Raw genomic sequence first — 225,311 nt, forward strand, 5'->3', positions numbered from 1 at the left:
GGCGCGGCCTCGATCGTGTCCGGCATCCAGTCGGCGGCGGGCTAGGGGGGCTTCGCGATGGATCAGCTCGTCCGCCATCCGGTCCACCGCGCGCTGACCCGCCCGCAGATGTTCGCGGGCGTGACCTACAATTATTTCATCATTAACGCCGCCGTCACGACGGAGGTGTTCCTGATCACCGGCAGCTGGCTGGCATTGCCAGCAGCGGCGCTGATGCACGGCATCGGCTATTTCGCCTGCCTGCGCGAGCCGCGCATCTTCGACCTGTGGCTCACCAAGGTGTCGAAATGCCCGCGGGTGAAGAATTTCAAGCGGTGGGGCTGCAACAGCTACGCCGCCTGACCCGAACCGGGGAAAGGCCCAGTAACGCGATGAGTATGCGCGCATGAGCAAGTGGATCGGCACCGCCGCCTGGCGCGGCAAGGAGGCTCGCGCCGGCGACCGGCTGCCCTATGCGCGGCTGGTCGACGAGAGCACCGTGCTGCTGCGCGACGGCTCCGTCATGACCGCGATCCAGGTGCCCGGCCTGCTGTTCGAGACCGAGGATACCGACGCGCTCAACGCCCATGCCGCGACGCGCGAGATCATGCTGCGCTCCACCCTCGATGCGCGTTTCGTGATGTACCACCATGTGATCCGTCGCCGGGTCGAGGTGGAGCTGGAGACCGAATTCGCAGATCCGCTGGCGCGCCATATCGACGCGCGGTGGAAGGAACGGCTGGGCTCGGGCGCGCTGTTCATCAACGATCAGTTCGTCACCCTCATCCGGCGCCCCGCGCGCGGCAAGGCCGGCTGGGTCGAAAAGGCGAGCAAGAAGCTCAACCGTCGCAAGCGCGATGATGTGGAAGTTGATCCCAAGGACCTGCGCAGCCTGAAAGCAGCCGCGACCGGCCTCGTCGCCGCGTTGCAGCCCTACGGTGCGGCGCTGCTGGCCGAATATACCGGCCCGGCGGGCAATACGAATTCGGAAATGCTGGAGTTGCTCTCTGCACTCTACAATGGCGAGATGCGCCCCGTGCGCCGCCCGGCCGAAGATACCGATATCGGCTACATGCTCCCCTATCGTCGGGTTTCCTTCGGGCTCGACGCGATGGAACTGCGCGGCTCGGGCGATCCCGACTTCGCCTCGATCCTCAGCCTCAAGGACTATCCCGACGCGACCAGCCCCGGCCTGATCGACGGGCTGCTGCGGCTACCCTACGAGATGGTCGTGTCCGAGAGCTACGCCCCGGCGGAGCGGACCACCGCCCGCGAGCGGATGGACCTGGCGCTACGCCGCCTGCGCTCTGCCGACGAGGAAGCGCAGGCCGAACGAAGCGACATGCTCGCCGCGCGAGATGCGCTGGGCAATGGCGCGGTCGGCTTCGGCGACCACCATCTGTCGGTGCTGGTGCGCGAGCGCACACTGCCGCGTCTCGACGATGCGACCGCCGCCTGCGCCGCTGCGCTGGCCGATACCGGCGCGATCGTGGTGCGCGAGGACGTGAACCTGGAACCTGCATTCTGGGCACAGTTCCCCGGCAACGAGAACTACATCGTACGCCGCGCGATGATCTCTTCCGCCAACATGGCGAGCTTCGGGTCCCTGCACGGTTTTGCGCTGGGGCAGGCGGACGGCAATCACTGGGGCGAGGCGGTGACTCTGCTAGAGACGACCAGCGCCACACCGTTCTTCTTCAATTTCCACCATGGCGATCTCGGCAATTTCTCCGTCATCGGGCCGTCCGGTTCGGGCAAGACGGTGGTGATGAACTTCCTCGCCGCGCAGGCGCAGAAGTTCTCGCCCCGCACCATTCTGTTCGACAAGGATCGCGGGGCGGAGCTGTTCGTGCGCGGCATCGGCGGGCGCTACGATCGTATCTATGCAGGCGAGCCCTCGGGCTTCAATCCGCTCAGCCTGCCCGACAGCGCCGCCAACCGCGCGTTCCTGCGCGACTGGCTGGGCGTATTGCTCAAGGCCGAGGGGCCGGAGGAACTGCAGACGATCAGCCACGCGGTCGATGCGACGTACGAGAACGCGCCGGAGCTGCGCCGCCTGCGGCATTTCCGCGAGCTGCTGTCAGGCACGCGGCGGCCCGAACCCGGCGATCTCGCCGATCGCCTCTCCGCCTGGATTCACGGCGGCGAGCATGCCTGGCTGTTCGACAATGGCGAGGACAAGCTCGACCTCGCCAACCGCACCCTCGGCTTCGACATGACCGCGCTGCTCGAGAACCCGAAGCTGCGCACACCGACCATGATGTATCTGTTCCACCGGATCGAAGAGCGGCTGGACGGGCAACCGACCATGATCCTGATCGACGAGGGCTGGAAAGCGCTCGACGACGAGGTGTTCGCCGCGCGGATTCGCGACTGGCTCAAGACCCTCCGGAAACGCAACGCGTTGGTTGGCTTCGCGACGCAGAGCGCACGCGACGCTTTGGAAAGCCGCATTTCCACCGCATTGGTGGAGCAAACAGCGACCATGGTTTTCATGCCCAACAGCCGCGCCCGGCCGGAAGACTACTGCGACGGCTTCGGTCTCACGAGCCACGAGCTGGCGCTGATCCGCAGCCTGCCCGCGCACAGCCGCTGCTTCCTGGTGCGCCAGCCCGACGCCAGCGTGGTCGTCCGGCTCGATCTGTCGAACGCGCCCGAAGTGCTGACAATGCTGTCGGGCCGCGAGAGCACCGTGCGTCGGCTCGACCTGCTGCGCGAGGCGGTGGGTGACGATCCCGCGGACTGGTTCCCCGCGCTTACCGGCCATGCCTGGCCGGGTGGAGCGAGCGAGAACGCCGAGGACGACATCGCGTTCAAGCAGGCCGCCGAATGAGCGCGGGTTGCGACATGGTGATGAGCCAGGCGGCGGGCGGCGTGGCCGCGGCGCTGCAGGCGGTGGACTGCGTCGCGGGCGAAGTGACGGGCGCGGCATTCGGGCGGCTGTTCGCCCCCGGCGGCGCTATGGCGACGGTGCTCACGATCCTGCTGACGCTCTACGTCGCCTTCTTCGCGGTCAACCTGCTGACCGGGCGCGGCTCGCTTGGCGTACGGTCGCTGACGCCGCGCATGATCACGCTCGGCCTCGTACTCACCTTCGCCACCAGCTGGGTCGCTTACCAGTCTGTGGTATGGAATCTCGCCATCGGCGCGCCGGACTGGCTCGCGTCGGTTCTGACCGGCGACAGCGGCTCGGCAACGCAGACCTTTGCGAGCAAGGTCGACGTGGTGTTCCAGGCGATCGAGCAGGCAAGCCAGGGCAAGGACGACATCTCGGCCTTTTCGCCCGCAGGCATGATGTGGCTCGGCGCAATGCTGTTCATGCTGGGCACGGTCGGCGTCCTGGTGACCGCGCGGATTGCGCTGGCGCTGCTGGTCGCGCTCGGTCCGATCTTCGTGGTGATGGCGCTGTTCAACGGGACGCGCGGTCTCTTCACCGGCTGGCTGAAAGGTGTCGTCATGCTGGCGCTGACCCCACTGTTCGCGGTGCTCGGCGGCAGCATCATGCTGGAAATGGCGGTGCCGGTCCTCTCCGCGCTGACGCAGAACCCTGGTGGCGAGATCCCGCAGCGCGCCGCGATGGCGTTCTTCATGATCGGTGCGGTGCATGTCGCGCTGATGATTATGGTGCTGAAGGTTACGGGTACGATGGTGTCCGGCTGGCGCGTTTTCGGCCTTGTCGCCGATGGGAACGAGAGCGGGGGCCGCTCGACCGCGCAATCCACCTCGTCTTCGCCCGCACGGGCCGCACCGCTCAGTACCGCGCAGGCTGCCGGAGCCGCGAACGCCACGCCGACGACGACGGCGTCACGCCGCACCGCAGTGGTGGCGGCCACCCCCAGCCACATTCCGGCGAACGACACGGGCGGTTCGGTGCGCGAGACGCGCGTGCTCGCCACCTCTTCAGGGGGCGGTCAGGTCAATCCCTTAAGCAAGGGGAATTCGCGCACCTCGGGGCTGGGGACCCGGTTCAAGCCGACCGCCACCCGATCCACGGAGAAAGTGAAATGATCCGCGCCGGTCTCCCAGCGCTGCTGCTGTTCGCCGCCCTTGCCACAACGCCCGCGCAGGCGCAGGATTCGCGCCTGATTGAGAAGTTCTACCAGCCCGACGAGGTCGTCACCATTCACGGCAAGACCAAGGTGCAGGCGACGATCGAATTCGGCGAGGACGAGGCGATCGAGAACGTCGCTGTGGGCGATTCCACCGCGTGGCAAGTGACGCCCAACAAGCGCGCGAACCTGCTGTTCGTGAAGCCGCTGCAGCCCACCGGCGCCACCAATATGACAGTGGTGACCGACAAGCGGACCTATTATTTCGACCTCGTCGCGAGTCCGCGCGCGAAGCCAGTGTATGCGCTGCGCTTCACCTATCCCGAACCACCCGCGCCGACGGCGGAGGAGCAGGCGCAGATGGCCGCTGCCGAACCGCAGCCGCAGGCGAGCGGCACCGAAATGGCCGCCGCGACCGATCCCTTCGCCGTGGTCGATCCGGCAAGCCTGAATTTCGAATGGCGCAAAACGGGCGAGAACAAGCTGATGCCGGCGCGGATTTACGACAATGGCGAGGCGGTCTTCATGACCTGGCCCGACGGGGTTACGGCTCCCGCCATCCAGGTGAAGGATCGCAAGGGCACCGAAGGGCCGGTAAACTACATCGTGCGCGACAACACGATCATCGTTGATGGTGTGCCGCCCGAAATCGTCCTGAGGCTGGGCGAGGACAGTGCGACGCTGACCTATGCCGGCCCACCGATCATCCGCAAATTGCCCGAGCAGGCGGCCCTTGGCCGCACGAACCGAGGGGAGTGACGACATGCGCCTAGCCATGAAGATGTCCGGCAAGGGAGCCGCCGCCAACGACGCCGCGCGCGACGAAGACCCGCGCGAGGGTGAGAGCGCGGAGATCATCGATCTCGCCAGCCGAAATTCCTTTCCGGCCGTCGCGCAGAAGAAAGGCAAGTCCGATGCCGCCGGTCTCGTCGCCGGGATCGCCATCGTCGCCGCGCTGGGCGCGGTCACGCTGTGGAGCATGAACAGCGCCCGTACCGGCGAACCGGCGAGCGTGGGCAATCCGGCGGTGCAGACACCGCAGCAGGCCGCCGTCGTGCCAGCGCCCGTCGTTGTGCCCAACGCAGCAGGCAATCCGGCGGTGGCCCCCGCGCCGATGCGCGTCGATCCGGCTCCGCAACCGGTCCTTTCGCGCGCGCCGGGCTATGCAGGCGTTCCCGCGGCCAATCCCTACGCATCCGAAACACTTGTCTTCGATGCCAGCGGCAGGGCCACGCCCCTGGCCGGTCCGGCGGCCGCCATTGCGGCCGGGGCAGCGGGCGATGCCTCCGCTGCCGGTGTCGGCGGCTCTGCCGGGGACTTCGCCGCGAAGATCGGCGGAGTCGGTGGCGGAACGGCGCAGGCGCAGCCGCTCGCCAACCCGACCACCACGGTGACGCAGGGCACCCTGATCCCGGCGATCCTGGAGACCGCTATCGACACCGACGTGCCCGGCTTCGTGCGGGCGGTCGTGAGCCAGGACGTGCGCAGCTTCGACGGTAAGAAGGTACTGATCCCGCGCTCCAGCCGCCTGATCGGGCAGTACCAGTCGGGCGTGCAGCAGGGGCAGAAGCGCGCCTATGTGATCTGGACCCGGCTGATCCGGCCCGATGGCGCCAGTGTCTCCATCGCCTCGCCCGCGGTCGGGTTCGACGGGACCACCGGTTTGCCCGGCAAGGTGGATTCGCATTTCTTCCAGCGCTTCGGGTCAGCCATGCTGCTGTCGGTCGTGGGCGGATTGTCGGCGATCGGTACCGGCGGCGCGTCGGTGATCGTGGGCGGCGGGGGACAGGCTGCCGCCGCCGCCGCCGTGCAGTCCGGCGATAAGATCGCGCCGACCATCCGCGTGCGCCAAGGCGAGCCGATCCGGGTCTTCACCGCGCGCGATCTCGATTTCGGTCCGGTTCAATAGGGTTGGCCGCCATCCCGGACCTTTATCGATGAGTGCCGATATCCATCCATTCGCGCCGGAACAGCCGAAAGAGGCTGAGCCGAGGGCGCAGACACACCCGATGACGGAACGCAGCGTCTATCTGGACGCCTATCTCGCGCCGTTCCGGCAATGGCTGGAACGTGACTCGATCACGGAGATCATGGTCAATCGCCCCGGCGAGGTATGGATCGAGGATTCAGCCGATCCGGGCATGCGGCGGATCGAGACGCCGGAAATCACCGATACGCTGGTACAGCGCCTGGCGGAGCAGGTCGCGCGGGTCAGCCACCAGGGGATCAATCGAGAGCATCCGCTGCTGGGCGCAACCCTGCCCGGCGGCGCGCGCGTGCAGTTCTGCGGCCCGCCCGCGAGCCGTCGCCATTGGGTCATGGCAATCCGCCGCCATCGTCGGCTCGACCTGCCGCTCGACGCTTACGATTCGGGGCCCCTGCGTTCGCCCGAGCCCCCGCCGATGCCCGATCCGCAAGAGCGGCCGATCGACTATCTGCGCGAGGCGATCCGCCAGCGGCGCACGATCCTGATCTCCGGGGGAACCAGCACCGGCAAAACGACCTTTCTGAATGCGATGCTCGGTGAAATTCCCAAGAGCCAGCGGGTCGTTCTGGTCGAGGACACGCCCGAACTGCGCCTGCCCGGCGAGAACGGCGTCGGCTTGGTGGCGGTGAAGGGTGAACTGGGCGAAGCCAAGGTCACCGCCAACGAATTGCTGCAAGCCGCGCTGCGCCTGCGCCCCGACCGCGTCGTGCTGGGCGAATTGCGCGGGGCGGAAAGCGTTTCCTTCCTGCGCGCGATCAACACCGGACACCCCGGCAGCTTCTCGACCATCCACGCCAACTCCTTGCGCGGCGCGCTGGAGCAACTCAGTCTCATGGTCATGCAGACCGGGATCGGGCTGACCCGCTCCGACACGATCGCCTATGCCTCCAGCGTTATCGACGTGCTGGTGCAGCTGGGGCGCGGGCCTGAGGGGCAGCGCGGGATCTCCGCAATCGCCGAGAGTCGCGACCTGGTATGACCACCGCACCGCGCGAGGATATCCCGGCCGAACAGGGCGAGGCCCCACAAAGCCCGGCAGAACGCTATTTCAACCGCGAATTGAGCTGGCTCGAATTCAACGACCGGGTGCTGGAGGAAGCGTGCAATGCCGACTTCCCCCTGCTCGAACGGCTCCGGTTCCTGTCCATTTCCGGTAGCAATCTCGACGAATTTCTGATGATCCGCGTCGCCGGCCTGATCGGCCAGGTGCAGCGCGGGATCGAGACTCCTTCCATCGACGGGCGCACGCCTGCGCGCCAGTTGAGCGAGGTGCTGGAGCGGGTCGATGTGCTGATCGACAAGCAGCAGGCGACCTGGCGCGCGCTGCGCGACATGCTTGCCGAGGCGGAAATCCACATCGCCGACGATGAGCGCGTCGATGCGGAAGCGCATCGCTGGTTGAAGGATTTCTTCCTGACGGAGGTCGTGTCGGTCATCACGCCGCAGGCGATCGATCCGGCGCACCCGTTTCCCTTCATCGCCAACGAAGGGTTGGGGCTGCTGTTCAATGTCCGCCGGGACGGCGAAGAGCTGGTGGAGATGGTGCTGGTCCCGAGCGCGCTGCCGCGCTTCGTTCGCGTGCCGGGGGACGAGGCACTCTACATCAGTATCGAGAGCCTGATCGTGCGGTTCGCTCATCAGCTGTTCCATGGGTTCGAAGTTTGCGGCCACGGCGCCTTCCGGGTGCTGCGCGACAGCGATATCGAGATCGAGGAAGAAGCGGAGGACCTGGTCCGCACATTCCGCAGCGCGATCCAGCGCCGCCGGCGCGGGCAGGTGATCCAGCTGGAGATCGACGAAAATTGCGACCCCGCCGCAGAGGCCCTGCTGCGCGAGAAGCTGCTGATCCCAGGCGCGACCACGGTCAAGACGGACACGCTGCTGGGCATTTCTGGGCTGGCAGAGATTGTCGCGGAAGACCGCCCCGACCTGAAGTTCGAACCGTTCCAGCCGCGCTATCCCGAGCGGGTGCGCGAGCATGACGGCGATCTGTTCGCCGCGATTCGTGAGAAGCCCTTCATCGTCCACCACCCCTACGAGAGCTTCGACGTGGTGGTCGATTTCGTCCGGCAGGCCGCGGTCGATCCGCAAGTGGTGGCGATCAAGCAGTCGCTCTATCGCGCAGGCAGCCAGTCGGCAGTGATCGAGGCGCTGGTGCAGGCGGCGGAGAACGGCAAGTCGGTGACGGCCGTGGTCGAGTTGAAGGCGCGCTTCGACGAGGAGCAGAACCTTATCTGGGCCAACAAGCTGGAGCGGGCCGGGGTGCAGGTGATCTACGGCTTCGTCGACTGGAAGACCCATGCCAAGCTGGCGATGGTGGTCCGGCGCGAGGATGGCGGCTTTCGCACCTATTGCCACATGGGCACGGGAAACTATCACCCGGTCACCGCCAAGATATACACCGACCTCAGCTATTTCACCGCCGACCCCCGCCTGGGACGGGACGCGGGGCGCGTATTCAATTTCGTGACCGGATACGTGCAACCAAACAAGACGGAGCTGCTCGCCGTCAGCCCGGTCAATCTGCGCGAACGGCTGTACGAGCTGATAGAGGGCGAGGCCGCGAACGGCCGCGCGGGCAAGCCCGCCGCAATCTGGGCCAAGATGAACCAGATCACCGATCGCGAAATGATCGACAAGCTTTATGAGGCCAGCCAGGCCGGGGTGCAGATCCAGCTCGTCGTGCGCGGCATTTGCGACTTGCGGCCCGGCGTGCCCGGCATGTCAGAGAACATCACGGTGAAGTCCATCATCGGCCGTTTTCTGGAGCATGGTCGTATCTACGCTTTCGCAAACGGGCACGCGATGCCCAGCAGCCGCGCTCTGGTCTTCACCTCCAGCGCCGATCTGATGACCCGCAATCTCGATCGCCGGGTCGAACATCTGGTGCCGATCGACAATCATACCGTGCACGATCAGGTGCTGGAGCAGGTGATGCTCGCCAACCTGCTCGATAATCGGCGCAGCTGGTTCCTGGATTCCGACGGCAGCTATACGCGGGCGGACCCGGGCGAACAGCCGTTCAACTGTCACGTCTATTTCATGAACAACCCTTCGCTGTCAGGCCGCGGGGGCGCGCTCGAATCCGATCGCGTGCCCCGGCTTGCCTTGCGCAAGGGGGCTGCCGGGTGAGACTGGGGCGAAGGGACGATCGCGAGGGGCTATTTTCGGGCAACAAGCCGCATCGTGCGATCATCGATATCGGGTCGAATACGGTCCGCCTGGTCGTGTATGGCGGTGCGCCCCGCGCTCCCGGCATCCTGCTGAACGAGAAGGTGCAGGCCCGGCTCGGCCGCGACATCGGCCGTGACGGTAAGCTCGCGAAGGACGCAATGCACCTCGCGCTCGATGGTCTCGCGCGCTACCGGCTGCTGCTGCACGACCTCGGCATCGAGCGGATCGACGTGGTTGCGACCGCGGCGGTCCGCGATGCCTCCAACGGTCCTGCTTTCCTGAAGAAGGTGCGCGCGCTCGGCTTCGCCCCCCGCCTTCTTTCGGGCGAGGACGAAGCCATCGCCAGCGCCTTCGGAGTTATCGGTGCCTTTCCAAGAGCGCACGGGCTCGTCGCGGATCTGGGCGGCGGGAGCCTGGAACTTGTGCCGGTTTCGGCGGAGGCTCCCGGCGATGCGGAAAGCCTGCCGATGGGCACCTTGCGCCTCCCCGAACTCGGCGGAGGGGACCGCGGCACGTTGAAGGGCACGCTCAAGAAGGCGCTGCGGCGCTCACAGGCGGCGATGCCGGACAACGGCAATCTCTACCTCGTCGGCGGAACCTGGCGCGCGATGGCGGTGTACGCGATGGAGCGGGCGGGGACTGTTCTGACCGATCCACATGGGCTGACGCTCACCGGCGAAGAAGCGCTGTCCCTGACCCGCAAGCTGGCGCGGTCCGCCCCTGCCCGCTTGCACGAGATGCCGCGCATCTCGACCATGCGTTCGCAGATGCTGCCGGATGCCGCGGTATTGCTGCAGGTGCTGGTGAAGCGGTTCCAGCCGCGCCGCCTGATCGTCTCCGCCTGGGGCCTGCGCGAGGGATTGCTCTATTCTCAGCTGGAGCCGCATGTGCAGGCGCGAGACCCCCTTATCTCGGGAGTGTCGAATTTCGCCATACAGCGCGGCGCGCCGCCCGCTCTGGCAACCAGGGTCGCGGGCTGGACGGTCGAGGCCGCTCCGCCGCTGAGGAAAGGAGACGAGCGGCTGCGGATGGCCGCGACCATGCTTTCGCTGGCGGCGATGCAGATAGAGCCGAACCTGCGCATCGCGCAGGGTATCGAATGGGCGTTGCAGAAACGCTGGCTGGCGATCGACGACGAAGGCCGCGCGATGCTGGCGGCCGCGATCTGCGGCAATGGCAACGCCCTCGATCTGCCTGCCGAGCTGAAGCGCCTGGCCCCGGCGGAAGCGCTGGAGGAAGCGCTCTGCTGGGGGCTCGCCACGCGGCTGTGCCGCCGCCTGGGCGCGCGCAGCATGCGATCGCTGGAGGCGAGCCGGCTGTCGGTAGAAGATGGCAAGCTGGTACTGCGGCTTGAGCGCGACCGCGCCGCGCTCTACGCCACGCCGACCGAGAAGGATCTGAACCTGCTGGCGGGTCGGCTGGACCTGAAGCCCGCGATGGAGGTGGTCGACCGACTGCCGGACTAGTCGGACGGCTGTGAGGGCGCCCGTTCCCTTTCCTTGCCGAAAGGTGAGAAATCGGTTTCGGTGTCGAACACGTCCACGCCCTCGCGACGTTTCAGCCACCCGATCACCAGATAGGTCACCGGCGTCAGCACGACTTCCCACATCGTTTTGAAGAACCATTGCGACAGGACGACCTGCCACAACTGCTCGATCGGCCATCCGGCGAGGCCGTAGAAAGCGAGCGGATAGAAGATCAGGCTGTCGAGCCCCTGGCCGACGATGGTCGAGCCGATCGTGCGGCTCCACAACGCGCGGCCCTTCGTCCACACCTTCATTCTGGCGAGCACGTAACTGTTGGCGAACTCGCCGATCCAGAACGCGGTCATCGACGCGAGCACGATGCGCCAGGAATTGCCGAACACGAACTCGTAGGCAGGCTGGCCCGGCCAGTCCTTCGCCGGGGGCAGGCTGACCACCACCCACGCCATGAATGCCATGAACACCAGCGCGGCGAACCCGGTCCAGATCACCCGCCGCGCGCGGGCGTAGCCATAGACCTCGGTCAGCACATCGCCGATGATGTAGCTGACGGGGAAGAACAGGATGCCCGCGCCGAACGACCACTGCATACCGCCCGGAAGAGTAAGATAAGAAGGTTTCGACGCGCCGATTATGTTGCTGAGCAGCAGGATGGTCACGAAAGCCGCCATCACGATGTCGTAATAGCGCCAGCGATGGCGGGCGGCGGCGTTCGTTGGTTCGGGCAGGGGTTCACTCATCGGCCAACCGATTATCGCGGTTTGTCGCCGTGGCAAAGCGCGCTAAGGCCGTGCCCGCGATGCGCCCTTAGCTCAGTTGGATAGAGCGCGGGTCTTCTAAACCTGAGGTCGCAGGTTCGAATCCTGCAGGGCGCGCCACCATCCTTTGCCATCGCACCCGTGAAATTCGCGCGCACCGTACCTAGCTTTAGTGCATGGCAAGCAACACCAAGACAGCAACCGTCTATCGCATGGTCATGCCCGACCATATCTGTCCCTACGGGCTCAAGACGCTCGATCTGCTCAAGCGCGAGGGATATTCGGTCGAAGACCACCATCTCGAAACGCGCGCGCAGACCGATGCGTTCAAGGAGAAGCATGGCGTGGAAACCACGCCGCAGACCTTCATCGGCGGCGAACGCATTGGCGGTTATGACGCGGTGCGCGAGTTCTTCGGCAAGGAATCGCTGTCGAGCAAGCAAGAAGGCACGACCTACCAGCCTGTCATCGCGATCTTCGCGGTCGCGGCGCTGTTGGGCCTCGGGCTGAGCTGGTACCTCTCTGGTCGCCTGCTCACCGTGCAGGCGGCGGAATGGTTCGTCAGCCTTTCGATGAGCTTCCTCGCGCTGCAAAAATTGCAGGACGTGCGCAGCTTCTCGCTGATGTTCCTCAATTACGATCTGCTGGCGCAACGCTGGGTGCGCTACGGCATGATCTATCCGTTCGGCGAAGCACTGGCAGGAGTCCTGATGACGGCGCACGCGCTGCCGATCATATCGGTGCCGGTATCGCTGTTTATCGGCACGATCGGCGCTGTGAGCGTTTTCAAGGCGGTCTATATCGACAAGCGCGAGCTCAAATGTGCCTGTGTCGGCGGCAATTCCAACGTGCCGCTGGGCTTCGTTTCGCTTACCGAGAACCTGTTCATGATTGGCATGGGTCTATGGATGGGCGGCAAGGCGCTTGGCCTCATCACGCTCTGAACGCGGTGAGTGAGATGCCCGTCAGACGGCGGGCATCCCCTCGATCAGCTTGTCGAGCGTGATTGGATATTCACGCACCCGCACACCGGTCGCATTGTAGATCGCATTGGCGATCGCCGCGCCTGGGCCGCAAATGCCCAGTTCGCCCACGCCCTTCGCCTTCAGAGGTGCAATCACCGGATCGAGCGTGTCGAGGAACACAACCTCCTGATGCGGAATGTCGGCATGAACCGGTACTTCGTAGCTGGCGAGGTCGTGATTGGCGAAGAAGCCGAAGCGGGTGTCGACCGCCAGCTCTTCCATCAGGGCACTACCAGCCGCCATCGTCATCGCGCCGATCACCTGGCTACGGGCCGATAGCGGGTTCAGAATGCGGCCGGCGTCGCACACCGCCAGCATGCGGCGGATATGCGTTTCGGCGGTATAGGCATCCACCGCGATCTCGCAGAAATGCGCGGCATAGGTGCCAATGTCGTACCCTTGCTTGAAGTCGCCGAACTCGATCACACCCTCGGCAGTGAGCTCGCCCGCGTCGGTGAGCTGCGCGGTCTGGTCGTCATGGATGATCGCACCGTTGGCAAAGGTCGCGGTATCGCCGTCCATGCCCAGCTTCTCGCCGATCTTGCGCCGCAATTCGACGCAGGCGGCGTAGACGCCGGCGGTGGACGAAGCGGCACCCCATTGCCCGCCCGACCCGGACGAGACGGGGTAGGCCGAATCGCCCAGCTCGACCGAGACCTTTTCCAGCGGCACGCCCATGCTTTCCGCCGCAGTTTGGGCAATGATGGTGTAGCTGCCGGTTCCGATGTCGGTCATGTCGGTTTCGACCGTGATCCGCCCGTCCTTTTCCAGCCGGACTCGCGCGCCCGACTTGTTGGTGGGCCCACCGCGATAGCCCGCGGCCATGCCGATGCCGGTGAAATACCGGCCATCGCGGGTCTGGCCCGGCTTCGGATTGCGTTTCGCCCAGCCGAAGCGTTCGGCGCCTTCCTTCATGCAGCGGACCAGATGGCGTTCGGAGAACTTCTTTTCCGGATCGCTGGGCAGACTGTGGGGTTCGTTCGCGATGCGGAATTCGATCGGGTCCATGCCGAGCTTTTCCGCCATTTCGTCCATCGCGACTTCCAGCGCGAGGTGGCCGACCGCCTCGCCCGGCGCTCGCATGGCGTTGCCTTCGGGCAGATCGTTCTTCGCGACGTAGGAGGCGGCGATGCGGTTCGCGCCCGCATACAGCTTCTTGGTCTGCTGCGTGCCGTCTTCGCCGCTGTCGCCGGTCACGTTGGCGGACCAGCACTCGTGGCCGATTGCGGTGATCTTCCCATCCTTCCCCGCACCGATCCGGACGCGCTGGATCGTCGCGGGGCGGTGGGTGGTGTTGTTCGCGATCAACGGGCGCTGCAAAGCGATCTTGACCGGTCGCTTCGCCGCCTTCGCGCCCAGAGCGGCCATAACTGCATCGGCGCGCACGAACAGCTTCCCACCGAACCCGCCGCCGATATAGGGCGAATCGAGCCGGATGTTCTCGGCCGGGATGCCGAGAATGCTGCCGAGCGCCTGCTTACCCCAGTTTATCATCTGGTTGGAGGTCCACAGCGTCAGCTTGTCGCCATCCCATGCGGCGATGGTCGCCATCGGCTCCATCATCGCGTGGCTTTCGTCGGGCGTTTCGTAGGTCGCGTCGATCTTCACCGCGGCATCGGCAAAGGCACCGTCGAAATCGCCCCGCTTGCTGTCGAGCTTCTCGCCGCTGAACCCGGTGCCGATCGCGCCCCCGTCTTTGATCTTCTCAAGGTCGTAGGCACCGTCGTCGGCACGATCGTACTGCGTGCGAATGAGGTGCGCCGCCGCGCGCGCCTGTTCGAAGGTTTCGGCGACGACGACGGCAATCGCCTGATGATAATGCGTGACCTCGCGCCCGCCGAACAGCGGGGCATAGTTGAAATCGCTCGTGCCGACGGGCTTGTGCTCGGTCGCCGCGACGATCGCGATCACGCCGGGCGCGGCGCGGGCTTCGTCCAGGTCCATCGATGCGATCCGGCCCTTTGCGATGCCCGATCCGATGACCCAGCCATAGGCCTGATCGGCCGCGACATCGTGCCGCTCGTAAGCATAGGGCGCGGTGCCGGTGGTCTTTAGCGGGCCGTCGATCCGGCGGGTCGGTTTGCCGACGATCTTTGCCTTATCGAAGAGGTTCTCGCCTGCGGGTGCGGTGAATTCCATGTCGTGGCTCCGGATCAGGCTTTGGCGTCCGCCAGCACACCGGCGAGGGTGCGCTGGGCGAGGGGGATCTTGAACTTGTTATCGGCGGTAGGCCGGGCATCGGCGAAGGCCCGATCGACCACTGCCTTCGCGCCTTGCGGCAGCAGCGCCTCGGCCTCTGCCACACGCCACGGCTTGGGTGCCATGCCACCGAAGGCGACGCGGCCCGTGCCATCCGGCTGGATCACCGCCGCGACCGATACCAGTGCAAAGGCATAGGACCGCCGATCGCGGACCTTGGCGTAGAAATGCTTGCCGCCGAGTGGTTTGGGCAACGTCACATGCGTGATGAACTCACCCGGTTCCAGCACGGTCTCGATATGCGGGGTGTCGCCCCACAGGCGGTGAAAATCGCCGGCGGGAATGGCGCGGGTGCTGCCATCGGGCTTCACCGTTTCGACGGTCGCGTCGAGCACGCGCATCGCTACGGCCATGTCGCCGGGATAGGTCGCGATGCAGGCGTCGGAGGTACCGATCACCCCCAGGCTGCGTGAGACGCCGCCGATCGCGGCACAACCGCTGCCCGGCTGGCGTTTGTTGCACGGCATGTTGGTGTCGTAGAAATAGGGGCAGCGCGTGCGTTGCAGCATGTTGCCGCCCGTCGTCGCCTTGTTGCGTAATTGTCCGCTGGCACCCGCCTGGATTGCGCGGGTCAGCACGGCATAGTCCGCGCGAACACGCGGATGGGCGGAGAGCGCGGTGTTGCTGACCAGCGCGCCGATGCGCAATCCGCCCCCCTCGGTATTCTCGATCCGATCGAGGCCGAGCCGTGTCACGTCGACCAGATGGGTCGGCGCTTCGATCTCCAGCTTCATCAGGTCGAGCAGATTGGTCCCGCCGGCGATGAACTTCGCGTTCTTCGTGCCCGCGACGGCTTTCGCTGCGTCGCCGGGCGTGGTCGCACGTTCGTAGGTAAAGCTGCGCATCTCAGGCCCCCGCCACTTCGGACATGGCGTCGGCGATGTTGGAGTAGGCACCGCAGCGGCAGATATTGCCACTCATCCGTTCGCGCATTTCCATGTTGGTCGGTCGCATGGTGCCGGTAAGGTCTTCGGTCACATGGCTGGGGATACCCTTGCGGATTTCCTCCAGCGTGGCGACGGCAGAGCAGATCTGGCCCGGCGTGCAATAGCCGCACTGGTATCCGTCATGCTTCACGAACGCCTCCTGCATCGGATGCAGGTCGTCGGGCGTTCCCAGACCCTCGATCGTGGTCAGTTCGTCGCCGTCGTGCATCACCGCGAGGCTGAGACAGGAATTGATCCGCTCTCCATTGACCATGATCGTGCAGGCCCCGCACTGGCCATGGTCGCAGCCCTTCTTGGTTCCGGTCAGTTTGAGGTGCTCGCGCAGCGTGTCGAGCAGGGTGGTGCGCGTGTCGAGCTCCAACTCGTGCCGCTGCCCGTTCACGGTGAGCGTGACGCTCTCCATAGCCGACCCTCCTTTTGCCGGAGCGCCGTCGCGGGCGACGAGGCGACTGGGGCGCAAGGCAGCGCCTGCCGTCGCGGCGGTGCCCGTGAGGAGCACCCCGCGGCGCGAAATGGAGAATCCGTGTTCTTCTTGCATCGGTCCTGATCCTGTCGGGCTGGAGCGTCGCATCCGCTCCCGGCGACGCAAATCTTATACGGGTTATGCCACGGACCGGTTCCGACCCGCAACCTATTGCCGCTTTGCCTGATCCAGAGGTTCGCTTGTAACCGGGTAGCCCGCATCGTCCGGGATGCAGATCGAGCGCCGACCGCCGACTTCCCCTACGAAGGGAATGATGGGGCGCACCGGGAAATCCAGCGCATGGTCGCGCGCTTCGCCGAAGGTCGTGAAGCCAGCGAGGCGCTCGAGATTGCGGCGGGTGGGGAAGATCACCCCGATTTCGCCGCGATCGGCCATCGCCAGCGCTTCGCGGGCACTGGTCCAGAACAGGTGCGTCGCCTCGTCTTCCGCTACGGCCAGATCGACCGCCCCGGTTCCGATATCGGCCAGGTAGAAGCGGGTATCGAAAATGCGCGTCAGGCCTTCGTTCTGCGGAAACCAGCGGGCGAACGGCACGATGGTGGCGAGGTCGAGTCGCCAACCGAATCGATCGATCACCGAACCGAAAGGCCGGTCGGCGGCCAGCATCGCGCGGGCTTCGCACGCGGTGGCGGCGTCGATATCGCCCGCCACACCGATAACGAGTCCCGTTTCCTCCAGCGTTTCGCGGATCGCGGCAATCCGGTGTGCCGCTTCGTCGGCGTCGTCCGAGGCGAGCCGGTCGGCCAGTTCACGGTCCGCTGGATCGACGCGTCCGCCGGGGAACACCGCCATCCCGCCCGCGAACGCTAGCTGGCGCGAGCGCACGGTCAGCAGAATCTGGGGATCGCCGCCTCCGTGCGCATGACGGAAGACCACAACGGTGGCGGCCGGGATACCCCGCGTTGTCTCATGTCGTTCATCCACGCCCCCTCTTTGTCTTGACAGGGCCGCATTGCCAAGCGGGGGCGACGCTGGGTGTCGGGAAATTTTACAGACCGCCATTGGGGCAGCGCGCGGTTAACCATCGGAACGTGCGCAAGCGAGGGGTTTGCGAAAACTGGCATGGCCCATGCGTAGTATGGGGCACTCGAAAGTCTTCGATACGAGGCGGGATCGAATAGTCTCCCGGTCCCGCCTCCCCGAAGCTCTCATCCTCCGCCACCATCCGATATCGCAAGAACGGTTTGCCATGCGCGCGGTCGGCGGGCATGCGGCACGAAGAATGGTCACCTTCTTCAATCACATACGCCCGCTTCATTTGCTTCCGGGCCTGTTGGCCGTCCTTCCGGCGCCCGTCTTCGCGCAAGCGACCGGGTCCGATGCGAACGGTGCGGGTGAAGAGAAGGATTCCGGACCAGTCATCGTCGTCACCGGGCGCGGGTTGCAGGATACGCCGGCCACGCCCGCATACGACACCCGAACCCTCGACCGCGAGCAGCTGGTTTCGGCACCTTCGGGCCGCATCGAGGACGTGCTGTCGAATATCGCGGGGTTTCAGCAATTCCGCCGTTCGGACAGCCGCGCCGCCAACCCTTCAGCGCAGGGGGCGACGTTGCGCGCATTGGGAGGGAACGCCACCAGCCGGGCGCTCGTGCTGCTCGACGGCGTACCGATGGCCGATCCGTTCTTCGGCTATATCCCTTTCAGCGCCATTGCGCCCGATCGATTGGCGCAGGTTCGGGTCACGCGGGGAGGCGGGTCCGGTCCCTTCGGAGCGGGCGCGCTGGCGGGCACGATCGAGCTGACCAGCGCCGATGCCGAAACACTCGGGTTGGTTGGTGCCCGGTCGCTGGTGGATCAGCGCGGCGAGACGGAGACCAGCGCGACGCTCGCACCGTCCCTGGGCGCGGGCTTCGGCGTTCTCAGCGCACGGTGGGACCGGGGGCAGGGCTTCTACACGACTCCCGTCGACCAGCGCGTGCCGGCCAGCGCCCGCGCGGGTTACGATTCCCGATCGCTTCAGCTTCGCGGCGTCGCTCCGATCGGGGACGCGATGGAGATGCAGGCGCGCATGCTGCTGTACGACGATCGCCGCACGCTGCGATTCGACGGGGCCGATAGCCGGAGCCGGGGACAGGATGCGAGCATCCGGCTGGTGGGCAGGGGCGATTGGGCATTCGACGTGCTCGGATATGTGCAGGCCCGCAATTTCTCCAATGTCGTCGTCAGTTCGACCCGCTTCGTTCCGGTCCTCTATCAGCGCAACACGCCCTCGACCGGGCTGGGCGGGAAGGCCGAACTGCGCCCTCCCGTGGGCGGCGGCCACGTCCTGCGCGTGGGCCTCGACTATCGCCGTTCCTCCGGCGAACTGTTCGAGGATGCCTTGAGCGCGGTGAGCGGGCAGGTGACCGCGCGCCGCAATGCCGGGGGGCGGAACACCGATCTCGGCCTGTTCGTCGAAGACGACTGGGTGCTCGGCGATCTGACCCTGACGGCAGGCGCGCGTGCCGACCGGACCGCTATCCGGGACGGCTTCTTTACCGAGCGCGACGGGTCGGGCGGGTCGACGGTCACGACACGTTACCCTGATCGGACCAGCTGGGCCGGGTCCTTTCGCGGTGGCGCGGTGCTGCGCGTGGCACCAGGCGTGCGCGTGCGCGGGGCGGCCTATACCGGGCTACGGCTCCCGACGCTCAACGAACTTTACCGCCCGTTCGTCGTCTTTCCGGTGGTGACGCAGGCGAACGCCGGGCTGCGCAACGAACGGTCGGTCGGTTACGAAGCCGGTATTGATCTGTCCCCCACCGCCTGGTTCGATGTGGCGCTGACCGCGTTCGACAACCGGGTGAAGGACGCCATCGCCAATGTCACCATCGGGCCGGATTTGCGCCAGCGTCGCAATATCGACGCCATCCGTGCGCGCGGGATAGAGGCGAGTTCGACGTTGCGCTACTGCTCGCTGCGCTTCGATGGTTCGCTCGCCTATACGGATGCGGTGGCGCGGGCTTCGGGGGTGGCGGCGGCGCTCGACGGCAATCGGCCAGCTCAGACCCCGAGATGGGCGGCCAGCGGTACGCTCAGCTGGCGGTCCGGCGACGATGTGACGGTGGCCGCAACCGTGCGCCATGTGGGCGCGCAGTTCGAGGACGATCTGGAAACCGATCTGCTGCCCGCCGCGACGACGCTGGACATGTATGCGCGCGCCGCACTTTCGCCGCGGATATCGCTGGTGCTGCGGGCGGAAAACCTGACCGATACCCGAATCTTCACCCGCAATCAGGGCGGATCGATCGACCTGGGCGTTCCGCGAACGGTCTGGGTGGGAATCAGCTTCGGACCGTGATCGCGGCTGCACTGTCGGGATAGTTTACACCTTGCGGGGCATGTCGTCCGCCGGGCCAAGTTTCAATTTGCGCGTCCCGGTTTCCCGCCTAAGGAGCGGCCGGTGATCTCATCGGGCTATCACGCACTTCGTTTCGGCTTCCTGTGTCTCGCCGCGTTCGCGGTGGCGATGGGCGCGGCGGTGCCGCGCGGATGGATGCCCATGCGCGGTGCCGATGGCAGTTTCGCGGTCACCATCTGCTCAGAAGGTCTGACGCCGACCGAGCAGGCCGTGTTCGCCAAACATGCACGCGCGATGATGGCAGCGGCGATGGGGCATGGGGGCCACGAGCCGACGAAGCCCGACAGCATGTCGAAGCACTGCCCCTATGGCGTTGCCGCGCACACCGCCACGTTCGCTCCCCAACCCGATATCGACGTTCCCACGCCTGCGCCTGAACAGGCAATTTTCGCGGCCTTGCCGCCGGTCTCCATCGGCCAAGGCCTCGCGGCCCCCCCTCCGCCGGCAACCGGACCACCCTCGCACACCTGATTTCCTTGTTCCGGCGTCCACGCTTCGTGCGGCGCCTATCGATGTTATCAATCAGGGTGTATCCATGCCGTTCAATTATATTTGCCGCGCGCCGCTGGGCGTGTCGGCCCTGCTTCTCGTATCCTTCCCCGCGCTCGCCGAAGACCCCGCCGAGACACCTGCCGACGAAAGCTCCGGCCCCACGATCGTGGTCACCGGCACGCTCGACAGTCGCGATCTGCAGTCGCTCGAAACCCCGGCGCTTGGCATCGCGATCGATGCCGACCAGATCCGGGCTATCAATGCGATCAACAGCGAGGACGTGATCCGTTACGCGCCCAACCTGATCGTCAGGAAGCGTTATGTCGGCGATGCCAACGCCACGCTTTCCTTCCGCAACATGCACACCACGCAGACCCCACGCGCGCTGGTGACGGTCGACGGGTTCCTCATCTCGGACTTCCTCGGCGCCGATTTCGATACCGCGCCCAAATGGGCCGTGCTCTCGCCGACCGACATCGCGCGGGCGGAGATCATCTACGGGCCGACCTCGGCGCGCTATTCGGGCAATTCGCTGGGCGGGGTGCTGCGGCTGGAGACCGCGCCGGTGCGCGAGAACGCGATCCGCCTGGGCGCGCAGGGGTTGTATCAGAACTACCGATATTACGACACCGACGAGGATCTGTTCGGTTACGCGCTGGATGGGCAGGCGGATGTCGCGCTGGGTTCGCGCGGGGGCGTCTCGGTCGCCTATCGCCACTTCGAGAATCAGGGTCAGCCGATGCAGTGGCGCACTGTCGCGCCCGGCACGCCCTATGCCGGCCAAGCGATCGTCGACGACGCGCTCGGCTTCCCGCTGCGCATCGCGGCGCAGGACAGCGTGGTCGACAGCGTCGAGGACCAGATCCGCGTACGCGGCAATTACGACCTCGGCGGGGGCTGGGAAGCGCGTGGCCTTGCCGCGCTGCTGCTCGATGCCGAAGACACCACCGATCCCCGGAGCTTTTTGCGGGACGGGGCAGGCAACCCGACATTTGTCGGCATAGCGGGCGTCACACGCGGGCAGACGCGCAGCGACGAATTGCTGACCGGTCTCGGACTGTCCGGCGAAGTTTCGGGTTGGAGTATCGATCTGACCGCCAGCCGGTTCGAATTGCTGAAGGATCGCGGTCGGCAGTCCGACGGGGTCGATGTCGTCACGGGGATCATTCCCGACAGCGGCATCGTCACCGACAAGGACGCGCATTGGACCAGCCTCGAAGCTTCGGCCGAGCGGAGCTTCGGCCCGCATCGGTTCGCGCTGGGCGCGTCCTATGCGGGCTATGCGGGCGAGAACCGTACCGGGGCAGTCACCGACTGGCGGGGGGGCGTTCCCGCGTCCATCCGCAATTCTTCGGGCGGCGAGACGCGTCTGATGGGTGTGTTCGCGCAGGATGCCATCGCTCTGACCCCTATGATCGAGGCGACGCTCGGCCTGCGCTACGAGAGCTGGCGCGCGAGCGACGGTTTCCTCAGCAATGGCGGCACCCGGGTCGATTACGCTTCCCGTTCGCACGATGCGCTGTCGCCCAAGATCGCGCTGACCTTCCGCCCGGACGATGCGACCGAGCTGGTGGCTTCGGCAGCGTGGGCGACACGTTTTCCCACCATCGGCGAGCTCTATCAGGCGAGCCTCATCAGCTATGGCCCGAACGTCGGCCAGATCGATCTCGACGGTTTCGATCCCGATTTGAAGCCGGAACGCGGGTTCGACTTGCAACTCACCGGATCGCGCCGGTTCGGCAATGTGAAGCTTACGCTCAGCGGGTTCCGGCAGGCGGTCGACGATACGCTGTTCGGGCAGACCATCCTGGTGCCGAGCCCGACCGATCCCGATGTACCGGTCAGCCAGTCGCTGATCACCAATATCGCAGAGGTCGAAACCTATGGGGTCGATTTCATTGTTGCGGCGGAGGACTTGTTCATTCCCGGTCTGTCCTTCGACGGCAACGTATCGTGGATCGATGCGAAGATCACCGACAACCCGCTCAATCCGACGCTGGAGGGCAATCGCTTCCCGCGCGTGCCCGAATGGCGGGCGAACGCTTCGCTGCGCTACGCCGTGTCGCCGATGCTCGATCTGGCGGCGAATGTCCGCCACCAGAGCACGCCGGAACGCAATCTGGAAAACAGCGCCAGCTCGCGCTGCGACACCTATTATTGCGTTTCGCCGTTCACCTTCGTCGATCTGAAATCGAGCATCCATTTCGGTCGCTTCGATCTCGATTTGGGTGTCGACAACCTGCTGGATGAGAAGGCCTTCGTCTTCCATCCCTATCCGGGCCGTACTTTCGTCGCGAGTCTGCGTTGGAAGGGAGGTTTCTGATGGCCCGCGCCACCGCCAACCCCGGCGCGACTGCGCCTAGGCACGAACGCTGGTATCGCACGGTGTGGCGGTGGCACTTCTATGCCGGGCTTTTCACCATTCCGTTCATCCTGTGGCTGTCGGTGACGGGCGGAATCTACCTGTTCAAGCCGCAGATCGAGGGCTGGATCGACCGGCCCTACGACAATCTGGCGGCGGCAGGTGCGCCTGCGGCTCCGTCCAAGCTTGTCGAACGCGCCGAGGCGGTCGTGCCGGGATCGGTCCTGCACCGGTTCGTCATGCGCGAAGGGCCGAACGATGCCCAGCGGATCGTGGTCGGCGTGGGCGCGGAGGAAACGCGGGTCTATCTCCATCCCGTTACCGGCGCGGTGCTGAAGACCGTGGGCGAAGAAGACCGGCTGATGCGCGTGATCTTCCGCCTCCATGGCGAACTGATGGCGGGACGCTGGGGCTCGACGCTGGTGGAGCTCGCCGCGAGCTGGGCGATCGTGATGCTGCTGACGGGCCTGTTCCTGTGGTGGCCGCGCGATCGAGCCGGGATGGGCGGCGTGCTCTACCCCCGGCTGCGGCGATCGGGCCGGGTGTTCTGGAAGGACCTGCATGCCGTCACCGGCGTCTGGGTTTCCCTGTTCGCGGTCCTGCTGATCCTTACCGGGCTTCCCTGGGCGAAGAACTGGGGCGATTACCTGGCACTGGTGCGAGAGACGACAGGGCAGGTCGACGGTCCTGTCGACTGGTCGCGCGGGTCCGATGCCGATGCGCGCGAGCGCGCGGCGCTCGATCGACAGAGCCGCACCGCACTGGGTCCCCATGCCGAACATATGGCGGCTGGCTCCGTCGCGATGGACGGGTCGCGAGCTGGTGAGCTGGATCGGGTGGTCGCAACCGCGTCACTTCTCGGCCTATCGGCCCCGGTCGAGATTACGCCGCCGAAGGCGGGATCGGAACGCTGGAAGGCGCAGTCGAACGTCGCCGACCGGCCCGAACGCGAGACGGTCGAAATCGACGGTCGGACCGGGGCAGTGGTCGGACGCCAGGATTTCTCCCGGCACCACTGGATAGATCGCCTGGTCGGATACGGCATCGCGGTTCACGAAGGTGCGCTGTTCGGCCTCGCCAATCAGCTTCTGGGCCTGCTGACGCTGGTCGCTCTCGTCACGCTGGCGATCTCGAGCATCGTCATGTGGTGGCGCCGGCGACCGCAAGGCCTGCTCGGTGCACCACCTGCGAAAGGCGCGATCCGACATAGCGCAGCTTTGGTCGCTGCGGTCATCGCGCTTGCCTTGCTGGTCCCCTTGTTCGGCCTGAGCCTCGCCCTGGTGACCCTTATCGAACGAACGATCCTGAGGAAGCGGCTTTCATTGCGGCGGATTCTCGGGCTGCGTTCGGCGTAGGAACACTCAGCGGATTGGAATGCCCTATGGCTGACCCCAAAACAAACCGCAAAGGCCCGCCGACCATCTCTTCTAAGTCATTGAAAAGATGGTGGGCGCGGCAAGGATTGAACTTGCGACCCCACCCGTGTGAAGGGTGTGCTCTACCACTGAGCTACGCGCCCGCCCGGGCTGGCCGATGGCCGTGCCGCTGGCGAAGGCGCGCCCATGCCAGCTTATCCAGCGCTGCGCAAGCGACAGCGCACTCAATCGAGCCGGGCGAGCACCTGCGCCAGCCAGCCGCCGGGAAGCGCCTGGCCGGAAGGCGCGGCCACGGGCTTGGGACAGGCGAGGCAATAGGCCTGCATGCCCGGGTATCCGATCAGCCGGATCGCCTCGTCCCGCGCCTGGAACAGGGCCGCTTCCTGGCGCTGGGCGGCCATGGCGAAAAGGTCCTGCCCGCGCGCCGCGGTATCGGACTCCTGGGTGAGCAGCAGCGTGCGCAGCAAGTTGTCATAGGGCGTTTCCGCGTCCCCCAGGAAGACCAGATGATAGTCGTTGCCCTGCGCGATGCCCGCCTTGCCCGCGACCCAGGCGGCGGCGTCGGGAAGACCGCCGAACTGATCGACCAGTCCGATCTGGCGGGCGGTTCCCCCGTCCCACACCCGCCCCTGCGCGATCTTGTCGACCGCCGCGGGTGCCATGGAGCGCGACTGCGCGACGCGGGTGAGAAAGTCGTTGTACCCGTTGTTGATCGTCGCCTGCAGCAGCCGTTCGACCTCCGGCGTGAGGCCACCGATCAAGTCGGGCTGACCGGATAGCGGCGTGGTGCGCACGCCGTCGGAATTGACGCCGTATTTCGCCGCCAGTCTCTCGAACGTCGGAAGCACCGCGAAGATACCGATCGAACCGGTGATGGTCTCCGGCTCGGCAAAGATGCGGTCGCTGGAGGTTGAAACCCAATAGCCCCCGCTGGCAGCCAGATTGGCCATGCTCACGGCCACTGGCGTGCCCTTGTCCCGATAACGCTGGATGGCGGCGCGGATTTCCTCGCTCGCGGTGACCGAGCCCCCTGGCGAATCGACGCGTACGATCAGCCCGGCGAGATCGTCGTCCAGCGCCTCGTCGAGCAGCCGCGCGATCCGTTCGCCACCCGCGCTGCCCGGCCCCGCATCGCCATCGACGATGGTGCCCGCGATGGTGATGACGCCGATCGCCTTGCCGGCGACAGGTGCGGGGTTGTCGGCCAGCCATGGCTCGTATTCGGTGTGGGCGAATGCGCCCGGCAGGGAGGAATAGGGATCTTCACCTACGAGTTGCGCCACGTGTTCGCCGAAGGCCACCCGATTGCCGATGCGATCCACCATGCCCGCCCGCATGGCGGCGGTGGCGAGATCGCCGCCGCTCGCTTCGACCAGGCTGACGGGATCCTGCGTTACTCGCGCCAGATCCAGCTTGGGCCGGGCCTTCTTCACGTTCGCCTGCCATTCCTCCCACAGCGCGCCGAGCAGGGCCTGCGCATTCTCGCGCGCCGGCTCCGACATGGAATCGCGGATGTAGGGTTCGACCGCGGACTTGTAGGTCCCGACCTTGAAGACATGGGCGTTGACCTCGAGGTTCTCCAGCAGCTGCCCGAAATACAGATTGCTGCCGCCCGGCCCCGCGATCACGGCACCACCCAGCGGATCGACCCACACCTCGCTGGCGTGGGCGGCCAGCATCATGCTGTCGTCGGTATAGGCCATGGCGTAGGTCAGCACCGGCTTCTTGGCGGCGCGCACCCGGTCGAGCGCGGCACCGACGTCCTGCATGTGGACCTGCCCGCCGCCGGTGAAGGTGGTGAGGTCGAGCACCACCGCTTTGATCCGCTCGTCGTCGGCGGCGGCGTCGATCGCGCCGACCAGCTCCTGCACGTCGAACTCGGTCGCCGGAACCGCACCGGACAACAGCGCGGCGAAGGGATCGATGCGCGATTTCTCTTCCACGATGTGGCCATCGAGATCGAGCAGGAGTGCGCCCGCTTGGACTTGTGCGGGGGAGGGGCGGGCGGTCAGGATGCCGTACAGCGCGAAGAAGAACAGGAGCATGAAGACGAGCACCAGCCCGTCCTTGATCCCCACCAGCAATTTCCAGACACTCTTGGCAAAAGCCATTTTCATTCCACCCCGAATTTCGATCCTTATCGAGGCATAACCGTCGCGCGCGGGCCATGCCAGCCGAATGTGCTTGAGCGCGGGGCACCCCGGTTCTAGACGCTCGGCCCTGATGGCAGGATCGGGCACTTCGCAATCGGGCGGGCGCTTCCCCATGGGGGGGCGAGCGTTCCCGCATACCAGCCTCACCGCGATCGCGCAGCTCGAACGGCACGAGATACTCTATCTGCTGGCCGAGGCCGAGCAGTGGGTGGAATTCAATCGCCAGCCCGACAAACATTCGGACACGCTGGCGGGCCTGACGATCATCAACGCCTTCTTCGAAAATTCCACGCGCACGCTGCTCAGCTTCGAGATCGCGGGCAAGCGGCTGGGTGCGGACGTGGTCAACATGCATGCCGCGCAGTCCAGCGTGAAGAAGGGCGAGACGCTGATCGACACCGCGATTACGCTGAACGCCATGCGCGCCGACGCGATCGTGATCCGCCACGGATCGAGCGGGGCGGTGGCGCTGATCGCGAGCAAGGTCGACTGCCCGGTGCTGAATGCGGGCGACGGACAGCACGAGCATCCGACACAGGCGCTGCTCGATGCGCTAGCCCTGCGCCACGCCCTGGCCGAGCGGGGGGAGGATGCGGAGGATTTCACCGGCCTGGTGGTGACGATCTGCGGCGACATCATGCACAGCCGGGTCGCCCGCTCCAACATCCTGTGCCTCCAGGCGCTCGGCGCCACCGTGCGCGTCTGCGCGCCGCCCGCGCTAATGCCTGCGGGTATCGAGGCGATGGGAGCGCAAGCCTTCCACGATTTCGACGCCGCCCTGCGAGGGGCCGATGTCGCCATGATGCTGCGCCTGCAGAACGAGCGGATGAGCGGGCAGTTCATCCCCTCGCCGCGCGAATACCACCATCTGTATGGCCTCACGCGCCAGCGGCTGCAACGCTGCGCGCCGGACGCGCTGGTGATGCATCCCGGCCCGATGAACCGCGGGGTGGAGATCGACAGCGACGTGGCCGACATGCTCGACCGTTCGATCATCACGCGACAGGTGGAGATGGGGGTCGCGACCCGCATGGCCTGCCTCGACGTGCTGACCAGGCGCGGGCGCGGAGTATCCGGCTGGGGAGACGGGATGGGCGAGGGCCAGTGGGTGTGAAGCAGACGCGCGCCCTGACCATTACCGGCGGTCGGCTGGTTACTACCGACGGGATCGAGGAAGCGAGCCTGCGGCTGGTCGAAGGGCGGATCGCGGCCATCGGTGCGCAGGTCGCAGAAGATGGCGACGAGATCGTGGAGGCACGCGGTCGGCTGGTCGCCCCGGCGCTGGTCGATCTGGGCGTGTTCGCGGTGGACAAGCCCGCGTTCCACTTCGGCGGGATCGCGCGCGCCGCGCTCATGCCCGACCAGTCGCCGCCGCTCGATCTGCCGGCACGGGTCAATTTCATCGCCAAGAGCGGGAAGCCCGATCTCTGGGTCCACCCGCTGGCCGCCGCGACGGTCGGGCTCGCCGGGACGGAACTGGCGGAGATCGCCCTGATGCGCGATGCCGGGGCGCGGGGGATCGCGACGGGCCGTGGCTGGATCGCGGATAGCGGCACCATGCTGCGCGTCCTGCGCTATGCCGCGATGCTCGACCTCGTCGTGGTGTCGCATGCGGAAGACGGCGCGCTGGCCGGGGATGCGGTGGCGACCGCGGGCGAGATGGCGACGCGGCTCGGCCTGCCGAGCGCGCCTGCCGAAGCCGAGGCGCTGGCGATCGCGCGCGATGTCGCTCTGGCGGAAATGGCGGGCGCGCGACTGCATCTGCGGCAGGTGACGACACGCGCCGGTCTCGATCTGGTGCGGGCGGCGAAGGCGCACGGCGTGGCCGTCACCGCCGGGGTCACGCCGGCGCATTTCATGCTGTCCGACCTCGCCACCGGCGATTTCCGCACCTTCGCCCGCCTCTCGCCGCCTTTGCGCATCGAAGCGGACCGACAGGCGGTGGTGGAGGCGATCGGCGACGGTACGATCGACGTCGTCTCCAGCGGGCACGATCCGCGCGGACCGGAGGACAAGCGCTTGCCCTTCGCCGATGCAGCGCCGGGCATGGCGGGGGCCGAGACCCTGCTCGCGCTGGTGCTGTCGCTGGTGCGCGACGGTGTAATCGACTTGCCCCGCGCATTCGCGCTGGTGGCGGACAATCCCGCGCGGCTGCTAGGCGTCGAGGCAGGACGGCTGGTCACGGGTTACGAGGCGGATATCGCGATCGTCGATCCAGAGAAGCCGTGGATCGTTTCGAGCGACCGGATGGAGGCGAGCGCAGGCAACACCCCGTTCGACGGCCAACCCGCGCAAGGGCGGGTCCTGACGCTCTATAAAGGTGGCGTGGAAGTCTGAGCCTCGGTTTGAGTAGCTCCTACGCGGCTCAGCGCATCGCCATCCGCACGCTTTCCGCGGTCGTACCGGGCAGGGGATTGGCGAACGTCCAGCGGATACATCCCTGACCCTTCTCGCTCATGCGGCCGCACAGGTCGCGCGCGTCGGCGGTTTGCAGGCCACCGGCATTGACGCGGTAATAATGCCTTCCGCGCACGGTCGCCTGGGTGATGACCATGCGACAATCGGATAGCTCGGGGTAGCGCTGCGTATAGATGTCCCAAGACCGGCGCGCGCCGGCTTCCGAGAAGAAACTGCCGAGCTGGATCAGGTTCGAGCCGTCGGCGCTCTTGCGCGCGATGGAGGAGGCCGGAAGCGTTTGCGGTGCAGCCGATGCGGCGGACGCGGATCGCGCCGGTGCGGCCGAGCGGGCGGAGCCGCGACTTGCAAGCAGGTTCTGCACCACCGGCTGGGAAACGAATTCGATCGCGGCGCTCGCCATTTGCATCGCCGGGACCAGCGGAGCAGGGGCCGAGCTGTCGGCGGGTTCAGACGGCGCGGCTCGCGCCACGACCGGGGTCGGCTGGACCGGGGGTAGCTCGCGGGTGAGAGCGGGTTCGGGCGCCGCGGTGCGAGCCTCCGTGGCAGCCGGAGCCGCACTCGCGGCGTGAGGGGGTGTCGCCATCTGCGGGGCTTCCACAGTGCTCTCGGTTACCGCGCTCGCCTGCGCTGCCGCCTCGGCGACAAGCTGCTCTGTGGAGGGGTTGTTCGATAGCCCCAGTTGCGGGGGCATACCGGGATCGGTGGCGATGGAGATGCCCAGCAGGTTCGCCACCTGGCGTGGGCCGCTCTGCTCGCTGATGGTCTGCGCCCATTCCAGGATCCGCGCATCGGCAGTCGCGGGATCGAGATCCTGCACCGCCATCAGGCGGGCGGCGCGCCAGTTCCCCTGCAGGGCGTAGGCGTAGGCGAGATTCTGGCGCAGCTTCGGCGAGTTCTGCCCCGAACGGATGGTGTCCGAGATAAGGCGAACCCCGCCATCAACGTCGCCCGCCAGCGCCAGCGCGAGGCCGAGATCGGCGGGCGCGAGATCGCTTCGCCAATCCTCCAGCACTGCCAGCGCGGACGCATTGTCGCCTGCGCCGATGGAGGAAAGGGCATAACCCAGCGCGGTCCGCGGTGCGGTGTCGCCCAGCTCAAGCGCATCGTCGAACGCGGTGCGGGCGGATGCGAACCGACCCGCTTCGAGATAGGCATTTGCCAAAATGGCGCGGTAGGATGCGTTGCGCGGCTCGCTCAGCACGGCGGCTTCGGCATGCGCCAGCGCAGCGTCGGTCCGCCCCTTTTCCAGCGCGACCTGCGCCTTTCCGGCGGCGACCTCGGCACGCGGCGCGCCGCGACCGGTGGTGCAGCCGCCCAGCGTGGTGCCCAGCAGGAGGCCGGTCGCGGCGAGCGCGGCGAAACGATGATGGCGGTTCATGAAATCTGTCCCCCTTGCGCCTGTCCGATGTTTCGGTGGCGCGAAAAAAGCGTCGGATCGGGTGTCGATACGGTCATGACGCGACCCGCCTGCCGAACTTCATTCTGGCCCGCGCGATGGCGTGTGGTCGTACGCCTCCGCCCGGAACCATGAAGACCGTGCGGCGAAATTTCGTTTCGATGCGATCCCCCAAAAAATCCCACAGCGCGGCGACTTCGGCGGCACTGTGTCCTCCCGGATCGGCCTCCATCACGGTGCGTCCGTCGATCATCGAGGATGCGAAATCGGAGCGGTGGTGCAGCGTGACCGGGGCGACGGTGCCGTACTGGCTCAGCGCCAGGGCGGTTTCGCCGTTGATCCGCGAATCGGGGGTCGCACCGTTCATCACGAACAGCAGCGGCAGATCGGCCCGCTCGCACAGCGCCACGGTCGAACCGGCGGCACGAATGTCGTGGGGGCTGGGACGCGTGGGGATGAGCACCAGATCGCTGACTGCAGCGATCGCCTCGGCCAACGGCTCGATCGCGGGAGGGGTATCGATCACCGCCAGCCTGTACCCCTGGCGGCGCAGCAATTCGATGTCGGCGACGAAGCGCGCCGCGCTGGTTTCCGCCATTGCGGGTTCTTCCGGCTCGCGCTCCTGCCACCATCCGGTCAGTGCGGCTTGCGGATCCAGATCGATCACGACGATGGGGCCCATGCCTGCCCGGTCGGCCTGCACGGCAAGGTGCCCGGCCAGGGTCGTCTTGCCCGAACCGCCCTTCTGCGATGCCACTGTCAATACGCGCACTGTCTGCGTATCCCCGGTTGGTGCCGTCCACCCGCGCCTGAACAGAACGGGTTTCGACAGGGGATCGCATGCCATGGCTAATTAATGATTAACTTGGGCGGCCCTGTTGCGGTAAAGACGAGTGGCGAGCGAAATCAGGAAAACCGCTCCCGTGAACTGGGCGCAAGCGAACGATGCTTTGCCAACTGGCCGTTTACTATGGTCCATTGCGGGCGGGCGGACGAGAATTCGATTGAAAGGGGCGCGAAAACTCATGCCGATAGCTAGAACCGCAAGCCTGATAGTGGCCGCATCGCTCCTCGCGATATCAGGCACGGCGCATGCCGATGTGAAGGCCGGGGTCGATGCGTGGGAGGCGGGGGATTACCCACGCGCGGTGGCCGAATGGCGCGAGCCCGCGGAGCGTGGCGACGCGGATGCCCAGTTCAATCTCGCTCAGGCGTACCGGCTCGGTCGCGGGGTCGAAAAGAACCTGCAGCAGGCGGAATCCTATTACGCGAAGGCCGCGGTGCAGGGACATCTGAAGGCGGCGGACAATCTGGGGCTGGTATTATTCCAGGATGGGCGGCGCGAGCAGGCGATGCCCTATATCGTCACCGCCGCGGACCGGGGCGATCCACGGGCGCAATACCTGCTGGGGATCGAGCACTTCAACGGCGACCTGGTGGAGCAGGACTGGACGCGGGCCTATGCGCTGCTCACGCTGGCCAATGCCGCGGGTTTGCCGCAGGCGCGCCGGGCGATCTCGCAGATGGACGGATACATTCCTCTGGAGCAGCGCCAGCAGGCCCAACTGCTCGCGCCGCGATTGAAGGCGGAAGCCGATGCGCAGCGCAGCGCGGCGTTCGCCTCCGCCGATCTGGACGGAGAGGAGGACGTTGGCGCGACTTTCGCCGATGCTGCCGAGGCGCGGGTGCCGGTCGCGCCCACCCAGAGCGCCCCCGTCGCTCCGACACCGCTGGTGCTGCCGCCGGTCGGTCCGGCCCCGGCCCCTCCCACCCCGGTCGCGGCGGCGCAGGCCGCCATCGCGGACGCCGCCCGCGTCACCGGAACGCAGAGCCCGGCCGAAGCAGCGCGGCCCGCCCCGGGGCGTAGTCCCGAGCGCGAACCCGTGGCGCCAGCCGGACCGGCAGCGGCAAGTGAGGGCCCCTGGAAAGTGCAGCTCGGTGCCTTTTCGGTCGGCGGCAATGCCGACAAGCTGTGGCGTCGTCTCGCGGGTCGGACAGAACTGGCAGGCCGGACCAAGCTGACGGAGCGCGAGGGCAGGCTGACGAAGCTGCTCGCGGCGGGATATCCCTCGCGCCAGGCGGCCGATCGCGCCTGCGCGGCGCTGAAGCGTGCGGGCGAGGCTTGTCTCGTCACCCGCTGATTGCCGCTTTTCCCCTCTCCGATCGCAGGCTAGGGCCCGCACGAGGGGAACCATCATGACCGAAGCGGGCGACGCCGCATCTTCGCACGGGGCCACCCCCGATCAGCCTGCCGTGCCGCTCCCCGCCGGACAGGGCGACCGGCTGGACAATCTCGATTTCATCCGCGGGATCGCGGTGATGGGGATCCTGTTCGCGAATATCATCAGTTTCGGCCAGCCGACGACCGCGCAATCCTTTCCGGACGCCTTCATGGTGCCGCATGGCCCGCTGTCGGACGTGCTGTGGGTGGTGCAGTTCGTGCTGATCGACGGGAAGGTGCGCGCCCTGTTCTCCATGCTGTTCGGTGCCGGGATGTGGCTGTTTCTGGAAAAGGCGTGGTCGCGTGGTCAGGATGCGGACCTGCAGGCGCGGCGGCTGTTCTGGCTGCTGGCGTTCGGCGTGCTGCATTTTTTCTTCATCTGGAAGGGGGACATCCTCCTCCTCTACGGGCTGTGCGGCTTCGTGCTGCTGCTGTTCCTGAACCTCACGGCGCGGGCGCAGATCGTCACCGCCCTCTCGATCTACGGCGTCGGGCAGGTGATCTACGCGTTGTCCACCGTCCCCGTGTGGTATGTCGTCAATTCGCCTGCGCAGGGCACGGCAGACACCTTGGAAACGCTGCGCGGGGCGGAGCTGGCGGCGGGACAGGACGCCATGCTGGAAGCGAACCTGATCCAGCATGGGCGCTGGGGCGAGCTGGTGGCCCACAACTTCGCGCAGCACGCCAGCGACCCGCTGCTCGGCTTCCTGATGGTCGGCTTCGAGACCGTGCCGCTGATGCTGATCGGAATGGCGCTGTACCGGATGGGCCTGTTCTCCGGCGCGTTCGACCGCCGCTGCCAGCTCGGCTGGGGCGGGGCAGGTATTGCGGTGGGCGCGGCTCTCAGTTTGGTCGCCGGGGTCTGGGCATGGCGCGAAGGATTCACCTTCTGGGGGACGCAGGTTGCCATGCTGGCGCTGTCGCACATTCCCCGGCTGATGATGGGGGTGGGGCTGCTGGCGGTGCTTGCGGTGGTCGGCGCGGGGCGCGACGGCTGGCTCGGGCAACGCATCCGGGCGGCGGGCCGTGCGGCCTTTTCCAACTATCTGGGCACCTCGATCGTGATGATGCTGGTGTTCCACGGCTGGGCGGGAGGGTTGTTCGGCGTGCTGTCGCGCCCGGCACTATACGGCGTGGCGTTTGCGACTTGCCTGCTCATGCTCGCCTGGTCGAAACCGTGGCTCGATCGCTTCCGTTTCGGGCCGCTCGAATGGGCGTGGCGGTGCCTGACCTATTGGTGCCGGTTTCCGATCCGGCGCTGAGCCTCAGGAATCCATCAGCCAGACGATGGAGGCGAAGAGGACGGTCAGGCCGAGGAACAACGGCCACGACCAGTAAAAGCTGTGCTGCTCGAAATAGATCTTGTGGATTGCGAGCTGCGCTCCGGTCGATCCGGACGAGCCGATGAATAGGGCGACCAGCCAGGTGACGAGGGCACCGGACATCGAACCCTTGATCACCGCGATAGCCATCGTGCGAACCTCCCCCCCGCGCCCCGCCTATCATTCCTTGAGAGGAGCGGGGCCGATGGACATCGCTAAACCGCTGCCGTTGAAATGCGGTTAATCGGGTCCGACCTGGTCCCGGCTCCGACGCGCCATCGCACGCAGGCGCAGGCGGTTGCGCCGTGCGGCGGTGCGCGCCTCCAGCGCGAAACAGCCCAGGCCCAATACAAGGAAGATCATCGTCACGATCCACGCGATGGCGATCAGCGTGCCGATCTGCGGCCGGATGAAGGCGGACACGAACAGCAGCGCGATCACGATGCTGATCACCAGCGCCGCCGCGGTGCTGAACATCAGGGCGGCCTGCGCATAGAGGCGTCGCTGTTCGAGCGAGGGCAGGTCTGCCACCATTTCGCCGGCGCGCCCGTCCGCCTCGCGCTCGCGGATCGTCTCGATCCGGTTGGCGACCCAGATCAGCCGGTTGGTCATCACGTTCATTACCGCCCCGATCCCGGCCAGCAGGAAGGCAGGGGCGAGGCTCAACTGAACGATCGCCTGCACCCGGACGGTGCTGCGCGTGCTTTCGAGCAGGTCGCTGGAAAGCGAATGCGCGGTCAGCAGCGCGAGATCGATCATGTCGACTGGAAGGGGTTTTTCGGGCTCTTAAGCACCACGCGCACCGGGACCGCGTCGAAGCCGAGTTCGCGCCTGATGCCGTTGACCAGATAGCGCTCGTAACTCTTGGGCAGCATGTCGAGCCGCGTCCCGAACACCACGAAGCGCGGCGGGCGGGTGCCGGCCTGGGTGATGTAGCGCAGCTTGATCCGCCTACCCTTGGGGGCAGGGGGCGGGTTCGCCGCCAGCGCATCCTCGAACCAGCGGTTGAGCGCCGATGTCGGCACGCGGCGGCTCCACGCCTCGCGGATCTCGAACGCCGCGCCCAGCATGGTGTCGAGCCCCTTGCCGGTCTTGGCGCTCACCGCGAACACGGGCAGGCCGCGCACCTGCGCCAGCCCTTCGTCGAGCGCGCCCTTGATCCCGTTGAACAGCCGGCTCGCATCCTCGGCGATGTCCCATTTGTTGATCGCGATCATCAGCGCGCGACCTTCCTCCAGCACCATGCTCGCGATCTTCAGGTCCTGATGCTCCAGCCCCTGCGTTGCGTCGAGCAGCAGCACCACGACCTCCGCGAAATCGACCGCGCGGCGGGCGTCGGCGACGCTCAGCCGTTCCAGCTTCTCCACCACGCGCGCCTTCTTGCGCATCCCCGCGGTGTCGATCAGCCGGATCTCGTGGCGCGAGCCGTCACGCGGGTCGAGCCAGTTCCACTCGACCGCGATCGAATCGCGGGTGATCCCCGCTTCGGGGCCGGTCAGCAGTCGATCCTCGCCCAGCAGGCGGTTGATCAGCGTGCTCTTGCCCGCATTGGGACGCCCGACGATCGCCAGTTTCAGCGGACCTTGCGGCGCCTCCTCGGTCTCCTCCGGCCCATCGCCAGCCTCTTCGTCGGCATCGGCCTGTTTCTCGCTATGCCCGATCAGCGGCCAGAGCCCGTCGAACAGATCGGCGATGCCATCGCCGTGCTCGGCGCTCACCGCCACGGGCTCACCGAAGCCGAGCGAGAAGGATTCGTAGAAGCCGGGATCGGCGGCGCGCCCCTCGACCTTGTTGGCGACCAGCACCACCGGCACGTCCTGCCCGCGCAGCCAGCGGGCGATTTCCTCGTCCAACGGCGTCAGCCCGGCGCGCGCATCGACCACGAACAGCGCCGCGTCCGCACCTTCCAGGCTGACTTCGGTCTGAGCGCGCATCCGGCCAGGCAGGCTGTTGGGATCCTCGTCCTCCCATCCCGCGGTATCGACGATCGTGAACTTAAGGCCCGCGATCTCGGCATCGCCGAAGCGGCGATCGCGCGTGACGCCCGGCTGATCGTCGACCAGCGCCAGCCGCTTGCCGACCAGCCGGTTGAACAGAGTCGACTTGCCGACATTGGGGCGACCGATGATGATCACCTGGGGGGATGGGTTGGCTGGCGTTGTCATGTCGGATGTACCGTTCGTGCTGCGCGCTGGCAGCGAAGGCCGGAGGCGGGCTGACGAGCGGCGTTAATTTCCCTCAACCACACGGTTTAGGTAAGTGTTAAGCATATTGGCGACATAGGTGGCAGCGCCATGAAGCCTCTCCTTATCGCACTGTTGCCGGTATTCGCAATGCTTCCCGCAACCCCGGCCCTGGCCGACGCCTTGGCCGATGGCGGCGAAGACAGCGAACTGGAATTGCCGGCCTATCTTCAATGCGTGCCCTACGCGCGAGAAGTGAGCGGCATCGCGATCTATGGTGACGCCTATACCTGGTGGGATCAGGCGGAGGGGCAGTATGCCCGCGGCCACGCGCCGCGCGTAGGCGCGGTGATGGCGTTTGCGCCTTACGGGAACATGACCCTGGGCCATGTCGCCGCGGTATCCAAGGTGATCGATTCGCGCACGGTGCTGCTTGATCATGCCAACTGGTCGCCGATCGACGGGCGACGCGGCCGCATCGAACGCGGGGTGAAGGCGGTGGACGTCTCGCCCGCCAACGATTGGAGCCAGGTGCGGGTATGGTACGCGCCGGTGGGCGGGTTGGGCACCACGGAATGGCCGGTGCGCGGCTTCATCTATGCGGATGGCGAGGCCGAGCGCCGGATGCGGGTCGAACCCGCGGTTCGGGTCGCCCGCGCTGCACCTGTCAGCGGCGCTCCATCGAAGCAGTTTCTGGGTGCCTTCGCCACGCCGACCTCTCCGCGCACGACCAGCCAAGCTCGTGCTCCCGAGAGGCGAAGTACTGCGAAACCCGCTGAAAGGGCACCCGTTCGCACAGCTGCACGCACTCCAGGCGGACTGGCGGTGCTGACGGCAAACTATGCTCCGGCGAAACCTGCCGCAGCTGCGGGAAAGCGGAGCGCTCCGCCGCGCGACCGCTATGCCGCAGTCATCGCGCAGTACGAGTAGGGGTTAATCGGCCTTCGCCACCGGGGCATCCTCGCCGAGGTCTTCGAACCACGCCTCTACCGGGCCGGTGAGTTTCAGCGTCAACGGGCGGCCCTTGCGGTCGACCGTCTTGCCCGCCTGCACGCGGACCCATCCACCGGAAATCGAATATTCCTCGATATCGCGCCGCTGCCGGCCCTTGAACCGGATGCCGACCCCGCGTTGCAGCGCGTCGCTGTCGAAATGCTCGCTGCGCGGATTGACCGACAGGTGATCGGGCGGGGTGTCGCTACCGGTGGTGGCGGCATCCTGTGCGCCGGTATCGAGATTTTGCTCTTCGCTCATGGGAGGGGCCGATAATCGGCCAGCCTGCGACTGGCAAGCGGGCACGGTATCGATCGCAGGCGATCAGTCGGGTGCTATCAATCGGGCGGAGGGGGCGTCTCGACCGGACCACGGTCCGGCTCGTCGATGTCGGGCGAAGGAGGATCGATCTCGTCCGGCTGACGGCCGGGCGCCTCCTGCGGCGTCGGCTCGATCGGGGTTTCCGGCGGGGCGCCGGGTTCGATCGTGTCGGGGGCGGGTTGGCCAGGTTGGGTTGCCATTCTCAAATCTCCTAATCGGGGGGCAGGGCATCGAGTTCGGGCTGGCTTTCGCCTTCGCCCTCGTGTCGTTCGCCTTCGCGCATCGCGGCTTCACGTTCCTTGTCGATTTCGGACTGCTCGCCAGGGCGATCGAACTTGGAATGGCCGTCGGCATCGCTGTCGCCATTATCGCGGGCCAGTTCCCGGGCGTCGACCGGCTTTGCGTCCGGGTCGATCGCGGGCGGGGTGGCGGGGGGCACCCGCGCGGTATCGTAGTCGTCTTTCGGTCTCGGCATGGCCGCATCCTTTCTCCCGCAATCAACGTCGCCCGGTCGGATGCTGTTCCGTGCGCTTGCCCTTTTGTCGCGTTCGGACTAGAGGCGCGCGTTCACCCGCAGGCGGCCCATCCCGCCTGCGCGGCTTCGTTCGGGTTGCGGGCGTGGCGGAACTGGTAGACGCGCTGGTTTTAGGTACCAGTATCGAAAGATGTGGGGGTTCGAGTCCCTTCGCCCGCACCAGTCCCGCCGCAGTGCGCAGTCCGTCGCCCACGTCGTTACAGAAAGCTTCGAAGAGCCACAGCATGCAGATCACCGAGACCACCAATGAGGGCCTCAAGCGCGCCTACACGGTTACCATCCCGGCCAAGGAGATCGACGAGAAGATCTCGTCCGAGGTGAAGAAGATCGCCCCGCAGGTCCGCATGCCCGGCTTCCGCCCGGGCAAGGTGCCGGCCAATCTGGTGCGCAAGATGCATGGTGAGCAGCTCCACGCGCAGGTGCTCAACGACACCATCCGCGACAGCGTGGACGAGGTGATCCGGAAGAACGAGCTGCGCCCCGCGATGCAGCCGCAGGTGGAACTGGGCGAAGGCTACGAGCAGGGCAAGGATGCGAAGGTCGACGTCAGCCTGGAAGTGCTGCCGAAGATCGACGCGCCGAGCGTCGACGGGCTGGAGCTGGAACGGCTGACGGTGCCGGTGGCCGACGATCAGATCGACGAGACGCTGGAGCGGATCGCGGGCCAGAACAAGAGCTATTCCGACGCGCCCAAGACGCGCAAGGCGAAGGATGGCGACCAGCTGATCGTCGATTTCGTTGGTAAGCTGGACGGCGAACCGTTCGACGGCGGCTCCGCACAGGATGCCCCGATCGTGCTGGGTTCCGGTACCTTCATCCCCGGCTTCGAAGAGCAGCTGACCGGGGTCAAGACGGGCGACGAGAAGACCATCACCGTCACCTTCCCCGAAGAGTACCAGGCCGAGCAGCTGGCGGGCAAAGAAGCCACTTTCGACGTCACCGTGAAGCAGGTGAAGGTCGAAGGCGAGACCAAGCTCGACGATGAATTCGCCAAGAATCTCGGCCTCGACAGCCTCGACAAGCTGAAGGAGCTGATCCGCGGCCAGCTGGAGCAGGAAACCGCCGGGCTCACCCGCACGCAGATGAAGCGCCAGCTGCTCGACACGCTGGCGGCGGGGCATGATTTCCCGGTGCCGCAGGGCATGGTCGACGCCGAGTTCGAGCAGATCTGGGCCCAGCTCCAGCAAGAGGCCTCGCAGGACGAGGATCCCGAAGGCGCGCTGAAGGAGATCGAGGCGGAGAAGGACGATTACCGCCAGATCGCCGAGCGTCGCGTGCGCCTCGGCCTGCTGCTGTCCGAGATCGGCCAGGCCAATGGGGTGGAAATCACCGGCCAGGAAATGAGCATGCTGATTCAGCAGGCGGCGCAGCAATATCGCGAGGAAGATCGCGAGCGCTTCATGCAGTACGTCCAGCAGGAGCCGATGGCCGCCGCCCAGCTGCGCGCGCCGCTGTATGAGGACAAGGTTGTCGACTTCCTGTTCGACAAGGCCGAGATCACCGACCGCGAAGTGACGCGCGAGGAGCTGGAAGCCGCGATCGAGGCGGAATCCGACGAACAGGCCAAGCCTGCGGCGAAGAAGAAGCCCGCCGCCAAGAAGAAGGCCCCGGCCAAGAAGACCGAAGCCAAGAAGGACGAGTCCGAGGCGGACGCTGCACCCGCGAAGAAGGCTCCCGCCAAGAAGGCCGCAGCCAAAAAGGCGGCGCCAGCGAAGTCCGACGACGAGCCCGCCGCCGAAAAGAAGGCTCCGGCCAAGAAAGCCCCGGCGAAGAAGCCCGCCGCGACGGCGGATGCGGACAAGCCTGAGGCGAAGAAGACCCCGGCCAAGAAAGCTCCGGCAAAGGCTGCGGCAACCAAGAAGCCTGCCGCTAAGAAGCCCGCTTCGACGAAGAAGTGATCGCCGCTCGGGCGCTGCGCGTCAGTCGCGCGGCGCCCACGGCTTCATCGAAGGCTGCGGTAGGTCGGCCGTGCGCGCGCGTTCATAGGCGGCGCCCGCCTTCAGCACATCGTGGTCGCGCCATTTCGCGCCCATGAAGCTCAACCCCACCGGCAGGCCTTCGACTGCGCCCATCGGCACGGTCAGGTGCGGGTAGCCCGCGATCGCGGCCAGCGATCCCGCGCCGATTCCGCCGGGATAATGATCGCCGTAGATCAGGTCGATCGGCCACGCCGCCCCGGTCGTCGGCGCGACAAGGAATCGCACCCCGTTTTCGCGCAGCAGCCGGTCGATGCCCTGCTCGCCTGCCAGATGCAGCGCGTTCTCGCGTGCGGCGCGGTAGGCAGCGCGATCCGTCGTGCTTTCCGCCTGCTCGAAGATATCCTGCCCGAACCAGCGCATTTCCGCCGTGGCATGGCCCTTGTTCCATGCGATCACATCGGCGAGCGAGCGGACCGGGATGTCGGCCGGCGATCCGGCGAGGTATGTGCCCAGGTCCTCGCGCAGTTCGTACAGCAGCACGGTGAACTCGTCCCGGTACATCTCGTCGCTGGGAGAATAGTCGATCTCGACCAGTTCGGCCCCGGCACGCCGCAGATCGGCCAGTGCGGCGTCGAACAGGGCGGTGACGGGGACGAAGTCGCCCGCCTGCTTGCGCAGTACGCCGATCCGCACGCCCCTTAGCGAAGCCGTCGCCAGGCCTTGCGTGAAATCCCGCAGATGGCTGTCCGCATCCTTCGTCGCCGGATCGGCCGGGTCGCTGCCCGCGATCGCGCCGAGGAGCAGCGCGGCATTCATTACGCTGTTCGCCATCGGCCCGGCGGTGTCCTGCGAATGGCTGATCGGTACGACATGGGTGCGGCTGACCATGCCCACGGTCGGCTTGAACCCGACCACGCCGTTCACGCTGGCGGGGCAGGTGATCGAACCGTCGGTCTCGGTCCCGATCGCCGCCCAGGCGAAGCCCGCCGCCACCGCTGCGCCGCTGCCCGAGGAGGAACCGCACGGATTGCGGTCGGTTGCGTGCGGGTTCCTGGTCTGCCCGCCGACCGCGCTCCACCCGCTGGTCGAATTGCTGGAGCGGATGTTCGCCCATTCGCTGAGATTGGTCTTGCCCAGGATCACGCCGCCCGCCCGGCGCAGATTGGCAATCAACGGCGCGTCGCGCCCGGTCATGTTGTTCGCCAGCGCCAAGCTGCCCGCGGTGGTGGGCCACTCCCGCGTTTCGATATTATCCTTCACCAGCACGGTCCGGCCTTGGAGCGGGCGCTCGGTATTGGCGACCGCCTGCCGCGCGGCACCGGGATCGTAGACGATCACGGCATTCAGCGTGGGTCCGGCATCGTCGAGCGTCCTGATCCGCTCGATCTGCGCCTGCGTATCGGATATCGCCGCAGGTGCCGGTTCCTGGATTACGATCGTTTCCTGCGCGCAAACCGCGCTGGCGGGGAGGGCGAGTGCGGCGAGCGCGAGGGCGTATCTGGTCATCGATGCCGATCATGCCCGCGCGCGGAGTGATTGCAAGGGGATGTCGCCCTTCACCCCCTTGAACATCGCGAACCCACGCGCGACATAGGGCCGGACTTCAGACGAGAGGGTTCAGACTTAACATGATCGATCTTTCCGCGCAGCTCGGCGAAACCTACGGCACGCAGGGCCAGTTCACCCGCGATCCGGTGACCGGCGCACTGGTGCCGGTGGTGGTCGAGCAGACCAGCCGGGGCGAGCGCAGCTTCGACATCTTCAGCCGCCTCCTGCGCGAACGAATCGTGTTCGTGACCAGCCAGGTGGAAGACGGGATGGCCTCGCTCATCACCGCGCAGCTGCTGTTCCTCGAAAGCGAAAATCCTTCCAAGCCGATCAGCATGTACATCAATTCGCCGGGCGGCGTGGTGACCGCCGGCATGGCGATCCACGACACGATGCAGTATATCAAGCCGCGCGTTTCGACCGTATGCTTGGGGCAGGCCGCCAGCATGGGCAGCTTCCTCCTCGCAGCGGGTGAGCCGGGCATGCGCATCGCGCTCCCCAATGCGCGCATCATGGTCCACCAGCCCAGCGGCGGCGCCCGCGGCATGGCCTCCGATATCGAGATCCAGGCGCGCGAAATCCTGCGCATCAAGAAGCGGATGAACGATCTCTACGTCAAGTATACCGGGCGCAGCCTGGACGAGATCGAGAAGGCGATGGACCGCGACACCTTCCTCGAAGCCGAGGAAGCGATGGAGTTCGGCATCGTCGACAAGGTGTTCGAGACCCGGCCGGAAAGCGAGACCACCGGCGAAGACAATGGGTCCGGCGGCGCCCCGGAATGATCCGCCACTTCGCGCCGCTTAAGCCCTTGGCAAGGCGGCGCGGTATAGGGCGGCAAGTGTTGTAAAACCGATCGAGCGCGATACACTCGGTCGAATCCCCTTGCATGGCCAGGCAAGGGGGAGGAAAATCAGGATATGACGAAATTGAGCGGAACCGATAGCAAGAGTACCCTGTACTGCAGCTTCTGCGGCAAATCCCAGCACGAGGTGCGCAAGCTGATCGCCGGCCCCACCGTGTTCATCTGCGATGAGTGCGTGGAGCTGTGCAACGATATCATCCGTGAAGAGACCAAGGCCGGGTTGAGCGGGCGCAAGGAAGGCGACGTGCCGTCGCCGTCCGAAATCTGCGCCACGCTGGCCGATTACGTGATCGGGCAGGACCGGGCGAAGCGTGTGCTGTCGGTTGCGGTGCACAACCACTACAAGCGGCTGAAACATGCGGGCAAGCAGGGCGACGTCGAACTGGCGAAGTCCAACATCCTGCTGGTCGGCCCGACCGGTTCGGGCAAGACCTTGCTGGCGCAGACGCTGGCGCGCACCTTCGACGTGCCCTTCACCATGGCCGACGCGACCACGCTGACCGAAGCCGGCTATGTGGGCGAGGATGTGGAGAACATCATCCTCAAGCTGCTGCAGGCGTCCGATTACAATGTCGAGAAGGCGCAGCACGGCATCGTCTATATCGACGAGATCGACAAGATCACGCGCAAGGCGGAAAATCCCTCCATCACGCGCGACGTTTCGGGCGAAGGCGTGCAGCAGGCGCTGCTCAAGCTGATGGAAGGCACCACCGCCAGCGTCCCGCCGCAGGGCGGGCGCAAGCATCCGCAGCAGGAATTCCTGCAGGTCGACACGACGAACATCCTGTTCATCTGCGGCGGTGCCTTCGCCGGGCTGGACAAGATCATCGGCGACCGGTTGCAGAAGCGTTCGATCGGCTTCGGCGCGCATGTCGCGGACCCGGACAAGCGCCGCATTGGCGAACTGCTGGAGAAGAGCGAGCCGGAGGATCTCCTCAAGTTCGGTCTGATTCCCGAATTCGTCGGCCGCCTGCCGGTGATCGCCACTCTGCACGACCTCGACGTCGATGCGCTGGTGACCATCCTGCAGGAACCGAAGAACGCACTGGTGAAGCAGTACGCCAAGCTGTTCGAGCTGGAAGATGTCGAGCTCACCTTCACCGACGATGCGCTGCGTGCGATTGCCGAGCGGGCGATCAAGCGCAAGACCGGCGCGCGGGGCCTGCGCTCGATCGTGGAGGGCATCCTGCTCGACACGATGTTCGACCTGCCCGATCTCGACGACGTTTCCGAAGTCGTGATCGACAAGGACGTAGTCGAAGGCCGCAAGGAGCCGATCCGCGTGGTCAGCAGCGAGAAGAAGGACGAGGCGGCGGCCTGACCTTAGCGTCAGCCGCCTCTCATCCCCAATTCCCCATCGCAATCCGTTCGCGCGCCAGACGGCGCCGTTCCCGAGCGCGTGCGTGCTATCCGGCGCGCGCGCCCTTTTTCATGACTTTACGATATCAGGAGTAATTCCATGGCCCAGACCAACGAACTCGCCGCCAAGCTGTTGCGCGATGCCGGACAGTTCTTCCGCCACGTGGGCGAGCAGAATCCCGAGCTGAAAGAGCAGATGGATAACAACGCGCAGGTCTACGACCAGGTTGCCGGAATGGTGGAAACCGATCCGACCGGGGATCTGCCGGTCGCGGACGAGGAAGGTCAGCAGCAGGTCAACTGACGGCTGCGACGATAGCGCATACGAGAAAGGGCCGTCCTCGCGGGCGGCCCTTTTTCTATTTCCCGTCAGGGAATTACGCGGTCAGCGTTGCTGCGAACCGCTGTCCTTACCGGGCTGCTTCGACTGGCTGGGCTGCTGGTTCTTGCCAGCCTGCTGCTCTGTCTGGCGGTCCCGGGCCTGCTTGTCGTTGGGCTGGGATTGCTGGTTCTTGTCCTTCTCGTTCATCGGACCACTCCAAAATCCCGCACGGGGTTATGCGGGAATATGAAACGGTTAGGTGCCGAATTCCGATCCCGCGCGTGGTCGCGGAATTCGGGCGACCGGGCGCGGATCAGCAACCGGTGGCGCAGGCGCGGTCGCACTCTATCTGCAGCGTGGTGTGGCCGATGCGGTGATGATGGGCGAGCTCGTCTGCCACGCGGCGCAGGAATTCGTCTCCCGGGTGGCCCTCTGGTATGACGAGATGCGCGGTCATCGCGGTCTCGGTGGTGCTCATGGGCCAGATATGCAGATCGTGTACCGCGACGACCCCGTCCTGCCCCTCCAGAAAGCTCTTCACGCCTTCCTGGTCCACCGCATCGGGCACGGCGTTCAAAGCCATGCTGACGCTTTCCTTCAACAGCCCCCAGGTTCCCCAGGCGATGACTGCGACGATCACGATGCTCGTGACCGGATCGATCCAGGCGAGCCCAGTCCACCAGATCGCCGCGCCTGCCAGCACCACGCCGGCCGACACGGCGGCGTCGGCGGCCATGTGGAGATAGGCACCGCGCACGTTCAGATCGCTTTTACGCCCGCGCATGAACAGGAGCGCGGTGACGGTGTTGATCACGATCCCGATGCCGGCGACCACCATCACCGTTCCCGCGGCGACCGGCTGCGGGTCGGAGAAGCGCTGGATCGCCTCGACCAGGATCATACCGATCGCGATCAGCAGCAGCATGGCGTTCGCCAGCGCGGCGAGGATGGTCGAGCTCTTGTAGCCATAGGTGTAGCGCTGGCTCGCCGGCTTCTTGGCCGCCACGCTCGCGCCCCATGCCAGAAGCAGGCTGAGCACGTCGGACAGATTGTGCCCGGCATCGGCGATCAGCGCCATCGAATCTGCGGCCAGACCGTAGAACGCCTCCACCGCGACGAAGGCGGTGTTCAGCCCGACCCCGATCGCGAAGGCGCGCCCGAAATCGGCAGGAGCATGGCTGTGCCCTGCGCCGTGATCATGCGAATGGGAGTGCCCTGCGCCCATCTGCGTCAGTCGTACACGCAGCGATCGAGCCCGTCACGCCGCACGGTGCCGATCCGGCGGGCGATGGTGCCGCCGTGACGCCGCAGCCAGCCGGAGGGGTTGGCGACCGCGCGCTTCTTGGGCAGCGGCAGGGCAGCGGCCATCCGCGCGGCCTCCAACGGGGTGAGCCGGGCGGCGGAATGGCGGAAGTAGCGCTGCGCACCCGCCTCCACGCCGTAAGTCCCGATCCCGGTCTCCGCGACGTTGAGGTAGACTTCCATGATCCGCCGCTTGCCCCAGATCTTCTCGATCAGGAAGGTGAACCAGGCTTCCAGACCTTTTCGGAAATAGCCGCCGTCCTGCCACAGGAAGACGTTCTTCGCAGTCTGCTGGCTGATGGTGGAGCCGCCGCGGATCCGCCCTCCTTGCGCGTTGCGCTGGATCGCGTTCTCGATTGCCTCGCGGTCGAAGCCGTCATGGCGGCAGAACTTGCTGTCCTCCGCCGCGATCACCGCGCGCACCATGTTCCGGTCGATATTGGAGAGTGGCTCCCAATCCTTGGTGATGCCGTTGTCGTCCATCAGCATCGTCGCGGTGACGGGCACCGGCACGAACTTGTAGAGCAGCACGAAGAGCAGGCTGAGCCCGAGAAACAGGCCGACCGCCCAGGCGAGGATTTTCAGCAGCCAGCGCATTGCGGTGGCTCTTAAAGCGTGCGGCGGGCCGATACAACAAGGGCCCCGCCGGTCTTGACCGGGAGGGCCCTCGTTTGCGTACTAATGCGCCCGGTCAGGCGGCGGTCGGCAGCAGCTTCTCGCTGGCGATGGTCTTCATCGCCTTCTGCACTTTCTCGAACGCGCGTACCTCGATCTGGCGGATACGTTCGCGGCTGACGTCGTAGACCTGACTCAGCTCTTCGAGCGTCTGCGGGTTCTCGGTCAGGCGCCGTTCGGTGAAGATATGTTTCTCACGGTCGTTCAGACTGTCCATCGCCTCGATCAGCATGCCGTGGCGCACCTGCGCTTCTTCCGCGTCAGCGACGGTTTCATCCTGCAGGGGGCGATCGTCGGTCAGCCAGTCCTGCCACTGGCCGCTGCCCTCTTCGTCGCTGCGCATGGAGACGTTCAGCGAGGAATCGCCCCCCATCAGCATGCGCCGGTTCATGTTGATCACTTCCTGCTCCGGCACGCCGAGATCGGTGGCGATCTTGGCTACGTCGTCCGGATGCAGGTCGGTATCCTCGTAGGCGTCGAGCTGCTTCTTCATCCGGCGCAGGTTGAAGAACAGCTTCTTCTGCGCGGCGGTGGTGCCCATCTTCACGAGGCTCCAGCTGCGCAGGATGAATTCCTGGATGCTGGCCTTGATCCACCACATGGCATAGGTGGCGAGGCGGAACCCGCGATCGGGCTCGAATTTCTTTACGCCCTGCATCAGGCCCACATTCCCTTCGGAGATGAGGTCGCTGACGGGCAGGCCGTAGCCGCGATAACCCATGGCGATCTTCGCCACGAGCCGCAGGTGGCTGGATACCAGCTGTGCTGCCGCGTCGGGATCCTCGTGCTCGGCATAACGCTTGGCGAGCATGTATTCCTGCTCCGCCGTCAGCACGGGATATTTCTTGATTTCGGACAGATAGCGGTTGAGGCTCTGTTCCCCGCCGAGTGCCGGAATGGCCACCGCTTTATTGCTACTCATGTCTTCCCTAACCTTTCTTGCGCCGACCCCGTCGAACGGACCCCTGCCGGGCATCCGATGGCGTTGGGCCGCGAACCTTCGATATAGGACGCGCGGCAAGATATTGCGAGTTTACTATTCCGATATTAACGAGCGGTCGTTTCGATCAGTTCCGCCATGTCGCGGGGCGGTTCGGCGCGAAAATCGACCCGTTCGCCGGTGGCCGGGTGGGTGAAGCCCAGCTCTGCTGCATGGAGGGCCTGTCGGTGGAAACCGAGGTCGGACAGCAGCGCTCGCAACGCCTTGGGATCGCGTCCATAGACTTGATCCCCTAATAGCGCATGGCCGATTGACGCACAGTGAACGCGCACCTGGTGCGTGCGTCCGGTTTCCAGGCGGCACTCGATCAGGCTGCAATGGTCGAGCCGGCGAAGCGTCCGATAATGGGTCACCGCGCGCTTTCCGCGCCGCGCATCGTCGGGCAGGACGGCCATCTTCTTGCGATCCCGGTCGCTGCGTCCGATCCGGCCCGCGATCGTCCCGGCGGGCGGGGCGGGATGCCCGGCGCACACCGCCAGATAGGCGCGGTCGATCGAATGGTCGGCGAACTGCTTCGCCAGCCCCTCGTGCGCGGCGTCGGTCTTCGCGACCACCAGCAGGCCGGACGTGTCCTTGTCGATCCGGTGCACGATGCCGGGCCGCGCGACGCCGTTGATGCCGGAAAGCTGCCCCGCGCAATGGTGGAGCAGGGCGTTCACCAGCGTGCCGTCGCGATTTCCCGCGGCGGGGTGGACGACCATCCCGGCGGGTTTGTTGACCACCACCAGATGCGCATCCTCGAACACGATGTCGAGCGCGATGTCCTGCGGCTGCGCGGCCAGCGGCGTGGGCTCGGGCAAGGCGATCGAGAACGGTGCGCCTGCCTTGCCCTTCGCCGAAGGATTGGTTGCGGCCACGCCATCGACGGTGACGGCACCCTCGGCCATCAGCGCCTTCACCCGCTCGCGCGACAGGTCCGATGCCTCGGCCAGCGCCTTGTCGAGGCGGGTGGCGGCGGCAAGCGCGCCGGTGATGGTGCGGGTGGTCATGGGGGTGCAGTAACAAAACAAAGTCCGCTCGTCCTGAGCTTGTCGAAGGACCGTCTTTCCTTCTAGCGAGACATATGCCGTTCTGGACCTACCTTCTCCATTGTCGCGGAGGTTCCTTCTACGCCGGGCACACCGACAACTTGGATCGGCGGGTCGCGGAACATCAAAGTGGCGCGTTTCTCGGTTTTACCCGCGATCGTCTGCCGGTCGAACTGGTTTGGTCGGGCGAGTTTCCGGATCGGCAACAAGCGTTCGAGTTCGAACGACGGATCAAGGGCTGGTCGCGGGCGAAGAAGCTGGCGCTGATCCGAGGCGACTGGGAGGGCATTTCGCGCTTGACCCGGAAAAAGGACGGTCCTTCGACAGGCTCAGGACGAGCGGGGTTTGGTTTGGGGATCGAAATCGAACAGAAAATCCTCGGCCACGCCCGGGACGCGCATCCGCACGAATGCTGCGGGTTGTTGCTCGGGCGCGGCGGGCGGATCGAGCAGATCCGGCCCGCTGCCAATGTCCATCGCGAACCGGCCACGCATTTCGAGATCGACCCGCAGGCGCTCCTCGACGCGCATCGCGCAGCGCGCGATGGCGGGCCGCAGGTGCTGGGCTATTACCATTCGCATCCCACCACGCTGCCCGAACCATCCGCCACCGACCGGGCACGCGCTGCAGGCGATGGATCGATCTGGGCGATCGTGGGGGAGGGGCGGGTGACTTGGTGGCGCGATGAAAAGGATGGCTTCGCTCCGCTTCCCTACGCGTTGCGAGACGGCTAGAGGCGGTCGGATGCACCGACGCACCGTCCTCTTTCCCCAACGATCCGTCGCGCCGGCGTTCGCGGGCGGATTTTCCGCTCTAGGACAGTGTTCCAAGTGTTCCATCCTGTAGGATTTCGCAGTTTCTAGATGACCCAGATCGATCCCATTGCCTTTGCCAGCCAGCTCTGCTCGCGCCTGTGCCACGACCTTCTCAGCCCCGTGGGCGCGCTGTCCAACGGGCTGGAGCTGATGGCGGACGAAACCGATCCGGCGATGCGCGAACGCTGTCTCGACCTGCTCGAACAGAGCGCGGCGACGAGCGCGGCCAAGCTCAAGTTCTTCCGCCTCGCCTTCGGCGCAGGCGGTGGTTTCGGCGACAAGGTCGATATCACCGAGCCGCGCGATGTCATTCAGACGCTGGCGCACGATGCCAAGCGGATCGAGCTCGCCTGGGCGTTGGAGGTCGACAGCCTGCCCAAGCCCGCCGCCAAGGTGCTGCTCAATTTTGCGCATATGGCGATCGAGGCGCTGGTGCGCGGCGGCACACTCGACATCGGGGCCGAACGCCGCGACGGCGCGCATGAAATCGTGGTTCGGGCGCAGGGCATGCGAATCGCGTTCGACGAAAGCGTGGGCGCCGCGCTCGACGGCGACATCGATCCCGCTGAGCTGACAGGCCGCACCGCGCCCGCCTACATGCTCCATCTGCTGGCGGAGAAGGCGGGCGGCGCGATCCAGTACCAGCGAAGCGAGACGATGCTGCTGCTCGGGGCGGAAATTCCGGAAGGGGAGGGCTGGATCGGCTGATGGCACAAAGCGATTTCGGCGAGGCGGGGAACGAGCTGCCACCCAGCGACGACGAGCTGGTCGATCGCACCGCCCGCTCGCCCAATTTCAACGAGCGTGCCCTGCCGATCTCCATGGTGGTGATCCACTATACCGAGATGCAGGACCAGGGCTTCGCGATCGAGCGGTTGTGCGACCCGGAGGCGAAGGTTTCCGCGCATTACCTGATCGGCGGAGGGGGCGAGGTCGTGCAGCTGGTGGCGGAGGACAAGCGCGCCTGGCATGCCGGCCAATCCTATTGGCGCGGGCATCGCGACGTCAATTCGGCCAGCATCGGGATCGAGCTGGACCATCCGGGCCACGCCTATGGCTATCGCGATTTCCACAAGGCGCAAATCGACGCGCTGATTCCTCTGCTGGCGCGGATCGTGAAGCAATACGACATCCCGCGCGCCAATGTCGTCGGCCATTCCGATGTCGCCCCGCAGCGCAAGATCGATCCTGGCGAGCTGTTTCCGTGGGAGCGGCTGGCCGAATACGATCTCTGCCTGCCGCGGCCGGAGAAGCTCGAACTGGGCGACCCGTTCAGCAATGACGGGGCGTTCTATCTCGCGCTCGAACGCTATGGCTACGACATTACCGACGGGCACAAGGCGGTCGAGGCGTTCCAGCGGCGCTGGCGGCCGGAGAAGATCGACGGCGAGATCGACGGGCAGGTGCGCGCGATCCTGTTCCAGCTGCTGCTCGACCGCGACCGGGGCGTAACGCGCTAGCCGGTCGCGGGAACCCGCTCACCCGCGGTAGAGTTGGCGAGGTGTGAAGGAGCCTGGAATGACCGAAGAAGCCGCTACCACCGACAAGACCCTGCTGATCGCCTCGAACAAGGTGGACGAGATGACCGTCCGTTCCCGCGATGGGGAGAAGATGGGGCATGTCCACAGCTACATGATCAACAAGCGGACCGGCACGGTGACGCATGCGGTGCTCAGCCTGGGTGGGTTCCTGGGCCTCAACAAGAGCTATTACCCGCTGCCGTTCGAACTGATGGGATACAACGCGGTGGACGACGTCTACGTGGTGACGGTGGATCGCCGGCTGCTGGAAGGCGGGCCGAGCTGGTCGAACAATGCGCCGACCTTCAACCAGGCCTATGCCGACCGCGTGGCGAGCTACTACGAAACCCGGCACGAGGCGGTCTCGGTCGACGATTGACCCAGGCGATTTGCCGCCCCCTCTTGGCGGGGGCGTGCGACTGGCCTATCTCGCACGGGCCAGGGGGCCGGGCAGCCGCGGGCGGAGCGATCCGTCCGAGGAAAGTCCGGGCTCCACGAAACGAGGGTGGCGGGTAACGCCCGCCGGCATCGGACCGTCGGTCCGGCGTCAGGGACAGTGCCACAGAGAGCAGACGGCTGGCCTTCGGGCCGGTCACGGTGAAAGGGTGCGGTAAGAGCGCACCGCGCGCGCCGGCAACGGCCGCGGCATGGCAAACCCCACCCGGAGCAAGGCCGCATAGGGGCCTCGCGCCTCGGCAAGAGGCAGGGGCGTTTCGCCCCGAGAGGCCCGGGTTGGCTGCTCGAGCCATGGAGCGATCCATGGCCCAGATGAATGGCTGCCCCCGCGGCGCCGGTCGGAAACGATACCGGTCGCGGGACAGAACCCGGCTTACAGGCCCCCTGGCACCTTCGACCGGATCGCCCGCGGGCTCAATTGAACGGCTTGCACAGCTCGTCCATGCGGTCGGAAAACAGATGGCTGCGCAGCATCGGGCGCGCTTCGGACCAGTCGGTCGCCGGATCGTCGCGCACCATACAGATCGCGCGCCACGCGATGGGCTGTTCCTTGATCTCCGATGCCACTGGCAGCCCCTCGATCAGCACCGGTCGCCCTTCGTAGGTGCCGCGCACGCGGCCGACGAAATTTCCTTCCGTCCCCTGCAGGTGGATCGTGCCGGACCCGGGATCGATGCTCACTTCGGTATCGACCGACACCGCGACGGCGAGCCAGATGGCGATCGCGACCGTGGCCGCTAGCGCCACCGTGCTGCCCAGTACCGCCCATTTCGCGCGGCGATCGCTGAGGGACTCCTCGGTGGCGTCTTCCATCCGCTATCTTCCCACGCTGGTATAGGTGAAGCCTTGCGCCGCCATCTCCTCGGGCCGGTAAATATTCCTCAGATCGACGAGCACCGGTGCATTCGCGAGTTGCTTCACTCGTCCAAGGTCGAGCGCCCGGAAAACGTTCCACTCGGTCACGATCACGACCACGTCGGCGCCGTCGATCGCGGCGTAGGGATCGTCCTTCATCTCGACCTGCGGCATAAGCGGTGCGGCCTGATCCATCCCCTCCGGATCGTAGGCGGCGACGTTCACTCCCGCATCGATCAGCGTCTGGGCGATCGCAATCGCCGGGCTGTCGCGCATGTCGTCCGTATTCGGCTTGAACGTAAGGCCGAGCAGGCACGCCCGCTTGCCCCGGGCATCTTCCTGCCCGCCCAGTGTTTCGAGTACCTTGCGGCCCATCGCGCGCTTGCGGCTCTCGTTGACCTTCGACACCGCCTCGACGATCCGCGTGGGGCTGTCGTAATCCTCCGCGGTCTTCAGCAGGGCGAGGGTATCCTTGGGAAAGCACGACCCGCCGTAGCCGGGGCCGGCGTGCAGGAACTTCGACCCGATGCGGTTGTCCATCCCGATGCCGCGCGCAACATCCTGGACATCCGCGCCCACCTTCTCGCACAGATCCGCCATCTCGTTGATGAAGGTGATCTTCGTCGCGAGGAAGGCGTTGGCGGCGTATTTGATGAGTTCAGACGACCGGCGGTTCACGAACAGAATGGGCGATTCGTTGAGGAACAGGGGGCGATAGACCTCGCGCATCACCTCGCGCCCGAAATCGTCTTCCGCCCCGATCACGATCCGGTCGGGCCGCTTGAAATCGCCGATGGCCGCGCCTTCACGTAGGAATTCGGGGTTCGACACGACCGCCACGCGGTGCCCGCGCTCGACAGCGCCGCTATCGGCCAGAATGCGTTCGACCGCATCGCCGGTGCCCACCGGAACGGTGGACTTTGTCACAACAACCGCATCGTTTGCGAGGTGTTCGCCCACCTCCTTCGCCACAGCATAGACGAAGGAGAGATCGGCGTGACCGTCGCCCCGGCGGCTGGGCGTGCCGACCGCGATGAAGATGGCCGCCGCGTCCTTGATCCCTTCGGCGAGGTCGGTGGTGAAGGTCAGGCGGCCCGCCTTCACATTGCTGTCGACCAGCGCATCCAGACCGGGTTCGTAGATCGGCATGATACCGTCGCGCAGGCGCGCGATCTTGTCCTCGTCGCGGTCGATGCAGACGACGTCGTGGCCGAAATCGGCGAAGCAGGCACCGGACACCAGTCCGACATATCCGGAGCCAACCAGAGCGATCTTCATATGGGCTTCAGTTCCTTAAGCCGATCGCGCCGCGACGGATCGCGATCTTTCCGTTGTGATCCACCGCCTGCAACGACCGTCGCTCTTCCCCTTCCAGGACAAGCGTGGTCAATACGCCGGTGCGATAAGCTCCCGTATCGATCCCGATCCGGTTGGGCTGCTCATCGATGGCCTCCTGCACGGTATGTCCATGGATTACAAGTTGGGGGTGGGGGTCTCGATGCGACAGGAACCGCTCGCGAATCCAGCGCAGATCGCTCGATTTCTGCTGGTCGACGGGGACGCCGGGGGCGATGCCCGCGTGGACGAATAGATAGTCGCCTGCGACGATGCAATCCTCGAACCCTTGCACGAATGCGCGATCGGCCTCGGGCACCGCGGCATGGAGCAAGTCCTGCAACCGATCCATCGGACCATCCGCGATATCGTCCATCGCAATCCCGTAGCTGCGCAGCGTCTGGACTCCGCCATGGCGCAGGAAGTGGCGCAGGATGGCCTGATCTTCGAAGGATTCGAGGAACATCTCCTCGTGATTGCCGGCGAGGATGCGCACGGCCCGCTGCTGTTGCCAGTCGCGGGCCCGCGCAATCACCCCGGCGCTGTCGGGGCCCCTGTCGATGAGGTCGCCCAACAGAACGACGGTGCTGTCCGCCTCGCCACCCTGCCGGTCGTCGTCGTCGATGGCCTCGATCATGCGATCGAACAGGTCGAGACGGCCGTGGATATCGCCAATCAGGTAATATCGCGAGCCGGGGGGCACCGCATGGCGCGGCTTGGGCGATGATGCCGAGAAGAGGGTGCGGAAAAGGCTGGCCATAAGATCGGTATCAAACTCGCGAAGGGCTTTAGCGGAATATGGACCCGGCTGGCCGAATTGCGCGGGCCCGAACGCGCGATTGATCGCCCCTGATGCCAAAATGCAACGATAGGACGCGGAAATTGCGCACCCCGCTTGTGCAGTGCAATATTCCGCTTCATATCACACCGCAATACGCAAGAGATCGTTCGGCACGGACCGGACGGCCAGCGAAATCCGCAGGTGGGACGAAGCAGCCACGAGAAGGAGACACTCCTCATGCTTACGTCCAAGCGCGGCCTTGCCGCTACTTCCGTCATCGCGATCCTAGCGATGTCCGCCACTCCCGCCTTTGCCGGAGAGGGCCGTGCCCCCGATTCGCAAAACGACGATGGCGCGACCGAAACACCGGCACCGGTCATCGATCTGACACTTGCCTCCGATGGCGGTGACGCCACCAAGCGCGACGCGCAAGACGTCGACCTGTCCCGGTCCAATGCAGTCGCCGGCGAATCGGGTCTGACGGTTTCGGGCAATGTCGCACTCGTCACCGACTACCGCTTCCGCGGCGTGTCGCTCTCGGCGGGCGAGCCGGCGGTCCAGGGCGGTATCGATGTGGTCCACTCGAGTGGCTTCTATGTCGGTGCCTGGGCCTCTTCGATCGAGGATTCCGCCGTGTACGGCACGATGGAGCTCGACCTCTACGGCGGCTGGAGCGGTGATATCAGCGATGGGATCACCCTCGATGCCGGCCTGCTGTACTATACCTATCCGGCGGACAGCAAAGGGGCCGCTGCAGGCGATTACTTCGAACCCTACGCATCGATCGGGACGACTCTCGGTCCGGTCGGTGCCACTGTCGGCATCGCCTATGCGTGGGATCAGGATTCCCTGGGCGATGACGACAATATCTATGTCTATACCGATCTCCAGACGGCGTTTCCCGGTACCCCGCTGACGCTGACGGGGCATGTCGGCTACACCGATGGTCCGCTCGCTCCGCCCTTTCTCGCCGGGACAGCGGACAAGACCGGATGGGACTGGTCGGTCGGCGCGAGCATGACGGTGCTGGGCGGACTGACCGCCGGGATCAGCTATACCGACGTGGGGGGCCCGTCGATCGACGACTTCACCAATGACGCCTTCATCGGCACGCTGTCCTACAGTTTCTGACCGTCGCTTGTGACGTTATCGCGAAGCCCGCCTCGGATTGTGAGGCGGGCTTCGTTGCGTTAGGGCGAGCGGCGATGACCAAATACCTTCACACCATGATCCGGGTCACCGACCCTGCCGCCACCATCGCCTTCTTCGAGATGATCGGGCTGCGCGAAGTGCGTCGCCGCGATGTCGAGCAGGGCCGGTTCACCCTCATCTTCCTCGCCGCGCCGGGGCAGGAGGGGGAGGCCGAACTGGAGCTGACCCACAACTGGCCGCCGGAAGACGGAAGCGCGCCCGAACAGTACGATGGCGGCCGCAATTTCGGCCATCTCGCCTATCGCGTGGACGACATCTACTGCACCTGCGAAAGGCTGATGAACGCGGGCCATGTGATCCACCGTCCGCCGCGCGACGGGCATATGGCGTTCGTCAAATCGCCCGATGGCATATCGGTGGAACTGCTGCAGGAAGGCAGTCTTCCGCCGCGTGAACCCTGGGCCAGTATGGAAAATTCCGGCACCTGGTAAGCTGCCCGAACGCAGCGGGACCGGACCGGCGCATGCCGGCCAGCCCCCTTATGGGCTGGATGGATAGGTCGCTTGGCCCGCGTCCTCTTCCGGATGGGCAGTGGTCATCCGCAGGACCACGTAACCGACTATCGCCGAGATCAGCGAGCCGCCCAGGATCCCGATCTTGGCCTCGTCTATCAGTTCCGTCTGACCGTCGAACGCCAGTTGCCCGATGAACAGCGACATGGTGAAGCCGATCCCGCACAGGATGGTGACGCCCCAGATTTCCGGCCAGCTCGCATTTTCCGGCTTTTTAGCGAACCCGACCTTGGTCGCTGCCACGATGATGCCGAAGATGCCGATCTGCTTGCCCAGGAACAGCCCCGCCGCGATCGCGATCGGCAGCGGGTCGACCAGCGCCCCCAACCCGAGCCCGGAGAAATCGACCCCGGCATTGGCGAAGCCGAAGACGGGAACCACCAGATAGGCGCTCCACGGGGCGAGGTTGTGTTCGAGCCGTTCCAGCATCGATTGTCCGTCGCCCGTGCGCAGGGGAACGGTCAGCGCGGCCATGACGCCTGCGATGGTGGCGTGAACGCCCGAGAAGAGCACCGCGGCCCACAGCAGAACTGCGAAGAGGAGGAACGGCCACATGCGCTTCACGCCGAACCGGTTCATCCCGATCATCACGCCGAAAATGGCCAGGCTGATCGCCAGCCACATCGGATCGATGCCCTTGTTGTAGAAGGCGGCGATCACCAGCACGGCACCGATATCGTCGACGATCGCGACGGTCAGCAGGAACAGGCGTAGCGAAGAAGGCACGCGGTTGCCCAAGAGGCCCAGCACCCCCATCGCAAAGGCGATGTCGGTCGCGGCAGGAATCGCCCAGCCGCGCACGAGATGCGCGCCCTCCGCCGTCACCACCGCGACGAAGATCAACGCCGGAACGATCATGCCGCAGGCGGCCGCCAAGACCGGGAGCCGCCGCTGCGCCGGGTCCGACAGCTGCCCGCTGACGACTTCCCGCTTCACCTCTAGTCCGACGACGAAGAAGAAGATCGCCATCAGCCCGTCGTTCACCCACAGGTGAAGCGTGTTGAGCTTAAAGACGCGGGGTGAGAACCAGTAGTCGTGAAACAGCGCGTGGTAGCTCTCCGACAGGGGCGAGTTCGCCACAGCCATGGCCGCCGCGGCGACCAGGATCAGCAGAATGCCTCCGGACGCGTCGCCGACGAACAGCGCGCGGACAGGTGCGAGAGCCCGAACGATGGGCTTGGGTATCGGATCAACCATTGCGGGCGGGAGCTTTCGGGGAATGTTTGCCAGGTTGCAAGGCCGCGAATGCTCCGATAGCTGTCTTTTCTAGGGGAAAATGCGGGGGCGCTTTCATGTCGGCAGGGTTCGATGCGGTGCACTGGCTGGTGCTCGTGCAGAACGAACTGCTGCTGTTTTCCGCGACATTCTTCGCCCTGGGGGCGCTCGACGAGGTGGCGGTCGATCTTCTCTGGCTATGGGGCAAGCTTACCGGGCGGATCAGAACCCACGGGATCGATCGCGAGGCGCTGCCGCGGACCCTGGCCGGGCGCGCGGCGGTGCTGATCCCCGCTTGGCGCGAGGAGAAGGTGATCGCCATCACCATCGGGCATCTGCTCAATGCCTGGCCGCAGGCCGAGTTAACGCTCTTCGTGGGCTGCTATCGCAACGACGATGCGACGATGGCGGCGGTGGCGGGGGCCGTCCGTTCCGATCCGCGTATCCGGCTGGTGGTGCACGAGGCCGATGGTCCGACGACCAAGGCGGATTGCCTCAACCGCCTCTATCGGGCGGTCAGTCTGGAAGAGGAGCGGCACGACTTCCGCTTCCGTCTCGTCATGCTGCAGGATGCGGAGGACATGGTCGATCCCGCTGCGCTGACGCTGGCCGATGCGGCGATCGATTACGCCGATTTCGTGCAATTCCCGGTGCTGCCGCAGCCACAGCCGAAATCGCGCTGGATCGGGGGGCACTATTGCGAGGAGTTCGCCGAGGCCCATGGCAAGGCCATGCCGGTTCGCGGGTTGATCGGGGCCGGCCTGCCGGCGGCGGGCGTGGGGTGCGTCTTTGCGCGCGACATGCTGGCGCGCATCGGTTCGCTCGATCCGGAGGGACGCCCGTTCCACCCCGACAGCCTGACCGAAGATTACGAGCTCGGTCTGCGCATAGCTGCTATGGGCGGGCGCTCCCGCTTCTTGCGCGCGCGCGACCGTTCGGGTCAGCTGATCGCGACGCGCGCCTGCTTTCCCGCCGATCTTTCCGCCGCGGTGCGCCAGAAATCACGCTGGATAAACGGGATCGGCCTGCATGGTTGGGACCGGGTGGGCTGGAGCGCCCGGCCGGTCGAGATATGGATGCGTTTGCGCGATCGCCGGGGGCTGTTCTCCGCCCTGTTGCTCACCATGGCCTACGCATTGCTGATCGTGGGCGCGCTGGATCTGCTCCTGGGCTTTCTCGGCTTGCTCCCGGATTTCGCCCTGCCGCCGGGCGTGTGGTGGCTGATTGCGCTCAACTTCGCGCATCTTTGCCTTCGGGCGACCACGCGGTTCGTCTTCACCACCCGCGAATACGGCTGGGCGGAGGGATTTCGCGCGGTGGCGCGGCTGCCCGTTTCCAACATCATCGCGATCATCGCGGCGCGGCGCGCGCTGGCGGCCTATCTAGGCGTTCTGCGGGGTCGCAAGGTGCACTGGGACAAGACCGACCACCCGGTTCACGCGGTTTCCCTGCAGGCGCGGGAGGCCGCTGGATGATAGGCGGCGTGCGGAACGTCCGGGGTGGCCCGCTGCTGGCGCTTGGCGGACTGGCATTGGCCTGGGCAGGTTTGCGAGCGATGACGTGGGCTTCGCCATTTCCGGTGTTCCCGACACTCGCTCTGCCGCGACCGTCCGCAGCGCAGGCGGCCGCGATTCCTATGAAGCCACTGCACGACAGGGGCGGGGTGGGGCGCGCTCCCACGACCGCCCTGCCGCTGGCCTTTCCGCCCCGGCTGGTCCCATCGACAGCGCCAGGTCCCACCCATCTTGCGGTTCGGTCATGGGTGAAGGAAGCGGGTGGTTCCGCTGGCACCGTCGGGGAGATATCCGGGATGGCGGCAACCGGCGGACCTGCCTTCGCCATCCGGCAGAGTCTCCCGGCGGGGAGAAGGATGGCCGCGGCCCCGGTTCCGATAATTCCCCTCAACCTCGCCGCAAGGAACGCCGCCGGGTCGCGCTGGAGCCTCGATAGCTGGCTATTCGTCCGCGAGCGCGCAGCCGAACTGACGAGCGCCGGAACCACGCCGGCGAATTACGGCGCAAGTCAGGCGGGGGCGGTCTTGCGCTATCGCTTGGCGCCCGGCTCGTCTCTCGATCCCGCCGCCTATGTGCGTGTCGCAAGAGCGCTAGGATCGACGCACGAGACCGAGGGCGCGGCTGGCCTCTCCGCCGTGCCGGTCGCATCGATCCCGATTCGCCTGCATGGGGAGGTCCGCCTGCGACACGATCGGGCGGGCTCGACCATCGCGCCGTCCGCTTTCCTCACCACCGAGCTGCCACCCGTGCCGTTGCCGGGGCGCTTCCGGTTGGAGAGCTACGGCCAGGCGGGATATGTGGGCGGGCGATATGCGACCGGCTTCGCGGACGGTCAGGCGCGGATCGACCGGGTGGTGGGCACCGTTGGCCCGCTCGAATTGCGGGCGGGTGCGGGCACCTGGGCCGGGGCGCAGAAGGGCGCGGCGCGGGTAGATATCGGACCCACCGCCAGCACCCGCATCGCCCTGGGTCCCGCAAGCGCGCGCCTCTCCGTCGATTACCGCATCCGGGTGGCGGGGAACGCCGCGCCCGGTTCCGGAGTAGCCGTCACGCTCAGCGCCGGTTTCTGAAGGCCGCGCAAAGCGGGGTTTAACCGCGCTTTGCAAGGTGACATGGAACCGCCCGGTCCGCTACGGCTGGGGCGCCCATGGATGTCTATCTCCCCATTGCCAACCTGTCGGTGAATGGCCTGGTCATCGTGGGCCTGGGATTCATCACCGGACTGCTGTCCGGCCTGTTCGGCGTCGGGGGCGGGTTCCTGACCACGCCCCTGCTGATCTTCTACGGCATTCCCCCGACCGTCGCCGCCGCTTCCGCGGCGACGCAGGTGACCGGCGCGAGCGTGTCGGGCGTGCTGGCGCACAACCGGCGCGGCGGGGTCGACTATCGCATGGGGGGCGTGCTGGTCGCCGGGGGCGTGCTGGGCGCCCTGTTCGGGGCGGTGCTGTTCCGCATCCTGCAGTCCCTGGGCCAGATCGATGTCGTCATCAACGTCCTCTACGTCGTCCTGCTGGGATCGATCGGCGGGCTGATGATGCGCGAGGCGGTCAATTCCATCCTCGAGCGCAATCGCGGGTCGAGCCGCCCGGCGGCGCGCCGCCGCCACCATCCGCTGGTCGCCGCGCTGCCCTATCGCTGGCGGTTCTATGCCTCCGGGCTCTATATCAGCCCGCTCGCCCCGCTGCTGCTGGGCTTCGGCGTCGGCATCCTCACCATGCTGATGGGCGTGGGCGGGGGCTTCATGCTGGTGCCCGCGATGCTCTACATCCTGGGGATGAGCGGCAACGTCGTGGTCGGCACATCGCTGTTCAATATCCTGTTCGTGACCATGGCGACGACCATGACCCATGCCCTGACGACCAAGGCGGTCGACCTGGTGCTGGCGGTGCTGCTGCTCGTCGGGTCCGTTCTGGGCGCTCAGGCTGGCACGCGTCTCGCGCTGAGGGTGAAGCCCGATGCGTTGCGCGTGGTGCTGGCGGCGATCGTCCTGCTCGTCGCCCTGCGCATGCTGTACGGGTTGGGCGTGCGGCCGGACGAGGTCTTCACGGTCACCGAGCTATGAAGCGGGTGCTGGCGCTGCTGGTGTGCCTCGTCGCGCTGACCGCCCAGCGCGATCCGACCCTGGTGCCGGAGGTGTCGCAGCACGAGGTCAATGTGCGGCAGGGCTTCGTCGGCACGGAGCTGCTGCTGTTCGGCGCGGTGCTGGCACCCGATGGCCGGGCCGATGCGAATTACGACATCATCGTGGTGCTGAAGGGCCCGACTCGCCCGATCCTGGTGCGCGAGAAGCGCCAGATCGGGGGCATGTGGATGAATGCCGAAAGCACCGCCTTCCGATCCGCGCCCAGCTTCTTCGCGGTCGCATCCTCGCGCCCGATCGACCGCATCGTGGACGATCGCACGGCGGCGATCTTCGAATTCGGCACCGGGTTCATACAGCTCTCCCCCTCCGGCGCGATCGATCCGGAGGAGCAGGACCGCTTTCGCGCCGGACTGGTCGATCTGCGCCAGCGCGAGGGGTTGTATATCGAGGACGACGAGGGCGTGAAGGTCAGCGAGGGCGTGCTGTACCAGGCCCGGATCGAGCTGCCGTCCAATGTGCAGACGGGCATCTACACCGCAGAAACCTTCGCCGTTTCCGATGGCCGGGTGCTCGCGTCCGCCACCGCTGAGGTCGAGGTGCGCAAGGTCGGGTTCGAACGGTTCGTGGAGCAGTTCGCGCTGCACCAGTCGTTGCTCTACGGCCTGCTCGCGATCTCGCTGTCGGTCGTGATGGGCTGGCTTGCCGGGCGCGCGTTCGGACGCAGCTGAGCGCGGGGCAACACGAAATTAACCAGCTTCGCGCTAGGCCGCCGATCCGTGATCCCATGACCAGCGGCAGGGCGACCCCGACGACATGACGCAGATGCAAAACAGCGATGCCTTCGTGGAGCGCCGCCCGGCACCGGCCCCCGATATGGACAATGCCGCGCGGGCGATCGGCACCGTGCTGGAAGTCTCGGGCGCGGGCGTGAAGCTGGCGCTCGACACCGCCCGGCTGCGCGAATGCACCGCCGATCCCGACCCCGCCATTGCACAGGCCGGGCAGGTCGGCAGCCAGGTGAAGGTGCGCGTCGGGGGCAAATGGCTGCTCGCCTCGATCCGCGATCAGCGGCGGGCGGGGGCCGATGGCAACGCCATCGCCTCGATGGCCGATTTCCTGGGCGAGGGGCAGGAGGAACGCGTCACGGGCCGGATGCACTCCTTCCGGCGCGGCGTGTCGCGCTTTCCCGTACCGGGCGATCGCATCTTCCCCACCACCACGGAGGATTTGCGCCAGGCCTATGCCAATACCGGCAGCACCTGTATCGAGATCGGAACGGTCTATCCCACGCGCGATACCCGGGCGGCGCTGTACATGGACGCCTTGCTGGGCAAGCATTTCGCGCTGCTCGGTTCCACCGGCACAGGCAAGTCGACCAGCCTCGCGCTGATCCTGCACCGCATCTGCGACAGCGCGCCCGAAGGGCATGTGGTGATGATCGACCCGCATGGCGAATATACCGCCGCCTTCCGCGATCGGGGGATGACGCTGGACGTCTCCAACCTGCAGATGCCGTACTGGATGATGAACTTCGCCGAACATTGCGAAGTCCTGCTGACCAGCCAGGGCCACGATCGGCAGGTGGATGCGGACATCCTTGCCAAATGTCTCCAGCGCGCGCGGGCGAAGAACAAGATCGCGCAGGAACTGGGCAAGGTGACCGTCGATTCGCCCACGCCCTACCTGCTGTCCGACCTCGCCGTGGCGCTCACCGACGAGATGGGGCAGCTGGACAAGGCGACCAACACCTCGCCCTACATGCGCATAAAGAACAAGCTGGAGGAGCTGCGGGCCGATCCGCGCTATCAGTTCATGTTCTCCGGCATGCTGGTCGCGGACACGCTGAGCGATTTCATCTGCCGCGTCTTCCGCCTTCCAGGCGGGGGCAAGCCGATCTCCATCATCGACGTCTCCGGCGTCCCGTCCGACATTACCGCCACGGTCGTGTCGGTACTCAGCCGCCTGGTGTTCGATTATGCGGTGTGGGGCCGCAAGGAGGGGACGCGCCCGATCCTGCTCGTGTGCGAAGAGGCGCACCGCTACATTCCAAGCGAGAAGAACGCGGATGGATCTTCGGTCGCCAACATCCTCAGCCGCATCGCGAAGGAGGGGCGCAAATACGGCATTTCTCTGGGTCTGGTGACGCAGCGCCCGTCGGACCTGGCGGAAGGAGTGCTGTCGCAATGCGGCACCATCATCTCGATGCGGCTAAACAACGACCGCGACCAGGCGTTCGTGAAGGCGGCGATGCCCGAGGGGTCGCGCGGCTTCCTTGATTCGATCTCCGCCCTCGCCAATCGCGAGGCGATCGTGTCGGGCGAAGGCGTCTCGATCCCGATGCGCCTGCGCTTCGACCCGCTGGACGAGGCGAAGCGGCCCGCGTCGGACGATCCCAGCTTCTCCACCATGTGGGCGAAGGGCGGGGGCGAACGCCAGTCGGTGGAGCGGATCGTGCAGCGCTGGCGCAACCACAAGGCCTAGGGGTTCGCGGCCGCGGCGGGTCAGGTCCCGCGCGTATCGCCGTAGAGGTGGATATGCAGCCGGTCGGACAGGCGAAAACCATGGCGCAGGCATAGCGGCGCCAGCCACGCCTCGCGCGCGCGCAGCGTCTCGCTGTCGGTCCCTTCCGCCATCAGGAAGACGTGGCCGGGGCGAAAGCGATAGCGTTCCTGCAATGCCAGCACTTCCTCGACGTCGGTCGGCTCGGCGATCACGAACTTGAAAAAGGCGCGCGGGTCGGCGGCATAGGCATCCAGCCGTTCGGGCAGCAGCGCGAGCTCGGCCGGATTGCCGCTATGCGCCAGCTTCGGGCTGACATTGAACTGGTCGATCCGCACGTCCAGCCGCGGCGGCGCGGCGACGGTGCCGTTGGTTTCGATCTCCACCGCGATGTCGGGCAGATGTTGCAGCATCTCCGCCAGCGCGCCCGCCTGCAACAAGGGCTCGCCGCCGGTGATCACGAGCCGATCCTGTCCCAGCGCGGCAATCCGGTCGGCCACTTCCCGCGCTTCCAGCTTCAGCTGGTTTGCGCCCCGGTCGAAGGTTTCGCCGCCGCGATGCGGGCGTGCATCGCCTTCGAAATGCCAGGTATAGGCGGTGTCGCACCACACGCAGGCGAGGTTGCAGCGCGACAGGCGCAGGAACGCGACGGGACGCCCCGCGCTCGGCCCCTCGCCCTGCAACGAGGCGAAGATTTCCGGCTCGTTCGCAGCCTGCGTGGCGAGGGTCAGCTGCATCCGGAATCCAACAGGATGGAACACATGGAACAGTGTCCTGAGCGCGAAAAAACCGCCGTTGTCGCCCGGTTTGCGACGGCGCGGGACAGGGACGGGCGGGAGACGGGTGGGCGAGTGTTGGTCACGCCCGCCCTATGCCACGCCGGGTGCGGGGTAGGAAAGCCGTTCGCCTAGCCCAGCCGCGCCAGTGCCGCCTCGATCCGCTCCGCCTCGGCGGCGTGATGGGCGCGATCGGCCCGCGCCTTCTCGACCGCCTCGGGCTTCGCCTTTTCCACGAAGGCCGCATTGCCGAGCCGCTTGTCGAGGCTGTCGCGCTCCTTTGCAGAAGCCGCCAGCGCCTTCTCCAGCCGCGCCTTTTCCGCGCCGATGTCGATCACGCCTTCCAGCGGGATCACGACCGCGTCGCCGCCCGCCGTTATCTGCATGGCGGGGCCGGCCGGGGCCTCGCCCACATGGACCGGCGTCAGCCGCGCCAGCCGCTCGACCGCCGCGCCGGCACGATCGAGCACGCCCGCCGCGACGGGGGAGGGATCGGCGATCCACGCTTCCAGTTTCGCGCCCGGCGCGATGCCGAGCTCGTTCTTCGCCGCCCGGACGGAGGTGGTAAGCGCGATGACCCAGTCGATCGCGGCGACCGCCTGCTCGCTCACCTGCGCTTGCGGTTCGGGCCACTTGGCGAGGATCAACTCGTAAGGCCGCTTGCCCCCCTGATGCTCGGCCTGCGCATGCCACAGCTCTTCGGTGACGAAGGGCATGAAGGGGTGCAGCATGACCAGGATCTGATCCAGCGCCCACCCGGCGACCGCGCGGGTTTCCTCCGCCGCGCTCGCATCGGCATCGCCCTGCAACACCGGCTTGATCAGCTCGAGATACCAGTCGCAGAACCGGTCCCACACGAAGTGGTAGATCGTGTTCGCCGCCGCGTCGAAGCGTAAGTCCGCCAGCGCCTCGTCCAGCGCGGCGACGGTCTGCGCGACCTCGCCGATGATCCATTGGTTGGCGGCCATGCGCGCGGGCGGGGCGGCGATGGTATCGCTCGCGCCGATGCCGTTGGCCTGGCAGAACCGGGTCGCGTTCCACAGCTTGGTCGCGAAATTGCGGTATCCCTCGACCCGCGCCTCGTCCATCTTGATGTCGCGGCCCTGGCTTTCCATCGCCGCCATGAAGAACCGCAGCGCATCCGCGCCGAAACGGTCGATCAGGCCGAGCGGATCGACCACATTGCCCTTCGATTTCGACATCTTGGACCCGTCCGCCGCGCGCACCAGCCCGTGGAGGTAAAGCCGCGGCCACGGCACCTCGCCGGTCAGGTGTATCCCCTGCATCAGCATCCGCGCGTCCCAGAAGAACAGGATGTCGAAGCCGGAGATCAGCAGGCTGTTGGGATAGTGCTTGTCGAACAGGTCGGTCTTGTCCGGCCAGCCGAGCGTGGCGAACGGCCACAGGGCGGAAGAGAACCAGGTGTCGAGGACGTCATTGTCACGGGAAAGCGCGACGCCATCGCCCGCGAGCTGCTGAGCCTCCTCCTCCGTTTCTGCGACGAAAACCTGCCCATCCTCGGCATACCACGCCGGAATCCGGTGCCCCCACCACAGCTGGCGCGAAACGCACCATGGCTGGATGTTCTCCATCCAGTTGAAGAAGGTCTTCTCCCAGGTCTTGGGCACGATCTCGACCCGGCCGTCGCGCACCGCCTCGATCGGGGCCTGCGCCAGCTTCTCGGCATCGACATACCATTGGTCGGTCAGCCACGGCTCGATCTCGACCCCGCCGCGATCGCCGAAGGGGGTGGGGATGGTGCGCGGCTCGGCGTCGTGTTCGATTTCTTCGCCGTTCTTGTCCTTCGTCACATGCGAGACGAGGTGGCCGCCTTCCTTCATCAGTTCGACGATGCGCGCGCGCGCGTCGAACCGTTCGACTCCGATCAGTTCGGCTGGGACTTTGCCGTCTGCGGTTTGGACTACCCGCGCATCGGCATCGAACATGTTGAGCATGTCGGCAGGTGCGATTCCGGCGCGCTTGCCCACCTCGAAGTCGTTGAAATCATGGCCCGGCGTGATCTTCACCGCGCCGCTGCCGAGTTCGGGATCGGCGTGTTCGTCGGCGACGATGGGAATCTCGCGCCCCGTGATCGGCAGCTTCACCTTCGCCCCGCGCGCCACGAGATCGCGGTAGCGCTCGTCGTCGGGATGCACCGCCACCGCCATGTCGGCGAGCATGGTTTCGGGCCGCGTGGTCGACACGCGGATCGAACCGCTGCCGTCCGCCAGCGGATATTCGAAGGTCCAGAAGCTGCCCTTCACGTCCTTGGTCTCGACCTCGAGGTCGGAGATCGCGGTCTTGAGCGCCGGGTCCCAGTTCACCAGCCGTTTGTCGCGATAGATCAGCCCGTCATTGTAGAGATCGACGAACACCCTGGTTACCGCATCGGAGAAATGCGGGTCCATGGTGAACTGCTCGCGGCTCCAGTCCATCGAGCAGCCCAGGCGACGCAGCTGCCTGGTGATGGTCCCACCCGATTCCTCTTTCCATTCCCACACCTTCGCGACGAAATCCTCGCGTGAATAGTTTGTGCGCTTGTCCTGCCGCTCCATCAGCTGGCGTTCGACCACCATCTGTGTGGCGATCCCGGCATGGTCGGTGCCGACCACCCACAGCGCATCCTTGCCACGCATCCGCTCGTACCGGATCACGATGTCCTGCAGCGTGTTGTCGAGCGCGTGGCCGATATGCAGGCTTCCCGTTACGTTGGGCGGCGGGTTCACGATGGTGAAGGCTTCGGCGTCGGGGCGGTCGGGCCGGAACAGGCCGTTCTCCTCCCAATGGGTGTACCAGCGCGCCTCGATGGAGGCGGGATCGAAGGTGGTGGGCAGCTTGGCGTCCATAGTGCCACGGCCTTTGCCAGCGAGGTTGCAGCTTGTGAAGCGCGGTGATTGGCCGCATATGGGGCGCGGCATGGCACAGGGTCCGCAATACAGCGTCGAGGAAGGGGAGGACGGCCGCAAGGTATTGCGCCTGTCGGGCCCCTATCTCGTCTCCAGCATCGGAGAGATCGACCAGGACCTCAGGGTCATGGACCAGTCGCTCGACCGGATCGACCTGTCCGATGTCAGCGAGATCGACACCGTTGGCGCGTGGCTCGCCTGCTACGTCGCGCGGCAAACCAATGCCGAGATCGTCGGCACCAGCGAACGCGCGGACCGGCTGATGAAGGCCGTGGGCAACAGCATCAACGAGGCCGATGTCGAGGCCGACCGTGCCAGATTGCTGGAACGCGTCCCGGCGGTGGTCGGCGACAAGATATTCGAGATGGGAAGCGGCATTCGCACCATCGTCGGCTTCCTCGGCCAGATCCTGATGGCCGTCGCGGCGATGGTCCGCCACCCAGGCCGCTTCCGCATGAAGGCCATGGTGAGCCAGCTGGAAAGCGTGGGCGTCAACGCACTGCCCATCATCGGGCTGATGAGTTTCCTCATCGGCATCGTCATCGCGCAGCAGGGCGCGGCGCAGCTGGCGCAGTTCGGGGCCGAGACGCTGACCGTGAACCTGGTCGGCCGAATCACCCTGCGCGAGCTCGGCGTACTGATGACCGCGATCATGGTGGCGGGCCGGTCCGGCTCCGCCTTCGCGGCGCAGCTCGGCACGATGAAGCTGACCGAAGAAATCGACGCGATGCGCACCATCGGTATCTCGCCGATAGAAGCGCTGGTGATCCCGCGCATCGCCGCCTGTACCTTCATGATGATCCTGCTCGGTTTCTATGCCTCGGTCATGTCGATCATCGGCGGCGCGGTGATCGCGGACGTGATGCTGGGCATCCCCTTCATCACCTTCCTGCAGCGCATTCAGGAGGTCGTGCCGACCTACGACGTGTGGGTGGGCCTGATAAAGGCACCGGTCTTCGGCCTGATCGTCGCGCTGACCGGCTGCTATCAGGGCATGCAGGTGGAAGGGAACTCGGAACAGGTCGGCCTGCGCACGACGAAGGCGGTGGTCCAGGCGATCTTCGCCGTGATCGTGCTCGATGCCTTCTTCGCGGTGTTCTTCAGCAAGGTGGGCTGGCAATGAGCGACGCGGTCGAACACGATTCCACCGAACCGGCGCTCGGTCGGCACGAGCGGTTTCGCGGAAAATATCCGATCGAGATCGAGGGGGTCACCAATGCCTTCGGCGATCAGGTCGTGCACGAGAACCTGTCGCTGAAGGTGAAGCGGGGCGAGATCCTGGGCGTGGTCGGCGGTTCGGGCACCGGCAAATCGGTGCTGATGCGATCGGTCATCGGCCTGCAGACGCCCGATTCCGGCGATATTCGCGTGTTCGGGCGATCGATCACCTCGGCCGAACCGGACGAGGCGCTGGGGGTGCGCAACCGCTGGGGCGTGCTGTTCCAGGGCGGCGCGCTGTTCTCCACCCTGACCGTGGGCGAGAATGTCGAGGTTCCGCTAAAGCAGTTCTATCCCGATATCGAGCCCGACGTCATGCGCGACATCGCCCGCTACAAGGTGGTGATGAGCGGCCTGCCGGAGGATGCGGCGGCGAAATATCCCAGCGAGCTGTCGGGCGGCATGAAGAAGCGCGCGGGGCTGGCACGGGCGCTGGCGCTCGATCCGGAACTGCTGTTCCTGGACGAGCCGACCGCCGGGCTCGACCCGATCGGTGCCGCCGCGTTCGACCGGCTGACGCGCGAGCTGAAGGAAACGCTGGGGCTGACCGTCTTCCTCATCACCCACGACCTCGATACGCTGTACGAAATCTGCGACCGGGTCGCGGTGCTGGCGGACAAGCAGGTGATCGCGGTCGGGACGATCCCCGAACTGCTCGAAACCGACCACCCGTGGATCGACGAATATTTCAACGGCCCGCGCGGCCGCGCTGCGCTGTCGAGCAAGGAACGAAGCACCGCGATGGACAATTCCTCCGCGAGAGGGGCATAGGAACGTCATGGAAACGAGAGCAAATCATGTCTGGGTGGGCGCGGTCTCGCTGCTGATCCTCGCCGGTCTGGCGCTCTTCGTCGTCTGGATCGCCCGGCTGGGGCAGGGCGACCAGAAGGATTACGACATCTTCTTCAAGCAGTCGGTGGAAGGCCTCGCCAAGGGATCGCAGGTTTCCTTCGCCGGCGTTCCGGTGGGGCAGGTGCGGGAAATCCGCCTGTGGGAAGCCGATCCCGAATTCGTGCGCGTGCGGATCGCGGTGAAGGACGAGGTCCCCGTACTGGTCGGCACCACTGCCACCATCCAGAGCTCCTTCACCGGCGTATCCACCATCCTGCTGGACGGCGCGCGCAAGGGTCGCCCGCCCATCACCTGCGAGACCACCGCCTGTCCGGAAGACGTTCCGGTCATCCCGCCCAAGGCCGGGGGCTTCGGCCAGATCCTGGCCAATGCGCCGCTGCTGCTGGAGCGGCTGGCCACGCTGACCGAGCGGCTCACCGTCCTGCTGTCGGACCGGAACCAGGCGTCGATCGCAGGGATACTGGCCAATACCGACAAGATGACCGAGAGCCTCGCTTCGGCCACGCCGCAGATCGAGGGAACGCTTGCGGAGCTGCAGGTAACCCTGCGCGAAGCCGGGGAAACGCTCGATTCGTTCCAGAAAGTGACCGAGAGCACCGACCGCCTGCTCAACCAGGAAGGCGCCTCGCTTGCCGCGCAGCTCAGGCAGACGCTCAATTCGGCGAGCACCGCGGCCAATTCGCTGCAGGCCACGCTGGACGAGACGACGCCCGCGGCGCGCAAGATCAACGAAGAGACGATCCCGGCCGCCACCGCCGCGATCAAGGACCTGCAGGCGACCAGCAAGGCGCTGCGTCAGGTGACCGAGCGGATCGAGAGCGACGGCGCGGGCAGCCTGATCGGCAGCGAGAAGCTGCCCGACTATAAGCCGAAGTGAGGGTGAGAATGACTGCCACGACCAAGTTTGCTCGCCTGGTGCCGACCGTCGGCCTCGCACTGGCGCTGTCTGCCTGCATCAGCTTCGGCAGCGAACCGCCGCCCTCCCTGCTGACGCTGACGCCCGAACGCACGCCGGTGGCGGGTACGGGGGCCAGAGGAACTGCCGGGGGCGCGATCGCGGTGTCCGGTTTCGATGCACCCAAGAGCATCGCCGTCACGCGGGTGCCGGTACAGATCGACGCCAGCAACATCGCCTATCTGGAGGACGCGCAGTGGGTCGATCGGCCCGCGCGCCTCTTCCAGACACTGCTCGCGGAAACGCTGCGCAACCGCTCCAGCCGGATCGTGACCGATGGCAGCGATCCCGATTTCGCCGCGGACACGCGGGTGCGCGGATCGTTGGTCTCGTTCGGCTACGATGCCCAGTCTTCTTCTGTGGTCGTACGGGTCGATGCCGTGCTGGAGGGGAAGGGGCGCGAGATCACCACCCGCCGGTTCGAGCAGACGGTGCCGGGCATTCCCGCCGAGGTGGGCCCGGTCGGCACGGCGCTGAACGAGGCGGCGAACGACGTTGCCCAGCAGATCGCCGACTGGGTCGGCTGATTGTTGCAGCGGGGTCGGGCGGGAACGCCGCCTAATGCCCCTGCGCCTCGGCGGCCCAGCGGATCGCGTTGGTGAGGAAGCGGCGATAATTGGGATCGTCGTAGGCTTGCGGCGTATGGCCCAGCGCGCTGTAGACCACGCGGCCCGGGGTACGCGGATTGGTCCAGATGACCGGATGCGCGCCCATCGCCAGCGCTTCGCCCGCGCGATAGCTGTCCTCGTCGATGCTGGCGATAATCTGCATCCCATCGTCCGCAGGGCTCGCGCTGAAAGAATACCATTCGTCCGCCAGCGTCCATGGGAAGGTCAGCCCGGCCAGCAGCGGGTCGTCCGGTCGGTCCGGCACGATGCGGGCGGGCTGGATGTGGTCGTCGCCACCGGGATGGCCAATGAATGTCGTGCCGATGATGGAGTGGACGTACCACGGTCCGGTATGGCTGTCGTCGCCCGCGGCATGAAGCGCCACGATGCCGCCGCCGCGTGCGAGAAAGCGTGAAAACGCGCCTTCCTGCTCCCGCGTCAGGAAATCGCCGCTCGCGCTGTTGAGCACCACCACCGCGAAACGGCTCAGCTGCTCGTCATTGAAGACGGCTGCGTTCTCGGTGGTGTAGCTCTGCCGGCCGATCTCCGTAGCGATACCGGCCAGCACTGCGTTCGAGTGGGGGATATGCTCGATATGCCGCCAGCCATTCGTCTTGGAAACGATCAGCACCGCGTCGTGAAGCCCCTCCGGGAGTTCGGGAGCGACCTCGTCGTAGGTCGGCTGCGGCAGATGGGGGTCGCTCGCGGCGGGTGCCCCCATAAGCAGCAAAAGTGCGGCGATGGTGTGCAGCACGTTCATTCTCCCCGGACCGCTTTTAGCCGCTCGTCCCGGCGCGGTTCCTAGCCATCATCGCGCGATCGGGCGGCGAGGGCAAACCGCGCCGCCATCGCGAAGCGGGCCGCCCGGTCGGCGCGGCGCGCCGCGGCCTCCGCGTCTTCGCCCCACAGCTCGATCTGCCAGTCCTCTTCCAGATTGGCGGCGTTCCACAGCGCCTCGATGTCGGCGTCCGGTTCCAGCGCGGCCAGCGCGATGGTGAGCGAGGCGGCGAGCGACGCCATTTGCAGCAGCGCCGCCTGGGTCAACGGATCGACGTTCTGCAGGCGAGCCCGCAGTGTCTCGATGGTCTCGCCCGGCTGCGGGCGATGCATAACGCCGCTAGCACGCGCCAAGCGAACGCCTTCGCGGGCTTCGAGGGCGGTCAGCAGCGGCTCCCACAGCTCCTGCTGACGACGGAAAAGCGGCTCGTCGGGATCGGCGCGGTAACACAGCGTATCGGTCTCCGCGAAGGCCAGCAGCTTGCCGACCGAGTCCTCCGCGCCCGTCGCGATCCGGTCGATGGCAAAATCGGCCATGTCGCGGTGGGGGAAGGCAGCGGCATCGACATCCTCGCCCTGCGCCCGCCATTCGTACGCGAGCGCTTCGGCCAGCGCCCGCGAGGGCACGATCTGCTCGCTCTTGCCCTGGGTCTTCAGCGGTCGCCCGTCGAGCGCGACCTGATAGCCGCCCGCGACCTCCTTGACCGTCACGTCCTTCCAGAAGCGCTTCACCGGTCGCTCCCGCGCCAATGACGGGCGAGCAGCAGAGGCCCGAAGAAGAAACCGACGGTTCCCGCGATGAACAACACGCCGCCCAGTGTGGCATCGCCTTCCACCGCGTGCGCAGTGATTGCGGCACCATAGACCGCGGCGACCACGCAGATCAGCCGCACCAGCTGGAGCAGCCAGTAGCGATTGGCGATGCGGGTTTCGTCAGCCATCGATCATCGTCCTCAGCTCGGCTGCGGTGTTCGCCACGCCCACCGCTCCGGCGGAGAGGAGCGTGTCCGGGGGATGATAGCCCCAGCCGACCCCGATCGATCGCACGCCCGCCGCAGCCGCCATTTCGATATCGTAGATCGTATCGCCGATCATCACGCTGTTCGCGCGCTCAGCCAGGCATTCGTCAAGGGCCGCGAGCAGCATCTCCGGCGCGGGCTTGGACGGATGAAAATCGGCCGCCTGCAGGCTGTCGAACAGGTCGGTGAGCCCGTGCGTCGCCACGCAGGCGCGCAGGCCCCGGTCGGACTTGCCGGTCGCAACCGCAAGCGCCCAGCCATCGGCCTTCAGCTCGCGGAGAAGATCGGCGATGCCGGGATAGAGCGGTTCCGAGACTTGCCCGGCTTCGCGGGCCGAACGGAACGCGGTCTTGTAGGCCTCCACCGCGTGCGCCCGCTGCTCGGCGGGCGCGTCGGGAACGAGGTGGCGCAGGGCCATCGGCAGGCTCAGCCCCACGATCTGGCGAATATCGTGCCGGTCGGGGGTGGGCAGACCCGCTTCGGCGAAGGCGGTCTCCATCGCCTCGCACACCGCGCCCTGGCCATCGACCAGCGTGCCGTCGCAATCGAACACGGCGAGGCGTACGCTCACGCGACGAGCGCCCGCATCAATTGCGCGAGCGCGGGCGAGCCATGGGCTGCGAGTTGCGCGGCGATGGTGTCGCGCTCTTCCGGCGACTTCTTCTGCGACAGCTTCACCGTGGGCCGCCATGCCTGCGCCTCCAGCTCGAAGCCGACGATGCCACGCCGCAGCCCGTCCCAGCGATCGGCCGGGGTCTCCTCCGCCCGCCAGGGCTCGCCCTCGATCCGGTTCTCGTGCCGCTCGATCAGCGTGTGGAGCAGCGCCTCGACCCCGTCTTCGTCCATGCGCCGCACGCGGCCTTCCAGCTCCAGCGCGAGATAGTCCCAGGTCGGCACCTGCGCGCGGTCGGCATACCAGCGCGGGCTGACATAGCTGTCCGGCCCGTTCACGACGATCAGCGCGGTCGCGCCGTCGAGATGGCGGGTCAGCGCATTGCCGCGCGCGAGATGGAACTGCACTGCTCCGTCACCGGTCGACAGCAGCGGGGTGTGCGCCACCCGCGGGCCATCGGGCGTGGTCAGGAACACCATGCCGAAGCCGACCTGGTCGATCAGGCTCTCAAATAGCGCGCGATCCTCGCTGCGAAAGAGCGGGTTCGGGTGCATCAGCCGCGCCCCTTAGGCGATCCTTTTGCGGGCGATCCCTTCGGGGGGCCCTTGCGCTTCGCCCCGGACGGCGACTTCTTCCCCAGCTTGCCGGTGGGGGCGGTCGCACCGCGATTGCGCCGCTCGCCACGCTTCGATTTGCGGACCTGCTTGAAATGCGCGCGCGCGGCCTGCTTCTTTTCGGCCTTGGTCCGTTCGGGGGCTTCGTCGCGCAGCGGCTCCGCCGCGCTCAGCGACAGGTCGAAGCCCATCTGCTCCATGCTCGCAGCGAAATGTTCGGGTAGATCGGCGGTTACGTCCAGCTGGCCGCCACCATCGAGCTTGGGCTGGCTGATGACGAGACGCCGCGCGTGGAGGTGCATCTTGCGGCTGATGGAGCCGGTCAGGAATGCGTCCTGCCCGCCATACTTGCCGTCGCCCACGATCGGGTGGCCGATCGCCGCCATATGCACGCGCAGCTGGTGGGTGCGCCCGGTCATCGGCTCCAGCTCGACCCACGCCGCGCGGTTGCCCGCGCGTTCCGCCACGCGGTAACGGGTGACGGCGCGCTGGCCCCCTTCCTCGTCTACATGCATTTTCTCGCCGCCGGTGCCCGGCTGCTTGGCCAGCGCGGCGTCGATGGTGCCCTCGTGCACATCGGGTACGCCCACGACCAGCGCCCAGTAGATCTTCTTCGCGCTGCGGCCCGAAAAGCGCTTGGAATAGCTCGCCGCGCTGCCCGGCGTGCGTGCGATCAGCAGCACGCCGCTGGTATCCTTGTCCAGCCGATGGACCAGCCGCGGGCGGGGCTCATCGTCGCTATGATAAGCGTCGAGCAGACCGTCGACGTGGCGGTGCGTCTTGGTGCCCCCCTGCGTCGCGAGACCCGGCGGCTTGTTGAGGACGATCGCGCTGTTGGTGCGCGCGATCACCATGCTCTCGGCCAGCTCGATTTCCTCGGGCGTCAGTTCACGACGGGTCGCCGGCTTCCGGCGCGTATCCTCACCGCCGGGTGGAATGCGCAGGACCTGGCCCGCGCTCAGCCGGTCGTCCACCTTGGCACGGCCGCCGTCGACGCGCAGCTGACCGGTGCGCGCCCAGCGGCTGACCGTACCGAAGCCTACCTGCGGCAGGTTGCGCTTGAACCACCGGTCGAGCCGGATACCGTCGTCGTCGGGCGCGACCGCGAACTGGCGGACTTCATCGGACATTGCGATCATCCTGAACTTGTCGAAGGGTCATGCCGTCAGCCGCATCGCGATGAGGCCGATATAGAGCCCGACGAGACCCGCCAGCAACGAAACCCCGGCATAGGTGAGGGCGAGCGAGGGCTGGCCGCGCTCAATCAGCAGCATCAGTTCCAGGCTGAAGCTGGAAAAGGTGGTGAAGCCGCCGAGCAGCCCGACGCCCACGAAGATGCGCCAGGTCTCGCCCTGCGCCGCACCGTGACGGGCGAGGAATCCGGCGAGCAGCCCCATGGCGAGGCTGCCGATGACGTTGGCCGCCAGCGTCGCCCATGGGAAGGCGGTTATGGTCTGCGGCCCCAGCCACCCGGTCATCGCCCGGCCGAGCTGATAGCGCAGCACCGCGCCGGTGCCGCCGCCAGCGAAGACCAGCGCGGTGGCGGTAAGGGGAGGGGTCGCAGCCATATATGGGCTCCATAGACTTGCCCGCCGCTGTGGCAAGCCTGCCACGGCGCGGCAGGAGTGGTACGGGACCTTGCTTCGAGACGCGCGAAGTCCTATAGGGACCGCGATGGCGCCCGTCCGGAACGGTTACGGGCGCATTTTCGTTGCATTTACAGACGGTGACCCGCCGCCTCCCGAATCGATCGGGCGAATCACGCGGGCTCTGACCGATCGAATTGAAAGGTAGTGAACTCTATGCAGATCGTCGTTCGCGATAACAATGTCGACCAGGCTCTCCGCGCGCTCAAGAAGAAGCTGCAGCGCGAGGGGGTGTATCGCGAGATGAAGCTGCGCCGCCACTACGAGAAGCCGAGCGAGAAGCGCGCCCGTGAAAAGGCCGCCGCCGTTCGCCGCGCCCGCAAGATGGAGCGCAAGCGGATGGAGCGCGACGGCGCGGTATAAACCACCTGCGTTCACACGCCCGGCTTGAAGATCGGGCCGAGACACGCCAAAGGGCGCGGGTGGGCACATCGCCTCCCGCGCCCTTCGCGTATCGAACGCGCGGCTCCAGATCGCAGGACTTCTATCGATGACCGAGATTACCCGTGTACCGCTCCGGCCGATCGCCAAGGGCTCGCTGGCCAAGCTGTGGATCGGCGTGATCCTCGCGCTGCTGGTCGCCGCGGGCGTCGCCTGGGCCGCGGTTCCGGGCGGGGTCAAGGTGACCGAGCTCGAGGCCGGCAACGGCACCAGCCCACAGATCGGCGATGTCGTGTTCATCGATTATGTCGGCAAGCTGCCCGACGGGAAAACCTTCGACCAGTCGCAGCCTTCGCCCTTCCCCCCGGGCATCCTGCCGCCGGGCACGCCGATGCTACTGGAGGATAGGCAGATGATCCCCGGCTTCGTGGAAGGGCTGCAACGCACCGAGAAGGGCGGCAAGTACCGGATCGAGATTCCTTCCGACCTCGCCTATGGCGACAGCCCGCCGCCCGGTGCCCCGATCCCGCCGAACAGCGATCTTGTCTTCGACGTTACCGTGAACGACTTCATGAGCCGCGAGGATGCGGAGCGTCGCGTCCAGATGCTGCAGCAGATGATGATGCAGCAGCAGGGTGGCGCGCCGGGGGCAGCGCAGGCACCCGATTCGGCACCGGCTGGCAATTAAGGATAGTGCAGACCAAGTTCCCGCCTGGGGAATTTGGAGCCTTTCCTTCGGGTTGCCGGCCGCTGTCTCAACGCGGGACGGGTGTATTCGGGGCGATTGTCAGCGACCAGGGGCCGAATTAATACTTTCTTCATGACCGGACATCGCAGGGGCGATGATCCGGGTGAAGGAGGGCCGACGGCCATGAAACGTCTGAGTGTTATTTCCGCCGCCGTTATCGGCGCATCGATGATGGCCGTGCCCGCCAGCGCGGCGCCGACCATCAATTTCGGTACGAAGCATTCCAGCGCGACGAGTGGCGCTCCGGGCAACACCCGTACCTTCACGGGCACGGATAACGGTCAGACGATCAACGTCACCGCTTCCGCCTGGTCGGTGTTCATGAACGTCGTCACCAGCGCCTATCTCGGCGATTATGCGAACGGTCTGGGCGTGACGAACTTCCTCGAAGGTCGCGGCGCCAACAACACGCACACGATCGACAATTCGTTCGGCAGCGACTTCATCCTGCTGACCTTCGACCAGCCGGTCTCGCTGCCCTACGCCTATCTGTCCGCCTATGGCGATACCGACGTGACCTTCGCGTCGCTATCCTCCGGCGATACGAAGGGCTGGAACGGTTCCTCGGTGTCCAAGATCAATTCGCTGATCACCTCCAGCGACAACAGCTATGGCGGCACCGGCAGCCGCTGGGCGGCGAACGAATCGGGCGGGACCTCCGCCAACTGGATCGTCGGCGCGCTGACCCCCCGCAATCAGGTGACCGACAGTTTCAAGCTGGGCGCGGTCGTGGCGCAGGGTGTCCCGGGCGTGCCCGAACCGGCGACTTGGATGATGCTGATCCTGGGCTTCGGCGCGATCGGTTTCGGCATGCGTCGCCAGCGCAGCCGGACGCCGCGCGTTTCGCGCACCGTCCGCTACGCCTGATTTCGGGCAATCTGTCCGAATTCCTGCGCAAGAAGAGCGCGCGTGCTTGATGCGCACGGACGGGGGCGCTAACCGGCGTCCCCATGTCCGTAGACAAGCAGACCGTGGCCAAGATCGCTTCGCTGGCGCGCATCCGGATGGATGACGCGGCGCTGGAGCGCATGGTGCCCGAACTCAACAACATTCTCGGCTGGGTCGAACAGCTGGGCGAGGTCGATGTGGCCGGTGTCGAGCCGATGACGGCCGTCATCCCGCGTGCGCAGCGGCTGCGCGACGACGTGGTCGATGCCGACCCGCTGACCGGCGGCGGCGTGCGTGACCAGGTGCTGGCCAACGCGCCCGTGGCCGAACACGGCTTCTTCGGCGTGCCGAAGGTCATCGAGTGACGATCCCATCCGTCATTCCCGCAGCGGCGGGAATCCAGCGTGGCGCATGCCGCGCTCCGTTTTATGGGAACCCCACCTGTGCGGGGGTGACGAGGTAAGCATGACCGACCTGACAGAACTGGGCGTGAAGGCGATCCGCGACGGTGTCGCGGCGGGCGATTTCACCGCGCGCGAGGTGGCCGAAGCCTTCAACGCGAATGTCGCTTCGGCGCAGGACGCGCTCAACGCCTTCATCGTCGCCACGCCGGAGCAGGCGCTGGAGGCCGCCGATGCGGTCGACGCCGCGCGCGCGGATGCCAAGCCGCTGGGCAAGATGGCGGGCGTGCCGATCGGGATGAAGGACCTGTTCGCGACCAAGGGCGTGCAGACCACCGCGGCCAGCCACATCCTCGAAGGGTTCGTGCCTCAATACGAAAGCACCGTGTCGCAGAACCTGTGGAACGCGGGCGCGGGCATGCTGGGCAAGCTCAATCTCGACCAGTTCGCGATGGGTAGCTCGAACGAAACAAGCTATTTCGGCAACGTCAATTCGCCATGGCGCAAGTCGGGCAGCAATGCCGCGCTTGCCCCCGGCGGCAGTTCGGGCGGGTCGTCCGCCGCGGTCGCCGCACGGCTCGCGCCTGCCGCGACCGGTACCGACACCGGCGGTTCGATCCGCCAGCCCGCCGCTTTCACCGGCATCACCGGGATCAAGCCGACCTATGGCCGCTGTTCGCGTTGGGGCGTGGTCGCCTTCGCCAGCAGCCTCGACCAGGCCGGGCCGATGGCGCGCGACGTCACCGATTGCGCGATCATGCTGGAAGCGATGGCGGGTTACGATCCGAAGGATTCGACCAGCCTCGACATGCCCGTACCCGAATGGGAAGCGGGGCTGAATGCTGATGTGAAGGGCAAGCGCGTCGGCATTCCGCGCGAATACCGCATGGACGGCACCGATCAGGCGATCCTCGACAGCTGGGAACGCGGCAAGGAATGGCTGCGCGATGCGGGTGCGGAGATCGTCGACGTCTCGCTACCGCATACGAAATACGCGCTGCCCGCCTATTACATCATCGCGCCTGCCGAAGCCTCGAGCAATCTCGCGCGCTATGACGGCGTGCGCTACGGCCTGCGCGATCTGCCCGAGGGGGCGGGGCTGCAGGACATGTACGCCGCGACCCGCGCCGACGGCTTCGGCGACGAGGTGAAGCGCCGCATCCTGATCGGCACTTATGTGCTGAGCGCGGGGTTCTACGATGCCTACTACACGCAGGCGCAGAAAGTCCGCGCGCTGGTGGCCCGCGATTTCGAACGTGCCTGGGCAGATTGCGACGTGATCCTCGCCCCGACCACGCCCACTGCCAGCTTCCCGCTGGGTGAAAACAGCGACGATCCGCTGGCGATGTATTTGAACGACGTGTTTGCCGTACCCGCGAGCCTTGCCGGGCTGCCCGCGATGAGCGTGCCCGCGATGCTGAACGATGACGGCCTGCCGTTGGGCCTCCAGATCGTCGGCAAGCCCTTCGACGAGCAGGGGGTGCTGAACGCCGGCCTTGCCATCGAACAACGCGCTGGCTTCACCGCGAAACCGGAACGCTGGTGGTAGCCATCCGCGCGGCCCCGGCCGGGGGCACGCCGGAAAGGTTCGTTGCGCTCGATTCTCTGCGCGGGATCGCGGCACTGTTCATCGTCTTCTACCACATGGGCGATTTCGGCTGGGTGTCGGGGTGGACGCCGTTCCGCTCGGGCTGGATGCTGGTCGATTTTTTCTTCGTACTGTCGGGCTTTGTCATCGCGATGAGCTATGGCGCGCGGCTTGCGCATGGCTATCCGCGCGGCAGCTTCCTTCTGATCCGCTTCGGCCGGGTCTTTCCACTGCATCTTGCGGTGGTTGCGGGTTTCACTCTGCTCGAATTCACCGTGTTCCGCCCGATCCTGCATGAGGCGCACCCTCCCATGGAGTGGGTCAGGGGCGCTTTCCTGCTGGATGCCTTCGCGGTCGGGGCCGGCAATTTCTACGCTCCGGTCAGCTGGGCCGTGGGGGTGGAGATGGTGCTGTATGCGCTCGCTGCGCTGCTGTTCGGGCGCGGCGCGGTCGCAATTGCCGTCGCCGCCATGCTTGCCGTTGCCGCCGCATGGGGGCTGTGGAACCATATCTCGGTGGTGGGCTTCGGCTCGCTGCTCCAGCGCGGGCTGTTCGATTTCGCCATCGGCCTGCTGACCTGGCGTATCCACCAGCAATTTGCGCGGAGGGAGATAAGTACGACCCTGCTGACGGTTCTGGAAATCGGGTTGATCGCGCTCCTCATCTGGCTGCTGTGGATCCCCGGCAAGGATGGGCGCTGGGTCCTGCTCGCCGCGCCGCTCTTCGCCGCCATGGTGCTCGTCTTTGCGCGCGATCGCGGGCATGTCGCGCGCCTTCTCCACGCCGCGCCCTTCGTCTGGCTGGGGAAGCTCAGCTTCGCGCTGTTCATGGTTCATCTGTTCTGGGTGATCCTGCCGAACCGCTTCGGGCCGTGGATATTCGATGCGCTCGGCCATGCGGACTGGATCGCGCCGGGGCTGAACAAATACGGCCTGCTCAGCATGGCACCTCCGCCCGCGCTCGCCACGGCGATCAGCCTCGCGCTACTGGCCGGTGCACTCGCCACCGCGTGGCTGGCGTGGCGCACGATCGAGGAGCCTGCGCGCCACTGGACGAAGCGGCTCCCGCCGCCTGCGAAGTGACGCTTCACACCCGCGCCCGTCGCTATTAGAGGCAAGTCCATGTCCAGCTATCGTATCCAGGGTGCCACCGGCGAATGGGAGGTCGTGATCGGCCTCGAGGTTCACGCGCAGGTCACCAGCAAAGCCAAGCTCTTCTCCGGTGCCTCCACCGCGTTCGGGGCCGAGCCCAATTCGCAGGTGTCGCTGGTCGACGCCGCGATGCCCGGCATGCTGCCGGTGCCGAACCGCGAGTGCATCCGGCAGGCGGTGCGCACCGGCATGGCGATCGAGGCGCAGATCAACGCGTGGAGCCGCTTCGACCGCAAGAACTACTTCTACGCCGATCTGCCGCAGGGCTACCAGATCAGTCAGCTCTACCATCCGATCGTGGGCGAGGGCCAGCTGACCATCGACGCGGACGAGAAGGCGGGCATCCCGGAGGACAAGGTCATCGGGATCGAGCGCATCCATGTCGAACAGGATGCGGGCAAGCTGATGCACGACCAGCATCCGACCATGTCCTATGTCGATCTGAACCGCAGCGGCGTCGCGCTGATGGAGATCGTCAGCCGTCCCGACATGCGCAGTCCGGCGGAGGCTGGGGCCTATGTCCGCAAGCTGCGCAGCATCCTGCGCTATGTCGGATCGTGCGACGGCAACATGGAGGAAGGCTCCATGCGCGCCGACGTGAATGTCAGCGTGCGCAAGCCGGGCGAGGAATTCGGCACGCGGACGGAGACGAAGAACGTCAACTCGGTGCGCTTCGTGATGCAGGTGGTGGAATACGAGGCGAACCGGCAGGTCGACGTGCTGGAAAACGGCGGGACCGTGGACCAGGAAACGCGCCTGTTCGATCCCGGCACCGGGACCACGCGCACCATGCGCAGCAAGGAAGACGCGCACGATTACCGCTACTTCCCCGATCCCGACCTGTTGCCGCTGGAGCTGGACGAGGATTTCCTCGCCGAGTGCCGGGCGTCGCTACCGGAGCTGCCTGATGCCAAGCGCGCGCGCTATACTGGCGAACTGGGCCTCACCGAATACAACGCGCGCGAGCTGACGGCCGAGGTCGAGACGTTCGAGCGGTTCGAGATGTTGCTGGCCGAAACGGCCACCGCGCTGGGCAAGCCGGAAGCCGCGGTCGCGACGCAGGTCGCCAACTGGTCGCTCTCGGTCGCGCCGGGCGTGGTGAAGTCGCTGGGGGACGAGGCGAACCCTGCCCACGCCAGCGCGCAGGCGCAGGCCGCGATCCTTAAGATGCAGGATGCGGGCGAAATTTCGGGCGGGCAGGCGAAGGAGATCTACGAGATCGTCCTCAAGACCGGCCGCCATCCGGAAGAAATCGCCGATGCCGAAGGGCTGAAACAGGTCAGCGACACTGGCGCGATCGAGGCGAAGATCGACGAGATCCTCGCCGCCAACGAAGACAAGGTTGCCGAATATCGCGGGGGCAAGGACAAGCTGTTCGGCTTCTTCGTCGGCCAGACGATGAAGGCGATGCAGGGCAAGGCGAACCCCGGCGTGGTCAACCAGTTGCTGAAGGCGAAACTGGGGTGATGCCCCGCGCTCTGCTGCGCGCGTTCCTTATCGTGTCCGGCAGCGCGGCCCTCATGGGCGAGCCGGTGTGTGCACAGGAACCCGCACCGCCAAAATCCGAAGATCCCCTCGGCGCGCACGTCCACACTGAAGACGCCGATCGCTTCGCCGAAATGTTCGCCCGGAGCAACGGCAAGCCAAATGCCGAGACGATCCAGCGGGATTATCTGGACCCCGGAACGCAGGCGGTTGCCATCTTCACGCCGAACAGGATTCAAAACGCGGCGCGCCTTGCCAAAGCAATCGCCGCCGATCCGGCCGCGTACCAAGTCGCGATCGACCGTTGCCTTCCGGTCGTCAAACAGTCTAGCGCCGAACTGCAGGCGATCTACCTCGGATTGCACGGCCTCTACCCCAATCGTCCGTTGCCAAGCGTATATGCGCTCTTCGGAGCGGGGAATTCCGGCGGAACCGCAGGTGACGGAGCGCAGGTGCTTGGACTCGAAGTGCTATGCGCGATAACCAAGGACGATGCCGACCTGCGCAATTGGCTTCGCCTGCTATTCGCGCATGAGACGGTGCATACCTGGCAGGACCAGAGCGAAGATGCCGCGCCCAACCCATTGCTGATGGCGGTTCTGCAGGAAGGGGCCGCGGATTACGTCGCTTCGCTGGTACTGGGTCGCGATCCCTCGCCCGAGCGAGCAGCATGGGCGCTCCCGCGCGAAACAGACCTGTGGCGGCAATTGCAGTCCGATCTGGCGGTATTCGATTCCGATGCGACCGAGGAAGAACGCCAGCGGGCGTCTTCTCGGTGGGTGGGCAATTACCAGAACGCCCCCGACGGGTGGCCTTACGAACTCGGCTACTGGATGGGGATGCGCATCTGGCAGCGTTACGTGGACCAGGCTGCCGACCGGCGCGCCGCTGTGGAAACGGTACTGAGCTGGTCCGATGCGCAGGCAATCCTGGACGCCGCCGGCGGGCCGAAGGGCTGACCGCCGCTACTGGAAAGCCCCGTGCCGCGGGCAATTGGCGTAAGGCTATCCTGCCAGCCGCTCTTCTACCATCCCGCGCACGTCCACCCGTGCCTTCAGCCGCGCGCCGAGCAGCGCGGTGCCGCTGATCTTGCGCTGGACGAACAGCGTCTCGATCGGGGGGATGTGCCAGATGGCGCGATCGGCGGCTATTTCCATGCCGAGGTCGCGAACGGTGCCGACGAAGGCGCGGTCGCCGAAATCGAATGGCCCCTCGCGGCTCATCTCGGTGACGATGATATCGATGATGCGGTCGAGCGGCTCGCGGTGGTGTTCCAGCACGCCCGGGCCGACGAAGCCTGCCTCCACCGCCGCCGCGCGGACCGCGTCGCGATCTTCGGCCAGCCCCGCCGCGAGCAGGCGGCGATAGACGGCGGCGACCTCCGGCTCCACATTGCGGGTCGCGCCGAAATCGAGCAGCACCAGTCGACCGGACTCGGGCTGGTAGCGAAAATTGGCGAAGTTCGGATCGGTCTGCATCACGCCGAATTCGAACAGTTCGCGCAGCACCAGGGCGATGATGCTGGCCGTCACCCGGTCGCGCTCCTCCTGTGGAGCGTCGATCAGCGCCTCGATCGGGCGGCCGGGCAGGTAATCCATCGCCAGCACGTTGGCGGTGGAGAAATCCGGCGCGATGGCGGGCACCACGTAGTCCTGCTGATCCGATAGAAGCGCGCGGTAGCGCATCATCTGCGCACCCTCGCGCTCGTAATCCGCCTCCTCGTGCAATTGCCGCTTGGCCTCCAGCAGCAATGGCGCGAGGTCGAGTTCCTTGGGCAAGAGGCCGGAAACACGCAGCAGGGTGGCCACATTGTCGACATCCGCATCGATGCTCTGGCGGACGCCGGGATATTGCACCTTGATCGCCAGCTCGCGTCCGTCCTGCGTCGTCGCGCGGTGAACCTGGCCGATCGAGGCGGCGGCGATCGGTGTCGCATCGAAGGCGGAGAAGCGGGTACGCCATCCTTCGCCCCATTCGCGGTTCAGCACGTCGCGCAACTGGCGTGGCGGCATACGGTGGGCCTGATCGCGCACGCGGGCCAAAATCTCGGCCAGCTCGGGCGGCAGCATGTCGCCCGCGTCCATGCTGATCATCTGGCCCATCTTCATCGCCGCGCCGCGCAGATGCGACAGCCGGTCGGCCATGCGCGCAGCATTGCCAGGGGTGAGGATCATGTCGCGCATGCGAGGGCGTTCGCCCCGTGCCAGCCGCCGCGCGCCTTCCGCAGCGATCCCGCCGGCGAGTCCGCCCGCCAGCCGCCCAAACACGCCGAGCCTGCTGGCGCGCCCGCTTGGTACTGCGCGCCCCCGCTCCCGCTCCCGCTTCCGGTCCTCGTCGCTCACTGCGCGCGCCTCATGCGATCCAAACGAAAGGGGCGCCGGAATCGCTCCCGACGCCCCTTCGTAAAATCATCGTACCGTAGATCAGTCCTTGCGCTCGCCCGTCAGCGGCATGTCGCCGAAGGCGCCGGCATTGACCTTGCCGGTCATCTGATCGCCGTTCACATCGGCAGTGCAGTCGAGCGTCATCGGCATGGGCACAGTCATGTCCATCTTCCAACGGAGCGTGTCGCCGTCGATGGTGCCGTCCTTCACGTCCATTGAGCCCATGCCGCCAGCCATGCTGCCGGTGAAGGTCTTGCCATCGTCGCCGGGTACGACGGTGAAAGTGCCCTTCTGGTCGCCCATCGGACTCGTGACGACGGTTTCATAGGTACCTGCAACGGACATTCGATAAACTCCTCTCTGGGACAAATTGAGATAAGCGTCGGCGGGGCGCGCCGCTACTTACATGGATGTCAACGGATGGCGGGGGCTTCGCGTTCCTCGATCGGCAGGCCGATCTTTTCGAGCTGCGGGCGCACCTTCTCGGCATCGCCAACCACCACGAAGACCAGATCGTTGCCGAGGAAGTCGGCCGCGGCCAGTTCATCGAGCTGCGAGGCCTGCAGACCCTGATACTTCGCTGCCAGCGTCTCGTAGTAATCGTCGGGACGATCGTATTCGACGATGTTGGCAATTCCACCCAGCACGTCGCGGCTCGTCTCGAACTGGCCGGGCAGTTCGCGCACGCTGCCGTTGACGAGCCGGGTCAGCTCCTCCGCTGTGACACCTTCGCCGCCTTCGGTGTAGGCGGTCAGGTCCTTGCGCAGTTCGACGATGGAATCGCCGGTACGATCCGCCTGGACCGGGGCGTAGATCATGAAGCTGGTGCGATCGATCGGGCTGCCGATCTGGCTACGCACGCCGTAGGACCACCCCTTCGTCTCGCGCAGGTTCATGTTGATCCGCGACAGGAAGCTGCCGCCGAACACCTCGTTGGCGGCGCGCAGCGCGACGAGATCGTCGGTCCCCTTGGCATTCAGGATGCGACCGGCGACGATCACCGATTGCGGCGATTGCGGGCGGTCGATCAGGATGATGCGCGAGATCTGTGGCGGTACGGGCACGTCGAAGTTCTTGGTCGGCGCGGCACCTGCCGGGGCCTTCCAGTCTCCGAAGCTCTTCTCCAGCGCAGCCTTCACCGCGGTGAGCGAGGTATCGCCGACCACGAACACCTTGGCCGCATCGGGGCGCAGCCATTTGTCATGGAACGCCGCGAGGTCTTCGCGGGTCAGGTTCTGCACCACCTCCAGGTCGCCGGTGCCGCTGGGCGCGACGCCGTAGGGGTGGTCGGTCCCGTAGAGCAGCGGCTGGAGCGCGCGGGCCGCGATCTGCCCAGGGTTGTTCAGTTCGTTCTTGATCCGCGTTTCCTGCTGCGTGCGCACGCGCTCCAGATCGGCCGGGCGGAAGGCGGGATGGCGGATATAGTCCGCGAGCAACGCCACCGACGGGTCGAGGTTGGGCGTCAGCGCGTCGAGCCCGAAATCGGTCGTGTCGAGATCGGCCGTGCCGTAGAGATTGACGCCCAGCCGCTCCTTCTCCGTGGCAAGCTCGCTGGCGGTCAGATCCTCGGTCCCTTCGTCCATCGCCTCCAGCATCAGCGACTGGATGCCGAGCTCGTCCTTCGGATCGGCGGCGTAGCCGGCATCGAAGGAAACGCGCATGGTGACCACGGGCACCGCGTCGCGATGCGCGAAATAGACCTGCATGCCGTTGGAAAGCGTCGTGCGCTCGATCTTCGGGAAGTCGAGCGGAGCGAGAGTACCTACAAGGGGCAACTGGCTGCGATCGGCCTCCGCCGTCGTGGCAGCCGCAGCGGCCATCGTACCCGGTGCCGCATAATAGGCGGGTGCCGGGCCGCCCTTGTCGTCCGCGGTGAAGGCCCAGGCCCCGGTGCCGCCGTTGAACGACCAGCCGCCGCGGTTCTCACCGCCCTCGGTCCGATCGCCCGGTTCGATGACGAGTGAGAAGGCGGGCCGCGACATCCACTTGGCGGTCACCTCGCGCACGCGCTCGGGCGTCATCGCCGCAGCGCGTTCCAGCGTGTCCTTGTAGGCGGCAGGATCGCCTTGATAGAGCAGCCCCTCGGCCAAGGTCGGTGCCTTGCCGGAGAACCCGCCGACCTGCTCCAGTCCGCGGATCTGGCCGGCGGCGTAAGTGGTGGTGGCGCGCTGCAACTCGTCTGCCGTCGGGCCTTCCTTCACGAACTTGGCGATTTCGGCATCCAGTGCAGCGCCAAGCTGTTCCTCGGTCACGCCGGGCTTGGCATCGGCGTAAATCACCAGCTGGCCTGCCTGGGCAAAAATCTCGGGGCTGGCGGAAACGCTCACCGCCAGTTCCTGGCCCCGGACGAGCGCATCGTCGAGCCGCGAACTGGCAAGGCCGCCAAGCACGCTTGCCCCCATCGAAAGCGGCAGGAATTCGGGATCGTTCAGGCCCGGAACCGCCCACATGCGATAGATGCGCGGGGTCGCGATGCGGTCCTTGATCGTCTTCGACTTGGGCGCATCCAGCGTCGGTACGGGCGCGTCCACCGGCGCTACCGCCGGGCCGGAAGGAATTGCGCCGAACCAGTGCGTCACCTTCTCCTTCGCGGTGGCGAGGTCGATGTCGCCGGCCAGCACCAGCACGGCGTTGTTCGGTGCGTAATGGTCGCGGAACCAGCTCTTCACATCGTCCAGCGTCGCACCGGACAGGTCCTCCATCGAACCGATGGTGGAGTGGTGGTAGGGGTGCCCGACCGGATAGAGGTTTTCCAGCTGCTCGTATTCGACGAGGCCGTAAGGCTGGTTGTCGCCCTGCCGCTTCTCGTTCTGGACAACGCCGATCTGGTTATCGAGCTTCTCCTGCGTGATCGCGCCAAGGAGATAGCCCATCCGGTCGCTTTCGAGGAACAGCGCGCGGTCGAGCGCGCCGGTCGGCACCGTCTCGAAATAATTGGTCCGGTCGAACCATGTGGTTCCGTTGAAGTCGGTCGCCCCGACCTGTTGCAGCGGTTCGAAGAAATCGCCCGGCGAATGTTCGGACCCGTTGAACATCAGGTGCTCGAACAGGTGGGCGAAACCGGTCTTGCCCTTCGGTTCGTTCTTGGAGCCGACCTTGTACCACACGGATACGCCCACGATCGGTGCCTTGCGATCCTCATGCACCAGCACGGTCAGGCCGTTCGCGAGCTTGAAGCTGTCGTAGGGGATCGACACTTCGTCGACGAGTTCGGACACCGGGGCGGGATCGCCGATGGTATCTTCGGCACTGGCGAGCGACGTGCCTGCGTCCGCGCGGCCCATCTGGCTTTCGTTCATGGTGGCGCACCCGGCCAGCGAAATCGCGAGCAGGCTGACGGCGGTGGTCTTCAACATCGGTGATTCTCCCCAAGGAATGCGTGCGTTATCCTACCGCGCGCTCGATACGACAAGACGCGAATGCGCGTTCGCAATCACATCGTCGCGCCAGAAATGGACCGGCTTCAGGCGGTGCTGGATGAACAGCGTCGCCTGGTCGGAATAGTGCGGGTTGTCGGGCCGGGTGGTCGCCGCGCCGTAGGGCTCGATCGAGCGCGAACTTACTCGCTGGCCGGGCAGCCATTCGACCCACTGGATGAAGCTGTCGCCGTGCTTCACGCTCAGCTTGCCGTCCGGATCGATGTCCCAGAGCGTGGATGCGCGCAGCGTATCCGACCCGCCGTCGAGCGGCAGGTCCACGGCATAGGGGCCGACCGGCTGGCGCAACCGCAGCAACTCGCTCATCGGCGGATCGAGCCGCCCGAACACGCGCATCAGGTGATCGGTGGAGCGTTTCAGCTCCTCGGCCGCATCGGGCCAGGGCACGTTGTTGTAGCTCGACGCCATGAAAGGCTTGATCATCAGCAGCGCCAGAGCGTCGGCGCGCCCGACATTGTCCTCGCTCCCGTCCCATTGCAGCATCAGCGCCTGGGCCGCCTGCATCTCGCGGGTGCGCGGACGCAGCGCGGCGACATCGGCCATCATGTGCGCGATGTAGCCCGCGGGCTCGTAGGCGGTGTCGTACTTGATCCGCGCCAGGTTCGCCCGGTCGAGCAGCGGGGCCTCGCTCATCAGCTTCCACGCGCGGCGCGCCCGGTTGGTGATCTTCAGTTCGACGCCCATTTCCGGCGGGACGGAGTCCGGGGAGAGGTCGCTGCCCGGACCGGCGGCGATGAAGGGCGTGTTGTTGGAATTGAACAGCCAGCCGCTGGCCGGGTCCTTGTACTGCGGCAGACTGTCGAAGGGTACGCTGCGCTGCCAGATCAGGCGGCTGTCGTCGCCGGGGAGGATGCCGCGCCAGTCGATCGGCTTGCCGTCGAGCGTGGCGGGCCGGTCGGGGATCGAGGCGTTGTAGATATAGGCGATGTTGCCGGCTTCGTCGCCATAGATGAAGTTCGTGCTGGGGATCGCCATGCGCGACAGGATGGTGCGCCACTCGTCGTAGGTCTTCGCCTTGTTCAGGCGGTAATAGGCGTCGAGCTGGCCCAGCTGCCCGATCCCGCCATAGCGGACGGCGAACGCGCCCTTGTCGTTCTTGATCACCGGCCCGTGGACCGAGCGCCAGATGTCCTTGCGAATGGGCAGGACCAGCGGGCCGAGCTTTACGGGCAGGGTGACCGTCTCGTGTTCCAGCGGCACCCATTTCCCGTCGAGGCGATAGCGGGTCCCACTGTCGTCCAGTACCAGCTGGTAGACATCGACCATGTCGGGTGTGTTGACCGTGTTGGTCCAGCCCAGATGTTCGTTATGGCCGAGGAAGGGGTAGGGCGAGCCAGGGAAGGTTGCCCCGGCATAATGCCAGCCTTCGCCGCTTTCGACGACCAGTTCGTACCACGCGACGCCGCCGCGCCATGGCTGGTGCGCGTTGGAGATGAGCGTGGTCGGGCCGCCCGCTTTGGCAGGCGCGACGGCAAAGGCGTTGGAGCCGGACATCGCCGCTTCCTCGCCCAGCGCAACGGGTGTGTTCACCCGGCTGGCGACGGGTTTGGCCGCTGCGGGTCGCTCATCCATGATCGGCGGCGCGTCGCCGATTGCTGGTTGGGGCGTCGCGCCGGGAATCTTGGGCCCGTGCTCGGGCGTCAGCGGTTCGCCGGACACGAGCGGACCGATCACACTGCCGAGCCCGAAGAACAGCGGCTGGCGCAGCGCGAAACCCGCCGCGATGTCTTTCCCGTTGACCGGGAACAGGTTGGCGAGCTTGATCTCGCCCGGATGCGCCTGCGCATAGTCGTTCAGACCGGCGGCATAGGCATCGAACAGCGCCCGCGTATCGGCGGGGACCTGCGGCCAATTGCGATCGGCCACGCCGCGCGCGTCGAGCAAATGGTAGAGGAAATCGACCTGCGCCCCGTCCTCGCCCGCGATCGCGCCATAGCGACCCCGGCTCATCGCCACCACGTCCTGCAGCGTGAAGAAGTCGTCCTGCGCATGGGCGACCGCAACGCCGTAGGCGACGTCGGCATCGGTCTTGCCATAGATATGCGGCACGCCGAACTCATCGCGCACGATCTCGGCGGTGTAGGCGCGGCCGGTTTGCGGGGCCTCTCCCTGCCCGGCGAAGAAGGGTTCCCACACCATCAGCCCGACGAGAACCACCAGGACCAGCGCGAGCACGCCCAGTCCGATCCGCCCCAGAGTTTTCATATGCAACCTCTCCTCCATCGCTGGCCTAGCCGGGCGGGCGATGCGGGTGAAGGGGAAAACCGGTCGAGCGGGCGAATCGGGAAAACTCCGGCTGCCGCCCTTCCGCCTGGGCGATCCCCTTCGCTACGCTGGGGCCATGGGTACGCGCATCACCATCGGACATGATTCGACCGCACAGGCGGTGACGTTCGACGTGGAGGAGCTCCTCGCGACCCGCCTGCTCGTCCAGGGCAATAGCGGTTCGGGCAAGTCGCATCTGCTGCGCCGCATACTGGAAGAAAGCGCCGGGCTGGTGCAGCAGGTGGTGATCGATCCGGAGGGCGATTTCGCCTCTCTTTCCGATGTGTTCGACCATGTGGTGATCGACGCTGCGGCCTATTCCCCGGCGGAGATCGAGGCGCTGGCGGGCCGCATCCGCGAACACCGCGCCTCCGTGGTGCTGGCGCTGGAGGGGCTGGAGGTGGAGCAGCAGATCCGCTGCGCCGCGCAGTTCCTGAACGCGCTGTTCGATGCGCCCCGCGCGCACTGGTATCCCGCACTGGTGGTGGTGGACGAGGCACAGATGTTCGCGCCCTCGCAGGGCGGGGAGATGGCGGAGGACACGCGCCGCATGACGCTGTCCGCCATGACCAACTTGATGTGCCGGGGGCGCAAGCGCGGTCTGGCCGGGGTCGTGGCGACCCAGCGGCTGGCAAAGTTGGCGAAGAATGTCGCGGCCGAAGCTTCCAACTTCCTGATGGGCCGGACCTTCCTCGACATCGACATGCAGCGCGCGGCCGACCTGCTGGGCATGGAGCGGCGGCAGGCGGAGCGGATCCGCGATCTCGAGCGCGGGCATTTCCTCGCGCTCGGCCCCGCGATCAGCCGCCGTCCGCAGGCGGTGAAGATCGGCCCGGTGAAGACCGGCAAGGCGCTCGCGGTCGAGGGGTTGATGCCGCTGCCCGAGGCGCCGCGCGCCGAGATGGAGAGCCTGCTGGTGAAGGACCTGGCAGAGGAAGTCGCCTCCGTGCCGCCACCCCCGCCGCCCGCTCCCCCGCCACCGCCGGTCGAGGAAATCGAGCGCGGGCTGGTCGAGCGAGAGGCCGCCGCGGCCCCTGCGCCGACCGAGGATGACGGGGAACGCGAGGCACGGGTCGATGCGATCCTGCGTGAAATCGCGAACGAGGAGGGCGCGACCTATCGCCCGGCGAGCCGCCAGTACCAGGGTTTCCTCACCCGCTGCCGTCAGGCGCGCATCCCCGGCGTGCCGATGGACATGGCCGCGTTCCAGCGCCGCTTCGCGCTCGCGAGCGTCAGGATGGGCAATCTCGACGACCATGTTCGCGCCCGCGTGCTGGAGCTGGGCGAGGGCGTGGACGACGATATCCTCGCCCCCTTTCTCACCATCGCCACCGCGAACGCGCTGGGTGCCCCCGCGCCGGACGACGACGAGCTGGCGCGGGTGTACGGCACCAGCTCGCCGGGCCGCATCCGCCGCCTGCTCGACCATCTCGAACGGCTCGGCCTGATCGTGGTGCGTGAGGAATATGGGGGCGGACGCACGCTGCTGGTGCCCGGCCTGGAAGGTGTGTCGGTGGAATAAAACACCCAGCGCTCTCGCACCCTTGCGGGAGACCCCTATATCACTACCGCCGAGCAAAAATCTCGGCGCCGATCTTGTGTTGCAAAACCGCAACACCATCTTGGCCCGGTAGTCGAAACAAGGGGACAGTCCACCCATGAATCTCGAAAAGTTCACCGACCGCGCGAAGGGTTTCCTCCAGGCCGCGCAGACCGTCGCCATCCGCATGAACCACCAGCGGATCACGCCCGCGCATATCCTGAAGGCGATGATCGAGGACCCGGAAGGCATGGCCTCCGGGCTCATCGCTCGCGCAGGCGGCAATCCGCGTGACGTCGAAAGCGGGGTCGATACCGCGCTGGGGAAGATTCCGGCCGTGAGTGGGGGCGGGGCGCAGCAGACGCCGGGCCTCGACAACGATAGCGTGCGCGTGCTCGACCAGGCGGAGCAGATCGCGACCAAGGCGGGTGACAGCTACGTCCCCGTTCAGCGCTTGTTGCAGGCGCTGGCGCTGGCGACCACGACCAATGCCGGACAGGCGCTGAAGGCCGCCGGGGTCGAGGTGAAGGCGCTGGAGAACGCGATTCAGGAGCTTGCGGGCGGCCGCAATGCCGACACCGCGAGCGCGGAAGAAGCCTATGACGCGATGAAGAAATACGCCCGCGACCTGACCGAGGCGGCGCGGGCGGGCAAGCTCGATCCGGTGATCGGCCGGGACGAGGAAATCCGCCGTACGGTGCAGATCCTCGCCCGCAGGACCAAGAACAACCCCGCCCTCATCGGCGAACCCGGCACCGGCAAGACCGCCATCGCCGAAGGGCTGGCGCTGCGCATCGCCAATGGAGACGTGCCCGACAGTCTCAAGGGCCGCACGCTGATGAGCCTCGACATGGGCGCGCTGATCGCGGGCGCGAAATATCGCGGCGAGTTCGAAGAGCGGTTGAAGGCCGTGCTCGACGAGGTGAAGGGCGCGGAAGGCCAGATCATCCTGTTCATCGACGAGATGCACACGCTGATCGGCGCGGGTGCTTCTGAAGGTTCGATGGACGCCTCCAACCTGCTGAAGCCCGCCCTTTCGCGCGGCGAGCTGCATTGCATCGGTGCGACAACGCTCGACGAATACCAGAAATATGTCGAGAAGGACCCGGCCCTGCAGCGGCGTTTCCAGGCCGTCTATATCGACGAACCCAGCGTCGAGGATACGATCAGTATCCTGCGCGGGATCAAGGACAAGTACGAGTTGCACCACGGCGTGCGCATCACCGATGGCGCGATCGTCGCGGCGGCGCAGCTCTCCAACCGCTACATCCAGAACCGCTTCCTCCCCGACAAGGCGATCGACCTGATGGACGAGGCTGCGTCGCGCATCCGCATGGAAGTGGAATCCAAGCCCGAGGAGATCGAGGCGCTCGACCGGCGGATCATCCAGCTCAAGATCGAGGAGCAGGCGCTGCAGAAGGAAAGCGACAGCGCCTCGAAAGATCGACTGGAGAACCTGCGCAAGGAACTGTCGGGGCTCGAGGAGCAATCGAGCGCGCTGACCGCCCGCTGGCAGGGCGAGCGCGACAAGATCAACGCCGAAAGCCGGTTGAAGGAAGAGCTCGACCAGGCGCGGATCGAGCTGGAACAGGCGCAACGCGCGGGCGACCTCGCCAAGGCGGGCGAGCTTTCCTACGGCAGGATCCCCGAGCTGGAAAAGAAGCTCGCCGAGGCGAGCGGCCAGACCGAGAACGCCCTGCTGCGCGAGGAAGTGACCGAGGACGACATCGCCGGCGTGGTCAGCCGCTGGACCGGCGTGCCGGTCGACCGGATGCTGGAGGGCGAGCGTGAGAAGCTCCTCCAGATGGAAGCGATCCTCGGCAAGCGGGTGATCGGGCAGGAGCAGGCGGTGGAGGCCGTTTCCAAGGCCGTGCGCCGTGCGCGCGCCGGTCTGCAGGATCCGAACCGGCCGCTCGGCAGCTTCCTGTTCCTCGGCCCCACCGGCGTCGGCAAGACCGAGCTGACCAAGGCCCTCGCCGGCTTCCTGTTCGACGACGACCAGGCGATGGTCCGCATCGACATGAGCGAGTTCATGGAGAAGCATGCGGTCGCCCGGCTGATCGGCGCACCTCCGGGCTATGTCGGTTACGAGGAAGGCGGCGTGCTGACCGAAGCGGTGCGGCGGCGGCCCTATCAGGTCGTGCTGTTTGACGAGGTCGAGAAGGCGCACACCGACGTCTTCAACGTGCTGCTGCAGGTGCTTGACGACGGGCGCCTGACCGACGGGCAGGGCAGGGTGGTCGATTTCTCCAACACGCTGATCATCCTGACCTCGAACCTCGGCAGTCAGTTCCTGTCCAATATGACCGACGAGCAATCGGTGGAGGATGTCGAGCCGCAGGTGATGGACGTCGTGCGCGGACATTTCCGCCCCGAGTTCCTGAACCGGCTGGACGAGATCCTCCTGTTCCATCGCTTGGCGCAGGAGCACATGGCCCCGATCGTGGATATCCAGGTCGCGCGGGTGCAGAAGCTGCTGGCGGATCGCAAGATCAAGCTCGACCTCACCGACGCGGCACGCCGCTGGCTGGGGCGGGTGGGCTACGACCCGGTCTACGGCGCACGGCCCCTGAAGCGCGCGGTGCAGCGCTATCTGCAGGACCCGCTCGCCGACAAACTCCTCCGCGGCGAAGTGCCCGACGGCAGCACAGTCAAGATCGACGAAGGCGACGGCGCGCTTGAGATGCGGGTGGGGTAGGGGAATAACTCTCGTATTCCGTACCCACACCAACAAAAAAGGGCCCCGGCATCCCGGGGCCCTTTTTCTAGAACCGAGGTAACTTCAATTAAAAGTTCGCGCGGAAGCCGGCGTAAAAGTACCGACCGATATTGTCGTAGATGCCTGAGCCAGCGCCCAGACCGGTAAGACCAAATGGCGGCTTCTCGTTAGTGAGATTGTCGACACCGACGTAGAAGTTGTAATCTTCCATCACGTCAAAATCGAGACGTAAGTCGTGGTAGGTACGGCTCGGATAGAAAACCTCCGCGGTATAATCAGGATTTAGCGGCGGAGCCTCGACGAGCGAGCCTGCCGTACATGGCGTATCGGTGCGCGGAATATAGGTAGTATCCCCCGTCGGGTCGAGGTCTAGGTTCGCCGCACAAAGCTGCGTACTCGACACGTAGTTTTCGGCGGAACCGATGTACATCTTGTCGATGAACCGCAGGCTGTAGGAAAGCGTGATCGGACCATGCTTGTACGAAGCATTGAAGTTCGCCGCCCATGTCGGGTCGCCCAATTCACCGCGAACTCGATTCGGCACCTCGGGGTTATCCGAGTCCAAATAATTGGTACGGTCCAGAACACGCGTCGCAATCGCTCGCAGGCTCAGACGATCCCCATTATCGAACGTCTTGCGATAGCTGAGGTCGAAATCGAGCCCCTCTGCGGTGAGTTTAGCAAAATTGATTGGCCCAATGAGCAACGCGGCATTGGGATCAAGTGAGCCACTAGATGTACGTGGAAAAACCGCGTCACAAAACGAGTTGTTGAGATCCGCCGCGTCGTAACAGTTATTAATAATCGATTGAGCTGCCACACTCGTAATAACGTTTTTCACCTTTATGTTATAGTAATCAACGGTAAACGACAAGCCTGGTGCGAAACGAGGCTGGAACACTCCGCCAATCGTATAGCTATCAGAAGTTTCTGCATTCAACTCGGGGTTTCCGCCCTGCAGTACCGGGCGGTTACCTTGCCTCATGTCGTCGAAACCATCCGGAACTCCGTCTGCCGCACAGTTGGCGGGGCGAGTAGCACTGCCCTGATCTATAAAATCGATATCACAAGGATCGTCGAAGAATAGGAAGTTCTGCGTCTGTGAGGCAAAAAGGTCGCTTAGAGTAGGCGAGCGAACGGCTCGCGAGTAGTTTGCCCGAAGCCGGATGTCGTCGATGGGGGCCCATACGAGGTTACCATTGTAAGCCCATACAGTCCCCGTACCGCCTGCACCTGAATTGTAGTCTGAAACACGTGCAGCACCAGACAGGGTCAGTTCCCGAGCGAAGGGCATATCAGCGAGTAGAGGAATCGAAAGTTCTCCGAAGCCTTCCAAAACCTCAAGCGCTGGCGGTTCGAACGCGCTAAACGCGTTAAAGAAAGTCGCGCCGCTAGCGGAAAGGGCGTCAGGACGCGAAAAAGCTGTTTCGCGCCGCCACTCTCCGCCCAAGACAACAGAAATGGGGCCGCCGGGGAGCTCGAAGAACGATCCACTATTCGTACTGATATAGCCGAGCACGTCATATTGCTCCGCACCATCATCCAAGGTCGCTGCAGTATTGATGTAGTCTAAGGCTCCACTACCGATTGCAGCGGTCGGTCCGAGAATGTTGATTGGAATACATGAAGCGTCGTTGTTGTTAGGGTCGGCATCTACATTGATGCGACAAGCGGGAGCGCCCGTTGACGGATCAATAACGGCATCGATTGCATTCTGTGCGTTCTGGTAAATTAGATTGTTCTGAGCATCCAGATGACTACGGAAGCGCCCGTATGTGAACGACAGGTCGTACCTAGTGCGAGAGTCGAGGTCGCCCTCGACCCCCACAACCGCACGATAGGTTTGACGTACGAGTTCGTCATTGCGCGTTCCAAAATCGGAATTATTCCGACTGATGAAGAAACCTTGGCTCGGTTGGGTAACACCGCCGAGACTTAGAAATGTCTGCTGTACCCGCCTGATCAGTTCTGCGTCCTCAGGGTTTAGATATGCATTATCGAAGCGGATGAAAGCAGTCGCGGTCTGGTTCGGCGTGGGACATTGGGTAGCCGCACCGCCGATCGACCCAAACGTTACTGCACAAGAGCCGTTGAAAAATGACGGGGTACCCTCACCGATCGCCTCGATTCGCGCGTACTTAAGCTCGGCATAAGGCCGGAAGGAGTCGCTAACATCGAAATGTGCCAGAAGGTTTACATTGTAGCGCTTGATATCCGGAATGAGTGTCCCGTCAGACAAAGCCGAACCGGTTCCCCCTACGGCATATCCATCCGGAAACGGACTGTTTGACTCGGCGTAGAGACGTCCGTTTGAATTGAAACGAAGCGCACCACCAAGCCCGTCTGTCCCGCATGCAAAAGGCTGAGTGGCAGGGTCCAAGCAATAAGTATAAACGGTACCGCCCTCAGACAGGTAGTCCAGACGGAGGTTGTCGAACAACTGTAGGTCGGGATCGCCGTCGGAGTTGCTCAGTACGTCACTATCGCTATCCACCTCTTCAAACGCTGTAAAGCCAATGCCCGCACCAGAAAGTTCTGGACGCTGAGAATTCAGAACCGAACTAATATTTGTAAATTCGGCTGAAAGCGCAATGTTGCCCCGACCATCGCCGAAGTTCTTGCCGGCGACGAGACCTAGAGAATAGCGGCCATTGTCGCCGCGTTCCGACATGCCCGCCTGGCCGTTCAATTCCAGACCTTCATAGTCGCGGCGCAGAACGAAGTTCACAACACCGGCGATAGCGTCTGATCCGTAAACCGCGGAGGAACCGCCGGTAACCACATCGACCCGTTCGAGCAGCTCGTAAGGAATGGTGTTCACATCGACCTGGAAGTCGCCGGCGCTCGCCGTGATATGACGCCGACCGTTGACAAGGGTCAGTGTGCGACTGGTGCCAAGTCCACGAAGGTCCAGAATATTGAGTCCGGTCGTACCGATGAACCGCTGTGAGTTCGAAGTGCTGAAGGTCGAGCGGAGCGAAGGCAGGTCGTTCAGCGCGTCGCCTAGGGAGATCGACCCGCTGTCGAGCAATTCTCCGGCTTCGACTGAAGTCACCGGGACAGGGGATTCGACACCGACAGGGCGCACGATGCGCGACCCGGTTACTACGATCACGTTCTCGCTCGGAGCGGTTGTGCCATCGGCGGATACCGCCTCTTCGTCGTCGCAAACGCCGTTGTTATTTACGTCCTCGCAGTCGGCGATAGTGGGCGAGTCCTGAGCGGCCGCGGGCGCAGCCAGACTAGCTACGGAAATAGCGAGCGCAGCGGCACCGGTATAGAATACGCCCTTTTGGCCGCGAACAGTCGTGATGCGAGAATTCATGTATTTAGTCCCCTGTCGGTTGCGTCCCGCCGAGGGGCAGCTGGCGTGATTAACACGCGCGGTTCCCCAAGGTCTCCTGACGAGGTATTCGCAGGTTGGCTGGATACGGCAAACCGAAAACTATCGCGCTCAAGCTCCTTTCACGGGCTTGTCGCAGAATTGCAACACATGCGTATCCCGAAGCCTAGCCTGTGAGCGGGTAGATGAACCATTAGGTTGAGCAAACAAAAAGGGCCCCGGTTGCCCGGGGCCCTAAATTTTTATCCCTTCGGTTCGATTAGAAGTCGAAGGAAAGGCCGAAGCGGAAATACCGAGGAGTCTGGTACACAGTCGGCTTGCCGTAATTCTCGGCGAGCGGAACCGCGACGGTCGTAGGCGTGGGCTGGCCGATCACCGTGTCCTCATCGCCGACCTCGTTATAGTCTACGGGGCTGTCGAAATTGAACACATTGAAGACATCGACCCGGATGCGCATGTCGCCACCGGTGTTAAGCGGAACTTTGTACTGGAGGTTAAGGTCGATCCGCTTCTCCCATGCACCGCGGAAGGCGCCTCCGCGACCAACAAGTACCGACGAATCAGCACTATCGGACGGCGAGTAGTCCGCATCGTGAGGGGCGAACCCGGCGCCACGATCACCGCAGTACCAAGTATCCGCACCACCATCCTCATACGGATCCTTGGCCCGACCGTCGGTGAAGGGGTAAATGCCCAAGCAACCGTACGGCCGACCCGAGCTGAACCGGGCGTTTGCACCGACCTGGAAATTATCGGTCAAGGAATACGCGCCATACAGCTTGAAAGAATGGCGGCGGTCATTGGGTAGGAACCCGTAAGCTCCGTCCATCCAGCCTGGCTCATCATAGTCCTGGGTCAGACCGACATCATCCTGACCATTGTCGGACTTCACGCCGCCTTCGTAGTTACCCTTCAGGCGCGACCATGTGTAGGAACCTGAAAGGAGCCATTTCCCGTCGAAATCACGATCGAACGAGAACTCCACCGCGTAATACTTACGCTTGGCAGCCGGTAGATCGAGGTATTCCGCCGGAATGGTAAGTTCGCCACCGGCAAATCCGCCCTGAGGAAGCACGTTGATGATCACGTCCTTGCCAGGGTTGAGCAGCACATAGCCGCCCGAACCGACGGAGAGATCCGCTTCACCACCGCAGGCGGCTGGATTGTCGCCGCAGAACTGACCCGTCGCATACTGGTTCAGGTCAGCATCCTCGAGCACGTTTTTCAGGTTCCGGTAGGTGGCATTGATGCCGAAGCGCCAATGATCACCAACCCGCGTTTCAGCGCCGATAATGAACTCGTCCATGTACTGCGGCTCGAGGTTCTGGGAAACCAGAGTGCTGGCATCCGAGAAGTTCGTGTCGGAAAACACGGTGGTCGAAACGGGCGGACCGACCGGTGTCGGGTTTTCGAACGTACCGGTGTAGTGATAGTACTCCTGGAAGTAGTTCTCCTGACCGGCAAGCCGCAAGTTGGTGTTGGCGGCTACCGGGAGGTAATACCGCCCATAGAAAGCCGACAGCCGCGTGCGGTTGTCCCCAAAAACGTCGAAATTCGCACCGAGGCGAGGGCCCCACTGGTTCTTGATGTCGACGAACTTCGCGTCTCCGCCATTGCCGTAGTTGACGAACCGATCGTTGCGAATGCCGAGAGACAGGTTGAGGCGATCGGTTACGTCCCAGTTATCCTGCAGATAGAACGCAGTGTTCTTGTTGGTGAACTCGCCTGCCGAAGTGTAGACGATACGACGGAGGTAAACTTCGTTCGGTGCAATCGGATTGCCCGAAGAAGCAAAGAGCGGCGCACCCGTCCGGTTGCGATAGAAATAGTTAATTTCGCCGCCGGAGTAAGCCGAAGTGTTGTCCGCCTTCAGGATTTCATGATCGACGCCAAAGCGAAAGTGATGTTCTCCGAGGAAGTTTGCGAAGATATCGATGTCAGCGCGGTACTGTTCGCGAGAGTCCGAACCGTTGTCGAGCAGAGAACCAATGCCCTGAATGAACCGGTTCACACCCTCCGTGGTAGCGCCCACGTCTACCGTATAAGGAACGGACGCATCGGTGCCGGTAAGGCGACGTTCGTAGTCCGACTTGCCGTACATCGCGGTGACAGTCATCCAGTCAGTGAAGTTACCAACGTACCGACCAACGAAGTTCTCTCCGCCCTTGTACTCGTACTGGCTCACAACACGCGAACCCGTATCCTGGTCGGTTTGCTCGGTCTGCGAGTCGTTAAAATAGGTGAACTCCAACCGATGCCCGTCGAACGGAAGGAAGTCGACCTTACCACCGTAGAAAGGCGTGTCGTATGAAAAGTCCGTCTCAACACCCGAAACAGCGACGCTTGAGGAGTTGTAGTAACGCGGGTTTACGAACGCAAAACCGAAGAGCCGATCCTTGATGATCGGGCCGGAAAGCCAGACGTTACCTTCCACCTGTTCGCGCGAACCCTGAGAGTTCAGCGTCGCATAGGTGTCAGGTGAATCTTCCCGAAGCCCGTTGGGTTCGTAATAGACGTTCATCCCGCCGTGCAACTCGTTGCTACCCGAGCGACTGACGGCGATCACGGCACCGCCGGTCGAACGACCGAACTCGGCCTGATAGCCCCCGGTTTTGATCTGTACCTGATCGTAGAATTCGAACGGAACCGTAGAGCCACCGACGAACGTCCGAAAATTCGTTACGTTCATGCCGTTGATATAATAGATGTTCTCGGCGACCGACGATCCACCGAGAGAGATCACACCGCCATTGCCGTTGAAAGCAGTATCACCCGGAATAACCTGAGGGGCAAGCAGCGCAACGCTTTCGAGCGTACGAGGGACGGGGATATCGCTCGCGATTTCCTGAACGTCGAACGTGCGCCCGGTTGCGGCCTGTGAAAAATCGAGAGAGCGCGCGCGTGTCCCGGTAACGACAATCTCTGCGCCGCCCGCCGTAGCTTCAGGCGTCAAGGTGACCGTATAAGACGAGCCACCCAAGGCAGCGGAGGCGGAAGTTACGCGAGTGGTGCCGAAGCCCGGAGCGGAAACAACGATGTCGTAACCGCCGAACGAAAGGCCGGTGAACGTAAAACCGCCTGCAGAGCCGGTGGTCGCAGTGCGGGAGAAACCGCGATCGGTGGACTGAACCGTAACAGTCGCGCCCGCAACTGGGCTGCCGGCGTCATCAACGACAGTACCACTAATTTGGCCAGCCGCGACGTCTTGGGCAGCCGCAGGTTCTGCAACCAGAAGCCCGCCCACGGCACCTGCCCCAAGAAGAGCGAGCGCCTGAAATGCGGTTCCCGCGGAAAGCTTCCGCTTACGCAGAATTCCGCTTCGAATTGGATGGGATGTCATATGGGTTCAATCCTCTTGAACATTATCCGAAGGAATCAGCCTCCCCCAAAGGGCTTTTTCGCAGCTGAATATGATGGCATTGCGCGAATTCGCAGGTGTGTTCAATCGCCTCCATCCCGATGCAGGCCTCCGCCGTCCAGGCTGTGACACATTTGCAACGTTTCCGTTGCCTTCCTGTGGCACCGTAAGTTGGGAAGGTTGGAACACCCGCCCCCCTCCCTTGACTCCGCCCCCCAACTCGCCCCACCGCCGGTGGCAAATAAAAACCCACCTTCAGGAGAGCCACATGTCCGCAGCCTATATCGTCGATGCGTTACGCACTGCCGGGGGGCGCCGCGGCGGTCGCCTTGCCGGGGTTCACGCGGTCGACCTTGCAGCGAATTCGCTGGATGCGCTGGTCGAACGGACCGGCGTCGATCCCGCGGCGATCGAGGACGTCATTATGGGCTGCGTCGGGCAGGCGGGCGAGCAGGGTATGCAGGTCGGGCGCAACGCCGTGCTCGCGGCGCGGCTGCTGCCGGAATCGACGCCCGCCGTGACGATCGATCGCCAGTGCGGATCGAGCCAGCAGGCGATCCAGTTCGCCGCACAGGCGGTGATGAGCGGCACGCAGGACGTGGTTGTCGCCGCCGGGATCGAGAGCATGAGCCGCGTTCCGATGGGCACGCCGGTAACGCTGGCGATGAAGGAGGGGCTGGGCAACTACAAGTCGCCGGGTCTCGAGGCCAAATATCCGGGCGTGATGTGGTCCCAGTTCGTCGGGGCGGAGATGGTCGCGAAGAAGCACGGCTTCGACAAGGACGACCTCGACCGCTTCGCGCTGGAAAGCCACAGGAAGGCGATCGCCGCGACCGAGGCGGGCCGTTTCGAGGCCGAGATCGTGCCGGTGGAGATCGAGACGCCCGATGGCGCGGAGATGCACACCGTGGATGAGGGCATCCGCTTCGACGCAACGCTGGAAAGCATCGCTTCGGTCAAAAAGCTGTCGGAAGAAGGCGTGATCACCGCCGCCAGCGCCAGCCAGATCTGCGATGGTTCCAGCGCGGCGCTGATCGTGTCCGAACAGGCGTTGAAGGATTACGGCCTCACCCCGATGGCGCGGATCGTCAACCTGACGGTCACCGCGGGCGACCCCGTCATCATGCTGGAAGAGCCGCTGTTCGCGACCGACAAGGCGTTGCAGCGCGCGGGGCTGACCATCGACGACATCGACCTTTACGAGGTCAACGAGGCGTTCGCGCCGGTGCCGCTCGCCTGGCTGAAGCATGTCGGGGGCGATCCGGACAAGCTCAATGTCAATGGCGGCGCGATCGCACTCGGCCACCCGCTGGGTGCGTCGGGCACGAAGCTGATGTCGACCCTGTTGCACGCGATGAAGGCGCGCGGGGCCAAGCGCGGCCTGCAGACGATGTGCGAGGGCGGCGGCGTCGCCAACGTCACGATCGTCGAGGCGATGTAGGTCACGGCTCGAAGATAAATTCCCCTGGTGTTGAGTCTGTCTAGGCACTGTACTCGCTTTGCGCGCAGTGCTTGAGCAAGGGACAGCCCTTGGACAGGCTCAGGGCGAGCGGTTCTGAGAAACACAGGAGAGATCAATGGAAGTCAGCAGCAATACCCCCGCCATCGTGACCGGTGGCGCCTCCGGTTTGGGCGCGGCCACCGCGCGCGCGATCGCGGCGAAGGGCGCGAAGGTCGCCCTGTTCGACATGAACGAGGAGAAGGGCAACGCTCTCGCCGAGGAGCTGGGCGGCGTGTTCTGCAAGGTCAACGTGACCAGTGAGGAGGAGGTCGACGCCGCCTTCGCGAAGGCGCGCGAGGCCCATGGGCAGGAGCGCATCCTGGTCAATTGCGCCGGCATCGGCAACGCAATGAAGACCGCGAGCCGCGACAAGGAAACGGGGGAGATCAAACATTTCCCGGTGTCGGCGTTTGAATTCGTCGTGCAGGTCAACCTGATCGGCACCTTCCGCTGCATCGCCAAGGCGGCAGCGGGCATGATGAGCCTCGATCCGCTGAACGACGAGGGCGAGCGCGGGGCGATCGTCAACACCGCCAGCGTGGCTGCGGAAGACGGCCAGATCGGCCAGGCGGCCTATTCCGCGTCGAAGGGCGGAGTGGTCGGCATGACGCTGCCGATCGCGCGCGACCTGATGAACGAAGGCATCCGCGTGAACACGATCCTGCCCGGCATCTTCCACACGCCGCTGCTGATGGGCCTGCCGGAGAAGGCGATCGACGCGCTGAATGCCTCGGTGCCGTTCCCCAAGCGGCTGGGCAACCCCGAGGAATATGCCCACCTCGCGATGACCATGATCGAGAACGGTTATTTCAACGGCGAGGACGTGCGGCTGGACGGGGCGATCCGGATGGCCCCGCGCTAGGGCTCCTGTCCTACTCGGCTCGGGCGCGGTAATCCGCGCCCGATGACTTCCTTCATGCGCCCCTTTTCCGATCCCTTTTGCGGGGTATCGGGGAAGGGGTTTTTCCTGGCCCAGTACACTGTTCCATGTGTTCCATCGTGTAGGGTTTCGCACCGACGCCGCGCCTTGGAATGTGCCTGCAAGGGGCGCGAGCGAGGGGCTGCGAAGCTTGATCGATGCGGTGGGTGCAGTAGGAATGACGATCATGTCTCGCAAAGCCACCACCGCTCCCGTCCTCGCCGATTTCCTGCCGTACCAGCTCTCGATCGCCTCGAACGCGGTCAGCGGCCGGATCGCGCAGCTCTATCAGGAGCGGTTCGGTCTGAAGGTCGGGGAATGGCGGATCATGGCCGTGCTGGGCGAAGCGGACGAGCGTACGCAGCGCGAACTCGTGGCGCTGACCCTGATGGACAAGGTCGCGGTCAACCGGGCATGCAAGGCCCTGGTCGACCGTGGTCTGGCGGCCCGGCGACCCAATGCGCAGGACGGGCGCTCGCACCATCTGGCGCTGACGGAGGAGGGGCGCGGAATCTACGCGCAGATCATGCCGCTTGCGCGCGAGAGCGAAGCGCAACTGCTCGAAGGATTCACCGCCGCGGAAGAGGAGAGCCTGCGCGCCCTGCTGGCCAGGGTGCGCGAGCGCGCCGGATCGATCGCGCCCGAACTGGGCTGAGCGATCAGCCCTTCACCGGGCCGCCCGCCGCGAAGGCATCGGCGATGGAACACGCCGCGGGGCCGAGGATGACGATGAACAGCACCGGCAGAATGAACAGGATCAGCGGGATCGTCATGATCGCGGGCAGGCGGGCCGCCTTCTCTTCGGCGCGCATCATCCGCTCGTTGCGGAACTCGGCCGACAGCACGCGCAGCGCGGAGGCGAGCGGTGTGCCGTAGCGCTCCGTCTGGATCATGGTGGTCACCACGCCGCGCACCGATTCCAGGTTCACGCGATAGGCCAGGTTGTCGAACGCCTGCTTGCGTTCGGACAGGAAGGAGAGCTCGATCGAGGTCAGCGTGAATTCCTCGCCCAGTTCGGGGTAGGCGGAGCCCAGTTCGCGCGCCACCCGGCCGAAGGCGGCATCGACGGTAAGGCCCGCCTCGGCGCAGATGACGAGGAGGTCCAGCGCGTCGGGCAATCCCTTGCGAATTTCGGCGGTCCGCTTGGTCGCCTTGTTCTTGAGGAAGATCTCCGGTGCCTTGTAGCCGATGCCGACCGCTGCGGCGAAAGTGGCGAACCGCTTGAAATCGCCCCATTCGGGAAAGGAGTTGCCCAGATAGACCACGAAGAAGACCAGCAGGCCGAGCGTGATTGGCACCACCATGCGCGCGCCGATGACGAAGAAGGCGAGTTCGGGATTGCGATAGCCGGCATGCGCCAGCTTCTGACGGATGTCCTTCAGCTGGCTTTGCTGGAGGACCCTCATCTTCTCCAGCCGCTCGCGCACCAGTTCGGTCTGGTTGGTTCGCTTGACGAGGCTCTGCCGCTTGCGCGCGGTCGACTTTACGATGCCGGATTTCAGTTCGTCTCGTCGCGCGTTCAGGGCCCGCAGGCGTTTCGCCATGGGGTTCTTCACGCTCATCGCGGTATAGACCGCGAACAGCACCGACAGCGCGGCGACCGCGGCCAGCACCGTGCCCGCGAAGATCACGTCGACGCCCAGGAGGGTAGGGCCGGTGGCGGAGGAGAGAAGGATCACGTTCGCCTCAGATCTCGAAATTAATCATCTTGGCCATGATGAACGCGCCGATGCCCATCCACACCATTCCGCCGAGCCCGGCGATGATCAGGCGGTCTTCGGTAAAGAAGCCCTGCAGATAATCGGGCTTCATGTAATAGACGAGCCCGAAGACGAGGAAGGGCAGGGCCCCCACGATGTAGGCCGATGCCTTGGACTCCGAGCTCATCGCCTTGATTTTCAGCTTCATCTGGCTGCGCTTGCGCAGCACTTCGGAGAGATTGGACAGCGTTTCGGCCAGGTTGCCGCCGGTCTCGCGCTGAATGGCGAGCGAAATGCAGAAGAAGTTGAATTCGGGAATACCGAGCTTTTCCGCCGCCACCTGCAACGCCTCGTCCATCGTGCGCCCGATCCGGATACGCTCGCAGATGCCCTTGAATTCCTGGCCTACCGGCCCCGGCACCTCCCGCGCGACGACCTGCAGCGTCTCGGTGACGGGCAAGCCGGATCGAAGGCCACGAACCAGCAATTCGATCGCATCGGGGAACCGCGCATTGAACTGCGCCGTACGCTTCGTGATGAGGCGGCTAACATAGAGATGGGGAAGCCCGAGGCCGACGATCACCCCGACGAACAGGCCCAGGAACAGCGCGCCAGACTTCAGGAAAACGAGCCCGCCGACCACCAGCCCCAGACCGATGCAGGTGTTCATGTAGCCGGTGACCGACCATCCCTTGCCGGTGCGGTCGAGCCGGTTCTGGATCTGTTGCATGCGCGTCGAGTCGGTCGCGAACATACCCTTTTGCGACCGGCGCGAAGCGATGGCTTTCTTGAGCTGGGATTCGACCCTGGTCTCGGTGTTTTGCGAATGGCGATAGCGCACCGTTTCAAGCCGGCGTCGGCTTTCCTTGGCCGGAGAAGCCCCGCCGAGAAAAGCGTAGGCAAGCAGCGCCAGCGTGGCGAGACCGCCACATAGGACCAAGATGAAATCGGTGCTCACGATATCGCCGCTTCCCTGTCTCCGCTCTCGCTCGCGCCCGCGCCTCAGCGCGCCGCGGCTTTCTCTTTCGGTTTCGAAGAGCTCTTGGCCCCCGGAATGAGCGACTTGAGATCGAGGCTTTCGAGTAGCGATTTCTTCTGCGTATTGCTCACACTGCCGGCTCCATCAACACTATCGTCGCCCAGCGCCGCGATCCGAGAGCCCAGTTCGCGGATCACTACGCTGGCCTTGCTCGATGGCGTGGCATGGGTAAGCACGCGGCCCAGCTTGGCGGCATTGGAAGCGGCCTTCGCATCGAGCGGCACGACGAAGTCGATCTTGGTCTCGATCGAGGCTTCGAAATCGCTCCTGCTGATCTCGGCCACCGCCGGCTGGGATTTGTTGGCGACGATTACCGGCTCGACATGCGGGGCGTGGGTTTTCATCCAGCTGAGAATCCGGATGGTGTCGCGCGCGGCCGCCAGGGTGATCTCGGTCGCGATGACCGCCACGTTCACGTCGTTGAGCAGATGCGGGAAGTTGATCAGCATGTTGCGCGGCAGATCGATCACGGTCAGTTCGAACGCCTGACGAAACTCTTCCGTCAGTTGCACGAAGGCCGCGCCATCGGTCAGCAGCGGTGCATTCATCGGCGCTTCCGCCGACAGGATCGCGAGCTTCGCATTGGCGCGGATCATCGCGCGTTCGATGAACAGGCCGTCGATGCGGCTGGGGTTCTCGATCGCGTCGGTCAGGCCGCGACCCGGCTCGAGGTCGAGGGTCAGGGCCCCCACGCCGAAATGGATGTCGAGGTCCAACAGCGCGGTCGTCAGCTTGTGCTGCTCGCTGAACTCCCAAGCCAGCGACGTCGCCAGCGTGGACGCGCCGACACCGCCGCGCGTTCCGATGATCGCGGTGCTGATATGCCGCCGCCCGGTATTGCCTTCGCCCGCCTTCGGCGCGGTGAATATCTCCTGCGCTTCCTGCAGGGCTTCGTACATTGTCTTCAGCGCCAGCGGCTTCAGCATGTAGTCGTGCATGCCGCTGGCCAGGAGACCGCGATAAAGACGCACATCGTTGATCTGGCCGATCGCGATTACCACCGTACCGGGTTCGCAGACCTCGGCCAGGGAGTTGATGTCGTTCAGCGGATCGCCGCATTCCGACAGGTCGACCAGCAGGATGTTGGGGCTCGCGCTCACAGCCAGCGCCTGCACCGCGTCGCGCAGGCCGCCCTTGTGGCACAGTTCCGGCGACCAGCCCATTTCGGCGACCGCGCTACGGACCGTGTCGAGCGCCGCTGTATCGCAGATATAGGCGCTGACGGGGGCGCGGCTCGCGCTGTTCCAGGGTGCGTTCATGATGTCAGTCTCCCGATCCGCCTAGGGATATGCCGCCCGAACCACCCGAGGTACCGCCTCCGGCAGAGCCGCTCGTCGACGGTGCCTGCCCCTTGGCCACGGCACGGCTGGCACCGTAGATCAGCTGCTGTTCCGTCCCATCCTGACCGCGCACCAGGTCTTCCGGATCGGCCACCATAGCAGCGAGATTGGAATTGACCGCGCAGCCATAGTTGGAGCTGTTGCCGTTGCGGGGGTTGAAATCGGTCTTCACCGACCAGTCCGGGCAGCCCGGCACGCTGGCGGTGGTACGGGTCAGAACCACCCGCGCGCTACCCGGTTCGACATAGCCGGGCGTGACCGGCGCGCCTTCGCTCAGCAGGATGCCATGCTTGGCTGCGAGGCGCGCGATCTCGTCGCGCGTGGCGGGGCTCATCGCCGGATCTTCGATCGCCAGGCGATCGCCGTATTTGAGGTCCATAGCTTCCAGCCACCCGGCCAGCCGACCTTCCTCGCCCACGGGTAGCCCGCCGGGACCGGTCCGCAGATCGATCGTGTAATTGCTGCGTTCGACCACGGGCTGATGGACAGAATAGAGCGACGTGTTATCGGCCATCCTGCCGCAACCGGCCAGGCCGGATCCGGCGAGGACGGCGAGCATGCCAGCGGTCAGGGCTTTGGTAGGAGACATCGCGTTCACCTCGCTCATTTCATGCTGAAGCCGGGGGCGGCATTCGGATCGGTCTTGCGCTCGCCCATGACATTTTGGGGCGGGAGCGCCTGGGCCGCGGGTGGCTGCTGACCGATCACGGGCGCGCCAACCGCGTCCGCATCGCGCTGAACAGGTCCGGGGCGCTGTTCACCGGAAACACCGGCATTGCTCTTGAAAATGGTATTGCGCTGCAATTCGTCTGGCACGTGGAAGCCATCGGTGGGCAGCACGATGTCCTTCGCATCGACCGGCTTCACCAGATAGGGAGTGACGACGATCACCAGTTCGGTTTCGCCCCGGCGGAAATCGCTGGAGCGGAAGAGATTGCCCAGGACCGGTACGTCGCCGAGACCGGGGGTCTTCTCGATCTGGTTCTGCATGTTGTTGGTCATCAGACCGGCAATCATGAAGCTCTGGCCCGAGCCGAGCTCGACCGTGGTTTCGGCCCGGCGCGTGGTCAGCGAGGGGACCTGGAAACCACCCAGCGAGACCGCATTCTGCGAGGACAGTTCGGACACTTCCGGACGGACACGGAGCGAGATCCGTCCGTCGGACAGCACCACCGGAGTATACTCCAGGCTGACGCCGTATTTCTTGAATTCGATCGTCGTCTGACCGAAGCCCTGGTTCAGCGGAATGGGGAATTCCCCGCCCGCCAGGAACGTCGCGGTCTCGCCCGAGATCGCGGTAAGATTGGGTGCCGACAGCGTGCTGATCAGACCCAGCCGCTCGCCTAGGTCGAACGCCTGCGAGATATCCAGCCCGAACAGGCGGCCCGCCAGGGTGATAGCGGTCTGCCCGACGTTGTTGGAGGCGATGGGGAAAGCGGACCCACCCAACACGAACTGGCGCGTGACGGGATCGAAGGGGAGCGAGATCGAACCTGCAGGCAGGCCGAATTGCGCCGACGCGTCCACCACTGGGAGATTCGAGACGTCGATGTCCGTAATATTACCGAAATTGCGACCGCGATTGACCCCGAACATGAAGCCATCGGTTGTGTCGCGGGTCTTCAGGTTCGATCCGATCTCGCGCACCAGCGAGCGGCTGACCTCGGCGAAGCGCACCTGCAGGTTCACCTGCAACGGGGTCGCCATGCGCAGCCGGCTGATGACGTTGGTCTGATCGCCCAGGAATGCGGCAACCAGCCGCTCCGCCTCGGCGACGTCGTCGGGCTGGGTAACGGTGCCGGTCAGCAGCACGGTGTTGCTTCCGATGTTCGCCGTGGCGATCTTCGCCTCCGGCATGGCGAGCGCCAGCATCTGGTCGATGCTGCCGATGTTCGACCCGACGCGCACATTGGCCGCCCAGACCACCTGCCCCTTCGCGTCGCTGGCATAGACGGTGGTTTCGCCGCCCGCCTTGCCCAGGAGATACAGCTGGTGCTGCGATTTGACCTGCACATCCGCGATCTCGCTATTGGCGACGAACACGTCTGCCAGCGTCGCGGGAATGGAGACCAACTCGCCGCGCCCGATCGATAGGGTGATGTCCTGCGAGGGGCGCACGATGGACTGCGCGTTCGCCGATGCTGCGGGTAGGGCGGCGAGAGGCAGCGCGGCGATGCCGAGGGCGAGCGCCCGGGCGAGAATGCGGTGAGTCATCGGTTTGCCTTTCGCGGCTGCCGTCGAACGAGATGGGAAAGCAAGCATCCGGTGCCTCACTGCACGATCCGGTTGGACACGGCATTGCCGGCGTTCCGGTTGCCGTTGGCGGACATCTGATTGAGAAGGTTGACCATCGCGGCTGCTTGCGCGTCATTGGTGGTAGCGCCCCCGGTATCAGACCGCTTCGCCTGACCGTTGCGATTGATCTCGACCGCGCTGGTATCGGTGCCGCGGGTGACGCGCACGATAGGGCCGGTGGGCTGGCTGGGAGCGGTACCGGGCATCGGCAGGTAGTTCATCGGCATCTGCGCCTGTCCCTGCTGTTGCTGAGACGCGGGGCGAGAGCGAACGAACGTGCGGTTCTGGAAGCGGGAGACATCGCCCCCGGTGGCATAGCTGCTGCCGCCGTCGGTCGGACGCGAGGCGGCCCTGCGCAGCAGGCGCTCTTCCTCTTCCGGCGTCGCATCTTCGGGGATCTTCACGTCGCCTTCGGCGATCGCGCGCTCGAGATCGTCCTGGTTGTCGGCGAGCGAGCGCAGCGCCAGGCTGAGCGTCCCGATCGTCTGCGCTACTGCGACCTTTTCCGCCATCTTCGGCGTAACTTCCAGCGTGACGGTGGTGAAGCCGGTGACTTCGGTCTTGCCGTCCTCACCCTTGGTTGTCTCGGTCTTCTTGTCGGTGGCGAGGACACGCAGATTGCGCAGGAAGGTTTCCGTCGCGTTGAGACCGCTGGTGGTGTCGTCGCCCGCGATCGACTGGGTCAGCATCAGGTCGACATGGTCGCCTGGGAAGATGAAGCCGCCGACGCCGGTCATGTCCGAGACCGGGATAGTGACGGCGCGCATGCCCGGGGCGAGTGCCGCGGCCAGGAAGCCACGATCGCCCGGTGCGACCAGCGCGCCTTGCGTCACCGGCTCGCCGGCAGTGATCGGCAGGCGGACGACGGTGCCTAGCAGCTTGTTGATATCGGTTTGGCCATCGATGAAATAGGCGTCCTTCATCAGCCCGTCCGGCCATTGCTGGTAACCGATCGCGTCGGCGGTGATGATGGTGCCGGCGGGCAGCGCCCGCTGCGCGACGAGGACGCGGGTCCCCGCAGGTTGGGCCGGGACCGCGCTCGCTTCGGGTGCCGAAGAGCCGACGATCATGCTGCGCGCGGCCAGCGCGGTGATAATCGCAACGAACAGCGCGCCGACGATCAATATGACTTTCTTCCGGTCCATGGCTCTTGGAGGCCCCCTAATCGCCCGACCCGTTTCGGGCCCGGTTCACCCGTTGGACTACGGGAAAAATGGTTAAAAAGGAGTTCACCCGAAAACTTGCGTAAATCCGGGCAATGCGAGGTAGTTCGCGCTCACTACCCACAGCGCGGCGCACGAAATCGCGACGCCATAGGGCACGGCGAGACGGTCCTTGCGCCGGCGCGCGATATGCCACGCGCCGAAGACAAGCGTGAGCACGCCGCCCAAGATCGCCATGAGGACGATCAGCTGTAGGAACAGGGCGGGCGCGATCCACAGCGCGAGTGCGGTCAGCAGCTTCACATCGCCGCCGCCCATCGCCCGGATGGCGAACAGGCCGGCGGTGATCGCGAAAGTCCCTAGCGCGATACCCAGCTGGATCGCGACGCCCGGCCACAGCGACAGGCCGCTGCTCCACCAGAACAGCGGCGCACCGAGCGCGATCGCCAGGTTAAGCCAGTTGTCGATCCGGCGATGCCGCAGGTCGGTAAAGGCGGCGTAGAGCAGCGCGATTGCCAAGGCTGCGAGCAGTCCGTAGTGAAAGCTGTCGTGCTGCATGAAGCCCCCGTGCATGAATGCGTGCACGCCGTGCTACAGGGCAGGGCTTACCAAATAGTAACCACGTTTGCCGCCCGGAGGCGCAGCATGATCGAAACCGGACAGGCGACCGCTAGGCAGCATTCCCGCCGATCGATTCCGTACGGTGCGCGGGAGAGCCGATGGCGTGCGCCGGGCGGTGCCGATGTGCGGCGGATCGACTGGGGCGAAGGTTCCGCTACCCGCGGATCGATCCTGTTCCTGCCCGGTCGCGGCGACTTTTACGAGAAATACCTCGAATCGCTGGGTGAATGGCACGCGGCGGGCTGGCGCGTCACCGCGTCCGACTGGCGCGGGCAGGCGGGTTCGGGCCGTTTGGGGACCGATCCGCTGACCGGCCACGTCGCCGATTTCGCCGACTGGGTGCGCGACCTTGCGGCCCTGTGGGCGGAATGGAAGGTGACGACGCCTGCGCCCCATGTACTGATCGGCCATTCGATGGGCGGCCACCTGGCGTTGCGTGCCGTGGTAGAGGGCAAGGTCGATCCTACCGCGCTGGTGCTATCCGCACCGATGCTGGGCTTCGTCGGTCAGCCGCTCCCCCCGGCGGTGATGCACACGATCGCGCGGGTCATGCGCGCGCTGGGCGATCCGCGGCGCCCGGCCTGGAAGTGGAGCGAGAAGCCCGGCGTGCTGCCGACGACGCGGGTCGCGCTGCTGACTCATGACGAGGACCGGTATGAGGACGAGATCGCGTGGCGCGAAACGCGTCCCGGGCTGGCGATGGGGCCGGGCAGCTGGGGCTGGGTCGAACGGGCCATGGCGTCCATGCGCGCGCTTGCCGCGCCGGGTGTGCTGGAAAAAGTCGATCTGCCGGTCCTCCTGATCGCGACGCGAGTCGACCGTCTGGTCTCCTTTGCTGCCATCGAACGGGCGGCGGAGCGGCTTCCGCATGCCGAACTGGTCGCTTTCGGCGAAGAAGCGCGTCACGAGATACTGCGCGAAGCCGATCCAGTGCGCGACCGGGCGATGGAGACGATCGCCGACTTCCTCGCCCGCGAAGCGCCCGCGCCGCGCTGAGGGAAGCGGCTTGACGCAGGAGCATTACGATATTGCGGTGATCGGCGCGGGTATGGCCGGGGCCAGCCTGGCAGCCGAATGCGCCCCGAACGCGCGGGTCTTGTTGCTGGAGGCGGAGGAACGACCGGGTTATCACACCACCGGACGTTCGGCTGCGTTCTGGGAGGAATGCTATGGCGGCCCCGCCATTGTCCCACTCACCCTCGCCTCCGGCGCGTATCTGCGCGATGGCGGGTTCCTGAAACTTCGCGGTGCGATGACCATCGGTCAAAGCGACGATGCTGGGCTGATCGATGCCTTCGTAAACCGGTTCTCGGACACAGGCGCGACGATTGAGCGAATCGGTGCGGTCGCCATGCGCGCGCGCCTCCCCGATTTGCTCCCGGAATGGACGGAAGGGGTTTGGCAGCCGCATTGTTCGGACATCGACGTCGCCGCGCTTCACCAGCACTATCTCGCACTGGCCGCCCGAGCGGGAACACGCCCGCTATGCCGCGCGCGGATCGCCCGGATCGAACGGAACGCAGAGCGCTGGGCGATAGCGGACGAACGCGGCCGCAGCTGGCAGGCTTCCGCCATCGTCAATGCCGCAGGCGCCTGGGCAGACGAGGTCGCGCGGATGGCCGGCGCGCGCGCTCTAGGCATTCAGCCCCTGCGCCGGACCGTCGCGCAAGTCGAGACCGATCCGCCAACCGATCCCGCTGCGCCGCTGGTGCTCGACATTAACGGTCGGTTCTACTTCAAGCCGGAGAGTGGCCGCTTGTGGCTGAGCCCGCACGACGAAACCCCCTCGCCCGCGGTCGATGCCGCGCCCGAGGAAATCGCCATCGCCGAGGCGATCGAGCGCTACCAGCAGACGGTGGACGCGAAGGTGACGCGGGTCGAGCGGCGCTGGGCCGGATTGCGCAGCTTCTCGCCCGATCGCGCACCCGTCTATGGTTGGGACCCGACAGTAGATGGGTTCTTCTGGTTCGCCGGGCAGGGGGGCTTCGGCATTCAGACCGCGCCCGCCGCGGCCCGGCTCGCCAGCCAGCTACTGCTCGATGCCCCGCGCGACGCGATGACCGCGCCGCTGGATGCCGGGCTCTACCGCCCGGGCCGCTTCGCCTAACCGCCGCGCATGAACCGTTCGGCTTCGTCGCTGGCGAGCCGGTCGACGCGCTCGTTCTCTGGATGGCCGGAATGGCCCTTTACCCATGTCCAGCGAATCAGATGCGGTCCCGCCGCACGGATCAGTTCGTGCCACAGATCGTCGTTGCGGACCGGCTTCTTGCTGGCGTTCACCCAGCCGCGCTTCTGCCAGCCGTGGATCCACTTGGTCATCCCGTCGATGACGTAGCGGCTGTCGGTGTGCAGGTTGACCTCGCACGGCACGATCAGGGCATCGAGCGCACGAACGACCGCCGTCATTTCCATCCGATTGTTGGTGGTATCGGGCTCTCCCCCCGACAACTCCTTCTCGTGCGCGCCCATGCGCAGCAGCGCGCCCCAGCCACCCGGGCCGGGGTTCCCCTTGCAGGCACCATCTGTAAAGACATCGACTTTCTTCATAGGGCGAACGCCTCCTCCCCCGCATCGCGATAGAAGGCAAGACGGCGCGCGAAATCCATCGGGTTCTTGCGCGTCACGACCGCGTCGGCCGGGGTGTGGAGCCAGTCCCACGCCCGTGTCGCGACGAAGCGCAGCGCCGCCCCGCGCCCCAGCATCGGCAGAGCGTTCTTCTCCGCGCGGGCGAACTCCCGCTGGCTCTGATAGCCTTGCGCGAGAGCGGCGGCGATCTCTGGGCGGAAGCCGCCGCCCTTGTCGAAGGCCCACGCCGCGTGGGTGATGGCGAAATCGTAGGCGAGCAGATCCTCGCAGGCGAAATAGAAATCGATCATCCCGGTCACTTCGTCGCCGAGCATCAGCACATTGTCGGGAAACAGGTCCGCATGGATGATCCCGCGCGGCAGGCCGCTGGGCCAGTCCCGCTCCAGCGCCGTGAGCTCGGGTTCGACGAGCGACTCGAGTGCCGGATCGATCCGGTCTAGCCCGTCCGCGCCGCACCCCGACAGCAGCCGCCGCCATTCGGGAAGGTCCATGGTGTTGCGCCGGGTCCCGCCGAAATCGACTGCATCGCGGTGCAGCCGGGCCAGCGCCGCTCCGACCGCATGCGCCTGGGCCGGGTCCGGCCGGTCGGGCGCGACGCCGGGCAGGTATTCGATCAGGGCCGCCGGCTTGTCGTGTATCCTCCGGAAGGCCGCGCCGTCCCGGTCGTGGATGACCCGCGGCACCGGTCCGCCCTTCTCAGCCAGATGATCGAGCAGGCCGAGGAAGAACGGCAGGCCTTCGCGGTCGGTTCGCGTTTCGTAGATCGTCAGGATGAAGCGTCCACCGGCGGTCTCGATCAGCCAGTTCGAATTGGATACGCCTTCCGCGATACCCTTGGCAGACCGCAGCGCGCCGACCGCATAGTGCGCGACGAACTCCGCGAGCTCTTCGGTCGTGAGATGGGTATAGACTGCCACGCGCGTGCGGAGAGGATCAGTCGACCAGTTCGCGCGGCAGCTTGAAGACCATGTTTTCTTCCGCGCTGCTCAGCGTGCGCTCTTCGACGCTCCGCCATTGTCCCAGCCTGGCGACGACCTCGCGGACCAGGGTTTCCGGGGCGGAAGCACCCGCGGTCAGGCCGATGGTGCCCACACCTTCCAGCCAAGCGGGATCGATATCCTCTGCCCGCTGGATGAGCCGGGCCGGTGTGCCGAGCCGTTCGGCGACCTCCACTAGTCGCACGGAATTGGACGAATTGGGCGCACCGATCACCAGCACCAGATCGCTGCCTGGCGCAATCTTCTTGACCGCCATCTGCCGGTTGGACGTTGCGTAGCAGATATCCTCTGCCTTCGGCCCCACGATCTGGGGGAAACGGTCCTCCAGAGCGGACACAATTTCCGCTGTGTCGTCCACCGACAGCGTCGTCTGGGTCAGGTAGGAGAGCGAATGTTCGCGTCCGAACGGCAGGCGGGCGACGTCTTCCACCGATTCGACCAGTGTCATTTGATCGTCTTCGACCTGACCCATGGTCCCGATCACTTCGGGATGCCCGGCATGGCCGATGAAGATGATGTGCTGCCCCTTCTCGATCTGTCGCTCCGCCTGGCGGTGGACCTTGCTCACCAGTGGACAGGTCGCATCGAAATAAGACAGCTCGCGGCGTTCTGCCTCCTTGGGAACGGCTTTGGGCACGCCGTGGGCGCTGAAGACGACGTGCGCGCCGTCCGGCACCTCGTCCAGTTCCTCGACAAAGACTGCGCCCTTCTCCTTCAGCGTTTCGACCACATAGCGGTTGTGAACGATCTCGTGCCGGACATAGACTGGCGCGCCATAGCGCTCCAGCGCGCGCTCCACGATCTCGATCGCGCGATCGACCCCGGCGCAGAAACCGCGCGGCGCGGCGATCAGCAATTGCAGGCCGGGCTTGCCCTCGGCTTCGGACGACAACGGAAAGGGTGCGTTCATTCCTGCGCCTCTAGCGCTTTCGGCCGCGGGTCGCTAGGGCACGCGGGCATATTGCAGACCACAGGCAGACCCAGGGAACCGAGTTCGACCGATGAACCAATCCGCACGCATCTTCGCCGTCGCCGTAGCGATCGCAACGCTTGCCGGCTGCTCGCGCGAGGGCGAGCTGGTCGTTGCCGAGGGCGTCGGCGTGCGCGCCACGCGTACCGCATGCCCCGCGGTCGGGGTGCCACAATATACCGGCGACATCACCACCTTCCGTACTCCCGGTTCGACGCTCGCCTCCGATATCGACGTGACCGCGACGCTCACCGATGTACGCAGCACCTGCGACGAGACCGGTGAGAAGATTTACGCCAACGTGAAGTTCGACGTGCTGGCGAGCCGGATGGACACGCGCGGCGCGCGCAGTGTCGAGCTGCCGTACTTCGTCACCGTCCTGCGGGGCGGGAGCGCGGTGGTCAGCAAGCGTATGGGGACGGTAACGGTCCAGTTCGCGGACGGGCAGGGCCGCGCCAGCGCCAGTGCGCAGGGCGGGGCGTTCATCGACCGCGCCGAGGCCACTCTGCCCGACGACATCCGCGCGAAGATCACGCGCGAGCGCAAGGCGGGCGAAGCGGACGCCGCGCTCGATCCGCTGGCCGATCCCGAGGTGAAGGCTGCATTGCAGCGCGCCAATTTCGAGGTGCTGGTAGGGTTCCAGCTGGGGCAGGACCAGCTCGCCTACAACGCCACGCGTTGAGGCGCGGCCGGCCCAAGCCATCCATCCGGCTCGCCATGGTGGCGGGCTCCCGTCAGACCCGCCCCCTCCGCATGGGGGCGCATAAAGCGCGATGTCGCCCATGACCCACCCCCACACCCTTCATGCCACCTTTGCCGAACGGATCGACGCGATCCTGTCCGCGCTCGAAATGGAAGGCTCGCTGCCCCCGCACACGCCGCGTTCCGGCGTGGCGGTGGAACCGCCTCGCGATCCCGCTCACGGCGATCTCGCAACCAATGCCGCGATGGTGCTTGCCAAGCAGGCGAAGACCAATCCTCGCACGCTGGCGCAGAAGATCGTCGAGCATCTCGAGCGCGAACCCGATATCGAAAGCGCCGAGATTGCGGGTCCGGGCTTCATCAACCTGCGGCTTCTCGACCGGGTCTGGCTGGAGGAATTGCGCGCGATCCACGCGCTGGGTCCCGATTACGGGCGGTCGCGCATGGGCGAAGGCTCCACGGTCAACATCGAATACGTCTCCGCTAACCCGACCGGGCCGATGCATATGGGCCATTGCCGCGGCGCGGTGGTGGGCGATGCGCTCGCCAGCCTGCTGGAGCACGCCGGGCATACCGTCATCCGCGAATACTACGTCAACGACGCAGGCGCGCAGGTCGACGTTCTCGCCCGCTCCGCCCATCTGCGGTATCGCGAGGCGCTGGGCGACGATATCGGCACGATACCGGAAGGGCTCTATCCCGGCGATTATCTGAAGCAGGTCGGCCAAGTGCTCGCAGGCGAGTTCGGCGAGAAATATCGCGACGCGCCGGAAAGCGAATGGCTCGCCGTATTCCGCAAGACGGCGGTCGCCGCGATGATGGACATGATCCGCGCCGACCTGGCGACGCTCGGCATCCGGCACGATGTGTTCGCTTCGGAGGCGGAGCTGCAGGCGGCGGGGAAGCCCGAACAGGCGGAAGAGAAGCTGCGGGCCGCGAACCTCGTCTATGACGGCATGCTGGAAGCGCCCAAGGGCAAGACGCCCGACGATTGGGAGCCCGTCGAGCTGCCGCTGTTCCGGTCGACCGAATTCGGCGACGACCAGGATCGCCCGATCCGCAAGAGCGATGGCAAATGGACCTATTTCGGGGCCGATCTCGCCTATCACATGCAGAAGGCGGAAGGCGCAGATGCGCTGATCGACATCTGGGGCGCGGATCACGCCGGCACGGTCAAGCGGATCAAGGCGGCCGTGGCGGCGCTTTCGCAGGAACAGGGCGAACCGATCCCGTTCGACGTGAAGCTGGTGCAGATGGTCCAGCTGCTGCGCGACGGCGAACCGGTCAAGATGTCGAAGCGGTCGGGCAATTTCGTGACGCTCGCCGAAGTCGTGGAGGAAGTGGGCAGGGACGTGGTCCGCTTCACCATGCTGACCCGCAAGCCCGAGGCGCAGATGGATTTCGACTTCGCCAAGGTGGTGGAGACGAGCAAGGACAACCCGGTCTTCTACGTCCAGTACGCGCATGCGCGGATCCATTCGACCCTGCGCAAGGGACGCGAGGAGGGGATATCACCTTCCGACGAAGCGCTTGATCGGCTGAATTCTGGCGATCTCGCACTGGTTCGCATGGCCGCGCAATATCCGCGCGTGGTGGAAGCGGCGGCGTCGGCGCGCGAGCCGCACCGGATCGCGTTCTATCTCTACGACCTCGCCGCCGAATTCCACGCCTACTGGAATGCGGGGAACGACGATCCCGCGAACCGGGTCATCGTGGCACAGGATCCGGCGCTGACCGCGGCGAGGCTTTTCCTCGTCGCCCGGATCGGGCAGGTTGTGCGCAACGGTCTCGCCCTCCTGGGCGTACAGGCGGTGGAGGAAATGTAGCGTGGTCGACGATCGGCATGACGAGGAAGGCGAATACCAGACCGCCTACCAGCGCCTGCACCAGGACGAGACGAACGAGGAACTCGCGCTCAACGACGACGACTCGCTCCCGTGGCTGGAATCGTCCGATTACGTCGAAGGGCAAGGCACCGACACGTCGCGGATGGTCGGCTTCGCGTTGCTGGCCTTGATCGCGCTCGTCGTGATCCTTGGGGCAATCTGGTATTTCTCCCGCCCCAGTTCAGATGCGGAACTGGCGGGCGACGGCAGCGCGATCGCCGCTCCCGAAGACGGGTACAAACAGCGGCCGGAGGATGCGGGCGGCAAGGAGTTCGCCAACACCGGCGACGTCGCTCCCGCGGTCGGTCAGGGTCAGACGCGAGAGGGCCGCATCGCGGATGCGAAGCCGTCGCCCACGCCTACCCCTACCGCCTCCTCCACCAGCGCGAAGCCCGCATCGGACGAACCGGATGCGAAGCCATCGCCCGCGCCTTCTGCCAGCGGCGTCGGGGTTCAGGTCGGGGCCTTCTCCACCAAAGCGCTGGCCGAGCGGGGGTGGCAGACTCTGAACGGGCAGACGGAGAAGCTGCAGGGCGTCAGTCACCGGGTGCTGGAAGGCACGGTGGATAACGGGACCGTCTATCGGCTTCAGGCCATCACCGGCTCTCGCGAAGCCGCCGATACGCTGTGCCGCGCGCTCAAGGCCGATGGCGTCGCCTGCCAGGTGAAATAGGGGGGCGCTGTCCACCGGCGAGATCACGCTTTGCCTTGCCGCGCGCCGGCTTTCCTGCAAATTTCCCGTCCATCATGACGCCAGCGATCTTTGGCCTGTCCGGCCCCACCCTGACCGGGGAGGAGCGCGACTTCTTCCGCGACGCCGATCCGGTCGGCTACATCCTGTTCGCGCGCAATTGCGTCGATCCGCAGCAGCTGCGCGCGCTCACCGACGATCTGCGCGCGATTCACGGGCGCGACAGGTTGCTGGTTTCGATCGATCAGGAAGGCGGGCGGGTGCAGCGGATGAAGCCGCCCGTCTGGACCCGCTATCCAGCCGGGGAAGCTTTCGACCGACTTTACGAAATTGCCCCCGCCTCCGCGATCGAGGCCATCCGCATGAACGCGGAGGCCATGGGACGCGACCTGGCGGAGGCGGGGATCAATGTCGATTTCCACGCGCCGTTCGATGTGCGCCGCCCCGAAACCGACGGGGTGATCGGCGATCGCGCGCTGGGCGGCGATCCGATGCGGGTCGCGGCGCTCGGTCGCGCGCTGATGGAAGGGCTGGGGAGGGCGGGCGTCGCCGGTTGCCTCAAGCACATGCCCGGCCACGGGAGGGCAATGGCCGACAGTCACAAGGAGCTGCCGGTGGTGGAAGCCAGCGCGGCTGAGCTGGAAGCCGATCTCGCCCCGTTCCGGCGGCTGGCCGACGCGCCCATCGGCATGAGCGCGCATATCGTGTTCACGGCGTGGGACGCGGACAATCCGGCAACGCTGTCTCCCTTCGTAATCCAGCGGATCATTCGCGAAACGATCGGGTTCGACGGTCTCCTGCTCACCGATGATATCGACATGCAGGCGCTGTCGGGCAACATTCCGGACCGTGCCGAGAAAGCGCTCGCCGCAGGGTGCGACGTGGTGCTCAATTGCTGGGCCAAGATTCCCGAGATGGAGGGAATTGCCGAACGATGCCCCGCTCTCTCGGAGGAAGGATCGGGCCGACTGGCGCGGGCCCTCGAACCGATGGAAAGCAAACCCACCGAGGGCGAGCGGCGCGACCTGCTGGCGAAGCGCGACGCCTTGTTTACGGCGGCCGGGCTCGCCGCATGAGCGGGCATGCCCCGATCGCGGAGGACGAAGACCTTCGGGACGGGGACGACTGGGAAATCGCCGGGACCGCCCCCGAAGACCAAAGTGCGCTCTATCTCGAAATAGACGGCTGGGAGGGGCCGCTCGACCTGCTGCTGGACCTGGCCCGGCGGCAGAAGGTCGATCTGCGCCAGATTTCCATCCTCGCGCTGGTCGACCAGTATCTAGACTATCTGGAGCAGGCGGAGACACTGAAGCTGGAGCTCGCGGCGGACTATCTGGTGATGGCGGCGTGGCTCGCCTACCTCAAATCCGCGCTGCTGCTGCCGAAGGAGGAGCAGGAGGACCCCAGCCCAGAAGAGCTCGCCTTGCGCCTGCAATTGCGGCTTCAGCGGCTGGGCGCGATGCGGGAGGCGGCGGCGCGGTTGATGGCGCGGGACCGGATCGGGCGCGACGTGTTCGTGCGCGGCGCGCCAGAGGGGCTACGGGTCGATCGCCGCACGCGGTGGAAGGCGGACTGGTTCGATCTGATCCAGGCCTATGGCCGGGTGAAGGCACGCACCGCGCCCGCCGTGCATATGGTGCGCGAACGCCCGGTGATGACGCTCGACAGCGCGCTGGAGCGGGTTTCCAACATGCTGGGAGTGACGCTGGACTGGATGGTGCTGGAGGATTTCCTGCCCACCCATGCCGAACCGCGCCTGCGCCGATCCGCGCTTGCCTCCAGCTTTGTCGCGGCGCTGGAGCTCGCTCGCCTCGGCCGGGCTGAGCTGCGGCAGGAGGATATCTTCGGTCCGTTGCACCTGCGCCGGGTACCGGGATGAGCGATACGCCCACGCTCACCCAATCGTCCGACGATCTCGCCACCGACCTCGAACGGGCGATCGAGGCCACGCTGTTCGCGGCGGAGGAGCCGATGACCGTGGAGGCGATCGCCGGGCATCTCGGCGGTGCCGAACCCGCGGCGTTGCGCGAAGCGTTGCGCGCGCTGGCGGAGCGTTATCGCGACCGGGGCATCCAGCTGGTGGAGCGCGGCAAGCGCTGGCATTTCGAGACCTCACCCGATTTTGCGCATCTGCTGCGCCGAGAGCGCGAGCAGGTCCGCCGGCTCAGTCGCGCCGCGACGGAGGTTCTGGCGATCGTCGCCTATCACGAGCCGGTCAGCCGAGCGGAGATCGAATCGATCCGCGGCGTGCAGACGGCGAAGGGGACGCTGGACGTGCTGATGGAGGCTGGGTGGGTACGGGTCGCGGGGCGGCGGGAGGTGCCGGGCCGGCCGGTCATCTACGCGACGACACCTGCCTTCCTCGATCATTTCGGTCTGGAAAGCCGCCGCGACCTGCCTGGCATCGATGAGCTGCGAGTGGCGGGTCTGCTCGACCCGGTGGACGATGCGTTCGGCGCACTGACCGGTTCGGATCCGGAAGAGAACGAAGCCGAGGCCGACACCGACGCCAACTCCGAAGGTGGATGATCGCTGGCACTCCCCGCCGCGAACCTGTATATCGGCGCTTCAACGCTAACCAAGAGATTATCCATGAGCCTCGGTCCCTGGCAGCTTATCATCATCGCCATCGTCATCCTCGTGCTGTTCGGGCGCGGGCGCATCTCCGAAATGATGGGCGATTTCGGTAAGGGTATCAAAAGCTTCAAGGAAGGGATGAACGAGCCCGACAGCACGTCCGGTTCCTCTTCCACGCCCTCCGGCCGGATCGAAGGGCCGCGCCACGAGGCGAAGCCCGCCGACACCGCGGCGCGCGATCCGCAGCCGAGCGAGCGGTCCGACAAGCAGGGCTGACGCCCGGAAGGCTGGAAGCCCATGTTCGATATCGGTGCCAGCGAGCTGCTGGTCATCGCGATCGTGGCGATCGTGGTGATCGGCCCGAAGGACATGCCGCTCGCGCTGCGCACCGCCGGGCGGTGGATCGGCAAGATGCGGCGCATTTCCGCCCATTTCCGCAGCGGTCTCGACGCCATGATCCGCGAAGCGGAGATGGAGGAGATGGATCGCAAATGGCGTGAGCAGAACGAAGCGATCATGGCGAAATATCCCGCCGACCAGATGACGCCGCTCGAGGCTCCTTCGGCAGAGTCCGCTCCCGCAAACACGGCCACCGCAGAAGCGCGGTCGGATGCGAGCGGGGCGGAGAGCGAGCGGGAAAATGCCGCGCCAGAGGGTGCCGAAGGCACCCCCGAATCGGACCGCAAGGAGGTCTGACATGGCATTCAAGCTGCGCGATATCGACGATACGCAGGCACCGTTGCTCGACCATCTGATCGAACTACGGACCCGACTGATGCGCGCGCTCGCGGCGCTGGTGGTCGCGTTCGGCGTATGCCTGTACTTTGCGGACGACATCCTGGGTTTCCTCGCCCGACCGCTGCTGGAGGCGTTTCCCCCGGGGCAGGGTCGGCTGATCTATACGAAGCTTTACGAGGTGTTTTTCGTGGAGTTGAAGGTCGCCCTGTTCTCGGCGTTCTTCATCAGCTTCCCGGTCATCGCCAACCAGATCTGGGCCTTCATCGCGCCGGGCCTCTATGCGAAGGAAAAGCGCGCGTTTCTGCCGTTTATCATCGCTACGCCGGTGCTTTTCATAGCGGGCGGATCCCTCGCTTACTTCGTGGTCATGCCGACGGCGTTCCGCTGGTTTCTGGGATTCGAGGGGACCGCTGGCGGGATCAGCATCGAGGCGTTGCCGAGTGCGGGCGATTATCTCAGCCTGGTGATGCAGTTCATCCTGGCATTCGGGGTGAGCTTCCTGCTGCCCGTCCTGCTGTTGCTGCTGCATCGCGCGGGGCTGGTGGAGCGCAAGCAGCTCGCCGCCTATCGGCGCTACGTGATGGTCGCGGTGGTGACGATCGCGGCGATAGTGACACCGCCGGACCCGGGATCGCAGCTGATTCTGGCCATTCCGCTCTATCTGCTGTTCGAGGGATCGCTGGTCATCATGCGGTTCAGCGAGCGGCGGGAAAGCGCCGGTTCTGCGGCTGCGGAAACGACGGAACCCTCCAGCTAATCCCCATCCAGGCCCCGCGATTGGGCGGCGTTTCATCAGTTTCCTACGCTGTTCGACACGATCGGCAGCGGTGGGAGAAGTTCGACGTTGTGTCGGCGAAGTCCAAGGTTGTGCCCGCGAAGTTCGCGAAGACGGCGCTGACATCCAACACGTGTTCAACGCACGAAAAAGGGGGCGAGATCGTGTGACCTCGCCCCCTTTTTGTAGCGTATCAGCGGAGATTAGAAGCTGATCGGCTCTTCGTCGTCGCTGTCGGCAGCAACCACGATGCCGGCGATGATCGCGGCAACGGCGAGGATGCCGATGATCACGCCCGAGCCACCGGCCAGGTTGCTCTCGCCTTCGACGGGAGCCGCGTCACGCGACACTTCGGCCTGCGCCATGGTCGGGACGGAAACCAGCGCCAGAGCGGTGGCGGCAGCGGTAAGAATACGGGTCTTCATAAACAATCTCCGAGTAGTAATTCGTTTCAGTCAGGGCCTCTAAGCCGTTCGAGTGGTCACTTCAACCTTTTTGCCTCATCCAACTTCGCATTTGCACAATCTTCGCGAAAGTGTTGAAAACAGGCCGCAGTTCCCAATTTCCCTAGCATAAATCAACATCGTGGCGATGTGCTGACGGCAGTCCGTGCATTACATGCGAGGAGCACCAGCGAAAACGCCGTACATTCACCTACCTATACGCGGAACGAACCCCAAAAGTTCCTGAACCCCTTCGACCTTTCCACGCCTGTGGGGCGTTACGAACAATGGGTTACGATCAGGTTACCGGATCGCGCGTCAGCGCCCGCCGGCGGATGGCTGCGCTGTCGACGAATAGACTTTCTCCCCCGAAACCCACGTTTCGAGGACCTTGGTCTGGCCCAACTGGTCGGGAGAGGCCAGCATCGGGTCGCGATCGATCACGATGAAATCGGCTCGCTCCCCCCGGGCGAGGCGACCGAACCGACCTTCCGCGAAACCGGCATAGGCGGCATCGGCGGTGAAGGCGGCGAAGGCGGCCTCCCTGCTGACCCGTTCCTGCGGCATCCACCCGCCGAACGGCTCCCCCCGCGCGTCTTGGCGTGAGATCGCGGCGGCCCAGCCCGCGAAGGGATCGGGCGCCTCTACCGGCGCGTCCGACCCGAAAGCGAGAGTCGCGCCTGCGTCCGCCAGGCTCTTCCACGCATAGGCGCCCTGCAGCCGGTCCGGACCCAGCCGCGCCTCCGCCATCAGCCGGTCGGAGGTCTGGTGGGTCGGCTGCATGGAGGCGATGATGCCGTCGCGCCCGAAGGCGGGAATGTCCCCCGGTGCCACGATCTGCGCGTGCTCGATGCGCCAGCGGCGGTCGCCTGTATAGGTCTGCGCGAGCTCCTCGATCGCCAACAGCGCCTCGCGATTGGCGGCATCGCCGATCGCGTGGATCGCCACCTGGAAACCGTCCATCGACGCGCGGCTCATCAGATTGCGCAGTTGCGCGGGGTTCAGCAGGGGCAAGCCCCTGTTGCCGGGATCGTCGGCATAGTCGGCGGTCAGCCAGGCCCCGCGCGATCCCAGCGCCCCGTCGAGATACAGCTTTATCCCCCCGGCGCGCAGCTTGTCGCCATAGAGCCACGGGGTAGGGCGCGGCCCGGCGATCGTCTCCAGCGCGTCGAGCCCCGCCGCATAAGCCATGATCCGGACATTGAGGTGCCCTTCGTCACCCGCCCGGCGGAAGGCCTGCCAGGCGGGCACGTCAGTGCCCATGTCGGCGACGGCGGTGATTCCGTTCGCCAGCAGCAACTTCTGCGCTTCGCCCAGCGCGATGTCGTAATCGAGCGGGCGGGGCTGGGGCACCGCCTGGCGCACGAGAGGCATGGCCGCGTCCACGAACACGCCCGCGGGCTTTCGCGAGCCCGCCACGCGTTCGATGCGGCCGCCGACGGGGTCCTTCGTAGATGGGGTGATGCCGGCCTGCTCCATCGCTGCGGAATTGGCCCAGATAGCGTGTCCATCTACCCGGTCGAGCAGGACCGGCCGGTCGCCGACCGCCTGATCGAGCTCCGCCGCAGTGGGGAAGCGGCCCAGCCCCCATTTCTCCTGATTCCAGCCGCGGCCCAGGATCCAGGGCCGATCGGGATGCGCGGCGGCGAACGCGCCGATCCGGGTCAGCGCATCGGCCAGCGAGGTGGTGTCCGAAAGGTCGAGCTCAAGCTGCGCGAACCCCAGGTCCATGACGTGCGCGTGGGCGTCGATCATGCCCGGAATGACGATGCGGCCACGCCCGTCGGTGCGATAGGTGGTGCCCTGCGGGCGCTTGTCACCGCGGTGGAGCACCTGCAGGATATGCCCGCCATCGTCGATCCACAGGCCGGTGAAGCGGTCGACCTTCCCCTCGTCGTCGAGGCGAATGCCCTCGATATTATCGACCAGCACGTCCGCCTGGGCAGGCGCGGTAAGGGACCAGAGCGCGAGAGCGGCGAGGAAGTGGCGACAGAGAATGGAGACGGCTTTCATGGGCGCAGGGATTATCCTGCACATGCGCCGGTGCCAATGCCGTTTGCAGCGAGCGGCGCATGATCCTAAGGCCGCGCAATGAGCAGATCCGAGCCCGAAACCGCACAGCCCGGCGTGGAAGCGCTGACGATAGATGACGTACGCGCCGCCGCGAAGCGGATCGAGGGCGCGGTGGTCCGCACGCCGACCATGCATTCGATTACGCTGTCGCAGATCACCGGCGCGGACATCTGGCTCAAGTTCGAGAATCAGCAGTTCACCGCCGCCTACAAGGAGCGCGGCGCGCTGAACGCATTGCTACTGCTGGACGAGAAGCAGCGCGAGCGCGGCGTCATCGCGGCCTCCGCGGGCAATCACAGCCAGGGGCTTTCCTATCACGGCACCCGGCTGAACGTTCCCGTCACCATCGTGATGCCGCGCACCACGCCCGTCGTGAAGGTGATGCAGACCGAAAGCGTCGGCGGCAATGTCGTGCTGGAGGGGGAGACCTTCGACGAAGCCAATGCCCATGCCCGCAAGCTGGAGCAGGAGCGCGGCCTGACCTTCGTCCATCCCTTCGACGATCCGGACGTCGCGGCCGGGGCGGGCACCGTGGCGCTCGAAATGCTGGAGGATGCGCCGGAGCTCGACTGCATCGTCACGCCGATCGGTGGCGGCGGGCTGATGTCGGGCATGTCGACCGTCGCCCGCGCGCTGAAGCCCGACATGCTGATCGTCGGGGTCGAATCGGCGCTCTATCCGTCCATGCATTCGCGGGTGAAGGGGCTGAACGAGGATTGCGGCGGCGATACGCTGGCCGAAGGTATCGCGGTCAAGGCTCCGGGCGAGTTTACCTCGCAGGTAATTGCCAAGAACGTCGATGAAATCCTGCTGGTGGACGAAGCTGCGCTGGAAAACGCGGTCGCGCTGCTGTTGCAGATCGAAAAGACCGTGGTGGAAGGTGCCGGGGCGGCGGGCCTGGCGGCGATCCTGGCCGAGCCGGAGCGTTTCGCCGGGCGCAAGATCGGGCTGGTGCTGTGCGGCGGCAATATCGATTCGCGGCTGCTCGCCAACGTGCTGCTGCGCGATCTCGCGCGGCAGGGTCGGCTGGCCCGGCTGCGGATAACGCTGAAGGATCGGCCGGGCGCGCTGTTCCGAGTGATGCGCCTGTTCGACGCGCACAATGTGAACATCATCGAGATCTATCACCAGCGCATCTTCACCAACCTTCCGGCCAAGGGGCTGATCACCGATATCGAGTGCGAGGCCCGCGACCGGACCCAGCTCGAAGCGCTGGTGGCGGAGCTGCGCGAGCAGGGTTACGTGGTGCACCCGGTGGAACTGGCCTGACGGGGAGGCTGCGGGTCGGGGCGACCGGTTCGTGGGCGAATTACCCACATTCCATGGTTAACTCCCTTTAATCAATTCCGCGCTTGCCCCATATCACGCCTTCTCCGGGTGCGGACTCGCCGCCCCGCAAAGGACAGGCTGACCAGCACGTGACCGCCCCCGTACGTTTCCCGCGCTTCTTCGTCACCAGCCCCGCGCCGTGCCCCTATATCTCGGGGCGGACGGAGCGGAAGGTGTTCACCGAACTGCGCGGTTCGCATGCGGAGGCGCTGAACGAGGCGCTGGGGCGGATCGGTTTCCGGCGCAGCCAGACGGTCGCCTATCGCCCCAGCTGCGTGGATTGCCAGGCCTGCGTTTCGGTGCGGGTGGTGGCTAACGAGTTCGCCCCGTCGGCGACGCAGCGGCGTGTCCTGCGCCGCAATTCCGACCTGATCGTCAACGAATGCCGACCCTGGGCGACCGGCGAGCAATACGACCTGCTGCGCTCCTACCTCGCCCAGCGGCACCCCGAAGGGGGCATGGCCGGAATGGAGGAAACCGACTTTGCGGATATGGTGGAACATACGCCTGTATCCAGCTATGTGGTCGAATATAGGGAACCCGATGGCAACGGTGGTGCTGGCCGACTGATCGGGGCCTGCCTCACCGACCGGCAGCGGGACGGGTTGTCGATGATCTACAGCTTCTACGACTCGAACAATGAGAAGCGTCAGGGTCTTGGCAATTTCATCATCCTCGATCACATCCGGCGCGCCGCCGAAGAAGGACTGCCCTACGTCTATCTCGGCTACTGGGTGCAGGGTTCGGGCCGGATGGATTACAAGATTCGCTATCGCCCCCTCGAACGGCTCGGCCCGCAAGGATGGGCTCGCATGTCCGCCGAAGAGCAGGACACGCTTATCCGCGCCGCCACGTCCGGAAAGCGGGTCGACGCCCCTGCCGGGTGAAGCGCGCGCGCGGTCCCGCCGTGCCGCGCTGCTGATTGCCCTTCTCCTCGCAACGCATCCCCTGCCACTCGCGGCGCAGACCGCGTCGGCGGATGACGAGCTGCTGAAGGAGCTGGTTCCGGACGAGGCGGTCGCCGATCCCGAACAATGGGCTGCCGACGGGGTCCCGCCCGAAGAGCCGACGCCGATCGACAACGCCGAGGCACCGATCGAGAGCTCGCTGGACCCCGACAGCCCCATGGCCGAGCTGCCCGACATGGGTGTCGAATGGCCCGATACGCTGGAGTTGCCCCCGCTCGAACGGCTCGAACCCGACGAGGACGCCGCACAGTTCGCCGCCCCCGAGCTGGAGGGAGAGGATCTCGCCGCCGGGCTGGTGGAAGAGAGGCTGAGCGATCAGCTGGTGCTCGCTTTCCCCGCCGACGAGACCGCATTTCCGCTGCGCCAGGAATTCATCGAGCGCTACAAGGCGCTGTCCACGATCGAGGAATACGGCAGCAAGGATGCCAATATCGCGCAGCTGGCCGCGCGCGCGAAGAAGGACACCGAGCTGCTCGACCAGATCCTACGCAATTACGGCTATTACGACAGCCAAGTGCAGCGCACGGTCAGCGCCGTTCCCGCCGCCGATGGCGAGGCCACGCGGCCGCAGGTGCGCTTCGATATCGTGCCGGGGCCGCGCTACCGCTTCGGCAGCATCGACCTCGGCCAGCTGGCAAGCGCGCCGGATGGAGACTACCTGCGTTCCGCGTTCGAAATTCAGTCGGGCGATCCGCTGTCGAACGACGCCATAGTCGATGAACAGTTCGATCTCGATACCGCATTGGGCGAAGCGGGTTATGCCTTTGCCGAGATCGATTCGCCCAGCCTGCTGATCGACCACGAGGAGACGATCGGCGACCTGTCCATGGCGGTGCGTCCGATGGGGAAATACCGGTTCGGCGCGGTCACCAGTTCAGAGCCCGATTTCCTGTCGGGCCGCCATCTTGCGGACATTGCGCGATTCGATCCCGGCGACATCTATCAGCGCAGCCTGCAGCTCGACCTGCGCCGCGCGATCACCGCGACCGGGCTCGTCTCTTCCGTCACGGTAACCCCGCGCGAGGTCGAAGCGCCTAGCGGGAACGAGCCCGGGGTGGTCGATCTGGACGTGAGCCTGCGCAAGGCCCGGCTGCGCACGATCGCGGGCGCGATCGGCTACGGCAGCGAGGACGGCATCCGGCTGGAGGCGAGCTGGGAGCATCGCAACCTGTTCCCGCCCGAAGGCGCGCTGCGCGTACGTGGTATCGCGGGGACGCAGGAACAGCTGTTCGGCGTGACGTTCCGCAAGAACAATTTCGGCGAGCGCGACCGCATCCTGAATATCGACGCCTATGCCAGCACGCTGAACAACCCGGCGTTCGACGCGAACACCGTGTCGCTGGTGGGAACGCTGGGCAAGGTCAGCAACCTGCTGTTCCAGAAACCCTTCAGCTGGAGCGCGGGGCTGGAACTGGTGGCGACGGACGAGCGCCCGGCGGATTCCAGCCAGCCGCGACAGACCTATCTGATCGCCGCCCTGCCGCTCTACGCGCAGATCGACACCAGCGACGATCTGCTCGATCCCGAACACGGGTTCCGGGTCGCGCTGAAGCTGTCGCCCGAGGTCTCGCGCACCAATGGCGCGGAAAGCTTCTACCTGCGCGGGCGGCTCGACACGTCCTATTACTACAGCGTCAACGACCGCATCGTGGTGGCGGGACGCACGGCCTATGGCTCGATCGTCGGCGCGGACCTGTTCGATATCGCGCCGTCGCGGCGCTATTATGCCGGCGGCGGCGGATCGGTGCGCGGATACGGCTATCGGACCATCGGCCCGCGCGATGCGGAAGGCGATCCGACCGGCGGGCGTTCGGTGGTGGAGGGCGCGATCGAGGCCCGGATCAGGACCGGGCTGTTCGGCGGGGCGGTGTCCGTCGTTCCCTTCATCGATGCAGGCTCGGTCAGCACCAGCACCGTGCCTGACTTCGATAGCGTCAAGATCGGCGCGGGCGTCGGCGTGCGCTATGCCACCGGCTTCGGGCCAATCCGGCTCGATGTCGGCGTGCCGATCAATCCCGGCCCCGACGACAGCCCCGTCGCGGTCTATGTATCGCTGGGCCAGGCTTTCTGATGGACGAAGCCGAGACCCCACCACCCGTGCAGGATGGCGCGGAAGCGGAGCCGGCGCCCGGCCGCCGCCGGTCCGGACGGGGCCGAAAGCTCGCGCGCGGCGTCGCGCTGGGCATCATCGGCCTCGTGGTGCTGGTGATCGTGGCGCTCGCCTCGCTCAACACGCAGATCGGCAAGCGCTTCATCGCGGAGCAGATCGCGCAGCAGAAGATCAGCAAGACCGTCAGCGTGTCGATCGGCAATATCCGCGGCGACATCTACGGATTGTTCGGCCCGGCGCGGCTGGAGGATGTCGTGCTGTCGGACGAGAACGGCGAGTTCATGCGCATCGAGAGCGCCCGCCTGAACTGGAAGCCGTACAATTACTTCTTCAACGGCGTGGATATCGACGCGCTGACGGTGAACGGCGCGGTGCTGAAACGCCTTCCGACGCTGGGCAAGAGTTCGCAGGAGCCGGGCGGCCTCGCCGTCCATGTCCGTCATCTCGACGTGAACGACCTGATTCTGGCGAAGGGGCTGGTATCGCCCGACAAGGCCTATCGCGTCGATCTGACCGGCTCCCTGGAGCTGCTGCCCCGGCGGACCGTGGTGAAGGCGACCGGCAGCAGCAGCGGCGGCGACCGGTTCGCGGTGGACTTCGATTCGCGCAAGCAGGACAATGTCTACAAGGTCGCGCTCGATTACCGCGCGAGCGCGACCGGTCTGATGGCGGGCCTGACCGGGGCGAAGGTGCCCTATCGCGTGCGGATTACCGGCGACGGCGCGTGGGACGCGTGGAACGGCCAGCTCGGCCTGGTCCGCGCGGGCGAGACCATCGGCGGCTTCGCCCTGACGAAGCGCGGCGATCTCTACCTCCTCAACGGGCGGCTGGACGCCTCCGGAATGGTTTCCGGGCTGCCGGAGCGCGCTTTGGGGGATCAGGTTCTGGTGACCGCCGCGGGGCGGCTAGTGGAGGACACCACCGCCGCCGGGATAGCCTTCGACCTTCGCGGGCGGGGCCTCGACCTGCGCGGGCAGGGCGGGATCGACTACTTCAACCGCGCGGTCCGCAAGATGAGGCTGGAGGGCGATGTACGCGACCCGGCGCTGTTCGGATCGGGCGTTGCCATCAGGGGCGGGCGCTTCGAAGGCGTGGCAGACGGTTCGCTCGACAATCTCGCCGTGAAGCACACTTTGGCCGTGGATCGCATGGAAATCGGCACCGCGACCCTCACCAGCCTGACGCAGAGGGGCACGGCGCGCTGGACCGGGAAGCGGCTGATCCTGCCGCTGGACGCAGCGATCGGGCGGATCGAGACCGGCAATGCGTTCGTCGATCCCCGCCTGATCAGCGGTCGGCTGATGGGCGATCTGGTGCTCGACGGCAACCGGCTGAGCTCGCGCCAGCTGCGCCTCGCCTTCCCGGGCGCGAGCGCGCAACTGGCGTTCGATGGCAATCTCGCGACGAACACCTACCGGCTGCGCGGCCCGGCGGCAGTCAACGGCCTGCCGTTCGAGACCGTCGGGATCGTCAACGCGGCGGCGACGATCGATTTCACGCTGCCCGACAATGGCAACTGGACGCTCGATGCCAATTTCCGCGGTCAGGTCCCCAGGGTTACGAACGACACGATCGCCAATCTGGCCGGGCCGCAGTTGTCCTTCGGCGGCGGCGTCTCGCTATCGGCCGCCGGACCGGTCACCTTCCGTCAGGTCCGCCTCGATTCGCAGAAGCTAAACCTCGTGCTCGACGGGACGGTCAGGGGCAGACGCACGACCGTCGCGGGTCGCGGACGCTCGGCCGATTACGGTCCCTTCACGATCGAGGCGGCGCTGACCGATGCCGGGCCGACCGCGACGCTGGTATTCGCCGATCCGCTGCCCGCGGCGGGCCTGAAGGATGTGCGCGTGGCGCTTGCCCCCACGAAGGAAGGCTTCACCATCGATACGCAGGGCGGATCGCTGCTCGGCGATTTCGAGGGCACGCTGGGCCTCGTAATGCCCAGCGGCGAGCCCGCGCGGATCGACATCCAGACCTTCCGGCTATCGCAAACGCAGGTCAGCGGCGGATTGACGCTGGGCGATGGTGGCGTCGCCGGCACCATCACGCTCGCCGGTGGCGGACTGGACGGCACGATCGACCTTGCGCCCCGCAACGGTGCGCAGGGCTTTGCCGCGAAGATTACCGCGCGCAACGCCGCGCTGGGGCCGAGCTACATCGCCCGGGCGGATATCGATGCGAGCGGGACGCTGGGCGGGTCGAACACCGACCTGGAGGGATCGGTCTATGCGCGCGGCGTGCGGCTGGGCACGCTGTTCCTGGGCCAGGTCGCGGCACGCGCGCAGGTGTCGAACGGGATCGGGCAGGTGACGGGGTCCGTGGCGGGCGCGCGCGGCAGCCGCTTCGCGCTGCAATTCGACGCGCAATTCGGCGGTGACCGGATCGCCCTCATCGCGCGCGGGTCCTATGCCGGGCAAGCCATCACCATGCCGCGCAGGGCCATCCTGACCCGGCAACCCGAGGGCGGCTACACCCTGGCCCCGACGCAGATCACCTATGGCGATGGTGCCGTGGTTGCCAGCGGAAGGCTGGGCGGGGGCGACACGCAGCTGTCGCTGGCGCTGGAAGACATGCCGCTGTCGCTGATCGACGTCGCCGTGGCCGATCTGGGCCTCGGCGGGAACCTGTCCGGCACGATCGACTATCGCGCGCAAGCGGGCGGGCCGCCGACCGCGGACGTCAAGGTGAAGGTGCAAGGGCTGACCCGCGCGGGGCTGGTCCTCACCTCGCGGCCGATCAACCTTGCGCTGGTGTCGCGCCTCACCGCCGACCGGCTGGAAGCGCGCGCCGTTATCGACGACGCGCAGAGCCAATCCGGGCGCCTCCAGTTGCGGATCGCCAACCTGCCGAGAGACGGAACTCTGCCGGAGCGGTTGCGCGCCGGCGAACTGTTCGCGCAATTGCGGTATCGCGGCGCGGCCTCCGCGCTGTGGCGCCTCGCCGCGGTCGACGCGTTCGATTTCACCGGCCCGGTCTCCCTCGCCGCCGATGCCACCGGCACGCTGGCCCAGCCCGAGGTACGCGGATCGCTCGCGAGCGACGATCTGCGCGTGCAGAGCGCGCTGTCGGGGACCGATGTCCGCAACGCGAAGGTGGAGGGCACCTTCCGCGGCTCGCGCCTGCAGATCAACCGTTTCAGCGGCACCGCAGTGAATGGCGGGCGCGTGTCGGGCAGCGGGGTGGTCGACCTCGCCAATCTGGGCGCGGGCGTGGGTCCGGAACTCGATCTCAGGATCGCCGCCAGCAATGCGCGACTGTTCGACGCCAACGGGCTGACCGCCACGGTGACGGGGCCGATCCGCATCGTCTCGAACGGCATCGGCGGCACCATTGCGGGACGCCTGCTGGTCAACCGGGCGAGCTGGAAACTGGGCACGGCGGCGGAGGATTATCGCCTGCCCCAGATCGAGACCAAAGAGGTCAACGTACCCAGCGACCGCGCCCCGGCACGCCGCGCGCGCGTGCCCTGGAACTACCTCATCGATGCCCGTGCGCCGGGTCGCGTCGACGTGGATGGGCTCGGGCTGGACAGCGAATGGAGCGGCAATCTGCGCGTGCGCGGCACAACCGACGAACCGCGCCTCGGCGGCTCCGCGCGGTATGTCAGCGGCGGATACAGCTTCGCCGGCACTCGGTTCGAACTGACCAAGGGGCAGATCCGGTTCGACGAGAGCGGACCGATCGATCCCCAGGTCGACATCGCCGCCGAGACGACGCAGAACGGTCTGTCGGTGACCGTGACCGCCACCGGCAGCGCGACCCAGCCGGAGATCACCTTCACCTCCACACCTTCGCTGCCGGAGGAGGAAATCCTCGCGCGCCTCCTGTTCGGCGGGTCGATCACCAGCCTGTCGGCGACGGATGCGTTGCAGCTGGGCTCCGCGCTGGCATCGCTGCGCGGCGGGGGCGGGATGGACCCGATCAACCAGCTGCGCACCGCGATCGGGCTCGACCGGCTGCGCATCGTCAGCGCCGATCCCACGATCGATCGCGGCACGGGCGTGGCGCTGGGCAAGAATATCGGCCGCCGTTTCTATGTCGAGCTGATCACCGATGGGCGTGGCTACACCGCCACCTCGGTCGAATTCCGGATCACGCGGTGGCTGTCTATCCTCGCGACGATTTCCTCGATCGGGCGCAACAGCGTCGCTGCGGAGGCGAGCTACGATTACTAGGCTGGCGGGTTCGGCGAGGTGGGCGGCGCATCGTCCGGCGCCAGCGCCATCAGCCCATCGATCGGCAGGATCGCGCCATTGGTCGCCGGGGTCGGATTTCCCGTCAGCGTAGCACTCTGACCCGATTCGCCGGTGACCTGAATAACCTCGCCTTCGCGCGAGAACGTGACGAGCGTGTCGCCCAGGGTGCGCATCTGGATCTTGCCCCCGTGGCGGTCGATACTCTGCCTGATGGCTTCAAGGGTGATATAGCCGGGGAGGATTTGCTGCCGGATCGACGCCACCAGCAGAGGGCGACTTTCCACGCCATCTTTCGGCTGGCCGCCCTCCGTGTCGGCGAAGGCGGAATTGACGGGGGCGAGCACGGTATAGACGCCGCGCCCATCGAAAACCGACCCGAGTTCCGCCTCGTTCACCATGGTCGCGAAATCGGACAGGTCCGCGGTGCTCGCCACCGCCGTGGCGAGCGTTTCGGTCGGCAGGCTCTCGGGCGGCGTCGCTGTTCTATCGTTGTCGCACGCGGTGAGCGTCAAACCGGTCGCCGCGAACAGAGCGCAAATCAGTTTTCGCGAGGCTCTCATGTCAGCAGCTCGATGACCGCGTTCACCACTTGGGTCCGGGGATCGACGCGATAGATGTAGCCATCGCCGTAGCGATAATTCGCGTTCTCACTGTCGGCATACCGGTCGCGATAGCCCAGGGGGACGTTGTAGACGTCGTAACCCGCCGGTAGCCGGTCGCCGACCGATACCCGGTCGCCGGTCAGGATCGCGGCGACTGCTATGATCGCCTTGCTGGCGGGATCCACCCGATAGATGACGTCGTCGGCATAGCGATAGCTGTTGTCGGGGCCGAGGTCGTAGAAGTTGCGATAATAGTCCGGAACGGTGACCGGTCCGTATGCTCGCGGCCAGATCGACCCGATCGACAGCGCGCCGCCCAGCAGCGGGATATAGCTGGAGATGCGGTCCCGCGCATCGAGCCGGACGAGATAACCGTCCCGCAGATAATAGCTGCCCTGTGAGGGGGCGCGCATACCGAAATGGGATGGAGAGAACCGGCGCGTCGCGGATTGAAGCAGACCCGGGGCCATGCAGCCGTTCTCTTTATTGGCGAGGCCCGGCGGGCAACCCCTCAGCGGGGCGAGCTGCCGCGCCGCGAAGCGTTGCATGTCCTTCATCGATGCGACCGACGCGGTCTTCGCCGGCTTTGGCGTCGCTACCACCCGACGAACCGGCGATGGCCTGGACGGGGGTGATGGGGTTCGCCCGGCGGGCTGGCGAACGTCCTGAGGTCTGGCCCGGACCGTGTCTTTACCGCCTTCACCGGCCGAGACCTTGGGTGCGTTTCGGGCAGCGGCTTTTGCGCGTTCTTTTTGTGTCTCGGCGACCTTGGGGACGGGGAGGGAAATTTCGGGTCGTTCACTGCCGGTAGTCGCGCGCACCTTGGGTGAGGGGCGCGCATTATTTCCTGGTTTATCGGCCGCTTTTGAAGCGGCGGGCTTTGTACCTTGCTGGTCGGGTCGCGCCTGCGCGAGCCCGCTCGCCACCGCGACAAGCGCGATACCGGCGATCAAACTTCGCATTTGTTAGACTCCTTTGACTCCGCAACGCGACCTTGAGCGGGATGGTTCCGGAACTTGTAAACCTCGTCTGACAAGAGCTCTTGACAGTCAAGAACTCTTGTCAGTAAAGAGCTCTTGTCAGGCAGGAGGAATTGTGGACCGATGCGTAACACGCTGAAGGAACAGCGGGAGCGGCGGGGATGGAGCCAGGGAGAACTGGCCCGCCGGCTGGGCGTTTCGCGCCAGACCATCAACGCCGTCGAAACCGACAAATACGATCCCTCGCTGCCATTGGCGCTGCGCATGGCGAAGCTGTTCGGCGTGAGCGTGCCGGATCTTTTCAAGGACGACTGGGAGCCGCAAGATGATGAAGATTGAAGATCGCACCAGCGGGGAAGTCCGCAAATGGCGCAAGTTCGCAATATCGCTGGGGGTAGGCGCCGTATGCGGCGGGCTCTCGTCGTTCCTCTTCCTGTCGCTCGTCGACGGGACGTTCGACCAGTTGGGTAAAAGCGGGGAGGTCGCCGGGCTGGTCGCCCTCGTCTACATCGTCACCGGGCTGGCCCTCGGCTTTGGCCTGTTCATCCCGAACCTCGGTGCCCGCTTCCTGAATGTCGAGGACAGCGACGAACTGCGCGAACAACGGGCCCAGCTGGCCTTCGCCTCGGCGGGCACGACGGCGGCGGGGATCGCGCTGATGATCGCGGCGCTGGCAGCGCCCGCGGGTCCTATAGCCGCTCCCGTCGCGCTGGCGGGGTTCGCGATCGCCATGCTGATATTCGTAATAACATCGGTGGGGACGGCGAAGCGGCAGGATGAGTTCATGCGCGCGATTTCACGGGAAGTCGCTGCGCTGGCATTCTATCTGATCGCGCTCACCGGCGGCGCATGGACCCTGATGGCACATCTGGGCCTCGCCAACGCTCCAGCTCCGCTCGACTGGCTTACCATGATGTGGGCGGTGCTGCTTCTTGCGGCGTTCGGAGTGTGTGCCGGCCGAGGCTTGCTGAAACCGCGCTGAGCCGAGGTTGGCGGGTTGCACGAAAAAGGGGGCGCCGGATCGACTCCGGCGCCCCCTTTTCAGTATCGGCAGGCCCGGTATTACGAGCTGTAATACATGTCGAACTCGACCGAGCTGGGGGTGGTTTCCCAGCGCAGGACGTCTTCAAACTTGAGCTCGATATAGGCCTCGATCTGGTCCTTCGTGAACACGTCGCCCTTCAGCAGGAACTCGTGGTCCGCCTCCAGGCTTTCCAGCGCTTCGCGCAGATTGGCGCAGACCGTCGGCACCTCCGCCAGTTCGGCGGGCGGCAGGTCGTAGAGGTTCTTGTCCATCGCCTCGCCCGGGTGGATCTTGTTCTGGATCCCGTCCAGGCCCGCCATCAGCAGCGCCGCATAAGCGAGGTAGGGGTTGGCCATCGCATCGGGGAAGCGGAACTCCACGCGCTTCGCCTTGTCGCCCGCGCCGTAGGGGATGCGGCACGAAGCCGACCGGTTGCGCGCCGAATAGGCTAGCAGCACCGGTGCTTCGAAGCCCGGCACCAGCCGCTTGTAGCTGTTGGTGGTCGGGTTGGTGAAGGCGTTCAGCGCCTTGGCATGCTTGATGACGCCGCCGATGTAATACAGGCAGTTGTCCGACAGCCCGGCATAGCCGTTGCCCGCGAAGGTCGGTTTGCCATCGTCCCAGATCGACATGTGGGTGTGCATGCCCGACCCGTTATCATCCTTGATCGGCTTGGGCATGAAAGTCGCCGACTTGCCGTAGGCATGGGCGACCTGGTGCACGACATACTTGTAGATCTGCATGTTGTCGGCCGTTTCCACCAGCGTGGAGAACGTCAGGCCCAGCTCGTGCTGCGCGGCGGCCACTTCGTGGTGGTGCTTGTCGCAGTTCAGGCCCATCTCGATCATGGTCGAAACCATCTCGCCACGGATATCGACCGCGCTGTCGACCGGGGCGACGGGGAAATAGCCGCCCTTGGCGCGCGGACGGTGCGCCATGTTGCCCGCCTCGTAATCGCGGCTGGAATTGGTCGGCAGCTCGATATCGTCGATGCGATAGCCCGAGCCGGCATAACCATCCTCGAACTTCACGTCGTCGAACATGAAGAACTCGGCCTCCGGACCGACATAGACGGTGTCGCCGATGCCGGTGGACTTGAGGTATTCCTCGGCGCGCTTCGCGGTGGTGCGCGGGTCGCGCGCGTACCATTCACCGGTGCTCGGTTCCACGATGTCGCAGAACACGATCATCATCGGCGTCGCGCTGAACGGGTCCATGTACACCCGGTTCAGGTCGGGCTTCAGGATCATGTCGCTTTCGTTGATGACCTTCCAGCCCGCGATGGAAGAGCCGTCGAACATCAGCCCGTCTTCGAGCTCGTCCTCGGTCAGGATGCCGGCGACCATGGTCAGGTGCTGCCATTTGCCCTTGGGATCGGTGAAGCGCAGGTCGACCCATTCGACCTCGTTTTCCTTGATCTGCTTCAGGACGTCTTTTGCGGAAGCCATGCTGCTGTTTCCCTTCTTGGTAGCGATAGGTCGGATGTGTGCGATCGGGTCAGATCGCGTCGTTGTCGGTTTCTCCGGTTCGGATGCGCAGCGCGCTCTCGATCGTGGAGACGAAAATCTTGCCGTCGCCGATCCGGCCGGTCTGGGCGGTGTTCGCGATCGCTTCCACCACGCGGTCGGCGACATCGTCGGCCACGACCACCTCCAGCTTCACCTTGGGCAGGAAGTCGACGACGTATTCGGCGCCCCGATAGAGTTCGGTGTGCCCCTTCTGCCGGCCGAAGCCCTTCGCCTCGGTCACGGTGATCCCGGAAACGCCCACGTCGTGCAGCGCCTCCTTCACCTCGTCCAGTTTGAACGGCTTGATGATCGCTTCGATCTTTTTCACCGCTGGTGCCCTCTTGCATGAACGGCCGGGAGGCGCAGGGCAACGCGCCCCGCGGACCGGCGGTCCGGAAATATCTCCCGGGACGAGGTGCGATCCAAGAATCGTGCCAAGCTTCGCGCCTCCGGGATTCGAGCTGTCAGCCTAGGGGAAGCCGCAAGCGGGCGAAAGGGGGCGGGCCGGTGATCCGCCGCCGCTGCACAACATGCGGGCGCGGCTGCCTAGCAATTGGGCAGGCGCAGGCCGGTGGTCTCGTCAAGCCCGGCCATCAGATTGAGCGACTGGATCGCGGTGCCGCTGGCCCCCTTGCCGAGATTGTCCAGCCGCGCGACGAGGCGCGCGTGGAAGCCGCCATCGTTGCCGAAGACGTGAAGGGTCATGCCGTCGTCGGGCGCCGCGCCTTGCCGCAGCAGCAGTTCGTCGGGCACCAAGTCGTCGGCGACGGCGACGATGCGCGAACCGGCGTAGAATTCGCGCAGCGCCTCGCGCAGCCGGGCGGGCGTCGGCTCCGTATCCATCGCGCCCAGATGCAACGGCACCTCCACCACCATGCCGCGATAGGCGGGGACGACCGCGGGCGCGAAGATGACATCGTGGGCCAGCCCCGCATGGCGCTTCATTTCCGGCTGATGCTTGTGCGACAGGCTGTAGCCATAGCCGCGCCACGCAATGCCGGGCTCCTCTTCGAAGCGCTTGACCAGCGCCTTGCCCCCGCCGGAATAGCCGCTCACCGCGTTCATGGTGAAGGGCCAGTCCGCCGGCAGCAGCCCGGCCCGGACCAGTGGTGCCACGAGCGCAAGGAAGCCGGTCGGATAGCATCCAGGATTGCCGACGCGGGTTGCCCGGGCGACCGCATCGCGGCCGACCAGTTCGGGAAAGCCGTAGGTCCAGCCATCCGAGACCCGATGGGCGCTGGATGCGTCGATAACCCGCACCGCGCTTGCCGGATCGATCATCGCCACCGCTTCGCGCGCGGGCTCGTCTGGAAGGCACAGGATCGCGAAATCGGCCGCGTTCAGCGCGTCCCGGCGCGCGGCAGCATCCTTGCGCCGATCTTCCGCCAGCACCACCAATTCGAATTCGTCGCGTCCGCTCAGACGCTCCCGGATTTCGATCCCGGTGGTTCCCTCGCCCCCGTCGATGAAAACCGAATGCGCCATCAGGCGAGCGCCGAACGCCGCACATAGCCGCTCGGCCCGGTCGGGGCGACGCAGCCCCAGACCCAGCTCTCGGTCACGTCGAGCGCCTCGAACGCCGAACCTTCCGCCAATTCGGCGACGGTGTCCGAACGATCGTCGCGCGCGGCATACAGGGTGGCCGCGCCCTCGCGGACGGTCATCCGCACGGGGATGGCATAGGCGGCGACGAGATAGCGTTCGGCCAGCGCGATATGCGCCAGGTCGCCGCGGACCGGCAGAGTTCCGCTTTCGGGCACCGCCACCGGTCCGGTCAGGCCGACCTGACCCGCTGGTGGGGAGTAATCCGTCAGATTGCCTTCGCTGCCGTTCACTGAAACTTTCGACCTTTCGTGCCTGCGCGCCGCGCTTAGCGGGCCGGGGGGCAAGCGACAAGCGCCCGGGGGAGGGGCAGTCGGTTCAAGCGTCGGCGTAGCGCGCGCGCAGCATGTGCCACGCCGCCCGCAAGCCCAGCGCCTCGCCGCCCTTGGGCCGGCCGGGCTTGGGCGAGGGGCGCCATGCATAGGTATCGAAATGCGCCCAGTCGATGCCGTCGCCCACGAACTTGTCGAGGAACAGGCCCGCAATGCTGGCACCGGCGAACCCGTTGGTATGCGCGTTCGAGGTGTCGGCGATGTCGGAGTTGAGATAGTCGGCATAGGCCGCGGGCAGCGGCAATGGCCAGGGCTCGTCGTCATGTGCCTTGCCCGCCCGGATCAGCTCCGCCGCGGTTTCCTCGCGCCGGGTCATCAGCGCCGGGTAATCCGGCCCCAGCGCTACGCGCGCGGCACCCGTCAGGGTCGCGAAATCGATCAGCAGTTCCGGGTTCTCCTCGCTCGCGCGGGTGAGCGCGTCGCCCAGGATCAGGCGCCCTTCGGCATCGGTATTGCCGATCTCGACGCTCAGCCCCTTGCGGCTGCGCAGGACATCGCCCGGCCGGAAGCTGTTGCCGGAAATGGCGTTCTCCACTGCCGGAACGAACAGGTGCAACCGCACCGGCAACCCTGCGCGCATGACGAGGTCCGCCAGCGCGATCGCGTGCGCCGCGCCGCCCATATCCTTCTTCATGATGAGCATGCCGGAGGCCGACTTCACGTCCAGCCCGCCGGAATCGAAGCACACCCCCTTGCCGACCAGCGCGACGACCGGATCGCCCTCCTTGCCCCACGACAGGTGCATGATGCGCGGTGCGTGATGGCGCGCAGCCGCGCGGCCGACGGCGTGGACCATGGGATAGTCCTGTTCCAGCGAATCGCCGCGGGTGACGGAAAGCTTCGCCCCGTGTTCCTTGGCGAGGGCTTCGCACTCCGCCTCCAGCCCGGCGGGCCCCATATCCTCGGCCGGCGTGTCGACCAGGCGGCGCACGCGGCACACCGCATTGGCTTCCGCGATGGCGGGTTCAACGGCTTTGGCGTTCTTCGTCAGCAGGATGCGCGGGCCGACCGCGTTGTCCGGCTTCCGGTAGCGGGTGAAGGCATATTGCGCGGTCTGCCAGCCATGCAGGGCGGGGCCGGGCTCTCCCTTCGCCAGGCGATAGGTTCCAGCGGGCAGCGTCTCGGCGAGCTTCGCCAGGCACCAGCTCGACAGGCCGTCGGGATCGGCCACGCCACCGACCGCGAACCATTCCTCCGGTTCGGCCGAGCCGCCCGGGACGATTGCGGTCTGGTATCCCGACCCGTCGAAGCGCTGCGCGCGCAGCGTGGCGCGCTGGGCGGCGCTGAGGGTGGAAGCCCAGTCTTCGAACCCGTCCTTGTTAACGAGATGGATCGAAATGGCGTCTTGCCCGCGATCGGGCTGGATCAATGGCGTATCGGTCATGTAAGGCACATGGAGCGATCGAGGGCGCATGCCAAGGGTGCAATCCATCCTTGGCCGCCGCGCCGGATGACACAAGGGAAGGAAGCCGCGATGATCGTCAGACTGGCCGCGCCGGCAATGCTGCTCGCGCTCGCCCTCTCCGAATGCACGCCGGCCAGCGACATGGGCGACGATCTAGGGGTGCAGCAGACCAGCGACGCGGTGGCCACCGCGTCCGCCGGAGCAGAAGCCGATGGCGGCGCGCGCGACATCAAGGTGGAGAACGATCTCTACAGCTTCCAGTACAGCTACCCCGCGGCGGTGGGTGCGGTGCCCGAACTCGCCCAGCTGCTGGATGCGCGGGCGCGCGAGGGGGAGCAGGGCTTGGCGAAGCTGGCGAAGCAGGCGCGGCAGGACGCGCGCGAGAACGGCTTTCCCTACAACGCCTATTCGCAGAACACCGAGTGGAAGGTGATCGGGCGCACGCCGGAATGGATCAGCCTGGTCGCCGATGTCAGCAGCTATTCGGGCGGGGCGCACGGCATCTACGGCATCGATCCCGTCCTGTGGGATCGCGATGCGAAGCGGACGGTCCAGCCGCTTACTCTCTTTACCTCGCCCGAGGCGCTGTACGACGCGGTGGAGGAGCGGTTCTGCGAGAAGCTCGACGCCGAGCGGGCGAAGCGGCGCGGCCCGACCGAGGAAGCGAGCGAGGCGGCGGACAACCCGACAATCGACGAGTTCGACCAGTGCCCGCCGATGTCCGACCTGGCGATCGAGGTGAAGGCGAAGGGCAAGGTGTTCGATACTATCGTCATGTATGCCGGCCCCTACGTGGCGGGCCCTTATGTGGAGGGGGCATACGAGATACCGGTGGCAGTGGATGCCGCGGTGCGCGAGGCGGTGAAGCCCGAATACCGCAAGGCGTTCGGCGGCTGAGGCTCGCAATTCGCCTCCGTCCGCGCTAAATGGTGGGCATGACCCAGTATCAGACCATCACCGACGAAGACGACGTTCAGCGCGACGGCACGATCAAGCTCCACGGACCGGAAGGGTTCGAGGGCATGCGCAAGGCGGGCCAGCTCGCTGCGCGGATCCTGGACGAAGTGCCCGATCTGGTCCGCCCGGGCGTCACGACCGAGAGCCTGGATACCGCGATTCGCGAGATGATGCTGGATGGCGGGGCGGTTCCGGCGACGCTGGGCTATCGCGGCTATACCCATTCCAGCTGCATCTCGATCAATCACGTGATCTGTCACGGCATCCCCGGCGACAAGACGCTGAAGGATGGCGACATCCTCAATATCGACGTGACCCCGCTGCTCGATGGCTGGCACGGCGATACCAGCCGGATGTACTTCGCGGGCGAACCTTCGCTGAAGGCGAAGAAGCTGGTCGAGGTCACCTACGAATGCCTGATGCTGGGGATCGAGGCGGCGGGCCGTCCGGGGGCGCGGCTGGGCGATATCGGCGCGGCGATCGCGGCGCATGCGAAGCCGCACCGCTATTCGGTGGTGCGCGAGTTCTGCGGCCACGGCGTCGGCCGCCTGTTCCACGACGCCCCGGAAGTCATCCACCAGGCGGAGGCGGGCACCGGCCCGCTGCTGAAGCCGGGAATGTTCTTCACCATCGAACCGATGATCAATCTGGGCAAGCCATGGGCCAAGGTGCTGGGCGACGGCTGGACCGCGGTGACGCGGGACAAATCGCTTTCCGCCCAGTTCGAGCACTCGCTGGCGATAACCGAGAACGGGGTCGAGATCTTTACCGAGAGCCCGACCGGACGGCACAAGCCGCCCTACTGACGATCGGCGCATTTGCGCCGTTCCTTGCGTCGAAGTCCTACACGATGGAACACCTGGAACAGTGTCCTGGGTGCGAAATTCCGCCTTGCGATCGGGGGCCGTGCCTGGTCGTCGATCCGATCGGTGAGGCGCGGTGGACATCGCCCGTTATCTATCCCCGCATCGTAAAGTAGGAAACGGTCCGCGCCCATGGACCTGCCCCTCGGCTAGCCCTCCCGCGCAGCCCGGATCGCCGCGCCCGCGGCGAAGGGTGCGATCGCGCACAGCGCCAGGCTGAGCGCCCCGGCCAGCGCGATGCCACTGTCGCCACCGGTCGACAGGCTGCCGGCACCGAAGATCAGGATCGGCACCGCCAGCGGCAACAGCAGCAGCCCGGCCAGCGCGGCACCCGCGCGCAGGCCCGCCATGAGCGCGGCGATGACCAGCCCGATCGCGGCGAGCCCCGGCGTCCCGGCAAGCAGGCCGAGCAGGACTGTGACCAGCGTCGCGCGGTCGAGATCGAACAGTGCCGCCCCCGGCAGGCAGGCCAGCAACAGGACGGGGGCGAAGCCGCACCAATGCGCGATCAGGCGGCTGGCCATCGCGGTTTCCTCGCCGATGCCGCGCAGCGTGAACTGATCGAGGACGCCTGCCTCCAGGTCCGCCGCCACCAGCCGATCGAGCGGCAGGATCGCGGCAAGGAGGGCGGCGATCCACAACATCGCGGGTCCGGTCCGGCGCAGCAGCGCGGCATCGGGGCCGACCGCAAACGGGTACAGGATCGCGACCGCCAGGAAGAAAGCGAAGACGAGCCCCGCGCCCCCGCGCGCGCCGCCGGGGGCGAGCAGCGCGAGATCGCGGCGCAGCAGGGTGGCGAACATCCCGTTCACCAGGGGTGATCGCGCAGATCGAGCGGTTCGATCGCTTCCCCGGCGAAGGGCTGGTGCGAGGCGATGACCAGCACGCCGCCCCCCTCGCGCCGTTGCCGCATCAGATCCTCCACGATCGCGCGGCTGTCGCTGTCGAGCCCGTTGAAGGGCTCGTCGAGCAGCCAGTGATCGCATCCTTGCGCCAGCAGCCGCGCCCAACCGGCGCGCTTGCGCTGCCCGGTCGACAGATAGCGCACGGGCACTTCGGCAATTCGGGCCAGCCCGACTGCGTCCAGCGCCGGTTGCGCCCGGTCGAGCCGGGACCAGAAGCCCAGCGCCTTGCCCAGCGGTAGGTCGGGATCGAGGGCGGGGCGTTCGTCCAGCAAGCCGACCGTGCCGGTCCAGTGGATGCTCCCGCGTGTTTCGCGCGCTCCATCAGGGGACACCGCCCGGTCGGGTCGCCGCAGTCCGGCGAGGATTTGCAAAAGGCTGGTTTTCCCGATCCCGTTCGGCCCGACGAGGTGCAGCGCGGCCCCGCGTTCCAGCCACAGATCGAGGCCGCCGAACAGCGGGCGGTCGCCCCGGCGGCAGAAAAGCGCCCTTGCCGTTAGCCCGCTCGCTTGCATGACCGCGCGCGATAGGCGATTGCCCGCCCAGCGACAAGCGAAGGCGAATGCGAGGAGATTCCATGGCCGTCGAGAAACTGACCGAAGAGGAACGCGAGAGCTGGCTGACGGCTCTGAAGCAGTGGAACACGTGCGAAGATCGCGACGCCATCTGCCGCACCATCGAATTCGGCGATTTCGGCGAAGCATGGGCGTTCATGAGCCGGGTCGCGCTGCTGGCCGAAAAGCACGATCACCATCCCGAATGGTGCAATGTCTACAACCGGGTGGAAATCACACTGACCACGCACGATGCGGGCGGGCTCTCCCGCCGCGATGTGAAGATGGCCAAGGCGATCGACAGCCTCGCCTGATCGGTTTGCGTCGAAACGGGGCGTTAAATGCCCTCGGCCACCTGCGCTCTTTTGCGCGCGAACTTGCGCAGGCGACCAGGCATCCAGCGGGCCGCTGTCGTCAGCTTGCGCGCGGTCGCGCCCACCGGCCATAGCAGCTTGTCCCCGTGAACCGCTTGCCATGCCGCATCCGCGACTTGCTGCACCGGCGTAATCTCTAGCCCGGCACCGCGCACCCGCTGGCGGATCTGTTCGTTCGCGCCACCGTGGGGGGCGTGGTCGAGCAGCGGCGTGTCGATGAAGCTGGGCATCAGGGCGCGAACCTTGATCCCGTACTGCGCCCATTCGCCGTCGAGCGCCTCGGTCAGGGCACGGACGCCGAACTTGGTCGCGGAATAGACCGACGCGCCCGCCGAACCGTAGATCCCGGCAGCGCTGGAGGTGTTGAGCAGGCACGAGCCGGATCCGACCTTGCGCAGATGCGGCAGCGCTGCCTGCGCGCCGAAGAACACGCCTTTCAGATTGACGTCGAAGCACAGCTCGATCTCTTCGACCGTCATCTCCTCGATCATGCCGCCTAGCGGAATTCCGGCATTGTTGACGACCACGTCGATGCGGCCTTCCGCGACGTCCGAGAATTGATCGAGCGCCTCGTCCCACGCCGCGCGGTCGCGCACATCCAGATCGTAGCAGAAGATGTAGTCGTGCCCGATCAGGCGACAGGTCTGGTCCATGCCCGGCCGGTCTATATCGCCTAGTCCGACGCACCAGCCTTCGCGCCCGAAGCGCATGGCGATGGCGCGCCCGATCCCCGACGCTCCGCCCGTAATGAAAATGGATTTGCGAGGGTGCATGGCCATCTCCTAACGCGACCGCGCTCTGCCACCGTCGGTGCCGGCTTGCCAGCGACGTCGGGAGGCGTAATCCTTATCCTCCAACATTGTCACCGGTGTCTAGGCCCTTCACGTATTCGGCGCCGTCGACGATCTGCGCGGTCGATGCCTCCATCGTGTCTCCGACCGGTTCGGCCCGACCGCCGAGGCAGCTGGCGAGGAAATTCTCGGTCACCGCGTTGAAGGCGATGTTGTTGGTCGGCTTGGCGAAGCCATGCCCCTCGTCGGGGAACAGGACGTAGGTTACGGGAATGTCCTTCGCCTTCATCGCCTCCACGATCTGGTCGCTTTCCGCCTGATTCACGCGCGGATCGTTCGCGCCCTGGCCGATCAGCAGCGGGCGCACGATCCGGTCCGCCTTGTAGAGCGGAGACGCGGCCTTCAGCGCGGCGAGCCCTTCGGGCGTGGACGGATCGCCCATCCGCTCGTGGAACTGCGCCACCATCGGCTTCCAGTAGGGCGGAATTGTGGACAGCAGCGTCTCGAGGTTGGACGGGCCGACGATGTCGACGCCGCAGGCGAAGGTTTCGGGCGTATAGGTCAGGCCGACCAGCGTGGCGTAGCCGCCGTAGGACCCGCCCATGATCGCGACCTTGTCCTTGGGCGCGATACCCTTCTCGACCGCCCAGTTCACCGCGTCGATCAGGTCGTCGTGCATCTTCTTCGACCATTCGAGATTGGCCGCGTTGATGAACTCCTTCCCGAAGCCGGTCGAGCCGCGATAATTGACGCTCATCACCGCATAGCCGCGATTGGCGAGCCACTGGTGATAGGAATTGAAGCCGTAGGCGTCGCGTGCCCACGGCCCGCCATGCACCAGCAGCACCATCGGCACCGGCGCGTCGGGCACGCCGTCGCCGTCGGCATCGCTGCCCGGCGGCAGGGTTAGGTAGCTGGGCAGGGTCAGTCCGTCGCGACTGGTCAGCTCCAGCATCTGCATCGGCTGCAGCGGCGTACCGGTCAGCTCCGGGCGCGAGACGTAGAGCTGTTCCAACGTCCCGGCATCACGATCGTAGAGATAGGCCGCGCTCGGCCCGATTACGGGGTCGTTGCCGACGATCCACTTGCGATCGTCGTCGGTCCGCGACTGGACGCCGAACTCGCCCTCCAGCTTGCTGCCCAGGAAATCGAGCGCCGCCTTCACGTCGGGGTCGAGCGCGGTCCATTCGGTCTTGAGGTAATTGACCGAATAGGCCTCGATCTCTCCGGTATCCTTGTCGCGGATCGAGCCGCCGATGTCGGCCTTGTCGTCCTCGGCCACCAGGCGGGTGTCGCCGGTCGCCATGTCCATCGCCATCAGCGCCGCCGTGTTGCGCCCCCGGCTGTCGTACCAGTACATGGTCCGGCCGTCGCGGGTGAAGCCGGCGGGGCTGGTCGTCAGCGAGTCGCCCAGATCGGTCGAGCTGAATGGCTCGTCCGCGACGACGTTGTCCTCCACCTTGAAGAAATCCATCCCGCCCGCCGGGTTCTGCCGCAGGGCGAGGCGGACGTCGAGATTGTCGTCGGCCATGAAGCCCGCATAGCCGCCGTCGTTCTCGATCAGCTCAGTCAGTTCGCCGGTGTTGAGATCGAGGCTGTAGACGTCGTGCAATTGCGGATCGCGGTTGTTGAGGCCGACCAGCACCTTGTCCTTGATCGTGTCCGACGCGCCGACCAGCTGGACCCGCGTGTTTTCGAACGGGGTGAGGGTGGTCTCCTTACCCGTGGCGACGTTCACACCGTAGAGCAGGAAATTCTCGTCGCCGCCCTTGTCCTGCACGTAGAGCAGGCTCTGCCCGTCGGGTGCCCAGAAGTAGCTGCGGATGGGCCGGTCGGTCGAGGCGGTCATCGGCTTCGCCGCGGAGAGGTCGTCAGCCGGGGCCAGCCAGATATTGAGCGTGCCGTCGCGGGGTGCCAGCCACGAGATGTATTTCCCGTCCGGGCTGATCTGCGCCCCGGCACGCGTCGGGTTTCCGAACAGCGCCTCGCGCGGAATCAGCGGGGCGGTCTGCGTATCAGCGGTCATCGATTGTCCTGTTTGGTGAGGATCGGCCAGCGCGGCCTGCGGCGTGGAAAGGAATGCCGCGACCGCGATACCGGCCAGCAAGGTCTTGCGAATAACGGGTCCGATCGACACGCGCGCTCTCCTTCGCGATGCAAAGTTCCGACCCGCGCGGGAGTATGCGCCTCGCGCGGCGCGATGTCGAGATGGCAGCTACGCGGCGTCAGAGCGTGGGCACGTAATAAGCGTGCCAGGTGAAGATCGCCGCCGCGCCGCGATGGGGGCGCCAGTCCTCCCCGATGGCGCGGGTTTCCTTCTCGCCCGGTGCCTCGTCCAGGCCCACGATGCGGCCCACCGCCTTCTGCACCGCTAGATCGCCCGCGGGCCAGATATTGGGGCGACCTTCCGCGAAGAGCAGGTAGATTTCCGCCGACCAGCGGCCGATCCCCTTGATCCGAGTAAGCAGGGCGATCGCTTCCTCGTCGTCGGCGGGCAGGTTCTCGAAATCGATCTCCCGCGCCTCGACGAGTTCGCACAGCGAGCGGACGTAGCCCTGTTTCTGGCGCGACAGGCCGCAGGCGCGCAACGCATCGAAATCGCGGCCCAGCAGATCGACTGCCGGAATGTCCTCGCCCAGTTCCACCTCCAGCTTGCGCCAGACGCTGTCGGCCGACGCGACGCTCACCTGCTGGCCGACGATGGTGCGCAGCATGGTGCGATAGCCGCGTTCGCGAATGCGCGGTTCGGGATAGCCCGCCACGGCGAGCGCGCGCGCCATGCGCGGGTCGTCCGCCGCAATGGCATCCAGCCCGCTCCTTATCTGATCGGCGGTGAGGCCCATTCGTTCGTCCCCGTGCATCGCTTGTCTTGACGCAACGGCGCGTCTAGCAGTCGCGCCAACGGGCCGAAAGGCCGCACGTAAAAGGTGGGATGACAGCATGCCGAAACTGACGGTGATCACGCGCGAAGGCCAGGAAAGCACGATCGAGGTCGGCGACGGGCTGACCGTGATGGAGGCGATCCGCGACAACGGCTTCGACGAATTGCTGGCGCTGTGCGGCGGCTGCTGCTCGTGCGCGACGTGCCACGTCCATGTCGATCCCGCGTTCAAGGACAAGCTGCCGCCGCTGGGCGAGGACGAGGACGACCTGCTGGAGAGCAGCGAGCATCGCAACGAGGATTCGCGCCTGTCGTGCCAGATCCCCTTCGAACCCGAACTCGACGGGCTTAAGGTCACGATCGCGGCGGAGGACTGATCCCGCACCCGCTGTCCCTTCGGGCAGCGAAGTTCAGGATGCAGGGCGGCAAGCGCATCTGCCTTGCCGCGCGAATACCGTCCGCTTACGCGCGGATGGCATGACGACACATATGACGACTGCCGACACGCTCTCGCTGATCGGCAACACACCGCTGGTTCGCCTGGCCGGACCCAGCGAGGCCGCGGGCTGCGACATCTTCGGCAAATGCGAATTCACCAATCCCGGCGCCTCGGTAAAGGACCGGGCGGCGCTCTTCATCGTCCGCGACGCGGAAGAGAAGGGTCTGCTGAAGCCCGGCGGCACGGTGGTGGAAGGGACCGCGGGCAATACCGGCATCGGCCTGGCGCTGGTCGCCAATGCGCGCGGATACCGCACAATCATCGTGATGCCGGAAAACCAGAGCCGGGAGAAGATGGACACGCTGCGCGCGCTGGGGGCCGAGCTGGTGCTGGTGCCACCGACCAAATACGCCAATCCGGGCCATTTCGTGCACACCTCGCGCCGCCTGGCGGAAGAGACCGAAGGTGCGGTGTGGGCCAACCAGTTCGACAACACCGCCAATCGCAAGGCGCATATCGAGGGTACGGCGAAGGAGCTGTGGGAACAGCTGGACGGGCGGATCGACGGCTTCACTTGTGCGGCGGGCACCGGCGGCACGATCGCGGGCACGGGGATGGGGCTGAAAAGCTACGACGAGGATTGCGTGATCGCGCTGACCGATCCTCATGGCGCGGCGCTCTACAATTATTACGCGCATGGCGAGCTGGAGGCGGAGGGATCGTCCGTCGCGGAAGGGATCGGGCAGGGCCGGATTACCGGCAATCTCGAAGGTGCGCCGATCGACACGCAGTTCCGCATTTCGGACGAGGAAGGCCTGGCATGGGTCGCCCGGCTCCTGCGCGAGGAGGGGCTGTGCCTGGGCCTGTCGAGCGGGGTCAATGTCGCGGGCGCGGTCGCTTTGGGCAAGATGTTGGTCGAACAGGGGCGCGAGGCGCCGCGCGTCGCCACCATCCTGTGCGATACCGGATTCCGCTATCTTTCCACGCTGTACGACGCGGACTGGCTGCGGTCGAAGGACCTGCCGGTGCCCGACTGGTTGCAGGGGCAGGAATGACGGCGTAGAAATCACGCCATGGCGCTGGTCGGAAAACGCAGGAAGGGTGAGGGGCGCATTGCCGCGGCCCCGCTGGGCGGCTCGCGCGGGGAGGCGATGCAGCGCCTGCAGGTCGGGTTGCTCGGCCTCGGCGCGATGATCCTTTCCATCGGCGTTGCCACCGTCGTCACCGACCGGGCCCAGCAGACGGACGATGCCGCGGTGCCCGAAGCGGTCCAGACCGTGGCCGAAAGCGACGGCAAGAAGAACGATCCGCTGGCGGATGCAGGCGTCGTCCCCGATCTGCCGAAGAAGGCGGACGAGAGCCCGGTGCCCGATGGCCCGGTCCTGCCGGAAGCGGGCGATGCCGCGCCTTCTTCCACCGCAACCTAGCTTGCGCGCGCTGTTCGGCCCGATGCTGGCGGTCTGCCTGTCGGCCTGCGGGCCGGCGGAGCCTGCGCAATTGCCACAGCGCGATGGGCCGCCGGCGACGCGTCCGACGCTCGGCCTCGTGTCCACACTGCCGATCTACTGGCCGGAGGGCGGCGCACTGTCCGCACTCGGCGGAGACCCGGACAAGTCGCACTGGGCGCGGGCGGCGCTCGAACGATCCTATCGGCTGGTGCCCGTAGATGCGCTGGACGCGGCGGCGTTGCAGGGGATCGATACCCTCGTCCTCGCGCAGCCGCGCGCCCTGTCCGGCCCGGAGAACGTCGCGCTGGACGACTGGGTGCGCGGGGGCGGCCACGTTCTGGTCTTCGCCGACCCTCTGTTGTCGGGCGAAACCGCCTATCCCCTGGGCGATCCGCGCCGGCCGCAGGATGTCGCGCTGCTCGATCCGATCCTGGCCCGCTGGGGCCTGCGGCTTCTCCCGCCAGGTCACGACCCCCGCGTGTCGCAAGTGCAGGTGGCCGGTGCGATCATTCCCACGGCCAGCGCGGGGCGTTTCGCCAAGCGGGAGCCGGCCGGGGGAGCCAGCGCGGATTGCGTGCTGGAGGCGGGCGATCTGATGGCCGATTGCCGCATCGGAACGGGGCGCGTCGTGGCGGTCGCCGATGCGACTCTGCTGGAGGCGGGATTCGAGACACCCGAGTCGCCAAAGGCGCTGCGGGAACTGGTGGGGATGGCACGGGACGGAAGCGGGGATAACGCGGGAACGGCTGCACCGTGATCCAATACGAGTCTTCCGACACCCCGGAATTCCGATATTTGCCGCCAGGGGTGCCGTAAAGGTTCTGTTAGGCATAGCGGGACACGTTTCGCGAAAATGACTATATAAAACAGTTACTTACCGCGTAATCCCGTAAAAAAACCAGATTTCCCCTTTAATCCCGCGCGGGCACGCGGTAACAAGAAATGCCAACGGACAGGCCGACGTGCTTTGCGCTGCCACAAGGGCAGGTCGCTCGCGATATCGCGCGGGCGACAGCGGAGAAGTCGTGCCGATGTCCGAGGGAGGCGTTCAATTTCCTGGGGTGTAGGGGCACGTGGCCGAGGGGTTCAGAGGGTTTAGCGGACAGGCTTATTCGCCTGCAGGCGACAAGGGGCGCTTCGTGCTGCCCCCTGCCTTCCGCAACGCCGTCAAACTCTCCTCCGATGGCCGCACGCTGTGCCTGACCAAGCACGACCGCTGGAATTGCCTCGTCGGATTCGGCCTTTCGCGCATGGACGAATTCGAGGCGCAGCTCGACCGCGAGGAAGAAATGGCGTTCAAGTTCGGGCGCGACTTCGACCGCGAGCAGCGTTCGCTCCAGCTGAACGGCTTCGCCACCATCCCCTTCGACGACAGCGGCCGCTTCGTGATGCCGGACTATCTGCGCGATCTCGCCGATATCGAGGACGGGCTGTTCTTCCAGGGCGCGGGCCGGTTCTTCACCGCGTGGAACCCGGCCGAGATCGCGCGCATGGGCGACGAATTCGCCGCCGCCAAGGCGGCCTGTGCCGCGCTGGTCGCCGAAGCTTCCGCCAAGGGCAAGGGGAAGGGCAAGTGAGCGCGTCCCCGCATATTCCCGTGCTGCTCCACGAGGTGATCGCGGCGCTCGATCCGCAACCGGGCGACGTCATCGTCGACGCGACCTTCGGGGCGGGCGGCTATACGCGCGCCGTGCTCGAACGCGGGGCGCAGGTCCACGCGTTCGACCGCGATCCCGATGCGATCGCCGCGGCCGCCCCGATGGAGGCGGAGTTCGGCGAGCGGCTGGCGCTCCACCCCGCACGCTTTTCCGCCATGGTGCGCACCCTTGCCGAGGCCGGCATCGCCAGCGTCGACGGGATCATGTTCGACATCGGCGTTTCCTCCATGCAGCTGGACCAGGGGGAGCGGGGCTTCGCCTTCTCCGCCGACGGCCCACTCGACATGCGCATGAGCCAGGAGGGCGAAAGCGCCGCCGATTTCCTCAACGCCGCCGACGAGGGCGCGATCGCCGACGTGCTCTACACCTATGGCGAGGAACGCCAGTCGCGTCGCGTCGCGCGCGCCATCGTCGCCGCCCGTCCGCTTTCGACCACCGGCGAACTGGCCCATGTCGTGCGCAAGGCGTTGGGGTATCGCCCCGGCGCGCCGAAGGACCCGGCGACCCGCACCTTCCAGGCGGTCCGCATCCATGTGAACGCCGAGCTCGACGAATTGCGCCACGGCCTCGCCGCCGCCGAGACGCTGTTGCGGCCCGGCGGACGGCTCGCGGTGGTCAGCTTCCATTCGCTCGAAGACAGGATCGTGAAGCGCTTCCTCAAGGACGCTTCCGAAGCGACCGGCGGCGGCTCCCGACACCTCCCCCTCCAGGAGCAGCCGCCGGCCGTCTTTTCGCAAGTCTCGCGCGCCGTGCGGCCGGGCGAGGCGGAGGTGGTGCGCAACCCCCGCGCCCGCTCCGCCACGCTGCGAAGCGCGGTGCGCACCGACATTCCCGCACGCAAGGAGGCCGCATGATGATCGGTGGTAGCCGCCTGCGCCGCCTGGGCTGGGCAGTCGTCCTGGGCGCGACCTTCGCCCTGTTCCTGGCGCTTACCTTCCAGGTGCGCACGGTGAAGAGCGAGGTCGTTCGCGCCGAGCGGCAGATCGTCGCGCTCGAACGCGAGACCTCCCGCCTCGAAACCGAGTTCGAGACCCGTTCCAACCAGCGCCAGCTGTCGGACTGGAACGCGGTCGATTTCGGCTATCAGGCACCGCGCGCCGACCAGTATTTAGAAAACGAACGCCAGCTGGCGAGCCTGGGTTCGCTGCCCGGCCCCGGCGCGCCGAGCCCGATCCGCGTCGCCCGCGCGATCGACGAGGGCGAGCTTCCCGCGATGGTAAATCCGTTGACCGGTATCGCCGAACTCGCGGCCAAGGATGACGAGGTTGCGGGCGAGAAGGAAAGCGGCCGCTCGCTGACCGCAGATGTGCGCGGTTCGCTGGGTCAGCGCCTGGCGGCAGGCGTCTCGTTCCAGCCGGGGGCCGAGATCGCGCAGTGAACGCCTTCGCCATCGATCCCCCCATCACCTACGGCCGGTCGCGGATCGTCGCCGACCGGCGGATCGCGGTCCTGACGGCCAAGATGCGCGTGCTGATGGTGGCGGGCGGGTTCGCCGTTCTGGCGCTGATCGCGCTGTTGCGGATCGTGTTCTTCGGGATGAGCGGCGCAGGCAGCGGTCCGATGAACCTGCAACAGGCGTTGCTGCCGCCGCGCGGGGAAATCGTCGACCGCAACGGCATGTCGCTGGCGCGCAACTATCCCGCGCGCGCGCTGTGGTTCAATCCCGAGGCGCTGGGCGAGGACGGCGCGCCGCTGGTGCGCTCGCCCCAGCTCGTCGCGCGCGAGCTCAAGGCGATCTTCCCCGATCTGAACGAAGCGGTGGTCGCGCGGCGGCTCGCCTCCGGCAAGCGGGGCTATCTGCGCCGACACGTTCTGCCCGAGGAAGCGAACCGGGTGTTCGACATCGGCGAGCTGGCGCTGGAATTGCCGGAGGAGGCCGACCGCTACTATCCGCAAGGCTCCATGGCCGCGCACGTCCTCGGCTATGTCGGTGCCGACGGCAAGGGCAAGGTCGGCATGGAAGAGGTGCTGCAGGATCGCCTGTCCGACCCCGCGCGTCGAGGCGCGCCGGTGGCGCTGTCGATCGACATGCGCGTGCAGGGCGCGCTGGAGGACGAGCTGAGCCGCGGGATGCGCTCGGTCGAGGCGAAGGGCGCGGCGGGCATCGTGCTCGACGTGGAAACGGGCGAGGTGCTGGCGCTGGCCTCTTTGCCCGAATTCGATCCCAACCATCTCGACCAGCAGGGCGTCGACAACATGTTCAACCGGGTGACGAACCAGGTTTACGAACTCGGATCGACGTTCAAGCCGATCACCGTCGCCTCCGCCATCGATGCGGGCATCGTGCGCGATTTCGGCAAGCGTTACGATGCGACGCCGTTGCGCGTCGGGCGCTTCACCATTCACGATAGCCACAGCATGGGCAATACGCTCAACATTCCCGAAACGCTGATCCATTCGTCCAACACGGTGACCGCGCGACTGGCCGACCAGATCGGCAGCACCAGGCTGCGCCAGACCATGATCGACCTGGGCATGAACGAGCGGCCCTATATCGAACTGCCGGCGAAGGGCTTTCCGATCTGGCCGGGCAAGGACTGGCCCCGCCTGCGCACGATGACGGTCGGGTTCGGCCACGGCATCGCGGTCACGCCGCTCCACCTCGCGAGCGCCTACGCCGCGATGGTCAATGGCGGGATCTGGCGTCCGGCCACCCTGTACAAGGTTGCGCCAGGCCACGCCCCGCGCGGACGGCGGGTGTTCAAGGAATCGACCAGCTCGCGCATGCGCCAGTTGCTGCGTATGATCACCTCGTACGGCACCGGCCGCAGCGCCGACGCGCCGGGCTATCGCGTCGGCGGCAAGACCGGCTCGGCGGAGAAGCCGGGCGCGCACGGTTATCAGAAGAAGCTGCTGATCTCGACCTTCGCGGCGGCCTTCCCGATGGATCATCCACGCTATGTCGTGATCTCCATGCTGGACGAGCCGAAGGGCACGCTGGCGAGTTCCTACCAGCGCACCGCCGCCTGGAACGCGGCCCCTATCGTCGGGCGGCTGGTGCCGCGCATCGGCCCCTTGCTCGGCGTGCGGCCCGACGAGACTCGCGACGTCGATATCTCCGACCTGCGCCCGATGGTGCCGGAAGCGGGAGTGGCGGCCGAATGAAACTCGCCGATCTCGCCTATCAGGCCGGCTTCGACCTTGCCGACGATCCCGTCGGGGGCAAGAACGTCACCGGCTTCGCGATCGACCATCGCAAGGTCGCCCCCGGTACCGTATTCGGTGCCTTTCGCGGCGCGAAGGTGAATGGAGAGGACTTCATCCCTTCCGCCATCGAGAGCGGCGCGATCGCGGTGGTCGCCCGGCCGGAGGCGCGGGTCGAGGGCGCATTCCACTTCGCCGACGCCAATCCGCGCCGCGCCTTCGCGCTGCTGGCCGCGCAGTTCTTCAAGCCGGTGCCCGATACCATCGTCGCGGTGACGGGGACCAACGGCAAGACCTCCACCGTGGAGATGACGCGCCAGCTGTGGCGCATGGCGGGCGAGCGCGCGGCGAGCATCGGCACGCTGGGCGTCACCACGCCCGACGAGAGCGTTTCGACCGGGCTGACAACGCCCGATATCGTGACCTTCCTGTCCAATGTCAGCGGGCTGGCGCGCGAGGGGGTGACGCACATCGCCTACGAAGCGTCCAGCCACGGTCTGTCGCAATACCGCAACGAAGGGCTGCCCGTCGCGGCGGCCGCGTTCACCAATCTCAGCCGCGACCATCTCGACTACCACGTCGACATGGACGATTATTTCGCGGCCAAGATGCGCCTGTTCGACGAGGTGGTGGTCGATGGCGGCAGCGCGGTGATCTGGACCGATGGCGGCGACTGGAGCGCACGCGCGATCGATCATGCGCAGCGGCGGGGTCTCAAGCCGTTTACCGTGGGCGCGGACGGCAGCGACATCCGCCTGGTCGATCGATCGCCGACCCAGCTCGGGCAGGACCTGACGCTCGAAACCGGAGGCGAAACGCGCAAGCTGCGCCTGCCGCTGATCGGTGCATACCAGGTGTCGAACGCGCTCGTCGCGGCGGGGCTCGCCATCGCGACGGGTACGGACCCGGCCCGCGTGTGGGACGAGGTCGCGCGGCTTCAGCCGGTGCGCGGGCGGCTCGAACGCGCGGTCATCACGCGCGACGGGGCGCCGGTCTATATCGATTACGCCCATACGCCCGAAGCGCTGGAGGCCGCGATCGAGGCGCTTCGCCCGCATGTGAACGGGAGGTTGATCACCGTCTTCGGCGCGGGCGGCGACCGCGATACCGGCAAGCGCGCCCCGATGGGCGAAGTCGCCGCGCGCGCTTCCGACATCGCCATCGTTACCGACGACAATCCGCGTGGAGAGGACCCAGCCGCGATCCGTGCGGCGGTGCTGGCCGGAGCGGGTGATGGCGATATTCGCGAGATCGGCAGCCGACGCGATGCCATCGCGACCGCGATCGGGATGGCCGCCGCGGACGACATCGTCCTGATCGCGGGCAAGGGACACGAACAGGGCCAGATCGTGGGCTCGGGAGACGATATGAAGATATTGCCGTTCGACGATGTGACGGTGGCGCGCGAATGTGCGTCCGGGTCGGGAGACGAGGCATGAACGCGCTGCGCCAGCCGCATCCCGCCCTGCGCCAGTGGCCGCGCGTCGCACGCGACCGGCTCGGCCTGGCGCTGTGGACGTCGGAAGAGATCGCCGCCGCTACCGGGGGCACGGCCAGCACCGCGTTCCAGTGCGCGGGGGTCGAGATGGACAGCCGCGATGTGCGTTCGGGCGACCTGTTCGTTGCGCTGAAAGGCGATGCGATGGACGGCCATCGTTTCGTCGAGAAAGCCTTTGCGTCCGGAGCTGCCGCCGCGCTGGTCGATCGCCCGGTCGATGGACCGCATGTGCTGGTGGAGGATACCACCGCCGCGCTCCACGCCCTTGCCGCCGCCGCGCGGACGCGCTCCGATGCGAAGCGGATCGGCGTCACCGGGTCGGTCGGCAAGACCGGCGTGAAGGAGGCGATCTTCGCCGCGCTGGACCGTTCCAGCCGCGGGCAGGCGCATCGTTCGGTGCGCAGCTACAACAATCATGTCGGTGTGCCGCTCAGTGTGGCGCGCATGCCCGCCCGCGCGCGTTACGGCGTGTTCGAGATGGGCATGAACCATGCGGGCGAGATCGCCGGGCTGACCCGGCAGGTCTGCCCGCATGTCGCGGTGGTCACCACCATCGCGCCCGCCCATATCGAGAACCTCGGCAGCGAGGAGGCGATCGCCGATGCCAAGGCGGAGATCTTTGCCGGGCTGGAACCGGGCGGGGTCGCGGTCATCCCGTTCGACAACCCGCATTTCGAGCGGCTGCGTGATCACGCGACCGAGATCGGCGCGCGGGTCATGGCCTTCGGGCGCGGGGCGGGGGCGGACGTGCGCCTGCTCGATGCGATCCCGGCCGCGAATGGCGGCTCGCTCATCACCGCGCAGGTGGGCGATACGCGGCTGTGCTGCTCGGTCGCGGAGCCGGGGGGGCATTGGGTGTCGAACGCGCTCGCCGTCCTGGCGGCGGTGAAGGCGGCGGGCGGCGACCTGGCCGCCGCGGGCCTCGCGCTCGCGGAGATGGGCGGCCTCAAGGGGCGCGGCGCGCGGCACCAGATCGGCGTGCCGGGCGGCAAGGCCCTGCTGATCGACGAAAGCTACAACGCCAACCCTGCCTCCATGCGCGCAACGTTGGCGCAACTCGGCCAGACGCCCGCCGGTCGCCGCATCGCGGTGCTCGGCAGCATGAAGGAGCTGGGCGACTTTTCGGATGGTTTCCATGCGCAGCTGGCGGAGCCGCTGCGCGCGACGCAGGTCGACTTCGCGGTGCTGGTGGGCGAGGAAATGCTCCCCCTCGCGCGCGAACTGGGGAAACCGACCGCCACCCCCCTTCCGCCCACGCACGGCTTCGCCCATTGCGAAGGTCCGGCCGAGGCGATAGCCGCGCTGCAGGAATACGGCCTCGTCCCGGGGGACGCGATCCTGGTCAAGGGGTCGAACTCGGTCGGGCTCGGCAGGCTGGTGGACCACTTCACCCGCCGCAACTGAAGGGGAGCCGGGAAGGCCGCATGCTCTATCTGCTCGCCGATTGGCTGGATTACGCAGGACCGCTGAACCTCGTTCGCTACCAGACCTTCCGCGCAGGCGCGACGCTGATGACCGCGCTCGTCATCGGCCTGATCGTCGGCCCGCGGCTGATCGACCTGTTGCGCGTGCGGCAGGGGAAGGGGCAGCCGATCCGCGAGGACGGGCCGCAGACGCATCTGGCGAAGCGCGGCACGCCCACCATGGGCGGGCTGATGATCCTGCTCTCGCTGATCCTCAGCCTGCTGATCTGGATGGACCTGTCCAGCCCGTTCGTCTGGGCCTGCGTCGCCGTGACCGTGGGTTTCGGCGCGATCGGTTTCATGGACGATCTCGACAAGGTGACGAAGAACAGCCACCGCGGCGTTTCGGGCAAGGTTCGCCTGTTGCTGGAATTCATCGTGGCGGGGATCGCGAGCTACATCGTGGTCAGCCAGATCAGCACCTGGCTCTACGTCCCCTTCGTATCGAACCAGGCGATTCCGCTGGGGCCGTTCTACTACGTCTTCGCCGCGGTGGTAATCGTGGGGGCGGGTAATGCGGTGAACCTGACCGACGGGCTGGACGGCCTCGCGATCATGCCGGTCATCATCGCGTCGGGCACCTTCGCCATCATCTGCTACCTCGCGGGCCGTGCCGACTTTTCGAGCTATCTCGGCATTCCGCATGTGCCGGGTGCGGGCGAGCTGGCGATCTTCTGCGCCGCGATCATGGGCGGGGGGCTTGCCTTCCTGTGGTTCAACGCCCCTCCGGCCGCTGTGTTCATGGGCGATACCGGCAGTCTCGCACTGGGCGGGGCGCTGGGCGCGATTGCGGTGGCAAGCCACCACGAGATCGTGCTCGCCATCGTCGGCGGGCTGTTCGTGTTCGAGGCGCTCAGCGTCATCATCCAGGTTTTCTGGTTCAAGCGGACGGGCAAGCGCGTGTTCCGCATGGCCCCCGTCCACCACCATTTCGAGCAGCTCGGCTGGAGCGAGAGCAAGGTCGTGATCCGGTTCTGGATCATCGCCATCGTGCTCGCGCTGATCGGGCTGGCGACGCTCAAGCTGCGATGATCACGAACCCCACCTGGTCCGGCAAGCGCTTCGCCGTCCTCGGCCTCGCCCGATCGGGCATGGCCACGGCTGAGGCGCTGCTCGCGAGCGGGGCGGAGGTCCTCGCCTGGGACCGGCAGGACGAACCGCGCGAGAAGCTGGCCGGGCGCGCCCGCATCGGCGACCCGCTGGTGGAGGACCTGACAGGGTTCGACGGCGTGGTGGTCTCGCCCGGCGTGCCGCTCAACACCCACCCGATCGGCCCGCGCGCGCAAAGCTTCGGCGTGCCGGTGATCGGAGATATCGAGCTGTTCGCGCAGGCGCGCCCCACGCTGCCGTCGCACAAGGTGGTCGGCATCACCGGCACCAATGGCAAGAGCACGACCACCGCGCTGGTGCATCACATCCTCCAGACCGCGGGTGTGCCGACGCGGATGGGCGGCAATATCGGCATTCCAGTGCTGGAAGGCGATCCCTTACCCGAAGGCGGGGTCTATGTCCTCGAACTGTCGAGCTACCAGATCGACCTGACGCGCACGCTCGACTGCGATGTGGCGGTGCTGCTAAACATCACGCCCGACCATCTCGACCGGTACGAGAATTTCGAAGCCTATGCGGCGAGCAAGGGTCGGCTTTTCGCGATGCAAAGCGAAGATCACTACGGGGTGATCTCGACGAGCACTGAAGCGGCGATGGATCAATATGAGCGATATCCGCACACCCTTCTCAGTGACGTTACGCCGCATCTTGATAGCCTCGATAATTATGCCGCGCTGAAAGGTCCGCATAATCTCGAGAACCTTGCCGCCGCCGGATATGTTTGTCGTTGGCTGGGTGTGAGCGAGAAACAGCTAAGGGCAGGTTTCAGAACCTTCCGCGGTTTGCCGCACCGGATGGAGTTCGTGCGCGAGGAGGCGGGCGTAGTCTATCTCAACGACAGCAAGGCAACCAACACCGCCTCCGCCGCCCCCGCGCTCGCCGCGTGGCCCCCGGACCCGGAGCCGCGGGTGCACTGGATCGTCGGCGGGCTGGCGAAGGAAGACGGGCTGGGCGAGTGCGAGCAGCATCTCGGAAACATCGCCGCCGCCTACACCATCGGCGATTCGGGGCCGCGGTTTGCGGAGTTGCTGGAAGGCCGCGTACCCGTGAACCGCTGCGAATTGCTGTGCGAGGCGGTGCGCCGCGCGGTTCTGAACGCGAAGCGGGGCGACGTCGTGCTGCTCTCGCCCGCCTGCGCCAGCTTCGACCAATTTCGTGATTACGAGCAGCGCGGCGATCATTTCCGCCAGCTGGTCGACGCCATTCTGAATGATGGCGGCAGCGGGGACCACGCGGCATGAACTCGCGGCCCTATGTTCCTGGCAGCCCCGCGCGCGCCGGTGCACCGGTGCGGCGCGCGACCGGGCGCTGGTCCGAAGTGAAAATCTGGTGGCGCGAGATCGACCGCGTCCTGCTGGCGCTCGTCCTGTGCCTGATGGCGATGGGCAGCATCGCGGTCGCGGCGGCCTCCCCTGCATCGGCGCGGCGTCTGTCCAGCGGCGAAGTCACCTTGCCCGACCTCTATTTCTTCTGGGCGCACTTGCGCTGGCAGATACTGGGCCTGTGCGCGATGATCGGGGCGTCCTTCCTCGACCGCGAGCATGCCCGCCGGCTGGGCATCGTGCTGGCCGTGGCGATGCTGGGCGCCCTCGTCTTCGTTCCGGTGCTGGGTTACGAGGTCAACGGGGCGAAGCGCTGGATCAATCTGGGTTTCAGCTTCCAGCCGTCGGAATTCCTGAAGCCGGGCTTCGCGATCCTGCTCGCCTGGGTCCTGTCGTGGCGGTTGCGCGATCCCAATCTCCCCGTGCTCAGCGTGGCGACCGGGCTGATGGTGCTGGTCGGCGGATTGCTGATGCTGCAACCCAATCTGGGCGATGCCATCCTGTTCGGCGGGGTGTGGCTGGTGCTGCTGACGCTTTCCGGCATGCCGCTGATCCGGGTCGGCGCGTTTATCGGCGGCGGCATGGGCGCGCTCGGCCTCGCCTATCTGTTCTACGACAACGCTCGTCACCGGATCGATTCCTTCTTCGGCGGGGGCGTTGCATTCGACCAGGTGGACCTGGCGCAGCGGACCCTGTTGGCGGGCGGCTGGTCGGGCACGGGGTTCTGGCTGGGGCTGCGCAAGATGCAGCTGCCCGAAGCGCATACCGACTATATCTTCTCGGTCATCGGGGAGGAATTCGGGTTGATCGTATGCGCCATCGTGGTGGCGCTCTATCTCGCCATCGTCACCCGCGTGCTGGTGCGGCTGGTGGAGGAGGAAAACCTGTTCGCGCTGCTCGCGTCGGCGGGGCTGGTGACGCAGCTCGGCGGACAGGCCTTCATCAACATCCTCGTCAATTTGCGGCTTTTCCCGTCGAAGGGTATGACGCTGCCGCTGGTGAGCTATGGCGGTTCGTCGACCATCGCGGTATGTCTGGCGGTCGGGCTGCTGCTCGCGCTCACGCGGCGAAACCCCTTCATCACGCGGGAGACGCAGGGGCTCCGGGCCCTGTTCGCGACACGGGAGACATCGCAATGACCGGCACGACCCGCACCGGGGCTTCGCGCCATTACGTTCTCGCCGCCGGGGGCACCGGCGGGCACCTGATCCCCGCCTTCGCACTGGCGGACGAGCTGCACGCGCGCGGGCACCACGTCGCGCTCCTCACCGATGCGCGGGGTGCGGCCATTCCGGGCAAGCCGGACGATCTGCCGGTCCATGTCATTCCCGCCGGTCGCTTCGGCAAGAACCCGCTTGGCTGGCCCAAGGCGATCGGGGCGGTGCTGCAGGGCCGGGCCATGGCGCGCCGCCTGTTCACCAATTTCCAGCCGAGCGCCGTCGTCGGCTTCGGCGGCTATCCCGCGCTGCCTGCGGTCATGGGCGCCAATGCCGAAAAAATCCCGGTCGTGCTGCACGAACAGAACGCCGTGCTGGGCCGCGTCAACCGACTGATGGCAAGCAATGTCCGCGCGATCGCGACCGCTTACCCGGTGGTCGAGCGCCTGCCGGCGCAGCATCGGGACAAGGTGGAACTGGTCGGCAATCCGGTGCGCCCGGAGGTGCTGAGCCTGCGCGACGAGCCGTTCCCGCCCTTCACCGAGAACGGCTTGCTCAAGGTGCTCGTTACCGGCGGCAGCCAGGGTGCGCGAGTCCTGTCCGAAGTGGTGCCGGACGGGCTCGCCATGCTGCCGACCGCCCTGCGTCAGCGGTTGCAGGTCACGCAGCAGTGCCGGCCAGAGGATCTGGAGGCGGTGCGCGAGCGCTATCGCAGCCACGACATCCCCGCCGAACTCGGCACCTATTTCAAGAATATGGCGGCGCGGCTCGCCGATGCGCATCTGTTCATCGGTCGCGCCGGGGCCTCCACCATCGCTGAGCTTACCGCGGTGGGCCGCCCGGCGATCCTGATCCCGCTGCCGATCGCGACCGACGATCACCAGGCGGCCAATACGCGGGAGATCGTGAAAGCGGGCGGCGCGCGGATGATCCGGCAGAGCGAGTTCACCGCGAAAGCACTCGCCAAGCAGATTCAGGCGCTGAGCCAGCGGCACGAGACGCTCGCCACCGCAGCCCATGCGGCGTGGAATTGCGGGCGACCCGACGCGGCGAAGGACCTCGCCGATCTGGTCGAAAGCTTCGGCGGGGCGGAAATGATGGATGTGATCAAAGTGGGCGCGAACAATGCGCGCGGCGCGTCGCAGGGCGTCGCCGTGGGTCAGGGTGCCAGTCGCGAAGCTGCGCGGGACACCGTGGCATGAGGGGCGTGCCGACCGATATCGGGATGATCCACTTCGTCGGCATCGGCGGGATCGGCATGTCCGGCATTGCCGAGGTGATGCACAATCTCGGTTACCAGGTGCAGGGCTCCGACCTGTCGGAAAGCCAGACGGTCGAGCGGCTGCGCGCCCGCGGGATCGAAGTGATGATCGGCCATGTGGCCGAGAACGTGGAAGGCGCGTCGGTGGTGGTGACCTCCACTGCGGTGAAGCGGACCAATCCCGAAGTGGCCGCCGCGCTGGAACACCGCGTGCCGGTGGTCCGGCGCGCCGAGATGCTGGCCGAGCTGATGCGCCTGAAAAGCACGGTCGCGATCGCGGGTACGCATGGCAAGACGACGACCACCAGCATGATCGCCGCGCTGCTCGATGCGGGCGGCATCGACCCGACCGTGATTAATGGCGGGATCATCGAGCAGTACGGCTCCAACGCGCGGCTTGGCGATTCCGACTGGATGGTGGTCGAGGCGGACGAGAGCGACGGTAGCTTCCTGCGGCTCGACGGCACGATCGCGGTCGTGACCAATATCGATCCCGAACATCTCGACCATTACGGCGATTTCGAAGGGGTGAAGCGCGCCTTCGTCGACTTCATTCACAACGTCCCGTTCTACGGCGCGGCGATCCTGTGCATCGACCATCCGGAGGTGCAGGCGGTGATCGGCAAAGTCCGCGACCGGCGCGTGGTGACCTACGGCTTCTCTCTCCAGGCCGACATCTGCGGCATCAACGTGCAGCCGCACAAGGGCGGCAGCCGGTTCGACGTGATCGTGCGCCAGCGGGGGGAACAGGATCGGCGGATCGAAGACGTCGAACTGCCGATGCCGGGGCGTCACAACGTGCAGAACGCGCTTGCCGCGATCGCGGTCTCGATCGAGATGGGTTGCGGCGACGGCGTCATTCGCGACGGATTCGGCCAGTTCGGCGGGGTGCGACGCCGCTTCACCCGGGTCGGTACCGTCGGCGGCGCGACTGTGATCGACGACTATGCGCACCACCCGGTGGAAATCCGAGCGGTGCTGGCCGCCGCGCGCGAGAGCACCGGCAACCGCGTGCTCGCGGTGATGCAGCCGCACCGCTATTCGCGGCTCGGCGACCTGATGGAAGACTTCCAGAACTGCTTCAACGACGCCGACCGCGTCTATGTTACCCCGGTCTATGCCGCGGGTGAGGACCCGGTGGACGGCGTCGATGCGGAGACGCTGGTGGGCGGCCTGCAATTGCGCGGCCATCGCAATGCGCGGACGGTGCGCGACCAGGGTGATCTCGCGCAGGCGCTGGCCCAGGACATCGAAGAAGGCGATCTGATCGTCTGTCTCGGCGCGGGCGACATCACCAAATGGGCGGCCGGCCTTCCCGAAGCCATCGAGAGGGCGCGCGCATGAGGGGCGGGAATACCCAGCCCGACGATTGGGCGATGCACGACGACGGGATGGCCCCGGACGGGTCGGTAGAGGGCACGGTCGATGCCATCGTGCCCAACGACGCGATCCGAGGAAAGCTGACCCGCGACGCGCCGCTGGCAAAGCTCGTCTGGTTCAAGAGCGGCGGCACGGCGGACTGGCTGTTCGAGCCCGCCGATCTGGAGGATCTCACACGGTTCCTGGCGCATCTCGACGGGGACGTGCCGGTGATGGCGCTGGGCCTCGGTTCCAACCTGATCATCCGCGACAATGGCGTGCCGGGCGTGGTGGTGAAGCTGGGCAAGGCCTTCGCGCAGGTTGAAGTGGGCGAGGATTGCCTGGTCACCTGCGGCGCGGGCGCGCACGGCGTGCTCGTCGCCTCGACCGCGCGCGATGCGGGCGTGGGGGGGCTGGAATTCCTGCGCGGCATCCCCGGCACCGTGGGCGGCTTCGTGCGGATGAATGGCGGGGCCTACGGGCGCGAGGTCGCCGACGTGCTGATCGACTGCGACGTGGTGACGCATGATGGCGCGTTCCTGACGCTGCCGGTGGCGGACCTCGAATACACCTATCGTCACTCCGCGCTGGCCGACGACATGGTGGTGGTCGCCGCGCGCTTTCGTGGCCGGCCGGGCGATCCCGCAGCGATCGGGGCGGAGATGGACCGCATCGCCGAGGCGCGCGAGCAGTCGCAGCCGATCCGCACCCGGACCGGGGGCTCCACCTTCAAGAATCCGGATGGGGGCAAGGCGTGGCAGCTGGTCGATGCGGCAGGCTGTCGCGGGCTGACCCTGGGCGGCGCACAGGTGAGCGAAAAGCACACCAATTTCCTCATCAACACCGGCGACGCGACCAGCGCCGATATCGAGCAGCTGGGCGAACTGGTGAAGCGCAAGGTATACGAGAATTCGGGCGTGACCCTCGAATGGGAAATCCGCCGGGTGGGGCGGCCGTGATGGCGAGTAAAGCTACCGATCTCCCCAAGCTCCACGTCGCCGTCCTGATGGGCGGCTGGGCGAACGAGCGTCCGGTTTCGCTGATGAGCGGCGAGGGCGTCGCCAAGGCGCTGGAGGAGCGGGGCCATCGTGTGACGCGGATCGACATGGATCGGCAGGTGGCGGCGCGTATCGCCGAGGCGGCGCCTGACGTGGTCTTCAACGCGCTCCACGGCGTTCCGGGAGAGGACGGCACGGTGCAGGGCATGCTCGACCTGATGGGCGTGCCCTACACTCATTCGGGCCTCGCCACCTCGGTCATCGCGATCGACAAGGAACTGACCAAGCAGGCGCTGGTCCCGCACGGCATTCCGATGCCCGGCGGGCGGATCGTCGCGAGCGAGGATCTGTACGAGCGCGATCCGCTTGCGCGACCCTATGTGCTGAAACCCCTCAACGAGGGCAGCTCGGTGGGCGTGGCGATCGTCACCGAGGAAAGCAATTACGGCCAGCCGATCCGGCGCGACGCGGCGGGGCCCTGGCAGGAATTCGACCGTCTGTTGGCCGAGCCCTATATTCGCGGGCGCGAACTGACGACGGCCGTATTGGGGGACCGCGCGCTCAGCGTCACCGAACTGGTCCCGCAGTCCGGCTTCTACGATTTCGACGCCAAATATACCGAGGGCATGACCGAGCACGTCTGCCCCGCGCAAATTCCGGAAAACATCGCCGAGCTGTGCCGCAAATACGCGCTCCAGGCGCACCGCGTGCTCGGCTGTCGCGGCACCAGCCGGACCGATTTCCGCTGGGACGACGAGCGGGGCGAGGCGGGGCTGTTCGTCCTGGAAACCAACACCCAGCCGGGGATGACGCCGCTCAGCCTCGTGCCCGAGCAGGCGAAGCAGTGCGGCATTTCCTACGGCGAGCTGGTCGAGATCGTCATCGCCGATGCGCTGGCCTTCTTCGCAGGGAAGGGGGAGGCCGATGGCCACGGTCGGGCGTAAGCCGCAGGGGGTCCGCCGCGCGACCGCGGCCAAGACACGCGCCGCGCGCGCCCGGCACGCGAAGCGGCAGGGGCAGGGGGTGGTCGATCGCCTCGTCGCGATGCTGCCGATCACGGAAGAGCAGCTGCACCGCGTCTTCCTGTTTCTGATCCTTGGCGTTGCCGCGATGCTCGTCTGGCTGGTCGCGAGCCTAGCCGGCGTACCGGCACTGGCGCAGGCGCAGCTCGCCACCATCGCTTCCGATGCCGGGTTCGAGGCGCGCCACGTCCGCGTGACGGGGGTCGAGCGGATGAACGAGCTGAAGGTCTATGAAGCCGCCTTCAGTCAGAAGGACAAGCCGATGCCGCTTGTGGACCTGGAGGCGCTGCGGGCCGATCTGGTCGCCATGCCGTGGGTGGAGGATGCGCGCGTGTCGCGCCAGCTGCCCGACCGGCTGGTGATCGACATCGTCGAACGCACGCCCCATGCGGTGCTGGCCCGGAACGGCAAACTGACCCTGATCGACGGCGACGGGGTGGAGCTGGAGCCGATATCGGCTGCCAATTCCAAGGGCATGCTGCGCGTTTCCGGGGCTGGTGCGGCGAAGCAGGTGGCGAACCTGTCTCGCCTGCTCGACACCGCGCCCGCGCTGAAGCCGCAGGTGATTTCCGCCGAATGGGTCGGCAACCGGCGCTGGAACCTGACTTTCGCCACCGACCAGCTGCTGGTCCTGCCGCAGGGGCGCGAGGAAGCGAGCAAGGCGTTGATCCATTTCGCCCGCATGGACGGGCAGAACCGGCTGCTGGGGGGCAAGGTCGCGGCGTTCGACATGCGCGTGCCCGACCGCATCTATATGCGCGTTCCCGGCCGCGGCGATCTGGGGGAGGCGAACTGATGGGACTGCCGCGCATCGCCCGGGTCTTCGGCGCCGTAAATATCGGCAGCTTCCGGGTCTCGGCCATGATCATGGGCCAGTCGGAAACGGGCGAGATGGTCGTGCTGGGTGCCAGCCATCGCCAGAGCCAGGGGGTTCGCCGCGGCTATATCACCGACATGGCCGCGGCGACCTACGCCATCCGCGCCGCGGTGGAGCGGGCGGAGGACAATGCCGACACGCGCATCTCCAGCGTGTGGGTCGGGGCCGCGGGAGGCGGACTTTCCAGCCGGATCGCACGGGTGGAAGTGCCGGTGGGCGGCCGACGGATCGAGGACGAGGATATCGCGCACCTCCTCTATTCCGCGCGCGAGGCGATCGAACCCGACGGGCGCATGGTCCTGCACGCGCAACCCGCCAGCTATATTCTCGACGGCGCGCATGGAGCGACGGAGCCGCGCGGCCTCTATGCGGAGCGGCTGGGGGTCGACATCCATATCATGCTCGCCGAGACCGCACCGGTGTGCAATCTGCGCGAAGCGGTCGAGCGCGCGCATCTGACGGTGGAGGGGGTCGTCGCCTCGCCGGTGGCGGCAAGCTATGCCTGCCTCACGCAGGAGGAACGCGAGCTCGGCACGGTCCTGATCGAGATCGGGGGCGACGTGGTCAATGTCGGGCTGTTCTCGGGCGGGCTGTTGCAGGCGCTGCATACGGTGCGCATGGGATCGGGCGATATCACCGATGCCATCGCCTCCGCCTTCGGCATCCGCCGGACCCAGGCCGAAAGGCTCAAGAACCTCGCGGGCTCGGCGATCGCAAGCCCGACCGATCACCGCGAGATGGTTCCGGTCAACCCGCCAGGCGAAGATGCGGCCGAAGGCGATAAGGTCAACCGCGCCGAACTGGTCTCCGTCATCACCGAGTCGCTGGGGCAGATGTTCGGCGAAATCGGTCGCATCCTGCGCCACGATACCTTTGCGAAGACGAAGGGGCAGGTCGTGATCACCGGCGGCGGGGCGCAACTCGCGGGCATCGCCGAATTCGCGCAAGGGGCGCTCGGCCGCCAGGTCCGCATCGGCCGCGCGCCGGAACTGCGCGGCATGCCGGACGCGATGGCCAATCCCGGGTTCGCCACACTGGCCGGCCTGTGCCTCTATGCTGAGGCCGACCCGATCGACGTTCGCAAGGTTTCGGGCAATTTCACGGAGACCACCCGGTATGGCGGGCTCGCGCTGGCGCGGCGGCTCTGGCACGCGGCGCGCGACTATTTCTGACCGGGCGGGGTATCGCCCCCGCCCGTGGACATGCTTGTGGAAAAATGGCTGGATAACAATACAGCCCCAGCCGTTTGTGCCACAATAAAGCAATCAAGGGTCCGCCTCGATCGGACTGACGGAGTAACAGCGTTATGAGCATCAATATCGGCCCCGCTTCCGGCGACGAATTGCGCCCCCGGATCACTGTGATCGGGGTCGGCGGCGCGGGCGGGAACGCCATCGCCAACATGATGGAGGCGGAGGTCGAAGGCGTCGATTTCATCGTCGCCAATACCGATGCGCAGGCGCTCAACAATTCGACCGCGGAACAGCGCATCCAGCTCGGCCCCGATATCACAGGCGGCCTGGGTGCGGGCGCGCGGCCCGAAGTGGGCAAGGCGGCGGCGGAAGAGACGCTGTCCGATATCGAGGGCATGCTCGAGGGCGTGAACATGTGCTTCATCGCCGCGGGCATGGGCGGCGGCACCGGCACCGGTGCCGCGCCGGTCATCGCGGAGGCGGCGCGCCGCATGGGTGTGCTGACCGTCGGCGTCGTGACGAAGCCGTTCCTGTTCGAAGGAACGCGCCGCATGCGCGCCGCCGAATCGGGTATCGAGGAGCTGCAGAAGCACGTCGATACGCTGATCGTCATTCCCAACCAGAACCTGTTCCTGATCGCCAAGGCCGAAACCACGTTCAAGGAGGCGTTCCAGCTCGCCGACGAGGTGTTGCAGCAGGGCGTACGCTCGATCACCGACCTGATGGTGATGCCGGGTCTCATCAATCTCGACTTCGCCGACGTGAAGTCGGTGATGGAGGAGATGGGCAAGGCGATGATGGGGACAGGCGAGGCCGAGGGCGAGAACCGCGCTCTGGAAGCTGCCGAGCGCGCCATCGCCAACCCTCTGCTCGACGGCGTCTCGATGGCCGGGGCCAAGGGCGTGATCATCTCCATCATCGGGGGCGAGGACATGCGCCTGCTCGAGGTGGACGAGGCGGCGAACCATATTCGCGACCTGGTGGACGAGGATGCGAACATCATCTGGGGTTCGGCCTTCAATCCGGACCTCGACGGCAAGATTCGCGTTTCCGTGGTCGCGACGGGCATCGATTCGGTCGGTGATCGCCGCGAAGCGGCTCCGCCTCGCCAGGCCGCGGCTTTCGGCAGCAGCCAGCCCCTGCGTACGCCCGGCAGCGGTGCGCAGACCGGTGGCGAGGCCGGCGACAGGTCCGGCGGCGGGGAAGAGCGCGGTGCGACTGCCTTCGGATCGCCCGCTCCACGCTTCGATCGGTTCGATGAATCGGCGGACGAGGATACGGATCGGGACGGCGACCGGTCGTCCGATGATTTGGCAAGCGACGCGCTCGCCGATCTGCGCAACGACTCTGCCGGACGAGAAACCGCCGCGGCCGCCGCGACGGACGATAGCAGCTTTGCGGCAAGGCCGGGCTCCGACGGTGGCTATCCCAGCGCCGAACGTGGTGAAGACGACCGGTCTGCCCGCGCGGCTGAGGACGACGAAGCGCTCGACCTGGCGGGCAGCGAAGTCGACCGGCCACACTCGTCCGACAGTGCGCCCCAATCTCCCGCGTCGAGAACGCGCGATAGCAATCGTGGAGGCAACGAGCGTGGCGAATTGCTGCTCGGCGACGAAGCGGAAGACGGCGGGGCCGCTGGCGACGACGAAGAGCGCGGCGGCCTGCTTCGTCGCGGTCGGCGTCTGGCCGATGGAGAGCAGACTGGTGGGCGATCCGAGCGGCCCGAACTCCCGCGCAAATCGCCGGGCGGGGGCGGCACCTTGTTCGAGCGTATGGCCAACCTCTCTCGCGGGTCTGGAGATAGCAAGGCCAGCCGCGCGGATGCAGACGGCGATGACGACGATTCGGACGGCTCATTGAACATTCCGCGCTTCCTGGGGCGGCAGAACAACCAGTAACGGGACGAGCTGCCTGCCTTGTCGGGTCTCCGTCGCCCCGTTCCCGCTTCGTTCAGGTAGTATCGCTATACGCGTCGGGGCATATGCGATTCATGATCCGAGCGTTCCCAACTCCCTTCGCGCTGGCACCGGTGGCGCTGGCGCTGACCGTGGCGGGTGTGGCCATCCCGGCGCATGCGCAGACTCGGATGGTCAGCCGCGAGGTCGTGCAGCCGCTTCCCGCGCAGACTTCCGCCGATCTTACCCGGGCGCTTTCGCGGCTGGCGCAGGATACGAAGGACGTCACCGCGCTGATCGATGCCGGGGTCGCCTCGCTCGAACTGGGCGACACCGATGCCGCGCTCGGGTTCTTCGGTCGTGCGCAGGAACTCTCGCCCCAGGATGCGCGGATCAAGGCGGGGTTTGCCGCGGCCTATGCGCGCCAGCAACGCCCGGTCGAGGCACTGCGCCTGTTCGACGAGGCGGAGCGCGCGGGCGTTGCCATCACGCGCCTCGCGGGGGAGCGGGGCCTGGCCTACGATCTCGTCGGTGCGGGGAAGGACGCGCAGCGTAACTACCATACCGCGCTCGACCTGTCGGACGACCCCGAGGTCAGGCGTCGCCTTGCCCTGAGCTATGCCATCGGCGGGGATCGGACGGCCTTCGAATCGACGCTGCGTCCGCTGCTGGACCTGCAGGACCCCGCCGCCTTTCGTGCGCGCGCGTTCGGGCTGGCCATTCTGGGGGATGGCGAGGCCGCCGTGGCAATCCTGGAAGCGGCAATGCCGCGCGAGACCGCGCGTAAGCTGACCCCCTATCTGCGCTACATGCCGCAACTGACTGCGGCGCAGCAGGCCGCCGCCGCGAACCTGGGCGTGTTCCCGCGCGCCACGCAGATCGGACGCGACGATCCGCGCATTGCCTCGGCCGCCGGATCCTTTGGAGCAGCCGAGGCCCGGCTGCGTCCCAGCGGCGCGCCGCTCGGTCCGGCGGTGACGCAAGCTGCCCCGGCAGCCAAGGCCGCTACGCCTGCGCGCAAGCTCGCGGCCGCTTCTGCGCCCAAGTCCAAGCCCGAGCGGGCACGTGCCGAAACCACGCAGGCCGGTGTCCGCGTGGCGGAAGCGGGTCGACCGCGCGGCGAACTGCCGCCCGTGACCGCCGCCGCGGTCCAGCCCGCTACCTCGGCCAACGCCGCGCCCGCGCCGGCTCTCATCTTGCCCGACGACGAAACGCCGGCCCCGGCAGGGGTGACGGTCGCCGCGAGCGCCCCCTCCGCGCCTCGCTTCGATCTCAGCAAGGTGCCCGATACGCCGCTCGCCCAGACAGGCCGGTCGGCCTCGACGGAGCCTGCGCCGAGTCCCACGTCCGCACCGGCATCTGCGCCGGCTCCAGCGGCCAGCGTGGCGAGCGCCTTCGCCGATCTCACTCTGCCCGCCGATCCGATTCGCGCCCGGCCCGGAAACGCGGTCGACATCACGCGGATCAAGGTCCGCCGCGAGGTCGCGCCGACACCCGAACCCGAACCGGCCGCAAAGGCGGAGCTGCCCAAACCGGCCAAGCCAGCGAATCCCAGCCGCATCTGGGTGCAGGTCGCGACCGGGAAGGATCGCGATGCGCTGGGATGGGATTGGCGACGCTTCACGAAGAAGGCGGGCAAGGTTCTCGATGGGAAGGGCCCGTTCACGGCCCCGTGGGGCGAGGCCAATCGCTTGCTCGCGGGTCCTTACACCAGCCGCAAGGAAGCCGACGCCGCGCTCGACGAACTAAAGGAAGCGGGGATCGATGGCTTCCTCTTCACCAGTCGGGCGGGCGAGGAGATCGCCCCGCTAAGCTAGGGGAATAGAACCGGTTTTCCCCGGAAAGCTGTGCACATGGTTTTCACAGGGAAGGGCGAATTTCCCCAGCCGCGGTGGCCTCGCCAGGTTGCCAGCGGAGGGGTCGGCAAGCGATGTAGCGGCCATGCCCGATCGCTATGGTAAATCCCATGCTCGCTAACGCCGCCCTGCTGGCCGACGACGCCCCGCCGATGGAGATGCTCGCCGCGCTGTTCGACGCGCGCGGATGGCATATCGCCGCCAGCGAGACCGACGATTTCGCCGGCGAAATCAAGGGGGCCTGGTCGACCTATCAACTGCGCGCGATCTGGCGCGGGCACGACCGGGTCCTGCAATTGCTGTGCCTGCCCGACATCCGTGTCGCGGCCGACAAACGAGCCGGAGCGCACGAATTGCTGGCGCTGATCAACGAGCAGCTCTGGCTCGGCCATTTCGATATCTGGTCCGATGGCGGAATCCTGGTCTATCGGCACGGGGCGATGCTGGGAGACGACAACACCCTGACGCTGGCGCAGGCGCAGGCGATGGTCGAAACTGCGGTCGAGGAATGCGACAGGTTCTATCCTGCTTTCCAGTTCCTTCTGTGGAGCGACAAGCCGCCGCGCGAAGCCCTGGAAGCGGCGCTGATCGACGCGCTGGGAGAGGCCTGAGCAGGGCGCTTTCCCGCCACTCAGCGATGGTTAATGGCGGGCGTGGCATTTCTGCCTCACGAAGCTTGAATTTCCGGCGGATACGCCCGATATTCGACTGACAGCGCAGGGGCAATCCGCCACTCGCGCGATCTTGAGGAGTAGGACTTAGACATGGCCGATTGGAACGACCCGCAACGAACGCAAGGCGGCTTCCGCGCCGTACCGCGCGCGGGGAGCGACGTCGCATCGCGCACGACCTTCGACGCGGGTCTGCGCAAGTACATGCTCTCGATCTACAACTACATGGCCTCGGCCGTGCTGCTGACCGGCGTCGTTGCGCTGCTCACCGCGCGCAGCGGCCTCGCCTACACCTTCGCCAGTGGCCCGCTGATGTGGCTGGTCGCGCTGTCGCCGCTCGCGATCGTTTTCGCGATGAGCTTCGGCATGAACAAGTTCTCGAAGACGACGCTGCAGGCGCTCTATTGGGGCTTCGCGTTCCTGATGGGTCTGTCGCTGTCGACCATTTTCCTGGTCTATACCGGCGGTTCGATCGCGGCGACGTTCTTCGCCACGGCGGGCGCGTTCGCCGGGCTCAGTCTCTACGGCTACACCACCCAGCGCGACCTGTCGGGCATGGGCAGCTTCCTGATCATGGGTGTGATCGGCCTGATCATCGCTTCGGTCATCAATATGTTCCTGCAGTCGACCGGCCTGATGTGGGCGATCAGCTTCCTCGGTGTGCTGATCTTCGCTGGCCTCACCGCCTACGATACGCAGAAGCTGAAGGCGATTTACAGCCAGGTGCGCGGGACACAGATGATGGACAAGGTCGTGATCATGGGGGCGCTGAACCTCTATCTCGACTTCATCAACATGTTCCTCTTCCTGCTTCGGTTCATGGGCAACTCGCGCGGTTGATCCATGCCTGATGCTCGCGGTCCAACGGACTGCGGCAGGAAAGACTCAGTTCATCGTGCCCGGAGTGCCCAAGCGCATTCCGGGCATTTTCATATCCGGACCAAGCGATTAGGGTGCCCATTCAGCGCTGGGCCATGCCCCCGGCAATAGACAAAACGGCATTGCCGGAGGGAGCCCCGATTTTTATGAATTCCGAACTGTCACGCGCATCTCGCCTCATCGTTGCGCTGGCCGGTCTCGCCGCGCTGGCCGCGTGCGCCACGCCCCCGCCGCCTCCTCCGCCCCCGCCGCCGCCGCCGCCTCCCCCGGTGGTGATCCCGCCGCGTCCCACGCCGCCGCTGGGCGCTGCCGCCACGATGCTGATCCCGCCGGTCGGCCCCAATGGGGTGCGTCAGACGGTCAATAGCGATATCTCGCAAGCTCAGGTGACTTGGAACCTGCGTTCTGCGCTCAACGTCGCAGCGCTCAATTGCGTCGATCCGCAATATGCCGCGATGATCCCGAACTACACGATCTTCCTCAAGAATTTCGAGAAGCCGCTGCGCGCCACCAACACGGCGGTGGAGAAGGAATTCCGCGAACGGTACGACACCGTGCGCGAGGCACGCGCAGCACAGGACAGCTACAACACAAGGGTCTACAACTATTTCGCGATGCCGCCGGCGCAGGAATATTTCTGCGACGCGGCTATGCAGATCAGCCAATCCGCGCTGTCCGTTGCCCCCGGGTCGCTGGATGCCTTCGCGGCAGGTGCGCTGCCGCAGATCCAGGCCGCGTTTGAGAAGTTCTTCAGCGCGTTCGAGAGTTATCGCGTGGCTGTGGCGCAATGGGACGCACGGTATGCGCCGGAGACCGTACAGTCCGCGGTCGTCTTCACCAGCAATGATACAGGTGTCGCCACACCGGGTATGGGGGCGACCGGAACCGGACTCGCTTCGGCGGATACGGTTGCGCCTGCGCAGCCGGCTATCGCAGCGGGAGAAGGCGCAACCACCGCTCTGGCGAGCGAACCCTATCCCCGTGCCACGCAGGCACCAGCTCCCGGTGCAACGGTCATGGCCGAAACGCCCGCGGAGCCTGCCGCGAGCGATGCGACACCCGCGCTGGCATTGCCCGGCGAGGGTGCCGCGCCGCAGGCGCAGGTAGGCCCGTCGCTGACCCTCCCGGGCGAGGATCCGGCAGACGGATCGACGGATGGCGAGGAGGAACCCACGATGCAGGGCCAGCCGCTCGGACAGTAGCAGGAATTCGCGGCAAAAACCCTTTGCAGCACCTCTCCGCATTCGCTAAGGGCGCCCTCCTTGGCAATGCGGGAGACTGCTCCCGCCGCCTGGAAAACCTGGAACGGGGCCGTAGCTCAGTTGGGAGAGCGCGTCGTTCGCAATGACGAGGTCAGCGGTTCGATCCCGCTCGGCTCCACCAGGTTTTTATCTTCGAGCAAGTCCTGGATTTTCGGGGCCGACGGGCCATCCGCAGCGCCGAAAGGTGCGAGGATAGCCAAAGGACTGGCTGGCGCTGTCGGCGCTTTAGGCGAAAACAAGTACCCCGGCGCTGGCGTAACCCCTCGAAAATCACTACTTCGCCACGATGCATTTTCTCGATCAGGCCAAAATCTACGTGCGCTCCGGCGCGGGAGGGCCCGGCGCGGTCAGCTTCCGGCGTGAGAAATATATCGAATATGGCGGTCCTGACGGCGGCAATGGCGGGCGCGGGGGCGATGTCGTGTTCGAAGCGGTGCCCGGCCTCAATACGCTGATCGACTTCCGCTATGCGCAGCATTTCAAGGCCAGCAGGGGCGCGCACGGCATGGGCAAAGACCGCACCGGAGCAGGCGCGGACGATCTCGTGATCGAGGTTCCTGTGGGGACGCAAATCCTGTCGGAGGATAAGGAAGAGGTGCTCGCCGATTTCACCGAAGTCGGGCAGCGTATCGTCTTCCTCGAAGGCGGCATGGGCGGACGTGGCAATGCCAGTTACAAGACCAGCACCAACCGTGCGCCGCGCCAGCACCAGCCGGGCGAGGCGGGGCAGGAGATGTGGGTCTGGTTGCGGCTGAAGCTGCTGGCGGATGTCGGCCTGGTCGGCCTGCCCAATGCGGGCAAGAGCACCTTCATCAACGCGGTGTCTAACGCGGGGGCCAAGACCGGTGCCTATCCCTTCACGACCCTGATCCCCAAGCTGGGCGTGGTGCGCCACAAGGCGCGCGAGTTCGTTCTCGCCGACATTCCCGGCTTGATCGCTGGCGCGGCCGAGGGCGCGGGGATCGGCGACCGGTTCCTGGGCCACATCGAACGCTGCCGCGTCCTGATTCATCTGGTCGACATCGCGGGCGAGGATCCGGTGGCGGCGCTGCGGACGGTCGAGGGCGAGCTGGAGGCCTACGGCGCCGATCTCGCGCACAAGCCGCGCCTGATCGCACTCAACAAGCTGGACCTCGCCGATGCCGAACTGGGCGAGGCGTTCGCCCAGGAGTTGAAGGAAGCGGGCGCGGACGAGGTCTTCGTCGTCTCGGGTGCCACCGGGGAAGGCATCGAACGACTGCTCGACGCCGTTCTCGGCTACCTGCCCGAACGCACTGCCACGGAAACGCGCGGCTCCGAACAGGAAGAGGCGGAGGCCGAGCCCGCCCCCTGGTCGCCGCTCGATTGACGCGACCGCCGCGCGGACTCTAGACGCGAGGATAGATGGCGATCGCCACCCTTGAGGACCTGCGCCGCGTGCGCCGTGTCGTGCTGAAGATCGGCAGTGCCCTGCTGGTCGAGCGCGGTGAGCCGCGCGCCGCCTGGCTGCGGGCGCTCGCCGGGGAAATCGCCGCCATGCGCAAGAGCGGCCAGCAGGTCGTCGTGGTCAGTTCCGGAGCGATCGCGCTGGGCGCGGCGCAGTTCGGGCTGGAGCGGGGCGGGCGCGCGACGCTGGCAGATGCACAGGCCGCCGCATCGCGCGGGCAGCTCGCGCTCGCACGACTTTGGGACGCAGCGCTGGACGCGCACGGTCTCGCCGCGGCTCAGATGCTGGTGACGCTGGGCGATCTGGAAGACCGGCGGCGCTATCTCAATGCCTCCGCTACGCTGGAGCGGCTGCTGGAGCTGGGCGCGGTGCCGGTGGTGAACGAGAACGACAGCGTCGCGACGGAGGAAATCCGCTTCGGCGACAATGACCGCCTTGCCGCCCGGGTCGCGCAGGCGGCGGGGGCCGATGCAGTGCTGCTGCTGTCCGATGTCGACGGGCTCTACGACCGCGATCCGCGCGAGGCGGGCGCGACGCGGCTTTCGGTAGTGGAGACGATCGACGAGACGATCCGCGCCATGGCCAGCGACCGCTCGGGTTCCGGACTCGGCTCGGGCGGGATGCAGGCGAAGATCGCCGCGGCCCAAATCGCGACCCGCGCCGGGATCGCGCTCGCCATCGGCAATGGGCGCGAGGGCGCCCCGATCGCGCGCGCGCTGGACGACGGGATCGGGACGCTCTTCCTGCCCGGCGAGGGGGCCGCGGCGCGCAAGGGATGGCTGGGCGGTCGCATCGCGCCGGCAGGCACGCTGACGGTGGACGAGGGCTGCGCGCGCGCGCTGACGACCAGCGCCAGCCTGCTGGCCGCCGGGATCGTGGCGGTCGAGGGAGATTTCGGGCGCGGCGATCTGGTTCGCGTGGCCAGAGCGTCGGGGCGGGCCATCGCACAGGGGCTGGTCGAATACGACGCCGCCGCCTGTCGCGCGATCATGGGGCTGCGGGCGGAGGATCAGTCCACCGCGCTCGGCCATGCGCCCCGCTCCGCGGTCATTCACCGCGACCATCTGGTGCTGCTGTGACGCTGGCGATCACCGGAGGAACCGGCTTCGTCGGACAGGCATTGCTCGACCGGCTGGCGGCCGAGGGGACCGGCGCGCGCGTCCTCGCCCGCACGCCGCCCACGGACCGACCCGGGTTCGAATGGGTCGAGGGCAGCCTGACCGACGGTTTCGCGCTCGAGGACCTGTTGAAAGGGGCCGAGACGGTCATCCATATCGCCGGGCTGACCAGCGGGACGCGGCCCGAACACTTCCAGATCGCCAATGCCGAGGGGACGTTCAATATCGTCAAGGCGGCGCGCGAGGCGGGGGTGCGGCGCTTCGTCCTTGTCTCCTCGCTCGCCGCACGCGAACCAGAGCTGTCGGCCTATGGTGCGTCGAAACGCCGGGCTGAGAAAATCGTCGCGAGCAGCGACATGGAATGGACGATCGTGCGCCCCCCTGGCGTCTATGGCCCGCGCGACGTCGACTATCTGCAGATGTTCCGGGCCGCGAAATGGCATGTCCTGCCCCTGCCGCCGGCGGGCCGTAGCTCGCTGATCCATGTGGACGATCTGGCTCGACTGTTGATCGCACTGATCCCGCGCGGCGAAGGGGCGAGGGGCGAAATCCTAGAGCCCGACGACGGGCGCAAGGGCGGATGGACCCATGGCGAGCTGGCCCACGCAATCGGGAAGGCAACGGGCCACTGGGTCGTCGGCCTGAACCTGCCGCGACCGCTCATGGAACTGGGCGCGCGCCTCGATTTGGCAATGCGCGGAACGCAGGCGCGGTTGACCCCGGACCGCGTCGGCTATCTCGTCCACCGCGATTGGGTGGCGGCGCGCGAGCGGGCTGTCCCCGAACGGCTCTGGAAGCCTGAGATCGCGACCATGTCCGGCCTCGCGGCCACCGCGCGCTGGTATCGCGAGCAGGGCTGGCTCTAGCCTAGAGGAAGGGCTCCAGCCCGGACGACGCGCCGCCATCCTCGCCGTCGGTGTGGATGCCGCATTCGACCTTGTCCCAGCCTTGCCACCGCCCCGATCGGGGGTCTTCGCCCGGCGCGACCGCGCTGGTGCAGGGGGAGCAGCCGATGGAGGGGAAGCCTTTCGCGACCAGCGGATGGGCGGGCATCTCGTGCTCGGCCATATAGGCGGCGATGCGATCCGCATCCCAATCGATCAGCGGATTGATCTTGAGCCGACCCGCAGCGTCGGTCGTGTCGATCTCGAACCGGGGCAGGTTCGCACGGGTGCCACTCTGGAACGCCTTGCGCCCGGTCAGCGTGGCGTCGAAACCGGTCAGCGCGCGGGCGAGGGGGCGAACCTTGCGCAATTCGCAGCACCCGTCGGGATCGTAGGACCAGCGCAGGCCGCTCTCGTCGCGCGCGGCGATATCCGCCGGATCGGGCGTCAGGACGCGCAGTCCGGTCAGGCCGAGATGATCGACCAGGGTATCGCGATAAGCGAGCGTCTCGGCAAAATGCTTGCCGGTATCTAGGAACAGGACGGGCAGCGATGGATCGACCTCGGCCACCAGATGCAGCAGCACCGCGCTTTCGGCGCCGAAGCTGGAGACGAGCGCGATGCGCCCCGCCGCGCCTTCATCGACCAGCGCGCGCAACATGTCCGCCGAATCGTCGGCGCGGAAGCGCCGGTTCAGCGCAATCGCGTCGCCTTCGGAAAAGCGCGGGCTCGTCTCGAGCCGGTCGATGGCGCGCATCTCATTGATGGCGCAGGCTCCAGATCGGGCGCGCCCGGTCCGCGGCGGGCTGATAGACGTGCGGGAAACGGGCAAGCGCCGCCTCGACATCGGCCTCGTCCAGCGGGTGATCGGGCGCGAAGGCATCGAACCCGCAGCGGCGCATATAGGCGATCTGGTCGACCAGCACGTCGCCCACCGCGCGCAGTTCTCCGGTATAGCCAGCCTCGCGCAGGATGCGGGCGGCGGAGTAGCCGCGCCCGTCGCCGAAGCTGGGAAAATTGACCTCGACCAGCTTTAGCTTGGCAAGCAAGGGCAACAGCTCGCGCGCGTCGTCGCCGGGTTCGATCCGTACCGCCGCGCCGCCGCCCGCCGCCACAAAGCTGTCGACGGTTACCGATCCATGGTCGGCCATCGCGTCGTCGCGGAAGCGGAATTGCACTTCGTCGCGGCCGGTGCCGAGCCCCCCTTCGCCGGGGGATTGGGTCGCGTTAGCCATACAGCGCCTCCTTGAACGGCTCCATGCCGATGCGGCGATAGGTATCGAGGAAGCGCTCGCCATCGGTGCGCTCGCGCAAATAGAGGTCGGTCACGGTTTCGACCGCATCGACCACGCCCGGCTCGTCGAAGCCGGGGCCGGTGATCTTGCCCAGCGAGCAATCCTCCGCCTCGCTGCCGCCGAGCAGGAGCTGATAGTTCTCGACGCCTTTCCGGTCGACGCCGAGAATGCCGATATGGCCCGCGTGATGGTGCCCGCAGGCATTGATGCAGCCGGAAATCTTCAGCTTGAGCTGACCGAGCTCGCCGGTCTTGCCGGTGGCGGCGAACCGCTCCGAAATCTTCTGCGCCACGGGAATCGAGCGAGCATTGGCAAGGCTGCAATAGTCTAGCCCCGGGCAGGCGATGATGTCCTCCACCGTGTCGAGATTGGGTGCGGCAAGCCCCGCTTCGGCGAGCTTTTTCCAGATCGCGGCCAGATCGGCCTCGGCCACATGGGGCAGTACGATATTCTGCGTGTGCATGACCCGCAGCTCGTCGTGGGAATAGCGCTCGGCGAGGTCGGCCATCAGACGCATCTGTTCCGCGGTGGCATCGCCGGGGATGCCGCCGACGGGCTTCAGCGAGATCACCGCGGCGACGTGGCCCGGCACCTTGTGCGGATGGGTGTTGCGGTCGACCCACAGCGCGAATTCGGGGTCCGACCGATCGATTTCGTCGTTCGAAGCCGGCAGGTCCGGATCGCCAAAATAGCCCTTGATCCGCTCCAGCTCTGCCAGGGGCGGTTCGATGCCCTGATCGAGCAGGTGTGCGAACTCCTCCTCGACCTGGCGGGTGTATTCCTCCGCGCCCAGCTCGTGGACCAGGATCTTGATACGCGCCTTGTACTTGTTGTCGCGCCGGCCGTGGCGGTTGTAGACCCTGAGGCACGCCTCGGCATAGGTGATCAGCTGGTCGAGCGGCACGAAGTCGCGGATCAGCGGCGCGATCATCGGGGTGCGGCCCATGCCGCCGCCGACGTAGAACTGCGCACCGAGGTCGCCATTACGCTCGACGATCCGGATGCCGATATCGTGCAGCCGCATCGCCGCGCGGTCGGTTTCCGACGCGATCACGCAGAACTTGAACTTGCGCGGCAGGTAGCTGAATTCGGGGTGGAAGCTCGACCATTGGCGCAGCAGCTCGGCATAGGGGCGCGGATCGGCGACTTCGTCCGCGGCGGCGCCGGCGAAATGGTCGGAGCTGATATTGCGGATGCAGTTCCCGCTGGTCTGGATCGCATGCATCTCCACCTTCGCCAGATCGGCGAGGATGTCGGCGGCATCCTCCAGCTTGATCCAGTTGTACTGGATGTTCTGGCGGGTGGTGAAATGGCCGTAACCGCGGTCGTACTTCTCCGCGATGTCAGCCAGCGCGCGCATCTGCGTTGAGCTGAGCGTGCCATAAGGCACTGCGACGCGCAGCATGTAAGCGTGGAGCTGGAGGTAGAGGCCGTTCATCAGCCGCAGCGGCTTGAACTGGTCCTCGGTCAGCTTGCCGTCCAGCCGGCGCTGCGCCTGGTCGCGGAATTCCTCCACCCGGGCGTCGACCATCGCCTGGTCGTATTGGTCGTATCGATACATCAGATCACCCAGTTGCCGGCTTCGGAATCGGCGGGCTTGAGAGTAAGGTCGGGGCGTACGGTTGGGCCGAGCGCACGGACGCGGTCCTTGATATGCGCGGGCCGCACGCCGTCGCCGGTCTGCTCCGCCTCGATCGCGTAGGGCACGTTGACGTGCCGCGCAGCCTCTTCGGTGCGCGCGATGGCGTCGGCCTGATCGCCCACATCCACCGCGTCGTCCACCTGGAGCGACCAGGCTCTGCCGGTCCACCACACCACCGCGCCGGTTTTCAAATCGTTGCCGGTAAGGATTATCACAGCGCCGCCTCCATCGCCGTTTGTGCGAGCACGGTGTCGGTGCGCGCGGACACCGCGCCGATCACGATCAGCGCCGGGCTCACGACCTGTTCGTCCACGACCAAGTCCGGCAGACCAGCCAGTGGCGCGCGCAACACGCGCATCTCCGGCCGCGCGCCGTTCTCGATCACCGCGACCGGCATGTCGGGCGCAAGGCCGTCCGCCATCAGCTTTTCGGCGATCTGCGGTGCCGTCTTCACACCCATATAGATCACCAGCGTGCGGCCCGGCCCGGCAAGCCCGGCCCAGTCCTGTTCGGACAGACCCTTGCACTGACCGGCAACGAAGCTGACGATGCTGGAGGCGTCGCGATGGGTCAGCGGGATTTGCGCCGCCGCCGCCGCGCCGTTCGCGGCGCTGATGCCGGGCACGATCGCGACCGGGACGCCCGCCGCTCGCGCCGCCTCGGCTTCCTCGCCCCCGCGACCGAAGACGAACGGATCGCCGCCCTTGAGGCGCACGACATCGTGGCCGGCGCGCGCTTCGCGGACCAGCAGGGCGTTGATCTGCTCCTGCGGCAGCGTATGGCGCGCGCGCTGTTTCGCGACGGAGACCAGCCGGGCGTCGGAACGGGCGAGGGCGAGTATCTCGGGCGAGACGAGCCCGTCGTGCACGATCAGGCGGGCTCGCCCGATCAGACGTGCCGCGCGCAGCGTGAGCAGGTCGGGGTCGCCCGGACCCGCGCCGACGAGGTGGATGGTTCCGCAATCTTGCATGCGAAGATAGATGCGCGCGCCCGGCGACCTTCACCAACGAGAATGCGTGGCCGCTCTGGTAGCTGAAATTTTGAAAGCGCGCGTTTGCGGGGCGCTAGCTATCCTTGTCGGCGATATCCCGGTTTTCGCCTTCGCCCACCTCTTTTTCCTGCGGTGGAGCGACCCGCTGTGCGATCGCGGCGACGAGCTGGTCGAATTGTTCGTTGTGCCGCAGGTTGAGATCGCGCTGCGGGAAGGGGATTTCGACGTCGTTTTCCTGGAACAGATCCCACAGTCGCTTGAGCACGTCGGACTTGATGTTGCCGACGCCCGCCTCGGGATCGTTGATCCAGCACTGGATGATGAAATCGACCGAGCTGTTGCCGTAATTGTCGAGCCAGACGAGCGGCGGCGGCGAGGCAAGCACGCGCTTGGCGCTCTTCGCCGCCTCGAGCATCAGTTCCTCGGCCAGCTTGATGTCGCATTGGTAGGAAACGCCGACGGGCACCTGGATGCGCACGTTCTTGCTCGAATAGGACCAGTTTTCGACCTGATTGACCATCAGATTCTCGTTCGGGATCAGGTATTCGCGCTGATCCCGCGTGGTGATCGACACCGCGCGGATGCCGATCTTGCGGATCTGGCCGAACACGAAATTGCCGGTTGAATCGGCCGTCGCGATGACGTCGCCCGGCTTGATCGAGCGATCCATCAGCAGGATGATCCCCGCGATCAGATTGCCGAAGGTCTTCTGCAAACCGAAACCGATGGCGAGGCCGAACGCGCCGGAGAAAACCGCCAGCGCGGTCAGGTCGATCCCTAGCAGATCGATGCCGAGCAGGATCGAGCCCGCCCACACTGCGATCGAGACCAGTTTCTCGGCTAGCAGCCGCTGCGCCATGTCGAGCTTGGTCAGGCGCTTCAGCAATGCGTGCGAGGCCTTGGTCAGCAGATAGGCCAGGACGATGACGAGGGCGATGATCATCGCCCAGACCATCACGTCCCACACAGAGATGTGGAACTTGCCGACGGTGATCGCCATCGAATCGAGCTGGTCGACGATGTCGCCGACGGTCTGGCTCTTCTTGTTCACCGCCTCGCGGATGTCGTCCGCGGCCGCCGCGGTTTCGGCGGGCGACGGGGTCGCGGTGGGCACCGGCGTGGCAGAGGCGCTGGCCGTGGCGCTCCCCGTGTCGGTCGGGATCGGCGCTTCGCTCGGCGCGAGATCGGTGATCGACTGGGGAACGGAGGAAGAGGCGAACAGCAGCATGCGGTTACGGGGTATCCATCGCGGCAAATGCCCGGTCAAGGTCGGCGATCAGATCGTCCGGGTCCTCCAGCCCGATCGCGAGCCGCACGCCGAGCCGGTCCTCCAGCGCGAAATGACGTGGCGGCCAGCCGCTCGCCGGGCGGATCGGGGCCGGGTCGAAGGGGACGACCAGGCTCTCGAAGCCGCCCCAGCTATAGCCGATGCCGAACATTTCGAGCGCATCGACGAAGGCTTCACGCTGCTGCGCCGTGCGGTCGTGCAGGACGAAGCTGAGCAGGCCGCAACCGCCGGTGAAGTCGCGTTGCCACAGCTCATGATCGGCGGAGCCGGGCAGCATCGGGCACAGCACCCGCGCCACCTCCGACCGGCCACCCAGCCATTCGGCAATCCTCAGGCCGCTCGCCGCGGTGCGGTCCAACCGCAAGCCCATCGTGCGCAGGCCGCGCAGCATCAGCGCCGCATCGTCGGGCGACACGATCTGGCCGAGCAGCTGCGCAGTATGGCGTAGCTTGCGATAGAGGGACGCGTCGCCGGTTGCGGCGGACCCCATCATCGCGTCCGAATGGCCGCCGACATGCTTGGTCAGGCTCATCACCGTGATATCGACGCCGCGTTCCAGGGCGGGAAAGCCGAGCGGCCCGGCCCAGGTGTTGTCGAGCAGGCTCACCGCCCCATGCTCGCGCGCGATCGCGGCGAGGGCGGGAACGTCGCACAGCTCCATCGTCAGGCTGCCGGGATTTTCCAGCATCACCGCCGCCGTCCGATCGCAGAACAGCGCGGCGAAACCATCGAGATCGCGCGGGTCGAAATAGCGCGTTTCGATGCCGTACCGCGCAAGCAGGTCGTCCGCGATGGCGCGTGTGGGCTCGTACACGTTGTCGGTGCACAGCAGCACGTCGCCTGCCTTGAGTACCGCCAGCAGAGCGCCTGCCAGCGCGGCGGTGCCGCTGGGATAGAGCATTGTGCCGTGCGCCCCCGGCTCCAGCTCGGTCAGCGCATCGGCCAGCGCCCATTGCGTGGGTGCGCCCCGGCGACCGTAGTGAAAATGTCCGTCCGCATTCGCGCGGCCGCCTGCGCGCCGGTCGGCATCGCTGTCGAACAGGTGTGTGCTCGCGCGCCATATCGGCGGGTTCACCACCGGACCGGTCCACTCGCGCCGCCGCCCGGCCTCGACCAGCCGCGTCCCGGTGCCCTTCTCGCGTTTCTCGCTCATGCCGCTGGTCCTTTTTCCTTTGGAGTGTGTGGATCCGCCCCCCATTCCGACCAGCTTCCGTCGTAAAGCGCGACATGCGGCGCGCCGATCAGGTGCAGTGCGAAGACCAGCACCGATGCGGTCACTCCGCTGCCGCAAGTCGCTACGACGGGCCTTTCGGGATCGATCCCCGCGCCGAGAAATGCCTCGCGGATTTCGGGAGCGGGCGGGAAACCACCGTCCTCCCGCAGCAGCCGGGTGTACGGCAGATTGCGTGCGCCGGGGATATGCCCGCCCGGCAGATTATGCACCGTATCTTCCGTCTCGCCGGTGAAGCGACCCGCATCGCGCGCATCGACGACCTGGTCCGCATGGGAGGTCAGATTGTCGAGCATCTCCTGCTTGTCGCGCAGCTTCGCCCGGTCGGCAGCGATGGGGCCGAGCGTGGCCGCTTCGCCGTGCCATGCGCCGGAAGCGGTCGCGCGTCCGCTCTCTCGCCACGCGAAGAAGCGGCAGTCGAGCACCTGCGCCTCCAGCCCGAACAGATCGAACAGGAACCACGCCCGGCAGGCGCTGCGCAGCGCGCTGTCGTCGTACAGCACCATTGTACTGCCATCGCCGATCCCGCGCGCTTCCAAGTGGTGCCGGAAGGTCGCGGGCGAAGGTATCTTTCCCGGCAGGGGGCTGTCGGGCTCCGCCAGCTCGGCCAGGGGCAAATACCGGGCGGACGGGATATGCGCCGTCTCGAAATCGGCGCGCGCGTCGCGTTCTGCCGCCGGAAGGTGGAGCGAGGCGTCGGCGATGGCGAGAGCGGGTTCGCCCAGCCGGGTGGCGAGCGTGTCGGGATGGATCAGCATTGCGGGCCGCGATAGCGTGCAAGTGGCGCGGGGTCGAGGATCAGGCGAGCGCGCGGGTCGCCACGTCGCGATAGGTCTGCACCTGCTCGTCCAGCCGGAAGGGTTGCAGCCGCGCGCCCGGCTCGGCCGGACGCCGCCCGACGACCAGCGTATGCGGAGCCGGAGCGATCTCGTCTGCCGACAGCACCAGCCGCAACAGCGGCACGATCAGCGGGGCCTTGCCCTGCCAGATCGGTTGCACGGACTGCAGCGGCAGGCGGACCTCGCCCTTGAACTCGTGTTCCTCGCCCGGCGCGAGGCTCTCGACCTCGTGCAGCAGGGGAAACGCGGCGGAGGCATCCGCCAACTGGCGGTCGACCGGCGCGCTACCGTGCGCGCTGGCGAGATCGCCCGCGATCCGCAGGTGCGTTACCGGCGCACTGCCGCGATTGGCGATGGCGAAGCGATAGGCGAGCGTAACGTTGGCAAAGCTGCGAACCACGCGCAGCGCATCGGCGGTGAGCTCCAGCCGATGCTGCACTGATCCGCCCGCAGGGCCGGGTTCGGCGGACGCCGGTGTCTTTGTTGCGGCGGCAGGGGCGGCGGTGCGATCGACCCGTGGCCGCTCGATCACAGGCGCTTCGACTGTGGAACCATGGGAATGCCGACGCCCGCGGAAGATCGCGAAGCCGATACCGGCGGCGATCAGGACCGCGAGCGCGACCATCCACCATTCCAGACCCCCGTCCGGCTCGGTGGGTCGGGTCGCTGCGGCGGTATCGGTATCGGTGTCGGGCGGCGGGAGCGCTGGCGAAGTGAAGTCGGACAGCGGTCCGGCAGGCTCTTGGGTCGCACCCGTCTCCGGTGCGGCAGACCCGGTCGGCGAGGGTGCGACGCGCGCCGGGGCTGCTTCGGAACGGCGCGCCTGGGCCGCCGATGGCGCCGTGTCGGGCAGGACGATAGTCGGCTGGCGTTGCGGCGTGCCGCGGGTGGGCGCAGCCGTGGGGTTCGGCGTCGGGGTGGCGGTCGCGCGCGGAGTGGGAGAGGCGGAAGGCGTCGGGTTGCGGATGACGCGCGGCTGGGCGGGGACGGGATTGTCCGGATCGACCGGCCCTTGCACCTGCGGCGTCGGTGTTTCCTGCGGCGGCAGGCGGAAATCCGGCACGGACTGCGCCGCGGCGGGCGCGCTCGCCACTGTCAGCAGCAGGATGGACAGACGTATCGAGGCGGGGCGGATCATTTGCGGCGACACCAGGCAAGCAGGCAAGGCACGGTAAGACAGAGGCGGCGCTGAATACGCTGTTAATCCGCATGGTCAATCGGCGGCTTGTGTCACGCGCGCGATCGCGGCACATGCGGCGCATGAGCGACACAGGCACTCCCCGTTTTCTCGGCCAATCGAGCCCGCTGCCCGCCTCGCCGGGAGAGGCCGAGCTGGACTACGTCCCCAATCCGCGGGCCGGCAGCCTGTATCTGGTGCGGTTCGCCGCGCCGGAATTCACCAGCCTGTGCCCCGTGACCGGCCAGCCGGATTTCGCGCATCTGGTGCTCGATTACGCGCCCGGCGAAACGATCGTCGAGAGCAAGAGCCTGAAGCTGTTCCTCGGCTCCTTCCGCAACCATTGCGGGTTTCACGAGGATGTGACGGTCGGTATCGGCCAGCGGCTGGCGGAAGAGATGAAGCCCCGCTGGCTGCGGATCGGCGGCTATTGGTATCCGCGCGGCGGCATCCCTATCGACGTGTTCTGGCAGACCGCCGCCCCGCCCGAGGGGCTCTGGGTGCCCGATCAGGGCGTGGCAAGCTATCGCGGGCGGGGTTAGGACGAGCTTGAGAGGAAATCAGTTACTGGACGAGTAAGAGGCCCACCCAATCGGGGCGCTCTTCCCGGCGAGCCAGGATGCGGCGCGCGGCGGGGCCTGTAATCTCCCGCAATGCGCTCCGGATCAAAAACCCGTGCTACGGCCTACAGAAATCACCGTGTCGCGCGCGCCGCGGCAATATCAATAACGGGCGACCTTAGCGGAGGCAAACGGGAGGGGTGATGCGCGGCGAGGACTCCCATGTCCCTCGCATCGCGCTCCGGACCGGCGGGCCCGTGCTACGGCAGGGAGATTCACCGTGTCGCGCGCATCGATTTCATGGAATACGATAGTCCGGCATTCGTCGCAACGGTTCAGAACACGTTACGTCTGCGGCTTGCGGAGATCTTGGTGCCGGCTGCAGGATTCGAACCCGCGGCCCCCTGATTACAAATCAGGTGCTCTACCACCTGAGCTAAGCCGGCACTGTACAGCGCCTTTCGATCAGGCGACGCCGAAAGTCCAGCCCTCGGTACGGGCGATCTCGGGCGTCAGCCCCGCCGGGTTCCAGCGTGCGGGTTCGCCCGCGACCTTTCTCAGCCACGCGGCGGTGAGCAGCGCGTCGGCGCTGTGATCGTCGATCGGGCCGGTCTGGGCAAGAGTGGGCGAGCCCAGTGTGGCGAGCGCTCCGTTCACTTCCTCGTAGCTGCGCATCTTCGAGCGCGAGGCACTGCGCCCTGCCTCCAGCGCGGCGAGAGCGGTGTAAATCTCGACGATCAACGACCCACTGTCGGGCAGCGGATCGACCGGCCACACCGGCACCCGGTCGCCCAGCCGGTGCAGCACGCGCATCCCGGTCAGGCTCGACTTCCCCACCTGCGCCGCGCCGACGAGGTTGAAGTTGGAGTAGGGCTTGCACCCCAACTCCGCCTGGCGCGCCTCGGTCACGCGGAAGCGACCGCGCCCGTGCGCGGCGTCGTCACAGCGGAAGCGTTCGCCTTCGCGACCGCCATGGCGGCGAAAATACGGGGCGAAGCGTGGATCGTCGACGAACGCCGACGCGGCAAGATGATCGTCTTGCGCGCATACCCGGTCAACCAGAGCCCACAGCGATCGCGCATCGGGCGGGCTTTCGGGGAGGCCCGGGAAAAACGCCCCGCAATCGGCGAAGGGCAGCGATATTCCTAGGTCGACCCCCACCAGCGTATCTTCCGGCAGGTCCAGCGAAGCTGCGAGCACATCGGTCCGCGACCAGCTCGGGCAACCGGGCAGAAGCACCGGCGGCCCCCCTCGCGCCTCGGCTATGGCCAGCGCGATCCCCTTGTGTCGTTCACCCGCCGCGCCCGACCAGTCCACGGCGAGGAAGTGGCGGAACCGGGTCATGCGCGTTCCCTTCGCAGCCTGTCCCAGTATTCGAGGCGCTTGGCGATTTCGCGCTCGAAGCCGCGCCCGACGGGGCGATAATAGGTATGCGGCTCCATTTCGGCGGGCCAGTAGTCGTCGCCGGAGAACCCCTCGTCCGCATCGTGGTCGTAGGTGTAGCCCTTGCCGTAGCCGACATCCTTCATAAGCTTGGTCGGCGCGTTGACGATGTTCATCGGCGGCATCAGGCTGCCCGTCTCCTTCGCGCTGCGGAACGCGGCCTTCTGCGCCTTGTAGCCGGCGTTCGATTTGGGCGCGGTGGCAAGGTAGAGGCAGGCCTGCACCAGCGCCAGTTCGCCCTCCGGGCTGCCGAGGAATTCGTAGGCGTCCTTCGCCGCGACGCATTGCGGCAGCGCCTGCGGGTCGGCGAGGCCAATATCCTCCACCGCCATGCGGATAAGCCGCCGGGCGAGGAACAGCGGCTCCTCCCCAGCGACCAGCATGCGCGCGAGATAATAGAGCGAAGCCTGCGGATCGGACCCGCGCACCGCCTTATGCAGCGCGCTGATGAGATTGTAGTGCCCCTCGCGGTCCTTGTCGTACACCGCCACGCGGCGCTGGAGGAACTGGCCGAGTTCGCCGGGGCCGAGCGGCTGCTCGATCTTCGCGGCGTAGAGCGTTTCCGCCTGGTTGAGCAGGAAGCGCCCGTCACCATCGGCACTCGCGATCAGCGCGGCGCGAGCGTCTTCGTTAAGGGGAAGGGGGCCTTCGAGCGTCTCGGCCTTGTCCAGCAGTTCTCCCAGCGCCTCGGCATCCAGCCGGTGAAGGATCAGCACCTGCGCGCGGCTTAGCAGCGCGGCGTTCAGCTCGAAACTGGGGTTTTCGGTCGTCGCCCCGACCAGCGTTACCGTGCCGCGTTCCACGAAGGGGAGGAAACCGTCCTGCTGCGCGCGGTTGAAGCGGTGGATCTCGTCCACGAACAGCAAGGTGCGTTGTTGCGCCTCGGCCGCCTTGTCCGCCGCGGCGAATGCCTTCTTGAGGTCGGCGACGCCCGAGAACACCGCGCTGATCGCCTCGTAGCGCATGCCCACGCTGTCGGCGAGCAGGCGTGCGATGCTGGTCTTGCCGGTGCCGGGCGGTCCCCACAGCACCATGCTGGAAAGACGCCCGGCGGCGACCATCCGTCCGATCGCGCCCTCCGGCCCGGTCAGGTGGGCTTGCCCCACGACCTCGTCCAGCGCGCGCGGCCGCAGCCTGTCGGCCAGCGGCGCGCCCTCGCGCGGCTCGGCGGGTGCGGCGCTTTGCGGTGGATCGTCGTTGAAGAGGTCGGCCATCGCAAGCCTATCTAGGTCGCATGCCGGCACTTTCCCACCCACGCGCGGACCGTACCGGACGGACAGGGACGTCGGTTCGCCTCCGGTTCGACGGAGGCGCGCGAACATTTTGAGGCAGGCCGCCGAAATGGACTTGTCTTCGACACATCAAGATATATCTTAGTGCATCTCTGATAGTGAAAAGGAATATCCCATGACCAGATGCAATCATGAGCGCAGCGAGGATGGGCGACGAGGTCGCGGCCGCAAGGGCTCCGGATGGAACTGGAGCGGCGGCGCGGACGGTCTGTTCGGTGCCGACGGTCCCTTCGGCCCGAGCGGTCCGTTCGGCCCCAGCGGCCCCTTTGGGCCAGGTGGTCCCTTCGGACCCGGCGGGCCCTTCGGTGGTGATCGCGGGCGAGGCGGTCACCGTTCCGGCCGCCGGCGGCGCATGTTCGGGCAGGGCGAGCTCCGGCTGGCACTGCTGCGCATGCTCGCCGACGAACCGCGCCACGGCTACGAGCTGATCAAGGCGGTCGAGGATCTGACCGGGGGGACCTATGCGCCCAGCCCCGGCGCGGTCTATCCGACGTTGCAATTGCTCGCCGACGAAGGCCTGATCGAGGAGCGCGACGACGATAGCCCGCGCAAGGCGTTCGCCGCCACCGCGCAGGGCCATGCCGAGCTGGAAGAGCGCGAAGAGGAGGTCCGGGCCCTGTTCGAGCGTCTGTCCGCCGTGGGCGACGAACAGCACGGATCGCCGAACCTTCGGGTCCATCGCGCCATGGAAAACCTGCGCAACGCGGTCCGTCTCCACCGCCATCAGGGCGAGCTGGAGGGCGAGAGGCTCGATCGGCTGGTCGACTTGATCGACGACGCCGCACGCGCGATCGAGCGGCTATGACTGTCACCGCCACAGCGCATGTTCCGACCGCTGCCGGGTCGCGTTACCTGCAGCAACTCTGCAAGCACTGGTCGCACAACCTGGCTGTCGAATACGACAGCCAGGCGGGCCGCGTAACCTTCCCCGCGGACGGGCGCGGCGGTTCGTGGGCGGGCGAGGGAGTGCTCTCGCTCGCCGCGAAACCGGACACGCTCGAATGCACGATAACCGCCAGCGAGGAAGGCCAGCTGGAAATGCTCAAGCGGGTCGTGGCGGAACATCTCGACCGTTTCGCCTTTCGCGAGGCCCCGCTGACATTCGACTGGCAGGACCGCTAACGGTCTCACCTGCTATGTTCATGGCGAGGCCCGGCGGCGATCAGATCAGCCGGGCCTCGATCATGTCGCGATAGGTTTCGACGACGGCTTCGTTCACGGGGTCCCAGGCCCATTTGTGGCTGTGCCTTTCGCCCGCGGCCCCGTGGGCTGCGCGCAGCTCCGGCTTGCGGATATAGGCTTCCAGTGCGTCGGCGAACCCGCCGGTGTCGTCGGGCGGGATCATCCGCCCCGTCTCGCCATCCAGGACCAGGTGGTTGCTGCCCGTAGTATCCACCGCGACCACCGGCAGGCTGCACGCCATCGCCTCCAGCGTGACGTTGCTGAACGCCTCGGTGATGGAGGCATTGAACAGGACGTCCATGCTGGCGACCGCGCGGCCCAGGTCCGCTCCGGTCTGAAACCCTGCGAACCGCGCGTTAGGGACACGTTCGCTGAACCACTCCCCGGCTGGACCCTCGCCAACCACCAGCACGCGGAACGGAACCCCGCGTCGGGTCAGTTCCGTGGTGACGTCCGCGAACCGGTCGAGCCCCTTTTCCAGCACCAGCCGTCCCAAGAACCCGATCGCGACCTCGTCGTCGGCGATGCCGAGAGACCGGCGCCAAGCCAGGTCGCGGCGATCGCGGTCGAAAATATTGCGATCCACGCCGCGCGCCCAGATGCGCATATCGTCGTTCATGCCTTGCGCCAGATAGTCCTGCCGGATCACCTCGGTCGGTGCGAGGACCGCGTCGCAGCGACCGTAGAAGCGGCGCAGAATGGCACGCAACGGCGGCTCCATCATCCCCAGCTTGTAATAGCGCGGATAGGTGTCGAAGCGCGTATGGACGCTGGCGATCGCGGGAATGCCGCTGGCTCGCGCCCAGGCGAGCGCCGCATGGCCGCTCGGATCGGGGCTCGACAGATGGACCACATTGGGCGCGAACCGGGCGAGATCGCGCCGCACCGCGCGGCTGAGGCCCAGCGGCATGCGATATTCGCCGCGTCCCGGCAGGGGGACATTGGGCACATTCACCAATTCGCCGGTCGCTTCGAACGCCGGGTTTTCCACCTTGGGCGAATATACGCGCACCGATGCGCCCTGCCGCAGCAGGTAGCCGACCAGGCGATTGAGTGCCTGGTTCGCACCGTCCCGGGTGTAATTGTAGTTCCCGCTGAACAGCGCGACGCGAAGATCGGTGGTGTGCATATAACCTCGCGCCATATCGACCGCCCGCTGGCTTGGGAAGCGCGAGACCTCGTGGCCGCATGCGGTTTCAACTGCAACCGCATGCGCGCTTGACTCGGGGGTCACGCTCCACCACTTGCGCCGACGGGCCACGCGGTCCCAACGCCGCGCGCGCTCTCTGCAAGGAGAGAATACATGACTGATACCACTCCCCCGGCGCGCAAGCCTGCGCGTCCGTTCTTCTCGTCCGGCCCGTGCGCCAAGCCGCCCGGATGGTCCCCCGACAAACTAGCCACCGAATCGCTCGGTCGCTCGCACCGCTCGAAACTGGGCAAGGCGCGCCTCGCCTATTGTATCGACCTGATCCGCGAAGTGCTTGAGGTGCCGGAGACGCACCTGATCGGCATCGTCCCCGGGTCCGACACCGGCGCGGTCGAGATGGCGATGTGGACCATGCTGGGCCAGCGCCCCGTCACCACGATCGCGTGGGAAAGCTTCGGCGAAGGCTGGGTTACCGACGCGCTCAAGCAGCTGAAGATCGATCCGACCGTGATCCGCGCCGATTACGGCGAACTGCCCGAGCTGGCGCAGGTCGACTGGTCGCACGATGTCGTCTTCACCTGGAACGGCACGACCAGCGGCGTGCGCGTGCCCGATGGCGACTGGATTGCGAGCGAGCGCGAGGGCCTTTCCATCGCCGATGCGACCAGCGCCGTGTTCGCGCAGGACATCGCTTGGGATAAAACCGACGTGTTGACCTTCTCCTGGCAGAAAGTGCTGGGCGGGGAGGGCGCGCACGGCGTCCTGATCCTCGGCCCGCGCGCAGTCGAGCGGCTGGAAAGCTACACGCCCGAATGGCCATTGCCCAAGGTCTTCCGCCTGACCAAGGGCGGCAAGCTGATCGACGGCATCTTCCGGGGCGAGACGATCAACACCCCGTCCATGCTCGCGGTCGAGGATGCGATCTTCGCGCTCGAATGGGGCAAGGCGCTGGGCGGGCTGTCCGCGATGAAGGCGCGCGCCGACGCCAATGCCGCGGCGCTGGACAAGCTGGTGCAGGATCGCGACTGGCTCGGCCACCTCGCCGCCGATCCCGCCAGCCGGTCGAACACCAGCGTGTGCCTGACGGTCGAGGGTGCGGACACGGATTTCATCAAGAAATTCGCCGCCCTGCTGGAGCAGCACGATGCCGCCTACGACATCGCCGGCTATCGCGACGCGCCGCCCGGCCTGCGCATCTGGTGCGGCGCGACCGTCGACACCGCGGACATCGAAGCGCTCGGCCCCTGGCTCGACTGGGCCTGGGCAGAGCTCAGCTAGCCGTCTCCCGCTCGCCCTGAGCTTGTCGAAGGGCCGTACTTTTCTTCTGAAGACCCGTCGAAGGTGAAAGACGATCCTTCGACAAGCTCGGGATGAGCGGTCTTATTCTATCGAGGTTACATCATGACCAAGCCCAAAGTCCTCATTTCCGACAAGATGGACCCCAACGCCGCGCGTATCTTCGAGGAGCGCGGTTGCGAGGTCGACGTCATCACCGGCGAGACGCCAGAAGAGCTCAAGGCCCGCATCGGCGAATATGACGGCCTCGCCATCCGCTCCTCCACCAAGGTGACGGCCGATATCCTCGACGCCGCCGACAATCTGAAGGTCATCGGCCGCGCCGGTATCGGGGTCGACAACGTCGATATCCCCCATGCGTCGGGCAAGGGCGTGGTGGTGATGAACACCCCGTTCGGCAATTCGATCACCACCGCGGAGCACGCGATCGCGATGATCATGGCACTCGCCCGCCAGATCCCTGAGGCGAATACCCGCACGCAGGCGGGCGAGTGGCCAAAGAGCGCGTTCATGGGGGTCGAGGTCACCGGCAAGACGCTGGGCCTGATCGGGGCGGGCAATATCGGCTCGATCGTCGCGGCGCGGGCGCAGGGCCTGCGGATGAAGGTGATCGCGTTCGATCCGTTCCTGACGCCCGATCGCGCCGTGGAACTCGGCATCGAGAAGGTCACGCTGGACGAGCTGCTCGCGCGTGCCGATTTCATTACGCTGCACACCCCGCTGACCGACGACACGCGCAACATCCTCAGCCGGGAAAACCTCGCCAAGACCAAGGAAGGCGTGCGGATCGTCAACTGCGCGCGCGGCGGGCTGATCGACGAAGCGGCGCTCAAGGACATGCTGGAGAGCGGCCATGTCGCGGGCGCGGCGCTCGACGTGTTCGCGCAGGAACCGGCCAAGGACAACGTGCTGTTCGGCGCTCCCAACTTCATCTGCACCCCGCATCTGGGCGCTTCCACCACCGAGGCGCAGGTCAATGTCGCGCTGCAGGTGGCGGAGCAGATGGCCGATTACCTGGTCAATGGCGGCGTCACCAACGCGCTCAACATGCCGAGTCTTTCGGCCGAGGAAGCGCCGAAGCTGCGCCCCTACATGGCGCTCGCGGAAAATCTTGGCTCGCTGGTGGGGCAGCTCGCGCATGGCAACCTGCCCAAGATCAGCGTCGAGCTGGAAGGGGACGCGGCCGAGCTCAATCCGAAGCCGATCACCGCCGCCGTGCTCGCCGGGCTGATGGCGCGCTATTCGCAGAGCGTGAACATGGTCAACGCGCCGTATCTGGCGAAGGAGCGCGGGATCGAGGTGCGCGAGATCCGCAACACGCGCGAGGGCGCCTACAACACGCTGGTGCGCGTTACCGTGGCGACCGACAGCGGCGATCGGTCGGTTGCGGGCACGCTGTTCGGGTCCAGCGCGCCGCGCCTCGTGGAGATCTTCGGCATCGGGATCGAGGCGGAGCTGGCGGGCAACATGCTCTATATCGTGAACGATGATACGCCGGGCTTCATCGGCCGGATCGGTACGCTGCTCGGCGATAGCGGCATCAATATCGGCACCTTCAACCTCGGGCGGCGGCAGACCGGCGGGGAGGCGGTGCTGTTGCTGAGCGTCGATCAGCCGATCCCGCAGCAGGTCATCGACCAGGCTTGCCAGGTGCCCGGTGTGCGTACGGTGAAGGCGGTGGCGTTCTGACGTTTCGGGCCCACCCCGGTTCGCTAGCCGCCGCTCCGCCGCGGCAAGCTGCACCTTCCCTCCCGCAGGCGGGAGGGGTTGCGAGACTTGCGAGCTTGCTCGCTAGTCGCAGCGGGGTGGGCACCCTTTCGCCTTCACAATCCCGCGCCAGGCGCTAGGGGAACGGCACCATGACCGAACCCGAAGACCTGCTGCCGATCGGCCTCGAGGATCGTCTCCCGCGTGAGGCGGCGGCGATCACGCGCGCGATGCGCGAGGCGCTCGATGCGATGGACGCGCACGGTTACGACCGGGTACGTCCGCCGCTGATCGAGTTCGAGCGTTCGCTGGCGGGCCGGATGGGGCACGAGAGCGCGCGCACGCTGTGCCGCTTCGTCGATCCGGCCAGCCTGCGCACGCTGGCGGTGCGTAGCGACATCACGCCGCAGATCGGGCGCATCGCCGATACCGGCCTGTCGCAGGCGCCGCGCCCGCTGCGCCTGTGCTATGCGGGGGAGGTCGCCGTGCTCAGCGCCGACCAGCTCGATCCCGCGCGCCAGCGGCTGCAGCTGGGGGCCGAACTGGTCGGGGCGGACACGCTGGAGGCGATTTCCGAAATCCTATCGCTGGCGGTCGAAACGCTGGAAGCGATGGGCGCGAAGGGCCTGACCATCGACCTGACGCTGCCCGATCTCGTCGACACGCTGGCCGCCGGGCCGATGCCGCTCGCGCCCGAACGGGTCGAGCCGGTAAAGGTGGAGCTCGACAGCAAGGATGCAGGCGGGCTCGTCGCGGCGGGCGGTGAAACCTACCTGCCGCTGATCCATGCGACCGGCCCGGTCGAAACCGCGCTGGAGCGCCTGCGCGCGATCGACGCGGGCGGCGCGCTCGCCAGCCGGATCGAAGGGATCGAGAAACTGGCCAAGAGCCTGCAGGGGCGGGCGCGCGTCACGCTCGACCCGACCGAGCGGCACGGGTTCAAATATTACAGCTGGTTCGGCTTCACCGCCTATGGCGCCGGAGCGAGCGGCGCACTGGCGCGCGGCGGGACCTATCGCGTACAGCGTTCGGGAGAGGCGGCGACCGGCTTCACCTGCTATCTCGACCGCTTGCTGCCCGCGCTTCCGCCGGCTCCGGCGCGCGACATGCTGTTCCTGCCGACCGACCACGATCCCGCCGTCGCGCGGCGGTTGCGGGCGGAAGGCTGGCGCACGCTCAAGGCGCTGACGGATGGCGACGATCCGCGCGCGCTGGGCTGCACCCACCGCCTGGCGGGTGCCGAGCCGACGCCGCTTTAGTTCCCCGCCAGCACCGCCTGGGTATCGGCGATCGCGACGTCGCTCGTCATGCCCAAATAGCGGTCGTAATAGGGAACGTGGCTGGCGCCGACGATGGCGAGCGTCCGCGTTCCCGGGCCGATCACCTCGCGCAGATTCGCGACCATGCGCAAATTGCGGGTTTCCCAATAGGCGAGATAGGCGCGCCCGGTGGCGGGGTAGCGGGTCGATCCCGCCGCCGCGCCGAAGTCGGTCGCCATCGCTAGACGCTGCGCCTCCGGCGAATTGAGCGAGCGGTAATAGGCGACGACATCCATCGATCCGTCGTTCAGCGCGGCGCTTTCCGCATTCATCCGCGCGATCCGTTCGTCGAGCGCGGGACTGTTCCAGATTTCGGGCAGCTCCTTGCCATAGGCTTCCTCGTCCGCCACCCGGCCCGCGCGGTCGCCCGTATGATCGTCCACCCGGTAGACCCGGTCGAGGCCCCGTCGTGCCGCGAGCCGCGATCCGATGATGACACTCTCGCTCGACTTGCCGGACTGTTTTTCGATCGTCGCGACCAGATCGGGCGTCAGCCCGTCGCCCGCATACCGCTCCGCCTCGGGCAATTGCCACCATTGCGCGATCGCCGATTCGGGTTCGCCCATGGCCAGGAACAGCGCCGCCAGCCGCCGCCGCGTAGGCGGTTCGCGCACAGGCGCTTCCAGCAGCGCAAGCGCCTCCTCCTCAGCCTGGGCGCCGCTCAGCCCTAATGCCTCTCGGGCCGGACCGGCGTCCGGGCAATATGTCTCGGCCGTATCGGTGTAGACGAAGGCATATTCACGCAGATAATCGCATTGCGGGCCCGACAGGCCCTCCACGGCGATCGCTTCCGGTGCCCATTTCGCCAGCCGATCAAGCAGCGGATCGAACCGCGTGCGGTCGAAATCCTTGGGCAGGGACGACAGATGCGCACTACCCAGCACCAGCACCGGTGTGCGATCGCCGCGCGTCTGCGCCGCGGCGTCGACGATCGAGACCGGATCGGCGACCTGCTCCCCCGTGTCGGGAAGCGGAGCGGCGACCGCCGCGGCGGCGAGGGCAAGGATGCTCAGAAGCGGCATGACGATCCCTTCGGCAAAAACCGAGAGGTGTCATGCCGCTATAGGACGGTCAAGCGGCTAGATACGCATCTTGGAGGGTTCCGGCCCCATCCGTCCGCTGGCGCTGTCGAGCTCGTCGATCCGCTTCATCTGTTCGTCGGTCAGCGTGAAATCGAGCGCCTTGAAATTGGCCTCGATATGATCGCGGCTGGCGGATTTGGGGATCGGGGCCAGACCGTGCTGCAGGTGCCAGCTGATGATTACGGCGCTGGCCGGTTGCCCGGTCTCGTCGGCGATCTGCTTGATCGTGTCGTTGGACAGTCCTTCGCCCTGGCCCAGCGGCGACCAGCTCTGCGTGACGATGCCCATCTCGTCATGCACCTGGCGCAGCTGGCGTTGCTGGAAGGTCGGATGCAGCTCGATCTGGTTAAGCGCGGGCACCACGCCGGTCTCGTCGACGATCCGCTTCAGGTCTTCTTCGCGGAAATTCGAAACGCCGATCGACTTCGCCTTGCCCTGATCGCGCAGTTCGATCAGCGCCTTCCAGGTGTCGACGAACAGCTCGTCCTCGGGGCAGGACCAGTGGATCAGCAGCATGTCGACGTGATCGCGGCCGAGCCGATCCAGGCTGCCATCCGCCGCCTTCAGCGTCTTGTCGTAGCCCTGGTCCTCGTTCCAGATCTTGGTCTGGAGGAAGATATCGGACCAGTCGCCGACGCCCTTGCCGACGCCGCGTTCGTTTTCGTACACCTTGGCGGTATCGACCAGCCAGTATCCCGTCTCGATCGCGACCTTCACGGCCTCGTCGGCCTTGTCGTCGGGAATTTGATAAGTGCCGAAGCCCAGCTGCGGGATCTGGCGGTCGTCGTTGAGGGTGAGGGTAGGGTAATCGGTCATGGTATCTCCTTTTGCCCGATCAACGCCGCGCCACCGCGTCGGGTCCGTACTTTCCTACCCCCGGCGGCGCTGGCACATAGAGGGGGATGCCAACGCTCTCCGCCCTCCCGATGCAGCCATCCATTCGTCGCATGGAACGGGCCGCTTTTTTCGCGCCAGGACACTGTTCCATGTGTTCCATCCTGTAGGATTTCTACGGCGGGGCGCAGGTGCGATGCGCATTGCCGGGCTGCTGCTAAACGCCTAGTGCGCGGGCGGCTTTCGCAGGAACAGGGAACAGCGCATTGGCTAACGTGACCGTGATCGGCGCCCAGTGGGGCGATGAGGGCAAGGGCAAGATCGTCGACTGGCTGGCCAGCCGCGCCGATGCCGTCGTGCGTTTCCAGGGCGGCCACAATGCCGGCCACACGCTGGTGGTGGACGGCACCACCTACAAGCTCAGCCTGCTGCCCAGCGGCATCGTGTCGGGCACGCTATCGATGATCGGCAATGGCGTGGTGCTCGATCCGTGGGCGCTGCGCGACGAGGTCGAGAAGCTGGAGGGGCAGGGCGTCGCCGTGAACGACGACAACCTCGCCGTCGCCGACAATTGCCCGCTGATCCTGCCGCTGCACCGTGATCTCGACGGCTTGCGCGAAAGCGCGGCGGGGGCGGGCAAGATCGGCACCACCGGGCGTGGGATCGGGCCGGCTTACGAGGACAAGGTGGGTCGGCGCGCGATCCGCGTGTGCGACCTCGCCCATCTCGACCAGCTCGACCCGCAGATCGATCGCCTGTGCGCGCATCACGACGCGCTGCGCGCCGGCTTCGACCAGGAGCCGGTCGACCGCGAACAGCTGAAGGCGGACCTGGCTGAGATCGCGCCCTTCGTCCTGCGCTTCGCCCAGCCGGTGTGGAAACGGCTGAAGAAGGTGCGCAAGGCCGGGGCGAAGGTGCTGTTCGAGGGCGCGCAGGGCGTTTTGCTCGACGTGGATCACGGCACCTATCCCTTCGTCACCAGCTCCAACACCGTCAGCGGAACCGCGGCGGCGGGCAGCGGGCTGGGGCCGAACGCGACCGGCTTCGTGCTCGGCATCGTGAAGGCTTACACTACCCGCGTCGGCAGCGGGCCGTTCCCGACCGAGCTCGACGACGAGGTCGGCCAGCGGCTGGGCGAACGGGGCCACGAATTCGGGACCGTCACCGGTCGCCAGCGGCGCGTGGGCTGGTTCGACGCGGTGCTGGTGCGCCAGACCTGCGCGATCAGCGGTGTCACCGGCATCGCGCTGACCAAGATCGACGTGCTCGACGGGCTCGACACGGTGCGGATCTGCACTGGCTATCGCCTCAACAACAACGTCTACGACTACCTCCCCAGCCACACCGCGAGCCAGGCGGCGGTCGAGCCGATCTACGAAGAGATGGACGGCTGGCACGAAAGCACCGCCGGCGCGCGCAGCTTCGCCGACCTGCCGGCGAACGCGGTGAAGTACATCCAGCGGATACAGGAACTGATCGAAACGCCGGTGGCGCTGGTCTCCACAAGTCCCGAGCGCGATGACACGATCCTGATGCGCGATCCGTTCGAGGATTGATGGTGCGGGTCGACACCAGGCCCACCCCCAACCCCTCCCGCAAGCGGGAGGGGAGCGAGCCTTGCCGAGCCGCAGGCGAGGCTAGGCGCAGCGGGGTGGGCGTGGTGCTCGCTCTACTGGCAGCATCCTGCGCGCCGACGTCACCGCCGCAGGAGATCGCGCAGCCACAGGTCGACTTCCTCCGCGTCGACAAGTCCGACCGGACGCTGGTCCTCTACGATCACGGTCGCGCGGTGCGGCGCTATACCGGCCTGCAATTCGGCGACGCGCCTCTCGGCCACAAGCATTTCGAAGGCGACGAGCGCACGCCGGAAGGGCGCTACACGATCGATGCGCGCAATCCGCAAAGCGCCTATCACCTGTCGCTGCGCGTCTCCTATCCGAACGAGGCTGACCGCGCCTATGCGGCCGCGCGGGGGCGAGATCCGGGCGGCGACATCTATCTCCACGGGCAGCCCAACGCACTGCCGCTCGGCCGTGTGCCGGCCGACTGGACCGATGGCTGCATCGCGCTTTCGAATGCCGAGATCGAGGAAGTCTATGCGCTGGTGCCCGACGGCACGCCGATCGAGATCGTCCCCTGACTTGACTCAGGCTCCGTAGTGTTCCTTATATGTTCCGATGTCTCGACAAGAGGATTCGGACGGATGATGGAACGGCTCACGCTCGAATATGCGCCCACCGCGCGTGCCGCGGTCGGCCCGGCCAGTGTTTCGATCTTTGCCGATCGCGCCCATGTGCGCGCCGAACTGGTCGAGGACCTGCTCGCCGTCGGATGCGGTATCGCGGGTGAAGGGGCGCTCCGGGACCTCGCCACCGATTTGGGGCCGCTGCAGGGCGCGGTGGTCGTACTCGACTGTCCCGCGCTCGACGCGGCCCGGCTGGCGGCGCTGTCACGGATCGATGATGCGGTGTTTCAAGCAGGTATCGCGTTGGTGGTATCGACCTCGATCGGCACATTGGAGGAGGTATTCGCCTGCCTCGACCGATCGGAACCGATCCTGCTGGTCGAGCCGTCGCGGGGGGAGCGATTGGCCGCGATCGGTCGGGCGCTGGCACGACCATCTTCTGCAAGGGTGCGCGATTTCTCGCATGAGGACCGCATCGCGATGCTGCGCCTCGCCGAACAGGTGGAACGGCTCGCGCAGCAAACGAGCGGCGAGAGTGGAGGGCTGGATACCTTGATGGTGCGCTCGCCTGCCATTTCCTTCGATGCCGAAAGCGAAGCGGGAAATAATGAGTGCGATCGGTTGATCCGTCGCACGCGGCCTTCGCTACCCGATCCACGGCTGGTGCGGCGGATCATTCGCCAGCGGCAGGCGCGCGGGCGCTTTTTCGACGGTGCGCTGTTTGCCGATCCGGCGTGGGACATATTGCTCGACCTCACTGCCGCGCGGGCGGAGTACAAGCGCGTGTCCGTGACCAGCCTGTGTATTGCCAGTGGCGTGCCGCCCACCACCGCGCTGCGCTGGATCGGTCAAATGACGGAGGACGGCCTGTTGCAGCGGGTCGCCGACACCATCGATCGCCGCCGCGCCTATATCGCGCTCAGCGACGGGGCGGCGGATGCCATGGCGCGCTATTTCGCGGAAGTTGTGGAGGTCGCCGGGTCCTCTTCCTGATCCAGCCGCAGGATTACCGTCAGGCCTTCCTCGGGCGGCGCGGCGGGAAGGACATGCCGCACGGCATCCGCGCGCGCGCGATCCAGGATAGCAGGCGGAATGGCCGGATCATGGAGCAGGTTGTCGCAGGTTCCGAGCAGCCTCGCCTGGCGCAGCGTGAGCTCCTCCGGATCGATCGATCGCAGCCGGAACGTGTGGACGGTTTCATGCGGCAGATTGCTATCGCCGCGCACCCATCCCGCGACCCTCTGGGCGGATCCGGGGTCCAGCGGGTCGAGCGGGCCACCCTGGACGAGCGCATTGTCGAGCGCGAAGCGCCGCATGTCGGAATTGGTCCAGCGCTGGCGAATGGCATCGCGCGATCCGGCGAGCCGCGCGGCGAGAAGGCCGAGCGTATGGGGCAGCAATTGTTCGATCCGCAGACGCAGATGCTTCGCCAGTCCCGCCGACGCCCCGCCGGTCGCGATCGCGATGATCACCGGGTCGCGGTCCAGCATGCTCGGCGTGGTGAAATCGCACAGGTCGGGCCGGTCGGCGACATTCACCAGCAGGCCCTTCGCCCGCAAGCGGGAGGCCGTGGCCTCCGCCTCGTCGTCATCATCGATCGCCACGAAGGCGATCCTCACCTTGTCCGCTTCTTCTTCCGGGCAGGGGATACCCCCGGCGCGCTCGACCAGGCGCCGCTTCGCCCCTGCCATCGGTTCGTCGCCGGTAACGACCACCCGCGTCCCCGCGATGCGATGGAACAGCGGCAGGCTATGCATGGCACGCGCCCATCAGGCGAGCCAGTCGGGCACGCGTTCGGCCTCCATGATCGCCGCGGCATCGATCCGGTCCGCGACAACGGCATAGCGTCCGCCATCGACCAGCACCTCGGGCACGAAACCGCGCGAATTGTACGAACTCGCCATGGAAGCCCCATAGGCCCCGGCGGTGCGAAACACCCCGAGATCGCCGGCGACCAGCGCGTCGCAGTCGCGGTCGGTGGCGAAGGTGTCGCCGGTCTCGCAAATAGGCCCGACGATATTGGCGGTCATCCGCTCGCCGCTCGGCGTCACGGCGTCGAAGTCGTGCCAGGCACCGTACATGGCCGGGCGGGCGAGGTCGTTCATCGCCGCATCGACGATCAGGAAGGGCGCGCCGTTGCCACCCCGCTTCACCCTGATGACCCGGGTGAGCAACACCCCCGCATTGCCGGCGATCAGACGACCGGGTTCGAACGTCAGGCGAACGTCCCACCCCTTCGTGGCGCGCGCGACCATCGCGCCGTACTCGGCAGGGGAGGGGAGCACTTCGCCCTTGCGATAAGGTACGCCGAGCCCGCCGCCCAGATCGACATGCGTGATCCGGTGGCCGGCTTCGCGCAAGTCGCTGACGAGGGATTCAACCTTGTCGAACGCGGCTTCGAGCGGGGCGAGATCGGCTATCTGGCTGCCGATATGGATCGCCACGCCGCGCAGGTTCAGCCCGTCGAATGCGGCCAGCTCGGCAAAGATTTCGCGCGCTAGGATCAGCGGTACGCCGAACTTGTTCTCCGCCTTGCCGGTGGAGATTTTCTCATGCGTTTTCGCATCGACATCGGGGTTGATGCGCAGGCAGGCAGGCGCGGCGATCCCGCGTGCTGCGGCGATCGCCGCCAGTTCCCGGCCTTCCTCGACCGATTCGATGTTGAACTGGCCGATCCGCTCGTCGAGCCCCAGCTCGAGCTCGGCGCGCGTCTTGCCGACGCCGGAAAACACGATCTTGTCGGGCGCGATTCCGGCGGCCAGCGCGCGGCGCATCTCGCCGCCGGAGACCACGTCGGCACCGAAGCCCTGCTTCTGCAAGACCTTCAGCACGGCAAGGTTGGGGTTCGCTTTTACCGCGAAGGCGATCAGCGGGTCGGCAAGCTGGGCCAGCGCATCGCGAAACTCGCGCGCATGGCGCTCCAGCGTGGCGCGCGAATAGACATAAACGGGCGTGCCGACTTCTTCCGCAATCCGCGGCAGGGGCACGTCTTCGGCGTGGAGCACGCCGTCGCGTAGTGAGAAATGGTCCATTATTCGGGCGGCAGATCGAAAGGATCGTCTTCGCGCTCTTCCGAGCGCGTGCGCAGTTCCACCGCCCGCTGGGGTGCGGCGACCGGCGGCAGTTCCAACAGTTCCGCCGGTTCGGGCTTCACCACCGCGCCATACGGAGCGGGAGGCAGATCGTGCCCGGCCAGCGGTCGCAGATCGGTTTGCTGGGCGCAGGCGCACAGGGCCAGCGCAGTTGGTGCCAGAACGGCGGTGGCGGTCGGGCGACGCATCATTCCTCCATGCCCAGCGCGGCGCGCGCTTCGGCGACGCGCTGCCTTACCTGATCGGGTGCGGTCCCGCCATAGCTGGCCCGCGCGGCAACGGAGGCATCGACGGTGAGGTGGTCGAATACCCGCTCGTCGATCCGCGTATCGATCGCCTGTAGGTCCGCCAGCGGTATCGCGTCGAGCGCTATGCTGCGCTCTTCGGCGAGCCTGACCGCCGCCCCGGTGATATGATGCGCCTCGCGGAAGGGAATGTTTGCCTCGCGCACCAGCCAGTCCGCAAGATCGGTCGCGGTCGCGAAGCCGAGTTCCGCCGCCGCGCGCATTCGCTTGGTCTGGAAGGTGCATCCACGGACCATGCCGGTCATCGCGGCGAGCGACAGGTCGAGCAGGTTCGCCGCCTCCAGCACAGGCGGCTTGTCGTCCTGCATGTCCTTCGAATAGGCCAGCGGCAGACCCTTCATCGTCACCATCAATGCCGTCGCGCAGCCGACGATGCGTCCCGCATGGCCGCGCACGAGCTCGGCCGCGTCGGGGTTCTTCTTCTGCGGCATGATCGAGCTGCCGGTCGACAGGGCATCGGGCATCCGCGCGAAACCGAAGGGCTGGCTGGCCCACACGATCATCTCCTCGGCCAAACGAGACAGGTGAAGCGAGCACTGGGCCGCCGCCATGAGGTAGTCGAGCGCGAAGTCCCGATCGGACACGGTGTCGAGGCTGTTGGCCGTGGGCCGGGAAAAACCGAGCTCCGTAGCGGTGAAATCCCGGTCGATGTCGAAGCCCGTTCCGGCGAGTGCCGCCGCGCCTAGAGGGCATTCGGCAAGCCGTTCCTGCGCCGCCGCGAACCGGGCAACGTCGCGCCGCGTCATCTCGTAATAGGCCATCAGATGATGACCCAAGGTCACGGGCTGCGCGGTCTGCAGATGGGTAAAACCGGGCATGACGCTATCGGCATGCTCGCCCGCGCGAGTGACGAGCGCATGTTGCAGCGCGTCCAATCCTGCCAGCGCGCGTTCGTTGGCGGCGCGAACCCACAGCCGGAAATCGGTCGCGACCTGGTCGTTGCGGCTGCGGGCCGTATGCAGCCTGCCAGCAGCCGGACCGATCAGTTCGGTCAGCCGGCTTTCGACCGTCATGTGGATGTCTTCGAGATCCCAGTCTTCAGGTACGCCATCGCGTTCGAATTCGCTCGCTATCGTGTCGAGCCCCTGCGTGATCGCATTGGAATCGTCCGACGTTACGATTCCCTGACGTGCGAGCATCGCGACATGGACCTTCGACGCACGGATATCCTCGCGCCACAGCGCCTTGTCGAAAGGAATAGAGGCGTTGATTTCGCGCATGATCGCGCTAGGCCCTTCGGCGAACCTGCCGCCCCACATCGCATTGGAGGCCGAATTGTCCCGCTTCTCTTCCATCGCCGCCTTGTCTTTGTTGCTGCTCGCCGGCTGCGATAGGCAGACTTCCGACGGCCCGCAACAAACCGAGACTACTGCGGCGCAAAAGACCGCCACTAAGGCCGAAATCGATCGCAGCCATGCGGGTGATCTCATGCCGACGCAGAATGTCACCGATCCCTCCGGCAACGCGCTCAATCTGGGGGCACTGCAGGGTACGCCGGTGCTCCTCAATCTGTGGGCGACATGGTGCGCCCCTTGCATCGAGGAGATGCCGCAGCTCGACGAACTGGCAGCCGAGCTCGGCAGCAAGGTGAGAGTGGTTACCGTTAGCCAGGATTTAGAAGGGGCCGAAAAGGTCGAGCCGTTCTTCGCCAAGAACGATTTCGCCAATCTTCAACCCTGGCTCGATCCCGACAACCGCCTCGGCTTCGCCTACGGGGCGAACCTGCCGATCACCGTGCTCTACGATGCGAGCGGTCGCGAGGTGTGGCGCGTGGCAGGCGGCTATGACTGGTCCTCGCCCCAAGCGCGCGGGGCAATCGACGAGGGTATCGCGCCAAAGGGGTGAGCAAAGGCCACCCTTCGCTTTTCCAAGCATATGTCGTGTTGGGGAGCCTGGTGGGCGGTGACGGGTTCGAACCGCCGACCCTCTCGGTGTAAACGAGATGCTCTACCAGCTGAGCTAACCGCCCGGAGCGCGACACGCCCATAGCGCCGAAAGCCGAATGGTCAATCATCGGATTGAATTCGCTAATGAGAATTATTTGCAAATAGTGGCGACCGTGGCAAGGTCTCCCTGTTCGATTCGCCGAGGGAGCTGCCGTTACCATGTACCAGTATGTCGATCGCCCGTTTGCCGACCTCGATCGCCGCGAGCGGCTCCTCTTGCTGGCCATGCGGGACTGGGTCTTCGCCGCGAAGAGGGGGCGCTGCCCGGTGGACGCGGTATCGCTACGCTTCGTGTCGCACCGGGTGGTCGGCGGGATCGAGCCGTTCCATGCGACGATGGCGATCATCGCCCGGCATGGGCGGGAACGGTTGGTGCTCTCGTGTCCGTGCACACCATGCATCGGGGAAGGGGAAGCCATTCTGCTCGTCGCGCTGACCGGTTCTTCCGGAGCCTTTAAGAACGCGCGTTCGATCGATCATCTGATCGCCCCTGCGCATGCGGATGCGCTAGCCGCCTCGATCACGCAGCTCGACACTGCCCTTTTGTTAGGCGGGATGTGCTGACGCCCCCATTGCGCCGCGCCTGCGCGTCCCCCAAACGCACGGGCATGACGCAGGCAAAAATTCATGTCCTCGCCACAGGCGGCACCATTGCCGGTCGTGCCGGCTCCCCCGTGCGGCGCGACTATCGCCCCGGGCAGATCGGTATCGAGGAGTTCATCGCGCGGATCGAAAGCTTCGGCCTCGATGCCAGACTGACCGGAAGCCAGATCGCCAATATCGGGTCCGAAGACATCGATATGACGGTGTGGCGGGAACTGCACGCGACCGCGCTGGCGGCGATCGAGAACCCCGAGTGCGACGGGATCGTCATCACCCACGGAACGGATACGGCGGAGGAAACCGCGCTGCTGCTCGACCAGACGCTGCCGACGCACAAGCCGGTGGTGCTGGTCGGCGCGATGCGGCCCGCCGATGCGGTGGGGAGCGACGGTATGCGCAATTTTGCCAACGCGGTGGTTGTAGCGCGCGACCGGGAGGCGGCCGGGCGCGGGGTCCTAGTGGTGATGGGCGATCTGGTTCACGCAGCGCGCGACGTGCGCAAGGCCGTGACCACCGGAACGAAGGCCTTCCGCAGCTTTCCGCGCGGCCCGATCGCGGCGGTCACGCCGACGTCGCTCGAATGGTTCGCCGAACCGTGGCGGCCTGCGCAGGAAGCGCGCTATCCCTTGCCGGATGAACTGCCCCCGGTTGCGATCGTCCATGCGTGCGCAGCGGCCGATGTCGAACTCGTCGCGCTGCTCGTCCGCCACGGGACGAGGGGCATCGTGCTGGCCGGTATGGGCGAAGGCAACGCGCCGCGCCGCTTGCGCGATGCGTTGGCCGATGCGGTCCGCGCTGGCGTGCCGGTGGTCCGCTCGAGCCGGGTGGACGAAGGGTTGGTCGATCGCGAGCCCGAGGACGACAATGCCGGTTTCGTCGCCGCGCGCGCCCTTGGCCCGGCGAAAGCGCGCATCCTGTTGCAGTTGCTGCTGGCGAACGGGATCACCGACCCCGCCGCCATCCAAGCCGCTTTCCAGCGCCGCTAGGCGCGCCGGTCAGGGCGTGACGAGATATTTCTCGCCCGTCCGCATCGCAGAATACTGCATCACCGCGTCCTTCTGCAGCATCTCTTCCAGCGTGACCTTGCGGGTATAGTTGCTGGCGAATGTGGTCGTCAGTTCGTCGATCACGCGCCGGCGCATCCGCATGACTGTTTCCATGCCCGCCTGCTGCAGGAAAGGCGTCAGAAGCCAGCCGCCCAACGTCCAGCCGAAACCGTAGCTGGGCGTCAGGATCGTCGGCCCGAGGTCGAGGCGACCGTAGATATACATCTTCTTCTGCTGGTTCGATCCGTAGCGGTTGTATTCGCTCATCTTGCCGACTGCGACCTGCTCCATCGCCTTGAAACAGTGGTCGACCGTCTTGCCTCCGCCGATCGGATCGAAACCCAAATAGGCGTCGGTCGCGTCGATGGCGCCGCGCAGCTGCGCCATGAAATCCTCGTCGCTCGAATTCACGATGTGCTCCGCACCTTGCCCTCTCAGCAGCTCGACCTGCTCCTGCTTGCGGACGATATTGACCAGCGCCATCCCGTCGGCGCGGCATATCCGCCCCAGCATCTGCCCGAGATTGGAGGCCGCGGCGGCATGGATGATCGCGTCCTGCCCTTCGCCCTTAGCGGTCTCGACGAAACCGAGCGCTGTCATGGGATTGACGAAGGCGCTGGCACCGTCCTGTGCCGAATGGTCGCCCAGCGGCAGGCACATCGTCGCATCGGCGATGGCATATTCGCCGTAGGCGGTGCCGGGTACGCAGGCGATGCGCTGTCCGGCGAGAGCCTTCGCCATGTCACCTTCTCCGGTCGCCACGACCATTCCGGCACCCTCGTTCCCGACTGGCAAGCGCTGGCCATGCCTGCCCTTCGCGCCGGAATTAAACGGCTCCGGCATCTTCGCGACGAGTTTGCCGGATGAATATTCGGCATTTTCCAGATCGGCAGGGCCGAGCAGCAGCGCCAGATCGCTGGGATTGATCGGCGCGGCTTCCATCTTCACCAGCACCTGATTGCCGGTAGGGGCGCGCCATTCGCTGTCCGCCAGTTCCACGGTCAGGGTGCCGTCGCTCTCCAGCGTGGTGAAAATCTGCTTTCCGGTCGTGCTCATGCCTGTACCTCGTGGTCGCTGCATTGGATGGGGATGATGTCGTGTGCAGGCGTATCGCGCTGCGCGAGCCCCAGGTAAAGGGTGGGCGATGGCGAAGCTCTATTTCTATTATGCGAGCATGAACGCGGGAAAGTCGACCACGCTCCTGCAGGCCGACTTCAACTATCGCGAGCGCGGCATGGCGACCATGCTGTGGACTGCGGCGCTCGACGACCGATCGGAAGGGAAGCCCATCGCCAGCCGCATCGGGCTGGAGGCGGAGGCCAATCTCTATCGCCCCGATACCGATCTGTGGGCGGAAATCGGCGCCGCCAATCGCAGCAGGCCGCTCGATTGCGTGCTGGTGGACGAGGCGCAGTTCCTGACCCGCGATCAGGTATGGCAACTGGCCCGTTTGGCGGACGAAGAGGGCATCCCCGTTCTGTGCTATGGCTTGCGCACCGATTTCCAGGGCGAGCTCTTCCCCGGCTCCGCCGCGCTGCTGGGTATCGCAGACTCCCTGATCGAGCTGAAGGCTGTATGCCATTGCGGTCGCAAGGCGACGATGAACCTGCGGGTCGATGCGGCAGGCGCGGCGGTGCAGGAAGGCGCGCAGACGGAGATCGGGGGAAACGACCGCTACGTGGCGCTGTGTCGACGCCATTTCGTATCCGCCTTGGCGGAGTGCTGACGGGTGCTATGGCAACAAGGCGCGGCTGACCCTATTTCCCCGCTATGACCGATACCCTTTCCCTCGCTGTGGTGCTCGTGCCGGCGTTGATCGTCGCCATCGTATTCCACGAGGTCGCCCATGGCTGGGTGGCGCTCGCGCTCGGCGATCCCACGGCGAAGGAGCAGCGCCGGCTCAGCCTCAATCCTCTGCGCCATGTCGACCCGATCGGCACTTTGCTGGTGCCCGGGTTCCTCGCCGTGGTGGGCGGGCCGATATTCGGCTGGGCGAAGCCGGTGCCGGTGATGAAGAACCGGCTCGACAATCCGCGCTACGGGATGATGGCGGTTGCGGCGGCGGGACCGGGGACGAATCTGCTGCTCGCCGCGATCGGTGCGGTGGTTCTCGGCCTTGTCACCCACGGCATGACCGCGCAGGAAATGGCCGCGCCGGACATGCTCGTGCAGGGCCTGTTCTATTTCCTGCTGATCAATATCTTCCTCGCCTTCTTCAACCTGCTGCCGATCCCGCCGTTTGACGGCTCGCATATTCTGGAAGGACTGCTGCCGCCGCGTTGGGCGCGCGTCTATGAGCGGCTGCGCCCGATCGGCATGCTGCTATTCGTCGGCCTCATCGCGCTCACATGGTTCCTGCCCGGTCTGGGATTGATCGAGAACACGGTGGGGCCGCCGGTCGATTGGGCGATGCGCAAATACCTCGCGCTGGCCGACGCGGTCGCAGGGGGCTGATATCCCGCACGGCTGGATCATTCTCGACAAACCCCGTGGCCTCGGTTCGACGCAGGCAGTTGCCGCGGTCAAGCGCAACCTGCGACAGGGTGGCTATGCGAAGACTAAGGTAGGCCATGGTGGCACGCTCGACCCGCTGGCCGAAGGCGTGCTGCCGATCGCGCTGGGAGAAGCGACCAAACTTGCCGGGCGGATGCTCGATGCTAGCAAGATCTACGAGTTCACGATCCAGTTCGGTGAGGAAACCGACACCCTAGATACCGAGGGGGAGGTAATCGCACGTTCGACCCGCCTGCCCCCGATGGAGGCGGTCGCGGCCGTGCTCGACGCGTTCGTCGGCGAAATCGAGCAGACGCCACCGGCCTATTCGGCTGTGAAGATCGACGGCAAGCGCGCCTACGATCGCGCGCGCGCGGGCGAGGAAGTCGCGATGAAGACGCGGCGGGTCACGATTCGTGATCTGCGCTTGGCCGGCGGCTATGCGGGAGAGGACAATCCCTCGCAGCTTGCTACCGGCTTCGCCCAGCCCGACCCATACAATCCCGCGCCGCCGCTCGTTTCGGTCGACGCGGTCACGCTGACAGCGCATGTTTCCAAGGGAACCTACATCCGATCGCTGGCACGGGATATCGCGCGCGCCCTTGGCACCGTGGGACACGTCACCTATCTCAGACGTACGAAGGCCGGGCCATTCCGCGAGGATCAGGCGATTTCGCTGGACAAACTCAACGAAATCGGTAACGGCGCGCCCCTTCAAGACCTCCTCCTGCCGCTCGAGGCGGGGCTGGACGACATCCCGGCTCTCAACCTCACCCCCGATAGTGCGCAGGCGGTCCGCCAGGGCCGGGTCCTTTCGGGAATGCCCCAATCCGACGGGCTCTACCTTGCGAAATCGGGCGATATTCCGGTGGCGCTGGTGGAAATTGCCGGAGGCGACGCGAAAGTCGTCCGGGGTTTCAACATGCACGATGTCGCGGAGTGAATGAAATGTCGGTAACCGCCGAGAAGAAGCAGGAAATCATCAAGGATAACGCCACGGGCACGAACGATACAGGTTCGCCCGAGGTGCAGGTCGCGATCCTGACCGAGCGTATCCGCAACCTGACCGAACACTTCAAGGATCACCACAAGGACAACCACTCGCGTCGCGGCCTGCTGACCATGGTCAACAAGCGCCGCAGCCTGCTCGCCTATCTTAAAAAGAAGGATGTCGAGCGGTACAACGCGCTGATCCAGAAGCTGGGTCTTCGTAAATAAGAGTTTCTCGAAGGGGCGGCTCCAAGAGCCGCCCCGTCGTCTATCCGGCCTACGCGCAATTCGGCGCACGGGCTGAAGAATGGGGCAGACAAGGCCCCGCACCGACCCGGGACGGCTTACCCGGAATATGAGGCCCCGCGAGGCAATGTGGCACGCGGGTCAGAAGGAAAATCAATGTTCGACACGAAGAAAGTAGAACTGGAGTGGGGCGGAAAGACCCTCACTCTGGAAACCGGGCGTATCGCCCGTCAGGCCGACGGCGCCGTGCTGGCGACCTATGGCGAGACCGTGGTGCTGTGCGCCGTGACCGCCGCCAAGAGCGTCAAGGAGGGGCAGGACTTCTTCCCCCTGACCGTTCACTACCAGGAAAAATTCTCCGCTGCGGGCCGTATCCCGGGTGGCTTCTTCAAGCGCGAAGGCCGCGCCACGGAGAAGGAGACGCTGACCTCGCGCCTGATCGACCGCCCGGTGCGGCCGCTCTTCCCGGAAGGCTTCTACAACGAGATCAACGTGATCTGCCAGGTCCTCTCCTATGACGGCGAGACCGAGCCCGATATCGTCGCGATGATCGCCGCTTCGGCTGCGCTGACCATTTCGGGCGTGCCGTTCATGGGCCCGATCGGTGCCGCGCGCGTCGGTTTCCGCAATGGCGAGTACGAGCTGAACCCGTCGCTTTCCAGCGCACTGGACGACGAAGGTCGCCTCGACCTGGTTGTCGCCGCCACGCAGGACGCGGTGATGATGGTCGAATCCGAAGCCAAGGAGCTGACCGAAGAGGAAATGCTCGGCGCGGTGATGTTCGCGCACGAGGAAAGCCGCAAGGTTATCGGCGCGATCATCGATCTGGCCGAGCAGGCCGCGAAGGATCCGTGGGAAGTCGCCACCAGTGACGGCAACGAGGACATGAAGTCCTCGATCAAGGCGATGATCGGCGACGACATCGCGAAGGCTTATAAGCTGACCGACAAGTCCGCCCGTTCGGACGCGCTGAACGAAGCGCGCGAGAAAGTGAAGGCGCATTATTCCAGCGAGGAATTCGACGGCCAGCAGCGCATGACCGCGATCAAGCTTACCAAGAAGCTGGAAGCTGAAATCGTGCGCGGTGCCATCCTGAAGGACGGCCAGCGCATTGACGGCCGCAAGCTCGACCAGGTTCGCCCGATCGAGGCGATGGTCGGCCTGCTGCCGCGGACCCACGGTTCGGCGCTGTTCACGCGCGGTGAGACGCAGGCGATCTGCACCACCACGCTGGGCACCAAGGATGCCGAGCAGATGATCGACGGGCTGGAGGGTCTCTCCTATTCGCCCTTCATGCTGCACTATAACTTCCCGCCCTATTCGGTCGGCGAAGTGGGTCGCTTCGGCTTCACCAGCCGCCGCGAGACCGGCCACGGCAAGCTCGCATGGCGCGCGCTGCACCCGGTGCTGCCCGATCACGAGGATTTCCCCTACACCATCCGCATCCTGTCCGACATCACCGAGTCCAACGGCTCGAGCTCGATGGCGACCGTATGCGGCGGTTGTCTGTCGATGATGGATGCGGGCGTTCCGATCGAGCGCCCGGTTTCCGGCATCGCGATGGGCCTGATCCTCGAAGGCGACGACTTCGCCGTCCTGTCGGACATTCTGGGTGACGAAGATCACTTGGGCGACATGGACTTCAAGGTCGCGGGTTCGGAGAAGGGCATCACTTCCCTCCAGATGGACATCAAGGTCGCCGGCATCACGCAGGAGATCATGAAGACCGCGCTGGAGCAGGCGAAGTCCGGCCGCGCGCACATTCTGGGCGAAATGACCAAGGCGCTCAGCACGTCGCGCACCGGCGTCAGCAAGCACGCTCCGCGTATCGAGACGATGCAGATCGACAAGTCGAAGATCCGCGACGTCATCGGCACGGGCGGCAAGGTGATCCGCGAGATCGTCGCCGAAACAGGTGCGAAGGTCGACATCGATGACGAGGGCGTGATCAAGATCAGCTCCTCCAACGCCGACGAGATCGAAGCCGCCAAGAAGTGGATCGAAGGCATCGTCGAAGAAGCGGAAGTCGGCAAGATCTACACCGGCAAGGTCGTCAACATCGTCGATTTCGGTGCGTTCGTGAACTTCATGGGTGGCAAGGACGGCCTCGTCCACGTGTCCGAAATGAAGAACGAGCGGGTCGAGAAACCGACCGATGTCGTCTCCGAAGGCCAGGAAGTGAAGGTCAAGGTCCTCGAGATCGACAACCGTGGCAAGGTCCGCTTGTCGATGCGCGTCGTTGACCAGGAAACCGGCGAAGAGCTGGAGGACACGCGTCCTCCGCGCGAGCCGCGTGGTGATCGTGGGGACCGTGGACCGCGTGGCGGTGGCGATCGTCGCCGCGGCGGTGGCCGCGGACGTGGTGGCGACCGTGGCCCCCGTGGCGAAGGCGACGGTTCCAGTGGCGGTGGCGAAGCCCACGTTCCCGACTTCCTGAAGGACTGATCCAGCCTTCAGCCTGAATGAAAACGGCCGCGGAGATTGCTCTTCGCGGCCGTTTTTCTTTGCTGAGGGAGCGCTATCGTCAGGCGTTCCGTACGCGCATCGCCCCCAGATAATCACGCTTTCCGATCTCGACGCCCTTCATGCGAAGGATGTCGTAAGCTGTCGCGGCGTGGAAATAGAGGTTGGGGGTCGAGAAGCTGAGCAGGAAATCCTGCACTGTGAAGTCGAGGCGGAACTTGTCGCCAATGGAGAACACCATCTCGTTGTCGGCCAGCGCCTCCAATTCGTCTTCACCGATTGCCTCGCATGCCGAGCGCGCATCGAGGATCATCTTCCGCAACTCGTCAATCGAGCCTGGCGGTGGTGTCATTTCCGGCGAGAACCGTCCATGACGCACGCCCTCGATCGCCATTGCGGTATGCGTCCAGCAGCTCTTGAACTGGTAATTCAGGGGCAGCATGTCGTCTATGAGTCGGCTTTGCAGAAGGCTCGTTTCCCCGTCGTTGGCACGCGCGAAATCTTCCGCTTTGTCGAGCAGTCCTTCGACGGCACCGAGCGTCTGGCACCAATTGGGGATGATCGCGGCGTCAAGGGACAGGGCCATAGAGCTACTCCTCTTGTTTCAGGCAAGTGATAGAGAAAGGGCCCGCCGATCGGAACCGGCGAGCCCTGGAAAAAGACCGCGTCGCGCTTCAGCGGACCCGTGGGCCGCCGAAGGGAAGGGGCGGAGGGGGACGGCGCGCACCGCGCGGCAATTGCGCCTGGAACGCCCGCCCACAGTGCTCGACGCAATAGGGGAAACCCGGGTTCACGGGTTCGCCGCAAAAATGGAAATCGGGCTCGCCGGGGTGACCCATCGGCCAGCGGCAGATCTTGTCGTTGAGATCGAGCAGGCTGGTCTTGTCCGCCACTTCCGAAGATGGCTTTGCGGGGACGAGGCGACGCGGCGGGGCGGGCGGAATCGGCGCCTGCTGGTCGCCCGGACCCTGGCGCAAGAAGCCGCCCGGGCCGACCGACACGATCTTCGGCGCGTTTTGCCCCGCATTTGGCATCGGCTGCGATGGCGTCTCCTTCGCGTCGGAGCGAGCGGAAATGGGGGCGGGAGCAGGGGTCGGCGCGGGCGCGGGCGCGGGGGCGGCTTTCGGAGCCGGTTTGGGCGCTGGCGCAGCGGGCGTCGGTTTCTTGGGCGCGGGTTTTTCGTTCGCCTTCACCGGCGATGGGCGCGCCTTCAGCCCCATGCGATGGGCTTTCCCGATCACCGCATTGCGCGATACGCCGCCCAGTTTCTCCGCGATCTGGCTGGCGGTAGCGCCGTCTTCCCACATCTTCTTCAGGGTCGCGGTACGTTCGTCGGTCCAGCTCATGCAAAATCCATAGTCTCGGGAGATAAAAAGGTCGGCTCGGTCAACCGATATGGGGTGCGGCACACAACTTGCCAGCCCCGGAACGCTCGCCTAACGCGCGGACCATGGCGGATCAAGCGCAGACAATCGACCCAGCGAGCCTTACCCAAGCCGGGGAAAGTTCGCCGCACCGCTTTCATCCGCAAGGAGAGCCGGTCATCACCGGTATCAACCGGATCGGTTTGTGGAGCCTGTACCTGAAAGAGGTACGCCGTTTCATGAAGGTGCAGACGCAGACGATCTGGGCGCCGGCGGTCACCACCCTGCTGTTTCTGGTGATTTTCAGCCTTGCGCTCGGACGCGCGGACCGGACGGTATTCGGCGTACCGTTCACGAGCTTCCTTGCGCCCGGCCTGATCGTTATGGGCATGATGCAGAACGCGTTCGCCAATTCCGGGTTCAGCCTGCTTTCCGGCAAGATTCAGGGAACGATCATCGACGTCCTGATGCCGCCGCTCTCTACCGGGGAATTGATGACCGGAATTCTGGGCGCGGCGGTGACCCGCTCGGTCATGGTCGGCTGCGCGGTGGCTCTCGCAGTAATTCTATGGCCCGGCGTTTCGCTGACGGTGGCGGCCCCGTGGGCCATCGTCTGGTTCGGCTTGATGGGCGCGCTGATGCTCGCGCTGCTCGGCTTGGTAACTTCGATCTGGGCGGAAAAGTTCGATCACAACGCCGCTGTGACGAATTTCGTGATCGCGCCGCTCAGTCTTCTTTCGGGCACGTTCTACACGATCGACAATCTCCACGGCGCATTTCAGGCGATCAGCCGCGTCAACCCGTTCTTCTACACCATCTCCGGGTTTCGGTACGGCTTTCTGGGTGAGAGCGACATTGGGGCGGGTGCTGGCGCCGTGTGGCAGGCCGCTTTGGGCTTGGGTGTGCTGAACGCGATCTTCTGCTGGCTGGTCTATCGCCTGCTAAAATCGGGCTGGAAGCTGAAGGACTGACGCTGCAAGCGCGCTATAATCAGTGTGTCAGGGAGCGATGCATGCGATAACGGCCATCGCTGAACGCTTCGAACAGCTGGGGCACGTCCGGGTGGTCGATCGGCCCGTGCTCGGCATCACCGATGAGGTTTTGCTGGCTCACATAGGCGACGTAGGAACTGTCCTCGTTCTCCGCAAAGATATGGTAGAACGGCTGATCGCGCCGCGGTCGCATGGTTTCGGGAATGGATTCGTACCACTCCTCGCTGTTGGCGAAGACCGGGTCGATATCGAAGATAACCCCACGGAAATCGAACATGCGGTGGCGGACGACTTCGCCGATACCGAAGCGTGCCTCGGCCAGACGTGGCATGGTAATTTCTTGCGCCATGATTTAAATATCAGGGCACATAGGCGGTAAATCAAGCCCCGCTTTGCCGTGGGTTGACAGCTTCTGCGACCCTTCCTTTGGCCAAGACGCACCACCCGCTCATTTTCGATCATACGCGGCTTGGCATGGCGCCATTCTTCCGTTAAGCGCGCACCTCCTCGCGAAGGGCGGCATGCGTCGACCGCCGTCCTCACGAATCGCGGAGAGGTGCCGGAGTGGTCGAACGGGGCAGTCTCGAAAACTGTTGAGCCCTTACGGGTTCCGAGGGTTCGAATCCCTCCCTCTCCGCCAACATCCTTTGAATTTCCTTGAAAAAATCCAAGGAATGCCCTCGGTTCCCATAACCGCTCCCCGATAGTGCGCTTGCTTGCGGGCGAATGCCGCCACACATGGATGGACAACATTTCCCATCGGCTGGTAGTTGATCCTTAGGAAAGCTGTCGCTATATCGCTCACATCATCCTAGCGGGGTTAACTCGTTAGACAGGCCGGGGCGCAAGCCTCGGCCTTTGTCGTTTGGGGGCAGCATGGATCGGCGCGTTATCGTCTATATCGACGGCTTCAACCTCTACCATGCAATCGACAATCTACGTCAGCCGCACCTCAAATGGGTGGATTTGCGCTCGCTGTCCCAGTCCCTTCTGAGGAAGGGCGAGGTGCTCAAGGCTGTTAAGTATTTCTCGGCACATGCGACTTGGAAGTCCGATGCCGTTGCTCGGCACTACGCTTATGTCGCCGCCCTCAAAGCGCGGGGCTGCGAGGTAATCCTTGGTCAATTCAAGGGAAAGCCGCGCAAGTGCAACGCTTGCGGCACAAAGTGGATGGCACATGAGGAAAAAGAAACCGACGTGCAGATTGCTGCGCACATGGTTTCAGATGCGCTTCGTGGCGAGACTGACCGGCTAGTGTTGATTAGCGCCGACACGGACCTATCACCTCCGATCAAGATGATCGCTGCCCATGCCCCTCGATGCGAGGTGTTTGTGGCAGCACCGCCCAAGCGCCATGCACTTTGTCGCGCCCTTGGCCCCAAGTTGGAGCTTTCGGCTGCTAGGATCGCCAAGAATTTGTTGCCTGCATCCATCCAGACGGGACCGGCAAAGACTGTTCACCGACCGACGCAATACGATCCACCAAATTCTTGACCTGCCAGATTCGCTCAATCGGCGCGCACCTCAACATTTCTCAACTAGGGCGCGGCATTCGTCCGCAATGCCATTCGGGCAGCCATGCCGGTGCCAGCCATGGAGGCAGTAAAAAACTACACACCGAACGCGACAAATCGCGGCTGGAAATGGTGGAATTGTGCGGGTTTCGGAAGGTGGCAGCTTCTCAATCAAAAATGACTTGCTGCCAAAATGTGACCCGGATTTGATTGGCTCCGCTGGATTATCGCTGAAATGCTGGGCTTTCCGCGTAGCCGGTGACACATTTCGCCCCAATCAGATTCAATTCACCGCTGGCGGACTTGGGGGACAGGATGGCCATTCGATCTTGGCTGCAAAAGATGGTTGGGGGCCAAGGCGCGGCGCAATCGGAGAAACCAACAGCCGCCGCCGATTCTCCCAACGGCAGACCTAATAGGGATGACGCAATCGCTTATGCGGTGAGCCTGTCCGGCCTCGTGAATGACCGACCCGGCTCGCTTGCATTCTATCAAGCCACCTTTGCCGATCACCCCAGCCGGTTCGTCACCTATGACGATCTTCGCAAGCAAGGCGATTTGCTGGACAGGGCATCGCTCAAAGCGTTGGGCCTCCGCGCCAATGTGAAGCTGTCCGCGCAGTTTCTGGCGACCTTGAATGAGCTGGGCCGCGCCGATCCACTTGGAGCGGCTAGCGTCATCGGGCTTGCCGTATCGACCGCCCTCTGCACCCTGCGCGATCTTGCCAAGATGCAGGCGGCTGGAATGGATAGCGCCAAGTTGCTCGCATCGAACCTGGCGGCTGGCCCGTGCGACTCTGCCGCGAAACTGGACGGGCAGATTATGCCGATTGGCGATTGCCCAATTTTGCCGCTCAGGGGATGCTCCCATCCGGGGCAGTGTGCTTGTCTTTATCAGGCGCGATTCACTCTTTTGGACGACCTCTAGCCGCCTTCCCGCACCAGCCGGGCAACCGCCCTCAAATATCGCACCTCCTCCAGCTTATTGGCTGAATAGCCGCCATGCTTGCGGGCATTCTGATTGCCCTTAGGCGCGCCAGGATTCGTCCCGCCGTGCATCCTGCACCGCTTCCGCCCCTTTACGGCTGGGGATTGGCACGCCGTTCCCTTGCGCGTCATGGCCAAGCAGCGCGGGGCCGCTGCCAGCAATTCCGGCTCCATGGCATTGATCCTCATTTTTCGTTGGTCCTCCCCCCTGATTGAGGTTCTCGGCAATTACCGCCTGCCCGCCCCGGTTATCGACGTGGACATGCTTCACCACCTGTTCGCCGCCCCGGCGCATCCGGGACAGCGTCTCCATTTGCCGTTGAGAGGTGCCAAGCAGCTTCGTGGCGAGGTTTCCGAATGTCTGCGCGGTCGGCACCCATTCCGCCGATCCAAGTTGGCTCAGCGCCCGTATTGCCGCGTCATGGGTGCAATACATCTGCACCAGCAACAGCGCCTCCGCCTGATCCTGGGGCTTCATGCTCTCGATGAATGACAGCGCCGCATTGTAGCGCGCTTCATTGTCCGCCCCGACCGAGCCGAGATATTTGAGCAGTTCGTTAGCGCGCGCGTTCACCGGATCAATCGAATTGGCCGAAAAGGTTTCGTATAATTTGAGCAGCGCCAGCATTTCGCTCTTGCCCACCGGGGCAATGCTCCATCCGCCAGCGGGCTTACGGGTCAGTTTCACTTTGGCCGGATCGCCGCGCTTGCGATAAGCGCGGATTAGCCGCAACAATTCGACCCGCTCGTCCTTGTCGAGCTTTTCCCAATCGGGAACATCCTTCGCCAGAATACGATTGGCCTCGTCCTCGTTATCCGTATCGGGAAACGGGATCGTCACAGACCGCTCTTGCGGCTGGCCACTAGCCTTGCCCTTGCGCGCCGGTTCCTTGCGTTTCGCCTTGCTCGTAACAGTCATAATTCCCGCACCTTCAAATTTTGATCCTCGCCAGCATTCACCCGCACCACACCACCACCTCACCCCCTATAAAGGGGGTGGTGGTGTGGGCAGGTTCGTCACGGGTCCGCGCCCGCACCTTCCCCACCTTCCGCACCACACGTTGCAAGGTGCGGACGGGAGCCAATTTCGCTGGCGTCCACCGGCTTGCCGACGATCACGAAAGGCACGTCCCGGCCATTGACCGCGCGATGCTCCACAGCCAGCGCGCCGTTGCGCTTCCACGTCCGGATGATGGCCTTGATGCGCCCCTTGTCCGTTTCGGCGGACAGGCCGGCCACGTTGGCGACAAGATGGCCAACCCAATCCTTGGCCTGCACGCTCTCCCGCCAGTCACCAGCCGCAAGCCGTTGCTGGACGGTGTATAGGTGCCACGTTGTCAGGCCATGGAACACGTCCGGCTTTTCCCAGAGCGTGGCCACACCGACAAAATCGGATGGCTCCAGCCCTTCACCATTGTCGAGGCTTTGGCTCTCCAGCTTGATCCATGTGGCAGCATCGGGAGGCGCGCGATTGGCCTTGCCGGTGTCGATACGCACCAGCGAGCGGCGTAATGCCGGGTCCGCAATGCCCAGCTCCTTGGCTTCCTTGTCGCCCATCGGATTGAGCGGGAGCACGACGCGGGCGGCATCGCGCAAGGCAACCGCGCCGCGCCCGTCCTCTGCCGTCACCTCGCGCCCGCCCAGCTTGCGCGTGTGGTGCACCAGGACGATGGCAGAGCCGGTTTCCTGAGCCAGCCGCTTCCACCGCTTCGTGATGGCGTCGATCGCCTCATTGGAGCTTTCCCGCACCGCGTGGCTCGACACGAATGGATCGACGATCACCGTAGCGATGCCGCGGTCGCTGATCGTGGCGGCGAGCTGGTCCGAACGTCGGCACACTTCGCCTGGGCGGAGTCGATGTCAACGATGACGATTTCGTGCTCGTCCACCGGGCTATGTCTCGCGCGTCCGAGCACTCCGGACACGACCAAGCCGCGGGTCGGCAATTAGACACGCCAACTAAAGCACAAATGCGGGCGGACTTGGACGAGCTCACTAGCTTCAGGACGGCGAAGTCGAAATCTAACAGGCAGGCGGAGGACCGCCGCAAGTCGCTCGCCGCTGCGCCGCCGAAGGCGGCGGTAGGCTGACGCGACAACGACCGCGAATTTTATGCTGCGCACGGCATCTCGGAGCACCCAGCCTCGGTTTGCTGCAACAATGGATGCGCTATCAAAGCAGAGGTAGCTGAGAACCGTGCTCGATGGCAGGATTGTTTGCATCTGAGTTTCGCGACGCGAAGTTTTCTATATTTAGGTCCGTTTTCACCACGGTAGAGTTGAAGTTGCCAGCTGGCTACCGACCCAGCATTTGCCGGTCAGCAAAGCGCCCCAATTCCGGCCGTTTGAACTGATCATACAATCGCCCAAAAGCAGCTGATTAGCGTCAATTTAGCAATAGATTTGCCGCCGCCGTTCGGCTAGGCCATCTTCAGCTCGAATTGGAGACAGCGACCCTACCCTGCTCCAAGACCGGACCGCATTGCCGGTCGGCCTAGCTCAGCCACAAGCAGCTAGGATCGTATCAGATGAGCAACGACAAGACCCCCTGTATCGTTTATTTTCGGAGCCGTTACGCGGAGCGGCGAGCCGACCATTTCGCGAATGAGCAGCAAAGGGCTGCTCAGGACGCTCTCGATGCGCGAGGTTACGAAGTTGTCGGCGGATATGGTGACCCGGAATTTGCCGCGCCGTTTCTAGGCTTCATGGAACCGCGACCCGGTTGGCAACTGGCGTTGGACGCGGCTGCTCAGAGAGCCATCACCGACGACAGGTGCTCGCTGATCGTGCTGCGTTCGGATGGGATCGGCGACGGAGACCCGTTCCTACCCGACTGGAAGTTACTCCATGACTACGCCCGCCTCGATATTCGAGTGGCAGAATTCTCACTTCGCGGACATCCGACAGACACGCCCTTAACCTCAGCGCACCGGTATTTCGAGCGTTTCATTGACGCGGAACGGGAAAGGCAGACGGGCAGCATCATCGAACTCGGTCGGACGGACAGTCGTCACGAGATCGTCCTTCGCCGGGAGCCCATGCGGCAGGTGGTGCACGCATACTATGCCAACTACGACGAGACACCGTTGCATGTGCGGTGGCAGGCCTATCGCACCGATATAAATCGAAAGGTGCATTGGCCCCGCGCTATTGATTGGGAACGACTAACGATACCAGCGCGGTCCGCTTTACACCTCCACACCTTTGTCCAGGGCGATCCACAGCCTCAGATGAAATGGTGGCGCTTCAAAGTTGGCGAGAAGCGAGAAACGAGGGTGGGCAACGTCCTGCTATCGCCGCACAATCTGCTATCTCCCGGCGTAAGCGTGGATTGGTATCCTTTCGAACCAGAACCGTTGGGAAGCGATGACTTCAGGTGGGAGGACGCCCCAGCTATTGAGACGCGCCAATTAGCTTTCAGGAACTGGCGGAAAGACGAGTTGTCTCAATACGAGGCGATCTGTAATTCGCCCGAGGCCATGACATATCTTGGCGGCCAGCAGTCCTCGTCAGAGGTAGCAGACGATTTTGAATACTTTCGGGAGCTCGGCAGCGCCGGTCCCACCTACTGGGCTGTCGCGAACAGAACAGATAGTCGGTTGCTCGGCTTTTGCGGAGTGCTGAAAATCGAAGAAGATGACTGTCTTTTAGCGGGCTCATGGGAGATCGGTTGGCGATTTTCGCAAGTCGCGCAGGGGCAGGGGATCGCGCTTGAGGCGGCTCAAGCCATCCTGCATTCTGCCTTCTCGGAGTGGGATATCAGCGAGCTGGTATGCAGGATACATCGAGACAATCGAGCAAGCCGGCGACTAGCAGAAAGACTTGGGATGAGAATTGATCCGTCGCGGGTTGATGAGGGTCAAACCGACGGCGATACCTTGGTCGTCTACAGACTGAACGACGACGAATACTGGCGCCTAGGTCGCGGCCCGTCGTCCCTCGAGCTGATAGGGAGCGATCACGATTTGGTTCAGAAGGCAATCGACATAGTGGGGAGCCCTAAGGATGTTAGACGGTGACGGGAACCTGTATACTGCTTTATCGCAATTTTTTGCCAGCGTAGCTGATAATCGTCTTTGGGAAGAGCAGGAAACCGGCCATCGTTCGCTTCCTACCGCGGATTTAGCAGTCTTCTTCGAGATGGTGCGCGAACCGCTGCATGATGTTCGTGCGACAACTTTCACCAACCCTTGGGTGGTGGCTGGTCTTGGCCATGACGAGGTGCGGATATGTTCTGTCCTAGCATCGCTGTGGGATATAAACCGATATGGCACCGAAGCGGTATCTTTCTTGGCTAGGTTCCTTGATGCAAGCACCGAAAAGAGCGGGTTCGCTGTCGACCTTAACGAGGGTTATCGTATTCAGATAGAACATTGCCTTAATGGAGCAGTGAAAGATCGTATTGATATCACGATAGAGACGCGAACGGCAATCATTGGCATCGAGGTGAAAGTCTACGCGTCGGAGCGCGACAATCAATTATTCGACTATTCTGAGGCCATTACTCGACGCGCTGAGCTTATGCGCCGCAAGCATCATCAGGTTGTGTTCCTGTCTCCCTATTCTTCCAGGAATACGGATCACGATGTGCCTCACATATCATGGCGACAGTTATCTGACCTAGCAGCGATGTCTGATCACACGAATCGCTCGGGGTGGCTTATTAATCAATTCGGCGAATTTTGCCGCAAACTGGGGAATTAGAGGATGGCAGAGAACAATCTTGACGCTCTAATCGCGAAAAATATCGGCAATCTTGAGGCTTCAATCCGCCGTATCGAAGAAGAAATTGATCCGCGGATCAACGCAGCAGCGTGGGATGCGCTGAAAAGCGCGCTGAAAAATGAAGCTTTCTTTTTTGAAGATGGCGACGATCCCGATGAATCTTGGTTTGCACCGAGATCTTGGATTGTCAATGAAGACAGCGATCCTTGGTTTGAGCTTTCTGCGAGGGACGGCTCTCAATTGGACACTTGGCTCGCTTGTTACTGCGAACCGCGAAATGAAAGAGAAGCGATTGGCATCCAATGGTATTACAATAACCTTTATGTGCGCGATTACAAAGCCATTCTAGAAACTCACAAAGACGACCTGAAAAATATTGAGGCGGCTGGCTTCCGGCGTGACGGGAATGATATTTACCTCCCCATCGAGTTTGACCAAAATGCGATCGCGAAGGGTTTCGCCGAAGGCGACCTACGAGATGCGATGGCACCCATTTCAAGGGCGGTTGCCGCTCTAGGCGAGATAATGCAAAGCTTTCAGAATCTACGAGACGCAATGGTCGCGAAAGCTGGTTAGTGAGCTTCCGTCATATCTGACGGTTCGGAAATAGGCACTCATACTATTGGCGTCTACTGACTTCCGTCCGTTTCGCCCGCTAGGGTTAAAAAGTCGGTTTCGGCGATCCAGCGGCTGAATTTCGGCAACGGGTTTCATAGCGCCGATGCTTTTTGAAGTATCTCTGCGCCAAACGCATGGTCCATATTACGTTATTGCTAGAGCAAACTGATCGTGGAGTTTTTCAACAAAATTCGCCCCAATGTCGTTCATTCAAGGTCGCTCGTCGATCGCCCGATAGCAGATATGTTTGTCGATCGGATTGAGAGACCGACTTTAGGACTCTCTGCCGTTTCTAATTTGCCTGCACCGTCGGCATATTTTTGCTTGCGCAGGACGGCCCATTGAAACGAAAACGCCTCCATACCTTAAGCGGACAACTTCCTTTTGGACAATTTGCTATAGAACTCTGAAGTTTATATAAATATACTCAAGAATTGAAAGAATCAAAGTAAGTTCAGAATGTTTTTATATTTTGTAGGGTATTCGATAACATAGACCGTGCTTTTTCATAGAACACATGCTCTAAGCGGGGCGGCGGGGTCGGCAATCGAAGATAATTAAGCTGAGCAAGCGAAGCTGGCCTTAAGATGAAAATTCGAAGGCAGCCTGATCCGGTCAATCCCGATCGGTGATCATCTTGCGAAAGCTAATGAAATGTCAGAAAAAAATACGCCGCTGGCGCCGTGCGAACGGCTGCTCGCAATCCCCTTGCTCGAACTGAATGCTCATACGGTAGCGACGTGGCGGCTACCAGGCTTGCCCACTGGAACGTTGGATTTGCCCGAATGCCATCTCGTCATGACTGGGACCGCCGATCTCGATCGCTTCGATCTTGCTATGGTGAAGACCTGCGCTGACTTCAATCGCGACGTGCTGCTGATCCGAATGATGACTGGTGAGTATCCCGCCGAAGCCGACATCGTGCTTCGTTCGGTTGCTGAGCCGATGCTCCTGCCGAGATTGCGGCCGTGTCGTGTCGAAGGCTCACTCTGGTTCGTTCCACCAAGGCTTGGCCGCTGTGTCGAAGTTCAAGAGAGCGGTCTCGCCATTCACTGGAGCGCTCCGGCAACAGCGTGCGATATCGAGGCAGGATGTGAGCGAGCTGCTTCCGAGATCACCCGATTTCTCCAGGGGGTCACCTTCTGATGGCTACCGCGAAATCTAAGCCGCGCATCAAGAAAGCGCAGGGTGGCAAAAAGCCAAGCGACAAGGACCCATTGTCCTGGTTGTATCTGAATCCCCAACCGGTGACCGACGGAACGGCGTTCGGCGTGCTACGCAAGAGCTTTGGCGGTCGTGTGAATAGCGCTTACGAGTTCGGATGGCGAAAAGC

At 65.7% G+C, this 225,311-nt stretch carries 211 protein-coding genes, 7 tRNA genes, 1 other RNA gene and 1 pseudogene (2 of these 220 only partly in view); 129 read left to right on the plus strand and 91 right to left on the minus strand.

Annotated elements, in window-relative coordinates:
- The 9 genes in view from MKP08_RS06465 to MKP08_RS06505 are tightly spaced (at most 43 nt apart) and all read left to right on the plus strand, a layout consistent with a single transcriptional unit that may run on beyond the window.
- Positions 1-45, plus strand: the 3' end of a protein-coding gene (locus MKP08_RS06465) for a TrbC/VirB2 family protein (RefSeq protein ID WP_241555387.1). Its footprint begins 258 nt before the window's first position; the window shows 45 of its 303 coding nt (coding positions 259-303); its start codon lies off the left edge, out of view; the stop codon is at positions 43-45.
- A 12-nt stretch (positions 46-57) separates the two neighbouring features.
- Positions 58-342, plus strand: coding sequence for a type IV secretion system protein VirB3 (locus MKP08_RS06470; protein WP_215228893.1), 285 nt, complete (start codon positions 58-60; stop codon positions 340-342).
- A 43-nt stretch (positions 343-385) separates the two neighbouring features.
- Complete coding sequence (locus tag MKP08_RS06475) at positions 386-2,812, plus strand: VirB4 family type IV secretion/conjugal transfer ATPase (RefSeq protein ID WP_241555388.1); 2,427 nt, start codon at positions 386-388, stop codon at positions 2,810-2,812.
- Positions 2,809-3,987, plus strand: a complete 1,179-nt coding sequence (locus MKP08_RS06480) for a type IV secretion system protein (protein WP_241555389.1) — start codon at positions 2,809-2,811, stop codon at positions 3,985-3,987. Before MKP08_RS06475 ends, MKP08_RS06480 begins: the two co-directional genes overlap by 4 nt.
- On the plus strand, positions 3,984-4,787 hold the full coding sequence (locus tag MKP08_RS06485) for a TrbG/VirB9 family P-type conjugative transfer protein (protein WP_241555390.1): 804 nt from the start codon (positions 3,984-3,986) through the stop codon (positions 4,785-4,787). The genes MKP08_RS06480 and MKP08_RS06485 overlap by 4 nt, the downstream gene beginning before the upstream one ends.
- A 4-nt stretch (positions 4,788-4,791) precedes the next feature.
- The gene (locus tag MKP08_RS06490; RefSeq protein ID WP_241555391.1) at positions 4,792-5,937 is read left to right on the plus strand and encodes a TrbI/VirB10 family protein; all 1,146 of its coding nucleotides are present in this window, start codon (positions 4,792-4,794) and stop codon (positions 5,935-5,937) included.
- Between the two features lie 28 nt (positions 5,938-5,965).
- Entirely contained in the window at positions 5,966-6,994 is a 1,029-nt protein-coding gene (virB11, locus tag MKP08_RS06495) for a P-type DNA transfer ATPase VirB11 (protein ID WP_373418072.1), read from the plus strand.
- Positions 6,991-9,147 (plus strand): RNA degradosome polyphosphate kinase, encoded by a 2,157-nt coding sequence (locus tag MKP08_RS06500; protein ID WP_241555393.1) that lies wholly within the window; start codon positions 6,991-6,993, stop codon positions 9,145-9,147. The genes virB11 and MKP08_RS06500 overlap by 4 nt, the downstream gene beginning before the upstream one ends.
- A complete protein-coding gene (locus MKP08_RS06505) occupies positions 9,144-10,655 on the plus strand; it encodes a Ppx/GppA family phosphatase (RefSeq protein ID WP_241555394.1) in 1,512 nt (503 codons plus the stop codon). The genes MKP08_RS06500 and MKP08_RS06505 overlap by 4 nt, the downstream gene beginning before the upstream one ends.
- Here MKP08_RS06505 and MKP08_RS06510 read toward each other — a convergent pair.
- The gene (locus tag MKP08_RS06510; RefSeq protein ID WP_241555395.1) at positions 10,652-11,413 is read right to left on the minus strand and encodes a queuosine precursor transporter; all 762 of its coding nucleotides are present in this window, start codon (positions 11,411-11,413) and stop codon (positions 10,652-10,654) included. The genes MKP08_RS06505 and MKP08_RS06510 overlap by 4 nt on opposite strands.
- Before the next feature lie 61 nt (positions 11,414-11,474).
- On the opposite strand from MKP08_RS06510, the gene MKP08_RS06515 reads away from it, so the two are divergent.
- Positions 11,475-11,551: transfer RNA gene (locus MKP08_RS06515), tRNA-Arg, on the plus strand.
- Between the two features lie 56 nt (positions 11,552-11,607).
- Positions 11,608-12,375 (plus strand): glutaredoxin, encoded by a 768-nt coding sequence (locus MKP08_RS06520; RefSeq protein ID WP_241555396.1) that lies wholly within the window; start codon positions 11,608-11,610, stop codon positions 12,373-12,375.
- Between the two features lie 21 nt (positions 12,376-12,396).
- Here the strand turns inward: MKP08_RS06520 and paoC are convergent, their stop codons facing one another.
- The 4 genes from paoC to MKP08_RS06540 form a co-directional block, all read right to left on the minus strand.
- Positions 12,397-14,595: an aldehyde oxidoreductase molybdenum-binding subunit PaoC gene (gene paoC, locus MKP08_RS06525; protein ID WP_241555397.1), complete on the minus strand. Its 2,199-nt coding sequence runs from the start codon at positions 14,593-14,595 to the stop codon at positions 12,397-12,399.
- Between the two features lie 14 nt (positions 14,596-14,609).
- A complete protein-coding gene (locus tag MKP08_RS06530; protein WP_241555398.1) occupies positions 14,610-15,560 on the minus strand; it encodes a xanthine dehydrogenase family protein subunit M in 951 nt (316 codons plus the stop codon).
- Position 15,561: 1 nt separating this feature from the next.
- Positions 15,562-16,200: an aldehyde dehydrogenase iron-sulfur subunit PaoA gene (gene paoA, locus MKP08_RS06535; RefSeq protein WP_241555399.1), complete on the minus strand. Its 639-nt coding sequence runs from the start codon at positions 16,198-16,200 to the stop codon at positions 15,562-15,564.
- Positions 16,201-16,293: 93 nt separating this feature from the next.
- Entirely contained in the window at positions 16,294-17,070 is a 777-nt protein-coding gene (locus MKP08_RS06540; protein ID WP_241555400.1) for an NUDIX domain-containing protein, read from the minus strand.
- A gap of 298 nt (positions 17,071-17,368) precedes the next feature.
- Between MKP08_RS06540 and MKP08_RS06545 the strand changes: the two genes are divergently transcribed.
- The 4 genes from MKP08_RS06545 to MKP08_RS06560 all read left to right on the plus strand — a co-directional run bounded on the left by MKP08_RS06545 (position 17,369) and on the right by MKP08_RS06560 (position 23,698).
- Positions 17,369-19,429, plus strand: a complete 2,061-nt coding sequence (locus MKP08_RS06545) for a TonB-dependent receptor (RefSeq protein WP_241555550.1) — start codon at positions 17,369-17,371, stop codon at positions 19,427-19,429.
- 102 nt (positions 19,430-19,531) lie between these two features.
- Positions 19,532-19,960, plus strand: coding sequence for a DUF2946 family protein (locus MKP08_RS06550; protein ID WP_241555401.1), 429 nt, complete (start codon positions 19,532-19,534; stop codon positions 19,958-19,960).
- 64 nt (positions 19,961-20,024) lie between these two features.
- Entirely contained in the window at positions 20,025-22,304 is a 2,280-nt protein-coding gene (locus tag MKP08_RS06555; protein ID WP_241555402.1) for a TonB-dependent receptor, read from the plus strand.
- Positions 22,304-23,698 (plus strand): PepSY domain-containing protein, encoded by a 1,395-nt coding sequence (locus MKP08_RS06560; protein WP_241555403.1) that lies wholly within the window; start codon positions 22,304-22,306, stop codon positions 23,696-23,698. The genes MKP08_RS06555 and MKP08_RS06560 overlap by 1 nt, the downstream gene beginning before the upstream one ends.
- Positions 23,699-23,787: 89 nt before the next feature.
- On the opposite strand, the gene MKP08_RS06565 is transcribed toward MKP08_RS06560, so the two are convergent.
- Positions 23,788-23,862, minus strand: a tRNA-Val gene (locus tag MKP08_RS06565).
- 81 nt (positions 23,863-23,943) lie between these two features.
- Positions 23,944-25,830, minus strand: a complete 1,887-nt coding sequence (gene sppA, locus MKP08_RS06570) for a signal peptide peptidase SppA (RefSeq protein WP_241555404.1) — start codon at positions 25,828-25,830, stop codon at positions 23,944-23,946.
- A gap of 112 nt (positions 25,831-25,942) precedes the next feature.
- Here sppA and MKP08_RS06575 point away from each other — a divergent pair, with 112 nt between their 5' ends.
- Both MKP08_RS06575 and MKP08_RS06580 read left to right on the plus strand, forming a co-directional pair.
- Positions 25,943-26,986, plus strand: a complete 1,044-nt coding sequence (locus MKP08_RS06575) for an aspartate carbamoyltransferase catalytic subunit (RefSeq protein ID WP_241555405.1) — start codon at positions 25,943-25,945, stop codon at positions 26,984-26,986.
- The gene (locus MKP08_RS06580; RefSeq protein ID WP_241555406.1) at positions 26,983-28,209 is read left to right on the plus strand and encodes a dihydroorotase; all 1,227 of its coding nucleotides are present in this window, start codon (positions 26,983-26,985) and stop codon (positions 28,207-28,209) included. Before MKP08_RS06575 ends, MKP08_RS06580 begins: the two co-directional genes overlap by 4 nt.
- 28 nt (positions 28,210-28,237) lie before the next feature.
- Here the strand turns inward: MKP08_RS06580 and MKP08_RS06585 are convergent, their stop codons facing one another.
- Both MKP08_RS06585 and MKP08_RS06590 read right to left on the minus strand, forming a co-directional pair.
- Entirely contained in the window at positions 28,238-29,668 is a 1,431-nt protein-coding gene (locus MKP08_RS06585; protein ID WP_241555407.1) for an SPOR domain-containing protein, read from the minus strand.
- Between the two features lie 73 nt (positions 29,669-29,741).
- Complete coding sequence (locus MKP08_RS06590; protein ID WP_241555408.1) at positions 29,742-30,458, minus strand: ParA family protein; 717 nt, start codon at positions 30,456-30,458, stop codon at positions 29,742-29,744.
- Positions 30,459-30,741: 283 nt separating this feature from the next.
- On the opposite strand from MKP08_RS06590, the gene MKP08_RS06595 reads away from it, so the two are divergent.
- Positions 30,742-31,827, plus strand: coding sequence for an SPOR domain-containing protein (locus tag MKP08_RS06595; RefSeq protein WP_241555409.1), 1,086 nt, complete (start codon positions 30,742-30,744; stop codon positions 31,825-31,827).
- Positions 31,828-31,882: 55 nt separating this feature from the next.
- Complete coding sequence (locus MKP08_RS06600) at positions 31,883-33,169, plus strand: DUF418 domain-containing protein (protein WP_241555410.1); 1,287 nt, start codon at positions 31,883-31,885, stop codon at positions 33,167-33,169.
- Positions 33,170-33,172: 3 nt separating this feature from the next.
- Here MKP08_RS06600 and MKP08_RS06605 read toward each other — a convergent pair whose 3' ends face one another.
- From MKP08_RS06605 to der, 3 genes are all read right to left on the minus strand, one after another.
- Positions 33,173-33,379 (minus strand): hypothetical protein, encoded by a 207-nt coding sequence (locus MKP08_RS06605; RefSeq protein WP_241555411.1) that lies wholly within the window; start codon positions 33,377-33,379, stop codon positions 33,173-33,175.
- Positions 33,380-33,469: 90 nt separating this feature from the next.
- On the minus strand, positions 33,470-33,988 hold the full coding sequence (locus MKP08_RS06610) for a DUF2721 domain-containing protein (RefSeq protein WP_241555412.1): 519 nt from the start codon (positions 33,986-33,988) through the stop codon (positions 33,470-33,472).
- Positions 33,985-35,394, minus strand: coding sequence for a ribosome biogenesis GTPase Der (gene der / locus MKP08_RS06615; protein ID WP_241555413.1), 1,410 nt, complete (start codon positions 35,392-35,394; stop codon positions 33,985-33,987). Before der ends, MKP08_RS06610 begins: the two co-directional genes overlap by 4 nt.
- 129 nt (positions 35,395-35,523) lie before the next feature.
- Between der and MKP08_RS06620 the strand changes: the two genes are divergently transcribed.
- Entirely contained in the window at positions 35,524-36,342 is an 819-nt protein-coding gene (locus MKP08_RS06620) for a CHAP domain-containing protein (protein ID WP_373418073.1), read from the plus strand.
- Positions 36,343-36,345: 3 nt separating this feature from the next.
- On the opposite strand, the gene MKP08_RS06625 is transcribed toward MKP08_RS06620, so the two are convergent.
- The 3 genes from MKP08_RS06625 to MKP08_RS06635 all read right to left on the minus strand — a co-directional run bounded on the left by MKP08_RS06625 (position 36,346) and on the right by MKP08_RS06635 (position 37,201).
- Positions 36,346-36,666: a DUF3297 family protein gene (locus tag MKP08_RS06625; protein WP_241555414.1), complete on the minus strand. Its 321-nt coding sequence runs from the start codon at positions 36,664-36,666 to the stop codon at positions 36,346-36,348.
- A 77-nt stretch (positions 36,667-36,743) separates the two neighbouring features.
- A complete protein-coding gene (locus tag MKP08_RS06630) occupies positions 36,744-36,926 on the minus strand; it encodes a hypothetical protein (RefSeq protein WP_215228867.1) in 183 nt (60 codons plus the stop codon).
- Positions 36,927-36,937: 11 nt separating this feature from the next.
- Entirely contained in the window at positions 36,938-37,201 is a 264-nt protein-coding gene (locus MKP08_RS06635; protein WP_241555415.1) for a hypothetical protein, read from the minus strand.
- Positions 37,202-37,338: 137 nt separating this feature from the next.
- Here MKP08_RS06635 and MKP08_RS06640 point away from each other — a divergent pair.
- Together MKP08_RS06640 and tig are read left to right on the plus strand one after the other, a co-directional pair.
- Positions 37,339-37,423: transfer RNA gene (locus tag MKP08_RS06640), tRNA-Leu, on the plus strand.
- A gap of 62 nt (positions 37,424-37,485) precedes the next feature.
- Positions 37,486-39,159, plus strand: coding sequence for a trigger factor (gene tig, locus MKP08_RS06645; protein ID WP_241555416.1), 1,674 nt, complete (start codon positions 37,486-37,488; stop codon positions 39,157-39,159).
- A 21-nt stretch (positions 39,160-39,180) separates the two neighbouring features.
- On the opposite strand, the gene MKP08_RS06650 is transcribed toward tig, so the two are convergent.
- The gene (locus MKP08_RS06650; RefSeq protein WP_241555417.1) at positions 39,181-40,686 is read right to left on the minus strand and encodes an amidase; all 1,506 of its coding nucleotides are present in this window, start codon (positions 40,684-40,686) and stop codon (positions 39,181-39,183) included.
- A gap of 122 nt (positions 40,687-40,808) precedes the next feature.
- On the opposite strand from MKP08_RS06650, the gene MKP08_RS06655 reads away from it, so the two are divergent.
- From MKP08_RS06655 to MKP08_RS06665, 3 genes are all read left to right on the plus strand, one after another.
- Positions 40,809-41,513, plus strand: a complete 705-nt coding sequence (locus MKP08_RS06655) for an ATP-dependent Clp protease proteolytic subunit (RefSeq protein WP_241555418.1) — start codon at positions 40,809-40,811, stop codon at positions 41,511-41,513.
- A gap of 135 nt (positions 41,514-41,648) precedes the next feature.
- The gene (clpX, locus tag MKP08_RS06660) at positions 41,649-42,914 is read left to right on the plus strand and encodes an ATP-dependent Clp protease ATP-binding subunit ClpX (protein WP_215228863.1); all 1,266 of its coding nucleotides are present in this window, start codon (positions 41,649-41,651) and stop codon (positions 42,912-42,914) included.
- Between the two features lie 138 nt (positions 42,915-43,052).
- The gene (locus tag MKP08_RS06665) at positions 43,053-43,256 is read left to right on the plus strand and encodes a hypothetical protein (protein WP_215228862.1); all 204 of its coding nucleotides are present in this window, start codon (positions 43,053-43,055) and stop codon (positions 43,254-43,256) included.
- A gap of 81 nt (positions 43,257-43,337) precedes the next feature.
- Here the strand turns inward: MKP08_RS06665 and MKP08_RS06670 are convergent, their stop codons facing one another.
- From MKP08_RS06670 to MKP08_RS06690, 5 genes are all read right to left on the minus strand, one after another.
- A complete protein-coding gene (locus tag MKP08_RS06670; protein ID WP_241555419.1) occupies positions 43,338-43,481 on the minus strand; it encodes a hypothetical protein in 144 nt (47 codons plus the stop codon).
- A gap of 106 nt (positions 43,482-43,587) precedes the next feature.
- Positions 43,588-44,499, minus strand: coding sequence for a cation diffusion facilitator family transporter (locus MKP08_RS06675; protein ID WP_241555420.1), 912 nt, complete (start codon positions 44,497-44,499; stop codon positions 43,588-43,590).
- Positions 44,500-44,504: 5 nt separating this feature from the next.
- Complete coding sequence (gene mtgA / locus MKP08_RS06680; protein ID WP_241555421.1) at positions 44,505-45,173, minus strand: monofunctional biosynthetic peptidoglycan transglycosylase; 669 nt, start codon at positions 45,171-45,173, stop codon at positions 44,505-44,507.
- Between the two features lie 94 nt (positions 45,174-45,267).
- A complete protein-coding gene (rpoH, locus tag MKP08_RS06685; RefSeq protein ID WP_215228858.1) occupies positions 45,268-46,173 on the minus strand; it encodes an RNA polymerase sigma factor RpoH in 906 nt (301 codons plus the stop codon).
- 125 nt (positions 46,174-46,298) lie between these two features.
- The gene (locus tag MKP08_RS06690) at positions 46,299-47,240 is read right to left on the minus strand and encodes an RluA family pseudouridine synthase (RefSeq protein WP_241555422.1); all 942 of its coding nucleotides are present in this window, start codon (positions 47,238-47,240) and stop codon (positions 46,299-46,301) included.
- Between the two features lie 74 nt (positions 47,241-47,314).
- Here MKP08_RS06690 and MKP08_RS06695 point away from each other — a divergent pair.
- The 6 genes and pseudogenes from MKP08_RS06695 to rnpB all read left to right on the plus strand — a co-directional run.
- Positions 47,315-47,476: pseudogene (locus MKP08_RS06695) on the plus strand (GIY-YIG nuclease family protein); the annotation flags it as partial.
- A 153-nt stretch (positions 47,477-47,629) separates the two neighbouring features.
- Positions 47,630-48,013: a M67 family metallopeptidase gene (locus MKP08_RS06700; protein WP_306300244.1), complete on the plus strand. Its 384-nt coding sequence runs from the start codon at positions 47,630-47,632 to the stop codon at positions 48,011-48,013.
- 129 nt (positions 48,014-48,142) lie between these two features.
- The gene (locus MKP08_RS06705) at positions 48,143-48,802 is read left to right on the plus strand and encodes a histidine phosphotransferase family protein (RefSeq protein WP_241555423.1); all 660 of its coding nucleotides are present in this window, start codon (positions 48,143-48,145) and stop codon (positions 48,800-48,802) included.
- On the plus strand, positions 48,802-49,554 hold the full coding sequence (locus MKP08_RS06710; protein WP_241555424.1) for an N-acetylmuramoyl-L-alanine amidase: 753 nt from the start codon (positions 48,802-48,804) through the stop codon (positions 49,552-49,554). Before MKP08_RS06705 ends, MKP08_RS06710 begins: the two co-directional genes overlap by 1 nt.
- 58 nt (positions 49,555-49,612) lie before the next feature.
- A complete protein-coding gene (locus MKP08_RS06715) occupies positions 49,613-49,993 on the plus strand; it encodes a PRC-barrel domain-containing protein (protein ID WP_215228854.1) in 381 nt (126 codons plus the stop codon).
- A gap of 59 nt (positions 49,994-50,052) precedes the next feature.
- Positions 50,053-50,462: RNase P RNA component class A (gene rnpB / locus MKP08_RS06720), an RNA gene on the plus strand.
- 22 nt (positions 50,463-50,484) lie between these two features.
- Here the strand turns inward: rnpB and MKP08_RS06725 are convergent.
- The 3 genes from MKP08_RS06725 to MKP08_RS06735 are packed head-to-tail and all read right to left on the minus strand — an operon-like array spanning position 50,485 to position 53,020.
- Positions 50,485-50,883, minus strand: coding sequence for a hypothetical protein (locus MKP08_RS06725; protein WP_215228853.1), 399 nt, complete (start codon positions 50,881-50,883; stop codon positions 50,485-50,487).
- A gap of 3 nt (positions 50,884-50,886) precedes the next feature.
- Entirely contained in the window at positions 50,887-52,203 is a 1,317-nt protein-coding gene (locus MKP08_RS06730; protein WP_241555425.1) for a UDP-glucose/GDP-mannose dehydrogenase family protein, read from the minus strand.
- A gap of 7 nt (positions 52,204-52,210) precedes the next feature.
- Entirely contained in the window at positions 52,211-53,020 is an 810-nt protein-coding gene (locus MKP08_RS06735) for a metallophosphoesterase family protein (RefSeq protein ID WP_241555426.1), read from the minus strand.
- A gap of 258 nt (positions 53,021-53,278) precedes the next feature.
- On the opposite strand from MKP08_RS06735, the gene MKP08_RS06740 reads away from it, so the two are divergent.
- Together MKP08_RS06740 and MKP08_RS06745 are read left to right on the plus strand one after the other, a co-directional pair.
- Positions 53,279-54,172, plus strand: coding sequence for a TorF family putative porin (locus MKP08_RS06740; protein WP_241555427.1), 894 nt, complete (start codon positions 53,279-53,281; stop codon positions 54,170-54,172).
- Positions 54,173-54,246: 74 nt separating this feature from the next.
- Entirely contained in the window at positions 54,247-54,684 is a 438-nt protein-coding gene (locus MKP08_RS06745) for a VOC family protein (protein WP_241555428.1), read from the plus strand.
- Between the two features lie 48 nt (positions 54,685-54,732).
- On the opposite strand, the gene nhaA is transcribed toward MKP08_RS06745, so the two are convergent.
- On the minus strand, positions 54,733-55,962 hold the full coding sequence (gene nhaA / locus MKP08_RS06750; protein WP_215228849.1) for a Na+/H+ antiporter NhaA: 1,230 nt from the start codon (positions 55,960-55,962) through the stop codon (positions 54,733-54,735).
- Positions 55,963-56,057: 95 nt separating this feature from the next.
- Between nhaA and MKP08_RS06755 the strand changes: the two genes are divergently transcribed.
- From MKP08_RS06755 to MKP08_RS06775, 5 genes are all read left to right on the plus strand, one after another.
- Positions 56,058-57,455, plus strand: a complete 1,398-nt coding sequence (locus MKP08_RS06755) for a glycosyl transferase family protein (protein ID WP_241555429.1) — start codon at positions 56,058-56,060, stop codon at positions 57,453-57,455.
- Positions 57,456-57,850: 395 nt separating this feature from the next.
- Positions 57,851-58,564 (plus strand): hypothetical protein, encoded by a 714-nt coding sequence (locus tag MKP08_RS06760; RefSeq protein WP_241555430.1) that lies wholly within the window; start codon positions 57,851-57,853, stop codon positions 58,562-58,564.
- A 77-nt stretch (positions 58,565-58,641) separates the two neighbouring features.
- Entirely contained in the window at positions 58,642-59,556 is a 915-nt protein-coding gene (locus MKP08_RS06765; RefSeq protein ID WP_215228846.1) for a sulfite exporter TauE/SafE family protein, read from the plus strand.
- Positions 59,553-60,305: a TIGR02186 family protein gene (locus MKP08_RS06770; protein ID WP_215228845.1), complete on the plus strand. Its 753-nt coding sequence runs from the start codon at positions 59,553-59,555 to the stop codon at positions 60,303-60,305. The genes MKP08_RS06765 and MKP08_RS06770 overlap by 4 nt, the downstream gene beginning before the upstream one ends.
- 85 nt (positions 60,306-60,390) lie before the next feature.
- A complete protein-coding gene (locus MKP08_RS06775; RefSeq protein WP_373418074.1) occupies positions 60,391-62,058 on the plus strand; it encodes an ATP-binding protein in 1,668 nt (555 codons plus the stop codon).
- Positions 62,059-62,078: 20 nt separating this feature from the next.
- Here the strand turns inward: MKP08_RS06775 and MKP08_RS06780 are convergent, their stop codons facing one another.
- Entirely contained in the window at positions 62,079-62,813 is a 735-nt protein-coding gene (locus MKP08_RS06780; RefSeq protein ID WP_241555431.1) for a 7-carboxy-7-deazaguanine synthase QueE, read from the minus strand.
- 170 nt (positions 62,814-62,983) lie between these two features.
- The gene (locus MKP08_RS06785) at positions 62,984-65,698 is read right to left on the minus strand and encodes a valine--tRNA ligase (RefSeq protein ID WP_241555432.1); all 2,715 of its coding nucleotides are present in this window, start codon (positions 65,696-65,698) and stop codon (positions 62,984-62,986) included.
- A gap of 70 nt (positions 65,699-65,768) precedes the next feature.
- On the opposite strand from MKP08_RS06785, the gene MKP08_RS06790 reads away from it, so the two are divergent.
- From MKP08_RS06790 to MKP08_RS06805, 4 genes are read left to right on the plus strand one after another with little or no spacing between them, the layout of a single operon-like run.
- Positions 65,769-66,881, plus strand: coding sequence for an ABC transporter permease (locus MKP08_RS06790; protein ID WP_241555433.1), 1,113 nt, complete (start codon positions 65,769-65,771; stop codon positions 66,879-66,881).
- Positions 66,878-67,747 carry an ABC transporter ATP-binding protein gene (locus tag MKP08_RS06795; protein WP_215228841.1) on the plus strand — a complete coding sequence of 290 codons (870 nt, stop codon included), beginning with the start codon at positions 66,878-66,880 and terminating at the stop codon, positions 67,745-67,747. Before MKP08_RS06790 ends, MKP08_RS06795 begins: the two co-directional genes overlap by 4 nt.
- Before the next feature lie 7 nt (positions 67,748-67,754).
- Positions 67,755-68,705: an MlaD family protein gene (locus MKP08_RS06800; RefSeq protein WP_241555434.1), complete on the plus strand. Its 951-nt coding sequence runs from the start codon at positions 67,755-67,757 to the stop codon at positions 68,703-68,705.
- Between the two features lie 8 nt (positions 68,706-68,713).
- Complete coding sequence (locus tag MKP08_RS06805; protein WP_241555435.1) at positions 68,714-69,310, plus strand: ABC-type transport auxiliary lipoprotein family protein; 597 nt, start codon at positions 68,714-68,716, stop codon at positions 69,308-69,310.
- A gap of 31 nt (positions 69,311-69,341) precedes the next feature.
- Here the strand turns inward: MKP08_RS06805 and MKP08_RS06810 are convergent, their stop codons facing one another.
- From MKP08_RS06810 to crcB, 7 genes are read right to left on the minus strand one after another with little or no spacing between them, the layout of a single operon-like run.
- Positions 69,342-70,151 (minus strand): ThuA domain-containing protein, encoded by an 810-nt coding sequence (locus tag MKP08_RS06810; protein WP_241555436.1) that lies wholly within the window; start codon positions 70,149-70,151, stop codon positions 69,342-69,344.
- Positions 70,152-70,192: 41 nt separating this feature from the next.
- Positions 70,193-70,900 carry an ATP12 family protein gene (locus MKP08_RS06815; RefSeq protein ID WP_241555437.1) on the minus strand — a complete coding sequence of 236 codons (708 nt, stop codon included), beginning with the start codon at positions 70,898-70,900 and terminating at the stop codon, positions 70,193-70,195.
- The gene (locus tag MKP08_RS06820; protein WP_215228837.1) at positions 70,897-71,109 is read right to left on the minus strand and encodes a hypothetical protein; all 213 of its coding nucleotides are present in this window, start codon (positions 71,107-71,109) and stop codon (positions 70,897-70,899) included. The genes MKP08_RS06815 and MKP08_RS06820 overlap by 4 nt, the downstream gene beginning before the upstream one ends.
- Positions 71,102-71,758, minus strand: coding sequence for an HAD-IA family hydrolase (locus tag MKP08_RS06825; RefSeq protein WP_241555438.1), 657 nt, complete (start codon positions 71,756-71,758; stop codon positions 71,102-71,104). The genes MKP08_RS06820 and MKP08_RS06825 overlap by 8 nt, the downstream gene beginning before the upstream one ends.
- On the minus strand, positions 71,755-72,354 hold the full coding sequence (locus MKP08_RS06830) for an FMN-binding negative transcriptional regulator (RefSeq protein WP_215228835.1): 600 nt from the start codon (positions 72,352-72,354) through the stop codon (positions 71,755-71,757). Before MKP08_RS06830 ends, MKP08_RS06825 begins: the two co-directional genes overlap by 4 nt.
- The gene (locus tag MKP08_RS06835; protein WP_241555439.1) at positions 72,354-73,553 is read right to left on the minus strand and encodes an RluA family pseudouridine synthase; all 1,200 of its coding nucleotides are present in this window, start codon (positions 73,551-73,553) and stop codon (positions 72,354-72,356) included. The genes MKP08_RS06830 and MKP08_RS06835 overlap by 1 nt, the downstream gene beginning before the upstream one ends.
- An 18-nt stretch (positions 73,554-73,571) precedes the next feature.
- Complete coding sequence (crcB, locus tag MKP08_RS06840; RefSeq protein ID WP_241555440.1) at positions 73,572-73,982, minus strand: fluoride efflux transporter CrcB; 411 nt, start codon at positions 73,980-73,982, stop codon at positions 73,572-73,574.
- A gap of 234 nt (positions 73,983-74,216) precedes the next feature.
- Between crcB and rpsU the strand changes: the two genes are divergently transcribed.
- The 8 genes from rpsU (at position 74,217) to MKP08_RS06880 (ending at position 81,661) form a co-directional block, all read left to right on the plus strand.
- The gene (gene rpsU, locus MKP08_RS06845) at positions 74,217-74,423 is read left to right on the plus strand and encodes a 30S ribosomal protein S21 (protein WP_215228832.1); all 207 of its coding nucleotides are present in this window, start codon (positions 74,217-74,219) and stop codon (positions 74,421-74,423) included.
- Positions 74,424-74,550: 127 nt separating this feature from the next.
- Complete coding sequence (locus tag MKP08_RS06850) at positions 74,551-75,129, plus strand: FKBP-type peptidyl-prolyl cis-trans isomerase (RefSeq protein ID WP_241555441.1); 579 nt, start codon at positions 74,551-74,553, stop codon at positions 75,127-75,129.
- A gap of 183 nt (positions 75,130-75,312) precedes the next feature.
- Positions 75,313-76,056, plus strand: a complete 744-nt coding sequence (locus tag MKP08_RS06855) for a PEPxxWA-CTERM sorting domain-containing protein (RefSeq protein WP_241555442.1) — start codon at positions 75,313-75,315, stop codon at positions 76,054-76,056.
- A gap of 83 nt (positions 76,057-76,139) precedes the next feature.
- On the plus strand, positions 76,140-76,442 hold the full coding sequence (gene gatC, locus MKP08_RS06860; RefSeq protein ID WP_215228830.1) for an Asp-tRNA(Asn)/Glu-tRNA(Gln) amidotransferase subunit GatC: 303 nt from the start codon (positions 76,140-76,142) through the stop codon (positions 76,440-76,442).
- 100 nt (positions 76,443-76,542) lie between these two features.
- Positions 76,543-78,027, plus strand: a complete 1,485-nt coding sequence (gene gatA / locus MKP08_RS06865; RefSeq protein WP_241555443.1) for an Asp-tRNA(Asn)/Glu-tRNA(Gln) amidotransferase subunit GatA — start codon at positions 76,543-76,545, stop codon at positions 78,025-78,027.
- A complete protein-coding gene (locus tag MKP08_RS06870) occupies positions 78,021-79,148 on the plus strand; it encodes an acyltransferase (protein ID WP_241555444.1) in 1,128 nt (375 codons plus the stop codon). The genes gatA and MKP08_RS06870 overlap by 7 nt, the downstream gene beginning before the upstream one ends.
- Before the next feature lie 39 nt (positions 79,149-79,187).
- On the plus strand, positions 79,188-80,684 hold the full coding sequence (gene gatB, locus MKP08_RS06875) for an Asp-tRNA(Asn)/Glu-tRNA(Gln) amidotransferase subunit GatB (RefSeq protein WP_241555445.1): 1,497 nt from the start codon (positions 79,188-79,190) through the stop codon (positions 80,682-80,684).
- Positions 80,684-81,661, plus strand: coding sequence for a DUF2268 domain-containing putative Zn-dependent protease (locus tag MKP08_RS06880; RefSeq protein WP_241555446.1), 978 nt, complete (start codon positions 80,684-80,686; stop codon positions 81,659-81,661). Before gatB ends, MKP08_RS06880 begins: the two co-directional genes overlap by 1 nt.
- Positions 81,662-81,706: 45 nt before the next feature.
- On the opposite strand, the gene MKP08_RS06885 is transcribed toward MKP08_RS06880, so the two are convergent.
- From MKP08_RS06885 to MKP08_RS06900, 4 genes are all read right to left on the minus strand, one after another.
- On the minus strand, positions 81,707-83,044 hold the full coding sequence (locus tag MKP08_RS06885) for an AarF/ABC1/UbiB kinase family protein (RefSeq protein ID WP_241555447.1): 1,338 nt from the start codon (positions 83,042-83,044) through the stop codon (positions 81,707-81,709).
- 81 nt (positions 83,045-83,125) lie between these two features.
- Positions 83,126-83,431, minus strand: coding sequence for a hypothetical protein (locus MKP08_RS06890; protein WP_241555448.1), 306 nt, complete (start codon positions 83,429-83,431; stop codon positions 83,126-83,128).
- Between the two features lie 68 nt (positions 83,432-83,499).
- A complete protein-coding gene (locus MKP08_RS06895) occupies positions 83,500-86,442 on the minus strand; it encodes a pitrilysin family protein (RefSeq protein WP_241555449.1) in 2,943 nt (980 codons plus the stop codon).
- A 33-nt stretch (positions 86,443-86,475) separates the two neighbouring features.
- Positions 86,476-88,728 carry an acylase gene (locus MKP08_RS06900; RefSeq protein WP_241555450.1) on the minus strand — a complete coding sequence of 751 codons (2,253 nt, stop codon included), beginning with the start codon at positions 88,726-88,728 and terminating at the stop codon, positions 86,476-86,478.
- Between the two features lie 136 nt (positions 88,729-88,864).
- Here MKP08_RS06900 and MKP08_RS06905 point away from each other — a divergent pair, with 136 nt between their 5' ends.
- Together MKP08_RS06905 and clpB are read left to right on the plus strand one after the other, a co-directional pair.
- Complete coding sequence (locus MKP08_RS06905; RefSeq protein WP_241555451.1) at positions 88,865-90,310, plus strand: helicase HerA domain-containing protein; 1,446 nt, start codon at positions 88,865-88,867, stop codon at positions 90,308-90,310.
- A 136-nt stretch (positions 90,311-90,446) separates the two neighbouring features.
- Positions 90,447-93,026 carry an ATP-dependent chaperone ClpB gene (clpB, locus tag MKP08_RS06910; protein ID WP_241555452.1) on the plus strand — a complete coding sequence of 860 codons (2,580 nt, stop codon included), beginning with the start codon at positions 90,447-90,449 and terminating at the stop codon, positions 93,024-93,026.
- 88 nt (positions 93,027-93,114) lie between these two features.
- Here the strand turns inward: clpB and MKP08_RS06915 are convergent, their stop codons facing one another.
- Positions 93,115-96,372 carry a TonB-dependent receptor domain-containing protein gene (locus MKP08_RS06915; RefSeq protein ID WP_241555453.1) on the minus strand — a complete coding sequence of 1,086 codons (3,258 nt, stop codon included), beginning with the start codon at positions 96,370-96,372 and terminating at the stop codon, positions 93,115-93,117.
- A 277-nt stretch (positions 96,373-96,649) separates the two neighbouring features.
- Positions 96,650-99,730, minus strand: a complete 3,081-nt coding sequence (locus MKP08_RS06920; protein ID WP_241555454.1) for a TonB-dependent receptor — start codon at positions 99,728-99,730, stop codon at positions 96,650-96,652.
- A gap of 286 nt (positions 99,731-100,016) precedes the next feature.
- On the opposite strand from MKP08_RS06920, the gene MKP08_RS06925 reads away from it, so the two are divergent.
- From MKP08_RS06925 to MKP08_RS06935, 3 genes are all read left to right on the plus strand, one after another.
- Positions 100,017-101,189 carry an acetyl-CoA C-acetyltransferase gene (locus MKP08_RS06925; RefSeq protein ID WP_241555455.1) on the plus strand — a complete coding sequence of 391 codons (1,173 nt, stop codon included), beginning with the start codon at positions 100,017-100,019 and terminating at the stop codon, positions 101,187-101,189.
- Between the two features lie 136 nt (positions 101,190-101,325).
- Positions 101,326-102,111 (plus strand): SDR family NAD(P)-dependent oxidoreductase, encoded by a 786-nt coding sequence (locus MKP08_RS06930; RefSeq protein WP_215228816.1) that lies wholly within the window; start codon positions 101,326-101,328, stop codon positions 102,109-102,111.
- Between the two features lie 244 nt (positions 102,112-102,355).
- Positions 102,356-102,823, plus strand: coding sequence for a MarR family winged helix-turn-helix transcriptional regulator (locus tag MKP08_RS06935; protein WP_241555456.1), 468 nt, complete (start codon positions 102,356-102,358; stop codon positions 102,821-102,823).
- A 4-nt stretch (positions 102,824-102,827) separates the two neighbouring features.
- On the opposite strand, the gene MKP08_RS06940 is transcribed toward MKP08_RS06935, so the two are convergent.
- The 7 genes from MKP08_RS06940 to MKP08_RS06970 all read right to left on the minus strand — a co-directional run bounded on the left by MKP08_RS06940 (position 102,828) and on the right by MKP08_RS06970 (position 110,263).
- Positions 102,828-103,847, minus strand: a complete 1,020-nt coding sequence (locus MKP08_RS06940; RefSeq protein ID WP_241555457.1) for a type II secretion system F family protein — start codon at positions 103,845-103,847, stop codon at positions 102,828-102,830.
- A gap of 7 nt (positions 103,848-103,854) precedes the next feature.
- Entirely contained in the window at positions 103,855-104,829 is a 975-nt protein-coding gene (locus MKP08_RS06945; protein ID WP_373418099.1) for a type II secretion system F family protein, read from the minus strand.
- 41 nt (positions 104,830-104,870) lie between these two features.
- Positions 104,871-106,166 carry a pilus assembly protein CpaE gene (locus MKP08_RS06950; RefSeq protein WP_241555459.1) on the minus strand — a complete coding sequence of 432 codons (1,296 nt, stop codon included), beginning with the start codon at positions 106,164-106,166 and terminating at the stop codon, positions 104,871-104,873.
- Between the two features lie 4 nt (positions 106,167-106,170).
- Positions 106,171-106,836: a CpaD family pilus assembly protein gene (locus tag MKP08_RS06955; protein ID WP_215228812.1), complete on the minus strand. Its 666-nt coding sequence runs from the start codon at positions 106,834-106,836 to the stop codon at positions 106,171-106,173.
- 14 nt (positions 106,837-106,850) lie between these two features.
- Positions 106,851-108,461 (minus strand): type II and III secretion system protein family protein, encoded by a 1,611-nt coding sequence (locus MKP08_RS06960; RefSeq protein ID WP_241555460.1) that lies wholly within the window; start codon positions 108,459-108,461, stop codon positions 106,851-106,853.
- Between the two features lie 56 nt (positions 108,462-108,517).
- On the minus strand, positions 108,518-109,687 hold the full coding sequence (gene cpaB, locus MKP08_RS06965) for a Flp pilus assembly protein CpaB (protein WP_241555461.1): 1,170 nt from the start codon (positions 109,685-109,687) through the stop codon (positions 108,518-108,520).
- A gap of 84 nt (positions 109,688-109,771) precedes the next feature.
- Positions 109,772-110,263 carry a prepilin peptidase gene (locus MKP08_RS06970; protein WP_215229642.1) on the minus strand — a complete coding sequence of 164 codons (492 nt, stop codon included), beginning with the start codon at positions 110,261-110,263 and terminating at the stop codon, positions 109,772-109,774.
- A gap of 87 nt (positions 110,264-110,350) precedes the next feature.
- On the opposite strand from MKP08_RS06970, the gene MKP08_RS06975 reads away from it, so the two are divergent.
- Together MKP08_RS06975 and MKP08_RS06980 are read left to right on the plus strand one after the other, a co-directional pair.
- The gene (locus MKP08_RS06975) at positions 110,351-111,322 is read left to right on the plus strand and encodes an alpha/beta fold hydrolase (RefSeq protein WP_241555462.1); all 972 of its coding nucleotides are present in this window, start codon (positions 110,351-110,353) and stop codon (positions 111,320-111,322) included.
- Positions 111,323-111,332: 10 nt separating this feature from the next.
- Positions 111,333-112,433 (plus strand): FAD-binding oxidoreductase, encoded by a 1,101-nt coding sequence (locus MKP08_RS06980; RefSeq protein ID WP_255750523.1) that lies wholly within the window; start codon positions 111,333-111,335, stop codon positions 112,431-112,433.
- On the opposite strand, the gene rnhA is transcribed toward MKP08_RS06980, so the two are convergent.
- The 3 genes from rnhA to ispH are packed head-to-tail and all read right to left on the minus strand — an operon-like array spanning position 112,430 to position 114,820.
- Positions 112,430-112,873, minus strand: a complete 444-nt coding sequence (rnhA, locus tag MKP08_RS06985) for a ribonuclease HI (protein ID WP_215228808.1) — start codon at positions 112,871-112,873, stop codon at positions 112,430-112,432. The genes MKP08_RS06980 and rnhA overlap by 4 nt on opposite strands.
- On the minus strand, positions 112,870-113,829 hold the full coding sequence (thrB, locus tag MKP08_RS06990; RefSeq protein WP_241555463.1) for a homoserine kinase: 960 nt from the start codon (positions 113,827-113,829) through the stop codon (positions 112,870-112,872). Before thrB ends, rnhA begins: the two co-directional genes overlap by 4 nt.
- 16 nt (positions 113,830-113,845) lie before the next feature.
- The gene (gene ispH / locus MKP08_RS06995) at positions 113,846-114,820 is read right to left on the minus strand and encodes a 4-hydroxy-3-methylbut-2-enyl diphosphate reductase (RefSeq protein WP_241555464.1); all 975 of its coding nucleotides are present in this window, start codon (positions 114,818-114,820) and stop codon (positions 113,846-113,848) included.
- A gap of 91 nt (positions 114,821-114,911) precedes the next feature.
- Between ispH and MKP08_RS07000 the strand changes: the two genes are divergently transcribed.
- The 9 genes from MKP08_RS07000 (at position 114,912) to tatC (ending at position 122,231) form a co-directional block, all read left to right on the plus strand.
- Positions 114,912-115,562, plus strand: a complete 651-nt coding sequence (locus tag MKP08_RS07000) for a hypothetical protein (protein WP_241555465.1) — start codon at positions 114,912-114,914, stop codon at positions 115,560-115,562.
- A gap of 100 nt (positions 115,563-115,662) precedes the next feature.
- Positions 115,663-117,408, plus strand: a complete 1,746-nt coding sequence (gene argS, locus MKP08_RS07005) for an arginine--tRNA ligase (RefSeq protein WP_241555466.1) — start codon at positions 115,663-115,665, stop codon at positions 117,406-117,408.
- A 1-nt stretch (position 117,409) separates the two neighbouring features.
- Complete coding sequence (locus MKP08_RS07010) at positions 117,410-118,141, plus strand: SPOR domain-containing protein (RefSeq protein WP_241555467.1); 732 nt, start codon at positions 117,410-117,412, stop codon at positions 118,139-118,141.
- A 74-nt stretch (positions 118,142-118,215) separates the two neighbouring features.
- Positions 118,216-119,235, plus strand: a complete 1,020-nt coding sequence (gene nagZ, locus MKP08_RS07015) for a beta-N-acetylhexosaminidase (RefSeq protein ID WP_241555468.1) — start codon at positions 118,216-118,218, stop codon at positions 119,233-119,235.
- Entirely contained in the window at positions 119,232-120,038 is an 807-nt protein-coding gene (locus MKP08_RS07020) for a ScpA family protein (protein WP_241555469.1), read from the plus strand. Before nagZ ends, MKP08_RS07020 begins: the two co-directional genes overlap by 4 nt.
- Positions 120,035-120,688 carry an SMC-Scp complex subunit ScpB gene (gene scpB, locus MKP08_RS07025; protein WP_241555470.1) on the plus strand — a complete coding sequence of 218 codons (654 nt, stop codon included), beginning with the start codon at positions 120,035-120,037 and terminating at the stop codon, positions 120,686-120,688. The genes MKP08_RS07020 and scpB overlap by 4 nt, the downstream gene beginning before the upstream one ends.
- A 63-nt stretch (positions 120,689-120,751) precedes the next feature.
- Entirely contained in the window at positions 120,752-121,012 is a 261-nt protein-coding gene (gene tatA / locus MKP08_RS07030) for a twin-arginine translocase TatA/TatE family subunit (RefSeq protein WP_241555471.1), read from the plus strand.
- Between the two features lie 21 nt (positions 121,013-121,033).
- Positions 121,034-121,432, plus strand: a complete 399-nt coding sequence (gene tatB, locus MKP08_RS07035) for a Sec-independent protein translocase protein TatB (protein ID WP_241555472.1) — start codon at positions 121,034-121,036, stop codon at positions 121,430-121,432.
- 1 nt (position 121,433) lies between these two features.
- Positions 121,434-122,231 (plus strand): twin-arginine translocase subunit TatC, encoded by a 798-nt coding sequence (gene tatC, locus MKP08_RS07040; RefSeq protein WP_241555473.1) that lies wholly within the window; start codon positions 121,434-121,436, stop codon positions 122,229-122,231.
- A gap of 221 nt (positions 122,232-122,452) precedes the next feature.
- Here tatC and MKP08_RS07045 read toward each other — a convergent pair whose 3' ends face one another.
- A complete protein-coding gene (locus MKP08_RS07045; RefSeq protein WP_215228798.1) occupies positions 122,453-122,674 on the minus strand; it encodes a hypothetical protein in 222 nt (73 codons plus the stop codon).
- Positions 122,675-123,010: 336 nt separating this feature from the next.
- Entirely contained in the window at positions 123,011-124,705 is a 1,695-nt protein-coding gene (locus MKP08_RS07050) for an amidohydrolase (RefSeq protein WP_241555474.1), read from the minus strand.
- 78 nt (positions 124,706-124,783) lie between these two features.
- Between MKP08_RS07050 and MKP08_RS07055 the strand changes: the two genes are divergently transcribed.
- The 4 genes from MKP08_RS07055 to MKP08_RS07070 all read left to right on the plus strand — a co-directional run bounded on the left by MKP08_RS07055 (position 124,784) and on the right by MKP08_RS07070 (position 133,347).
- Positions 124,784-126,034, plus strand: a complete 1,251-nt coding sequence (locus MKP08_RS07055; protein ID WP_241555475.1) for a threonine ammonia-lyase — start codon at positions 124,784-124,786, stop codon at positions 126,032-126,034.
- 149 nt (positions 126,035-126,183) lie between these two features.
- Entirely contained in the window at positions 126,184-126,981 is a 798-nt protein-coding gene (locus MKP08_RS07060; protein WP_241555476.1) for an arginyltransferase, read from the plus strand.
- Between the two features lie 238 nt (positions 126,982-127,219).
- On the plus strand, positions 127,220-129,133 hold the full coding sequence (locus MKP08_RS07065) for an autotransporter assembly complex family protein (RefSeq protein ID WP_241555477.1): 1,914 nt from the start codon (positions 127,220-127,222) through the stop codon (positions 129,131-129,133).
- Complete coding sequence (locus tag MKP08_RS07070; RefSeq protein WP_241555478.1) at positions 129,133-133,347, plus strand: translocation/assembly module TamB domain-containing protein; 4,215 nt, start codon at positions 129,133-129,135, stop codon at positions 133,345-133,347. The genes MKP08_RS07065 and MKP08_RS07070 overlap by 1 nt, the downstream gene beginning before the upstream one ends.
- On the opposite strand, the gene MKP08_RS07075 is transcribed toward MKP08_RS07070, so the two are convergent.
- Positions 133,344-133,928, minus strand: a complete 585-nt coding sequence (locus MKP08_RS07075; RefSeq protein ID WP_241555479.1) for a fasciclin domain-containing protein — start codon at positions 133,926-133,928, stop codon at positions 133,344-133,346. The genes MKP08_RS07070 and MKP08_RS07075 overlap by 4 nt on opposite strands.
- Positions 133,925-134,572 carry a hypothetical protein gene (locus MKP08_RS07080; protein WP_256970022.1) on the minus strand — a complete coding sequence of 216 codons (648 nt, stop codon included), beginning with the start codon at positions 134,570-134,572 and terminating at the stop codon, positions 133,925-133,927. Before MKP08_RS07080 ends, MKP08_RS07075 begins: the two co-directional genes overlap by 4 nt.
- Positions 134,573-135,073: 501 nt before the next feature.
- On the opposite strand from MKP08_RS07080, the gene MKP08_RS07085 reads away from it, so the two are divergent.
- On the plus strand, positions 135,074-135,289 hold the full coding sequence (locus tag MKP08_RS07085; protein ID WP_241555481.1) for a helix-turn-helix transcriptional regulator: 216 nt from the start codon (positions 135,074-135,076) through the stop codon (positions 135,287-135,289).
- A complete protein-coding gene (locus MKP08_RS07090; protein WP_241555482.1) occupies positions 135,276-135,932 on the plus strand; it encodes a hypothetical protein in 657 nt (218 codons plus the stop codon). The genes MKP08_RS07085 and MKP08_RS07090 overlap by 14 nt, the downstream gene beginning before the upstream one ends.
- Positions 135,933-136,012: 80 nt before the next feature.
- On the opposite strand, the gene glnA is transcribed toward MKP08_RS07090, so the two are convergent.
- The 5 genes from glnA to MKP08_RS07115 all read right to left on the minus strand — a co-directional run bounded on the left by glnA (position 136,013) and on the right by MKP08_RS07115 (position 140,800).
- Complete coding sequence (gene glnA, locus MKP08_RS07095; protein ID WP_241555483.1) at positions 136,013-137,422, minus strand: type I glutamate--ammonia ligase; 1,410 nt, start codon at positions 137,420-137,422, stop codon at positions 136,013-136,015.
- Between the two features lie 49 nt (positions 137,423-137,471).
- Positions 137,472-137,810, minus strand: a complete 339-nt coding sequence (locus tag MKP08_RS07100; protein WP_241555484.1) for a P-II family nitrogen regulator — start codon at positions 137,808-137,810, stop codon at positions 137,472-137,474.
- A gap of 218 nt (positions 137,811-138,028) precedes the next feature.
- Positions 138,029-138,967 (minus strand): N-acetyl-gamma-glutamyl-phosphate reductase, encoded by a 939-nt coding sequence (gene argC, locus MKP08_RS07105; RefSeq protein WP_241555485.1) that lies wholly within the window; start codon positions 138,965-138,967, stop codon positions 138,029-138,031.
- Complete coding sequence (locus tag MKP08_RS07110; RefSeq protein ID WP_241555486.1) at positions 138,967-139,317, minus strand: hypothetical protein; 351 nt, start codon at positions 139,315-139,317, stop codon at positions 138,967-138,969. Before MKP08_RS07110 ends, argC begins: the two co-directional genes overlap by 1 nt.
- Before the next feature lie 85 nt (positions 139,318-139,402).
- The gene (locus tag MKP08_RS07115; RefSeq protein ID WP_241555487.1) at positions 139,403-140,800 is read right to left on the minus strand and encodes a M17 family metallopeptidase; all 1,398 of its coding nucleotides are present in this window, start codon (positions 140,798-140,800) and stop codon (positions 139,403-139,405) included.
- Positions 140,801-140,890: 90 nt separating this feature from the next.
- Here MKP08_RS07115 and MKP08_RS07120 point away from each other — a divergent pair, with 90 nt between their 5' ends.
- Together MKP08_RS07120 and map are read left to right on the plus strand one after the other, a co-directional pair.
- Entirely contained in the window at positions 140,891-141,718 is an 828-nt protein-coding gene (locus MKP08_RS07120) for a DUF4163 domain-containing protein (protein ID WP_241555488.1), read from the plus strand.
- A 38-nt stretch (positions 141,719-141,756) separates the two neighbouring features.
- Positions 141,757-142,584 (plus strand): type I methionyl aminopeptidase, encoded by an 828-nt coding sequence (gene map / locus MKP08_RS07125; RefSeq protein ID WP_241553192.1) that lies wholly within the window; start codon positions 141,757-141,759, stop codon positions 142,582-142,584.
- Between the two features lie 206 nt (positions 142,585-142,790).
- On the opposite strand, the gene MKP08_RS07130 is transcribed toward map, so the two are convergent.
- A complete protein-coding gene (locus MKP08_RS07130) occupies positions 142,791-143,444 on the minus strand; it encodes a heme exporter protein CcmB (RefSeq protein ID WP_241555555.1) in 654 nt (217 codons plus the stop codon).
- A gap of 5 nt (positions 143,445-143,449) precedes the next feature.
- On the minus strand, positions 143,450-144,058 hold the full coding sequence (gene ccmA, locus MKP08_RS07135) for a heme ABC exporter ATP-binding protein CcmA (protein ID WP_241553193.1): 609 nt from the start codon (positions 144,056-144,058) through the stop codon (positions 143,450-143,452).
- 62 nt (positions 144,059-144,120) lie between these two features.
- Here ccmA and MKP08_RS07140 point away from each other — a divergent pair, with 62 nt between their 5' ends.
- A complete protein-coding gene (locus tag MKP08_RS07140; protein WP_215228781.1) occupies positions 144,121-144,411 on the plus strand; it encodes a 4a-hydroxytetrahydrobiopterin dehydratase in 291 nt (96 codons plus the stop codon).
- A gap of 23 nt (positions 144,412-144,434) precedes the next feature.
- Here the strand turns inward: MKP08_RS07140 and MKP08_RS07145 are convergent, their stop codons facing one another.
- From MKP08_RS07145 to MKP08_RS07155, 3 genes are all read right to left on the minus strand, one after another.
- Positions 144,435-145,244, minus strand: a complete 810-nt coding sequence (locus MKP08_RS07145; RefSeq protein WP_241553194.1) for an SDR family oxidoreductase — start codon at positions 145,242-145,244, stop codon at positions 144,435-144,437.
- Between the two features lie 73 nt (positions 145,245-145,317).
- Positions 145,318-147,399 (minus strand): alpha/beta fold hydrolase, encoded by a 2,082-nt coding sequence (locus MKP08_RS07150; protein WP_373418075.1) that lies wholly within the window; start codon positions 147,397-147,399, stop codon positions 145,318-145,320.
- Between the two features lie 88 nt (positions 147,400-147,487).
- Positions 147,488-148,105 (minus strand): DNA-3-methyladenine glycosylase, encoded by a 618-nt coding sequence (locus MKP08_RS07155; protein WP_241553195.1) that lies wholly within the window; start codon positions 148,103-148,105, stop codon positions 147,488-147,490.
- Positions 148,106-148,202: 97 nt separating this feature from the next.
- On the opposite strand from MKP08_RS07155, the gene MKP08_RS07160 reads away from it, so the two are divergent.
- From MKP08_RS07160 to MKP08_RS07295, 28 genes are all read left to right on the plus strand, one after another.
- The gene (locus MKP08_RS07160; RefSeq protein WP_241553196.1) at positions 148,203-148,520 is read left to right on the plus strand and encodes a 2Fe-2S iron-sulfur cluster-binding protein; all 318 of its coding nucleotides are present in this window, start codon (positions 148,203-148,205) and stop codon (positions 148,518-148,520) included.
- Positions 148,521-148,620: 100 nt separating this feature from the next.
- Positions 148,621-149,637, plus strand: a complete 1,017-nt coding sequence (locus tag MKP08_RS07165; protein ID WP_241553197.1) for a cysteine synthase A — start codon at positions 148,621-148,623, stop codon at positions 149,635-149,637.
- Positions 149,638-149,655: 18 nt separating this feature from the next.
- The gene (locus MKP08_RS07170; RefSeq protein WP_241553198.1) at positions 149,656-150,009 is read left to right on the plus strand and encodes a hypothetical protein; all 354 of its coding nucleotides are present in this window, start codon (positions 149,656-149,658) and stop codon (positions 150,007-150,009) included.
- The gene (locus MKP08_RS07175; protein ID WP_256970023.1) at positions 149,981-150,787 is read left to right on the plus strand and encodes a GldG family protein; all 807 of its coding nucleotides are present in this window, start codon (positions 149,981-149,983) and stop codon (positions 150,785-150,787) included. The genes MKP08_RS07170 and MKP08_RS07175 overlap by 29 nt, the downstream gene beginning before the upstream one ends.
- 316 nt (positions 150,788-151,103) lie before the next feature.
- Complete coding sequence (locus MKP08_RS07180; protein ID WP_215228774.1) at positions 151,104-151,607, plus strand: division/cell wall cluster transcriptional repressor MraZ; 504 nt, start codon at positions 151,104-151,106, stop codon at positions 151,605-151,607.
- On the plus strand, positions 151,604-152,542 hold the full coding sequence (gene rsmH, locus MKP08_RS07185) for a 16S rRNA (cytosine(1402)-N(4))-methyltransferase RsmH (RefSeq protein ID WP_241553200.1): 939 nt from the start codon (positions 151,604-151,606) through the stop codon (positions 152,540-152,542). Before MKP08_RS07180 ends, rsmH begins: the two co-directional genes overlap by 4 nt.
- Positions 152,539-153,066 (plus strand): hypothetical protein, encoded by a 528-nt coding sequence (locus MKP08_RS07190; protein ID WP_241553201.1) that lies wholly within the window; start codon positions 152,539-152,541, stop codon positions 153,064-153,066. The genes rsmH and MKP08_RS07190 overlap by 4 nt, the downstream gene beginning before the upstream one ends.
- Positions 153,063-154,793 carry a penicillin-binding protein 2 gene (locus MKP08_RS07195; RefSeq protein WP_241553202.1) on the plus strand — a complete coding sequence of 577 codons (1,731 nt, stop codon included), beginning with the start codon at positions 153,063-153,065 and terminating at the stop codon, positions 154,791-154,793. The genes MKP08_RS07190 and MKP08_RS07195 overlap by 4 nt, the downstream gene beginning before the upstream one ends.
- Positions 154,790-156,271 carry a UDP-N-acetylmuramoyl-L-alanyl-D-glutamate--2,6-diaminopimelate ligase gene (locus MKP08_RS07200; RefSeq protein WP_241553203.1) on the plus strand — a complete coding sequence of 494 codons (1,482 nt, stop codon included), beginning with the start codon at positions 154,790-154,792 and terminating at the stop codon, positions 156,269-156,271. Before MKP08_RS07195 ends, MKP08_RS07200 begins: the two co-directional genes overlap by 4 nt.
- On the plus strand, positions 156,268-157,734 hold the full coding sequence (murF, locus tag MKP08_RS07205; RefSeq protein ID WP_241553204.1) for a UDP-N-acetylmuramoyl-tripeptide--D-alanyl-D-alanine ligase: 1,467 nt from the start codon (positions 156,268-156,270) through the stop codon (positions 157,732-157,734). The genes MKP08_RS07200 and murF overlap by 4 nt, the downstream gene beginning before the upstream one ends.
- Before the next feature lie 20 nt (positions 157,735-157,754).
- On the plus strand, positions 157,755-158,825 hold the full coding sequence (gene mraY, locus MKP08_RS07210) for a phospho-N-acetylmuramoyl-pentapeptide-transferase (RefSeq protein ID WP_241553205.1): 1,071 nt from the start codon (positions 157,755-157,757) through the stop codon (positions 158,823-158,825).
- Complete coding sequence (murD, locus tag MKP08_RS07215) at positions 158,822-160,144, plus strand: UDP-N-acetylmuramoyl-L-alanine--D-glutamate ligase (RefSeq protein ID WP_241553206.1); 1,323 nt, start codon at positions 158,822-158,824, stop codon at positions 160,142-160,144. Before mraY ends, murD begins: the two co-directional genes overlap by 4 nt.
- A complete protein-coding gene (locus MKP08_RS07220) occupies positions 160,141-161,364 on the plus strand; it encodes an FtsW/RodA/SpoVE family cell cycle protein (RefSeq protein WP_241553207.1) in 1,224 nt (407 codons plus the stop codon). Before murD ends, MKP08_RS07220 begins: the two co-directional genes overlap by 4 nt.
- Positions 161,361-162,584, plus strand: a complete 1,224-nt coding sequence (gene murG, locus MKP08_RS07225) for an undecaprenyldiphospho-muramoylpentapeptide beta-N-acetylglucosaminyltransferase (protein WP_241553208.1) — start codon at positions 161,361-161,363, stop codon at positions 162,582-162,584. The genes MKP08_RS07220 and murG overlap by 4 nt, the downstream gene beginning before the upstream one ends.
- A complete protein-coding gene (gene murC / locus MKP08_RS07230) occupies positions 162,581-163,987 on the plus strand; it encodes a UDP-N-acetylmuramate--L-alanine ligase (protein WP_241553209.1) in 1,407 nt (468 codons plus the stop codon). Before murG ends, murC begins: the two co-directional genes overlap by 4 nt.
- 47 nt (positions 163,988-164,034) lie before the next feature.
- Positions 164,035-164,961, plus strand: a complete 927-nt coding sequence (gene murB / locus MKP08_RS07235) for a UDP-N-acetylmuramate dehydrogenase (protein WP_241555557.1) — start codon at positions 164,035-164,037, stop codon at positions 164,959-164,961.
- Positions 164,961-165,944 (plus strand): D-alanine--D-alanine ligase, encoded by a 984-nt coding sequence (locus MKP08_RS07240; protein WP_241553210.1) that lies wholly within the window; start codon positions 164,961-164,963, stop codon positions 165,942-165,944. The genes murB and MKP08_RS07240 overlap by 1 nt, the downstream gene beginning before the upstream one ends.
- Complete coding sequence (locus MKP08_RS07245) at positions 165,925-166,818, plus strand: cell division protein FtsQ/DivIB (RefSeq protein WP_241553211.1); 894 nt, start codon at positions 165,925-165,927, stop codon at positions 166,816-166,818. Before MKP08_RS07240 ends, MKP08_RS07245 begins: the two co-directional genes overlap by 20 nt.
- On the plus strand, positions 166,818-168,071 hold the full coding sequence (gene ftsA / locus MKP08_RS07250) for a cell division protein FtsA (RefSeq protein WP_215228762.1): 1,254 nt from the start codon (positions 166,818-166,820) through the stop codon (positions 168,069-168,071). Before MKP08_RS07245 ends, ftsA begins: the two co-directional genes overlap by 1 nt.
- A gap of 134 nt (positions 168,072-168,205) precedes the next feature.
- The gene (ftsZ, locus tag MKP08_RS07255) at positions 168,206-169,990 is read left to right on the plus strand and encodes a cell division protein FtsZ (RefSeq protein WP_241553212.1); all 1,785 of its coding nucleotides are present in this window, start codon (positions 168,206-168,208) and stop codon (positions 169,988-169,990) included.
- A 92-nt stretch (positions 169,991-170,082) separates the two neighbouring features.
- Entirely contained in the window at positions 170,083-171,804 is a 1,722-nt protein-coding gene (locus MKP08_RS07260; RefSeq protein ID WP_241553213.1) for an SPOR domain-containing protein, read from the plus strand.
- Positions 171,805-171,953: 149 nt separating this feature from the next.
- Positions 171,954-172,454: a YbjN domain-containing protein gene (locus MKP08_RS07265; protein ID WP_215228759.1), complete on the plus strand. Its 501-nt coding sequence runs from the start codon at positions 171,954-171,956 to the stop codon at positions 172,452-172,454.
- Between the two features lie 153 nt (positions 172,455-172,607).
- Positions 172,608-173,354, plus strand: a complete 747-nt coding sequence (locus tag MKP08_RS07270) for a Bax inhibitor-1/YccA family protein (RefSeq protein WP_215228758.1) — start codon at positions 172,608-172,610, stop codon at positions 173,352-173,354.
- A 185-nt stretch (positions 173,355-173,539) separates the two neighbouring features.
- On the plus strand, positions 173,540-174,595 hold the full coding sequence (locus tag MKP08_RS07275) for a hypothetical protein (protein WP_241553214.1): 1,056 nt from the start codon (positions 173,540-173,542) through the stop codon (positions 174,593-174,595).
- Between the two features lie 105 nt (positions 174,596-174,700).
- Positions 174,701-174,776, plus strand: a tRNA-Ala gene (locus MKP08_RS07280).
- A gap of 165 nt (positions 174,777-174,941) precedes the next feature.
- Positions 174,942-176,003, plus strand: a complete 1,062-nt coding sequence (obgE, locus tag MKP08_RS07285; RefSeq protein ID WP_241553215.1) for a GTPase ObgE — start codon at positions 174,942-174,944, stop codon at positions 176,001-176,003.
- 35 nt (positions 176,004-176,038) lie between these two features.
- Positions 176,039-177,160 (plus strand): glutamate 5-kinase, encoded by a 1,122-nt coding sequence (gene proB, locus MKP08_RS07290; protein WP_241553216.1) that lies wholly within the window; start codon positions 176,039-176,041, stop codon positions 177,158-177,160.
- The gene (locus tag MKP08_RS07295; protein WP_241553217.1) at positions 177,157-178,065 is read left to right on the plus strand and encodes an NAD(P)-dependent oxidoreductase; all 909 of its coding nucleotides are present in this window, start codon (positions 177,157-177,159) and stop codon (positions 178,063-178,065) included. The genes proB and MKP08_RS07295 overlap by 4 nt, the downstream gene beginning before the upstream one ends.
- A 1-nt stretch (position 178,066) precedes the next feature.
- Here MKP08_RS07295 and MKP08_RS07300 read toward each other — a convergent pair whose 3' ends face one another.
- From MKP08_RS07300 to MKP08_RS07340, 9 genes are all read right to left on the minus strand, one after another.
- The gene (locus MKP08_RS07300) at positions 178,067-178,840 is read right to left on the minus strand and encodes a phosphoadenylyl-sulfate reductase (RefSeq protein WP_241553218.1); all 774 of its coding nucleotides are present in this window, start codon (positions 178,838-178,840) and stop codon (positions 178,067-178,069) included.
- A gap of 1 nt (position 178,841) precedes the next feature.
- The gene (locus MKP08_RS07305) at positions 178,842-179,234 is read right to left on the minus strand and encodes a DUF934 domain-containing protein (RefSeq protein ID WP_241555558.1); all 393 of its coding nucleotides are present in this window, start codon (positions 179,232-179,234) and stop codon (positions 178,842-178,844) included.
- Between the two features lie 76 nt (positions 179,235-179,310).
- Positions 179,311-180,939: a nitrite/sulfite reductase gene (locus tag MKP08_RS07310; RefSeq protein ID WP_241553219.1), complete on the minus strand. Its 1,629-nt coding sequence runs from the start codon at positions 180,937-180,939 to the stop codon at positions 179,311-179,313.
- On the minus strand, positions 180,939-181,235 hold the full coding sequence (locus MKP08_RS07315) for a DUF2849 domain-containing protein (protein ID WP_241553221.1): 297 nt from the start codon (positions 181,233-181,235) through the stop codon (positions 180,939-180,941). Before MKP08_RS07315 ends, MKP08_RS07310 begins: the two co-directional genes overlap by 1 nt.
- Positions 181,232-181,990, minus strand: coding sequence for a uroporphyrinogen-III C-methyltransferase (cobA, locus tag MKP08_RS07320; protein ID WP_241553224.1), 759 nt, complete (start codon positions 181,988-181,990; stop codon positions 181,232-181,234). Before cobA ends, MKP08_RS07315 begins: the two co-directional genes overlap by 4 nt.
- A gap of 94 nt (positions 181,991-182,084) precedes the next feature.
- Positions 182,085-183,239 (minus strand): mechanosensitive ion channel family protein, encoded by a 1,155-nt coding sequence (locus tag MKP08_RS07325; protein WP_241553226.1) that lies wholly within the window; start codon positions 183,237-183,239, stop codon positions 182,085-182,087.
- Between the two features lie 4 nt (positions 183,240-183,243).
- Positions 183,244-184,452, minus strand: coding sequence for a cystathionine beta-lyase (gene metC, locus MKP08_RS07330; protein ID WP_241553228.1), 1,209 nt, complete (start codon positions 184,450-184,452; stop codon positions 183,244-183,246).
- A complete protein-coding gene (locus MKP08_RS07335; RefSeq protein WP_241553230.1) occupies positions 184,449-185,288 on the minus strand; it encodes a sulfurtransferase in 840 nt (279 codons plus the stop codon). The genes metC and MKP08_RS07335 overlap by 4 nt, the downstream gene beginning before the upstream one ends.
- A gap of 40 nt (positions 185,289-185,328) precedes the next feature.
- Positions 185,329-186,507, minus strand: coding sequence for a hypothetical protein (locus MKP08_RS07340; RefSeq protein ID WP_241553232.1), 1,179 nt, complete (start codon positions 186,505-186,507; stop codon positions 185,329-185,331).
- Between the two features lie 122 nt (positions 186,508-186,629).
- On the opposite strand from MKP08_RS07340, the gene queF reads away from it, so the two are divergent.
- Complete coding sequence (gene queF / locus MKP08_RS07345; RefSeq protein WP_241553234.1) at positions 186,630-187,088, plus strand: preQ(1) synthase; 459 nt, start codon at positions 186,630-186,632, stop codon at positions 187,086-187,088.
- Between the two features lie 388 nt (positions 187,089-187,476).
- On the opposite strand, the gene MKP08_RS07350 is transcribed toward queF, so the two are convergent.
- The 3 genes from MKP08_RS07350 to MKP08_RS07360 form a co-directional block, all read right to left on the minus strand.
- Positions 187,477-187,552: transfer RNA gene (locus tag MKP08_RS07350), tRNA-Thr, on the minus strand.
- A 19-nt stretch (positions 187,553-187,571) separates the two neighbouring features.
- A complete protein-coding gene (locus MKP08_RS07355; RefSeq protein WP_241553235.1) occupies positions 187,572-188,450 on the minus strand; it encodes a hypothetical protein in 879 nt (292 codons plus the stop codon).
- Complete coding sequence (locus MKP08_RS07360; RefSeq protein ID WP_241553237.1) at positions 188,447-189,763, minus strand: replication-associated recombination protein A; 1,317 nt, start codon at positions 189,761-189,763, stop codon at positions 188,447-188,449. The genes MKP08_RS07355 and MKP08_RS07360 overlap by 4 nt, the downstream gene beginning before the upstream one ends.
- A gap of 193 nt (positions 189,764-189,956) precedes the next feature.
- Between MKP08_RS07360 and MKP08_RS07365 the strand changes: the two genes are divergently transcribed.
- Positions 189,957-190,646: a PadR family transcriptional regulator gene (locus MKP08_RS07365; RefSeq protein WP_241553239.1), complete on the plus strand. Its 690-nt coding sequence runs from the start codon at positions 189,957-189,959 to the stop codon at positions 190,644-190,646.
- Positions 190,643-190,963, plus strand: coding sequence for a DUF2218 domain-containing protein (locus MKP08_RS07370; RefSeq protein ID WP_241553241.1), 321 nt, complete (start codon positions 190,643-190,645; stop codon positions 190,961-190,963). Before MKP08_RS07365 ends, MKP08_RS07370 begins: the two co-directional genes overlap by 4 nt.
- Before the next feature lie 40 nt (positions 190,964-191,003).
- Here the strand turns inward: MKP08_RS07370 and MKP08_RS07375 are convergent, their stop codons facing one another.
- On the minus strand, positions 191,004-192,152 hold the full coding sequence (locus MKP08_RS07375) for a glycosyltransferase family 1 protein (protein ID WP_241555559.1): 1,149 nt from the start codon (positions 192,150-192,152) through the stop codon (positions 191,004-191,006).
- Between the two features lie 174 nt (positions 192,153-192,326).
- On the opposite strand from MKP08_RS07375, the gene MKP08_RS07380 reads away from it, so the two are divergent.
- From MKP08_RS07380 to MKP08_RS07390, 3 genes are all read left to right on the plus strand, one after another.
- Positions 192,327-193,451: a phosphoserine transaminase gene (locus MKP08_RS07380; RefSeq protein ID WP_241553243.1), complete on the plus strand. Its 1,125-nt coding sequence runs from the start codon at positions 192,327-192,329 to the stop codon at positions 193,449-193,451.
- A gap of 123 nt (positions 193,452-193,574) precedes the next feature.
- Positions 193,575-195,158: a phosphoglycerate dehydrogenase gene (gene serA, locus MKP08_RS07385; RefSeq protein WP_241553247.1), complete on the plus strand. Its 1,584-nt coding sequence runs from the start codon at positions 193,575-193,577 to the stop codon at positions 195,156-195,158.
- Positions 195,159-195,328: 170 nt separating this feature from the next.
- The gene (locus MKP08_RS07390) at positions 195,329-196,435 is read left to right on the plus strand and encodes an ATP phosphoribosyltransferase regulatory subunit (protein WP_241553248.1); all 1,107 of its coding nucleotides are present in this window, start codon (positions 195,329-195,331) and stop codon (positions 196,433-196,435) included.
- Here MKP08_RS07390 and MKP08_RS07395 read toward each other — a convergent pair.
- Together MKP08_RS07395 and MKP08_RS07400 are read right to left on the minus strand one after the other, a co-directional pair.
- Complete coding sequence (locus tag MKP08_RS07395) at positions 196,432-197,517, minus strand: DUF5694 domain-containing protein (protein ID WP_241553252.1); 1,086 nt, start codon at positions 197,515-197,517, stop codon at positions 196,432-196,434. The genes MKP08_RS07390 and MKP08_RS07395 overlap by 4 nt on opposite strands.
- A 57-nt stretch (positions 197,518-197,574) precedes the next feature.
- The gene (locus MKP08_RS07400; protein WP_241553253.1) at positions 197,575-198,393 is read right to left on the minus strand and encodes an aldo/keto reductase; all 819 of its coding nucleotides are present in this window, start codon (positions 198,391-198,393) and stop codon (positions 197,575-197,577) included.
- A 284-nt stretch (positions 198,394-198,677) separates the two neighbouring features.
- On the opposite strand from MKP08_RS07400, the gene MKP08_RS07405 reads away from it, so the two are divergent.
- From MKP08_RS07405 to MKP08_RS07415, 3 genes are all read left to right on the plus strand, one after another.
- Positions 198,678-199,967, plus strand: coding sequence for an adenylosuccinate synthase (locus MKP08_RS07405; protein WP_241553256.1), 1,290 nt, complete (start codon positions 198,678-198,680; stop codon positions 199,965-199,967).
- 104 nt (positions 199,968-200,071) lie between these two features.
- Positions 200,072-200,551 (plus strand): murein L,D-transpeptidase family protein, encoded by a 480-nt coding sequence (locus MKP08_RS07410; protein WP_373418100.1) that lies wholly within the window; start codon positions 200,072-200,074, stop codon positions 200,549-200,551.
- Between the two features lie 63 nt (positions 200,552-200,614).
- A complete protein-coding gene (locus tag MKP08_RS07415; RefSeq protein WP_306300132.1) occupies positions 200,615-201,589 on the plus strand; it encodes a MarR family transcriptional regulator in 975 nt (324 codons plus the stop codon).
- Here MKP08_RS07415 and MKP08_RS07420 read toward each other — a convergent pair.
- The 4 genes from MKP08_RS07420 to argH are packed head-to-tail and all read right to left on the minus strand — an operon-like array spanning position 201,547 to position 205,252.
- Positions 201,547-202,353 carry a bifunctional precorrin-2 dehydrogenase/sirohydrochlorin ferrochelatase gene (locus MKP08_RS07420; RefSeq protein WP_241553266.1) on the minus strand — a complete coding sequence of 269 codons (807 nt, stop codon included), beginning with the start codon at positions 202,351-202,353 and terminating at the stop codon, positions 201,547-201,549. The genes MKP08_RS07415 and MKP08_RS07420 overlap by 43 nt on opposite strands.
- Positions 202,354-202,365: 12 nt before the next feature.
- The gene (gene lysA / locus MKP08_RS07425; RefSeq protein ID WP_241553267.1) at positions 202,366-203,628 is read right to left on the minus strand and encodes a diaminopimelate decarboxylase; all 1,263 of its coding nucleotides are present in this window, start codon (positions 203,626-203,628) and stop codon (positions 202,366-202,368) included.
- Positions 203,628-203,876 (minus strand): hypothetical protein, encoded by a 249-nt coding sequence (locus MKP08_RS07430; protein WP_241555561.1) that lies wholly within the window; start codon positions 203,874-203,876, stop codon positions 203,628-203,630. The genes lysA and MKP08_RS07430 overlap by 1 nt, the downstream gene beginning before the upstream one ends.
- Positions 203,876-205,252 (minus strand): argininosuccinate lyase, encoded by a 1,377-nt coding sequence (gene argH, locus MKP08_RS07435; protein ID WP_241555562.1) that lies wholly within the window; start codon positions 205,250-205,252, stop codon positions 203,876-203,878. The genes MKP08_RS07430 and argH overlap by 1 nt, the downstream gene beginning before the upstream one ends.
- Positions 205,253-205,268: 16 nt before the next feature.
- Between argH and MKP08_RS07440 the strand changes: the two genes are divergently transcribed.
- Positions 205,269-205,838 (plus strand): TlpA disulfide reductase family protein, encoded by a 570-nt coding sequence (locus MKP08_RS07440; RefSeq protein WP_241553270.1) that lies wholly within the window; start codon positions 205,269-205,271, stop codon positions 205,836-205,838.
- A gap of 48 nt (positions 205,839-205,886) precedes the next feature.
- Here MKP08_RS07440 and MKP08_RS07445 read toward each other — a convergent pair.
- A tRNA-Val gene (locus MKP08_RS07445) sits at positions 205,887-205,962 on the minus strand.
- Positions 205,963-206,098: 136 nt separating this feature from the next.
- Here MKP08_RS07445 and MKP08_RS07450 point away from each other — a divergent pair.
- Both MKP08_RS07450 and MKP08_RS07455 read left to right on the plus strand, forming a co-directional pair.
- On the plus strand, positions 206,099-206,503 hold the full coding sequence (locus MKP08_RS07450) for a hypothetical protein (RefSeq protein WP_241553272.1): 405 nt from the start codon (positions 206,099-206,101) through the stop codon (positions 206,501-206,503).
- 44 nt (positions 206,504-206,547) lie between these two features.
- Positions 206,548-207,528, plus strand: coding sequence for an asparaginase (locus MKP08_RS07455; RefSeq protein WP_241553274.1), 981 nt, complete (start codon positions 206,548-206,550; stop codon positions 207,526-207,528).
- A gap of 9 nt (positions 207,529-207,537) precedes the next feature.
- Here the strand turns inward: MKP08_RS07455 and MKP08_RS07460 are convergent, their stop codons facing one another.
- On the minus strand, positions 207,538-208,644 hold the full coding sequence (locus tag MKP08_RS07460) for a zinc-binding dehydrogenase (RefSeq protein WP_241553276.1): 1,107 nt from the start codon (positions 208,642-208,644) through the stop codon (positions 207,538-207,540).
- An 88-nt stretch (positions 208,645-208,732) separates the two neighbouring features.
- On the opposite strand from MKP08_RS07460, the gene MKP08_RS07465 reads away from it, so the two are divergent.
- The 5 genes from MKP08_RS07465 (at position 208,733) to pnp (ending at position 213,762) form a co-directional block, all read left to right on the plus strand.
- Positions 208,733-209,314, plus strand: a complete 582-nt coding sequence (locus tag MKP08_RS07465) for a thymidine kinase (RefSeq protein WP_215228730.1) — start codon at positions 208,733-208,735, stop codon at positions 209,312-209,314.
- 44 nt (positions 209,315-209,358) lie between these two features.
- Positions 209,359-210,042, plus strand: coding sequence for a site-2 protease family protein (locus MKP08_RS07470; protein WP_241553278.1), 684 nt, complete (start codon positions 209,359-209,361; stop codon positions 210,040-210,042).
- Position 210,043: 1 nt separating this feature from the next.
- Positions 210,044-211,024 (plus strand): tRNA pseudouridine(55) synthase TruB, encoded by a 981-nt coding sequence (gene truB / locus MKP08_RS07475; protein WP_241555563.1) that lies wholly within the window; start codon positions 210,044-210,046, stop codon positions 211,022-211,024.
- 5 nt (positions 211,025-211,029) lie between these two features.
- The gene (gene rpsO / locus MKP08_RS07480) at positions 211,030-211,299 is read left to right on the plus strand and encodes a 30S ribosomal protein S15 (RefSeq protein ID WP_215228728.1); all 270 of its coding nucleotides are present in this window, start codon (positions 211,030-211,032) and stop codon (positions 211,297-211,299) included.
- Between the two features lie 174 nt (positions 211,300-211,473).
- Positions 211,474-213,762: a polyribonucleotide nucleotidyltransferase gene (gene pnp / locus MKP08_RS07485; RefSeq protein ID WP_241553284.1), complete on the plus strand. Its 2,289-nt coding sequence runs from the start codon at positions 211,474-211,476 to the stop codon at positions 213,760-213,762.
- A gap of 79 nt (positions 213,763-213,841) precedes the next feature.
- Here pnp and MKP08_RS07490 read toward each other — a convergent pair whose 3' ends face one another.
- Both MKP08_RS07490 and MKP08_RS07495 read right to left on the minus strand, forming a co-directional pair.
- Positions 213,842-214,366 (minus strand): DUF1993 family protein, encoded by a 525-nt coding sequence (locus MKP08_RS07490; RefSeq protein ID WP_241553285.1) that lies wholly within the window; start codon positions 214,364-214,366, stop codon positions 213,842-213,844.
- An 88-nt stretch (positions 214,367-214,454) separates the two neighbouring features.
- Positions 214,455-215,126, minus strand: a complete 672-nt coding sequence (locus MKP08_RS07495) for a GcrA family cell cycle regulator (RefSeq protein ID WP_215228725.1) — start codon at positions 215,124-215,126, stop codon at positions 214,455-214,457.
- A gap of 104 nt (positions 215,127-215,230) precedes the next feature.
- Here MKP08_RS07495 and MKP08_RS07500 point away from each other — a divergent pair, with 104 nt between their 5' ends.
- A complete protein-coding gene (locus MKP08_RS07500) occupies positions 215,231-216,115 on the plus strand; it encodes an ABC transporter permease (RefSeq protein ID WP_241553288.1) in 885 nt (294 codons plus the stop codon).
- A gap of 19 nt (positions 216,116-216,134) precedes the next feature.
- Here the strand turns inward: MKP08_RS07500 and hspQ are convergent, their stop codons facing one another.
- Positions 216,135-216,485 carry a heat shock protein HspQ gene (hspQ, locus tag MKP08_RS07505; RefSeq protein WP_215228723.1) on the minus strand — a complete coding sequence of 117 codons (351 nt, stop codon included), beginning with the start codon at positions 216,483-216,485 and terminating at the stop codon, positions 216,135-216,137.
- A 201-nt stretch (positions 216,486-216,686) separates the two neighbouring features.
- Here hspQ and MKP08_RS07510 point away from each other — a divergent pair.
- The 3 genes from MKP08_RS07510 (at position 216,687) to MKP08_RS07520 (ending at position 218,577) form a co-directional block, all read left to right on the plus strand.
- A tRNA-Ser gene (locus MKP08_RS07510) sits at positions 216,687-216,776 on the plus strand.
- Positions 216,777-217,012: 236 nt separating this feature from the next.
- Complete coding sequence (locus tag MKP08_RS07515) at positions 217,013-217,630, plus strand: NYN domain-containing protein (protein WP_241553297.1); 618 nt, start codon at positions 217,013-217,015, stop codon at positions 217,628-217,630.
- A 335-nt stretch (positions 217,631-217,965) separates the two neighbouring features.
- Entirely contained in the window at positions 217,966-218,577 is a 612-nt protein-coding gene (locus MKP08_RS07520) for a hypothetical protein (RefSeq protein WP_241553298.1), read from the plus strand.
- Here the strand turns inward: MKP08_RS07520 and MKP08_RS14405 are convergent.
- The 3 genes from MKP08_RS14405 to MKP08_RS07530 all read right to left on the minus strand — a co-directional run bounded on the left by MKP08_RS14405 (position 218,574) and on the right by MKP08_RS07530 (position 220,475).
- Positions 218,574-218,768: an HGGxSTG domain-containing protein gene (locus MKP08_RS14405; protein WP_373418076.1), complete on the minus strand. Its 195-nt coding sequence runs from the start codon at positions 218,766-218,768 to the stop codon at positions 218,574-218,576. The two genes, MKP08_RS07520 and MKP08_RS14405, sit on opposite strands and share 4 nt — an antisense overlap.
- Positions 218,677-219,555 (minus strand): hypothetical protein, encoded by an 879-nt coding sequence (locus tag MKP08_RS07525; protein ID WP_241553299.1) that lies wholly within the window; start codon positions 219,553-219,555, stop codon positions 218,677-218,679. The genes MKP08_RS14405 and MKP08_RS07525 overlap by 92 nt, the downstream gene beginning before the upstream one ends.
- A gap of 98 nt (positions 219,556-219,653) precedes the next feature.
- Entirely contained in the window at positions 219,654-220,475 is an 822-nt protein-coding gene (locus MKP08_RS07530) for an AAA family ATPase (protein ID WP_241553300.1), read from the minus strand.
- Positions 220,476-221,163: 688 nt separating this feature from the next.
- Between MKP08_RS07530 and MKP08_RS07535 the strand changes: the two genes are divergently transcribed.
- The 5 genes from MKP08_RS07535 to MKP08_RS07555 all read left to right on the plus strand — a co-directional run.
- On the plus strand, positions 221,164-222,654 hold the full coding sequence (locus MKP08_RS07535) for a GNAT family N-acetyltransferase (RefSeq protein WP_241553301.1): 1,491 nt from the start codon (positions 221,164-221,166) through the stop codon (positions 222,652-222,654).
- A complete protein-coding gene (locus MKP08_RS07540) occupies positions 222,641-223,339 on the plus strand; it encodes a PD-(D/E)XK nuclease family protein (protein ID WP_241553302.1) in 699 nt (232 codons plus the stop codon). Before MKP08_RS07535 ends, MKP08_RS07540 begins: the two co-directional genes overlap by 14 nt.
- Positions 223,340-223,342: 3 nt before the next feature.
- Entirely contained in the window at positions 223,343-223,936 is a 594-nt protein-coding gene (locus tag MKP08_RS07545; RefSeq protein WP_241553303.1) for a hypothetical protein, read from the plus strand.
- A 696-nt stretch (positions 223,937-224,632) separates the two neighbouring features.
- A complete protein-coding gene (locus tag MKP08_RS07550) occupies positions 224,633-225,124 on the plus strand; it encodes a hypothetical protein (protein WP_241553304.1) in 492 nt (163 codons plus the stop codon).
- Positions 225,124-225,311 carry the beginning of a hypothetical protein gene (locus tag MKP08_RS07555; RefSeq protein ID WP_241553305.1) on the plus strand. Its footprint extends 466 nt past the window's final position, so only the first 188 of its 654 coding nucleotides appear in the window; the start codon lies at positions 225,124-225,126; its stop codon lies beyond the right edge, outside the window. The genes MKP08_RS07550 and MKP08_RS07555 overlap by 1 nt, the downstream gene beginning before the upstream one ends.

It is taken from the genome of Erythrobacter sp. LQ02-29, from assembly GCF_022576075.2.
In the GTDB taxonomy this organism is placed as follows: domain Bacteria; phylum Pseudomonadota; class Alphaproteobacteria; order Sphingomonadales; family Sphingomonadaceae; genus Alteriqipengyuania.

Excerpts from the sequence above, each read along its gene's own strand:
- MKP08_RS06470 (WP_215228893.1), top strand. The coding sequence starts at position 58 with ATGGATCAGCTCGTCCGCCATCCGGTCCACCGCGCGCTGACCCGCCCG.
- MKP08_RS06475 (WP_241555388.1), top strand. The coding sequence starts at position 386 with ATGAGCAAGTGGATCGGCACCGCCGCCTGGCGCGGCAAGGAGGCTCGC.
- MKP08_RS06480 (WP_241555389.1), top strand. The coding sequence starts at position 2,809 with ATGAGCGCGGGTTGCGACATGGTGATGAGCCAGGCGGCGGGCGGCGTG.
- MKP08_RS06485 (WP_241555390.1), top strand. The coding sequence starts at position 3,984 with ATGATCCGCGCCGGTCTCCCAGCGCTGCTGCTGTTCGCCGCCCTTGCC.
- MKP08_RS06490 (WP_241555391.1), top strand. The coding sequence starts at position 4,792 with ATGCGCCTAGCCATGAAGATGTCCGGCAAGGGAGCCGCCGCCAACGAC.
- virB11 (WP_373418072.1), top strand. The coding sequence starts at position 5,966 with ATGAGTGCCGATATCCATCCATTCGCGCCGGAACAGCCGAAAGAGGCT.
- MKP08_RS06500 (WP_241555393.1), top strand. The coding sequence starts at position 6,991 with ATGACCACCGCACCGCGCGAGGATATCCCGGCCGAACAGGGCGAGGCC.
- MKP08_RS06510 (WP_241555395.1), bottom strand. The coding sequence starts at position 11,413 with ATGAGTGAACCCCTGCCCGAACCAACGAACGCCGCCGCCCGCCATCGC.
- MKP08_RS06520 (WP_241555396.1), top strand. The coding sequence starts at position 11,608 with ATGGCAAGCAACACCAAGACAGCAACCGTCTATCGCATGGTCATGCCC.
- paoC (WP_241555397.1), bottom strand. The coding sequence starts at position 14,595 with ATGGAATTCACCGCACCCGCAGGCGAGAACCTCTTCGATAAGGCAAAG.
- MKP08_RS06530 (WP_241555398.1), bottom strand. The coding sequence starts at position 15,560 with ATGCGCAGCTTTACCTACGAACGTGCGACCACGCCCGGCGACGCAGCG.
- paoA (WP_241555399.1), bottom strand. The coding sequence starts at position 16,200 with ATGCAAGAAGAACACGGATTCTCCATTTCGCGCCGCGGGGTGCTCCTC.
- MKP08_RS06545 (WP_241555550.1), top strand. The coding sequence starts at position 17,369 with ATGGTCACCTTCTTCAATCACATACGCCCGCTTCATTTGCTTCCGGGC.
- MKP08_RS06555 (WP_241555402.1), top strand. The coding sequence starts at position 20,025 with ATGCCGTTCAATTATATTTGCCGCGCGCCGCTGGGCGTGTCGGCCCTG.
- MKP08_RS06560 (WP_241555403.1), top strand. The coding sequence starts at position 22,304 with ATGGCCCGCGCCACCGCCAACCCCGGCGCGACTGCGCCTAGGCACGAA.
- sppA (WP_241555404.1), bottom strand. The coding sequence starts at position 25,830 with ATGGCTTTTGCCAAGAGTGTCTGGAAATTGCTGGTGGGGATCAAGGAC.
- MKP08_RS06575 (WP_241555405.1), top strand. The coding sequence starts at position 25,943 with ATGGCAGGATCGGGCACTTCGCAATCGGGCGGGCGCTTCCCCATGGGG.
- MKP08_RS06585 (WP_241555407.1), bottom strand. The coding sequence starts at position 29,668 with ATGAACCGCCATCATCGTTTCGCCGCGCTCGCCGCGACCGGCCTCCTG.
- MKP08_RS06600 (WP_241555410.1), top strand. The coding sequence starts at position 31,883 with ATGACCGAAGCGGGCGACGCCGCATCTTCGCACGGGGCCACCCCCGAT.
- MKP08_RS06605 (WP_241555411.1), bottom strand. The coding sequence starts at position 33,379 with ATGGCTATCGCGGTGATCAAGGGTTCGATGTCCGGTGCCCTCGTCACC.
- MKP08_RS06610 (WP_241555412.1), bottom strand. The coding sequence starts at position 33,988 with ATGATCGATCTCGCGCTGCTGACCGCGCATTCGCTTTCCAGCGACCTG.
- der (WP_241555413.1), bottom strand. The coding sequence starts at position 35,394 with ATGACAACGCCAGCCAACCCATCCCCCCAGGTGATCATCATCGGTCGC.
- MKP08_RS06620 (WP_373418073.1), top strand. The coding sequence starts at position 35,524 with ATGAAGCCTCTCCTTATCGCACTGTTGCCGGTATTCGCAATGCTTCCC.
- MKP08_RS06625 (WP_241555414.1), bottom strand. The coding sequence starts at position 36,666 with ATGAGCGAAGAGCAAAATCTCGATACCGGCGCACAGGATGCCGCCACC.
- MKP08_RS06630 (WP_215228867.1), bottom strand. The coding sequence starts at position 36,926 with ATGGCAACCCAACCTGGCCAACCCGCCCCCGACACGATCGAACCCGGC.
- MKP08_RS06635 (WP_241555415.1), bottom strand. The coding sequence starts at position 37,201 with ATGCCGAGACCGAAAGACGACTACGATACCGCGCGGGTGCCCCCCGCC.
- tig (WP_241555416.1), top strand. The coding sequence starts at position 37,486 with ATGCAGATCACCGAGACCACCAATGAGGGCCTCAAGCGCGCCTACACG.
- MKP08_RS06650 (WP_241555417.1), bottom strand. The coding sequence starts at position 40,686 with ATGACCAGATACGCCCTCGCGCTCGCCGCACTCGCCCTCCCCGCCAGC.
- MKP08_RS06655 (WP_241555418.1), top strand. The coding sequence starts at position 40,809 with ATGATCGATCTTTCCGCGCAGCTCGGCGAAACCTACGGCACGCAGGGC.
- clpX (WP_215228863.1), top strand. The coding sequence starts at position 41,649 with ATGACGAAATTGAGCGGAACCGATAGCAAGAGTACCCTGTACTGCAGC.
- MKP08_RS06665 (WP_215228862.1), top strand. The coding sequence starts at position 43,053 with ATGGCCCAGACCAACGAACTCGCCGCCAAGCTGTTGCGCGATGCCGGA.
- MKP08_RS06670 (WP_241555419.1), bottom strand. The coding sequence starts at position 43,481 with ATGAACGAGAAGGACAAGAACCAGCAATCCCAGCCCAACGACAAGCAG.
- MKP08_RS06675 (WP_241555420.1), bottom strand. The coding sequence starts at position 44,499 with ATGGGCGCAGGGCACTCCCATTCGCATGATCACGGCGCAGGGCACAGC.
- mtgA (WP_241555421.1), bottom strand. The coding sequence starts at position 45,173 with ATGCGCTGGCTGCTGAAAATCCTCGCCTGGGCGGTCGGCCTGTTTCTC.
- rpoH (WP_215228858.1), bottom strand. The coding sequence starts at position 46,173 with ATGAGTAGCAATAAAGCGGTGGCCATTCCGGCACTCGGCGGGGAACAG.
- MKP08_RS06690 (WP_241555422.1), bottom strand. The coding sequence starts at position 47,240 with ATGACCACCCGCACCATCACCGGCGCGCTTGCCGCCGCCACCCGCCTC.
- MKP08_RS06705 (WP_241555423.1), top strand. The coding sequence starts at position 48,143 with ATGACCCAGATCGATCCCATTGCCTTTGCCAGCCAGCTCTGCTCGCGC.
- MKP08_RS06710 (WP_241555424.1), top strand. The coding sequence starts at position 48,802 with ATGGCACAAAGCGATTTCGGCGAGGCGGGGAACGAGCTGCCACCCAGC.
- MKP08_RS06715 (WP_215228854.1), top strand. The coding sequence starts at position 49,613 with ATGACCGAAGAAGCCGCTACCACCGACAAGACCCTGCTGATCGCCTCG.
- MKP08_RS06725 (WP_215228853.1), bottom strand. The coding sequence starts at position 50,883 with ATGGAAGACGCCACCGAGGAGTCCCTCAGCGATCGCCGCGCGAAATGG.
- MKP08_RS06730 (WP_241555425.1), bottom strand. The coding sequence starts at position 52,203 with ATGAAGATCGCTCTGGTTGGCTCCGGATATGTCGGACTGGTGTCCGGT.
- MKP08_RS06735 (WP_241555426.1), bottom strand. The coding sequence starts at position 53,020 with ATGGCCAGCCTTTTCCGCACCCTCTTCTCGGCATCATCGCCCAAGCCG.
- MKP08_RS06740 (WP_241555427.1), top strand. The coding sequence starts at position 53,279 with ATGCTTACGTCCAAGCGCGGCCTTGCCGCTACTTCCGTCATCGCGATC.
- MKP08_RS06745 (WP_241555428.1), top strand. The coding sequence starts at position 54,247 with ATGACCAAATACCTTCACACCATGATCCGGGTCACCGACCCTGCCGCC.
- nhaA (WP_215228849.1), bottom strand. The coding sequence starts at position 55,962 with ATGGTTGATCCGATACCCAAGCCCATCGTTCGGGCTCTCGCACCTGTC.
- MKP08_RS06755 (WP_241555429.1), top strand. The coding sequence starts at position 56,058 with ATGTCGGCAGGGTTCGATGCGGTGCACTGGCTGGTGCTCGTGCAGAAC.
- MKP08_RS06760 (WP_241555430.1), top strand. The coding sequence starts at position 57,851 with ATGGCCGCGGCCCCGGTTCCGATAATTCCCCTCAACCTCGCCGCAAGG.
- MKP08_RS06765 (WP_215228846.1), top strand. The coding sequence starts at position 58,642 with ATGGATGTCTATCTCCCCATTGCCAACCTGTCGGTGAATGGCCTGGTC.
- MKP08_RS06770 (WP_215228845.1), top strand. The coding sequence starts at position 59,553 with ATGAAGCGGGTGCTGGCGCTGCTGGTGTGCCTCGTCGCGCTGACCGCC.
- MKP08_RS06775 (WP_373418074.1), top strand. The coding sequence starts at position 60,391 with ATGACGCAGATGCAAAACAGCGATGCCTTCGTGGAGCGCCGCCCGGCA.
- MKP08_RS06780 (WP_241555431.1), bottom strand. The coding sequence starts at position 62,813 with ATGCAGCTGACCCTCGCCACGCAGGCTGCGAACGAGCCGGAAATCTTC.
- MKP08_RS06785 (WP_241555432.1), bottom strand. The coding sequence starts at position 65,698 with ATGGACGCCAAGCTGCCCACCACCTTCGATCCCGCCTCCATCGAGGCG.
- MKP08_RS06790 (WP_241555433.1), top strand. The coding sequence starts at position 65,769 with ATGGCACAGGGTCCGCAATACAGCGTCGAGGAAGGGGAGGACGGCCGC.
- MKP08_RS06795 (WP_215228841.1), top strand. The coding sequence starts at position 66,878 with ATGAGCGACGCGGTCGAACACGATTCCACCGAACCGGCGCTCGGTCGG.
- MKP08_RS06800 (WP_241555434.1), top strand. The coding sequence starts at position 67,755 with ATGGAAACGAGAGCAAATCATGTCTGGGTGGGCGCGGTCTCGCTGCTG.
- MKP08_RS06805 (WP_241555435.1), top strand. The coding sequence starts at position 68,714 with ATGACTGCCACGACCAAGTTTGCTCGCCTGGTGCCGACCGTCGGCCTC.
- MKP08_RS06810 (WP_241555436.1), bottom strand. The coding sequence starts at position 70,151 with ATGAACGTGCTGCACACCATCGCCGCACTTTTGCTGCTTATGGGGGCA.
- MKP08_RS06820 (WP_215228837.1), bottom strand. The coding sequence starts at position 71,109 with ATGGCTGACGAAACCCGCATCGCCAATCGCTACTGGCTGCTCCAGCTG.
- MKP08_RS06830 (WP_215228835.1), bottom strand. The coding sequence starts at position 72,354 with ATGCACCCGAACCCGCTCTTTCGCAGCGAGGATCGCGCGCTATTTGAG.
- MKP08_RS06835 (WP_241555439.1), bottom strand. The coding sequence starts at position 73,553 with ATGATCGCAATGTCCGATGAAGTCCGCCAGTTCGCGGTCGCGCCCGAC.
- crcB (WP_241555440.1), bottom strand. The coding sequence starts at position 73,982 with ATGGCTGCGACCCCTCCCCTTACCGCCACCGCGCTGGTCTTCGCTGGC.
- rpsU (WP_215228832.1), top strand. The coding sequence starts at position 74,217 with ATGCAGATCGTCGTTCGCGATAACAATGTCGACCAGGCTCTCCGCGCG.
- MKP08_RS06850 (WP_241555441.1), top strand. The coding sequence starts at position 74,551 with ATGACCGAGATTACCCGTGTACCGCTCCGGCCGATCGCCAAGGGCTCG.
- MKP08_RS06855 (WP_241555442.1), top strand. The coding sequence starts at position 75,313 with ATGAAACGTCTGAGTGTTATTTCCGCCGCCGTTATCGGCGCATCGATG.
- gatC (WP_215228830.1), top strand. The coding sequence starts at position 76,140 with ATGTCCGTAGACAAGCAGACCGTGGCCAAGATCGCTTCGCTGGCGCGC.
- gatA (WP_241555443.1), top strand. The coding sequence starts at position 76,543 with ATGACCGACCTGACAGAACTGGGCGTGAAGGCGATCCGCGACGGTGTC.
- gatB (WP_241555445.1), top strand. The coding sequence starts at position 79,188 with ATGTCCAGCTATCGTATCCAGGGTGCCACCGGCGAATGGGAGGTCGTG.
- MKP08_RS06880 (WP_241555446.1), top strand. The coding sequence starts at position 80,684 with ATGCCCCGCGCTCTGCTGCGCGCGTTCCTTATCGTGTCCGGCAGCGCG.
- MKP08_RS06890 (WP_241555448.1), bottom strand. The coding sequence starts at position 83,431 with ATGTCCGTTGCAGGTACCTATGAAACCGTCGTCACGAGTCCGATGGGC.
- MKP08_RS06895 (WP_241555449.1), bottom strand. The coding sequence starts at position 86,442 with ATGTTGAAGACCACCGCCGTCAGCCTGCTCGCGATTTCGCTGGCCGGG.
- MKP08_RS06900 (WP_241555450.1), bottom strand. The coding sequence starts at position 88,728 with ATGAAAACTCTGGGGCGGATCGGACTGGGCGTGCTCGCGCTGGTCCTG.
- MKP08_RS06905 (WP_241555451.1), top strand. The coding sequence starts at position 88,865 with ATGGGTACGCGCATCACCATCGGACATGATTCGACCGCACAGGCGGTG.
- clpB (WP_241555452.1), top strand. The coding sequence starts at position 90,447 with ATGAATCTCGAAAAGTTCACCGACCGCGCGAAGGGTTTCCTCCAGGCC.
- MKP08_RS06915 (WP_241555453.1), bottom strand. The coding sequence starts at position 96,372 with ATGAATTCTCGCATCACGACTGTTCGCGGCCAAAAGGGCGTATTCTAT.
- MKP08_RS06920 (WP_241555454.1), bottom strand. The coding sequence starts at position 99,730 with ATGACATCCCATCCAATTCGAAGCGGAATTCTGCGTAAGCGGAAGCTT.
- MKP08_RS06925 (WP_241555455.1), top strand. The coding sequence starts at position 100,017 with ATGTCCGCAGCCTATATCGTCGATGCGTTACGCACTGCCGGGGGGCGC.
- MKP08_RS06930 (WP_215228816.1), top strand. The coding sequence starts at position 101,326 with ATGGAAGTCAGCAGCAATACCCCCGCCATCGTGACCGGTGGCGCCTCC.
- MKP08_RS06935 (WP_241555456.1), top strand. The coding sequence starts at position 102,356 with ATGTCTCGCAAAGCCACCACCGCTCCCGTCCTCGCCGATTTCCTGCCG.
- MKP08_RS06950 (WP_241555459.1), bottom strand. The coding sequence starts at position 106,166 with ATGAACGCACCCTGGAACAGCGCGAGCCGCGCCCCCGTCAGCGCCTAT.
- MKP08_RS06955 (WP_215228812.1), bottom strand. The coding sequence starts at position 106,836 with ATGTCTCCTACCAAAGCCCTGACCGCTGGCATGCTCGCCGTCCTCGCC.
- MKP08_RS06960 (WP_241555460.1), bottom strand. The coding sequence starts at position 108,461 with ATGACTCACCGCATTCTCGCCCGGGCGCTCGCCCTCGGCATCGCCGCG.
- cpaB (WP_241555461.1), bottom strand. The coding sequence starts at position 109,687 with ATGGACCGGAAGAAAGTCATATTGATCGTCGGCGCGCTGTTCGTTGCG.
- MKP08_RS06970 (WP_215229642.1), bottom strand. The coding sequence starts at position 110,263 with ATGCAGCACGACAGCTTTCACTACGGACTGCTCGCAGCCTTGGCAATC.
- MKP08_RS06975 (WP_241555462.1), top strand. The coding sequence starts at position 110,351 with ATGATCGAAACCGGACAGGCGACCGCTAGGCAGCATTCCCGCCGATCG.
- rnhA (WP_215228808.1), bottom strand. The coding sequence starts at position 112,873 with ATGAAGAAAGTCGATGTCTTTACAGATGGTGCCTGCAAGGGGAACCCC.
- ispH (WP_241555464.1), bottom strand. The coding sequence starts at position 114,820 with ATGAACGCACCCTTTCCGTTGTCGTCCGAAGCCGAGGGCAAGCCCGGC.
- MKP08_RS07000 (WP_241555465.1), top strand. The coding sequence starts at position 114,912 with ATGAACCAATCCGCACGCATCTTCGCCGTCGCCGTAGCGATCGCAACG.
- argS (WP_241555466.1), top strand. The coding sequence starts at position 115,663 with ATGACCCACCCCCACACCCTTCATGCCACCTTTGCCGAACGGATCGAC.
- nagZ (WP_241555468.1), top strand. The coding sequence starts at position 118,216 with ATGACGCCAGCGATCTTTGGCCTGTCCGGCCCCACCCTGACCGGGGAG.
- MKP08_RS07020 (WP_241555469.1), top strand. The coding sequence starts at position 119,232 with ATGAGCGGGCATGCCCCGATCGCGGAGGACGAAGACCTTCGGGACGGG.
- scpB (WP_241555470.1), top strand. The coding sequence starts at position 120,035 with ATGAGCGATACGCCCACGCTCACCCAATCGTCCGACGATCTCGCCACC.
- tatA (WP_241555471.1), top strand. The coding sequence starts at position 120,752 with ATGAGCCTCGGTCCCTGGCAGCTTATCATCATCGCCATCGTCATCCTC.
- tatB (WP_241555472.1), top strand. The coding sequence starts at position 121,034 with ATGTTCGATATCGGTGCCAGCGAGCTGCTGGTCATCGCGATCGTGGCG.
- tatC (WP_241555473.1), top strand. The coding sequence starts at position 121,434 with ATGGCATTCAAGCTGCGCGATATCGACGATACGCAGGCACCGTTGCTC.
- MKP08_RS07045 (WP_215228798.1), bottom strand. The coding sequence starts at position 122,674 with ATGAAGACCCGTATTCTTACCGCTGCCGCCACCGCTCTGGCGCTGGTT.
- MKP08_RS07050 (WP_241555474.1), bottom strand. The coding sequence starts at position 124,705 with ATGAAAGCCGTCTCCATTCTCTGTCGCCACTTCCTCGCCGCTCTCGCG.
- MKP08_RS07055 (WP_241555475.1), top strand. The coding sequence starts at position 124,784 with ATGAGCAGATCCGAGCCCGAAACCGCACAGCCCGGCGTGGAAGCGCTG.
- MKP08_RS07065 (WP_241555477.1), top strand. The coding sequence starts at position 127,220 with ATGGCCGAGCTGCCCGACATGGGTGTCGAATGGCCCGATACGCTGGAG.
- MKP08_RS07070 (WP_241555478.1), top strand. The coding sequence starts at position 129,133 with ATGGACGAAGCCGAGACCCCACCACCCGTGCAGGATGGCGCGGAAGCG.
- MKP08_RS07075 (WP_241555479.1), bottom strand. The coding sequence starts at position 133,928 with ATGAGAGCCTCGCGAAAACTGATTTGCGCTCTGTTCGCGGCGACCGGT.
- MKP08_RS07085 (WP_241555481.1), top strand. The coding sequence starts at position 135,074 with ATGCGTAACACGCTGAAGGAACAGCGGGAGCGGCGGGGATGGAGCCAG.
- MKP08_RS07090 (WP_241555482.1), top strand. The coding sequence starts at position 135,276 with ATGATGAAGATTGAAGATCGCACCAGCGGGGAAGTCCGCAAATGGCGC.
- glnA (WP_241555483.1), bottom strand. The coding sequence starts at position 137,422 with ATGGCTTCCGCAAAAGACGTCCTGAAGCAGATCAAGGAAAACGAGGTC.
- argC (WP_241555485.1), bottom strand. The coding sequence starts at position 138,967 with ATGGCGCATTCGGTTTTCATCGACGGGGGCGAGGGAACCACCGGGATC.
- MKP08_RS07115 (WP_241555487.1), bottom strand. The coding sequence starts at position 140,800 with ATGACCGATACGCCATTGATCCAGCCCGATCGCGGGCAAGACGCCATT.
- MKP08_RS07120 (WP_241555488.1), top strand. The coding sequence starts at position 140,891 with ATGATCGTCAGACTGGCCGCGCCGGCAATGCTGCTCGCGCTCGCCCTC.
- map (WP_241553192.1), top strand. The coding sequence starts at position 141,757 with ATGACCCAGTATCAGACCATCACCGACGAAGACGACGTTCAGCGCGAC.
- MKP08_RS07130 (WP_241555555.1), bottom strand. The coding sequence starts at position 143,444 with ATGTTCGCCACCCTGCTGCGCCGCGATCTCGCGCTGCTCGCCCCCGGC.
- ccmA (WP_241553193.1), bottom strand. The coding sequence starts at position 144,058 with ATGCAAGCGAGCGGGCTAACGGCAAGGGCGCTTTTCTGCCGCCGGGGC.
- MKP08_RS07140 (WP_215228781.1), top strand. The coding sequence starts at position 144,121 with ATGGCCGTCGAGAAACTGACCGAAGAGGAACGCGAGAGCTGGCTGACG.
- MKP08_RS07145 (WP_241553194.1), bottom strand. The coding sequence starts at position 145,244 with ATGCACCCTCGCAAATCCATTTTCATTACGGGCGGAGCGTCGGGGATC.
- MKP08_RS07155 (WP_241553195.1), bottom strand. The coding sequence starts at position 148,105 with ATGGGCCTCACCGCCGATCAGATAAGGAGCGGGCTGGATGCCATTGCG.
- MKP08_RS07160 (WP_241553196.1), top strand. The coding sequence starts at position 148,203 with ATGCCGAAACTGACGGTGATCACGCGCGAAGGCCAGGAAAGCACGATC.
- MKP08_RS07165 (WP_241553197.1), top strand. The coding sequence starts at position 148,621 with ATGACGACACATATGACGACTGCCGACACGCTCTCGCTGATCGGCAAC.
- MKP08_RS07170 (WP_241553198.1), top strand. The coding sequence starts at position 149,656 with ATGGCGCTGGTCGGAAAACGCAGGAAGGGTGAGGGGCGCATTGCCGCG.
- MKP08_RS07175 (WP_256970023.1), top strand. The coding sequence starts at position 149,981 with ATGCCGCGCCTTCTTCCACCGCAACCTAGCTTGCGCGCGCTGTTCGGC.
- MKP08_RS07190 (WP_241553201.1), top strand. The coding sequence starts at position 152,539 with ATGATGATCGGTGGTAGCCGCCTGCGCCGCCTGGGCTGGGCAGTCGTC.
- MKP08_RS07200 (WP_241553203.1), top strand. The coding sequence starts at position 154,790 with ATGAAACTCGCCGATCTCGCCTATCAGGCCGGCTTCGACCTTGCCGAC.
- murF (WP_241553204.1), top strand. The coding sequence starts at position 156,268 with ATGAACGCGCTGCGCCAGCCGCATCCCGCCCTGCGCCAGTGGCCGCGC.
- mraY (WP_241553205.1), top strand. The coding sequence starts at position 157,755 with ATGCTCTATCTGCTCGCCGATTGGCTGGATTACGCAGGACCGCTGAAC.
- murD (WP_241553206.1), top strand. The coding sequence starts at position 158,822 with ATGATCACGAACCCCACCTGGTCCGGCAAGCGCTTCGCCGTCCTCGGC.
- MKP08_RS07220 (WP_241553207.1), top strand. The coding sequence starts at position 160,141 with ATGAACTCGCGGCCCTATGTTCCTGGCAGCCCCGCGCGCGCCGGTGCA.
- murG (WP_241553208.1), top strand. The coding sequence starts at position 161,361 with ATGACCGGCACGACCCGCACCGGGGCTTCGCGCCATTACGTTCTCGCC.
- murC (WP_241553209.1), top strand. The coding sequence starts at position 162,581 with ATGAGGGGCGTGCCGACCGATATCGGGATGATCCACTTCGTCGGCATC.
- murB (WP_241555557.1), top strand. The coding sequence starts at position 164,035 with ATGGCCCCGGACGGGTCGGTAGAGGGCACGGTCGATGCCATCGTGCCC.
- MKP08_RS07240 (WP_241553210.1), top strand. The coding sequence starts at position 164,961 with ATGGCGAGTAAAGCTACCGATCTCCCCAAGCTCCACGTCGCCGTCCTG.
- MKP08_RS07245 (WP_241553211.1), top strand. The coding sequence starts at position 165,925 with ATGGCCACGGTCGGGCGTAAGCCGCAGGGGGTCCGCCGCGCGACCGCG.
- ftsA (WP_215228762.1), top strand. The coding sequence starts at position 166,818 with ATGGGACTGCCGCGCATCGCCCGGGTCTTCGGCGCCGTAAATATCGGC.
- ftsZ (WP_241553212.1), top strand. The coding sequence starts at position 168,206 with ATGAGCATCAATATCGGCCCCGCTTCCGGCGACGAATTGCGCCCCCGG.
- MKP08_RS07260 (WP_241553213.1), top strand. The coding sequence starts at position 170,083 with ATGATCCGAGCGTTCCCAACTCCCTTCGCGCTGGCACCGGTGGCGCTG.
- MKP08_RS07265 (WP_215228759.1), top strand. The coding sequence starts at position 171,954 with ATGCTCGCTAACGCCGCCCTGCTGGCCGACGACGCCCCGCCGATGGAG.
- MKP08_RS07270 (WP_215228758.1), top strand. The coding sequence starts at position 172,608 with ATGGCCGATTGGAACGACCCGCAACGAACGCAAGGCGGCTTCCGCGCC.
- MKP08_RS07275 (WP_241553214.1), top strand. The coding sequence starts at position 173,540 with ATGAATTCCGAACTGTCACGCGCATCTCGCCTCATCGTTGCGCTGGCC.
- obgE (WP_241553215.1), top strand. The coding sequence starts at position 174,942 with ATGCATTTTCTCGATCAGGCCAAAATCTACGTGCGCTCCGGCGCGGGA.
- proB (WP_241553216.1), top strand. The coding sequence starts at position 176,039 with ATGGCGATCGCCACCCTTGAGGACCTGCGCCGCGTGCGCCGTGTCGTG.
- MKP08_RS07300 (WP_241553218.1), bottom strand. The coding sequence starts at position 178,840 with ATGCGCGCCATCGACCGGCTCGAGACGAGCCCGCGCTTTTCCGAAGGC.
- MKP08_RS07305 (WP_241555558.1), bottom strand. The coding sequence starts at position 179,234 with ATGGCCGACCATGGATCGGTAACCGTCGACAGCTTTGTGGCGGCGGGC.
- MKP08_RS07310 (WP_241553219.1), bottom strand. The coding sequence starts at position 180,939 with ATGTATCGATACGACCAATACGACCAGGCGATGGTCGACGCCCGGGTG.
- cobA (WP_241553224.1), bottom strand. The coding sequence starts at position 181,990 with ATGCAAGATTGCGGAACCATCCACCTCGTCGGCGCGGGTCCGGGCGAC.
- MKP08_RS07325 (WP_241553226.1), bottom strand. The coding sequence starts at position 183,239 with ATGCTGCTGTTCGCCTCTTCCTCCGTTCCCCAGTCGATCACCGATCTC.
- metC (WP_241553228.1), bottom strand. The coding sequence starts at position 184,452 with ATGAGCGAGAAACGCGAGAAGGGCACCGGGACGCGGCTGGTCGAGGCC.
- MKP08_RS07335 (WP_241553230.1), bottom strand. The coding sequence starts at position 185,288 with ATGCTGATCCATCCCGACACGCTCGCCACCCGGCTGGGCGAACCCGCT.
- MKP08_RS07340 (WP_241553232.1), bottom strand. The coding sequence starts at position 186,507 with ATGATCCGCCCCGCCTCGATACGTCTGTCCATCCTGCTGCTGACAGTG.
- queF (WP_241553234.1), top strand. The coding sequence starts at position 186,630 with ATGAGCGACACAGGCACTCCCCGTTTTCTCGGCCAATCGAGCCCGCTG.
- MKP08_RS07355 (WP_241553235.1), bottom strand. The coding sequence starts at position 188,450 with ATGACCCGGTTCCGCCACTTCCTCGCCGTGGACTGGTCGGGCGCGGCG.
- MKP08_RS07360 (WP_241553237.1), bottom strand. The coding sequence starts at position 189,763 with ATGGCCGACCTCTTCAACGACGATCCACCGCAAAGCGCCGCACCCGCC.
- MKP08_RS07365 (WP_241553239.1), top strand. The coding sequence starts at position 189,957 with ATGACCAGATGCAATCATGAGCGCAGCGAGGATGGGCGACGAGGTCGC.
- MKP08_RS07370 (WP_241553241.1), top strand. The coding sequence starts at position 190,643 with ATGACTGTCACCGCCACAGCGCATGTTCCGACCGCTGCCGGGTCGCGT.
- MKP08_RS07375 (WP_241555559.1), bottom strand. The coding sequence starts at position 192,152 with ATGCACACCACCGATCTTCGCGTCGCGCTGTTCAGCGGGAACTACAAT.
- MKP08_RS07380 (WP_241553243.1), top strand. The coding sequence starts at position 192,327 with ATGACTGATACCACTCCCCCGGCGCGCAAGCCTGCGCGTCCGTTCTTC.
- serA (WP_241553247.1), top strand. The coding sequence starts at position 193,575 with ATGACCAAGCCCAAAGTCCTCATTTCCGACAAGATGGACCCCAACGCC.
- MKP08_RS07390 (WP_241553248.1), top strand. The coding sequence starts at position 195,329 with ATGACCGAACCCGAAGACCTGCTGCCGATCGGCCTCGAGGATCGTCTC.
- MKP08_RS07395 (WP_241553252.1), bottom strand. The coding sequence starts at position 197,517 with ATGCCGCTTCTGAGCATCCTTGCCCTCGCCGCCGCGGCGGTCGCCGCT.
- MKP08_RS07400 (WP_241553253.1), bottom strand. The coding sequence starts at position 198,393 with ATGACCGATTACCCTACCCTCACCCTCAACGACGACCGCCAGATCCCG.
- MKP08_RS07415 (WP_306300132.1), top strand. The coding sequence starts at position 200,615 with ATGATGGAACGGCTCACGCTCGAATATGCGCCCACCGCGCGTGCCGCG.
- MKP08_RS07420 (WP_241553266.1), bottom strand. The coding sequence starts at position 202,353 with ATGCATAGCCTGCCGCTGTTCCATCGCATCGCGGGGACGCGGGTGGTC.
- lysA (WP_241553267.1), bottom strand. The coding sequence starts at position 203,628 with ATGGACCATTTCTCACTACGCGACGGCGTGCTCCACGCCGAAGACGTG.
- MKP08_RS07430 (WP_241555561.1), bottom strand. The coding sequence starts at position 203,876 with ATGCGTCGCCCGACCGCCACCGCCGTTCTGGCACCAACTGCGCTGGCC.
- argH (WP_241555562.1), bottom strand. The coding sequence starts at position 205,252 with ATGTGGGGCGGCAGGTTCGCCGAAGGGCCTAGCGCGATCATGCGCGAA.
- MKP08_RS07450 (WP_241553272.1), top strand. The coding sequence starts at position 206,099 with ATGTACCAGTATGTCGATCGCCCGTTTGCCGACCTCGATCGCCGCGAG.
- MKP08_RS07455 (WP_241553274.1), top strand. The coding sequence starts at position 206,548 with ATGACGCAGGCAAAAATTCATGTCCTCGCCACAGGCGGCACCATTGCC.
- MKP08_RS07460 (WP_241553276.1), bottom strand. The coding sequence starts at position 208,644 with ATGAGCACGACCGGAAAGCAGATTTTCACCACGCTGGAGAGCGACGGC.
- MKP08_RS07465 (WP_215228730.1), top strand. The coding sequence starts at position 208,733 with ATGGCGAAGCTCTATTTCTATTATGCGAGCATGAACGCGGGAAAGTCG.
- MKP08_RS07470 (WP_241553278.1), top strand. The coding sequence starts at position 209,359 with ATGACCGATACCCTTTCCCTCGCTGTGGTGCTCGTGCCGGCGTTGATC.
- rpsO (WP_215228728.1), top strand. The coding sequence starts at position 211,030 with ATGTCGGTAACCGCCGAGAAGAAGCAGGAAATCATCAAGGATAACGCC.
- pnp (WP_241553284.1), top strand. The coding sequence starts at position 211,474 with ATGTTCGACACGAAGAAAGTAGAACTGGAGTGGGGCGGAAAGACCCTC.
- MKP08_RS07490 (WP_241553285.1), bottom strand. The coding sequence starts at position 214,366 with ATGGCCCTGTCCCTTGACGCCGCGATCATCCCCAATTGGTGCCAGACG.
- MKP08_RS07495 (WP_215228725.1), bottom strand. The coding sequence starts at position 215,126 with ATGAGCTGGACCGACGAACGTACCGCGACCCTGAAGAAGATGTGGGAA.
- MKP08_RS07500 (WP_241553288.1), top strand. The coding sequence starts at position 215,231 with ATGGCGGATCAAGCGCAGACAATCGACCCAGCGAGCCTTACCCAAGCC.
- hspQ (WP_215228723.1), bottom strand. The coding sequence starts at position 216,485 with ATGGCGCAAGAAATTACCATGCCACGTCTGGCCGAGGCACGCTTCGGT.
- MKP08_RS07515 (WP_241553297.1), top strand. The coding sequence starts at position 217,013 with ATGGATCGGCGCGTTATCGTCTATATCGACGGCTTCAACCTCTACCAT.
- MKP08_RS07520 (WP_241553298.1), top strand. The coding sequence starts at position 217,966 with ATGGCCATTCGATCTTGGCTGCAAAAGATGGTTGGGGGCCAAGGCGCG.
- MKP08_RS14405 (WP_373418076.1), bottom strand. The coding sequence starts at position 218,768 with ATGACGCGCAAGGGAACGGCGTGCCAATCCCCAGCCGTAAAGGGGCGG.
- MKP08_RS07525 (WP_241553299.1), bottom strand. The coding sequence starts at position 219,555 with ATGACTGTTACGAGCAAGGCGAAACGCAAGGAACCGGCGCGCAAGGGC.
- MKP08_RS07535 (WP_241553301.1), top strand. The coding sequence starts at position 221,164 with ATGAGCAACGACAAGACCCCCTGTATCGTTTATTTTCGGAGCCGTTAC.
- MKP08_RS07540 (WP_241553302.1), top strand. The coding sequence starts at position 222,641 with ATGTTAGACGGTGACGGGAACCTGTATACTGCTTTATCGCAATTTTTT.
- MKP08_RS07545 (WP_241553303.1), top strand. The coding sequence starts at position 223,343 with ATGGCAGAGAACAATCTTGACGCTCTAATCGCGAAAAATATCGGCAAT.
- MKP08_RS07550 (WP_241553304.1), top strand. The coding sequence starts at position 224,633 with ATGTCAGAAAAAAATACGCCGCTGGCGCCGTGCGAACGGCTGCTCGCA.